This is a genomic window from Alistipes sp. D31t1_170403_E11, assembly GCF_015553985.1.
GTDB classification, from domain to species: domain Bacteria; phylum Bacteroidota; class Bacteroidia; order Bacteroidales; family Rikenellaceae; genus Alistipes; species Alistipes montrealensis.
The window spans coordinates 173,015-403,700 of sequence record NZ_JADNHQ010000002.1 but is presented as its reverse complement, the minus strand read 5'-3'; the positions used below and the strand labels follow the sequence as shown (position 1 = coordinate 403,700).

General features: G+C 58.2%; 181 protein-coding genes and 1 tRNA gene (2 of these 182 cut by a window edge). 110 read left to right on the top strand and 72 right to left on the bottom strand.

Annotation, left to right across the window (positions count from 1 at the left end; genetic code table 11):
• Positions 1 to 41 carry the 5' portion of a glycoside hydrolase family 130 protein gene (locus I2E69_RS05065; protein ID WP_195459380.1) on the bottom strand. Its footprint begins 1,144 nt before the window's first position, so the window shows 41 of its 1,185 coding nt (coding positions 1–41); it begins with the start codon at positions 39 to 41; its stop codon lies off the left edge, out of view.
• A gap of 214 nt (positions 42 to 255) precedes the next feature.
• Here I2E69_RS05065 and I2E69_RS05060 point away from each other — a divergent pair, with 214 nt between their 5' ends.
• Complete coding sequence (locus tag I2E69_RS05060) at positions 256 to 909, top strand: metallophosphatase domain-containing protein (protein ID WP_229095392.1); 654 nt, start codon at positions 256 to 258, stop codon at positions 907 to 909.
• A gap of 76 nt (positions 910 to 985) precedes the next feature.
• On the opposite strand, the gene I2E69_RS05055 is transcribed toward I2E69_RS05060, so the two are convergent.
• Positions 986 to 1,056, bottom strand: a tRNA-Cys gene (locus I2E69_RS05055).
• 325 nt (positions 1,057 to 1,381) lie between these two features.
• Here I2E69_RS05055 and dprA point away from each other — a divergent pair.
• The 7 genes from dprA to I2E69_RS05020 all read left to right on the top strand — a co-directional run bounded on the left by dprA (position 1,382) and on the right by I2E69_RS05020 (position 6,981).
• Positions 1,382 to 2,482, top strand: a complete 1,101-nt coding sequence (gene dprA / locus I2E69_RS05050) for a DNA-processing protein DprA (protein WP_195459377.1) — start codon at positions 1,382 to 1,384, stop codon at positions 2,480 to 2,482.
• Complete coding sequence (locus I2E69_RS05045) at positions 2,479 to 3,273, top strand: TatD family hydrolase (RefSeq protein WP_195459374.1); 795 nt, start codon at positions 2,479 to 2,481, stop codon at positions 3,271 to 3,273. Before dprA ends, I2E69_RS05045 begins: the two co-directional genes overlap by 4 nt.
• Positions 3,274 to 3,277: 4 nt before the next feature.
• Entirely contained in the window at positions 3,278 to 4,306 is a 1,029-nt protein-coding gene (locus I2E69_RS05040; protein ID WP_195459371.1) for an asparaginase, read from the top strand.
• A gap of 373 nt (positions 4,307 to 4,679) precedes the next feature.
• Positions 4,680 to 5,432, top strand: a complete 753-nt coding sequence (locus I2E69_RS05035; protein WP_195459369.1) for a MotA/TolQ/ExbB proton channel family protein — start codon at positions 4,680 to 4,682, stop codon at positions 5,430 to 5,432.
• 36 nt (positions 5,433 to 5,468) lie between these two features.
• The gene (locus I2E69_RS05030; RefSeq protein ID WP_195459367.1) at positions 5,469 to 5,888 is read left to right on the top strand and encodes a hypothetical protein; all 420 of its coding nucleotides are present in this window, start codon (positions 5,469 to 5,471) and stop codon (positions 5,886 to 5,888) included.
• Positions 5,889 to 5,901: 13 nt separating this feature from the next.
• A complete protein-coding gene (locus I2E69_RS05025; RefSeq protein ID WP_195459364.1) occupies positions 5,902 to 6,507 on the top strand; it encodes an ExbD/TolR family protein in 606 nt (201 codons plus the stop codon).
• Positions 6,508 to 6,510: 3 nt separating this feature from the next.
• Positions 6,511 to 6,981, top strand: coding sequence for an ExbD/TolR family protein (locus I2E69_RS05020; protein ID WP_394369653.1), 471 nt, complete (start codon positions 6,511 to 6,513; stop codon positions 6,979 to 6,981).
• Between the two features lie 236 nt (positions 6,982 to 7,217).
• On the opposite strand, the gene I2E69_RS05015 is transcribed toward I2E69_RS05020, so the two are convergent.
• Positions 7,218 to 7,817 carry a ribonuclease HII gene (locus tag I2E69_RS05015; RefSeq protein WP_195459361.1) on the bottom strand — a complete coding sequence of 200 codons (600 nt, stop codon included), beginning with the start codon at positions 7,815 to 7,817 and terminating at the stop codon, positions 7,218 to 7,220.
• A gap of 140 nt (positions 7,818 to 7,957) precedes the next feature.
• Here I2E69_RS05015 and I2E69_RS05010 point away from each other — a divergent pair, with 140 nt between their 5' ends.
• The 6 genes from I2E69_RS05010 to I2E69_RS04985 all read left to right on the top strand — a co-directional run bounded on the left by I2E69_RS05010 (position 7,958) and on the right by I2E69_RS04985 (position 17,046).
• On the top strand, positions 7,958 to 8,974 hold the full coding sequence (locus I2E69_RS05010) for a hypothetical protein (RefSeq protein ID WP_195459359.1): 1,017 nt from the start codon (positions 7,958 to 7,960) through the stop codon (positions 8,972 to 8,974).
• Positions 8,975 to 9,131: 157 nt separating this feature from the next.
• A complete protein-coding gene (locus tag I2E69_RS05005) occupies positions 9,132 to 10,061 on the top strand; it encodes an AraC family transcriptional regulator (protein ID WP_195459357.1) in 930 nt (309 codons plus the stop codon).
• Positions 10,062 to 10,411: 350 nt separating this feature from the next.
• Positions 10,412 to 11,293 (top strand): lipoyl synthase, encoded by an 882-nt coding sequence (lipA, locus tag I2E69_RS05000; RefSeq protein WP_195459354.1) that lies wholly within the window; start codon positions 10,412 to 10,414, stop codon positions 11,291 to 11,293.
• A 2-nt stretch (positions 11,294 to 11,295) separates the two neighbouring features.
• Complete coding sequence (gene lipB, locus I2E69_RS04995; protein ID WP_195459350.1) at positions 11,296 to 12,012, top strand: lipoyl(octanoyl) transferase LipB; 717 nt, start codon at positions 11,296 to 11,298, stop codon at positions 12,010 to 12,012.
• A gap of 8 nt (positions 12,013 to 12,020) precedes the next feature.
• Positions 12,021 to 13,787, top strand: a complete 1,767-nt coding sequence (gene recJ / locus I2E69_RS04990; RefSeq protein ID WP_195459347.1) for a single-stranded-DNA-specific exonuclease RecJ — start codon at positions 12,021 to 12,023, stop codon at positions 13,785 to 13,787.
• Between the two features lie 103 nt (positions 13,788 to 13,890).
• Positions 13,891 to 17,046, top strand: coding sequence for a PAS domain-containing hybrid sensor histidine kinase/response regulator (locus I2E69_RS04985; protein ID WP_195459345.1), 3,156 nt, complete (start codon positions 13,891 to 13,893; stop codon positions 17,044 to 17,046).
• A 32-nt stretch (positions 17,047 to 17,078) separates the two neighbouring features.
• Here I2E69_RS04985 and I2E69_RS04980 read toward each other — a convergent pair whose 3' ends face one another.
• A complete protein-coding gene (locus I2E69_RS04980; RefSeq protein ID WP_195459342.1) occupies positions 17,079 to 17,609 on the bottom strand; it encodes a nitroreductase family protein in 531 nt (176 codons plus the stop codon).
• A 164-nt stretch (positions 17,610 to 17,773) separates the two neighbouring features.
• On the opposite strand from I2E69_RS04980, the gene I2E69_RS04975 reads away from it, so the two are divergent.
• The 6 genes from I2E69_RS04975 to folE are packed head-to-tail and all read left to right on the top strand — an operon-like array spanning position 17,774 to position 22,063.
• A complete protein-coding gene (locus tag I2E69_RS04975) occupies positions 17,774 to 18,613 on the top strand; it encodes an HAD family hydrolase (protein WP_195459340.1) in 840 nt (279 codons plus the stop codon).
• A 2-nt stretch (positions 18,614 to 18,615) separates the two neighbouring features.
• Positions 18,616 to 19,203 carry a hypothetical protein gene (locus I2E69_RS04970; RefSeq protein ID WP_195459337.1) on the top strand — a complete coding sequence of 196 codons (588 nt, stop codon included), beginning with the start codon at positions 18,616 to 18,618 and terminating at the stop codon, positions 19,201 to 19,203.
• Entirely contained in the window at positions 19,190 to 19,846 is a 657-nt protein-coding gene (locus tag I2E69_RS04965) for an ATP-binding cassette domain-containing protein (RefSeq protein WP_195459334.1), read from the top strand. Before I2E69_RS04970 ends, I2E69_RS04965 begins: the two co-directional genes overlap by 14 nt.
• Before the next feature lie 24 nt (positions 19,847 to 19,870).
• The gene (gene rdgB, locus I2E69_RS04960) at positions 19,871 to 20,452 is read left to right on the top strand and encodes an RdgB/HAM1 family non-canonical purine NTP pyrophosphatase (RefSeq protein ID WP_195459332.1); all 582 of its coding nucleotides are present in this window, start codon (positions 19,871 to 19,873) and stop codon (positions 20,450 to 20,452) included.
• Positions 20,453 to 20,456: 4 nt separating this feature from the next.
• Positions 20,457 to 21,434, top strand: a complete 978-nt coding sequence (locus I2E69_RS04955; protein WP_195459329.1) for a Gfo/Idh/MocA family protein — start codon at positions 20,457 to 20,459, stop codon at positions 21,432 to 21,434.
• Positions 21,435 to 21,454: 20 nt separating this feature from the next.
• Positions 21,455 to 22,063 carry a GTP cyclohydrolase I FolE gene (gene folE / locus I2E69_RS04950; RefSeq protein WP_195459327.1) on the top strand — a complete coding sequence of 203 codons (609 nt, stop codon included), beginning with the start codon at positions 21,455 to 21,457 and terminating at the stop codon, positions 22,061 to 22,063.
• A gap of 71 nt (positions 22,064 to 22,134) precedes the next feature.
• On the opposite strand, the gene I2E69_RS04945 is transcribed toward folE, so the two are convergent.
• The gene (locus I2E69_RS04945; RefSeq protein WP_195459324.1) at positions 22,135 to 24,456 is read right to left on the bottom strand and encodes a PAS domain-containing protein; all 2,322 of its coding nucleotides are present in this window, start codon (positions 24,454 to 24,456) and stop codon (positions 22,135 to 22,137) included.
• Between the two features lie 241 nt (positions 24,457 to 24,697).
• Between I2E69_RS04945 and I2E69_RS04940 the strand changes: the two genes are divergently transcribed.
• The 6 genes from I2E69_RS04940 (at position 24,698) to I2E69_RS04915 (ending at position 31,051) form a co-directional block, all read left to right on the top strand.
• A complete protein-coding gene (locus I2E69_RS04940) occupies positions 24,698 to 24,865 on the top strand; it encodes a hypothetical protein (protein ID WP_195459321.1) in 168 nt (55 codons plus the stop codon).
• A 25-nt stretch (positions 24,866 to 24,890) separates the two neighbouring features.
• The gene (locus tag I2E69_RS04935) at positions 24,891 to 27,500 is read left to right on the top strand and encodes a hypothetical protein (protein WP_195459318.1); all 2,610 of its coding nucleotides are present in this window, start codon (positions 24,891 to 24,893) and stop codon (positions 27,498 to 27,500) included.
• A 119-nt stretch (positions 27,501 to 27,619) separates the two neighbouring features.
• Positions 27,620 to 28,507 (top strand): hypothetical protein, encoded by an 888-nt coding sequence (locus tag I2E69_RS04930; protein WP_195459315.1) that lies wholly within the window; start codon positions 27,620 to 27,622, stop codon positions 28,505 to 28,507.
• Positions 28,508 to 28,680: 173 nt separating this feature from the next.
• The gene (locus I2E69_RS04925) at positions 28,681 to 29,322 is read left to right on the top strand and encodes a DUF4136 domain-containing protein (protein WP_195459313.1); all 642 of its coding nucleotides are present in this window, start codon (positions 28,681 to 28,683) and stop codon (positions 29,320 to 29,322) included.
• A 25-nt stretch (positions 29,323 to 29,347) separates the two neighbouring features.
• On the top strand, positions 29,348 to 29,974 hold the full coding sequence (locus I2E69_RS04920; protein ID WP_195459310.1) for an outer membrane beta-barrel protein: 627 nt from the start codon (positions 29,348 to 29,350) through the stop codon (positions 29,972 to 29,974).
• Between the two features lie 297 nt (positions 29,975 to 30,271).
• Entirely contained in the window at positions 30,272 to 31,051 is a 780-nt protein-coding gene (locus I2E69_RS04915) for a class I SAM-dependent methyltransferase (protein ID WP_195459307.1), read from the top strand.
• A 69-nt stretch (positions 31,052 to 31,120) separates the two neighbouring features.
• Here I2E69_RS04915 and I2E69_RS04910 read toward each other — a convergent pair whose 3' ends face one another.
• From I2E69_RS04910 to I2E69_RS04900, 3 genes are all read right to left on the bottom strand, one after another.
• Positions 31,121 to 32,125: an aldo/keto reductase gene (locus tag I2E69_RS04910; protein WP_195459305.1), complete on the bottom strand. Its 1,005-nt coding sequence runs from the start codon at positions 32,123 to 32,125 to the stop codon at positions 31,121 to 31,123.
• Positions 32,126 to 32,228: 103 nt separating this feature from the next.
• On the bottom strand, positions 32,229 to 35,105 hold the full coding sequence (gene polA, locus I2E69_RS04905) for a DNA polymerase I (protein WP_195459303.1): 2,877 nt from the start codon (positions 35,103 to 35,105) through the stop codon (positions 32,229 to 32,231).
• Between the two features lie 85 nt (positions 35,106 to 35,190).
• Positions 35,191 to 35,646, bottom strand: a complete 456-nt coding sequence (locus I2E69_RS04900; protein ID WP_195459300.1) for a 6-pyruvoyl trahydropterin synthase family protein — start codon at positions 35,644 to 35,646, stop codon at positions 35,191 to 35,193.
• A 79-nt stretch (positions 35,647 to 35,725) separates the two neighbouring features.
• Between I2E69_RS04900 and I2E69_RS04895 the strand changes: the two genes are divergently transcribed.
• Entirely contained in the window at positions 35,726 to 36,595 is an 870-nt protein-coding gene (locus I2E69_RS04895) for a helix-turn-helix domain-containing protein (protein WP_195459297.1), read from the top strand.
• A 66-nt stretch (positions 36,596 to 36,661) separates the two neighbouring features.
• On the opposite strand, the gene sppA is transcribed toward I2E69_RS04895, so the two are convergent.
• Positions 36,662 to 38,428 (bottom strand): signal peptide peptidase SppA, encoded by a 1,767-nt coding sequence (gene sppA / locus I2E69_RS04890; protein ID WP_195459294.1) that lies wholly within the window; start codon positions 38,426 to 38,428, stop codon positions 36,662 to 36,664.
• A gap of 252 nt (positions 38,429 to 38,680) precedes the next feature.
• Here sppA and I2E69_RS04885 point away from each other — a divergent pair, with 252 nt between their 5' ends.
• The 5 genes from I2E69_RS04885 to I2E69_RS04865 all read left to right on the top strand — a co-directional run bounded on the left by I2E69_RS04885 (position 38,681) and on the right by I2E69_RS04865 (position 46,416).
• Positions 38,681 to 39,733 (top strand): Mrp/NBP35 family ATP-binding protein, encoded by a 1,053-nt coding sequence (locus I2E69_RS04885; protein ID WP_195459291.1) that lies wholly within the window; start codon positions 38,681 to 38,683, stop codon positions 39,731 to 39,733.
• Between the two features lie 388 nt (positions 39,734 to 40,121).
• Entirely contained in the window at positions 40,122 to 41,063 is a 942-nt protein-coding gene (gene nadA, locus I2E69_RS04880; protein WP_195459288.1) for a quinolinate synthase NadA, read from the top strand.
• A gap of 15 nt (positions 41,064 to 41,078) precedes the next feature.
• The gene (locus tag I2E69_RS04875; protein ID WP_195459286.1) at positions 41,079 to 43,175 is read left to right on the top strand and encodes a S46 family peptidase; all 2,097 of its coding nucleotides are present in this window, start codon (positions 41,079 to 41,081) and stop codon (positions 43,173 to 43,175) included.
• 147 nt (positions 43,176 to 43,322) lie between these two features.
• Positions 43,323 to 45,365: a methionine--tRNA ligase gene (gene metG / locus I2E69_RS04870; protein WP_195459282.1), complete on the top strand. Its 2,043-nt coding sequence runs from the start codon at positions 43,323 to 43,325 to the stop codon at positions 45,363 to 45,365.
• 37 nt (positions 45,366 to 45,402) lie between these two features.
• The gene (locus I2E69_RS04865) at positions 45,403 to 46,416 is read left to right on the top strand and encodes a branched-chain amino acid aminotransferase (protein WP_195459280.1); all 1,014 of its coding nucleotides are present in this window, start codon (positions 45,403 to 45,405) and stop codon (positions 46,414 to 46,416) included.
• 105 nt (positions 46,417 to 46,521) lie between these two features.
• Here I2E69_RS04865 and mnmG read toward each other — a convergent pair whose 3' ends face one another.
• From mnmG to pheS, 6 genes are all read right to left on the bottom strand, one after another.
• Positions 46,522 to 48,447 (bottom strand): tRNA uridine-5-carboxymethylaminomethyl(34) synthesis enzyme MnmG, encoded by a 1,926-nt coding sequence (mnmG, locus tag I2E69_RS04860; RefSeq protein ID WP_195459277.1) that lies wholly within the window; start codon positions 48,445 to 48,447, stop codon positions 46,522 to 46,524.
• Positions 48,444 to 49,346, bottom strand: coding sequence for a hypothetical protein (locus I2E69_RS04855; RefSeq protein ID WP_195459274.1), 903 nt, complete (start codon positions 49,344 to 49,346; stop codon positions 48,444 to 48,446). Before I2E69_RS04855 ends, mnmG begins: the two co-directional genes overlap by 4 nt.
• Positions 49,343 to 49,795 (bottom strand): rRNA maturation RNase YbeY, encoded by a 453-nt coding sequence (ybeY, locus tag I2E69_RS04850; protein WP_195459271.1) that lies wholly within the window; start codon positions 49,793 to 49,795, stop codon positions 49,343 to 49,345. Before ybeY ends, I2E69_RS04855 begins: the two co-directional genes overlap by 4 nt.
• 93 nt (positions 49,796 to 49,888) lie before the next feature.
• Positions 49,889 to 51,016: a murein hydrolase activator EnvC family protein gene (locus I2E69_RS04845; RefSeq protein WP_195459268.1), complete on the bottom strand. Its 1,128-nt coding sequence runs from the start codon at positions 51,014 to 51,016 to the stop codon at positions 49,889 to 49,891.
• A gap of 7 nt (positions 51,017 to 51,023) precedes the next feature.
• Positions 51,024 to 52,817: a tetratricopeptide repeat protein gene (locus I2E69_RS04840; protein WP_195459265.1), complete on the bottom strand. Its 1,794-nt coding sequence runs from the start codon at positions 52,815 to 52,817 to the stop codon at positions 51,024 to 51,026.
• A 14-nt stretch (positions 52,818 to 52,831) separates the two neighbouring features.
• Positions 52,832 to 53,857, bottom strand: coding sequence for a phenylalanine--tRNA ligase subunit alpha (gene pheS / locus I2E69_RS04835; protein WP_195459263.1), 1,026 nt, complete (start codon positions 53,855 to 53,857; stop codon positions 52,832 to 52,834).
• A gap of 76 nt (positions 53,858 to 53,933) precedes the next feature.
• Here pheS and I2E69_RS04830 point away from each other — a divergent pair, with 76 nt between their 5' ends.
• The 9 genes from I2E69_RS04830 (at position 53,934) to I2E69_RS04790 (ending at position 72,897) form a co-directional block, all read left to right on the top strand.
• Positions 53,934 to 56,231 carry a patatin-like phospholipase family protein gene (locus I2E69_RS04830; protein ID WP_195459259.1) on the top strand — a complete coding sequence of 766 codons (2,298 nt, stop codon included), beginning with the start codon at positions 53,934 to 53,936 and terminating at the stop codon, positions 56,229 to 56,231.
• Between the two features lie 495 nt (positions 56,232 to 56,726).
• Positions 56,727 to 59,234, top strand: a complete 2,508-nt coding sequence (locus I2E69_RS04825) for an endonuclease/exonuclease/phosphatase family protein (RefSeq protein WP_229095391.1) — start codon at positions 56,727 to 56,729, stop codon at positions 59,232 to 59,234.
• Positions 59,235 to 59,294: 60 nt separating this feature from the next.
• Positions 59,295 to 60,416, top strand: a complete 1,122-nt coding sequence (locus I2E69_RS04820) for a hypothetical protein (RefSeq protein WP_195459256.1) — start codon at positions 59,295 to 59,297, stop codon at positions 60,414 to 60,416.
• 87 nt (positions 60,417 to 60,503) lie between these two features.
• Positions 60,504 to 63,572, top strand: a complete 3,069-nt coding sequence (locus I2E69_RS04815; RefSeq protein WP_195460067.1) for a SusC/RagA family TonB-linked outer membrane protein — start codon at positions 60,504 to 60,506, stop codon at positions 63,570 to 63,572.
• 19 nt (positions 63,573 to 63,591) lie between these two features.
• On the top strand, positions 63,592 to 65,115 hold the full coding sequence (locus I2E69_RS04810; protein ID WP_195459252.1) for a RagB/SusD family nutrient uptake outer membrane protein: 1,524 nt from the start codon (positions 63,592 to 63,594) through the stop codon (positions 65,113 to 65,115).
• A gap of 20 nt (positions 65,116 to 65,135) precedes the next feature.
• Positions 65,136 to 67,682 (top strand): BACON domain-containing protein, encoded by a 2,547-nt coding sequence (locus I2E69_RS04805; protein ID WP_195459249.1) that lies wholly within the window; start codon positions 65,136 to 65,138, stop codon positions 67,680 to 67,682.
• A gap of 76 nt (positions 67,683 to 67,758) precedes the next feature.
• The gene (locus I2E69_RS04800) at positions 67,759 to 70,236 is read left to right on the top strand and encodes a DUF5689 domain-containing protein (protein ID WP_195459246.1); all 2,478 of its coding nucleotides are present in this window, start codon (positions 67,759 to 67,761) and stop codon (positions 70,234 to 70,236) included.
• Positions 70,237 to 70,336: 100 nt separating this feature from the next.
• Positions 70,337 to 71,218 (top strand): endonuclease/exonuclease/phosphatase family protein, encoded by an 882-nt coding sequence (locus I2E69_RS04795; RefSeq protein WP_229095390.1) that lies wholly within the window; start codon positions 70,337 to 70,339, stop codon positions 71,216 to 71,218.
• Positions 71,219 to 71,229: 11 nt separating this feature from the next.
• Positions 71,230 to 72,897, top strand: coding sequence for a metallophosphoesterase N-terminal domain-containing protein (locus tag I2E69_RS04790; RefSeq protein ID WP_229095389.1), 1,668 nt, complete (start codon positions 71,230 to 71,232; stop codon positions 72,895 to 72,897).
• Between the two features lie 106 nt (positions 72,898 to 73,003).
• Here I2E69_RS04790 and I2E69_RS04785 read toward each other — a convergent pair whose 3' ends face one another.
• The 19 genes from I2E69_RS04785 to I2E69_RS04695 all read right to left on the bottom strand — a co-directional run bounded on the left by I2E69_RS04785 (position 73,004) and on the right by I2E69_RS04695 (position 106,365).
• Positions 73,004 to 75,205, bottom strand: coding sequence for a glycoside hydrolase family 3 N-terminal domain-containing protein (locus I2E69_RS04785; protein ID WP_195459240.1), 2,202 nt, complete (start codon positions 75,203 to 75,205; stop codon positions 73,004 to 73,006).
• A gap of 12 nt (positions 75,206 to 75,217) precedes the next feature.
• On the bottom strand, positions 75,218 to 75,991 hold the full coding sequence (locus I2E69_RS04780; RefSeq protein ID WP_195459237.1) for a hypothetical protein: 774 nt from the start codon (positions 75,989 to 75,991) through the stop codon (positions 75,218 to 75,220).
• A gap of 12 nt (positions 75,992 to 76,003) precedes the next feature.
• Positions 76,004 to 78,721: a sugar-binding domain-containing protein gene (locus tag I2E69_RS04775; RefSeq protein ID WP_195459234.1), complete on the bottom strand. Its 2,718-nt coding sequence runs from the start codon at positions 78,719 to 78,721 to the stop codon at positions 76,004 to 76,006.
• Between the two features lie 20 nt (positions 78,722 to 78,741).
• A complete protein-coding gene (locus I2E69_RS04770; RefSeq protein ID WP_195459230.1) occupies positions 78,742 to 80,010 on the bottom strand; it encodes an acetylxylan esterase in 1,269 nt (422 codons plus the stop codon).
• Positions 80,007 to 81,197 carry a glycoside hydrolase family 88 protein gene (locus I2E69_RS04765; RefSeq protein WP_229095388.1) on the bottom strand — a complete coding sequence of 397 codons (1,191 nt, stop codon included), beginning with the start codon at positions 81,195 to 81,197 and terminating at the stop codon, positions 80,007 to 80,009. The genes I2E69_RS04770 and I2E69_RS04765 overlap by 4 nt, the downstream gene beginning before the upstream one ends.
• Positions 81,198 to 81,204: 7 nt before the next feature.
• Positions 81,205 to 82,989, bottom strand: coding sequence for a glycoside hydrolase family 2 protein (locus tag I2E69_RS04760; protein ID WP_195459227.1), 1,785 nt, complete (start codon positions 82,987 to 82,989; stop codon positions 81,205 to 81,207).
• 46 nt (positions 82,990 to 83,035) lie between these two features.
• On the bottom strand, positions 83,036 to 85,105 hold the full coding sequence (locus tag I2E69_RS04755; protein WP_195459224.1) for an alpha-galactosidase: 2,070 nt from the start codon (positions 85,103 to 85,105) through the stop codon (positions 83,036 to 83,038).
• A gap of 9 nt (positions 85,106 to 85,114) precedes the next feature.
• Positions 85,115 to 85,879, bottom strand: a complete 765-nt coding sequence (locus tag I2E69_RS04750) for a DUF5040 domain-containing protein (RefSeq protein WP_195459220.1) — start codon at positions 85,877 to 85,879, stop codon at positions 85,115 to 85,117.
• A gap of 10 nt (positions 85,880 to 85,889) precedes the next feature.
• Positions 85,890 to 87,764, bottom strand: a complete 1,875-nt coding sequence (locus I2E69_RS04745; protein WP_195459217.1) for an FAD-dependent oxidoreductase — start codon at positions 87,762 to 87,764, stop codon at positions 85,890 to 85,892.
• Between the two features lie 13 nt (positions 87,765 to 87,777).
• Complete coding sequence (locus I2E69_RS04740; protein WP_229095387.1) at positions 87,778 to 89,352, bottom strand: DUF4832 domain-containing protein; 1,575 nt, start codon at positions 89,350 to 89,352, stop codon at positions 87,778 to 87,780.
• A gap of 109 nt (positions 89,353 to 89,461) precedes the next feature.
• Entirely contained in the window at positions 89,462 to 90,721 is a 1,260-nt protein-coding gene (locus I2E69_RS04735; RefSeq protein WP_195459214.1) for a SusE domain-containing protein, read from the bottom strand.
• 49 nt (positions 90,722 to 90,770) lie between these two features.
• Entirely contained in the window at positions 90,771 to 92,450 is a 1,680-nt protein-coding gene (locus I2E69_RS04730) for a RagB/SusD family nutrient uptake outer membrane protein (protein ID WP_195460062.1), read from the bottom strand.
• A gap of 19 nt (positions 92,451 to 92,469) precedes the next feature.
• The gene (locus tag I2E69_RS04725; protein ID WP_229095386.1) at positions 92,470 to 95,496 is read right to left on the bottom strand and encodes a SusC/RagA family TonB-linked outer membrane protein; all 3,027 of its coding nucleotides are present in this window, start codon (positions 95,494 to 95,496) and stop codon (positions 92,470 to 92,472) included.
• 469 nt (positions 95,497 to 95,965) lie between these two features.
• Positions 95,966 to 100,036, bottom strand: coding sequence for a response regulator (locus I2E69_RS04720; protein ID WP_229095385.1), 4,071 nt, complete (start codon positions 100,034 to 100,036; stop codon positions 95,966 to 95,968).
• A gap of 197 nt (positions 100,037 to 100,233) precedes the next feature.
• On the bottom strand, positions 100,234 to 102,267 hold the full coding sequence (locus I2E69_RS04715) for a M13 family metallopeptidase (RefSeq protein WP_229095384.1): 2,034 nt from the start codon (positions 102,265 to 102,267) through the stop codon (positions 100,234 to 100,236).
• An 81-nt stretch (positions 102,268 to 102,348) separates the two neighbouring features.
• On the bottom strand, positions 102,349 to 103,611 hold the full coding sequence (locus tag I2E69_RS04710; protein ID WP_195459211.1) for a phosphoglycerate kinase: 1,263 nt from the start codon (positions 103,609 to 103,611) through the stop codon (positions 102,349 to 102,351).
• A gap of 179 nt (positions 103,612 to 103,790) precedes the next feature.
• Complete coding sequence (locus I2E69_RS04705) at positions 103,791 to 105,113, bottom strand: ABC transporter permease (RefSeq protein WP_195459208.1); 1,323 nt, start codon at positions 105,111 to 105,113, stop codon at positions 103,791 to 103,793.
• A gap of 21 nt (positions 105,114 to 105,134) precedes the next feature.
• Positions 105,135 to 105,377 (bottom strand): hypothetical protein, encoded by a 243-nt coding sequence (locus tag I2E69_RS04700; protein ID WP_195459205.1) that lies wholly within the window; start codon positions 105,375 to 105,377, stop codon positions 105,135 to 105,137.
• A gap of 67 nt (positions 105,378 to 105,444) precedes the next feature.
• Positions 105,445 to 106,365 carry an ABC transporter ATP-binding protein gene (locus I2E69_RS04695; RefSeq protein ID WP_195459203.1) on the bottom strand — a complete coding sequence of 307 codons (921 nt, stop codon included), beginning with the start codon at positions 106,363 to 106,365 and terminating at the stop codon, positions 105,445 to 105,447.
• A gap of 481 nt (positions 106,366 to 106,846) precedes the next feature.
• Here I2E69_RS04695 and I2E69_RS04690 point away from each other — a divergent pair, with 481 nt between their 5' ends.
• Entirely contained in the window at positions 106,847 to 107,761 is a 915-nt protein-coding gene (locus I2E69_RS04690; RefSeq protein ID WP_195459200.1) for a glycerophosphodiester phosphodiesterase family protein, read from the top strand.
• 12 nt (positions 107,762 to 107,773) lie between these two features.
• Positions 107,774 to 109,144: an MFS transporter gene (locus tag I2E69_RS04685; RefSeq protein ID WP_195459197.1), complete on the top strand. Its 1,371-nt coding sequence runs from the start codon at positions 107,774 to 107,776 to the stop codon at positions 109,142 to 109,144.
• An 82-nt stretch (positions 109,145 to 109,226) separates the two neighbouring features.
• Here the strand turns inward: I2E69_RS04685 and I2E69_RS04680 are convergent, their stop codons facing one another.
• Positions 109,227 to 109,622, bottom strand: coding sequence for a hypothetical protein (locus tag I2E69_RS04680; protein WP_195459194.1), 396 nt, complete (start codon positions 109,620 to 109,622; stop codon positions 109,227 to 109,229).
• A 364-nt stretch (positions 109,623 to 109,986) separates the two neighbouring features.
• On the opposite strand from I2E69_RS04680, the gene I2E69_RS04675 reads away from it, so the two are divergent.
• Positions 109,987 to 110,976, top strand: coding sequence for a hypothetical protein (locus I2E69_RS04675; protein ID WP_195459191.1), 990 nt, complete (start codon positions 109,987 to 109,989; stop codon positions 110,974 to 110,976).
• 89 nt (positions 110,977 to 111,065) lie between these two features.
• The gene (locus I2E69_RS04670) at positions 111,066 to 111,326 is read left to right on the top strand and encodes a hypothetical protein (RefSeq protein WP_195460093.1); all 261 of its coding nucleotides are present in this window, start codon (positions 111,066 to 111,068) and stop codon (positions 111,324 to 111,326) included.
• Here I2E69_RS04670 and I2E69_RS04665 read toward each other — a convergent pair.
• Positions 111,271 to 111,678: a hypothetical protein gene (locus tag I2E69_RS04665; protein WP_195459188.1), complete on the bottom strand. Its 408-nt coding sequence runs from the start codon at positions 111,676 to 111,678 to the stop codon at positions 111,271 to 111,273. The genes I2E69_RS04670 and I2E69_RS04665 overlap by 56 nt on opposite strands.
• Before the next feature lie 204 nt (positions 111,679 to 111,882).
• Here I2E69_RS04665 and I2E69_RS04660 point away from each other — a divergent pair, with 204 nt between their 5' ends.
• The 3 genes from I2E69_RS04660 (at position 111,883) to I2E69_RS04650 (ending at position 116,216) form a co-directional block, all read left to right on the top strand.
• Positions 111,883 to 114,330, top strand: a complete 2,448-nt coding sequence (locus I2E69_RS04660; RefSeq protein WP_195459186.1) for an ATP-binding protein — start codon at positions 111,883 to 111,885, stop codon at positions 114,328 to 114,330.
• 5 nt (positions 114,331 to 114,335) lie between these two features.
• Entirely contained in the window at positions 114,336 to 115,691 is a 1,356-nt protein-coding gene (locus I2E69_RS04655; protein WP_195460058.1) for a sigma-54-dependent transcriptional regulator, read from the top strand.
• A gap of 267 nt (positions 115,692 to 115,958) precedes the next feature.
• Positions 115,959 to 116,216: a hypothetical protein gene (locus tag I2E69_RS04650; protein ID WP_229095383.1), complete on the top strand. Its 258-nt coding sequence runs from the start codon at positions 115,959 to 115,961 to the stop codon at positions 116,214 to 116,216.
• A 130-nt stretch (positions 116,217 to 116,346) separates the two neighbouring features.
• Here the strand turns inward: I2E69_RS04650 and I2E69_RS04645 are convergent, their stop codons facing one another.
• The 3 genes from I2E69_RS04645 to I2E69_RS04635 all read right to left on the bottom strand — a co-directional run bounded on the left by I2E69_RS04645 (position 116,347) and on the right by I2E69_RS04635 (position 119,800).
• Positions 116,347 to 117,816 (bottom strand): BACON domain-containing protein, encoded by a 1,470-nt coding sequence (locus tag I2E69_RS04645; RefSeq protein ID WP_195459183.1) that lies wholly within the window; start codon positions 117,814 to 117,816, stop codon positions 116,347 to 116,349.
• Between the two features lie 121 nt (positions 117,817 to 117,937).
• Positions 117,938 to 118,945, bottom strand: a complete 1,008-nt coding sequence (locus I2E69_RS04640) for a GNAT family N-acetyltransferase (RefSeq protein ID WP_195459181.1) — start codon at positions 118,943 to 118,945, stop codon at positions 117,938 to 117,940.
• A 21-nt stretch (positions 118,946 to 118,966) separates the two neighbouring features.
• Positions 118,967 to 119,800: an acyltransferase gene (locus I2E69_RS04635; protein ID WP_195459179.1), complete on the bottom strand. Its 834-nt coding sequence runs from the start codon at positions 119,798 to 119,800 to the stop codon at positions 118,967 to 118,969.
• A 93-nt stretch (positions 119,801 to 119,893) separates the two neighbouring features.
• On the opposite strand from I2E69_RS04635, the gene rsmH reads away from it, so the two are divergent.
• From rsmH to I2E69_RS04590, 9 genes are read left to right on the top strand one after another with little or no spacing between them, the layout of a single operon-like run.
• The gene (gene rsmH / locus I2E69_RS04630; RefSeq protein WP_195459176.1) at positions 119,894 to 120,796 is read left to right on the top strand and encodes a 16S rRNA (cytosine(1402)-N(4))-methyltransferase RsmH; all 903 of its coding nucleotides are present in this window, start codon (positions 119,894 to 119,896) and stop codon (positions 120,794 to 120,796) included.
• A 4-nt stretch (positions 120,797 to 120,800) separates the two neighbouring features.
• The gene (locus tag I2E69_RS04625; protein WP_195459173.1) at positions 120,801 to 121,316 is read left to right on the top strand and encodes an FtsL-like putative cell division protein; all 516 of its coding nucleotides are present in this window, start codon (positions 120,801 to 120,803) and stop codon (positions 121,314 to 121,316) included.
• A gap of 6 nt (positions 121,317 to 121,322) precedes the next feature.
• Complete coding sequence (locus I2E69_RS04620; protein ID WP_195459169.1) at positions 121,323 to 123,584, top strand: penicillin-binding protein; 2,262 nt, start codon at positions 121,323 to 121,325, stop codon at positions 123,582 to 123,584.
• 1 nt (position 123,585) lies between these two features.
• Positions 123,586 to 125,043 (top strand): UDP-N-acetylmuramoyl-L-alanyl-D-glutamate--2,6-diaminopimelate ligase, encoded by a 1,458-nt coding sequence (locus I2E69_RS04615; protein WP_195459166.1) that lies wholly within the window; start codon positions 123,586 to 123,588, stop codon positions 125,041 to 125,043.
• Between the two features lie 20 nt (positions 125,044 to 125,063).
• A complete protein-coding gene (gene mraY, locus I2E69_RS04610) occupies positions 125,064 to 126,308 on the top strand; it encodes a phospho-N-acetylmuramoyl-pentapeptide-transferase (protein ID WP_195459162.1) in 1,245 nt (414 codons plus the stop codon).
• Between the two features lies 1 nt (position 126,309).
• Positions 126,310 to 127,659 (top strand): UDP-N-acetylmuramoyl-L-alanine--D-glutamate ligase, encoded by a 1,350-nt coding sequence (murD, locus tag I2E69_RS04605; protein ID WP_195459160.1) that lies wholly within the window; start codon positions 126,310 to 126,312, stop codon positions 127,657 to 127,659.
• Between the two features lie 3 nt (positions 127,660 to 127,662).
• On the top strand, positions 127,663 to 129,039 hold the full coding sequence (locus I2E69_RS04600; RefSeq protein WP_195459157.1) for an FtsW/RodA/SpoVE family cell cycle protein: 1,377 nt from the start codon (positions 127,663 to 127,665) through the stop codon (positions 129,037 to 129,039).
• Between the two features lie 10 nt (positions 129,040 to 129,049).
• On the top strand, positions 129,050 to 130,171 hold the full coding sequence (locus I2E69_RS04595) for a TlpA disulfide reductase family protein (protein WP_195459154.1): 1,122 nt from the start codon (positions 129,050 to 129,052) through the stop codon (positions 130,169 to 130,171).
• 1 nt (position 130,172) lies between these two features.
• Entirely contained in the window at positions 130,173 to 130,568 is a 396-nt protein-coding gene (locus tag I2E69_RS04590) for an RNA-binding S4 domain-containing protein (protein ID WP_195459152.1), read from the top strand.
• 94 nt (positions 130,569 to 130,662) lie between these two features.
• Here the strand turns inward: I2E69_RS04590 and pth are convergent, their stop codons facing one another.
• The 3 genes from pth to galE all read right to left on the bottom strand — a co-directional run bounded on the left by pth (position 130,663) and on the right by galE (position 133,050).
• The gene (gene pth / locus I2E69_RS04585) at positions 130,663 to 131,226 is read right to left on the bottom strand and encodes an aminoacyl-tRNA hydrolase (protein WP_195459149.1); all 564 of its coding nucleotides are present in this window, start codon (positions 131,224 to 131,226) and stop codon (positions 130,663 to 130,665) included.
• Between the two features lie 15 nt (positions 131,227 to 131,241).
• On the bottom strand, positions 131,242 to 131,814 hold the full coding sequence (locus I2E69_RS04580; RefSeq protein ID WP_195459146.1) for a 50S ribosomal protein L25/general stress protein Ctc: 573 nt from the start codon (positions 131,812 to 131,814) through the stop codon (positions 131,242 to 131,244).
• Positions 131,815 to 132,021: 207 nt separating this feature from the next.
• Positions 132,022 to 133,050 carry a UDP-glucose 4-epimerase GalE gene (galE, locus tag I2E69_RS04575; RefSeq protein ID WP_195459142.1) on the bottom strand — a complete coding sequence of 343 codons (1,029 nt, stop codon included), beginning with the start codon at positions 133,048 to 133,050 and terminating at the stop codon, positions 132,022 to 132,024.
• 228 nt (positions 133,051 to 133,278) lie between these two features.
• Here galE and kbl point away from each other — a divergent pair, with 228 nt between their 5' ends.
• Together kbl and I2E69_RS04565 are read left to right on the top strand one after the other, a co-directional pair.
• Positions 133,279 to 134,466 (top strand): glycine C-acetyltransferase, encoded by a 1,188-nt coding sequence (gene kbl, locus I2E69_RS04570; protein WP_195459139.1) that lies wholly within the window; start codon positions 133,279 to 133,281, stop codon positions 134,464 to 134,466.
• A 10-nt stretch (positions 134,467 to 134,476) separates the two neighbouring features.
• Complete coding sequence (locus tag I2E69_RS04565; RefSeq protein ID WP_195459137.1) at positions 134,477 to 134,950, top strand: Lrp/AsnC family transcriptional regulator; 474 nt, start codon at positions 134,477 to 134,479, stop codon at positions 134,948 to 134,950.
• A 178-nt stretch (positions 134,951 to 135,128) separates the two neighbouring features.
• Here the strand turns inward: I2E69_RS04565 and I2E69_RS04560 are convergent, their stop codons facing one another.
• The 9 genes from I2E69_RS04560 to I2E69_RS15390 form a co-directional block, all read right to left on the bottom strand.
• Positions 135,129 to 136,862, bottom strand: a complete 1,734-nt coding sequence (locus tag I2E69_RS04560; protein ID WP_195459134.1) for a family 43 glycosylhydrolase — start codon at positions 136,860 to 136,862, stop codon at positions 135,129 to 135,131.
• Positions 136,855 to 139,230 (bottom strand): SusE domain-containing protein, encoded by a 2,376-nt coding sequence (locus I2E69_RS04555; RefSeq protein WP_195459131.1) that lies wholly within the window; start codon positions 139,228 to 139,230, stop codon positions 136,855 to 136,857. Before I2E69_RS04555 ends, I2E69_RS04560 begins: the two co-directional genes overlap by 8 nt.
• Positions 139,231 to 139,241: 11 nt before the next feature.
• The gene (locus I2E69_RS04550; RefSeq protein WP_195459130.1) at positions 139,242 to 142,235 is read right to left on the bottom strand and encodes a glycosyl hydrolase 115 family protein; all 2,994 of its coding nucleotides are present in this window, start codon (positions 142,233 to 142,235) and stop codon (positions 139,242 to 139,244) included.
• A 101-nt stretch (positions 142,236 to 142,336) separates the two neighbouring features.
• Positions 142,337 to 143,518 carry a SusE domain-containing protein gene (locus tag I2E69_RS04545; protein WP_195459127.1) on the bottom strand — a complete coding sequence of 394 codons (1,182 nt, stop codon included), beginning with the start codon at positions 143,516 to 143,518 and terminating at the stop codon, positions 142,337 to 142,339.
• A gap of 23 nt (positions 143,519 to 143,541) precedes the next feature.
• On the bottom strand, positions 143,542 to 144,798 hold the full coding sequence (locus I2E69_RS04540) for a glycoside hydrolase family 76 protein (RefSeq protein ID WP_195459125.1): 1,257 nt from the start codon (positions 144,796 to 144,798) through the stop codon (positions 143,542 to 143,544).
• 12 nt (positions 144,799 to 144,810) lie between these two features.
• Complete coding sequence (locus I2E69_RS04535; RefSeq protein WP_195459123.1) at positions 144,811 to 145,980, bottom strand: SusE domain-containing protein; 1,170 nt, start codon at positions 145,978 to 145,980, stop codon at positions 144,811 to 144,813.
• A gap of 35 nt (positions 145,981 to 146,015) precedes the next feature.
• Positions 146,016 to 147,671, bottom strand: coding sequence for a RagB/SusD family nutrient uptake outer membrane protein (locus I2E69_RS04530; RefSeq protein ID WP_195459121.1), 1,656 nt, complete (start codon positions 147,669 to 147,671; stop codon positions 146,016 to 146,018).
• Between the two features lie 12 nt (positions 147,672 to 147,683).
• The gene (locus I2E69_RS04525; protein WP_317191087.1) at positions 147,684 to 149,621 is read right to left on the bottom strand and encodes a SusC/RagA family TonB-linked outer membrane protein; all 1,938 of its coding nucleotides are present in this window, start codon (positions 149,619 to 149,621) and stop codon (positions 147,684 to 147,686) included.
• Positions 149,506 to 150,831: a TonB-dependent receptor plug domain-containing protein gene (locus I2E69_RS15390; protein WP_195459119.1), complete on the bottom strand. Its 1,326-nt coding sequence runs from the start codon at positions 150,829 to 150,831 to the stop codon at positions 149,506 to 149,508. Before I2E69_RS15390 ends, I2E69_RS04525 begins: the two co-directional genes overlap by 116 nt.
• A gap of 244 nt (positions 150,832 to 151,075) precedes the next feature.
• Here I2E69_RS15390 and I2E69_RS04515 point away from each other — a divergent pair, with 244 nt between their 5' ends.
• Positions 151,076 to 155,008 (top strand): two-component regulator propeller domain-containing protein, encoded by a 3,933-nt coding sequence (locus I2E69_RS04515; RefSeq protein WP_195459117.1) that lies wholly within the window; start codon positions 151,076 to 151,078, stop codon positions 155,006 to 155,008.
• Positions 155,009 to 155,079: 71 nt separating this feature from the next.
• Here I2E69_RS04515 and I2E69_RS04510 read toward each other — a convergent pair whose 3' ends face one another.
• The 3 genes from I2E69_RS04510 to I2E69_RS04500 form a co-directional block, all read right to left on the bottom strand.
• Positions 155,080 to 156,063 (bottom strand): CorA family divalent cation transporter, encoded by a 984-nt coding sequence (locus I2E69_RS04510; protein WP_195459114.1) that lies wholly within the window; start codon positions 156,061 to 156,063, stop codon positions 155,080 to 155,082.
• A gap of 68 nt (positions 156,064 to 156,131) precedes the next feature.
• Positions 156,132 to 156,689, bottom strand: a complete 558-nt coding sequence (locus I2E69_RS04505) for an MqnA/MqnD/SBP family protein (protein ID WP_195459112.1) — start codon at positions 156,687 to 156,689, stop codon at positions 156,132 to 156,134.
• 179 nt (positions 156,690 to 156,868) lie between these two features.
• A complete protein-coding gene (locus I2E69_RS04500; RefSeq protein ID WP_195459108.1) occupies positions 156,869 to 158,095 on the bottom strand; it encodes a glycoside hydrolase family 27 protein in 1,227 nt (408 codons plus the stop codon).
• A gap of 948 nt (positions 158,096 to 159,043) precedes the next feature.
• Here I2E69_RS04500 and I2E69_RS04495 point away from each other — a divergent pair.
• The 23 genes from I2E69_RS04495 to I2E69_RS04385 all read left to right on the top strand — a co-directional run bounded on the left by I2E69_RS04495 (position 159,044) and on the right by I2E69_RS04385 (position 179,582).
• Entirely contained in the window at positions 159,044 to 159,364 is a 321-nt protein-coding gene (locus I2E69_RS04495) for a hypothetical protein (RefSeq protein WP_229095381.1), read from the top strand.
• Positions 159,365 to 159,531: 167 nt separating this feature from the next.
• The gene (locus I2E69_RS04490; RefSeq protein ID WP_195459106.1) at positions 159,532 to 160,509 is read left to right on the top strand and encodes a hypothetical protein; all 978 of its coding nucleotides are present in this window, start codon (positions 159,532 to 159,534) and stop codon (positions 160,507 to 160,509) included.
• A gap of 71 nt (positions 160,510 to 160,580) precedes the next feature.
• A complete protein-coding gene (locus I2E69_RS04485) occupies positions 160,581 to 161,807 on the top strand; it encodes a phage portal protein (RefSeq protein WP_195459103.1) in 1,227 nt (408 codons plus the stop codon).
• A gap of 277 nt (positions 161,808 to 162,084) precedes the next feature.
• The gene (locus I2E69_RS04480) at positions 162,085 to 162,558 is read left to right on the top strand and encodes a hypothetical protein (RefSeq protein WP_195459100.1); all 474 of its coding nucleotides are present in this window, start codon (positions 162,085 to 162,087) and stop codon (positions 162,556 to 162,558) included.
• Positions 162,533 to 162,958: a phage holin family protein gene (locus I2E69_RS04475; RefSeq protein WP_195459097.1), complete on the top strand. Its 426-nt coding sequence runs from the start codon at positions 162,533 to 162,535 to the stop codon at positions 162,956 to 162,958. Before I2E69_RS04480 ends, I2E69_RS04475 begins: the two co-directional genes overlap by 26 nt.
• Positions 162,951 to 163,352, top strand: coding sequence for a structural protein P5 (locus I2E69_RS04470; protein ID WP_195459094.1), 402 nt, complete (start codon positions 162,951 to 162,953; stop codon positions 163,350 to 163,352). The genes I2E69_RS04475 and I2E69_RS04470 overlap by 8 nt, the downstream gene beginning before the upstream one ends.
• Before the next feature lie 34 nt (positions 163,353 to 163,386).
• Positions 163,387 to 164,865: a ComEC/Rec2 family competence protein gene (locus tag I2E69_RS04465; RefSeq protein ID WP_195459090.1), complete on the top strand. Its 1,479-nt coding sequence runs from the start codon at positions 163,387 to 163,389 to the stop codon at positions 164,863 to 164,865.
• Positions 164,862 to 166,007: a THUMP-like domain-containing protein gene (locus tag I2E69_RS04460; RefSeq protein ID WP_195459088.1), complete on the top strand. Its 1,146-nt coding sequence runs from the start codon at positions 164,862 to 164,864 to the stop codon at positions 166,005 to 166,007. The genes I2E69_RS04465 and I2E69_RS04460 overlap by 4 nt, the downstream gene beginning before the upstream one ends.
• 35 nt (positions 166,008 to 166,042) lie before the next feature.
• The gene (locus I2E69_RS04455) at positions 166,043 to 167,347 is read left to right on the top strand and encodes a YhjD/YihY/BrkB family envelope integrity protein (RefSeq protein WP_195459085.1); all 1,305 of its coding nucleotides are present in this window, start codon (positions 166,043 to 166,045) and stop codon (positions 167,345 to 167,347) included.
• 20 nt (positions 167,348 to 167,367) lie between these two features.
• Complete coding sequence (locus I2E69_RS15385; RefSeq protein ID WP_195459082.1) at positions 167,368 to 168,147, top strand: Rossmann-like and DUF2520 domain-containing protein; 780 nt, start codon at positions 167,368 to 167,370, stop codon at positions 168,145 to 168,147.
• A complete protein-coding gene (locus tag I2E69_RS04445) occupies positions 168,123 to 168,668 on the top strand; it encodes a KdsC family phosphatase (RefSeq protein ID WP_195459079.1) in 546 nt (181 codons plus the stop codon). Before I2E69_RS15385 ends, I2E69_RS04445 begins: the two co-directional genes overlap by 25 nt.
• 225 nt (positions 168,669 to 168,893) lie before the next feature.
• On the top strand, positions 168,894 to 170,360 hold the full coding sequence (locus I2E69_RS04440; protein ID WP_195459077.1) for an oligosaccharide flippase family protein: 1,467 nt from the start codon (positions 168,894 to 168,896) through the stop codon (positions 170,358 to 170,360).
• Positions 170,361 to 170,374: 14 nt separating this feature from the next.
• Entirely contained in the window at positions 170,375 to 171,076 is a 702-nt protein-coding gene (locus I2E69_RS04435) for a peptidylprolyl isomerase (protein ID WP_195459074.1), read from the top strand.
• A 6-nt stretch (positions 171,077 to 171,082) separates the two neighbouring features.
• Complete coding sequence (locus tag I2E69_RS04430; RefSeq protein WP_195459072.1) at positions 171,083 to 171,265, top strand: hypothetical protein; 183 nt, start codon at positions 171,083 to 171,085, stop codon at positions 171,263 to 171,265.
• A gap of 1 nt (position 171,266) precedes the next feature.
• The gene (locus tag I2E69_RS04425; protein WP_195459069.1) at positions 171,267 to 172,412 is read left to right on the top strand and encodes an ATP-binding protein; all 1,146 of its coding nucleotides are present in this window, start codon (positions 171,267 to 171,269) and stop codon (positions 172,410 to 172,412) included.
• Positions 172,413 to 172,415: 3 nt separating this feature from the next.
• Positions 172,416 to 172,907: a 2-amino-4-hydroxy-6-hydroxymethyldihydropteridine diphosphokinase gene (folK, locus tag I2E69_RS04420; RefSeq protein ID WP_195459066.1), complete on the top strand. Its 492-nt coding sequence runs from the start codon at positions 172,416 to 172,418 to the stop codon at positions 172,905 to 172,907.
• A 6-nt stretch (positions 172,908 to 172,913) separates the two neighbouring features.
• On the top strand, positions 172,914 to 173,873 hold the full coding sequence (locus I2E69_RS04415; RefSeq protein WP_195459063.1) for a hypothetical protein: 960 nt from the start codon (positions 172,914 to 172,916) through the stop codon (positions 173,871 to 173,873).
• Positions 173,870 to 175,906: an Ig-like domain-containing protein gene (locus I2E69_RS04410; protein ID WP_195459060.1), complete on the top strand. Its 2,037-nt coding sequence runs from the start codon at positions 173,870 to 173,872 to the stop codon at positions 175,904 to 175,906. The genes I2E69_RS04415 and I2E69_RS04410 overlap by 4 nt, the downstream gene beginning before the upstream one ends.
• 1 nt (position 175,907) lies before the next feature.
• Complete coding sequence (locus I2E69_RS04405; protein ID WP_195459057.1) at positions 175,908 to 176,717, top strand: outer membrane beta-barrel protein; 810 nt, start codon at positions 175,908 to 175,910, stop codon at positions 176,715 to 176,717.
• A 13-nt stretch (positions 176,718 to 176,730) separates the two neighbouring features.
• Positions 176,731 to 177,072: a 30S ribosome-binding factor RbfA gene (gene rbfA, locus I2E69_RS04400; RefSeq protein WP_195459055.1), complete on the top strand. Its 342-nt coding sequence runs from the start codon at positions 176,731 to 176,733 to the stop codon at positions 177,070 to 177,072.
• A gap of 161 nt (positions 177,073 to 177,233) precedes the next feature.
• On the top strand, positions 177,234 to 178,445 hold the full coding sequence (locus tag I2E69_RS04395) for an ABC transporter permease (RefSeq protein WP_195459053.1): 1,212 nt from the start codon (positions 177,234 to 177,236) through the stop codon (positions 178,443 to 178,445).
• A complete protein-coding gene (locus I2E69_RS04390; RefSeq protein WP_195459050.1) occupies positions 178,442 to 179,272 on the top strand; it encodes a DUF4296 domain-containing protein in 831 nt (276 codons plus the stop codon). Before I2E69_RS04395 ends, I2E69_RS04390 begins: the two co-directional genes overlap by 4 nt.
• A complete protein-coding gene (locus I2E69_RS04385; RefSeq protein ID WP_195459047.1) occupies positions 179,229 to 179,582 on the top strand; it encodes a cytosine deaminase in 354 nt (117 codons plus the stop codon). The genes I2E69_RS04390 and I2E69_RS04385 overlap by 44 nt, the downstream gene beginning before the upstream one ends.
• Positions 179,583 to 179,752: 170 nt before the next feature.
• Here I2E69_RS04385 and xerD read toward each other — a convergent pair whose 3' ends face one another.
• Positions 179,753 to 180,649: a site-specific tyrosine recombinase XerD gene (gene xerD / locus I2E69_RS04380; RefSeq protein WP_195459045.1), complete on the bottom strand. Its 897-nt coding sequence runs from the start codon at positions 180,647 to 180,649 to the stop codon at positions 179,753 to 179,755.
• A 68-nt stretch (positions 180,650 to 180,717) separates the two neighbouring features.
• Here xerD and prmA point away from each other — a divergent pair, with 68 nt between their 5' ends.
• The 5 genes from prmA (at position 180,718) to I2E69_RS04355 (ending at position 185,302) form a co-directional block, all read left to right on the top strand.
• Positions 180,718 to 181,545, top strand: coding sequence for a 50S ribosomal protein L11 methyltransferase (gene prmA, locus I2E69_RS04375; RefSeq protein WP_195459042.1), 828 nt, complete (start codon positions 180,718 to 180,720; stop codon positions 181,543 to 181,545).
• Between the two features lie 133 nt (positions 181,546 to 181,678).
• Complete coding sequence (recO, locus tag I2E69_RS04370) at positions 181,679 to 182,404, top strand: DNA repair protein RecO (protein ID WP_195459039.1); 726 nt, start codon at positions 181,679 to 181,681, stop codon at positions 182,402 to 182,404.
• A gap of 33 nt (positions 182,405 to 182,437) precedes the next feature.
• The gene (locus I2E69_RS04365; RefSeq protein ID WP_229095380.1) at positions 182,438 to 182,812 is read left to right on the top strand and encodes a hypothetical protein; all 375 of its coding nucleotides are present in this window, start codon (positions 182,438 to 182,440) and stop codon (positions 182,810 to 182,812) included.
• A 120-nt stretch (positions 182,813 to 182,932) separates the two neighbouring features.
• Complete coding sequence (locus tag I2E69_RS04360) at positions 182,933 to 183,982, top strand: porin (RefSeq protein WP_195459036.1); 1,050 nt, start codon at positions 182,933 to 182,935, stop codon at positions 183,980 to 183,982.
• Positions 183,983 to 184,024: 42 nt separating this feature from the next.
• A complete protein-coding gene (locus I2E69_RS04355; RefSeq protein ID WP_195459032.1) occupies positions 184,025 to 185,302 on the top strand; it encodes a YeiH family protein in 1,278 nt (425 codons plus the stop codon).
• An 84-nt stretch (positions 185,303 to 185,386) separates the two neighbouring features.
• On the opposite strand, the gene I2E69_RS04350 is transcribed toward I2E69_RS04355, so the two are convergent.
• The 5 genes from I2E69_RS04350 to tgt form a co-directional block, all read right to left on the bottom strand.
• On the bottom strand, positions 185,387 to 187,171 hold the full coding sequence (locus I2E69_RS04350; protein WP_195459029.1) for a YgiQ family radical SAM protein: 1,785 nt from the start codon (positions 187,169 to 187,171) through the stop codon (positions 185,387 to 185,389).
• A 157-nt stretch (positions 187,172 to 187,328) separates the two neighbouring features.
• Positions 187,329 to 188,411, bottom strand: a complete 1,083-nt coding sequence (locus I2E69_RS04345) for an RluA family pseudouridine synthase (RefSeq protein ID WP_195459026.1) — start codon at positions 188,409 to 188,411, stop codon at positions 187,329 to 187,331.
• A complete protein-coding gene (locus I2E69_RS04340; RefSeq protein WP_195459023.1) occupies positions 188,411 to 189,370 on the bottom strand; it encodes a PASTA domain-containing protein in 960 nt (319 codons plus the stop codon). Before I2E69_RS04340 ends, I2E69_RS04345 begins: the two co-directional genes overlap by 1 nt.
• Before the next feature lie 10 nt (positions 189,371 to 189,380).
• Positions 189,381 to 190,484 (bottom strand): LptF/LptG family permease, encoded by a 1,104-nt coding sequence (locus tag I2E69_RS04335; RefSeq protein WP_195459020.1) that lies wholly within the window; start codon positions 190,482 to 190,484, stop codon positions 189,381 to 189,383.
• 3 nt (positions 190,485 to 190,487) lie between these two features.
• Positions 190,488 to 191,618, bottom strand: coding sequence for a tRNA guanosine(34) transglycosylase Tgt (tgt, locus tag I2E69_RS04330; RefSeq protein WP_195459017.1), 1,131 nt, complete (start codon positions 191,616 to 191,618; stop codon positions 190,488 to 190,490).
• Positions 191,619 to 191,677: 59 nt separating this feature from the next.
• On the opposite strand from tgt, the gene I2E69_RS04325 reads away from it, so the two are divergent.
• From I2E69_RS04325 to I2E69_RS04310, 4 genes are all read left to right on the top strand, one after another.
• Positions 191,678 to 192,832 (top strand): glycosyltransferase, encoded by a 1,155-nt coding sequence (locus I2E69_RS04325; protein WP_195459015.1) that lies wholly within the window; start codon positions 191,678 to 191,680, stop codon positions 192,830 to 192,832.
• Positions 192,823 to 193,386, top strand: coding sequence for an RNA polymerase sigma factor (locus tag I2E69_RS04320; protein ID WP_195459012.1), 564 nt, complete (start codon positions 192,823 to 192,825; stop codon positions 193,384 to 193,386). Before I2E69_RS04325 ends, I2E69_RS04320 begins: the two co-directional genes overlap by 10 nt.
• A 4-nt stretch (positions 193,387 to 193,390) precedes the next feature.
• Positions 193,391 to 194,014 (top strand): 16S rRNA (guanine(527)-N(7))-methyltransferase RsmG, encoded by a 624-nt coding sequence (gene rsmG / locus I2E69_RS04315; RefSeq protein ID WP_195459009.1) that lies wholly within the window; start codon positions 193,391 to 193,393, stop codon positions 194,012 to 194,014.
• Positions 194,015 to 194,163: 149 nt separating this feature from the next.
• Positions 194,164 to 194,604 (top strand): hypothetical protein, encoded by a 441-nt coding sequence (locus tag I2E69_RS04310; protein WP_195459007.1) that lies wholly within the window; start codon positions 194,164 to 194,166, stop codon positions 194,602 to 194,604.
• A gap of 52 nt (positions 194,605 to 194,656) precedes the next feature.
• Here the strand turns inward: I2E69_RS04310 and I2E69_RS04305 are convergent, their stop codons facing one another.
• Both I2E69_RS04305 and rlmN read right to left on the bottom strand, forming a co-directional pair.
• The gene (locus tag I2E69_RS04305; RefSeq protein ID WP_195459005.1) at positions 194,657 to 195,085 is read right to left on the bottom strand and encodes a thioredoxin family protein; all 429 of its coding nucleotides are present in this window, start codon (positions 195,083 to 195,085) and stop codon (positions 194,657 to 194,659) included.
• Between the two features lie 83 nt (positions 195,086 to 195,168).
• The gene (gene rlmN, locus I2E69_RS04300; protein ID WP_195459003.1) at positions 195,169 to 196,197 is read right to left on the bottom strand and encodes a 23S rRNA (adenine(2503)-C(2))-methyltransferase RlmN; all 1,029 of its coding nucleotides are present in this window, start codon (positions 196,195 to 196,197) and stop codon (positions 195,169 to 195,171) included.
• A gap of 157 nt (positions 196,198 to 196,354) precedes the next feature.
• On the opposite strand from rlmN, the gene I2E69_RS04295 reads away from it, so the two are divergent.
• The 7 genes from I2E69_RS04295 to I2E69_RS04265 all read left to right on the top strand — a co-directional run bounded on the left by I2E69_RS04295 (position 196,355) and on the right by I2E69_RS04265 (position 203,969).
• The gene (locus I2E69_RS04295; RefSeq protein ID WP_195459002.1) at positions 196,355 to 197,038 is read left to right on the top strand and encodes an energy transducer TonB; all 684 of its coding nucleotides are present in this window, start codon (positions 196,355 to 196,357) and stop codon (positions 197,036 to 197,038) included.
• 179 nt (positions 197,039 to 197,217) lie between these two features.
• Positions 197,218 to 197,814, top strand: a complete 597-nt coding sequence (locus I2E69_RS04290; RefSeq protein WP_317191086.1) for an energy transducer TonB — start codon at positions 197,218 to 197,220, stop codon at positions 197,812 to 197,814.
• Between the two features lie 126 nt (positions 197,815 to 197,940).
• Positions 197,941 to 199,161, top strand: a complete 1,221-nt coding sequence (gene hflX / locus I2E69_RS04285; RefSeq protein ID WP_195458998.1) for a GTPase HflX — start codon at positions 197,941 to 197,943, stop codon at positions 199,159 to 199,161.
• A gap of 20 nt (positions 199,162 to 199,181) precedes the next feature.
• Positions 199,182 to 199,838, top strand: a complete 657-nt coding sequence (upp, locus tag I2E69_RS04280) for a uracil phosphoribosyltransferase (protein WP_195458996.1) — start codon at positions 199,182 to 199,184, stop codon at positions 199,836 to 199,838.
• Between the two features lie 397 nt (positions 199,839 to 200,235).
• Positions 200,236 to 202,071: an LTA synthase family protein gene (locus tag I2E69_RS04275; protein ID WP_195458995.1), complete on the top strand. Its 1,836-nt coding sequence runs from the start codon at positions 200,236 to 200,238 to the stop codon at positions 202,069 to 202,071.
• 75 nt (positions 202,072 to 202,146) lie between these two features.
• Entirely contained in the window at positions 202,147 to 203,079 is a 933-nt protein-coding gene (locus I2E69_RS04270; protein WP_195458993.1) for a helix-turn-helix transcriptional regulator, read from the top strand.
• Entirely contained in the window at positions 203,076 to 203,969 is an 894-nt protein-coding gene (locus I2E69_RS04265) for a cation diffusion facilitator family transporter (RefSeq protein WP_195458991.1), read from the top strand. The genes I2E69_RS04270 and I2E69_RS04265 overlap by 4 nt, the downstream gene beginning before the upstream one ends.
• Before the next feature lie 187 nt (positions 203,970 to 204,156).
• On the opposite strand, the gene yidD is transcribed toward I2E69_RS04265, so the two are convergent.
• The 10 genes from yidD to I2E69_RS04215 form a co-directional block, all read right to left on the bottom strand.
• A complete protein-coding gene (yidD, locus tag I2E69_RS04260) occupies positions 204,157 to 204,417 on the bottom strand; it encodes a membrane protein insertion efficiency factor YidD (RefSeq protein ID WP_195458988.1) in 261 nt (86 codons plus the stop codon).
• Positions 204,374 to 204,682 carry a ribonuclease P protein component gene (locus I2E69_RS04255; RefSeq protein WP_394369659.1) on the bottom strand — a complete coding sequence of 103 codons (309 nt, stop codon included), beginning with the start codon at positions 204,680 to 204,682 and terminating at the stop codon, positions 204,374 to 204,376. Before I2E69_RS04255 ends, yidD begins: the two co-directional genes overlap by 44 nt.
• 82 nt (positions 204,683 to 204,764) lie before the next feature.
• Positions 204,765 to 205,580, bottom strand: a complete 816-nt coding sequence (locus tag I2E69_RS04250) for a uroporphyrinogen-III synthase (RefSeq protein WP_288237254.1) — start codon at positions 205,578 to 205,580, stop codon at positions 204,765 to 204,767.
• 82 nt (positions 205,581 to 205,662) lie between these two features.
• The gene (locus tag I2E69_RS04245) at positions 205,663 to 206,667 is read right to left on the bottom strand and encodes a DUF4271 domain-containing protein (protein ID WP_195458982.1); all 1,005 of its coding nucleotides are present in this window, start codon (positions 206,665 to 206,667) and stop codon (positions 205,663 to 205,665) included.
• Positions 206,667 to 207,842 (bottom strand): sensor histidine kinase, encoded by a 1,176-nt coding sequence (locus I2E69_RS04240; RefSeq protein WP_195458980.1) that lies wholly within the window; start codon positions 207,840 to 207,842, stop codon positions 206,667 to 206,669. The genes I2E69_RS04245 and I2E69_RS04240 overlap by 1 nt, the downstream gene beginning before the upstream one ends.
• Before the next feature lie 4 nt (positions 207,843 to 207,846).
• Positions 207,847 to 209,508: a S41 family peptidase gene (locus I2E69_RS04235; RefSeq protein WP_195458978.1), complete on the bottom strand. Its 1,662-nt coding sequence runs from the start codon at positions 209,506 to 209,508 to the stop codon at positions 207,847 to 207,849.
• On the bottom strand, positions 209,501 to 209,971 hold the full coding sequence (locus I2E69_RS04230; protein ID WP_195458976.1) for a hypothetical protein: 471 nt from the start codon (positions 209,969 to 209,971) through the stop codon (positions 209,501 to 209,503). Before I2E69_RS04230 ends, I2E69_RS04235 begins: the two co-directional genes overlap by 8 nt.
• Positions 209,972 to 210,003: 32 nt before the next feature.
• Positions 210,004 to 210,864, bottom strand: a complete 861-nt coding sequence (locus I2E69_RS04225; RefSeq protein ID WP_195458975.1) for a 4-hydroxy-3-methylbut-2-enyl diphosphate reductase — start codon at positions 210,862 to 210,864, stop codon at positions 210,004 to 210,006.
• Positions 210,865 to 210,897: 33 nt separating this feature from the next.
• Positions 210,898 to 211,596 (bottom strand): (d)CMP kinase, encoded by a 699-nt coding sequence (cmk, locus tag I2E69_RS04220; protein WP_195458974.1) that lies wholly within the window; start codon positions 211,594 to 211,596, stop codon positions 210,898 to 210,900.
• Complete coding sequence (locus tag I2E69_RS04215) at positions 211,583 to 212,260, bottom strand: LysE family translocator (protein WP_195458973.1); 678 nt, start codon at positions 212,258 to 212,260, stop codon at positions 211,583 to 211,585. Before I2E69_RS04215 ends, cmk begins: the two co-directional genes overlap by 14 nt.
• A 277-nt stretch (positions 212,261 to 212,537) precedes the next feature.
• Between I2E69_RS04215 and I2E69_RS04210 the strand changes: the two genes are divergently transcribed.
• The 11 genes from I2E69_RS04210 to I2E69_RS04160 all read left to right on the top strand — a co-directional run.
• Positions 212,538 to 212,843 carry a DUF3467 domain-containing protein gene (locus I2E69_RS04210; protein WP_015546810.1) on the top strand — a complete coding sequence of 102 codons (306 nt, stop codon included), beginning with the start codon at positions 212,538 to 212,540 and terminating at the stop codon, positions 212,841 to 212,843.
• A 128-nt stretch (positions 212,844 to 212,971) separates the two neighbouring features.
• Positions 212,972 to 213,595, top strand: coding sequence for an RNA polymerase sigma-70 factor (locus I2E69_RS04205; RefSeq protein ID WP_195458972.1), 624 nt, complete (start codon positions 212,972 to 212,974; stop codon positions 213,593 to 213,595).
• Between the two features lie 146 nt (positions 213,596 to 213,741).
• Positions 213,742 to 214,743 carry a FecR domain-containing protein gene (locus I2E69_RS04200; RefSeq protein WP_195458971.1) on the top strand — a complete coding sequence of 334 codons (1,002 nt, stop codon included), beginning with the start codon at positions 213,742 to 213,744 and terminating at the stop codon, positions 214,741 to 214,743.
• Between the two features lie 46 nt (positions 214,744 to 214,789).
• The gene (locus I2E69_RS04195; protein WP_229095378.1) at positions 214,790 to 218,113 is read left to right on the top strand and encodes a SusC/RagA family TonB-linked outer membrane protein; all 3,324 of its coding nucleotides are present in this window, start codon (positions 214,790 to 214,792) and stop codon (positions 218,111 to 218,113) included.
• Between the two features lie 24 nt (positions 218,114 to 218,137).
• A complete protein-coding gene (locus I2E69_RS04190; protein WP_229095377.1) occupies positions 218,138 to 219,805 on the top strand; it encodes a RagB/SusD family nutrient uptake outer membrane protein in 1,668 nt (555 codons plus the stop codon).
• A gap of 12 nt (positions 219,806 to 219,817) precedes the next feature.
• The gene (locus I2E69_RS04185; RefSeq protein ID WP_195458970.1) at positions 219,818 to 222,550 is read left to right on the top strand and encodes a BACON domain-containing protein; all 2,733 of its coding nucleotides are present in this window, start codon (positions 219,818 to 219,820) and stop codon (positions 222,548 to 222,550) included.
• Positions 222,551 to 222,558: 8 nt separating this feature from the next.
• Positions 222,559 to 224,190 (top strand): hypothetical protein, encoded by a 1,632-nt coding sequence (locus I2E69_RS04180; RefSeq protein ID WP_195458969.1) that lies wholly within the window; start codon positions 222,559 to 222,561, stop codon positions 224,188 to 224,190.
• A 20-nt stretch (positions 224,191 to 224,210) separates the two neighbouring features.
• A complete protein-coding gene (locus I2E69_RS04175; protein ID WP_195458968.1) occupies positions 224,211 to 226,460 on the top strand; it encodes a BACON domain-containing protein in 2,250 nt (749 codons plus the stop codon).
• Between the two features lie 4 nt (positions 226,461 to 226,464).
• Positions 226,465 to 229,005, top strand: coding sequence for a sugar phosphate isomerase/epimerase family protein (locus I2E69_RS04170; RefSeq protein ID WP_195458967.1), 2,541 nt, complete (start codon positions 226,465 to 226,467; stop codon positions 229,003 to 229,005).
• A gap of 5 nt (positions 229,006 to 229,010) precedes the next feature.
• A complete protein-coding gene (locus I2E69_RS04165) occupies positions 229,011 to 229,811 on the top strand; it encodes a S1/P1 nuclease (RefSeq protein ID WP_195458965.1) in 801 nt (266 codons plus the stop codon).
• A gap of 12 nt (positions 229,812 to 229,823) precedes the next feature.
• Positions 229,824 to 230,686, top strand: partial view of a hypothetical protein gene (locus I2E69_RS04160; protein WP_195458963.1) — the 5' portion only. Its footprint extends 730 nt past the window's final position; the window shows 863 of its 1,593 coding nt (coding positions 1–863); it begins with the start codon at positions 229,824 to 229,826; its stop codon lies off the right edge, out of view.

Genomic DNA, 230,686 nt, shown 5'->3' with positions numbered 1-230,686 from the left:
ACCCCGAAGGCCAGCAGCAGCATTTCGAATGATCTCTTCATAGAATTCAGGTTTATTTTTGGTTGCACTCCAATATTTATCAAAAACAAAAATAACGCAAAATAGAGAAAGACCGCCATATTACACCGGAAAAAATCGGCCGGGCGCAGAACCCGCCCGACAAATCCGGGAAACGGATAAATCAAAAACAAAACAGGGTTGCAGATAACCGCACCGCTGTTTTTTTGTCTATCTTTGCAGATAACCTCTCGCTCTATGACAGCCGGGCGGCTAAGTATTCAGATCATATACCAACGCACCTTCGAAATGACGATTGCCTTTCTATCCGATACGCACGGAAAACACCGGGAGATGAAAAATATGCCGCAGGCGGATGTACTGATTCATGCAGGGGATTTGTCATGGAACGGAACGGAGGAAGAGATTACCGATTTTATCAGTTGGCTCGGCCCGTTGGATTACAGGCATAAAATCTTTATCGCCGGCAATCACGACGATTGCCTGGACGGTGCGGAAATCGAAGGTCTGCCTGAAAATTGCCACTATCTGTGCAACAGCGGCATAAAAATCGAAGGCGTGCGGATCTGGGGAGTACCGCTCTTCCTATCCGATGAAATCCATTGGGAAGACCTTTATCCGGAGAAAATCGCCCGGATTCCGGAGCAGACAGATGTGTTGATTTCACATTGCCCGCCATTCGGAATCTTAGACAAATCGGCATTCGGTGCAAACATGGGAAGTGAAGATTTACGCAGACGCGTAGAGAATACGGCCCCGCGTTACCATTTGTTCGGCCATATCCACGAAGCCTGCGGAGTGTATGAAACGCCCCGGACAACCTTTGTAAACGGTTGTATCGTGAACGAAAACTACGAACCGGTCAATCGCCCCACCGTTATTCATATCTAAAACGGGCCCGTCTTCGGGCCCTGACAAAAAAAGTCCTCGAAAGTATTAACTTCCAAGGACTTTCGCGTTCAGATCGAGGTCTGAAGCGGATTCGAACCGCTGTACAAGGTTTTGCAGACCTTTGCCTAGCCACTCGGCCATCAGACCATTTTTACCCGAATACCCTGTCTTTTAAACTGAGCCGGATTTTCAAAATTCCCGGAATCCGATCGATCGGCTCCGCAAATCCAAAGCATACGGCTTCATTTTTCAGTGCATCGGGAGTGCAAATATACAAACATTTCTAAAATCTGCAAAACTTCGGCTTAACTTTGCGCTCTTTCCAAAAAATATTTACTTTTTAATCTTAAGGTAAGCGTACATGCGCTTACCTTTTTTCAATTGCAACCGGTTCTTTACGAAATTCCGCCCTGCGTTGCGTTATTTCCCGAAAATGGCTACCTTTACATCGTTCTAAACGTTTTTTCGCGGTATGACCATCGAGGATATTGCCCTTCAGATGACTCCGGGCATCGGCATTAAAGGCGCCGTGCACCTGCTGGAGCAGTTCGGCGATGCGCAAAGCATCTTCGCGGCCACGGCCGACGAGCTGATCGGCAAAGCGGAGCTGCGGTCCGAAGCAGCACAGCAGATCGTCCGCCGGAAAGGGTTTTCTGACGCGGAAAAGGAACTCGCCTACTGCCGCCGCAACGGCATCACAGCCATTGCCTCGACCGACCCGGAATACCCGGCGCTCCTGCGGGAAATCCCCGATTACCCTCATGTGCTGTATATCAAAGGAGACACCGAAGCCCTCTCGGCCCGTTGTATTTCAATCGTGGGAACACGCGAAGCGACGCCTTACGGGCAGACGGTCTGCAACCGGCTCGTAGAAGGGCTAGCAGAGCGGGTTCCGGAACTCTCGGTCATAAGCGGCCTGGCTTTCGGGATCGACATCGCGGCACACCGTGCGGCGCTTGCAGCCGGAGTGCCGACCGTCGCCGTGGTAGCCAACCCGCTGCCCGGCGTTACGCCTGCCCAGCATACGGACGTGGCGCGCGACATCCTCGCCCGCGGAGGGGCTTTAGTCACGGAACTGCACTCGCAGTCGAAGCAGAACGGCAATTTCTACCTCGCACGCAACCGCATCATTGCGGGGCTGAGTGCGGGATGTATCGTCGCCGAGTCTCCCGACAGCGGCGGCTCGCTCTTCACGGCCCACTGCGCCGACGCCTACAACCGGACGGTAATGGCCGTGCCGGGACGCATCACCGACCGGGCGTCGGCAGGCACGAACCACCTGATACGCAACCGCAAAGCACAGTTGGTACTGACGGCCGACGACGTGATCCGGGAGTTGATGTGGGACCTCGGAGAAAATCCCGCGATGCTGCGGGCGAAGCCCCCGACGCCGGAACTGACGCCCGACGAGGCCGGACTGCTGGGGTGTTTCCGCACCGACGACCCGTTGTCGGTCGAGACGCTCGGGGAACTGAGCAGCCTGAATCCCGGCGAACTGGCGACGCTGCTCGTAGGGCTCGAACTGGCAGGCGCCGTGCGCCAGTTGCCCGGAAACAGATACATGAAACTATGATACTGACAGATACGCATTCACACCTATACGACGAAGCATTCGACGACGACCGCGAAGAGGCTTTAGCCCGCGCCGCAGCCGAAGGCGTCGGGCAACTGCTGCTCCCGGCCATCGACTCCGAAAGCCACGAGCGGCTGTTCGGACTTTGCCGCAGCCATCCGCAGCGGTGCATCCCGATGATGGGACTGCACCCCACCTCGGTAAACGACAATCCCCGCTGGCAGGAGGAACTCGCCCTGGCGGAACGCTACCTGCAAACGCCGCCCGAAGGGATCGAAGGATTCTGCGCCATAGGCGAGATCGGGCTGGACCTCTACTGGAGCCGCGATTTCAGGGACGATCAGGCCGAAGCGTTCCGCCGCCAGATCGACCTCTCGCTGCAATACGGGCTGCCGATCGCCGTGCATACGCGCGACGCATGGCCCGAAACGGCCGCTATCATGCGCGAATACCGCGGCCAAGGCGTCCGGGGAGTCTTCCACGCCTTTTCGGACGGAATCGGGACCTACCGCAAACTGAAGGAGTACGGCGATTTCGCCTTCGGGATCGGCGGCGTGGTAACTTTCAAAAAGAGCAAACTGGCCGAGGTCGTGCGCGAAATGGAACTGCGGGACATCGTGCTGGAAACCGACTGTCCCTACCTCACGCCCGCACCCCACCGGGGAGAGCGCAACGAGTCGGCCTACGTGCGTTACGTCTGCGAAAAGGTCGCCGAACTCAAAGGACTCACACCGGCGGAGGTCGCGGAGGCGACGACAGCCAACGCCAAACGAATATTCAAAGGAATCTGATACCATGAGATCTTCGATCCTCATTATTTACACGGGCGGAACCATCGGCATGAAGACCGACGCCGCCACCGGGGCGCTGGTCCCCTTCGACTTCAGCGGCATTTACGACGAGTTCCCCTCGTTGAAACGCCTTAACGTCGACATCGACGTACACACGGTGTCCCCCGTGATCGACTCTTCGAACGTGGAGCCGTCGAACTGGCTGGCCCTCGCCCGCCTGATCCGCGACAACTACGCCCGCTACGACGGATTCGTCGTGCTGCATGGGACCGACACCATGTCCTACACGGCTTCGGCGCTGAGTTTTTTGCTGGAAAACCTCGCCAAACCGGTCGTCTTCACCGGAAGCCAGATTCCGATCGGCGTGCTGCGTACCGACGGGCGCGAGAACCTTATCACAGCCATCGAGATCGCCGGGGCCCGCATCGGCGGCCGCCCGGAGGTTCCCGAGGTATCGCTCTATTTCCAGAACCGCCTTTTCCGCGCCAACCGCACCACCAAGCGCAGCGCCGAGGCCCTGAGCGCCTTCCGCTCCTACAACTACCCGCCGCTGGCCGAAGTAGGGGTCAATATCGCCTACAACCTCCCGGCGATCCTGCGGCCCGCGGATACTTCCCCGCAACTGCGCATCGCCACGAAACTATCCGGGGGCATCGAACTCGTCAAACTCTTTCCGGGACTCAGCGAAGAGATCCTGCGGGCCATGCTTTCAGCCCCGGGACTGCGCGCCGTGGTACTCGAAACCTTCGGCGCCGGCAACGCCCCCACTTCCGAATGGTTCATCCGCGTCATCGGGGAAGCCGTCGCACGCGGGATCATCATTCTCAACATCACGCAGTGCGGCGGGGGCTGCGTCTCGATGGAACTCTACGAAACGGGGCTGCAACTGCAAAAAACCGGCGTCCTGTGCGGTTACGACATGACTACCGAAGCCGCCGTCACCAAGTTGATGTACGTACTCGGATTGGGGCTTTCGGACGACGAGACACGCATGCTCCTGCGCAAACCCCTGCGCGGAGAATTTACGGCATAAGCCGTTGCATGTAACAATTTTTTTTTCTATATTTCGCACTGCTAATGTACCCTTTCCGCAGGAAGCAATGGGCGGGTCAGGCGGCAAAAAGCATGCGAAACTATTGGCTTACAGTCCATTAATCGAATCCGGGATGAATTATCCGGGGTTCGGCTATATGTGCAGAAATAACCTTCCGCAGCAGCTCCGGAGCAGAAAAGGACACTCCGAAGGCTGCGAAAGACAAAAAAAATAATTATTTTTATTGAAAAAATAACGGACGGCAACGTTTGAAAATAAAAAAACGGCATTCGGCAGCGACCGGAAAGAGAAGAAACCAAAAACACAACAATAAAAAGATCAACTAATCAAATTTAATTTATCTAACACAACTATGAAAAAACTTTTTTTGATTCCGTCGGCTGCCCTGTCCGTACTGGGTACCGTTAGTGCGTTCGCACAGGATGCAGCTGTCGCAACCGAAGCGGTTGTAGCAGAAACCCAGGTTGCAGGCGACAGCATGCACCACGTCATGATGCAGAAGTTCCTCGAAGGCGGTTGGGAGTGGATGCTCCCGGTGCTCCTCTGCTTGGTGATCGGTCTGGCAGTGGCTATCGAGCGTATCCTGTACCTGTCGCTCTCGACGATCAACTCGAAGAAACTCATCGCTTCCGTCGAGGAGGCGCTCAAGAACGGTGGCATCGAAGCTGCTAAAGAGGTCTGCCGCAACACCCGCGGTCCGATCGCCTCGATCTACTACCAGGGTCTCGACCGTTACGACCAGGGTCTGGACGCTGTCGAAAAAGCCGTTGTTTCCTACGGTTCGGTTCAGACCGGCCAGATGGAGTCGGGCCTTTCGTGGATCGGCCTGTTCATCGCCCTCAGCCCGATGCTCGGATTTATGGGAACCGTCGTCGGTATGATCGCGGCGTTCGACGCCATCCAGGCTGCCGGCGATATCAGCCCGACGCTGGTTGCAGGCGGTATCAAGGTCGCCCTTCTGACCACCCTTATGGGTCTTATCGCTGCGGTTATTCTTCAGTTGTTCTACAACTATATCGTTTCGAAGATCGACTCGCTCGTGAATGATATGGAGGACTCGTCCATCACGCTGATGGATATCCTGACGGCTTACAACAAGAAATAATCCGACGCGGATAAGATTAAAAAGTCAAAAGCAATTATGAAAAAGATTTTAAACATATTGCTGGGTGTTCTGATGGCTATCACCGTAGTCCTTTTGGTCTACGCGATCGCTACCGGCGGCTCGGACGCATCGATCAGCGTGAACCTGATGTGGGGATATTTCCTCTTCGTGTTCGCTGTCGCTGCGGCTATTTTCTGCGCCGTTTTCGGAATGATCCAAAACCCGGCAGGCATCAAGGGAACCATTCTGTCCCTGGCGTTGATCATCGTCGTCGTCGGCGTTTCGTATTTCTATTCGGCCGGCCATACGGTGAATATCATCGATCTGCAGAACAACGGTTTCTTCAGCCACGGTGAAACCGTAATTACCGAAACGAGCATCCTCGTAACCTACGTTGCGTTCATCGCCGCTTTCCTGACGGCCGTTGCAACCGAAATCTGGGGCGCATTCAAATAACTGAGTAAAAACGATGGCAACAGATAAAAGAAAAATACAGGAGATCAATGCCGGTTCTATGGCCGACATCGCCTTCCTGCTGCTGATTTTCTTCCTGGTCGCCACTACCATGAATACCGACACGGGTCTGGTGCGCATGCTTCCGCCGATGCCTCCCGAGGATCAACCTCAGGATGAGATCAAGGTCAAGGAGCGCAACCTATTCCTCGTGTTCATCAACGGTAGGGGAGACATCATGGCAGGAGCAGCAGGCAAGCAGGAGCCGCTCGATCTTCACCAGCTCAAGGACAAGACCAAGGAGTTCATCACCAACCCGATGAACGACGAGAACCTGCCCGAGAAGCAGAACAAAGAGATCGAGCTCGCAGACGGCAGCAAATGGGTATATCCCGAGAGCCAGGGCGTCGTTTCGCTTCAGACGACCCGAGACACGGGCTACCAATCCTATATCATGGTGCAGAACGAACTCACGCGCGCATTCAACGAGGTGCGTAACGAGGTGGCACAGCGTAAATTCGGCGCAAAATTCCTCGATCTTCCCGAGGAACAGCGCAATGCAGTATCGAAAGCCGTACCTCTGAAGATTTCGGAGGCCGAACCGCGTAACATAAAGAAGTAAGCCATGGCAGTAATGAAAAAGAAGGGCAGCAAAGGTCTGCCCCCTATCTCGACCGCATCGCTTCCTGACGTGATCTTCATGATCCTCTTCTTCTTTATGGTCTCGACGACCATGCGCGATCAGGAACTGCTGGTAAGATACAAACTTCCGGAGGCTACCGAAGTGCAGAAACTCGAGAAGAAATCGCTCGTAAGTTTCATTCACATCGGTCCCCCGTCGATGACGATGCAGGCAAAGTTCGGAACCGCGCCGCGCATCCAGTTGAACGACTCGTACAAATCGACCCGGGATATCCTGGACTTCGTCGCCGCAGAACGCGATAAGCTCACCGAAGCCGACCGTGCTTCGATGACGATCTGCCTCAAGGCCGACGAAAATACCAAGATGGGTATTGTGACCGACGTTAAGCAGGAGCTGCGTCGCGCCAACGCCCTGAAACTCTCCTATGCGGCCTCCAAGTCGCTGGGATACTAATCCGGGGATTATGTTGAAAAAGAGCAGGCTTTCAAGCCTGCTCTTTTTGTTTTGCCGGGAAGGAGGGCGCTATGCAAAACGGTTCGGCGCGGATAACCTCAGGTCCGCTCGTAACGAAAAGCAGCCGCCTCCGGTACAGGACAGATGGCGCATCGCGTAAAAATTCCCGAATGGAGAGAGCGCTTCATTCGGGAATTTTCGGGGCGGCGGCAGGTGCGCCGCAACCATCGGAAACGTCAGAAAGGGAGTTCCAACTGGTCGATCTCGTGGTTGAACGTCAGCCGGTGGTGGGGCGTAAGACCGTACTCCCGGATCGCCAGCCGGTGTTCGCGCGTGGGGTAACCTTTGTTTTTCGTCCAGCCGTACTGCGGGAACTCTTCGGCGATGCGCAGCATATATTCGTCGCGATGGGTTTTGGCGAGAACCGAAGCCGCGGCAATGTCTGCGTATTTGCCGTCACCCTTGACGATGCAGCGATAGGGAATTTCGAGGCGCGTGCGGAACCTGTTGCCGTCGATAGCCAGGAACGACGGAGCCGGGTCGAGGCGCGCCACAGCCAGCGACATCCCTTCGAACGAAGCGTTCAGGATATTGATTTCGTCGATCCGCGCAGCCGAAACCGCCTCGACGGCCCATGCGACAGCCTCGCGTTCGATGACGGCACGCAGCTTTTCCCGGTTGCGCTCGGTCATCTGCTTCGAGTCGTTGAGCAGCGGATCGTGGAAATCGGGCGGCAGAATCACAGCCGCCGCAAAGACCGGCCCGGCCAGGCATCCGCGCCCGGCTTCGTCGCATCCGGCCTCCGAAAGGTCGTATTGGCACTGGTTTTCTAACATCGTATCACAAATCGCGTAAAACAGACAGCAGTCGGACGGCGTTTGCACCCAAAGATTACGGGACTACCTTCCATATTCTACAAAGTTACGGATTATTCCGGCTTTTTTCACTAATTTTGTCCGAGGAAAAAAGCCCCGACATGAAATTCGACATTGCACGGCAGCCGCTCGTTCCGGCCTTTCTGACCCTCGCCGCACTCACCGTCGTCGCGATGTGGGGTGCGGGCGGCTCTGACGCGGCCCCCGCGGCGCTGGCCGGGAATATAGCCGGCCGAAGCGCTTCCGACGCAGTCGCCATAGCCTTGCCCGGGGACCTGCTGGCACAGTTCCAGTCGGCGCATCCCGCCTGGTCGCGTTGGATCGCCGGGCTGCTGATGCTCTTTACGGGGATGTCCGTCGGACGCCTTACCGTACGTTACAACCTCTACACCGTCGGAACCTGCCTTGCCATTCCTCTTTACGGGGCCATCGCCTGCGGTCTTGCCGGTGACAGCGATTTCCTGACACTCTTCACCGCATCGGCCCTGCTGGCCCTGGCCCTGAAAAACTTCTGCCGCTCGTTCTGCAACGGATTCGGGTTCGACGCCATCTTCCGCGCCTCGTTCTACACGGGGCTGCTGCCGCTCGTCTGTGTAGCCGCTACGCCGCTCCTGATCCTGCTGCCGCTCGCCGTCATGCTCTTCCGGCGCACACTGCGCGAAGTCACCGTCGCCATTGCCGGATTGCTGCTGCCCGTCCTCGCACTCTGCTACGTCAACTGGGGCGCCGGGGGCGAATTTACAGCTCCGGTCACACTCCTGGCGAATACATTCATCACGGGAAGGCCGTTGTCGCTGTTCCTCTCGACACCGATAGAAAGCCTCGTGTTGCTGGGCGCCGTTTTTATACTCGACCTGATGGCCCTGCTGTTTTTCCTCTCGGACATCTACGCCGTCGGAACCAAACCGCGCTTTATCTTTATATTTAATATAAGTATACTCCTGCTTGTCGCCGCCGTGCTGTGCGGTCCCGCCGCGCCCCCCGGAGTAATCGCTCTGACGGCCGTACCTTCGGCCGTTCTATTACCCTTCATGTTTGTCCGGATTCACCGGGCCATCGCCCTTCCGCTTTACCTGCTATTGCTCGCTTCAGCAGTCATCAACACAATCTTACAATAATCTATTTAGCCCAAACCATAGCACAAAAGGTCTTATTTGCCCTTTTGTGTCCAAATATGCTATTAATTATGGTAGATTGAAAAGTTAAAATTGTATATTTGAGAACGAACATAAGTGACGCAATGCTTTGTTCAGAAAAACTTAAATTACAATTACTATGAAGAATTCAATGAATTCGTCGGTTCAACAGCCGATGATCGTGAAGTACGTCGAGTCGCTTCACAACGGTATCCAGTCGCAGTCCCTTTCGCGTTACGCAATCGGTTACATCCTCCGCGGAACAAAGTACATCTACGACGGTGATAAGCGTCAGACACTTTCGCGCGGCGACGTTTTCTACCTGGGCATCGGACACCACTACATTGAGAACTTCCCCGAAGGCGGCCAGCCGTTCGAGCAGGTGCTCTTTTATTACACGCCCGATGACCTCCAGCGTATCCTGATGCACCTGAACATCACCTACGGCCTGAACATTTCGAACGAACATTCGTGCGAAAACTGCCGCAACCGCTCGCACGTCACCATGCCCGCATGGAACTCACTGCGGAACTTTTTCGTCAATACCAACAACTACCTGCGCGACGAGGATTTCCGCCACGACGAGACGGCCGAGAACATCAAGATGACCGAGTTGATCTACCTGATCGCCTCACACGAGGATTGCTGCATCAAAAGCAAGTTGTTAAGCAACGTGGATGCCGCCAAGGAGAATTTCGAACAGATCGTCTACGACCACATCTTCAAGGACATTTCGATCGAAGAACTCTCGAAACTCACCAACCGTTCGCTCACCTCGTTCAAAAAGGAGTTCCGCCGCCACTTCCAGATGCCGCCCCACAAGTGGTACATCCGCCAGCGGCTCATGCACTCGCGTCTGCTGCTGATCTCGACTTCGAAGTCCATCTCCGAAATCGGCAACGAATGCACGTTCCCCAACACATCGCACTTCATCAAACTCTTCAAGAAAGAGTACCAGATGACGCCCGCGACCTATCGCCACAAGCACCTCACGTCGCTGGTCCCCGAACCGCAGCCCAGCACTATCGGCGAATCGGCCGAGAGCCTGGAAATGCGCGAGGCGCTTTAATCAAAAACTTATAAACACAGGGGTATTTTAAAAATTTTAATTATAATCTATAAACAAAATTGCGTTAGGTTTTAGAAAAATGTTACAAAACATTTGGTTTTTCGTAAATTTCAATTACCTTTGTGTAACAAACGTGGGATTCTCCCACTCTCATTAACCTAACTAACCTAACCAGAAGAGGTCCGATACCGGCAGGTGTCCGACCTCTTTCTCTTGCGGGATAGCCCCGGGCCGGGGATTATGCCCCGTCACGAACTCCTGCACGGCATCGCGGAAGAAAATGGGCCGATCACAAGGAATATCCAATCTTTTTTCTTATTTTTGCATCAATTGGAAAATAATGAACTTAAATGCCGAAGTTTTATGACAAGGTAGATGTACTGAAAAAACCCGGATGGCTGAAAATCCGACTCCACCGCACTCCCGAATGGGGCGAAGTGCGGCAGATCGTCGAAAAACACAATGTGCATACGATTTGCAGCAGCGGCAGGTGTCCCAACCAGGCCGAATGCTGGAGCCGGAGAACAGCGACATTTATGATTCTGGGCGACATCTGCACCCGTGGCTGCCGTTTCTGCGCAACCAAAACGGGACATCCCCTTGCTCCCGACGCCGAGGAACCCCGAAAGGTGGCCGAAAGCGTCGCACTGATGAAACTGAGGTATGTCGTCGTAACCTCCGTGACACGCGACGACCTCCCCGACGGCGGAGCTGCCCATTGGGCGGCAACCGTGGAGGCCATCCGGTCACAAAACAACGACGCCGTAATTGAGCTCCTTATTCCCGATCTCGACGCACGACCCGACCTCTTGGACGTAGTTATCGCGTCGAAGCCCGATATCATCGGGCACAACATCGAAACCGTCGAGCGACTGACCCCCGTGGTGCGCTCCAGGGCCAAATACAACACGAGCCTGGAGACCCTGCGTTACCTGAACGGACAGGGCGTCGTAACGAAAAGCGGACTGATGGTCGGACTTGGCGAGAGCGATGATGAAGTTTTGCAAACCCTGCATGACCTGCGCGACGCAGGCGTGCGGATTGTAACACTCGGTCAGTACCTTCGGCCTACTCTGGAGCACTACCCCGTAGCGGCGTATATCACTCCCGAAAAATTCGAATGGTACAGACTCCGGGCGCTTGAAATGGGTTTCAGCTATTGTGCGAGTGCGCCGTTGGTCCGCTCGTCGTATATGGCCGAAGAAGCCCTGCAAAGCGTAAAAAGTTTGTAGCGATGAAAGCCTCCTGCCGGGACCTCGGATGCATGGACTACAAAACCTGCTGGGACTTGCAGCAGGAGTTGTTCGACGCCAGGGTGGCCCGCAAACGCGCAGGCGGAGCAGGTTCGAGCCTTGTCCCGGACACTGAAAACGCCCCCGGAGACAACGCAGGGACGATCCTGCTGGTGGAACATCCGCCGGTTTACACGCTGGGGAAAAGCGGACACGCCGAAAACCTGCTCATCGCCCGGGAAACGCTCGAGGGGATGGGCGCACAGTTCTTTCACATCGACCGCGGCGGCGACATCACCTTCCACGGCCCGGGGCAGTTGGTCTGCTACCCGATTCTCGACCTCGAACAGCTCGGGATCGGCCTGAGGGAGTACATCGAAGCACTGGAAGAAGCCGTGATCCGCACGGTCGCGGAATACGGCATTGCGGCGGGACGCATCGCCGGGGCTTCGGGAGTCTGGATCGACCCCGGAAAGGCTCGGCCGCGCAAGATTTGCGCAATAGGAGTCCGTTCGTCGCGTTATGTCACCATGCACGGGTTCGCCCTGAACGTCACGACCGACCTAAGGTGGTTCTCGCGCATCAACCCCTGCGGATTCACCGACCGGGGCGTCACGTCGATTGCCGCCGAAACGGGCCGCGAAATCGGAATGAGCGAAGTAAAATCGCAGGTTGTGCAATTTTTAAGTGAGATTTTAAATGTTAAAATATATAAATAACAATTCGTATGCCTATAGAAAAACGCTGGGTAGTGAAGCCACAGGGCGACCCCGCGACGGCGGCCATGCTGGCTGCCGCTCTGCGGATCTCGCCCGTACTGGCCAATCTGCTCGTACAAAGAGGCATAGACACCGTAGAAAAGGCGGAGAAGTTCTTTAAACCGAGCCTCGCCGACCTGCACGATCCGTTCCTGATGAAGGATATGGAGAAGGCGGTCGAGCGGGTCGAACGGGCCGTTGCGAACAATGAGAAAATCATGGTTTACGGCGACTACGACGTGGACGGCTGTACGGCCGTTGCGCTGGTTTACAAGTTCCTGCGCCAGATCGGGCACAAAAACCTGATGTTCTACATCCCCGACCGGTATACCGAAGGATACGGTATATCGATCAAAGGTATCGACCTTGCCGCCCGTAAGGGCGTGGGGCTTATCATCGCCCTGGACTGCGGCATCAAAGCCACGGAAAAGGTTGTCTATGCGAAGACGAAAGGCGTGGATTTCATCATCTGCGACCACCACCTCCCGGCCGAGGAGATTCCCAAGGCCGTAGCCGTTCTGGACCCCAAGCGGGTCGACTGTTCCTATCCGTTCGACGAGTTGTCGGGCTGCGGTGTAGGATTCAAACTCGTGCAGGCCTATGCCCAGAAAAACCGCATGCCCTTCGAGCAAATCCTGCCCCTGCTGGACCTGCTGGTCGTCTCGATCGCCTCGGACATCGTGCCGCTGGTGGGCGAGAACCGTATTCTGGCCTATTTCGGCCTGAAGAACCTCAACCGCGAGCCGTCGAAAGGACTGTTGTCGATCATCAAGATCTGCGGACTGGACAAACACAACATCACCATCGACGACATCGTCTTCAAGATCGGGCCGCGCATCAACGCCGCAGGCCGCATGCGAATGGACGAGAACGACGAAAACGCATCGCCTTCGGGCGGGCACGCCGCCGTCGAACTGCTGATCGAGGGTAACGAGTCGATCGCCGAAGAGTTCGGCAGCGTGATCGATGCCTACAACCAGGACCGCAAGTCGATCGACCGCTCCGTTACGCAGGAGGCGCACGACTACATCGAAGGCAATCCCGAAATGAAAGCCCTCAAGAGCACGGTGATCTACAATCCCCGGTGGATGAAGGGCATCGTGGGGATCGTCGCTTCGCGCCTGATCGAAACCTATTACCGTCCGACGGTGGTGCTGACGATGAGCAACGGGTTCGTGACCGGCTCGGCGCGTTCGGTTCCGGGATTCGACCTGTATCAGGCCGTCGAATCCTGCTCGGACCTGCTGGAGAATTTCGGCGGACACATGTACGCCGCAGGGCTGACGATGCGCCCGGAACGGGTCGAGGAGTTCACCCGGCGATTCAATGCCTACGTGGAGGAGAACATCGACCCGCAGATGCTCGTTCCGCAGGTAGACATCGACAGCGAACTGCTCTTCTCCGACATCACGCCGACGTTCCGCAAGGACCTCAACCGCTTCCAGCCCTTCGGGCCGGGCAACACGGCGCCGGTCTTCGCAACCTACGGCGTGAGCAACCACGGCGACGCCAAACTCGTCGGCATGGAGTGCGAGCACCTGCGCATGGACCTGATGCAGCGGCAGAAACCCAATACCAAGATCCAGGCGATCGCCTTCCAGCAGCCCCTGCACTACGAATGGGTGCGCTCGGGACGCCCGATCGACGTATGTTACCAGATTGTCGAAAACCACTACCGGGGTACGGTGACCACACAACTTCGTATCAAAGATATAAAACCGGTACTGAACAGATAAAAAATCACACTTTCACGACAAGGTCCGGAGTTGCGTTCCGGACTTTGTCGTTTGATACAACGCGTCACGGCCGGGGAAACCCGGCAACCTGCATTTCAAAAACATGAATCTTCTGAAGAAAGCGTCCGGCATTCCGCTCCGCGTCCTGGCGGGAATCATGCTTTTCAGTTGCCTGCTGGCACACCCATTTTCCGAAGCGACGAGCAGCCCTCCGGGCGACAAGCGCGATTACATGCTGGTATTGAATACCTACACCGAATCATCACCCTGGAGCCGCAACATCATCAACAACATCGTCACACATATCGATCATGTGGACAATTTCGAGGTATACACCGAGAACATGAACTCGCTGCTGATGAGAATCAAGAACAACGAGATGGGGGAGATCGAAGCCTTCAAGAACAACCTGCTGCGGGAATACGGCAAAAATCCGCCCCGCATGCTGGTGTTGCTGGGCGCCCCGATTGCCGTACTGCGCGACTTCGTGAAACAAACCTGGCCCGGCGTACCGCTTATTTTCTGTTCGGAATTCGACTATATCGCCCCCGAAAGTGCGTATATACAACGCCGGGCAATCCAACCCGAAGAACGCAGGCCACTGCTCGACAAAGCCGAAGCAGACAACATCACACTGATCCGGACACCGTTCTACCTGCGCGAGAACGTCGAGCTGATGCGCCGGATGATCCCGGGCATGGATTCGCTGATCTTCATCGGAGACAGTCGGTACATCAACCAGCAGGCCGACAACGACCTGCGCGATTTGCTGCATCGCGAATTCCCGCACATCGACTACCGCTTCTATTCGGCGGACAGCATGTCGACCGAGGCACTGCTCGACTCGCTCAACCGCATCGACAACCGCCGCACGGGCGTTCTCTTCTCGTCATGGCACTTCACAAAAAAGATCGGGACCAACGTCGTTCCCGTCACTGACTCCTACCGCGTCATCGCCAGCGTGCAGGCCCCGATGTTCGCGCTGATGCCCGCAGACATCCGCGACGGCGGGCTCGTCGGAGGCTATGTGTACGACGATACAGAGGTGAACACGCAGATCATTTCGGCCATCGACGCCGTCCTCGCCGGCCATCAGCCGCGCGACATTCCGTTCTACACCCCCAAAGAACCTCGCCCGGTGTTCGATTATACGACCCTCGAACGCAAGAACCTTTCGCCCCATACCTGTCCGGCAAACACGCTTTTCTACAACAAACCGGTTTCAGCGCTCGAACAGTACAAATGGGCGATCGGCGGGATCGTTTTGCTGCTGCTGGCCTTCAGCATCATCCAGCAGTGGCGCATCCGCATGCTGCACAACGTAGATACGGCCCGCCGGCGCGAATCGGACAGCCAGGCCCGCTATTCGAACTTGTTCAACAACATGCCGATCGTCTACATCCAGGCAAAGGTCGTCTTCGACAAGGACCATACCCCTGCGGATGTGATTTACTGCGACGTGAACACCCATTTCGAGCGTCTTTTCACCGCCCGGGAAAAGGTGATAGGCAAACCGGGCAGCGAACTTTTTCCCTACCCGATGACCGAGTTCCTGCGGCTTATCAACATCGCGCTGACTGAAAACCGGACTATCACCTATCCCGTCTATTTCAAGCCGCGCGACGCCTTCTACGAAGTCGTCATCAACCGCTCGTATGTCGCCGACCACATCGACATCTTCTGCCTCGACGGTACGGCGCTCCACCAGACGCAGAAGAAACTCGACTCGATCAACCACAAACTCTCGATGGCGCTCGACGTGGCGAACATCGTCCCGTGGAAGTGGGACCTGCAGAACGGCACGATCCTGTGCGATGTCAACAAATCGGTGCGCAACCAGCAGCTTTTGGCCAATCCCGATGCCGACATACAACTGTCGGTCCCCGAAGGGAGCTATTTCGCGAAAATCCACAAAGAGGACCGCGAGCGGGTACGCCGCGCCTACGACGACCTGATTGCCGGGCGGAAGGAGAAGGTGCGCGAAGAGTATCGTGTAGCCTCCGATGCCGGAGGACACTGGCATCTGGACTGGGTCGAAGCCCAGGCCGTCGTGGACCGGCGCGACGAAGAGGGACGCCCGCTGAACCTCGTCGGATCGTCGCTGATAATCACCTCGCGCAAGCAGATGGAGGAGGAGCTCCTCTCGGCCCGAGACCGCGCCGAAGAGTCGAACCGGCTCAAGTCGGCGTTCCTGGCCAACATGAGCCACGAAATCCGCACGCCGCTCAACGCCATCGTCGGATTCTCGGGAATCCTCGCCGAAACCGAAGAGGAACAGGAGAAACGGGAGTACATCTCGATCATCGAAAACAACAACACGCTGCTTTTGCAACTGATCGGGGACATACTCGACCTCTCGAAGATCGAGGCCGGAACGCTGGAATTCAACTTCTCGGACTTCGACCTGAACGATCTGATGCACGAAAAGGAGAGTATCTTCCTGATGAAAGTCCCCGAAGGCGTCGACCTGGTTTTCGAACCCGGACTCGACGAATGCCAGTTCCACTCCGACCGCAACCGGCTTTCGCAACTGTTGATCAACCTGCTGACCAACGCTTCGAAGTTCACCCGCCAGGGGTCGATCCGCTTCGGCTACAAGGTCCGGGGCAGCCAACTCTACTTCTACGTCACCGACACGGGATGCGGCATTTCGGCCGAGGGCCAAAAACTTGTTTTCGAACGCTTTGTCAAACTCAACTCCTTCAAGCAGGGCACAGGACTGGGACTTCCGATCTGCAAGAGCATCGTCGAGCACCTCGGCGGGGAGATCGGCGTCGAATCGGAGGAGGGAAAAGGCACGACCTTCTGGTTCACGCTCCCTTACACCGTGGGCAAGCCCAGCGAGGTCCCGCGCGAAGAGGCTCCGGCATGCTCGGTCGAGAAAGACAAACTGACGGTTCTCGTCGCCGAAGACAACGAAAGCAACTACCGCCTTTTCGAAACGATCCTGCGCCACGACTACCGCCTGCGCCACGCCTGGAACGGACAGGAGGCTGTCGAACTGTGCCGTACGGAGCATCCCCACCTGATCCTGATGGACATCAACATGCCGGTGATGAACGGCTACGAGGCCGCGGCGGAAATACGCAAATTCGCCCCCGGAACCCCGATCGTCGCCGTAACGGCCTACGCCTACGCTTCCGACGAACAGAAGATCATGCAGAACGGCTTTACGGGCTACATGCCCAAGCCGATCAGCGCCCCGCAGCTTAAAAAACAGGTTCTCGACATCCTGCGAAAACACATTACGCTGATATAGAAAAGGACGCCTTGCAGGCGTCCTTTTTCAGTTTATCCGAGCCGTATGATCCGCTCTTTGTCGTCCGCGGGCGGAAGCGGGGCAGGGGTGAAATCGGAATAGCCCAGGGCGATGGCGCAGAGAGGTTCGCAGCCGTCGGGAACAGGCAGGAACGTGCGCAGGTAATCGGCGGCCTTCTCGCCGTCGGGAGCGTCCTTGCGGCGGGGCCGTCCGTTGACATGGACCCAGCACGAGGCGAGTCCTTCGTCGACACAGGCCAGTTGCAGCACCGTCGCCGAAATCGCGGCATTTTCGCGCCACAGGTCGCTTGCCGAGGTTTCACCCAGCACGAGGATCGCCAGCGACGCATCCTTCATAAATGCCGAGCCGTAATCGCGCATGTCGGCCATGCGGGCCACCAGTGCAGGATCGTCGACCACCACGAGACGCGTCGAGCGCGTATTGCGCGCCGAAGGAGCCGAGAGAGTCTCGTGAAGGATGCGGTCCACGACTTCGCGGGGAACCGTGCGGTTCGAGAATTTGCGGACCGAACGGCGTTTTGCAATTAATTCCTTGAATTCCATAATCGATTGTATTTTCTTACGTTATTTCGGAAAAAGGGGCTCCGGTTCAACAAGGCCGCACCCCGGCAGAACACACGCACCGCCCGACCTTGCAACCGGGGTGCGCCGTTTTTGCAAAAGTAGCGAAAAAAAGTTATCTTTGAGAATCAAAAACTTTGAAAACAATGGAATTCAGATTCACCATAGCGCTCATCTACGACTTCGACGGAACGCTTGCCCCGGGCAACATGCAGGAGTACGACTTCATTCCGGCGGTCGGCAAAAGCAACAAGGACTTCTGGGCCGAAGCCAACTCGCTCGCCGAAGAACAGGACGCCGACATGGTCCTCACCTACATGGCCCGGATGATTCAGGAGGCCAAATCGAAAGGCCTGTCGCTCCGCCGCGAAGCGTTCCAGGATTCGGGACGCCGCGTGACACTGTTCAACGGCGTGAAGGAGTGGTTTTCGCGGATCAACGCCTACGGCGAACAGCGGGGAATCCGGATTCTGCACTACATCAACTCCTCGGGCCTGAAAGAGATTATCGAAGGGACGGAAATCGCCCACGAATTCCGCAAAATCTACGCCTGCTCGTTCCTCTACGACGTGGACGGCATTGCCTACTGGCCTGCCGTGGCGGTCAACTACACCAACAAGACGCAGTTCATGTTCAAGATCAACAAGGGCGTGGAATCGGTTTTCGACAGCAAGATGGTCAACCGCTATATTCCCGAAAACGAGCGACCCGTGCCGTTCAAGCACATGATCTACGTCGGCGACGGAACCACGGACATCCCCTGCATGCGGTTGGTGAAGAACTTCGGCGGACACTCGATCGCCGTTTACAACCCCGACCAGAAGGGAGCGCGCAAGGAGATGACCTCGCTGATCCACGACAACCGCGTGAGCCACGTCTGCCCGGCGGACTACTCCCCGGGGTCGGAGATGGACGTACTCGTAAAGACGATCATCGACAAGATCGACCTCGACGACAAACTCGAAAAACTGGAGGCCGTCAGATAACCATGCCAACCCGAAAACAGCGGCACATCTACTCCGGGCGGCTGTTGCGCATCAGCCTGCTGGGCGGGTCGCCCGAGTGGACGGCAACCCTGCGGCGTCATCCGGCCGCTGCCGGGACAGTCGCCGCCGTACTGACCGTTTGCGCCTGTGTGCCCTATGCCGGATTCCCGGCGCTTTTCCTGGCGGCCCTGCTGTGCGGAACGTTTTACGCCGGCAACGAGCCGCTGCAACTCGTGCTGCTGCCCGAAACGGGGGCGGCGCGGTTTCTCGCCCAAAAGACATCCACGGCTTGGCGCAACTATTTCCTGCTGTCGCTGCCTTTCGCCGTCCTAAACCTCATTCTATGGCCCGGAACAGCGTGGATGGCCGCAGCATGGGTCCCGTCGGCGGCATTGGCTTTGTTCTACTTCGTCACGGCCAAATACGCCTGCTACGAGCCCTGCAGGGCCGCTCGCCGGCCGCTCGCCGCCAAACTCGGCGTCGCAGGATTCCTGGTTCCCCTGCTGCTGCCGCTGAGCCTTTGCCTCCTGGTAAGCTACACCCTCAGGGCCGAACGCAACCTCAACCGTTACCTCCATGATTACGATTGACGCAATCCGGGTCCGCGACGGGGAGCGGACGCCGCTCGACGGCGTGACGATGCTCCTCACCGCAAACGCCGTCCACGGTATCGCGGGCGAGGGACGCAGCACGCTGCTTCGGACCGTATACGGGCTCCTGAAGCCCGAATCGGGACATATATCCGCCCACGGACATCCCCTGCGACAGCGCGATATGGCTTATCTGGAGGCAGAACCGCATTTCTGGCCGGGACTGACAGCGGGGGATTACCTCGACCTCGTGCGCCGCTACACACCCGGAGCCGATCCTGCGCCGTTTCTGCGGCGGCTGCCCGTAACGCCGGACGCCGAAGCCGCGGCGATGTCCCCGGCAGAACAAAAACGGCTGGCGCTGGTCCTGGCGCTAATGCGGCGCAAACAGGTTCTGCTGCTCGACGAGCCTTTCCGGGGACTCGACATCGAGAGCGTTTTCGTCTTGCAGCAGTTGATCCTGCAACTCGGCTCCGAAGGACGGACGCTGCTCGTCGCGGCGGATTCGCTCACGCCGCTCGACGGCATCTGCGACGACCTCTACGTGCTCGGCGACGGCGGCGTCCGCAGCCGCTACGAACACTACGAATTTGCACGTGCGGCCCGGGAAGCGGGCCTTGCGCCCGGTTTCCCGGAAAAATAGTACCTTTGTCCAAAACAGCAACCGATGAAAATACTTTTCGCCACCAACAACGCCCACAAGCTCACGGAAGTACAGGCCGTGCTGGGCGACGCCTATACGCTCGTGACACCCCGCGACTGCGGCGTTACGGAGGAGATTCCCGAAGAACAGGAGACCCTCGAAGGCAACGCCTCGCAGAAGGCGCACTACCTGCGCGGCCGCACGGGGCTGGACTGTTTCGCCGACGACACGGGCCTCGAGGTCGAAGCGCTGGGCGGAGCTCCGGGCGTCCATTCGGCGCGCTACGCCACCGACGGGCACGACTTTGCGGCCAACAACCGCCTGCTGCTGAGAAATCTCGAAGGCGAACAGAACCGCCGGGCGCGTTTCCGTACGGTCATTTCGCTGCTCCTGGGCGACGAAGAACACCTTTTCGAAGGGATTGTCGAAGGGCGGATCATCGACCATGAGGCCGGGCACGAGGGATTCGGTTACGACCCGCTGTTCGTTCCCGACGGCTACACGAAGACCTTCGCCGAAATGACCACCGAGGAGAAAAACACCGTTTCGCACCGCGCACGCGCCGTACGCAAACTGGCGGCATATCTCCATTCGATTGAAAAATAACCTTATGGAAAACGTCAACTGGGGAATCGTGGGCTGCGGCAATGTCTGCGAACGCAAGAGCGGCCCGCCGATGTACAAAACGAAGCACTCCGCACTGGTGGCCGTCATGCGCCGCGATGCGGAAAAAGCCGCCGATTTCGCGCAACGTCACGGCGTACGGAAAAGCTACACCGACGCAGCGGCACTGATCGCCGATCCGGAGGTGGACATCGTCTACATAGCGACTCCGCCCGACACGCACTGCCGGCTGGCCCGGCAGGTGCTCGAAGCCGGCAAACCTGCCTATGTCGAGAAACCGATGGCGATGACCCATGCCGAGTGCACAGCGATGAACGACGCGGCGGCAAAGGCGGGGCAGAAGCTTTTCGTCGCCTATTACCGCCGGGCGCTGCCTTATTTCCTGAAGGTAAAAGAACTGCTCGACGGGGGCGCCGTCGGCAAACCGCTGACGGTCGGCATCCGCCACTTCCGCCCGGAAAGAGCAGAGGACCGCGATGCGGCAAATCGTCCGTGGCGGCTGTGCCGGGAGGTCGGCGGGGAGGGTTATTTCTACGACCTCGCCCCGCATACGCTCGACATCCTCGATTTCCTGCTCGGGGAGATCGCCGACGCCAAAGGATACAAAACGAACCGCGGCGGATTTTACGACGTGGCCGACACCGTCACGGCAACCCTGCGCTTCGAATCGGGCGTCACGGGGACCGGGACCTGGTGTTTCGCGGCCCCGCCCCAAGCCGCCGAAGACACGGTCACCATCACGGGACGCAATGGCATCATCCGGTTCAGCACCTTTGAGTTCAGCCCCATCGAACTGACGACGGCGCAAGGCACGGAGTTTTTCCGGATCGAACAGCCCGAACACATCCAGGGTCCGCTGATCGAAACGATCGTGGCCGAACTGCGCGGCGAAGGACGTTGTCCCTCGACCGGAATTTCGGCCGCACGGACATCGCAGGTCATGGACTGGATTATGAACCGATAAAAATCGTTATCTTTGCACCCATGGAACTGAAAAATTACGATAAGGAGGAACGGTTCGACCCGGCGACCGTCGAAGCGCTGAAGCTCCACTACACCGAAATACTGCGCCTGCTGGGCGAAGACCCCGCACGCGAGGGATTGCAGAAAACCCCCGAGCGCGTGGCCAAAGCCATGTCGTTCCTGACGAAGGGGTACGACGAAAATCCGCTGGAAATCATCCGCTCGGCGACTTTCCGCGAAGAATACAAACAGATGGTGCTCGTGAAGGACATCGAACTCTATTCGATGTGCGAACACCACATGCTGCCTTTCTACGGCAAGGCCCACGTAGCCTATATCCCCAACGGCCATATTACGGGACTTTCGAAGATCGCGCGCGTAGTGGAGTGCTTCGCCCGCCGCCTGCAGGTGCAGGAACGGCTGACGGTGCAGATCCGCGACTGTATCCAGGAGGCGCTGAATCCGATGGGAGTAGCCGTGGTGATTGAGGCCAGCCACATGTGCATGCAGATGCGCGGCATCGAAAAACAGCAGTCGGCCACTACGACTTCGGCGTTCACGGGTATTTTCCTCTCCGACCACCGCACGCGCGAAGAGTTCATGACCCTGATTTCACACCACTACCGGTAGACCGGAAGAAGGCAAAGGACACGAAAAAACCGCACACTTCAACGGTGTGCGGATTTTTTTATCCGGAACGGTCATGCTTTTTTCAAGTCGACCAACACGCTGTTCAGCGCCTTGTTGAGCGAGTACTGCGACAAGGGTTTGATCAGGAAGTCGTTACAGCCGGCCTCCTTCGCCAGGCCGGCGTCGTTGGCATAGGAATAGGCCGACATGGCCACGATCGGAACGTCCGGCGACATAACCCGGATACGGCGCGTAGCTTCAAGCCCGTCCATCACCGGAAGACGCACGTCGATCAGTACGGCATCGGGCCGCACGCGTTCGAACTGCTCCACGACCTCAGCCCCCGTAACGGCGCGCACAAGCCGGAAACTCCGGCTCAAAACAGCTTCGATCAGCCGGAAGCTCGGGTCGGAATCCTCGCCGACAAGCAGCGTCCAGCGGCCCGAAGACCCCTTCTCTCCCGGAGCAGCACCGGCATCCTCCGCCGGAAGGTCCCGGTGCTCCATCGGAATCGAAAAGCAGAACCGCGTTCCCTTGCCGACCTCCGATTCGACGCCGATCGTTCCGCCGATCCGCTCGACGATCATTTTCGAAATAGCCAGCCCGAGTCCGGTTCCCGAGGCAAAATCGTTCAGTTTGACGAAACGGTCGAAAATGGTCCGCACCTTCTCCGGCGGAATACCCACGCCCGAGTCCTGAACGTAGAACTCGATATGGTCGCCGCAGATGTCGAACCCGAAGCGGATCGAACCGCTCTCGGTGAACTTCGCGGCATTGTTCACCAGGTTGGTGATAACCTGCGCCAGCCGGTTCTGGTCGCAGACGATCTGCACATTCTCGTATTTCTCCTCGAAAACAAGCTCCACGCCCGGTTTCAAACGCGTTTTGTGGACCTCGTATTCCGAACGGCACAATTCGTTGAGGTTCATCGGTTTGAACTTGAATTCGAGCGTCCCGGCCTCGATCTTCGAGATGTCGAGAATGTCGTTAATCAGTTGCAGCAGCAAATCGGAGTTGGTGTCGATGATCTCGGCATACTGCTCTTTCTCCTCCTCGGTCTCGGCCGATCCGATCAGTTTGGCGAAGCCTACGATGGCATTGAGCGGCGTACGGATTTCGTGGCTCATGTTGGCCAGGAACGCCGACTTGAGTTTGTCGGACTCCTCGGCGCGGATACGCGCCTCGACGATCTCCAGTTCGGCATTTTTCAGGTCCGTGATGTCCCACGACACACCGATGATGAGCGGCAGGCGGTTTTCGACCGGGACCAGCGATTTCGAGGTGTTGACGATGCGCGTTTCGCCCGCCGTGTTGACATATTCCTCCACAAAGGTCACCCGTTCGCCCGTTCGCAGCAACTCCAGGTCGTCGCGGCGGAAATGCTCGGCATCCTTCGGATTGGGGAAAATCTCCGAATCGGTATGCCCGATCGCCTTCTCGACCGGAATGCCCGAATATTCGGCGAAAGCCCGGTTCCAGTAGAGATAGCGGAAATCGTTGCCGGGATCCTTCACGAAAAGATAAACCGGAATGTTGTTGAGGATGCTGTCGAGGATCGAATTCATCTCCTTGACCTTGTTCTCGTGTTCGATGCGCAGCGTCACGTCGCGGCCGAAGAACCAGACGATCTCGCGCTCCTTGAAATGGTCGTAGATGATATAAGCCACAACGTCCCAGGCCATGATGCGGCCCTGGCCGTCCTTAAAACGCACGGTATACTTGTGCGATCCCCCGTCACGGCGGATTTTCCGCAGGCGGTCCTCCCACTGCTGCTTCGTACCCTTGAACGACCAAAACTCGTAGACCTTGTGGCCGGAGAGTTCGTCCGTAATATTGTGGCGCAGGCGGTACTGCTCGTTGGCGTACTCCATCGTGCCGTCCAAGTCGCAGGCGTAAATCTCCTCGTCGACGTTGTTCAGCGCGTATTTGACCATCTCCAACTCGTGCTTGGCCACCTCGGCATCGGTAATGTCGCGGCAAATGCAGAGCGCATGCTCGCTGTCGAGCGGGAAAATGCGGTTTTCGTAGTTATGTGTTATGCCTTCGAGTGTGATGTCATGGTGCGACGAAGAGCCGTAACCCGTGGCAAAGACGTTTTCGAGGTTGTTGCGCACATTATGGTACGCCTCGGGAGAGAGCATCTCCCGGATATTCTGGCCGACGATCTCGCTGCTCGGAGCGCCGACATGGTTGGTTTCGTCTGAAGACACCAACTCGACGAGTTGTCCCCGCCGGTCGAGCACGGTCAGCATATCGGGGATGGAATCGAGAATCTTGCAGGCATAACGCTCCCGGAAGCGCTCTGTGCTCCCGGCCTCCAGTCCGAGTTGCCGTTCAAGCTCCTCGATCCGGCGAATCAGCTCCTCGCGGGAACTGTCATCATATCGGCTCATAATAATTCAGTATTGGAGGGAGTAAGTCTCTAACAAAGGTAGCATAATTATGCTATTTAGAAACAAATCGTTTCAAAAATCCCTGAAAAACACATTATCCTGCGAGCTAAAATTATTGATTTATAAGAAAACAATTTGGAAATGTAGCTCAGATTACATATATTTGACCAAGCCGCTATTTTGGTTAACCAAACTGGTGAGCCAAAAAACCTTTTACCTAACCTACAAAAACCTAACCTCCATGAAAAAAATCGACCGAATTATTTTCCGGGGGGGGGAAATTAGCTACACGCCTCCCGCCATTGATGTAATCGAAATTACACTCGAAAGAGGCTTCGCCCAGTCGGCATACGACAATTGGAACGACGGGGATGAAACGATGGACGACAACGACCTCGGTTCGTATTAACCCCACCTCCAAACAGCGTACAGCCATGAGACTGAAACTAATTATCGGGGGTTTAATGCTGAATGCATTGAGCCTTGCGGGATGTCAAAAAGACATTACGGAAAGTCCGGATTCCGGACAACAAACAATCGCCCGTTCGTTCACCGTTTCCGGCGAGGAGTGGGCGGAAGACGAAACCCGGTCGGGATACGATCCCTCCCTGCCGGGCATCAAACTGACCGGCGACGAGAAAATTTCGGTGTTCTATTGCAAGTTCACCACGGCCGGCGCAACGGCAGAGTTGCAGGACAAGGTGATCGCCGCTCCGGGAACAACACGCGGCGACTATTCGTTTTCGCATCCCGCGATTTCCGGCATTGAGGCATACAATTACTATTTCGTCATGCCGAACCTGTCCTTTTCGAAAGTCGGCGGTTCCACCAAAGCCCAGACTTACCATCGTTTAAGCCCGGTACAACTGCCGGAAGCAAACTCCTTCGATCCTGACTACGACTACCTGATCGGCCAGCCGCAGGAAAACCTGTCACAGCAGACGACTTTGTCGCTTACACAGTTCAAGCGCTTTTTTACGCCGCTGCGAATCGACATCACCGACGGAAGCAATGTGTTTGCCGGCGAAAAAATCCGGGCGGCGACCATATCGTTCGCTGCGACAGCCAGTCAGACGCAAAATCTTGCTGGACTCTTTTACGTCAACTATTCGACGAATTTCGCGGAATGCAAAGTCAACAGCTGGTTTCAGACCAGCGAAACCAACGCCCTGACGGCTCTCTATCCGGAAGGTCTTCCGGTAGCGGCAAACGCCTATCCGATCTGGTTTATGGTCAATCCCACGACGATTCCGGCCGGAAACCTCACCGTGACCGTTTCGACCGACACGAAGACAATAACCCGTACAGCCGCTCTTCCGCTCCTCAACGTAAATCCCCACCAGATCAATCACATCGGATTCAACGTTTCGGGAACGGGATATACGCAAGAAAAGTCGTTTACCCAGGATTTTTCGACGTTTTCCAATCCCTCCGCTGATATGCTGCTCCAGGCAGGTGACGGGAACGCTTACACATGGAACATGGCGGAAGCGCGGGCCTGGACGGACTCCGAAGGGACGCTACCCAATGCGCTCCGCATGAACGCCTCGACAAGCATCACGCTGCCCCGACCCATCGGAATAACGGGAATCACGAAACTACGCATCGTCCAACATGCCAACAATTATACGAACAATGCCCAATTAGAGCTTTGGGCGAACGGTGCGAAGGTCGGCGGGCCCTACGAATTCGGCTATTATGGAACTCTTGCAAAGAGCGGCGGCGTCTGTGAAATCGACATCCCGGCGGCAGACCAAGGCAAAACCTTCGTACTGAAAAATACCGGAACCAATCCCTGTTTTATCAGCAGCATTACAGCGGTCTACACCGGAACGATTGTCGCTGTCGACGAAAACGACTATCTGGATATGTACAACAAAGGGTACGACATTGTTATCGGCGGCATTACGGTCAACAAGACGAACTATCCGACAGCCGCCACCGTTACCAACGCCTCCGACATGATCGCAGCGATCAGGACCGGCGGAGTGATCTTTGTGGACAGCAATACCCCCGATGCAACCCCAAACCGCTGGGTCATGAGTTCCTCAGGATTCGTAACCAAAGAAACAATTCTGATCGGACGTTACGTCGATTCACAGCCCGCTATCCAGGCTTACAACGGAACAACAGGGTCTTATATCGCGGTCCGTTGCACCGATGCGAATTTCATCTGCAAGAACTTGGGCTTCGACGCTCCATACACAAACGACTTCCTGCTTTCGAGCGATGCCGGGAGCACACCTACGGGCCGCATTGCTAAAGTCGTGATCGAAGACTGTTCATTCGCACTGAAAGGAAACCTGCTCAACGACCAAGGTAAAGAGCACTGGATCGCCAACACGGTTATCGACAATTCCATCGTAAAATTCTACGGAGACGCGACCGGCAAGGCTTTATATTACGCAGCCGGGAATACCGGAGGCAGCGCAGGGACTCGCGACACCAAAAAGGCAAACGCAACTGAACTGGAAAGCATTAGGCTGACCAACAATGTAGTATATGCCGCAGGAACCCCCTCGGCAATGAAATTCAGCCTCGTCTTTATCGACAACGCCAGTTCGGAATATAACACCGCAAATGCAATCGTTTCTGCCAAAAACAACACCCTATACAATATCTGGCACGGCAACGGCATGATCAGTTGTTACAACGCCAAATCAATGGAGTTTTCCTACAACGTCGGAGTCCTCGACGGCGGCTCCGCCGCAAAATCGAGTTATTGCATCGGTTACGGAGGGACTGATCCGGTAGGAGCAAACATTACCGTATACTTTACCCGGAATTATTGCTATTCGACCGACGCCACCAACAAGTGGAAAAATTTCTGGCAGACATCAACCGGAAAGGTCAGCAATGTATCGGAAACTCCGGGAGAGAAGGGCAGCAACAGTCTTGCGCTGGACGCAAGTCCGCTGTTAATTTCGAATATCGCCGATCCGGCAAATCAAGGCGACTATATGCCTGTCGTATCCGGAAGCACGGCTGAAACGGCCGGAGCGGGAGCCTCCTACACAACCAAACGCTGGAAAACCTGGGAATAACCCGGTGCTTCCGATACAATGAAAAAGGGCGCCTTTCGGCGGCCCTTTTTTATTTACCTCAGATGTCATTGAAAACCAAAAAACAGTATCTTTACCCCGCAAACGAAACTCTTCATTCCATGAAACTTCTTCACTTTTTTGCCTGTGCGGCCGCTGTTTTCGCAGCGGGCAATACTTCGGCGCAAAATCCCGCCCCGGAAAAAGAGACGGTGATCGTCGATCTCTTTTTCCACGACCGGGCCGTTCCGGCTCCTTATGCCGAAACGCTGCGCGGATATGTCCTCGGGGCTTTTGCCGACCGGGGACGCCATAACGTCATCGACGCTGAACGTTCGGCGGCCGGGCCGGTTCCCGGACCCGGCGTCACCACCCCGGAGAATGCTACGGCCGACATGAGTGCCTTTCTGGAACTGCGCGCCCCGCAGGCCGCCGCAGAAGGCGCGCGATACCTCGTCAGCGGGGCGATTGTGGATTACAAATTCGAACACGCCCAACTGCCGCCGACGGACAGCAAAAACCCGCCCCGCCAGGGCTTTAAAGCCACGTTCCGCGTCGTCATTTCGGGCCTCGACCTCAAACTGGGCAAACGGCTGCCCGACGAGCCTTATACCCTGACGGCCACGGCTCCGGCGGCCACCGATGCCGATATGGCGGCATTGACCCGCATCCGCGGTTCGCTGGGGTATTACATCGACCGCAACTTCAAGTTCGAAACGCTGATCCTCGACCTTTGCGCACCCGACAAAAAGGGCCGCATCCGCGAACTGTACATCCACAGCGGCACGCAGATGGGCGTTAAGGTCGGCGACCTCTTCCTGGTTTACGAAGAGAGCGCCGTCGGCGGGGTAATGATGCGTCAACAGATAGGCCGCCTGCGCGTGAACGACGTTGAAAACCCGGACGTGGCACGCTGCAAAATCGCCAAGGGCGAAGACGAAATCGCCGAAGCGTTCCGTGCCGGCCGCGGCCTGATCTGCGTCAGCGACGGCAAGGCGTTCGGTTTCTGACCTGCAAAAACACCAATGTTCAACCGGGATTCCCTGCGGGGTGTTCCGGTTTTTTCGCGTCCCGAAAACGGCTCATTTATACACGTTTCGGGCTTCGGAACGCCAAACGTTCGCGCGGGGAACGAAATTTGAAACGACATGCAGGACAGCAAACCAAAAAAAATTCAAACACCATGAACGTCAAAAAAATCCGTTACATTGCACTCGCACTCGTTGTAGTTGCGTTCTGCTCGTGCCAGAAAGAACCCTCGACGTCGGATCTCCACAGGGATTATCTGGTCTACACCGCTCACGATACCGGCACCGACTTCGCCGCGATCGACACTTACTACCTCCCCGACAGCATCCTCATTATCGGGAACAGCGACAAAACCGAATACTGGAAAGACGCCGACGCACTGGCGATCGTCGGCACGGTGGCCGGCAAACTCGACGATGCGGGCTACACACGCACCGAAGACAAAGATGCTGCCAGCGTGGGTATCCAGCTCAGCTATGTCAAGAAAGTGACCTACTTCGTAGGCTATGACTATCCTTACTGGTGGTGGTACTATCCCTACTACTGGGCTCCCGGCTACTGGGGCGACTGGGTAGGCTGGCACTATCCTTACAGCGTTTACTACGGATACACCGCCGGTTCGCTGCTGATGGAAATGCTGGATCTTCAGGCCGACCAGGAGAGCGGCAAGAAACTGCCCATCGTATGGGACAGCTTTATCGGCGGCCTGCTGACCTCCGACGCCGACCTCAACCAGCAGCGCACGATCGCCGCCGTCGAGCAGGCGTTCGAACAGTCGCCTTACCTGGCCAAATAGTTTAACAGCAAAAAATCGTCCGATTATGAAAACATCGAAATACCTCAAAACCATCGCTTTCTGCGTCTTCATGCTCGCCGCAGCCATGCCGGGCAAAGCGCAGGTATTCCCCAACACGTACATCAACATCGACTGGCAGGTAGGCGTGCCTCTGGGCGCCGATTTCGCCGACAAGACTTCGGGCTGGGGCATGAACTTCGAAGGCGGCTACTTCGTAACGCCGGCAATCACCGTAGGTCCGTTTATCTCCTACCAGACCAATCTTCAGACCATTGAGCGCCAGACGCTCGACCTGGGCAACGGCTCGGCTCTGACCACCAACCAGAAACACGCGCTGTTCCAGTTGCCGTTCGGTGTCACGGGTCGCTACAACTGGCTTACCGACAGTGTATTCCAGCCCTATGCAGGACTGAAACTGGGCGCTAATTACGCCGAAATGTCGTCTTACTACTACATCATCAAGCAGTACACCGACACCTGGGGATTCTATCTCTCGCCTGAAATCGGCGTGTCGATCTTCCCGAGGCCCGACTACCGGCTGGGGTTCCATGTAGCGCTCTATTACAGCTACGCAACCAACAGCGGCGACGTGCTGACCTACTCGATCAACAACATCAATAACTTCGGAATCCGCGTCGGTATCTCTTTCTGACGCCGCGGGTGACGCCTCGACAGGAAGCGCCGGACCTTTTTGCAGGGTCCGGCGCTTTCAATTTTATCCCGCGCCATCAAGGGCATCCGCCACCGCCTCAGCGGTTTTTGGCATTTCGGAATTTTGTGCGTAACTTTGCAAAACCAAAACTATTGGATGTTTAAAAAGGATTCGGCATCGTAGGAATCCATGCCTTAAAATGGATTCCGTTTTCTTCGCACATCCGGACAACTCTGTCCGGAAGAGTTTTTATGTACAATTTCCTGCCGTCGACGTACGGCACAAAATCAAAAAAACATGAACAAAGAAAACAAAGAACCGATTTTCGAATTCGATTTCACCCTCATAGCAAACTTTTTCTGCGGCATCGACCGACAGGGTCCCGGCAGTGACGAACAGACTCTTCGGGCATTGGAATTTATCGACACGAACCGCACGGGACTGCGCATCGCCGACATCGGCTGCGGTACGGGACGGCAGACCGAAGTACTCGCCCGGCACTTGGACGGCACGATCACGGCCGTCGACCTGCTGCCCGAAATGATCGCCGGACTCGGCGCACGGATGCAGAAAGCGGGTCTGAGTGACAAGGTTACGGGCATCGTCGGCTCGATGGACGACCTGCCGTTCGCGGACAATTCACTGGATATCATCTGGGCCGAAGGTTCGATCTACAACATCGGTTTCGAAAGGGGACTGACCGAGTGGCGGCGAATGCTCAAACCCGGCGGCGCGATCGCCGTGACGGAGTGCTCGTGGCTCTCGGCCAAAACACTCCCGGAGTCGGCGTTCATTCGGGACAATTTCCCCGAAATCGACACCCCCTCGGCAAAAATCCGCATCCTGGAAAACGCCGGATATGCACCGCTGGCCCATTTCATCCTGCCCGCAACCTGCTGGACGGACAATTATTTCGATCCGGTCGCCGCGCGCATCCCCGGCTTCCTGGAGGAGCAGGGCCACAGCCCGGTCGCCGTCAGGATGGCCGGCCTGATGGGAGAGGAGAGGGAGCATTACCGGAAATACGGAACGTATTACGGATATGTCTTTTACATCGGACTCAAACCGGAAGAGTAATTCCTACGCATAGACGAGAGACCCGCTTTCTGAGGAAAGCGGGTCTCTTTTTTCGGTTCCGGAAGCTGGTTATTCCCGCGAAAGAGCGTCGATACGCGCCAGTTCCTCCGCGGAGAAAGAGGCGTTCTCCAGGGCCCGCAGGTTGTCTTCGATCTGCGCCGTGGAACTGGCGCCGATGATCACCGACGTAACGCGGTTGTCGCGCAGGAGCCACGCCAGCGCCATTTCGGCCAGCGTCTGACCGCGCTGCCGGGCGATGTCGTTCAGGCCGCGGAGGCGTTCGAGCATGGCATCGGTCAGCACGTCGCGCTGCAAGGAACGGCCTGCGGCCATGCGCGAATCCTGCGGAACGCCGTCGAGGTAACGCCCCGTCAGCAGCCCCTGGGCCAACGGCGAAAAGGCGACGAACCCCGAGCCCGACGCGGCGGCCAGCGACAGCACGCCCGAAGTCTCGGGCTGACGGTTGAAAATGTTGTATTTATCCTGGAAAACGAGACAAGGAACATCACGCTCGGCAAGGTAACGAAACGCAAAACGCGCGGCTTCGAGCGGGTAGCGCGACAATCCGACGTAAAGTGCCTTGCCGCGGCGGACGATGTCGACCAATGCCTGGAGGGTCTCTTCGAGCGGGGTCTCGGGATCGTGGCGGTGCGAATAGAAGACATCCACATAGTCGAGTTTCATGCGGCGCAAACTCTGGTCGAGACTCGCCATAAGGTATTTGCGCGACCCCCAGTTGCCGTAGGGACCCGGCCACATGTCGTAACCCGCTTTGGTCGCGATGAACATTTCGTCGCGGTAGGGGCGGAACGACCGTTCCATCAGGCGGCCGAAATTCGCTTCGGCCGTGCCATAGGCCGGTCCGTAATTATTGGCAAGGTCGAAATGGGTGATTCCGCGGTCGAAGGCGTAGTGCGCCATCTGCTGCACCTTGGAAAAGGTCTGCTCGCTGCCGAAATTGTGCCACATACCCAGCGAAAAGGCCGGCAGGAGCACGCCGCTGCGCCCGGCACGCCGGTAAACCATACCGTTCGCATAACGGTCCGGCGACGGTTGATAGGGTGATTCGATCATAGTTGTAAAATTTAACGCTCAAAAGTCTCCCTTCCCAAAGGGAGATTCAGAGGGATTGTCAGCATAGATGCGCACGGCGCATTGATTGCGAAAATATTCACAATCAATGAGCTTCCAACCAGTTATTTCCGACTCCTGCATCGGCAATCAGCCGGACTTTGAGCTGCGCGGCCGATTCCATACATTCGGTGACGATCGCCGTGACGCGCTCCTGCTCCGAGCGGAGCATGTCGACGACCAATTCGTCGTGCACCTGCAGGATCACCCGCGAGCGGATGCCCTCGGCGGCGAACCGGCGGTGAACGTTGATCATGGCGATCTTCATAATGTCGGCTGCAGAGCCCTGGATCGGGGCGTTCACGGCATTGCGCTCGGCAAGGCCGCGGGCAATAGCATTGTGCGACGAAATGTCGTTGAGGTAACGGCGGCGGCCGAAAATCGTCGATACGAACCCTTCCTCCTTGGCCTTCTCGACCACGTTGTCCATATACTCCTTGACCCCGGGATAGGAGGCGAAATAGCCGTCGATGATGTCCTTGGCCTCCTTGCGGGGAATTTCGAGCCGCTGGCTCAGGCCGAAGGCCGAAATACCGTAGATGATGCCGAAATTGGCCGTCTTGGCCCGGCGACGCTCTTCGGAGGTCACCTCTTCGAGCGTTTTGTTGAAAAGTTTGGCAGCCGTGGCGGAGTGGATGTCCTCACCGTGCTCGAAGGCCGCAATCAGCGACTCGTCGCCCGAGAGATGGGCCATCAGGCGCAGTTCGACCTGGCTGTAATCGGCAGAGAGCAGCAGGTGGTCGTCGTCCGACGGAATGAAGGCTTTGCGGATGCGGCGGCCCATGTCGTCGCGGACGGGGATGTTCTGCAGGTTGGGATTCGTCGACGAAAGACGCCCCGTGGCGGTCACAGCCTGGTTGAACGAGGTGTGGATACGCCCCGTGGTACGGTTGACCAGCTGGGGCAGCGCCTCGACATAGGTGGAAAGCAGTTTCTTCACACCCCGGTATTCGAGGATCAGGTCGACGATGCGGTGTTTGTGGGCGAACGACTGGAGATAGTCCTCGTCTGTGCAGAACTGCTTGGTTTTGGTCATCTTGGGCTTCTCGGCGATACGCATTTTGCCGAACAGCACCTCGCCCAGCTGGCGGGCGGAGTTGATATTCAGATTCGGCTCGCCCGCCTCGATGCGGATCACCGCCTCCAGTTCCGCGAGTTTGCGGTTCAACTCGACGGCGTACACGGCCAGCGCTTCGGAATCGATCCTTACGCCCGCCATTTCGATGTCGGCAAGTACGGCGATCATCGGTTCCTCGATCTCGAAATAGAGGTGCTGGAGCCCGATTTTTTCGACCATGGGGTAGAGCACCTGCTTGAGCTGCAGCGTCACGTCGGCGTCTTCGGCGGCGTACTCCTTGACGCGCTCGACGTTTACAAGGTCCATCGTCAGTTGTTTCGAGCCCTTGCCGATGAGCGTTTCGATCTCAATCGGTTTGTAATTGAGGTATTTTTCCGAGAGGGCGTTCATGTTGTGCCGCGACTCGGGATCGAGCAGGTAGTGGAGGATCATCGTGTCGTACATGCGGCCCCGGATCGTAATGCCCAGCCGGCGCAGCACCATCAGATCGAACTTGATGTTCTGGCCGATCTTGGCGATCGTTTCATTTTCGAACAGCGGCCGCACGATCTCGGTGTATTCGGCGGTATTCTCCTCCCTGAAAGGCACGTACCACGCCTTGAAAGGCTCCACGGCGAGCGACAGGCCGACGATGCGGTCGTTGAAGATGTCGAAGCCCGTGGTCTCGGTGTCGAAGCAGAATTCGGGGTATTTCCCGACCTCGGCAATCACCTCCCGCAACTGCGCGGCATTCTCCACCAGCGTGTACTCATGGGGGGTATTCTGGGCTGTTTTGAACTGCATCGCCTCGGCTTCGGCCTGGAGTTCGGCCACGGGAACCTCCTGCATCGACGGAAGCGGCACGACCGGGTCGCCGAACAGGTTGCCCTGGCCCGCCAGCGCAGCCTTTTTCGCCGCGGCCGACTTGGCGCGGGCCATCTCCGCCAACTGGGTCTGCGCCTCCTGGCGCGGCCCTTCGGGAAGCTCCTCGGCAGGCGCGAGGTTTGCCAAATCGTTTATAAAAGCTTTGAAATCGAGCTCGGCGAAGACCCCGCGCAATTCGTCGATATGGGGTTCGCAGACCGTGAGGTCTTCCTCGCGGAAGGGGATCGGGACATCGAGGCAGATGGTCGTGAGGCGTTTGGCCAGCCGCAGGTTGTCGGCCCACTCGGCGATCTTCTCACCCTGCTTGCCCTTGATTTTCGAGACGTTGTCGAGGATGTTTTCCACCGTTCCCCACTCCTGTACCAGTTTGCAGGCACTCTTCTCGCCGATGCCCGGCACACCGGGAATGTTGTCCGAAGCATCGCCCCACAGAGCGAGGATGTCGCGCACGAGCTGCGGATCGTCGATGCCGTATTTCTCGCGGATCGCATCGCGGCCCACGATCTCGATACTCCCTTCGGCGCCGCGCTGCTTGTAGATGCGGCAGTTGTCGCGGACCAACTGGCCGTAATCCTTATCGGGCGTCACCATATAAACGTCGTATCCGGCCTCGACACCCTTCTGCGAGAGGGTTCCGATCACGTCGTCGGCCTCGTAACCGGCGACTTCGAGGATCGGAATGCACATGGCTTCGAGCACACGTTTCACATAGGGAACAGAAAGCAGGATGTCCTCGGGAGTCTCGGTCCGGTTGGCCTTGTACTCGGGGAAGATGTCACGCCGGAAACTGCCGCCCTTGGGATCGAAGGCCACACCCAGCAGGTCGGGCCGTTCGCGTTTCTGAATGTCGCGCAGGAACTTCACGAAGCCGAACACCACGGAGGTGTTCATCCCCGCACGGTTACGCATGGGACGGCCCAAAAAAGCATAGTAATACTTGAAAATCAACGCATAGGCGTCGACCAGAAAGAGTTTTTTCATATTAGATAAGTTGCGTCAATTAGAGTCACCTTCTCCCGTTGCGGGCATTTTCACAAATCCACAGCACCGGGAATCCCTTTTTATTTCAATCCATATTGTCTTCGGCAAACCATTCGGCGAACGAGGTTGCGGTTTCATGCAGGCGCAGCGAATGGAGCGCAACGCCTTCGGGCAGTCGGGCGGCGATGCGGGCGGCGAAATCGCCCAGCATATTCTCGCACGTCGGCTGGTAACCGACCGCAACGACATTGTCGAAGCGCTCCGTGAGCACACGCCGGAGTTCTGCCCCGGACTCCGTATCGCGCAGCACCAGGGCATGGTCGAAACGCGAAACGATCTCCTCGTTCACGATTCGTTTCAACACGCCGAAATCCAGCACCATGCCGCATTTCGGGTTCGCAGCATCGTCCGCCGGCACGCCTTTAACCGTCACGAAAAGGCGGTAGGAATGGCCGTGAATCTCGCGGCACGGTCCGTCGTATCCCTCGAGCGCGTGGGCTGCCTCGAACGAAAATTCTTTTGTCAATCTGATAACTGTCATAATGCAAAGATAGTGTAAAGCGGAAAATATTCTCCCCGATCGGACGTTTCTGTTTAAAATTAGTTATATTTGCCCGACTATGAAGCAAATTCTCGCAGATATTAAACCTGTGGGCAGCAACAATTTATTCGTTACCCACTATTGGCCCGACAAGCAGACCGATCCGCCGCTCCATTACCACGAAGACTACATGCTCTGCCTGACACTTCACGTGCGCGGCAAACGCATTATGGACAACGTGGTCGAGGATTTCACCGAAAAAGACCTCGTACTCATCAATCCCGGCACACCGCATTGTTTCAAGCGTGACGCAGCGTATGCCGACGCCGCATGCGAAACCTCAACGGTCATGTTCAGCCACGATATGCCGGAGTGGAAACTCCTCGCCCTGGATCACATGATACCCATCCGCGACCTGCTGCTGCGCCCCGTGGCAGGACTGCGTTTTTCCAAAAAAATAATCGACTCCGTACTCGACCGGATGCTGCAACTGCCCAAGCTCAGCGGTTTTGAAGCCGTCTCGCTCTTTTTCAACATCCTCAACGACCTTGCCACAGCACCGCCCGAAGAGGTCGAACCGATCGGTTCACGCCACAGCGGGTCGTATCAGGACCACCGGGTGCAACGGATCGTCCTGTTCGTGGAAGACAATTATCCCCGGAAACTCACGCTCGAAGAGATCGGCCGCGCGGTAGGCATGTCCCCGTCGTCGGTATGCCGCTACTTCAAGCGCCGCACGCACCAAAACCTGTGGGAGTACATCAACAGTTTCCGCATCAACCGTGCAGCGCAGCTTATCATCGAAACACAGCTCCCGATTTCGGAAATAGGTTCCCGGTGCGGATTCAGCAATATCTCGAATTTCAACCACCTGTTCCGCGGCCATCTCGGAACCACGCCCAGCGACTACCGCCGGCGGTTCCGGACATCGCCCCTCACGGCAGAGTGACCCGCATACTTACATAAAAACAGGCGACCCTGAGAAGATCGCCTGTTTTCGTATCGTCGGTCGAAGTTAGCGTAACTCGACCTTGTAAGGCGAGTACATCAGGACGCCTTGCTGGCTCAGGGCCTCGCGCACGGCGTTGTACTCCTTCATCATCAGGCCCAGCTCCGAGCGGGCGAATGCTTCGCGGACGCTCACGTTCAGCGAAGCGATGATTGCGGCAAAACCCGTCGGCTCCTCCTTCACTTCGACCACCCGGTAGTTGTCGCCCAATTCCGCTTTGTCGACGGCCAGCGCGATCGCCGTTTTCAAACCTCCGTAAGTGTCGATCAGACCGATTTCCAGGGCATCCTGACCCAGCCAGACACGGCCTCCGGCGATGTCGAGGACCTTCTCGATGGGCAGGTTACGGCCTTCGGCGACATTGTTGGTAAAGGTCGTATAAACCCGGTCCACGCCGCGCATGATCATGGCACGCTGGACGGGCGACAGCGGTTCCGAACCTGCAAAGTCGGCCGCAGCATTACTCTTTACGCCATCGACAGTAATGCCCAGCTTGTTTTTCAGGGCATCGCGCGTATCGAGGAACATGCCGAATACGCCGATCGAACCCGTGAGGGTCATTTTGTCGGCTACAATGGCATCGGCCGGGCAGGAGATGTAGTAACCGCCGCTGGCTGCATAAGAGCCCATCGACACGATGACGGGTTTCTCGGCACGCAGGAGTTCGATTTCACGCCAGATGACATCCGAAGCCAATGCGCTTCCGCCGGGGGAGTTGACACGCAGCACGACGGCTTTGACCTTCTCGTTATCACGCACACCGGCGATCTCCGAAGCCAGCGTATTGCCGTAAATCTCCCTGCCGTAGCCCTCGCCGTCGACGATCTGTCCGTCGGCATAGACAATAGCCACCTGATCGGCGGAGATATTTTTCAGGTCGGCCCCTACCTGTGCGGCATAGTCGCCCAGCGTAATGAAATCGTAGTCGGAGGAGACGCCCAGTTCGGCAAAGATATCGTCCATCTGGTCTTCGTAGACCAGACTGTCGACAAGTCCCTTTTCGAGGGCGTCTTCGGGAAGTGCAACCTCCAGTTTGTCGGCTATTTCGTTCAGCGTCTTCAGTTCGATTCCGCGCGACTCGGCGACGGCTCCGGAGATAACGCCCCACATCGAACTGACGAGGCTCTGCATCTGTTCGCGGTTGGCGTCGGACATCTTGTTATAGATATAAGGTTCTACGGCGCTCTTGTATTTGCAGGCCGTAGGGCGGAACACTTCGGCCTTGAGGTCGAGTTTATCCAGCAAACCCTTGTAGAACATCAGGTTCATGGCCAGTCCCGACCACTGCATGCCGCCTTCGGGCTGCATATAGATCTTATCGGCAACCGAAGCGAGGTAGTACTGTCCCTGCGAATAGACCTCGTTATAGGAGACCACGAACTTGCCGCTCTGCTTGAATTCCACGATCGCTTCGCGGAGTTCCTCCAGGATCGCCGAGCCGGTAACGCCGCCGTTGCCGTTCATCCGCAGGTAGATGCCCTTGATGCGGTCGTCGTCACGGGCAGCTTCGAGGGCGCGGAGCGCCTTCAGGAGCGGCAACTGCCGCTGGGTTTGGAGCGTCATCAGGTCGAGGCCCGCCAGCGGATCGGACGACGGAGCGTCGGTCAGCATCTCCGAGAAGTCGATTTTCAGGATCGACTCGGGATGTACAGTAACGCTCTTCTCCATCGAACCGGCTATGCCCAGCAAAATGAAAATCCACAGGAAAAATACCAGGAACGTTCCCACGATGACCGCGAGAAGCCCTGCCAGAAAAGTCTTGAAAAAATTCATAGTTGTTATAATTTGTTGTTGTCTTTCGTTTATGCGATGATGCAAATATAGCATTTTTTTACGAAAAACAAATAAAATTTATCGTTTTTCGATAAAATAAATCCATATACTATATATATTCTCTAAAATATACGTTATCTTTGTCGAAGATAAACACCGGCAAAGACAGGCGCGCGCCGGCACAGTCCGGATAAATCCGGATTTTCGCCCGGTCCGTACTGCCGTTGTCCAAACGAACCACCGAAATACGACATGGAAGAAAGAATCAAAAAACTGCTTGCATCGGTCGTCCATCCGGAAACGGGACAGGACATCGTCACGAGCGGATTTATCGAACATACGGCATCCGCCGAAGGCAAGGTCACCGTCGTGCTGCGCTTCGCCAAGGCCCGCGACCCGTTTGCGGTGAAGATCAAGAATCAGGCCGAGGCCCTGTTGCGTGAGGCGTTCCCGGGTGCGGAAGTGCTCGTGGTCATCAAAGAGGGCGGCGCGGCTCCGCGTCCCGAACCCAAGTTGCAGACCACCACGGGCGGTATCGCCCGCGTGATCGCCGTCGCGTCGGGCAAGGGCGGGGTAGGCAAGTCGACCGTTACGGCCAACCTGGCCATCGCCCTGCGGAACATGGGCTTCCGCGTGGGAATACTCGACGCGGATATTTACGGACCGTCGCAGCCCAAGATGTTCGGCGTGGAGGGTTACGTGCCCGAAGCCGTGGCGGAAGACGGGGTAGACCACATCGTCCCGGCCGAGTCGATGGACATCCGCCTGATGTCGATCGGGTTCTTCATCAAGCCCACCGATGCGTTGCTGTGGCGCGGCGCGATGGCGGTCAGCGCCCTTAAACAGATGATTCACCAAACCCGGTGGGGAACCCTGGACTTCCTGCTGGCGGACCTGCCTCCCGGTACGGGCGACGTACACCTGTCGATCATCGGCGAACTGAAAATCGACGCCGCGGTGATCGTTTCGACCCCCCAGCAAGTGGCCGTTGCCGACGTGGTGCGGGGTGTGGAGATGTTCCGCAACGAAAATGTCAACATCCCGGTAGCAGGCATCATTGAAAACATGGCGTGGTTTACACCCGCCGAGCTGCCCGAAAACCGTTATTACCTCTTCGGCCGCGGCGGAGCGCGGGCATACGCCGAAAAGAGCGGAGTGGATTTTCTGGGTGAAATACCTATCATCCAGTCGATTATGGACGGTGCAGAGGCCGGGACGCCCGCAGCGGGGAGCGACTCCCGTGTCGAAGAGTACTACCGGGAAATCGCCGAAAAGATTGTCGGTAAAGTGGTAAAAAACGGTTGATAACTTGTCGAAAACCGGGTTGATAACCGATGATAAAGAATGAAAAGTCGGGGCCGAAAAATTTGCTTTTCGAAAAAGAAGGCAGGTATAAAAATCTTTTCGCCGAAACCAAATTTTCTTTTCAGAAGTTGTCACGGTGCGGGAACGGCCGAAACCGGAACAGAATGTTAAAAACAAATGGCTGTCGATATGTGGACAACCCTTTTCAACAAATGTTCACTACTTTTATTTATTATTGATTCTTAATAAATTAAAAGGAAAAAGAAAGAACAGTGAAAAGGAGAAATGTTGATTGCCGATTTCCGAACGGAGTTGTCAACAGTATGAACAGCTATTCTATTTATTCTTCTTTATTTATTTAAATTTATTAAAGGAATAAAAATAAAAAATGAATGTGGAAAACAACTCCGAACTCAGCCGCCGTATCGGGGAACTGAAGCGTGAGAAAAACGCCGTGATCCTGGCGCACTACTATACGACGCCCGAGGTGCAGGCCGTCGCCGACTTCCTGGGCGATTCGCTCGCCCTGTCGGTGCGGGCACAGTCGGTCGACGCCGATATCATCCTCTTCGCCGGAGTGAACTTCATGGCCGAGACCGCGAAGGTCCTTTGCCCCGGGAAGAAGGTGCTGCTCCCCTGCCCCGAGGCGGGATGTTCGCTGGCCGAGTCGTGCGATGCGAAAGACCTGGCCGCGTTCAAGGCGGAACATCCCGGACATACGGTCGTTTCCTATGTGAATACGACGGTCGGCGTAAAGGCGCTGACCGATATTTGCTGCACGTCGTCCAACGCTCTGAAGGTCGTGGAGTCGATTCCCGCCGACCAGCCGATCATCTTTGCGCCCGACCGGAACCTGGGAGCCTATATCCAGAAACTCACCGGGCGGCAGAACATGCTGCTGTGGGACGGCGCCTGCCATGTTCACGAAGAGTTTTCGCTGGAAAAACTATTGAAACTAAAGGAGGAACATCCTGCGGCGAAGGTAGTCGTGCATCCCGAATGCCGGGCCTATATTATTGCGGTTGCCGATTACGTGGGGTCTACGGCAGGTATCCTGGAATATTGCGGCAGGAGCGATGCGCAGGAGTTTATCGTGGTGACCGAATCGGGAATCCTCTCCGAGATGAAAAAACGCTATCCCGGAAAGACCTTTATTCCGGCGCCTCCCGACGATGAGACGTGCGGGTGCAACAACTGTAAATATATGAAGATGGTGACGCTGGAGAATATCTGCGCGTGCCTCGAAAACGAATCGCCCGAGGTGTTGCTCGACGAAGAGGTGCGCCGCGCGGCGGAACGCTCCATCCTGAATATGATCAATGTCAAATAATTTTTAATACTTTTTATGAAGAAAATCTTTTTACTGCTCGCCGCGGCATGCGTCACGCTTTCGGCAGCGGCCGACGAGGGCATGTGGATGCTGCCCTATCTCCAGAAAATGAACAGCAAGGATATGAAGGCGCGCGGATGCAAGCTCACGTCCGAGGAGATTTACAGCATGAACAAATCTTCGCTCAAGGACGCCATCGTCATCTTCGGGGGCGGATGTACGGGTGAGATCGTGTCGCCCGACGGATTGCTGTTCACCAATCACCATTGCGGTTACGGCTCGATTCAGTCCCTTTCGTCGGTGGAGCACGACTACCTGAAAAATGGCTTCTGGGCCATGTCGCGTGCCGAAGAACTTCCGGCTCCGGGACTCAAGGTGCGGTTTATCCGCAAGATCGTCGACGTGACTCCCGACGTGCTGGGCGCCGTGCCCGACATCGCCGGCGGGAAAGAACGCGAGGAACTGGTCGCCGGACAGGTGAAGGCCGTTTCGGAACGCCTCGGCGGCGAGAATCCCGGGATGGAAGTGGAGGTCAAGCCCTTCTTCGGCGGAAACCAGTATTTTGCTTTCGTGATCGAGGTCTTTACCGATGTGCGCCTGGTCGGCGCGCCTCCCACGTCGATCGGCAAGTTCGGCGGAGACACCGACAACTGGATGTGGCCGCGTCATACGGGCGATTTCTCGGTCTTTCGGGTCTATGCCGGACCCGATAATAAGCCGGCGGAGTATTCGCCGGAAAACCGCCCTTATAAAGCCGAAAAATTCCTGAAGGTTTCGCTCAACGGATTCGACGAGGGCGACTTTGCGATGATCATGGGTTTCCCGGGTTCGACGCAGCGTTACATGACCTCCTATGAGATCGACCGCCTGCTCGAAGTGGAGAATCCGCAGCGTATCTTTATCCGGGGCGAACGCCAGGCCATTCTGAAAGAGGATATGGCGGCCAGCAATAAGGTTCGTATTCAGTATGCTTCGAAGTATGCCCAGTCGTCGAACTACTGGAAAAATTCGATCGGCAAGTCGCGCGGCATCAAGCGCCTCGACGTGAAGGGCCGCAAGCAGGAGCAGGAGGCGGCGTTCGCCGCCTGGGCCGCGAAGAACACGCTGCCTACCGAAGGGTATTCCAATGCGCTGAACATGATCCGCGAATCGGTGGAGGAGACAGCTCCTTATTTCGCTTCGAGTCAGTATCTGAGCGAGGCGATCGGCCGTGCTGTGGAGATTCTTTCGCCGGCGCGTTTGGCCGTTATGAAGAAGGGCGATGCGCTGAAGGAGTCGCTGAAGGGTTTCTATAAGGATTACAATATGCCGACCGACCGGCGTGTGGCGAAACGGATGTTCCAGATTGTCAAGGAGAATTGCAAGGAGCTGCCTTCGGTATTCGCCGATGTGATCGACAAGCAGTTCGGAGGAAATACGGATGCGTATGTCGATTACCTTTACGACAATTCGGTTTTTGCCGATGAACAGAAAGCCTTGGCGGCCGTTGAGGCCGGAACGGATATTTCGAACGATCCGGCCGTGCTGCTGAGCAAGTCTTACAGTGCCAAGATGCGTGAACTCGCCGGGGCACAGGTAGCCGGGAAGCAGAAATTTGCAGACGGACAGCGGCTTTATATCGCGGGCCTGATGCGCATGCAGCCGAACAAGGCGTGGGCTCCGGATGCGAACTTCACGCTTCGCCTGACCTATGGACGGGTTCTGCCTTACGATCCGGCGGATGGAATCAGCTACAATTATTATACGACCCTCAAAGGCGTGATGGAGAAGGAGAATCCGCAGAATCCTACGGAGTTTACGGTTCCTGCGAAGCTCAAAGAGCTTTATGCGGCAAAGGATTTCGGCCGCTACGCCAATAAGAAAGGCGAACTTCCCGTGGCGTTCCTTGCCGACTGTGACATTACGGGCGGTAATTCCGGTTCGCCGGTTCTCGATGCGAAGGGAGCTTTGCTCGGACTGGCTTTCGACGGTAACTGGGAAGCTATGTCGGGAGATGTGGCTTTTGAGCCGGAATTGCAGCGGACGATTGCTGTCGATGTACGTTATGTGCTGTTTGTGATCGACAAATTTGCCGGCGCCGGATGGCTGCTCGACGAATTGCAGTTCGAATAACGACCGGATTTTCCGGTAAAACCATGGAGGCGTGCCCGGCGGGTGCGCCTCTTTTGTTAAAACCTTTCACAAAATATGCGGTTTTCGTTCCCGATTCCCTTAAAAATTCGTAATTTTGACAGAAATTAGTAATACTGTATTCGTTTTATGGCAAAAGAGTTCAAACGCTACCTCGTAACATCGGCACTCCCCTATGCGAACGGTCCGGTACATATCGGCCACCTGGCGGGAGTTTACATACCTTCGGATATTTATACCCGTTACCTGCGGCTCAGGGGACGCGACGTGATTTCGGTCTGTGGATCGGACGAGCACGGCGTGCCCATTACGATCAAGGCCCGCAAAGAGGGTGTAACGCCCCAGCAGATCGTGGACCGTTACCATGCGCTGATCAAGAAATCGTTCGAGGGGCTGGGAATGTCGTTCGATATTTATTCGCGCACTTCGTCGAAGACCCATGCCGAAACCGCGTCGGCGTTTTTCCGCAAACTCTACGACGAGGGTAAATTCATTGAAAGGACTTCGTTACAGTATTACGACGAGGAGGCGCAGACTTTCCTGGCCGATCGTTATATCGTGGGAACCTGTCCGAAATGCGGGAATGACCGTGCTTACGGCGACCAGTGCGAGAAGTGCGGTTCTACCCTCTCGCCCGACGAGTTGATCGATCCGCACAGTGCCGTGTCGGGTTCCGTGCCTGTAAAGCGTGAAACGAAGCATTGGTATCTGCCGTTGGATCAGTATGAAGGATTCCTGCGCGAGTGGATTCTGGACGGACATAAGGAGTGGAAAACAAATGTTTACGGGCAGTGTAAGAGCTGGCTTGACGGCGGTTTGCAGCCGCGTGCTGTAAGCCGCGACCTCGATTGGGGCATTCCGGTTCCGGTGGAAGGCGCCGAAGGTAAGGTGCTCTATGTCTGGTTCGACGCTCCGATCGGTTATATATCTGCTACAAAAGACCTTACGCCAGACTGGGAGCGTTATTGGAAGTCGGAGGAGACCAAGATGGTTCATTTTATCGGTAAGGATAACATTGTCTTCCACTGTATCGTCTTCCCGTCGATGCTTAAGGCGCACGGTGACTATATCCTGCCGGAAAACGTTCCTGCCAATGAATTCCTGAACCTTGAAGGCGACAAGATTTCGACTTCGCGCAACTGGGCCGTGTGGCTGCACGAATACCTCGAAGAGTTCCCTGGTAAAGAGGATGTGCTGCGTTATGTATTATGTGCCAACGCTCCCGAAACGAAAGATAACGACTTTACGTGGAAGGATTTCCAGGCGCGTAATAACAACGAGTTGGTTGCCGTACTGGGTAATTTTGTGAATCGTGCATTGGTGTTGACGCAGAAGTATTATGGCGGCAAGGTTCCGGCATGCGGAAGCCTGACAGATTATGACCGCCAGTCCATTGCGGAAGTGGTCGCCGTAAAGGCTTCGCTCGAGGGGAATATCGAGAATTACCATTTCCGCGAAGCTCTGAAAGACGCCATGAATATTGCGCGTATCGGGAATAAATACCTGGCCGATACTGAACCGTGGAAGGTGATCAAGACCGATCCGGCCCGGGTGGAGACGATTTTGAATGTGGCTTTGCAGATCACGGCCAATACGGCGATTGCCATCGAACCCTTTATGCCGTTCTCTGCGGAGAAAATTCTTCGGATGCTGGCTGTCGATAAGTTCGGTTGGGAACGTCTGGGGGCAATGGATTTGATTCCGGCTGGGCATATGATCGGAGAACCTGCCCTGCTGTTTGAAAAGATCGAGGACGATGTGATTCAGGCGCAGTTGGATAAACTTGCGGCGACCAAAGCAGCCAATGAAGCGGCTGAATCATTGCAAAGTATTGAACCTCAAAAAGATACGATTAAGTTCGACGATTTCCAGAAAATGGATATTCGTGTTTCGACGATTCTGGCTGCGGAAAAAGTTGCCAAAACGAAGAAATTGTTGAAATTGACGATCGATACGGGTATTGACAAGCGCGAAATTGTTTCGGGTATCGCCGAACATTTTACTCCTGAAGAACTCGTAGGACAACAAGTGCTTGTGTTGGTAAATCTTGCTCCGCGCGAACTGAAAGGCATCCTTTCGAACGGTATGATTCTGATGGCGGAAGATGCTTCTGGAAAATTGCGTTTGTTGCAACCCGGAGAAAAGACCAATAACGGTGCTGTTGTCGGTTAAAAATAAATTTTCGGTAAATCTTTTAAACGAATAAGATATGGAAAATACAGATTGGAGCGCAATAGGCTTCGACTATCGTAAAACCGATTTCAATGTCCGCTACTCCTATGCCGATGGCAAATGGAGCGACATGGTGGTTACGGATGACGAGTATATCCAGATGCACATGTCGGCTTCGTGCCTGCACTATGGCATCGAACTCTTCGAAGGGCTTAAGGCTTTCCGTGGTATCGATGGTAAAGTACGCCTTTTCCGAGTTGCTGATAATGCCCGGCGTCTCCAATCGTCGGCAAAAAGATTGTGTTTGCCCGTTCCTTCGATTGAAATGATTGTCGATGCCTGCATCGAAGTTGTTAAGCGGAACGAACGTTTTATTCCTCCCTATGGTACGGGCGCTTCGCTCTACCTGCGTCCCGTTATGTTCGGAACGACAGTCGGACTGGGTGTGAAGCCCGCCAAGGAAGCCCTGCTGATCGTTTATTGTTCGCCCGTGGGTGCTTACTTTAAAGGCGGTATCAAGCCGATCCGGGTCGCTATCGACCGTGAACAGGACCGTGCTGCTCCACGTGGAACAGGAGACGTGAAGGTCGGAGGTAACTATGCGGCCAGCCTTTTGTCGGGCGAGAAAGGCCACGAGATGGGTTATTCGAATATCATGTACCTCGACGCTGCTGAGCATAAATATATCGAAGAGTGTGGAGCTGCCAATTTCTTCGGTATTAAGGAAGGTAAGTATATTACTCCGAAATCTCCGTCCGTACTGCCTTCCATTACCAATATGAGCCTTCGCCAGATTGCCCGCGATATGGGATTGACGGTTGAAGAACGTCATATTCCGGTTGAAGAATTGGATTCGTTCGAAGAGTGCGGAGCCTGTGGAACGGCTGCTGTGATCTCCCCTATCGGTTATATTTATGACATGCAGACCGAAAAATCATATAATTACAGTGAGGAAGTCGGTAAAAACTGTATGGAACTTTATACTCGTTTGCAGGATATTCAGTATGGTCGCGCAGAAGATACCCATAACTGGTGTACGATTGTATTATAAAAGCTGTTTTATATAAAAGAAAAGACCATCTCACAAGATGGTCTTTTCTTTTGTTCTATGTGGAACTATTTGGATTTGTCGGGGATTTGTTCCACGTGGAACGTTTTATCGCCCGAATTTAATTAGCAATACATTTACGTCCGCCGGTGAAACACCGGGAACCCGTGACGCTTGTCCGATCGTTTCTGGTCGGATGCGGGATAGTTTCTGGCGGGCTTCGATTGTGAGTGCATTCATTGAATAAAAATCAAAATTGGCAGGAATACGAATGTTTTCGAGTCGGTGTAACTTCTCTGCAATGAATTTTTCGCGTTCTATATATCCTTTATACTTGATTTGTATCTCTGCTTCTTCGATTACTTCCGGGCCTATTTCGTTCGAGACAATGAATTTTCGTAATTTGGGCAGGACTCCTTGCAGTGAATCGAATGTTACATTGTTACGCATCAGGATGTCGTAAAGCTTTCTCCCTTGTGTTAAAGGGTCTGAATTTATCGATTTTAAATAGTCGTTAATTTCGGCTGCTTTGATGCTCTGCTCGCGGGTGAATGAAATAAGCGATTCTACAAGCGTGTTTTTTTTGATAAAATGGTCATATCTTTTTTGCGTAATAAGTCCGATTTGATAACCTAATGGTGTCAAACGGATGTCGGCATTGTCTTGTCGGAGCAGAATGCGGTATTCTGCCCGGGAGGTGAACATGCGGTAAGGTTCGTCGACACCTTTGGTCACCAGGTCGTCGATCAGTACGCCGATGTAAGCTTCGTCGCGCTTCAGTACGACGGCCTTCTCCCCTTTCAGTGCCCGGTGGGCATTGATGCCGGCCATCAGGCCTTGTGCCGCTGCCTCTTCATACCCCGTCGTGCCGTTGACCTGTCCGGCGAAGTAAAGTCCCGAAACCAATTTTGTTTCGAGTGAATGATGCAACTGGGTGGGTGGAAAATAGTCGTATTCGATGGCGTATCCGGGGCGGAAAATGTGCAAATCTTCGAATCCGCGGATTTTGTGCAGGGCTTTCCACTGAACTTCCCAGGGTAATGAAGACGAAAAACCGTTCAGATAATATTCGTTGGTCGTGTTTCCTTCGGGTTCGAGGAAGAGTTGGTGCTGCTCTTTGTCGGCAAAGGTGCGGAGTTTATCCTCGATCGACGGACAGTAGCGCGGACCGATGCCGCAGATGGTTCCGTTGAAGAGCGGCGACTGATCGAATCCGGTGCGAAGGATATTGTGAACTTCAGTCGAGGTATAGACCAAAAAGCAGGGTAATTGCTTTTTGACAGGCTGTGTTTCGGGCGAAAAGGAGAATTTGGCGGGGTTCTCGTCTCCGTATTGCGGTTCGAGAATTTCGAAGTCGATGGTACGGGCGTCGAGGCGCGCCGGGGTTCCGGTCTTCATGCGCCCGGTTTCGAATCCTACGGCCCGGAGGCACTCCGTGATTCCGTGCGAAGCGGCGTCCCCTGCCCTGCCGCCCTCGGCGTGCGAGGCCCCGCAGTGCATCAGTCCGCTGAGGAACGTGCCGGATGTGAGTATGACTTTCCGGCACGAAAATTCGACTCCCATGCGGGTTCGAACGCCCCGGACTACGGGTTTTCCAGGGGCGGAAGCGCTTCCTTTTCCGCTGTCGGGATTGGTGTCCGGAGTCGTGTCGAACAGCAGTTCGGTCGCTGTATCCTGCCAGATATAGAGGTTCCAGGTGTTCTCGAGCGTGTGGCGCCACTCCTCCGAAAAGCGCGTTTTGTCGCACTGGGCCCGGGGACTCCACATGGCTGCACCTTTTGACCGGTTGAGCATCCGGAACTGGATGGTCGTGAGGTCGGTAATACGGCCCATTTGTCCGCCAATGGCGTCTATCTCTCTGACAATCTGCCCTTTAGCAACTCCGCCTACTGCCGGGTTGCACGACATGGCAGCCATCTTGGCCATGTCCATCGTGAGCAGCAACGTGCGGGAGCCCAGGCGTGCAGCTGCCGAAGCGGCTTCGCATCCGGCGTGTCCGCCGCCGATGACGATGATGTCGTAGTCGAGTGTCATTCTTCTCTTTCGTTTTCTTTGTTCCGGTCTGCATCGCCGGAGATCCGCCCGGCGATCATGGCCTCAAAATCCAGCCGGTCCCAGGCTATTTCGTCGCCGTCGGGCAAATCCGTAAAGTCCCATTCGACGAGGTCCAGTTCCCGGGCCGTTTCGAGCGGGGCGTAGAGGCCGTAGAACAGGGGCTTTTTCCGGCTGTCGTTGTCGTTGCTGAATGCGAACACGGCGATTTTGCGCACGGAGTCTACGATGAATATATCCGCCTGCTGCACATCCGGATAACCTGCCGTTGTCCGGAAACGGTAGTGTGCAGGATCGATGCGTTCGAATGCGTCGATGACTGAGGGGTACGGACCGTCCATCATTTGCCGGACGAACAGCGAATCGTTGATCCATATCGGATACCAGTAGAGCATGTCCACATAATATTCGCCCCGGTATGAGTCGATCGGGATCCAGGTCCGGGGACAATCCTGCAGCGAATGGACCGGGAACGATCCGGGATGCCGCTCTTTTTTCAGGATGTCCAGACTTTGCGCGAAATTGTCCCTGCTCCAATCGTCATAATCGGGTGTCGAGCAAGCGTCGAGCAGGCGGTGGGACTCGGAGTCCCGGTTTTTGTCGATATACGCCCGGCAATGCCGGATGTAGCCGCCGTCGGGATTGTAATCCGACGATTGGAAGAGGAACGTCGTGTCGTTCTCCACGAAAGGACCGTGGCGTGTGAAAGTCCGGTTCGCAGTATCCGCCCGGGAGATGGAATCGGATGCCGGGGCGCTTGCCGTTGCGACGACAGCGGAATCCGTTGCCGTGCCGTTGTCCGAATTATCGTTCGTCGTCCTGCGTCCCAGGCAGCCTGCGCAGAGAAATCCGATAAGAAAAATCGAGAGGTATGTTTTCATGGACTAGGGGTTTGTTTTTCGGTATTCTCCCAGAATTTCAGGTACTTATCTTCTTTTCGGTGCATCTGCGCGTTGCTGCGGGGCGTCTTGTCTCCCTGTCCGCAAAGGTGCAATACCCCGTGGACTACTACCCTGCGCATCTCCTGCAAAGCCGATGCGCCGTACTGGCGGGCGTTGTCGGCCACGGTCTCGATGTCGATGAAGATGTCGCCCGAGACGATGCGGGCCTTCTTGCGATCGCTGTAATCGAATGTAATGACATCGGTGAAGTAGTCGTGCCCGAGGTACTGGCGGTTCATCTCCAGCAACCGCTGCGCGGAGCAGAAAATGTAGGCGACATCGCCGAGCGTATAACCCTCCTCTTCGGCCACTTCGCGCAGCCATTGCGCCGTGAGGCGCTTTTGAGGGAGTTTATAGCTGCAATCGTCGGTAAAGTATCTGACAGCCATTTTCGTTGTTGTTATGTCGTGTCTGTCCCGGGGGTGTCCGGCGCAGGGGCGGACGTTGCCGGCCGCCGGGCGGAACCGCAGGAGACGGCAGTTTTATTTCTTGAAACAGTCCTCCGCCCGCATCTTCTGCCCGGGATTGGGCGGATAGATGCCGAAGACGAGTTTGTACTCCGTTTCCATCGTCATCACGTTGACCGCCGAACCGATGGTTCCGAGTTGTGCGTTCTTTGCCACTTTCTGGCCCTTTTCGACACAGATCGTCCCCATGTTGGCATAGGAGGTTATATATTCGCCGTGAGCGACGTAAACGTCGTATTTGTTGGTTATGCGGTTGCGCTTCACGTCGACGACCTTGCCGTCGTAGATCGAGATGACATGCGCCCCCTTCGGGCCGGAGATCTCGGCCATGTTCTCCTTGTAGCGTTTCACACGGCCGGCCGTTACCGGAAGGCGCAGTCCCGAGGTCTTCGTCGAGAACGATGCTCCTTCGGTGTTGCCCTTGGTGAGCTTGCGCAGTTCGCTGATCGCCACATCCAATTGCTGTTCTTGCGAGAGTTTGCGCTGGAGGGCGGTCTTCTCTTTTTGCGACATCGAGCGGATGCTGGCCTTGGCATTGCGGGCGTCGCGCTGGAGCTTCTCGCGCTGCGCCGAGAGTTTCTGCGTCACCGAGTCGAGCGACCGTTTGCGGCGGTCGAGCGCCTCCTTTTCGATGCGGACCTGCATGGTCAGGGCTTCGATGTCGCGGAGTTTGCGTTCGCGCAGCGAGGCGACTTCGCGCAGGGCGGTGATTTTGCGAGCCACGTCGGTAAAGTCGCGCGACGAGAAGAGGAATGTCAGGTAATTGTTGTGTTTGTAGTTGCGGTAGGCTTCACGCACCATTTCGCTGTACTGCGCCCGGTCGCGTCCGAGCGTTGCCGAGAGGTTGCCGGCCACGCTGTCCGTGCGGGCGATCTCCTCGCGCAGCAGGCGCGCCTGCTTTTCGGTCTCGTCGAGCAGTTGGTTGCGCGAATCGATCTGCCGCGCTAGGCGCCTCACCCGCTCCTCGGTGGCCGTGCGGCCCTGCTGGAGCTTCGAAATCTCCTTTTCTTCGTTGGCGATCCGCTTTTCGAGGGCCGCGATGACGCGTTTCTGCTCTTCGATGCGGTTGTCGGTGGTTTGTTGGGCCACGGCGGCGAAAGCGAAGAACAGGAACGCAAGGGTCAGTGTCCGGAGCGGTCTCATGGGCGGGTTATTCTTGGGGTTTGGGGCTTTTGGCGGGCTGTTTGAGCCGCATTTCGATCTGCTGGGCGTCGTATTCCTTTTCGAGCGCCCGCCGCCAGTAGATTTCAGCCATGAACTGCTCGCCCAGTTCGTGCAGGATATCGCCGTAGTGAACCATCAGTTCGGGGCTTTTCTGTCCGTCGAGCGCAACGGCCTTCTGCAGGACCTTCTTGGCCTCGTCCAGGCGTCCCAGTTTGAAGAGCACCCAGCCGTGGGTGTCGAGGTAGGTCGGGTTGTTGTCGGTGAGCGCCACCACGCGGCTCGACATTGTCAGCGCGCGTTCCAGGTCGCGTTCTTCGAGCGAAAGGAAATAGGCGTAGTTGTTGAGTACCACCGGGTTGTCCTTCCAGTAGCCCAGGCTGCGGTCGTAAGCCTTGTAGCACTCTTTCATGTCCTTGCGGTAGGAGCCTGATTTGGCCGACTGCGCTATGCGGGTTTCGTCCCATTCGGGCGCCCCGGCGATGGCTTTCTGATGCCAGGCGTCGCCGATCATGCCCCAGATACTGCCTTTCAGCGAATCCGTATCGGCGAAACGCAGCGACTCCTTGTAGGCTTTGACTGCCTTGTCGTACTGCTTCGCATAGCTCATCACATGTCCTTTCGAGATGTGGAAATCGACCTTTCCGGGGAAAAGTTCCAGGGCGCGGGTGACGTATTTTTCCACCGAGTCCGGGTGCTGTAGATAGCTTTCGATGTCGATGACCGTCCGGAAATAATCCTCCACGGGAGGCTCGTCGGCGAGGTGGTTCTTGTAGAGCGCGAGCGCCTGTTCCAGTTCGCCCGAGGCGATCAGGTGGCGGGCGTAAAGCTCTACGACGCGTTTGTCGTCGGGGTAACGGATGGCCAGCGTCGAGGCCAGGTCGTTCAGTTGGAAGTAATATTCGCGGTAGAAGCGCGTGTCGGAGGTGAACTGCCCGAAGCGTTTGATCTTGGTTTCGAGCGGCAGGTCGTCGGAGCGGAATAACTGCCGTGTGACGGCCAGCAGCGACCGGTAATCCTGTCGTTCGGCGTGGAAATCGGCCAATGCCATCAGTGTCTGTACGTTCGTGGAGTCGATCGCCAGTGCACGGGCATATTCGGCGCGGGCCAGCGAATCTTTCTTGGCAATGGCATAGAGGTCGCCCAGGACCACGTGGTGCTGTACCTCGTAGGGTGCGTCGTCGACCATCGCCCGGGCTTCGACCAGGGCTTTGTCGATCTGGTTCGTAGCCACCAGCAGGCGCCGTTTCATGACGCTGAGCAAAGGGATGCGCCCGAAGCGCAATTCCGCCGAATCGAGCGTCACGAGGGCCATAAACGGATTCTGTTTCTGTTCGTAGAGGGCTGCCAGGATGCGGTAGTTGTCGGGGTCCTTCGGATTGTCGGTCTGCAGGCGGCGGTAGACTTTCAGCGCGTCGTCGTAACGCCCGGCGTAGATGAGTGCCTGCCCGTAGAACTGGTGATACCACTTGTTGGTCGTGTCGAGCCGGAAGGCCGTTCGGGCCAGCTCCACGGCCTCGTCCGGCGAGGCGTACATGCCGTTCGCCGCGAGTTCGTAGTAGGCCGGGGCGTAGGTCGAATCGCTGCGGATGGCTTCGTGGAACAATTCCCGGGCCCGTATCGAATCGCGGGCGATGGTGTTCTGCTTAATGCCCTCGGTGTAGAGCCACACGCTGCGCAGCGAATCGGGGTATTCGGGCACTGCCGAAGGACCCTTCCCGGTGACGAATGCCGTGGAGAAGAGCAGGAGGCAGAAAACCGTTGTCGCTGTCAGGCGTTTCATGGGCAGATGCGGGTTTAGAGCGCTTCGTCGAACTGGTGGAGGAACCGCACGTCGTTTTCGAAATAGAGACGCAGGTCCTTCACGCCGTATTTGAGCATGGCGATGCGCTCAATACCCATGCCGAAGGCGAATCCGGAATATTTTTCGGGGTCGATGTTGTTTGCTTTCAGTACGTTCGGGTCCACCATGCCGCAGCCCATGATCTCGAGCCATCCCGTGCCTTTGCAGACCGGGCATCCCTTGCCGCCGCAGAGGTTGCACGATACGTCGACCTCGGCCGAAGGTTCGGTGAAGGGGAAATAGGAGGGGCGCATGCGGATCACGGCCTGCTCGCCGAAGACCTCCTTGGCGAAGTAGAGCAGCGACTGCTTCATGTCGGCGAACGAGACGCCTTCGTCGATGTAGAGGCCCTCGATCTGGTGGAAAATGCAGTGTGCACGGTAGGAGATGGCTTCGTTGCGGAAGACGCGGCCCGGGCAGATAACGCGGATGGGCGGTTTCTGGCGCTCCATCGTGCGGACCTGGATCGACGAAGTGTGCGTACGCAGCAGGATGTCGGGGTCCTTCTCGATGAAGAACGTGTCCTGCATGTCGCGCGCCGGGTGCTCGGGCGGGAAGTTCAGGGCCGAGAAAACATGCCAGTCGTCCTCTATTTCCGGACCGTCGGCCACGGTATAGCCCAGCCGCGAAAAGACCTCGACGATCTGGTTCTTCACCAGCGAAATCGGGTGGCGCGAACCGAGGTGCTCGGCCGAACCGGGACGCGTCAGGTCGCCCGACGACGAGGCGTTGTCGGCGGCGGCGTTCTGCAACTGCTCGCGCAGCGCATTGATACGCTCCGTGGCCTCGTTTTTGAGGCGGTTGAGTTGCTGCCCCATTTCGCGCTTGAGTTCGGGGGCTACGGTTTTGAACTCCTCCATCAAGGCGGTCAGCTCACCTTTCTTGCCGAGGATTTTGATGCGGAATTCCTCGATTTCGGCGGCAGCTTTCGGTCGAAACTCCTCGACACGTCGCAGGAGTTCATTGATTTTGTCGGTCATATTTTGATAGTATTTCTTTTTTGTCTACTTTTGAAGGACATCATAGTAACGTGCAAAGTTATAAAAAAATTGAGATATGTTGCGTAAAATCGGCTCATTTGTCGGGATGCTGCTGCTGGCCGTACTCCCTGCCGCGGCCCAGAAGATAGGGGTCGTGATGAGCGGCGGCGGCGCAAAAGGACTCTATCACATCGGCGTCCTGGAGGCGCTCGAAGAGAACGGCGTGCCGATCGATTATGTGGCCGGGACCTCGATGGGCTCGATTATCGCTGCGATGTACGCCGCGGGCTACTCTCCGGCGGAAATGCGCGATATCGTCAACTCGGGCGTGGTCAAGGAGTGGGTTTCAGGACGTATCGACCCCAGCAAGTACATGGCTTATTACCGGCAGGTGGGGAGCAATCCCGCATTCCTGAGCCTGCGGATCGATGTCGAGAATCCCTCCGGCAAACGGTTGCGCGTGCCCCGGAACCTGATCTCCTCGACGCAGATCGACATGGCCCTGACGGAGTTGTTCGCACCGGCGACAGCGGCTTCGGACGGCGATTTCGACCGCCTGATGGTTCCCTTCCTTTGCGTGGCCAGCGACCTGAACCATCGCGAACCGGTGGTGATGCGCGACGGCGACCTGAGCGAGGCCGTCCGTTCTTCGATGTCCATTCCGCTGGTTTTCAAACCGATGGTGAAGGACTCGATGCTGCTCTACGACGGCGGCATTTACGACAACTTTCCGTGGAAACCCCTCGACGCCGATTTCAATCCCGACCTGATCGTCGGTTCGATCTGCACCGAAGGCAACACCCCGCCCAGCGAGAAGAGCAACATCATGGACCAGGCTTTCATGCTGGCCATGCACGATACCGACTACACGCTGCCTGAGGACCGCAGCGTTACGATCCGCCGCGCCGTGGGGGTCAACATGCTCGACTTCGACCAGGCCGGGGCGATTATGGATGCGGGCTACGAGGATGCGATGACGGCCATGCCGCAGCTGCTGGAAAAGGTCTCCGAACGCCGCGATTCGGCCTATTATGCCGAGCGCCGCGAGGCGTTCCGCGCCAAGTGCCCGCCGTTGATCTTCGACGATTACAAACTCGAAGGGCTGAAACGGGCCCAGCGGGCCTATATCCGTGATTTCGTGCAGGTGGACCGTCGCACGCCGGGCATCCAGCGGCCGATGGATTTCTCCGAATTGCGGGACAATATCTACGAGGTGCTTGCGGGCGGCGACTTCACGATGGATTTTCCCACCGTGCGTTACGACTCGGTCCGGAAACGTTATTCGTTCGAGGCCAAGTTCGGTACGCGGCCCAACTTCAAGATCACTATCGGCGGAAATATCTCCTCGACGGCCTTCAACCAGGCGTATATCGGTGTCAACTACAAGACCATCGGCCGCGTGGCGCAGCAGTTGGGCGCCGACCTCTACCTGGGACCGATCTATACCTGGGGAATGATCGGGGGACGGACGGATTTCTATGCCTGGAAACCGATTTTCCTCGACTATTCCTACAACTTTGCCGTCCGGAATTTCCGCCACGGCTATTTCGGCAACGTTACGAAAGTCCGTAACGCCGAGCAGGTCAAGAACAGCGAAAGCTTCTTTTCGGCAGGTGTAGGCATTCCGCTGACCCACCGCAGTGTCTTTGCGCTGCGCCTCAACGGCGGGCACGTCAACTACCGCTACGATTCGGAGATGCTGTTCGCCGACGACACCGACCATTCGCGCTTTTCGTTCTTCGGCGTCAGGGCCGGACTGGCGCGCAATACGCTCGATAAGTTTCTCTATCCCCGGCGGGGCTCCGAGCTGCACCTTTCGGCCATCTATGTCGCCGGACGCGACAAGTATGAGCCGTACGACGCGGATAAGTTCATCGTACGCCAGACCCGCCAGTGGGTCGGGGCGCGTTTTACGTGGGACAAATTTTTCGACATGCCGGGCTGCCATTGGTTCTCGTTCGGCCTGAACGTTGACGCCGTCTTGACCAACCATCCGGAGTTCCGCACCGAGTCGTCGACGCTGATGTCGATGCCGGATTACGCCCCCATACCCCACGCGAGGATGGTTTACATGCCCGATTACCGGGCCAAACGCTTCGTCGCGGGCGGACTGATGCCGACCTTCGATTTGATGTCCAACTTCTTCTTCCGGACGGGTTTCTATGCCATGTACCGCGAAAAACGGGATTTCAATCCGCTGGGCGAGCCCGACCGGCGCCTGCACTACATCGCCGAGGCATCGCTGGTCTACCACACCCCGATCGGCCCGGTGAGCCTCGCGCTGACGAAGTACGACCTGAAAAACTGGCGGAACATGTACCTGACTTTCAATTTCGGGTATGCGATTTTCGCTCCGAAAGGAACGTTTTACTAGCGCTTCCGATCTGCTTGCGAATTGGGCGGCACGCTGCACGGAGGAGGGCTTTTTCCCTCTTCGGCGGCGGCCTGTCGCAGTCCATCATGTTAATCCACAGCACACTCGAAGTCCGGGTTTTTCAGAAGGGCCCGGATGAAGATTTTCAAAAAAATGCTTGTATGTGATCTTTTTTTTGCTTAATTTTGCTTATTCGGCTTATAATGGAGCATGAAAATGCTTTTGAAAACAATTTGACCAATAACCCAAACGAAAGGAAATGAAATTGTTTCACTGTCGGCTGTTTGATTGTTGCCATTCGGTTGCGATGCACGATGTGCATGGTGCGAATGGTGAAATTCCCCCCCCCTCAGCGACGGTAGCTTAGCGAGCAATTTTTTAACAGACATATTGTTATACCGTGTATATATTGCCTTTCCGGCAATGTGTACACGGTTTTTTTGTGTCCTATTCCGACCTCGAACCTGATTCGATCAAACCCTAAAACCATACATTATGACTTTAAATCTACGAAAATTATTGAGTTGTATTTTAGGATCGGCCCTGTTGCTGACCGGTCCCGGATGTAGCGGCGGTGAAAAAGGCATCGACGATCCCGGCAATCCCGAGAATCCGGGTAACGGATACGAGGATATCAAGGTGGTGGACGGCAAGGTCCGGTTCTATCTGCTCGAGTCGGAAAACGCCGCCCGTAAGTCGATGGGTGTCGGCGAACGGGCGTGGAGCAAATCGACCGTCTCGGTCAACGGGAAATCCTATCCGGTCGCGACCGACGAAAGCGGACGCAACTACATAGAAGCCAGCGCGTCGAGTTCGGGAACGTACAACGCCATCCTGACGACTCCGGGTTCTTCGGGCTGGTATGGCACGTCGGCCTATGCCGATGTGAAACTGCCCTATTCGCAGTTCTGGGCCACTACGGCTGCGTCGTTGCAGTCGTATCCCATGTACGGCTCCTACACCAAGGAGAACGGCAACAAGATGGTATTCGAGGACGCCTTCGCCGTGCTGGACCTGGCGCTGACCGGTTCGGCCAGAATATCTTCGGTGAAGGTGAGCAGCCCTGCGGCGGACATCGTGGCAGGATTTGCCAATTTCCTGCCGTCGCAGGGGCAGTTTAAGATGACCGGAGGCGTCGGTTTCGCCGTGCTCAACTGTACCGACAACGGCAACTGCGTCCCGCTGAGCAGCAGTACGCCCAAGCACTTTTACATCATGCTGGCCCCGGGCGATTACTCGTCGGGATTGAAAATCACCGTGTCCGATTCGGAACACCGTTCCATGGAACATATCTTGTCGCCGGCGCAGCTCGCAGCGGGCAAAGCCACGACCGTAGCGCTGAAATACGCTCCCGACGCCGACCTCGTGTTCTCCGAAAGTTTCGATAATTTCGTATGGGGCGGCAATATCATGGCCGGCCAGGAATCGACGGGATACGCGCCGACGGCCGAAACCATCACCGCCAGTACGGGAACGGACCGGAACGGCTATGCGGACTCTTTCGAAAAGGTATCCTACAACAATCCGGGTTCCGCTTTCATCCAGTCGAATACCTGGGACGAAATCAGCGGCAAGACGGTCGGCACGTCGCATCTGATGTCCGATACGTATGTCGCCAGCCGCAATATCGGCGATTACACCTATATGTTCCGCTGCCAGGAGTATCAGGGCTTCCTCGCCTGCGGCGCGGGCAACACGGGACGCGGTATTTTCCAGACCGCGGCTTTGCAGGCCATCGACGGCATCAGCTCCGTCAAGGTTTCGTTCGATTTCTGCTACCAGTACGGGTCGACGGACCTGCTGGTGTTCCAGGTGGTGAACGGCGGCATGATCGCCTCGGCCGCCGTCGACGGAAAGGAGATACCTCTGACGGCCGAAAACTCGGGCTATGCGAGCGCTGCGGGGAAATACATCGTCGAAAAGAAGCACGTTACGCTTCCGTCGGGCGAGTCGGCGGCCAAGGAGTGGCACCGGGTGGAGGTCGTCGTAAACAATGCGACCGACGGCACGATGCTCTACTGGGGCGGCAACGATACCGGCAGCGGCGTCCACGGCTTCTATCTCGACAACATCGAGGTCCGTTCCCTCGGCGAAATGGGACGGGGCGCTGACAACCTGCGCGTTCTCTACTGGAATATCCAGAACGGCATGTGGTCCGACCAGGGGAACAATTACAGCAATTTCGTCGCGTGGGTGAAAAAATACGATCCCGACGTTTGCATCTGGTGTGAGTCGGCGTCCATTTACAAGAACAACACGAACACCGGAGCGCCGGAGTCTGAAAGGTTCCTGCCGGCCGGGTGGGCCGCACTGGCTGCACGCTACGGCCATTCGTATACGGCGGTCGGCGGCCACCGCGACAACTATCCGCAGACCGTTACGTCGAAATATCCGATCGAAACGCTGTTGAAAATAACCGATTCGGACCAGGCGGGCAAACCCATATCCCACGGCGCCGGCATCCAGCAGATCACCGTGAAGGGGCGTAAGATCAACCTCGTGACGCTTCACACGTGGCCGCAGGCCTATGCATACGGAGTTACCGGCGCGGCGAACCAGGAAGCGAGCGCAGCAAAGAACGAGGGCGACAAGTACCGCGAGTTCGAGATCAAGTATATCTGTGCGAAGACGGTCAACGATCCGGCGTACGCCGCCCAGCAGGACTGGCTGATGATGGGCGATTTCAACTCCCGTTCCCGCCTCGACAACTGGTACTACGGTTATCCCGCCAACGATACCCGCCTGCTGGTCCACAACCACATCCTGGACAATACCAATCTGGTGGATATCATCGCCGAGCGCAATCCGGGCTGTTTCGTATCGTCGACCTACGGCAATGCGCGTATCGATTATATCTATGCGTCGCCCTCGATGTACGACCGGATCGTGAACGCGCTGATCGTCGTCGACAAGTGGACGACGGCGACCAAAAGCCCGTATGTATCCAATTTTTACGACCCCTCGGACCACCGTCCGATACTGGTCGATTTTGAACTGAAATGATCGTCCGCCGCAGAATACCCGACTTAGTAAACATACAACCAATCGTTAACCTTTTTACTTATGAGAAAAACAATTTTGACGGAGAGTTTCGTCCGTTTTTCACGGAGATTGACCGGTATCGCGCTCCTGGCGGCGGTAACGGGCATCGCATCGTGTGAAACGCATTCGAACTCTGATCGCAACGAGTCGATCGCAGTCTATGCGGACCCGACCGGGAAGGAGCCTATCGACGCCGCTTACGTCGACGTGCGGGGCGGGCTTGCCCGAATTTACGTGGATTCCAACATCGATTTCGCTGCATCGTGGCAGGACGACGCGACGACGCCTTGGGTTTCGCTCCTGCCGTATTACACGGTGGATCCCCAGACGGGCCGCAGTATGGTAACCATGAATGTCCAGCGCCGCAGCAAGACATCCAGTTACTATACGCGCCGTACGGGCATGCTGATTCTGGCGGCTACCGACGGCGGATTGAATTACAACCGCATCCTTCCGGTTCACCAGGGCTCCACGGCCCGTGTGAGCAACGATTTTTCGTCCATGAAATACGGAAAGGAGGACCCCCGCTTTACCGACAGCGAGACTTCGATCGACAATTGGACGACGGCCCAGAAGAATTACGGCTTTTCGTCCACGAAGATCGAAGGGGAGGCCGTCACCCACTGCTACGGCAAAAACGGTTACCTGAAACTGGGCGACGACAAGGGACACGGCGCCGACCTGATTTCGCCCTACACCAACACGCTCCGGAGCGACTCGATGCTCATGGTTTCGTTCAGGGCCGTGGCGTATACCGACTACTATACCGGAATCAAAGACGATAACAAGATCAGGGTCGAGGTGCTCGACGGCGGCGTGATTGCCGATTTTGCCGACTCCGAAAAGACTTCGATCGATCTCGAAACCGCCTACTACGATCCCAAAAGCGATGAATTTCCCGAAAACATGTGGGAGGGAAGCGATTTTCTGATCTTCGTGGTCAGCACAAAGGCCAACCCGATTACGGTCAATACGCGGATTCGCATCACTTGCGGTTCGCTTACGCAGCCTTCGGCGACCAACAGCCGTATTTTCCTCGATAACTTTTATATCCGCCGCCTGGAAGTGGACGGGCAGGACTATTTTGCCCAGAACAACGGCAGCGGCAAGGATATTATTCTCGGGGCGCCTTTCGAGGAATAGCAAGCATGGAAATGGAATAAGTCGTTTTACCTAAAAAAGCCTAAAATGAATAAATTTTTTCAAATAATGAGAGCATCCGTCCGAGTGATGTCGCTGGTGGCGGTAGTGATACTGCTTGCGGCATATGCGGGACCGGCAACGGCTCAGCAGCAGGCCCGTACGGTCAGCGGAACCGTTGTCGATTCGGATGGCAGTCCGCTGACAGGAGCCACGGTGGTGCTGTCCACCGGTAAACAGGGTACGATCGTCGATGCGAAAGGCAAATTCACCATCAAGGCCCAGCCTTCCGATTCGCTGCACATCTCCTATATCGGCTACAAACCGCAGACGTTGAGCGTCGGTGCGCGGACGAATTTCATCATCCAGATGGAGAAGGACTCGTCCACCGACATCGACGAGATCGTGGTTATCGGTTACGGTCAGGTCGCCAAGAAGGACCTGACGGGTTCGGTCGCCACGGTCAAGATGAACGATATCAAGGACGTGCCCGTGCTTTCGGTCGACAACGCCTTGCAGGGCCGCATCGCCGGCGCCGATTTCATGTCGACCACGGGTGAGCCGGGCGCCACCACGACCATCCGTATCCGCGGTACGCGTTCGATCAACGCCTCGAACGAGCCGCTGATCGTCGTCGACGGCGTGATGGACGCCATCCACGACCTGAACGACATCAACTCCGACGATATCGCGGCGATCTCGGTTCTGAAAGACGCCTCGTCGACGGCGATCTACGGCTCGCGCGGCGCCAACGGCGTTATCCTGATCACGACCAAGCGGGGACTCGGTTCCAAAGGCAAGACGAACATCACGTTCAAGACCGACATCGGTTTCTCCCAGCTGCCCCGCCGCCTCGATATCATGAATGCGTCCGAGTTCGCGCAGTACCGTAACGACTACGCCTATTTCGGCGGCGATGCCAACCACCCCGATGTAGGCAGCGATACGCCGCTTTCCGGTTCGGTGTATCCCGACCCGCTGTCGCTGGGAGAGGGAACGGACTGGATCAAGGAGATTACCCGTACGGCCGTTTACTCGAACTACGCCCTCTCGCTTTCAGGGACCAACGATAAGTCGTCCTATTACGCTTCGTTCTCCTATAACGACACCCAGGGTATCATCCAGGACAGCGGCCAGCAGCGTTTCACGGGGCGCATCAACCTCGAACGCCAGTTGTTCAAGTGGCTGAAGGTCGGCTATACGGGTTCGTATACCTGGCGGCATAACGACCAGAACAAAGCCACGATCGGCGGTACGGCCTGGTACAGCGGTGCGCAGTACCTCTCGCCGATGCTCAAACCGAACGATTCTTACAACCCTCTGTACTACAACGGACAGAAGGTGAATACCCCTCGTGCGCTGATCGACCAGAACACCTATTACCTCGAACGCCATTCGAACAACCATGCCTTCTCGCTCAAACTGGAGCCGGTGAAGAATTTCACGATCAACAGTACTTTCTCGTATTACCTCTATCAGCGCCATACCTACCGTTACTATCCGGGAACCCTGCCCAAAAAGGGTGAAAACGAGGGCGGCGAGGCCTACCGTGCCGACTGGGATGAAAATTCGTTCTCGTGGGAGACCACGGCGGGATACAAATTCGAGAAGAACGACCACGCGTTCGACGTTCTCGGCGGTTTCTCGGCCTACCGGTTCGCTTCGCACGATTTCAACTTGTCCGGCAGCGGGTACATGGACGACGCCATCATGTGGAACAACATGAATGCGGTTCTGGACAAGGAGACCTATTCGGCCGGTACATCCTATTCGAAGAAGACCAAGATGTCGGCCTATGCGCGTCTGAATTACAACTGGAAATCGCGTTATTACCTGACCGTGACGGGACGTTATGACGGCGCTTCGAACTTTGCGGCCAATAACAAGTGGGCCTTCTTCCCGTCGGCCGCCGTCAAATGGAATCTGGCCAACGAGAATTTCCTGAAGGACTGCCGGTGGATCGACGACCTGTCGATTCGTATGAGCGCCGGCCTGACAGGTAACGACGCTATCAGCACCTACCGTTCGCTGGCCACGCTTTCATCGACGACGGGCGGCTACCTGTTCGCCGGATCGCAGCCCGTCGCATTTTACCGCAGCCGCCTCGATTCGCCGGACCTGACGTGGGAAAAAACCGCCGCATACAACATCGCACTCGACTGGTCGATGTTCAAGGGCCGTCTGAATATCACGGCAGAGGCGTACAAGTCCAAAACGACCGACCTGCTGATGTCGCTGGCCGTTGCGAGCCAGACCGGTTACACCTCCCGCTGGACCAATATCGGTTCGACTTCGAACAAGGGTATCGAACTTTCGATCGAGAGCCAGAATATCGTCCGCCCGAAGTTCCACTGGTCGACGACGCTGACCATGTCGCACAACGACCAGATGGTCGACGATATCGGCTCCGAGGATTTCATCTCGGCTTACAACTCGCCGGGTAACAACCCCTACATGATGTATGGTTACGTCAAGGGTTATCCGCTCAACTCGCTCTGGGGATTCAAGTACGGAGGAACGTGGAAAAACGCCGAGGAACGGACGGAAAACAACATTACGAAAACCTATGTGAGCCCGTCCAACACCGACGGTGGTCCGCGCTATTACGACATCAACCACGACGGCGTGATGTCCAAGGAGGACCTGATCTACCAGGGCAACGCCGATCCGTATCTCTACGGAGGTTTGCAGAATACGTTCTACATCCACGGCCTGAAGGTGGGAGTCTATTTCGCCTACTCGCTCGGCGGTAAGATTTACAACTATTCGGAAATTTACATGGCGGGGTCCCAGTTCTCGAACCAGTACCGCTACATGCTCGATGCGTGGCATCCCGTCCGCAACCCGGATTCGAATATTCCGCGTGCCGGAGCCAAGAGCGACGCTGCCCTGCCGAGCGATTTCATGATCCACGACGCGTCGTATCTCCGACTGAAAAACATCACGCTTTCGTACACGTTCGACCTGAGGAAGAAATGTTCGTGGGTGAAGGACCTGACGGTGAGCGTTTCGGGCGAAAACCTCTACCTGTGGAAGAAGTACAACGGCTTCGACCCCGACGTTTCCAGCGAGGGTACGTCGTCGACGCTGCGCCGTATGGACCTGGGTGCATATCCCAAACCCCGTACCATCATATTCAGCCTTCAGTTGAGATACTAAATTTAACAGCATAAAGACGATGAAAACCAAACATATAATCTTTGCGGTTGCCGGAGCGGTGCTCCTTTCGTTTCAGTCGTGTTCGCTGAACGAGGATACGTCCGGAATTTCCAGCCCCGATGACTTTTTCCGTAAATTCTCGGAATGCCAGTCGGTTGTAAACGGTTGCTATATCCCGATCAAGTCGATCTATAACTACACCTACATGATCGCCACGGAGTGCGTCACCGACATTGCATACTGCCCCTCGGGTACGCTCGACGCCAGCCTGGATATCTCTCCCTCCGTGCCGCGCCTCGGCTCGACCGTCTGGACACAGGGCTATCTCGGCGTGCAGCGCTGTAATTTCGCCGTCAACGGCATCGAACGCGCCTTCCAGAACGAAGTCCTCAGCGAGCAGCAGTACTATCAGTTGCTCTGCGAGGCCAAGACCCTGCGTGCGTTCTTTTATTGGACGCTGACCAGTTTCTTCGGCGACGTGCCGTTCTACTTCGACGACGTTACGGACAACGAAGTTCTGAACCGGATTCAGGTACTGCCGCGCATGGATGCCGGCAAAACCCGCGACAAGGTCATCGAGGACCTGTTGTCGATCGCTCCCCTCGCTGCCCAGACCCGTACTTACGACAACGAGGCCAATCGTCTGGGAGCGGCCTGCGCCTATATGCTCGTCGCCAAGATGGCCATGTGGAACAAGGAGTGGGATATCGCCCTGGACGCCCTGGAGAACATCGAAACGATCTACGGTTCGCTGTCGCAGTACAACTATGCGGAGAACATCCTGTTCCGGAACAAGAACACGCCCGAATCCATCATGGAGATTCAGCATGTTTATACCCAGGGCGGCCTGACCTATACGTCCAATGTGGCCTGCATCTGCCAGCCCTATCCGCGTGCGGCCAATTCGGCCATTTACGACGGTGTCGAGATTCCCGAACTCGGCGACCAGGCGACCGTTTGGGCCGCCATGCGTCCGAACGTCTACTTCTGCCAGGGCCTCCAGTCCAAAATGGGCAAGGATATCCGCGCCAAGTACAACATGGCCTGGGGCTACGAGGATAAGACGTTCAACAACACGAATACCCGTCCGTGGTGCGGACCGAAGTTCTGGTGTCCGAACATGCAGGCTTCGGCCGACGGCAACAATTACAAGGTGTTCCGTTATGCCGATGCCCTGCTCATGATGGCCGAATGCTATTTCTACAAGGAAAACTACGAGAAGGCGGTCGAATACCTCGACATGACCCGTACGCGCGCCGGTCTGGCCAACTACACCTACCGCACTCCCGCGCGTCTCGAAGAGGAGATCCGCAACGAGCGGGCCCGGGAACTCTTCGGCGAGTTCCAGCGCAAGTACGACCTGGTCCGCTGGGGCATTTGGTACGAAGCGGTGACGGATAATAGCGATTACGGCTATTTGCAGCTCAACACGGCGAACAGCCGCATCAAACCGTGCCACCGTTATTATCCGATTCCCGATACGGAGGTTACCTATTCGAAGAATAATCTCGATAACAATGAATACAAGGCCTACGGCTTGTAATAATCCGAAATTTTCAGACTATGAAAACAATATTCGATAAACAGAAAAGATCGGTCGTCGGTCTGCTGATCGCCGTAATGGCGTTTACGGCGGCTCTGACCGGTTGTCAGAAGGACTTCGAACTGGAACTGCCGCTGGCGGTCTCGGCGCGGGAGTTGTCGCTGACCAAGGATGCCGGATCGACCCACGTACTGGTCTATTCGACCGGTGACTGGAAGGCCCGCTTTACGCGCAATGTGAAATGGGCGTCGCTCAACAAACTCGAAGGGTACGGCAATCACGAAATCGTGTTCACGTATTCGGCCAACTACGGCCTGTCGAGAAAGGTTGGCGTCATCTTCGAGAAAGGTTCCCTGGTCGATACCGTAATGTTCATGCAGGCCGGATCGGTGACCGATCCGTCGATTGCATTCTCGAAACCTGCCGTCACGTTGCTGAAGGCGCAATCCCAGATCCTGGCTCCGATCAACACCAACCTGCGTTACAGCATCGACGATATGGAGGCTACCGTTACCTATTATGACGAGAACGGCCTGCCCAACGACCCTGTTCCGGTTATAACGCGCGCCGGGGAGGACGATGGCGAAGAGGGCGGCGACGAGCCGCAGGCTCAGCCCGTCGCACCCTGGATTTCCAATGTTTCGATTACGCAGAAAGGCGTTCGGTTCGAAGCTGCGGATAATGAAACGAGCTTTGTCCGGTGGGCCGACCTGACCGTCCTCATCGAAAGCGCCGAGGGCGACGTTATCAAATCGGTGCTGACCGTTACGCAGGGTAACGCCACCCCCGCATTCAAACTGGACAGTGATGCGGGGACCTACGAAGGTTACGCCCAGGAGTGTATCGTCCCGGCCATGACCAACAACCTCGTGCCCTACTCCGACCAGGTCGATTATTATGTAGTGTACGACGTGCCCGTCGAGGAGGACGCCGAGTGGATTCTGAAGCCCGCGATCACCGACGACGGACTGACGTTCTCGCTGGCGAAGAACGAGGGTTCGGCGCCGCGCACCGCCACGATCAAACTCAGCTTTACCGACGCCTCGGGGGCATCCGCTTCGGCCTTGTGCAAGGTTACCCAGAAACCCTATCCCACGGTTGCCGACTTCGCAAGCGTGCGTGCCCTGACTCCGGGCGAGATCACGCTCGCGCAGTATATCGAAGGGTTCGTCGTCAGCGATCCGGCCAGCAAGAACATCGTTTCGAGTCCCCAGACCCAACAGTTCTTCTTCGACCGCGGCGAGAACGACCGGACGGTCTACATCGAGAGCCTCGACGGGCAGTATGGTTTCTGCCTGAAGTTTGCGACCGCCGAAGACAACACGCTGGCGCGTTTCTCGAAGGTGCGGCTTGCAATCGCCGGAGCTACCCTCGAAAAGAAGGCCGATCCCGAATGCTATACCATCTCGGGGCTTACGGCAGCCAACATCCTGGAAACCTCGACTCCCGACGAATTCAAGATTCCCGTTAAGACCAAGAGCATCGCCGAACTTACCGACGCCGATATCTATACGCTGGTTTCCGTGACCGGCCTGGAGATCATGTGCAAGGACGGCGCCTACACCAACTGTACCGACGGCTATTCGTTCAAGGATGCACTGAACGCGATCGGTACGGCCACAGCCCCGCGCTGGGATGTCGCTCCGCTGATGTGCTACGACAAGGGCGGCAACTCCATCTTCATGCTGACCAATGCGGCCGTATCGTGGCGCCGCCACAGTTCGGGCCGCGATCTGGAGTTTAACTCGATCGTTGCACAGGGTTCGGGTACGTTCCGGGGCATCGTTGTCGCCGACGATATCGCCCCCATCCGTTTCGGCGACCTCGGCCGCTACCAGTTGCGCGCCATGACCAAAGAGGAGATCGCGCTGAACGACGAACCGTTTATGAAAACCGTCGTAGAGTGGAACTGGAACGACCGTAAGGTCGACCTTATTCCGGAGATCGGCGCGGGCGAGATCAACAAATACGGCGCTACGCAGGCCGGTGCTTCGGACTTCAACAACGTCGTCTGCTCGGGTATGGGCGGTGCGACGACCGAGCAGAAGGGACTGGTGGCGAACGGCGGAATCTTGTTCTCCCAGCAGTGGTGGGACTTCAAGGCCGACGAAGGCAAGTATTTCGACATTTCGTTCTCGACGCAGGGCATCAGCGGTTCGAGCCTGATCTTCGGTATCACCTGGGGCCACGGTTCGATGAGCAATACGACGATCTTCGGTCCTGCCCACTGGAACCTGCTTTACTCCGTAGACGGCGGCGCGACGTTCCGGGCCGTTCCCAACTGTCCGATGCTCAAAAAACGCTCGATAACGTGGTGGTCCACCACCTCCCAGGATGCGACGCCGGGCTTCACCGAGCATCTGCGCAAACTGCCCGCCGACTGCTTCGGCAAGGAGAAGGTGGTACTGCGCCTGCAAGTGGCCGACAAGGTTACCGATATCGATCCGAAAGCTACGGCTTCGAACTACCTGACGGCCCTGGGTATCGAAAAGGGCACGCTCACCGAGTCGGTTGCGGCGGGCAACAGCCAGACCCGTATCGGTACGATTACGGTACGCTATAACTAAATGTCTTCGAGCCGTGCGGCAGATTGCCTGCCGCACGGGCGAAGACCAGACAAACAACGCATAAAATTCAGACCATATGAACTATCGTAAATCGATAATTAAGTTTTTAGGCATTGCGGCCATATCCGGGGCCATGGTGGCTTGCGCCAATGCCGATGCCGAGGACATCGACCTCGTCAAACTGGGTGCGCTGGAAAAGGAGTTTGTTGTCGAAGCCGATGCGAGTACGTTCGATATCGACATCTATGCAAACGGCTCTTACCATATCGAGCGTATCAACCAGGCCGACTGGCTCAGCCTGACCTGCGGGGAAACGGAAGGCGGCAAAGCCAAGATCACGGCCGAATGCGAATTCAACGAGGATTTCAAGCGCAAGGCGGGGTTCGTGCTCTGTTCCGACGTGGATTCCCGTCGCGATACGCTCTACGTCAAACAGAAAGCGCTCGTCGACGCGCGGATCGAGTTCGACAACTCGTCGGTTACCGTTGCCGGGGCCGGAGGCGAGAACAAGTCGATCATCACCACCAACGTGCCTTTCTCGGCAATCACGGTCAATATCGAATATTCCGATCCCGAGAACGCCGGTTGGATCGAAGGGATCGAAATCGTGGATTCCGACAGCGAGAAACGCGATCTGATTATCAGCACCGAGGCCAATACCGCGGATGAGATTCCGCGCTCGGCAGCCGTATCGCTCTCTTTTACCGACGGCTGGGGAGAGACCGTTTCCGTCGAGTTCAACCTGTTGCAGCGTACCGCCCGGGAGACGCTCGGACGCGAAATCACGTTCGACGAATTCCGCCAGACGTATGCCGCCAACAAGAAGATCGAAGATTACGTCATTCTCGAGGGTATCGTGGTCAGCAACACCGCGAACCGCAATGCGGGCGAAAACTCGCAGCTCACGACTTCGACGATCGACTATACCGTGTCGGAAAGAACGGTCTATCTCGAATCGTTCGACGGCAAGTACGGTATTGCCATGCAGACCAAGTCGACCGAGGACAATGTGTATGACCAGTACGATCATGTGCAGATTCTCATTCAGGGCGCATCCGGCTACCTGGTCGAGAATCCCGACCGCTACGAACTGCGCAACGTCACCAAGGCGATGGTCATCTCGCGGGTCGCAGGCTCGGCCTCGGACGTTCCCGTGAAGGAGAAGTACATGAGCCAGCTTACCGACGACGACATCTATACCTACGTTACGCTGAAAGAGGTCGAATTCCCCGTGCGCAAAGGCGCGATCACGCCGATCAACGAGGGTTATGCGATCGGTACGAACGCACACCGTATCAGCAAATACCCGCTGCTCGTGCGCGACATCAACGGCGACGACATGTATATGCTGACCAACACCAACTGCGCTTATCGCAGCGACGGTACGCGCCTGCCTTACGGTTCGGGCAAGATTTCGGGTGTGATCGTCCACGAACGTTTTCCGCGTTTCGACTGGCGCGACGGAGCCGACCCGGCCGAAATGGACGATGATCCGACACTCGGGTTTATCGGCCGTTATCAGATCCGCCACCAGACCAAGGGCGACGTTTGGGACAACATGCAGAACAGTGTCGAGGACAGCTTCTCGGCCCTGCTGACGGAGTACCGTTACTGGAATCCCGATGTCAGCAATGCGGTTCAGAAGCCTACCTACGGCACGAACGGCTACCTGACGCACACCTATCAGCAGAAGTATTCGGGTTCGGAGAGCAAAGAGTACGTGCAGGCGGCCTACAATCAGCACATGTGGGGCGGCGGCACGTATGAATACCTGGGTCCTATCGGTAACAACGTCAACTATCTCTTCGGAGCCAACTACGGCAACAAGAACGGCATCGGCATCGTGATCGACCCCTCGAAGGAGAGTTGGAACCCGCTGATGAACGACCTCGTAAGCCGCAATCCCGATGGAACGATAGAATGGTGCGGTCCGTATGCAGCCGATAAGAACGTCGGGTGCGGCACGGGCGGCTGGACGAGCAACGAGGCGATTGCCACCAACTCGCCCCAGATCAATTACAGCGGCAGCACGGGCCTGCGCGGCAAGGGTAACGTCGGCGGAAGCTGCTACACCTCTTTCGCCAACCACTTCTGGTGGGACGACGACACCGACCGCCCCTATGCATGGCTGATCAACTTCTCGACCGCAGGAATCTCGACTTCGCACATTTCGATGCAGATTTCCGTCATGAATACGCAGCAGACCTTCTATTCGCCCCGGTTCTGGTGTGCCGAGTGGGCGCTCACCGATTCGCAGGACCCGAAGGACGATTCGCAGTGGAACCTGATCGGAAATTACACCATTCCCGACGTTTCCGTCTGGTCGAATACGCTCTATTCGTCGTGCGTGGCCTACAAGGGTATCGACTTCGAACTGCCCCAGGAGATTCTCGGACACGAGAACGTTTACATCCGCCTGCGTCCGACGAGCGACCTTTGCAGCGACGGCAGCGATTACGCCAATGCGCGCCTGAACCAGAGCGCCAGCGGCGCGGCCCTGGCTTCCGAGCATTCGAGCAACCTCGAATATTTCGCGATCCGTTATAACAAATAGTAAATCCGTCGAATAACCGGGGGCTGGCAAGTGAAGAAAAAGTCCGGAACTTGCCGGCCCCTGTTCTTAAATGTCCTTCGAAGCCAAGAAATTGATGATTATGTGTAAATTAGTTGCATTTATGACCCTGTTCGCGATGCTGTGCGGCGGTACGGCGGCGGGGCAGGACGACGGGGCTTCGAAAAAGGCCGCCAAAGCCGGCCTGAAGCTGATGTCGTTCAACATCCGCTACTACAAGCCCGGAGCCGACGGGGACAACTGCTGGGAAAACCGGCGGGAGGGTGTGCTGAAGATGCTTCGGGCCGAGAGTCCCGATATCGTCGGGTTTCAGGAGCCGCACCGTCCCCAGGTCGATTTCCTGAAAGTAAACATGAGCGATTATGCGACACTCGACATGGGAGTCGATTCCGACGCCAATATCGTGAAATCGCCCGATGGAGGGGCCCATCTGATGATCATGTACCGCAAGGCGCGGTTCATCCTGCTCGACAGCGGGTTTTTCTGGTTGAGCGACACGCCCGGGAAACCCTCGCGCGGCTGGGACGCCGTGTGCCGCCGCGTCACGGTGTGGGGGAAATTCCGCGACCGCAGGTCGTGGAAGGAGTTTTACTACTTCGACACCCACTTCGACCACAAGGGGACGAATGCCCGCATGCACGAGGCCCGGATGATGGCTGCGAAAATGAAAGAGATCGCCGGGGAGAAGGCCGCCGTTATTATGTCCGGCGACCTGAATACCACTTTCGGCAACGAGGCCCTCGCTCCGTTGCGCGAATGGATGTCGGGAGCGCGTGAAACGGCTCCCGTGACCGATTCGCTGCCGACGTTCAACGGCTGGGGAGCACACGACCTGCGGATAGACCATATCTTTTATCGTCGGGTGAAGGTTGCGGGTTATGAAAGTCTTGTGAACGACGCCGTGCGTTACGGCGTACCTTATTTGTCGGACCATAATCCGATTGTCGCCTGGTTTAAACTCTAAAAATTACGAAGATGAGAAAACTGTTTATATTGTTTGCCGTGTCGTTCGCCCTGACGCTGTTCGATACGGGTTGCGGAAAATCGGACGCAGGTAACGGCCAGGAGGAGCCTCCCGGGCCGGCTCCTGCTCCCGGCGGCGAAATCGACTGGTCGAAAGTCGATCCGGCGGCTACCGTGCGCGGCGTCGTCACGTCCGGCGGCGTGGGTGTGCAGGGCGTCGTCGTAACCGACGGCGTGAATATGACGCGCACCAACAAACAGGGTGCATACGGTCTGCGTACGTCGGCCGGAAAGTCGAACCTGGTTTACCTGACCGTGCCGTCGGGCTATGAGGTCGAGTCTTCGCGGGGCTTCATCCCCCGTTTTTATCGCAGGCTGACTTCTCCCGTAAGTGTTGAAGCGGTCCAGCAGCACGATTTTACGCTTAAAAAGGTGGACAACGACCGCCATATCATGATCGTGTCGGCCGATATGCACATCCGTAACCGTGCGATGATAAAGTCGACATCGGCAACGACGCCGTCGATTTGTCCGCCGAAAGGCGAACTCGATTCGGTAACGTTCCGGCGGACATACCTCAAAACCCTGCGCGAGTATGTGCGCGGCCTGCCTTCGGGCGTGCCGGTTTACGGGATGAACCTGGGCGATATGACGCAGGAATCGCACTGGACGAATGCCAACAAGGCGACGCTGGCCAATTTTGTCAACGTATGCGAACGCGGGGGCATGCCGATCCAGACTTTCCATGTGATCGGCAACCACGATCACGACATGGCGGTGCAGAACATCGTCGGTGAAGACGATTCGGAGGCCGAACTCGCGTATAACGCAGCCTTCGGCCCGACGTATTACGCCGTCAATATCGGCAAGGTGCACTATGTCGTGTTCGATAATACGCAATTCATAAACAACGGCGGCGACAGGTCCTATACCGTCCATCTCAGCCAGCGCCAGCTCGACTGGGCGCAGAAGGACGCCGACTATATGACTGCCGGCGTCGAACACATCGTGATCGCGTGGCATTGCCCGGCGTTCCGCCGCAATCCCAAGGCTTCGACGCCGTCGCCGATGGACAATGCGAACGCACTGCTCGACATATACAGGGACAAAAAACTGCCCGTGACGATCTGGTCGGGGCACAACCATATCGCCGAAACGGTGACTGTGCCGCGCAGCGATATGACCGTGACCGAATACACCCATCCCGCCGTTTGCGGCGCATGGTGGTATTTCCCGCTTTGCCACGACGGAACGCCTGCGACGTTTACCAGTTACGATTTCAGCGGCGGGGCGATAACGAACCGGCGGAGTGTGAATTTCAGCGACGAAAACGAACAGTATTACAGGGTATATAATTCGGGACAGACGAATGTCGACGGGAAACCGGTGATACGCATTAACGTCTGGGACTGGCATTCGACGTGGAAGATAGAGTGCCGCGAGAACGGGGCGGCAGTGCCTGCTTCGCAGCTCAAGGCCGTGAATGCCTACGACGGTTATTATGTCGCCGTCCATGATGCCTGCGGCAACGACATCGCATCGTTCGATTTCCTGAATAAGTACAGTACCGACCATATGCTCGAATATACGCCCGTTACGCCGTCGGCGAATATTCAACTTACCGCAACCGACGAGTACGGCAACCGACTCTTTGTCATCGATACGAAAGTCGTAAACTGATCCGCCGTATGCGCCCCGCTGGGATGCAGGTAAATCGGGAACGCCTGGAATTAATGCTAATTCCAGGCGTTCGGTATCTTTTCGCTTGCTTGGGGAAAAGGGGCGGTTACTCCGTCAGTGTCAGTTTTATCTTTTTGTCTTTGACGAGGATGAAGTAATCGCCTGCTTCGAGGAAGCGTTTTCCGTCGCCGTCCGTAAAGCTCAGGTCCCGTTCGGGGTCGATCTCAAAGCGGAACGTGTGCGTTTCGCCCTTTCGGATAAGCTGTTTTTCGAAGTGTTTCAACTCCCTGACGGGCCGTGAAATACGGCATACGGGGTCTGCGATGAACCAGTGGACCGTCTCGGCGCCGTCCATCTCTCCGGTGTTGGTCACCGAAACCGTGACGGTCAGCTTTTCCCCGCGGCGGAGTGTCGTCGCCGAAGGCTGAAGGTCGCCGTATTCGAATGTCGTGTAGCTGAGGCCGTGCGCGAAGTCGTAGAGCGGTGTGCTGGGGATGTCCTGGTATTTGCCCTGGTGTGTGCGGCCGCTCTGGCGGTGATTGTAGTAGATCGGTATCTGGCCGGTCGAGTAGGGGAATGTCATGGCCAGTTTGCCCGAGGGGTTGATGCGTCCCGACAGAATCCCGGCAAGCGGGTTTCCGCCCCGCAGGCCGGGCTGCCACATCTGGACGATGGCGCCGCACAGCGGTTCGAGCCGGCGCAGTTCGAGCGGGCGTCCGCTCGACAGCACCAGGACCACCGGTTTGCCGCTTTTCGCGAGTTCGGCGGCCAGTTGCTCCTGGACGGCGGGCAGTGCGATCGTGGACCGCGAGGCGTTCTCGCCGCTCCAGGTCTTTTTCTCCCCGAGGCAGAGCACCACTACGTCGGCTTTTTCGGCGGCGGCGATAGCCTCGGCGAATCCGGAGCGGTCTTCGCCGTCGAATTCACAGCCCTGCGCATAAAACAGTTCGGCTTTATCGCCGTATTCGTTTTCCAGTCCGGCGAAGATGCTCACCACATCCTCTGCATCGCCCTGTGCGGACCAGGAGCCCAGCAGGTTGAACCGGCTTTTGGCCATGGGACCGACGACGGCAATCCGGCGGACTGCCCTGAGCGGAAGTGCGTGCTGCTCGTTCTTGAGCAGCACCATCGATTCTTCGGCGAGTTGCTCGGCGATTTCGAGGCTGGCGGGCAGCAGGAAGCGTTCGGCTTCGGTCGATGCGGGCGTATAGGGCTTTTCGAACAGTCCCAGCCGGAATTTCAGCCGGAGGACACGCCGGACGGCGTCGTCGAGCCGTTGCTGCGGGACTTTGCCCTCACGCACCAGGGCGGCCAGGTGGGCGTCGTAGCAGCGGTTCATCATGTCCATATCGAGACCCGCGTTGAAGGCCTTTTCGGCGGCCTCCTTCTTGTCGGCGGCGATCCCCTGCGAGCGGAGCTGCTCGATGGCGCCCCAGTCCGAGACGACGAATCCGTCGTGTTCCCAGCGCTCTTTGAGCACCTCGGTCAGGATGTACGGATTGGCCGATCCGGGTGTTCCGCTGATGTCGTTGAAACAACTCATGACGGTCGCGGCCCCGGCCTTGATGCCTGCTTCGTAGGGCGGCATATAGGTGTCCCAGAGCGTTTGGCGCGAGATTTCGGTATAGACGTAGTCGCGTCCTGCTTCCGAAGCGCCGTAACCGACGAAATGCTTGAGGCAGGCGGCAACGCGGCGGTTGTCAGCAAGGTCGTCGCCCTGGTAGCCCTCTACCGTCGCTGCGCCGAACACGGCGTTGGTGTAAGGGTCTTCGCCGTAACCTTCGGCTACGCGCCCCCAGCGCGGATCGCGTGCAACGTCGATCATGGGCGAAAAGGTCCAGTCGACGCCCGCCATCCGGGCTTCCCCGGCAGCCACTTCGGCCGCCTTTTTCACCAGTTCGGGATTCCACGAGCAGGCCTGGGCCAGCGAGATGGGATAGGTGGTGCGGAATCCGTGTATGACATCGTAGCCGAACAGCACGGGGATTCCGAGTCTCGACTGCTCCACGGCTTTTTTCTGCACCCGGTTGCGCAGTTCGGGCGACGTGCCGAAGTAGATGAGCGAGCCGATTTCGGCGGGAATGTCGTTCACCGGATCGGCCATGTTGTTGGCGTTGTCGTTGCGTCCGAGCGTGTACTGCGTGAGCTGCATGACCTTCTCTTCGGGGGTCATGCGCGACAGCAGGTCGTCGATGCGCTCCTCGACGGGGCGCGAGGCGTCCCGGTAAACGGGCGTCCGGGACTTTTCCCGGGCCTGTACACCGTATGCGGAGGCCAGCAAAAGGCTGAAAATAAGGATTTTTTTCATCGGTTGTGGTTGTTATTTAAACACGGGCTTGTCGGAAAGGCGCATTCCCGAGCCGGGGTTGTTGTTCTTGATGTCGAAGACGACGATGCGGTTTCCTTTTTCCGTGAGGATTCCGGCCGGAATCAGGATCGACTGCTGTTTTTCCTCGTCCCAGAACGACCCGAGGTAACGGCCGTTGATCCAGACCTCGCCCATGCCCCATCCCGATACGTCGAGATAGGCGTCGCCCTGCGACGCGCTGTCGAAATAGCCGCGGCGGAAACAGGGGATGCCGCATGTCCCGATAGGCTCGAATCCGAGCGTTTCCGGATCGGCGTCGCGTACCTCCAGCGGAGTGATCTTCCAGCCGGCGATCTCTTCGCCGCCGATACGGGCGCTGCCGAACAGCCCCTTCGAGTTGTCGAGGATTTCGGGCCCGTAGGTGATGCGTCCGATGTTCTCGACGTAAAGCCGCAGGGTCCGGGTTCCGGGCTCCGCTTTCAGTTCCAGCGTTTTCCGTCCGTCCGTCACGGTTCCCTGGAACGTATCGTCGAGGTAAACCGCGGCATAATCCCGTACGTTTTCCAGTTCCAACAGGCTCTCCTTTCCGGGAAGGTCGACGGCGGCTTCGTAGAGGACATATCCGAATTCGACCCCCACATCGTTCATCGGGAGCAGTTCTTCGGACTCGCTGACCTCCCCGTAAACCTGCGTCAAGGGGGCGCATTCGGTCATTTTCAACTCCTGCGCCCCTCCCCGGAGGATGCCGAGGAAGAGAACGCAGAACAGGAGGGTTTTCTTATTCATAACCGTGTGTTTTTAGCGCATGAAAGAAGCGATGAACGACTCGTCCAGGGCGACCTGCGGGTCGAAACGCCCGCTGTGGACGTAGTTGTCGATACTTTTGAGCAGTTGCCGGGTTGCGGGGCGCTGGTCCATCTTCTTCTGGGTGTCGACCGTCAGGACGAGCAGCTTTCCGCCGCCGACCCGGGCTTCGAAGCCGATGCCGAGCTTTTGGTTGTTGTCGAAACTGTCGATGACCTGGATGAACGGCCTCAGTTCGCGCGGGGTCTGCTGCATCTCGATCACCTTGGCGTTCTCCAGGATATCCCACCACTGCCAGTCGGTGTGGTAGGAGGTCGGGAAGTCGGCGAATACCGGCTCCTCCGAGTGGATCAGGCAGCCGATGGTCATCGGCGCCCAGGCGAACATGATCGGGTTCCAGAAATGGTTGTGGAAGGTCGATTTGCGCCCTTTGACCTTGTTCAGTGCCGGGGTCAGGATGACCGTCTTTCCCTGCTTGAGGTGCTGTCGGGCCTGCTCGCCGAACTCCTTCGTGTAGAGTACCTCGCCATCCGACTGCATCAGCGACGGATTGCGCGGGTAAACCCAGATGTCCCAACTGTTGCTTGTCTTTTCGCCGACGTTCAGGTGAACAGTGAGTTTTTGCGGCCCCTGGACTTTGTCGAGCGGGATCGAGAACTCCCCGGCGGGGAAAACGCCGTCGATGCCGATGGTCTGCGATTTGAGGCTGCCTTTGGCGAGCGTTTTACCGCTGCTGTCGGTCAGCGACCAGCGGATTTTCGCATTTTTGAGCGCGGCTGCACCGAAGTTGTAGACCTCGGCTTTTGCGGTGAACGTTTCGTCGTCGAACCAGGCGCTTTTCGGGTAGCGGAGCAGGGCTACGGTCGGGGCGCAGAAGGCCCGCCACTCGTCGGGCGTCACCAGTCCCTTGGAGTCCCAGAAGGGGTCGAGCACACCCACCGGGGCATAACCCTGTCCCGGGAAATCGTTGAGCGAAAGCAACTGGAACCCGGCCGATTTGGAGGACCGGAGCAATGCCTCGATCACGGCTTTGTACTCCACGACGGTCAGCGCACCCGATGCCCGGAAGAAATCGTGGGCCTGGTCGAGCATGCCGTTCTCGTCGAGCATTTCGCGCCAGAGTTCGAAATTCCGCGCCCGGACGGGGCCTGTGAATTTCTCGATCTCGCGGAAGTCGGGGTAGATGCACCGCTGTCCCGATTCGTGGGAGATGACGGGCACGTCCACGTCCGATTCGCTGCTGCGGTCCCAGTCGGTTGAAGGCAGTCCTTCGTAGACCTTCACGGGACCTTTGTTGGTCTGCTGCGAGACGTAGTACTGGTCCGACGGAACGCGCGTGCGCGCCGTCGAGCCGCTGAACAGATGGCGGCTGTCGAGTTTGCGGCCGTCGGCGGTCAGCTCTTCGATGAAGTCGAAGTTGCCTGTGATTTCGTTGCCGTTGCAGTAGAGGACGAACGAGGGGTGGTTGCCGTACTCCTTGAGGATGGCCCGCATTTCACGCCGGAAAAAGTCGTAGCGCGCTTCGTCCGGTTCGGCGTCCTTGCCCCACATGGGCATTTCGACTTCGAGGTAGATGCCGTGCCGGTCGGCCATGCGGAAGGCCGCTGCCGGGGGACACCACGAATGGAAACGCATGTGATTCATGCCGTAGTCCTTCAGGATGAGCATGATACGCTCCCACTCGGCGTCGTCGAGCGGGGCGTGTCCCGTTTTGGGGAACACGGCGTTCTCGACGGTTCCGCGCAGGTGGAGCGGCCGTCCGTTGAGCAGGACGTGGTTGCGGCCCTGCGTCACTTCGCGCAGGCCGAACGTTGCCGATTTTTTGTGCTCGTAAGCGTCTTTGCCGGTATGGGTGAGCAGGGTGCACTCCACGGTGTAGAGATTGGGGTTGAATTCGTCCCAGCGTTTGGCGTCTTTTCCCAACGGAATGGTTTCGGTGAGGCGGACTTCCGCTGCGTCGCCGCTGACGGGCACTTCCTTGGTTATGCTGAGTCCGTTGCCCGAGACGGTGAGTAGGGCCTTGCCTTCGAAGGGCTTCTTCGTGCGGTTGTCGACGGTCATGCGGACTTCGACGCTGTTTGCCGCGATATCGGGATACAACTGCATGTCGTCGACGTAAACCGGGTCTACGGCCACGAGTTTCATCTCGCCGAGGATGCCGTTCCAGTTGATCTGCGTGAATTCGGTGTGGGCATGGTTCCATTTGTGGGTGTTGTACTGGAACCGGTTGTCGATGCACACCGTGATGCGGTGCGTCTTGCCCGGGGTGACGAATCCCGTGAGGTCGTGGTTGTGCGGGACGCTGATATAATCGAGGCGGCTCACCTCCTTGGTGTCGACCCACACCGAACTGAGCCAGTGGGTGCGCTCGAAATAGAGGAAGATGCACTTGCCTTTCCACTCGGCCGGAAACTCGATGTCGCGCTGATACCAGGCCGGTCCCATGTACTCGTAGACGCGTGTGAGGCGGTCGACGTGGCGGTAAGGCGATTTGTAGCCGATCTGGTAGTCATCGGTGATGCCGGGGAGCGTGATCGTCTCCTGCAGTTGGTGGTTGTACCTGGGCGAGAGCGATCCCCGGCGGAAGTCCATCACGTCGGTCTGGAACCTCCATTCTCCCGAGAGGTCCACTTCGCGGGTCTGGGCCGCAGCCGGGGCAAACGATGCAAGGAACACGGCCGCGAGGAGCAGTTTTATAAACCGGTTTTTCATGTATAGATGTTGTTTTTAGATTATCGTTTCAGGTGTTTGTCTGCAAATTTCACGAATTGCCGCCAGTCGTAGGGCGTGATGTCGTGGCCGCCCGAACGGACATGGTAGCCGATGTATCCCGACTGTTCGGGGGCGTCGTTTTCCGGCAGCTCCGTGTCGGGCAGTCCTTCGAGCCCGAAGAGTTCGTAGACGGGCGTAGCATGGACTCCTGCGAGAAATTCGCCCCGGATGTCGGACCACTTGTCTTCGGCTGCGCTGGCGATGTAGACCGGGCGCGGGGCTATCAGCGCGACCAGTTCGTGCTGGTCGACGGGCAGCGCGTCTTCGTTGCCGGCATATTGCTTGTAATTTTCGCAGAACCAGTGGGGGAACAGGCGGTTTATCCGGGCGACCGTCTCGGCGTAGCGTCTTCTGGCCAGTGCGGCGCCCCCGCACCCCGATTCGTTGGAGACGACCATCGCGAAGCGTGGATCGGAGGCTCCGGCCCACAATGCGGCTTTCCCGAGGCGCGAATGCCCGATGACCGCCACGCGCTCGCAGTCCACGTCTTCGTCGGTTTCGAGGTAGTCCATCGCACGGCTCAGGCCCCAGGCCCAGGCCGCGATCGTGCCCCATTCGTCCGGCTCCGGACGCGTCTGCCCGTCGCGGTAGAACAGCGGGTGAACGCCGTTTTGGAACCCGTCGTCGTAGTCGGGGTCGATGTCGCCGCGGTAGACCGTAGCCAGTCCGTAACCGTTGGCGATCAGCATTTCGATCGGCCACCGCGATGCCGCTGCGGCCCGCGGGAATCCGTCGGACGGCCCTTTCCCAGGTGCTGTCCGGGGAATGGACGGCGTGACGAGCGGATCGTCGCAGATCGTGTGGTTGCCCTTGAAATTGAGTCCCAGGAAGATTGGAACGACATCCGTGCGCTTGTTGGGAATGTAGAGCAGGATCGTCATGAAATGCGTTTCGTCGTCGGTGAAATAAACCGCGATTTCCCGGCGTGTGGCCATGTTGCCCAGCGTGTAGCGGTCTTCGCCCAGGACCTTGAAATGCAGGCCTTCGGGGCGTCCGGGGGCTTTGCCGTAGACCTGCGTCTCGAAGAGCGCGAGCAGTTCGGGGCGGCGTTTCGAGGTCCACGTCGCGGCGTCGGCCACCTTCGTGCCGTCGGAGCAGGTCAGCGGATCGGGCAGGACGTAGTCCGGGACCAGCGATTCGTCGTAATTCATCGCAGGTTCCTGTGCCCGGGCGCAAAACAGTCCCAGGCAGCAGAATACGGGCAGCGCGTATCTCTTCACGACGCTCATGATTGCAGTTTTTGTTTGATCCGGGTAAGCGCTTCGAGGTAATAGTAGTCGGCGTAGGTGAGCGGCGCATCCACTTCCGAAGAGAACGGATAGGCCCCGGTGCTGTGCAGGAGGATAAAATCCCCGTTTTCGCCCGGCTGTGCCGTGTATTCCGGCGAAGCCAGCGTGCGGACCTGCTTTTCGGCGAAGGCCATGTATTTTTCCCCTTCCGCAGGCTCCACGAAGCCGCTCAGTTCGACCAGCGCCGAAGCCATGATCGCGGCCGCCGAGGCGTCGCGCGGTGTAGAGGGAATGTCCGGCGAATCGAAATCCCAATAGGGAATCCCGTCGGCGGGCATGTTCTTGTGGCCGATGAGGAATCCGGCGATATTGCGGGCGTGTTGCAGGTAGCGTGCATCGCCCGTGAGGCGGTACATGCAGGTGTAGCCGTAGAGCCCCCACGCCTGTCCGCGGCTCCAGGCCGAATCGTCGGAGAAGCCCTGGTGGGTTTGTTTGAGGTGGGGCTGTCCCGAGACGGTGTCGTAGGAGACTACGTGCCACGAACTGAAGTCGGGACGGAAATGATGCTCCAGCGTCTTGTCTGCGTGAGAGACTGCCATTTCGCGGAAGGATTTGTCGCCCGAACGTTCGGCGGCCCACATCAGCAGTTCGAGGTTCATCATGTTGTCGATGATAACCGGATACTGCCACTTGTCCCGGTTGTGGTCCCACGAACGGATCAGACCCACCTGGGGTTTGAAGCGCGTCGCCAGCGACCGGGCTCCGGTGAGCAGCACCTCTTCGTAGGCTTTGTCGCCCGTGAGGCGCAGTCCGTTGCCGAAACTGCAGTAGAGCATGAATCCCACGTCGTGGTTGTCGGTCGTGTATTTCTCCCGCTCGACACGCGAAGTGTACATGCGGGCATACTCCAGCACCTTGGGGTTGCGGGTGTTCTCATAGACATACCACAGCGTCCCCGGGAAAAAGCCGCTGCACCACCAGCGTGAATCCGACGAAACGTCCTCGCCGTTCTCCCACGTGCGCGGGAGGCGGCCTTCGCGGCCGGCGTATTTTTCGGCCATCAGCAGCGTTTGCTGCTCGGCGCGGGCCAGCGCTTCGTTCACGACGGCTTCCAGCGGCTTCTGTCCGTCTCCGGCGCAGCTTGCGAGCAGGAGCGCCAGGGCCATGTATATCGATCGTATTTTCATTGTCGTTTTAGTGTTTGTCGTAGTACTCTTTCATCAGATACCACGCTTTCTTGCGGTATCCCTGGTCCGAAACCAGTCCTTTGCGGTTCCAGCCGTCCTGGTTGGTGGGGTGGAAGCGGAACGGCGAACGGAAATCGAACAGAATCCACGGCGACACGCCCCGCAGGTTGGGGATGTTTTCGAACATGCGGAGGTTGTCGGCGTAGAGCGCCGCCTGGTACTCCTCGCTCCACGAACTGGCCACGTCGGCGGGCCCGTGCTGGCCGTAGAGCGCCTCGCCGCCGAATTCGGAGATGATCAGCGGTTTGCCCCGCGCCACCTCCCACACCGCCTTGTCGGGCGTGAGGGGCCACGGGTGATACCAGCCCATGTATTTGTTGATGGCCACGACATCCAATTCTTCGATGAACGGATCGTTCATGACGAACAGTTGGCGCTCGCGGTCGAAACGCACCAGGTCGAAGGCCGCTACGATGAGGCGGGTGTCGTCGATGCTCCGGCAGCACGAAATCAGGTAGCGCAGGAAAGCGTTGCGCGCCTCGGAAGGCTGTGTCTCGTTGGCTACGCCCCAGAACGTCAGGGCACAGCGGTTCTTGTCGCGCATGACCATCTCTTTGATCATGCGTCCGGCTTTCTCCCGGGTCAGGTCGTTTCCGAAGTCGATGCCCTGCCAGATGGGAATCTCCTCCCAGAGCAGGAATCCCATTTTTTCGGCCAGGCGGACGATGTATTCGTTCTGGGGGTAATGCGCCAGGCGGATCATGTTGCAGCCGAGTGCTTTGGCTTCGGAAAGCAGCATCACGGCGTCTGCCTCGGAGTGCGCCCGGCCCATGCGCTGGGGGATCTCCTCGTGGAAACTGATCGACTTGAGGAACAGGGGCGCGCCGTTGAGAACGATCTCTTCACCCTCGACGCGGATGTTGCGGAAGCCGATCGACTCCTCCACCCGGTCACGGTCCGTGGAGACGATCACCCTGTAAAGTTTCGGGGCGGCGGGAGACCAGCGGTCCAGTTTTTTTACGTTGAACGACATTGTGGCCGTTCCCCGCTCGTCGGTAACGGCGGTTTTGCGGACCTTCAGTTCCGGAATTTCGATCTCGACGGCGGTTCCCGGGGTTGCTCCCGACAACCGGATATCGGCGTCGATCCGGTCGGCAGAATCCTTGCCGAGGCGGATGAAGTAGTCTTCGATGAAAGCGTCCGGGACGCTGACGAGCGATACGTCGCGCGTGATGCCGCCGTAGTTCCACCAGTCGAAGGCCATCGCCGGGATGGCGTCGGGCGTACGGGTGTTGTTCACCTCCACGGCCAGGAAGTTGCCTGAAGGCTTCACCTTGCCGGTCACTTCGATCTGGAACGGCGTGAAACCGCCTTCGTGGCTTCCGATCTCCTCCCCGTTGAGGTAAACCCGGCAGCGGTAGCTGACGGCTCCGAAATGGAGGAATTGCCGTTGTCCTTCCTGCTTCGGGGCGTCGAACCGCCGGGCGTACCAGACCGTACCTTCGTAGTATTTCAGTTCGGGCATCTGGCTGTTCCAGTCCGAGGGAACGTCGAGCCGCAGCCCGTTTTCGAACGAATATTCGTAGAAATCGGTTTTCCCCTCCGGCTTGCGGTTGAGGTAAATCTTATTTTTGCGCCCCTGGTCGTAAAGGTCGACGATGGCGTCCCATTTCCCGTTGAGCGACTGCGTTTCGCGTCCGTAAACGTTGGCGATCAGCTCCTGCGCTCCGAGGTCGGCGGCCGTGAGAAGCGACAGCGCGAGCGGCATTATCAATTTTGTCAGCGTTTTCATTTTCATGGTGTTTCGTAGTTTTGGTATTCTGCAAACGGGGGCCGTGTCAGTTCCCCGGCTTGCCGATTATTTCATAGCGGTACAGGGCGTAATCGTTGGGCGAAGGCAGTTCCACCTCCAGTGTTCCGCGGCGTCCGGTCGTTTTCACGGCGGCTTTGCCGCTGCCCAATACCGGCGTTAGGCGGACTTTGGTTTTTTCGGGCAGCCACGTCTCGACGAAAGCTTTCCGGACGGGGGTCTGTTCGCGGAAGAAGAGCAGGTAGCCCTGCCCGCCGCCGACCGACTGGAAGCCGGTCCAGGAGCGTCCCGAAGGCTCGTCGCCGACGGGCAGGACCACCCCGCTGTGGAAATCGTGCTGCACCTGTTTGTAGCGTTCGATCTGCGTGCCGACGCCCAGCGCTTCGTCGGGCAGTCCGCTCGCCTCCATCCAGGCCAGCGGTTGTCCGGCCATCGTGGTTGCGAAGAGGTATTCGAAGTTGTAGTTGGCCGGGGCGAACGGGTCGCCGGCATATTTTTCCGTGTTGCGCCACTTGTTCAGGAACTCGATCTGGAGTTTCTCCGCCGGGACGTATTTGGAGAGCATCCACAGGTTGCGCAGCGTCCAGTAGGGGTAGTAATTCTGCCAGTCGGTATAGCGGTTTTCGAGGAAAATGTTGCCGTACTCGTTGAACATGTGGTAACCTCCGCGCCGGCCGGCCGTTGCATCGAGGTTGAAAACCACTTTGTCGCCCGTCTTTTCCAGCACGCGGTCGAACAGCCGCCGCAGGTTGGTTTCGGCCTGTTTGCCGGGTATGGCGAGGCCGTCGATCTTGAACGTGCGGATACCGTACTCGTCGTAGAGGTCTACCAGCGCCTGCGCGTCTTTCTCCCAGTCGGCGTAGTCGTGCTGCACGCTCGGGTTGAACCAGAGGCAGATCTCCACACCCAGTTCCCGGCCCAGTTCCACGATCGGACGCAGTCCGCGGGGATACTTCACCGGATCGGGCGTCCAGTAGTCGGGGTTGTCCCAGATGTTTTTGAACGACCCCTTGGCCAGGGCCGAGTTGGGGCTTTTGCCCACCTGCCAGCCGTCGTCGATCTGGAAATGCGTGATGCCCAGGCGTGCGGCTTTCCGGACTTCGGCCAGGCAGAACTGTTCATTCACCTTCGTGTCCTGGCTGCGGTCGCCCCAGGTGTTCATCATCACCATTTCGTCGCGGCCGGGCAGTAGTTTCCGTACGTTTTTCTGATAGCTCCGCAGGGCTGTCAAGCGGTTGAGTTCGCTTCCCGACCAGACTCCGAGGACACATCCGTAGGCTTTCAGCCATTGATCTTTGCAGAGCTCCTTTTCCGTCATGCCGAGTCCCGTTACCGTGAAATGGCCGAATTCGGTCGTGAAATCGTATCCGCTGTATGCGGGCTGCACGTTCGAACAGGGGGCCTCTTTGAGGAAGAAGAACCCGTTGCCGTTCTCTGCGTTGTGGGCGAAGAGCAGGTTGCCCCGGTAGTTGTTTTTCCGGTAGGGAATGATGTCGGTTTCGAAAACCAGGTTGTTGTTCCAGTCGGTGACATCCTGGAATTCGACGATCCGCGTCCGCCAGTGGAACCCTCCGGGGTTGAATTGGTCGAGGACGGTCGCGGCCAACTGCGCGTGCATGTCTTCGGTCGATTCGATGTTCTTCCGGTCGGCGGAATTTGTAGCCTTGCCGCCGGGAAGCCGTTCGATACTGCCTTTGAGGTAGGTGTCGCAGGCGATTGCCGGGGTATCTGCGTAGACGCGGTAAACCCGCCTCACGGAGAGGTCCCCTAGCGAGAACTCCACGGTGGTTTTCAAATAGGCGGGATGTATTTCGGTTTCGGCGACCTGTACCGACGAATAGGTCCCGGAAACGCCTCGGGCATCGTTCGAGACCTTGAAATCGGGCGTCAGGGAACGGCTTGTCCACACCTGTCCCGACGAAAAATCGGTCAGGCTGCAAGTCATGAGGTTGCCCCCGTTCCAGACGAACCTGCGTTCGATCCGGGTGTTGCCGATCGTCAGGGTGTCGTTCTGCAAACGGCTGTAACATCCGTCCTGCGAAAAGGCGGATGCGCTGCACAGCAGCAGGAAGGACAGTATCGGGAATATTCGTTTCATCGTTGGAATCTATTTTGCCGGCAGGATCTTTTTCATGGCGTCGGCGAAAATCGCAGCCATCCGCTGCTGGATGTATTTGTCTTCGCCCCGCTGGGGATGCCATCCGTAGGTTACCCCTTCGATGGTCTGCGTGTCCTGGGCGTAGAGGAGGCTCTGCTGGGCGCCGGTAGCCGGATTGGGCGTCTGCATCGAAAAGCCGATGTTCGCATCGAACTCCACGAGCGGCAGTCCCCATCGGGCTGCGAGCCGCCGCACGGCGGCGTTGTAGGTTACCCGCGCGTCGTGCCAGTCGGTGCAGAGGACGATGACCGCCGGTTTGCCGGATTTCGTGCCGTAGTATTTCGATTTCGGGTTGTCCTTGAGCGCATAGCATTCGCTGAAATAGCGTTTGATCACGTAGTCGAACGCCGCGGCGTAGTTGCTCCGGTCGAAGGGGATCGTGTAGTCGGTGTATTGCGCTTTCAGGCCGCCCGTGCCGGACACGTCGCGGTTGTGTACCTGCATGATGACGAAAGCGTCGAGGTCGTCCAACTCTTCGGCGCTCCAGAGTGTGCCTTCGGCCATGCGGTTGGCGGTGTTGGCGATCGATTCGCCGCCGATGGCCCGGTTGATCGCACGGGCGCACAACTGCCGGCAGCCGATCTCGAACCAGCCGTTCTGCGGCGATGCGAAAGAGGCTCCGGAGAGGAGGATGTTATATTTCAGGCTGTCCTGTGCCGTGGTGTGTCCGCACAGCAGGAACAGCGTAAACAGCAGGGTCAATACTTTTTTCATGCGTGTGTTTTCAATCGTTGCGCAGGGCGCGTGGCGCCTTCAGCCGGTCGCCCTGGTTGAACTTCTGGTTGTTGGGAAGATCCTCTTTTTTGCCGACGCCTTCGCGCATCAGCGTTCGGAGCTCTCCCAGGTGTTTCTGGTAGACCTGGCGCGGTGTAGCGCCGTATTTCCGGCACAGGAAGGCCGCCATGCCGACCACTTCGCCCATCATCCCGGTGGTGCGCATGACGCGTACCGTGCCGAGCGCCACATGTGTCACGCTGATGTTTCGTCCGGCCATGAACAGGTTGTCCACGTTGCGGGAGTAGAGACACCGGTAGGGCACGGCATGGGGATAGATGTGGACGTGTTTTGTCGCAGCTTTGAACTCCCGGCCCGGGAAATGCACGGAGTTGACCGAATCGGGGAAATGCAGGTCGATGTCCCACGTCGCGGTGAACGAGGCGTCTTCGTGGAAGACGTTCTTGTCGATGTCGTCCTGTTTGAGGACGTAGTCGCCCAGGAGCCGCCGCGATTCGCGCTTGCCCGCCACGTAGGCTACCCAGCCCAGTTCGCGGTTGCGGTATTTGGCATTGTCTTTCAGACCGTTTTTCAGAAAACTCCAGTTCGAGTAGATCACCAGCAGGCCGTAGTCGCGGATGCGTTCGAAATCGTAGACCTGGTCGAGGTTCATGCCCGTCTCCCATTTCCATTCACCCATCGTCACGCGTTCGCAGTTCGATTCGTTGAACTCCACGCCGTAGCTGAACCGCGGGAAATCCGTCCTCCGGCCGGCATCGACCGAATACCATTGGACGGACGAACCCATCGTCATCCGGTCGGCGGTTTCGGGCGCCAGCGCTTCGCCGAATTCATCCCGGCTTTCGCGTCCCATGCGGTAATCGGCTCCGGCCAGGAATCCGACGGTTCCGTCGCCCGTACAATCGGCGAAGAGGGGCGCTTCGAGCGAGGTCTCCTTCCCGGTTTCGATATGCCGGATGACGACGGACCGGATCCGGCCGCCCTCCATGTTCACCGCAACGGCTCGGCAGGAGGCGAACAGCGTTACGTTCTCTTCCGCGGCTATAAATGCGCTCTTTTTCGCGTCTTCGTAATTTTCGGCCGGCTGGGCGTTGCCTGCGCGCGAATGGCCGAACTCGCGGATCATACGGCCCAGTCCCTCGTTCGGACCGAGTTCGATGACTCCGCCCAGGTGCACCCGGATTTCGGAACTGTTGTTGCCGCCCAGCACCGGACGGTCGTTGACCAGCGCGACGGTGCAGCCCAGGCGCGAAGCTGCGGCAGCGGCGCACATCCCGGCGATGCCTCCGCCCACGACGACAAAATCGAACGATTCTGCGGCCTGCGGAGTTTCGGGGATGCCGAGCATCCTTTTGCGGAACGCAGCGAGTTCTGCGGCTCCGGAAGGGGGAATATCGTCCTCCTCCGTGGTGAAGTAGACCGCGTCGCAGCGGCCGTCGAAGCCGGAAAGGTCGGTCAACGCAATGTTGACCGGACCTTTCCGGACCGAGACTTTTCCGGCGCACTGCCACATCCATTGCGTGCCCGTGTTGCCGAGCACGGCGGGCAGTTTCCGGTTGCCGACCCTGAGGGAGAACTTTCCGGGACCGTCGCCGTCGTACCACGGGGCGACCCAGTTGAATGTACGTACGTACGCCCGGTAAGTCCCGTCTTCGGGAAACTCGACCGTCGTCGTGGCGTCCTTCACGGGTTTGCCCATGCCGTGCGCGATGAGGTACGGCGATCCCATCAGGTCCATGAACTGTTGGTCAACGGCCCAGCCTCCCTTGTCGCGGAAGCTTTCGGCCTCGACCAGAATCCCGGCCCCGAAAGATGCGCTGACGCTCAGCAGCAGCGATACGGAAAGTAAAACAACCCTCTTCATCGTTTATTTTGTGTTAATTGATTTGAACCTCCAACAGTTTAACCCAGCCTTCGGCGGTCTTTTCGTCGTTCACGGCAAGCTCGATGGCCGGCTTATTCTCCTTCGTCGTGTCGACGATGGCTACGGCCCACATGTACTTTCCGGCCGGGAGATTCGTTGTCGTCTGGAATTCATAGGAGAAGGGTTTGCTATCGACCCAAGCTGAAGGTTCGCAGTTCTTGTCGACGAAAACCTGCTGTGCTTTGCCTGAAGCGTCGAGCAGCGCAAAGGCTACCTTGTACTTGTAGTTCCATTGCGGAAGGTTGTTCGGGCAGTATCCCCAGCCCATGTTGCGCCAGCGGGAATAGATTTTGACCGTTTCGCCGCTCTTCATCTTGTCGGGAAGCGATACCTGGTCGGGATAGAGGCGGTAACCGCCTTCGGAAATGAAGCGTTTTACGAGGGTGAAACTGTCTTTGAACCACGATTCGGTCTCCTGTCCCACGCGGAAGTCCATCATATTGACGTGCGCTTCGGCCGAAGCGTTGAATTCGCCTTTGCGAACGTCTTCGGGATGACCCTCTCGGTAACCGGCCGGATCGTTCCAGTAGCTGTGACTGCTGACGATATAACCGCCCTCCATAAGGATGGGGACCTTGTAGCGCCATGTAGCTGCGACCGCCTTTTCCCAGGCGGTGTAACCCCAGCTCGAATTAGTCATGCCGAAGGCATCCGAACGGATGCAGTACCCGTTGCTGATGGCCAGCGCCACTAATTCTTCGCTGTGTTCGTTCGGCGTGCCCTGGCTCGTAGGGTGGCCCAGTACGCGGTGGTAGTTGATCACCAGGGGAACCTTGGTGAAGTGTTTGGCGTAGAGTTTCGTGATCCAGTCGAGCACCTCGCGTTTCACCGTCTCCGTATTTTCGTCAACGCGGGAAACATCTTCCGTGTTGTAAGCCACGCTGTGCCCTTCACCCCATTTACCCAGTCCGTATCCGTCGATGAAAGCCGTGCGGTCCGGATCGTTGAACCGGGCGGCGAAGGCTTCGACGAACTTTTCATAGTACTGCTGGAAGATCGGGTCCTGCGGCATCGGTGTTTTGCGGTCGGGGTATTTCGGTTCCGACATTGCGTACTTGGCTCCGGCGTCGTAGACGAACTGGGGGGTATTCGCACCCTGGTCACGGCCGTCGACCACCACGCGGAAAGCGATCGGAAGCCCCCGTTCTTCGGCGCCCTTGATCAGCTTGTAGACTTTCGAATTGGGGTCGTCCCAGGCATACTTGCCGTCCGCGGGGTTCAGGACGGACCATTTCGTGCGGATGTAGCAGGCTGAGGCATAATCCGCCACTTTGACATTTTCTCCGAGGTCCGTGATGTAGAACTCCGTGTCCCAGTACGAGGGGTCGTAGTCGGCGCTGCAGTACATCACCCACCCGCTCAGCGGGTTGCGCAGATTTCTGGATTTGTTGTATTTGGGCTTTACGGTAACACCCGACTGCGGACCGTCGTTGTTACCGTCGTTCTTGTCCTTCGAGCATCCGCAGGAAACGGCTCCGAGGAACACGGTCAGGATACAACCGACGATCAGGTTTTTCATAGATGTCATATTGCTGTTTTTACATTTAATATTCATTGAAAGAAAATATTGCCGTATCTTCCTGTCGGCTTGAATTTGGTCTTCATTCCGATACGGCAATATTTTTCGGTGGTCGTTCCTACTTCTCGACCTTCAGGGCCTTGATTGTCATGTGTCGCAGGTCGAAGATGATCTGGTTGGTTCCGGACGGGACCTTGTAGTAGCTGTTACGGGTTTCTCCATCGGAAGCACCATGCAGTTCGGCCTCTTTATTGAGTTCGAGCGAAAGGTTCTGGCGTTTGCCGTCCGCCTTCAACGGGCAGGTAAAGCAGTATACGTTATTTTGGTTGTAATCGACACCGTCAACCGAGAAGTTTTGAGCGATACAGAACTTCATATCTCCGGCGATGGCTGTACCGTTGTAGACTAGAATCTGCGGATCGGCAAGACTCGGGGTGCAGCCGAGTTTCTTGACGCCCCAGCCGGTGCCGCCACCATAAGCCCACAGTTCGGTCACCTCCATCGTCGTCTCGGGATTAGTGTCCGCACCGTTCGGCCGGAATGTGACGGAGAGCGACTTCATGTCGGTTGCGGGCGAGTAGATGGTGGCCTGCTTCTCCTTCATATCGATCACGACGCGGTACCGACCCGGTTCCTTGATCTCCCAGGAGATGGGGGTTTCCTGCATCTTCACATTTACCGGCTGGCCGTCTTTCAGCGTGCCGTCGCCGTCCTCGGGGGTGATGTAATAGGTCAGACCGTCAAGTTGTACGGGAATCTGGAGTTCGCCGCGTGTAAAGTCGCCCAGCCAAGCATATTGGTTGGCATTTTCGATTGTTTTCGAAATCTCGGTCTCTTCGTTCATTGCGCTGCCGGCCAACGACATCTTGTCGGCGTCGAACACCTCGACCTTGATCGGCGTTACCTCGACCTCTACCGTGCTCACGTCGGGAACTTCGAACGTCGGACCGCCCGTCCATTCGACGATGACGCGGAACTCCAGCGTGAATTTCTTGTTGACGGGTAGTTTCCACTTTTCATTGGCCCAGTTGTTCAACTGCTCCGAGGTGAAACTACGGCTGAAAATACCGTCTTCCTCGCTCGTGACGATGGCGGTGGAGGAACCGAAGTTATTGCCGACGATATCTAACTTGGTCGTATAGGAAACGATATAGTCGTCGGGCATCTGCCGGGCTTCGGTCCAGTTGAAGGTCACCACGACATCCTTGGGATGCTCCCCATTCAGCGCGATTGCATCGGCGGAGGCCGAAACGGTCGTTTTCAGACTGTCTTCGATTTTGGAGATGTCGTGTTTGTATGGATCGTATGTGCATCCCCATTGGAGGAGAATTGCCGAGATCAGCAACAAAGCGCCATATATAAATTTTATTTTTTTCATATCCTGTTTGTTCTTTGGTTAATCAATACGCTCCGAATCATCCGGCTTTTTACTTCTTGTACCCGTCATACCCGGGGTTCTGCGGGAATTCCGCGCCGCGGTTTGCATCGCGGATCGCTTGCGGAATGGGCCACAGCGCATGGAAGTCCTCGATCTTGTCCTTCAGCGTCGAATTGTATTGTTTGACGCGGTCGATCAGTTTGCCTGTGCGCACCAGCGTGAAGCGGCGGCTCTCCTCGCCGACCAGTTCGCGGATGCGTTCGTCGAGCAGGAAGTCTATATCCATGTCGGCCTCGGAAACTTCGCCGGCTTTGGCGCGCTTGCGAACCTCGTTCACCGCTTTGGCAGCCTCGCCCGGATTGTTTTGGCCCAGGTAGGCCTCGGCGAGCAACAGGTAGGTTTCCGACAGGCGGAACTTCATGCGGTCCTTGTAAGAGCCGGTGAGCGACAGGTTGTCGGCTTTACCGAAGAAGAATTTCGTCAGCGCCGGGAACAGCAGGCCTGTCGACCAGGTTCCGTCCGTAATGTTGCACTTCTTGCCATACGTGCTGGGGACAGCCTCGTTGTTGTAGTACCAGTTGCGTTTAATGTTGTAGTTCGAATTGCGGATGTCGCCGTCGGTGAAGATTCCGCGGGCAGGATCTACGCCTTGCGGAAGGCTCGCGTCTACGGTCGCGTTGGTTCCCTGGACGCCCATCCACCATTTCATCGGGGAGATCTGCGCCAAGCCGCGGCCGCCGAGCGAGTCGGCTAGCGTGAAACCGTTGATCGACATATACTGGGGGTTCCAGGCGCGACGGGTCCAGTCGTCGGAGTTCGTGCCGCCGCCGATCGTCTTGTACTCGAACTGCATGACCCAGATGCTCTCCGTGTTGCCGCTTTTCCGGTTTTGGTTGTTCTCGATGAAGAGGTCGCTGAACACGTCGCCCGGCTCGGTCTTCTTTGCCCCGAAACGAGTCTTCATCAGGCTGTAATATCCGCAGTCGATCACCTCGAGCGCTGCTTTTTCAGCGAGCACGTACTCTTTCTGAAGCAGGTACATTTCGCTTAACAAGTGATACGCCGCCCAGCGGGTCAGTTTGCCCGGGTTTACACTTTCGGGGTTTTCGGGAAGATTTTCGCTGGCGAACTTCAGGTCGTCGATGATGTGCTGCAACACTTCGTTCTTGGGAGTGCGCGTGAACGAAAGCTGGAACTGGTCCTGAATGGTCTCTACCCAGGGTACGTCGCCATAGAGATAGATCAGCGTCCGGTAGGCATAGGCGCGGAAGAAGCGGGCCTCGGCCTGATAGTGCGCCTTGTCGGTGGGATAATCCCAGTTCTTGTTCTTCTCGGAGAAGACCAGCAATTCGTTGGCCGAAGCGATCAGGTTGTAGGACCAGGTCCAGTAGGTTCCCACGAACTGCGTGGAGGGGTTCAGGGTGAGGTCGGCGAAGGGAGTCAGCGAGCCGTCCTTGGCCCCGTTCTGATCGACGATGTCGGTAGCGATCTGCATTGCCTCGTACGGGCAGGCGCCGTTGTGGATGAATGCGCCGTTCTCGCCCCAGGTGTTATATTCTGCGCGGGCGATCGAATAGAGACCGGTGCTTCCGACCTCGAAGCCCATCGTACTCGTATAGGTATTTTCCGGGGACAGGTCGCTTTTCAGATCTTCTTCCAGGAAACTGCTGCATCCCGATGCAAGGGCTGCCATCGAACAAGCGACGCCCAATTTTATATAATGATTCATTTTCATGGTTAGGTCTCAATTAAAAGGTTAAGGAAATTCCGAGCATATAGGAACGCGCCGTCGGGTAAGAGGCGAACCAGGTGTTGTCATAGTTCAGCATCTGACGCATATTGGAGAAGGCGCAGACGTTGTTGACGCTGACATTGAGATCGATGGCGCTCAATCCCAGTTTCCGGACGAATCGTTGGTTCACGCGGTAACCCAGCGTGATGTTCCGGATCTGCACGAAGTTGAGTTTCTTGTAGAAACCATGGCTGAATTTGTTTTCGTACCCTGGTGAAACATAGTCGGCGTCGGGTGTTTCGGGGGTCCAGTATTTGGCGCCGTGAATGTAGTTACCCGCACCGAACGAATACGAACCGACGTTGGCGACATTGTCCGTCATCCATTTTCCGAATACGCCGTTGATCAGGAACGAGAAGTAGAAATCTTTGTAGGATAAACGGTTGCCCATCGACAGCGTGAAGCTCGGTTGCTTGCTTCCGATCACCTTTCGGTCTTTTTCGGTGATTTCGCCGTCACCGTTGACATCCTCTAGTTTGGCCGAACCTGGCTCGGCTCCGGTCTGATGTGCGATCTCTTTTCCTTCGGCATCGGTAAAGGTGAACTCATCGCCCTGCTGCCAGAGGCCGATCATATTGTAGTCGAAATAAACCTGCAGCGGCTTGCCGATGAACCACTTGTTGCTGACGTCGTCCTGACCGTCGCCGCGCAGTTCGACGATTTTGTCGCGGTTGAGCGAGAAACTGATGTCGGTGTTCCAAGTGAAATTCTTCTTGCGGATGTTCTGCGAGTTCAGCGTGAGTTCGATACCCTTGTTCTGCGTCTCTCCGATGTTGTCCATGATCTTGCTGTAACCGTTCATGATCGGTACGTTGCGAAGCATCAGCAGGTCTTTCGTGTTGGAGATGTACATGTCGATAGCACCGCCCAGGCGGCCGCCGAAGAACTGAAAGTCGATACCGAGGTTGGTTGTGTAGGTAGTCTCCCACCTCAGGTTGGGGTTACCTTTGCCGTCGCCGGGGAAGTAGGCTGCATTGACTGCCTTCGAGCCGTCGCCCCAGATGTACTTGATACCGTTGGTGGCATAGAGCCTATCGAGGGTTCTTCCGACGGTGATGGCATTGTTGCCGTTGGCTCCGTACGAAAGACGGATTTTCAGCATATCGATCCACGAGGCGTTATCCTTGACGAAACTCTCCTCACCCAGATGCCAGGCCACTGCGGCCGAGGGGAAGAAAGCCCACTTATTGTTCCGGCCGAACACTGAAGCGCCGTCGGCGCGTCCGGTCAGCGTTACTAGATACTTATTGTTGAAGGCATAATTCACGCGCAACATGCTCGATACCATCGTCTCCCGGGAATAACTCGAGGAGATCGAAATGTTATTCTCTGCACCGGACATCCGGTAGAAACTCGAATCGTCGTTTACGAAAGTGTCGCCGCTCTGCGACGATTTCACTGTTTTTTTCTCCTGCACGCTGAACAGTCCGGTGGCGTCGATACGGTGTTTCCCGAATACGCCTTCGTATTTGAGGACGTTTTCCCACGTGTAGTCCGTGGTGCGGGAGTTGCTGATGCTAGCTTTGCCGTCCACCTGCTTTCCGGTGACGGTGTTGCGACCGTAGTAGGTTCCCGTGAAGTTATCGCGGTAGTTGTATCCGAACTGCGAGCGGAACGACAAACCTTTCACCGGGAACAGAATGTCGACGAACCCGTTGGCGAGGAAGTTGCGCGACGTATTCTTGCTGTCGGCATTCACGTCCTTCATCGGGTTGGGAAGATTGTCGTATTCCATCGGTTTTTCGTAATAGGCGCCCGTCTCGTCCTTGTAGATGCCGTAGGGGCTTTGTTTGATGGCGTGTTCGAGATTCGGGGTCGCGCCGCCGGTCTCACGGTTTACGAACTGCGAGGTAAGGCCGACCGTCAGCCACTTATTCAGTGTTTGGTTGATGCTGGTGTAGACGTTGATACGCTCGTAATTTGAATTGTAGACGACGCCGGGGTTATCCAGGTAGGAGACAGCGGCTGTGTAGCTGGTCTTGTCGTTACCGCCCGAGATGCTGAGTTGATGGTCCATCGTGAAGGAGGTGCGGAAGACATAGTCTTGCCAGTCGTGGGTGATTCCTTTGGCGTAATTCTGTTTTTCGCTGGCGCTGATGATCAGGCCGGCCATCGGGTCGAGTTCTTCTCCGGAATATTTATTTTTCCCCAAACGACCGATATCCTGCTTGTAACGGATGAATTCGTTGGGTCCCATGACTTCGATGCGCTGCATCGGTTCGGAGATACCCAACGATGTCTTGTAGGTTACGTGCATGGTGCCTTTATTACCTCGCTTGGTCTGGATCAGGATAACGCCGTTCGAGCCGCGCGAACCGTAGATGGCTACCGACGACGCGTCCTTGAGCACCGACATGCTCTCGATAAGGTTCGGGTCGAGGTCGGCCAGCGAACCGCCATACGGAATGCCGTCCAGAATGATCAACGGGTCATTGGTCGCCGTGATCGAGTTCTGGCCGCGGATCAGCAGAGTCTGGTCGCTGCCCGGAGCAGCATTGCCGGTCGTGATGTTCAGACCGGCCACCTGTCCGACCAGGCGGTCCATCAGGTTGTTGGTCGAAACCATCTCCAGCGTCTGTTTGTTGACTACGGCCAGGCCTCCCGTGAGGTCCTTCTTCTTCTGCGTACCGTAACCCACGACGACGACCTCTTCGAGCGACTGTGCGCTCGAGACCATTTTTACGTCGACGACTCCGGATACGCCGATTTTGACTTCCTGGTTATTGTAGCCCAGGCACGAAAATACCAGGGTCGAGGAGGCGGGAACTTTCAGTTCGAAGGTGCCCTGTACGGTGGTGACGGCTCCCGCATTCGTTTTTCCGTCTTTTATAACAACGACGACGCCCGGCAGCGGGGCTCCGTTTTCATCGATGACCGTACCGGTCACTTTGACATCGTTTTGCTGGGCAAACGACGGTGTTGCGGACAGCAGGGTTAAAAGGAGAATGACCAGGCTGCCTTTAAGCTTTTTGTAAATGCTCATTATCATATAAAGGTTTCATATTGGTTAGTACACTTGTCTGTTAAGAGATTGCCGAACCGGCAGAAGACCTCTTGCCGTTCTTCGTGGGTTTCAGGTTATCTTTCCATTTCGGTTTAGGTTTTAATTATTACTGTTATTTAATCTTTTCAAAGAAACAGGTGGACGCCGGAGGCTTTATCCCCTTATTGCAAAGGTCAATAAAACGGTGCGACCTTATGGGCGTCTTTTATTCGGAAATGGTTCCATTTTGTACGGGACGTAAAAAAATCGAACCCTGTCCGGGGGTTCCGGATGCCCGGCGGGTCCGTGGCGGTATTTGTCCGGACAGAATGAAGCGCTCCCGTCGTCGCGTAAAACGACGGCGGGAACACCCCGTCGGTGAAGGTACAATCCATCCCTGTTCCGGCAGACGCGGAGGCGCATATCCATGACGCATTGGACATGTTAAATTACCTTCGTATGGTCCGGATTACGATTTTTTCTTGAATTCGGAGGGGGTCAGTTCAAAATGCCTTTTGAAACAAATGCTGAAATATTTGGGATTGGCGAATCCCGTCATGATCGAGACTTCGGCGATGGTCAGGTCCGACTCCTTTAATAATTGCGCCGATCGTTTCAGACGGACATCCATGATGAATTCCTTGATCGACATGCCTGTTATGTCGTTGATCTTCTGATACAGAAGCGTACGCCCGATCGACATGTCCGTGACGAACGAATCGACGTTGTAGTCGCTGTTGTCCATGTTGCGCTCGATGTAATTCATCGCCTTCTTCAGCAGCTCCTCGTCCATCGATGAAATGGTGATCTTCGAAGGTTCGGCGATGAATTTTTTGCTGTACAGTTCCTTGAGCTCTTTCTGGTTCTTGATCAGGTTGGCGACCTGCCGGAGCAGGAAATCCATGTCGAACGGCTTGTCGATAAATACATTGGCGCCGCTTTCCAGCGCTTTGATTTTGTTTTCGGTGTTTTTGCCCAGGGCCGACAGCATGATCACCGGGATATGGCTGGTCTTGATGTTCGAACGCAGGGAGCGGCATACGTCGAAGCCGTCGGCCTCGGGCATCATCAGGTCGGTAATGACCATCTGGGGGCAGATTTTCTCCGCCTTGGCGATGCCTTCGTTGCCGTTTGCGGCCGTGTATACGTTGTAATGTTTCGACAACCGCTGTTCCAGGTAACTTCTCAGGTTGGGGTCGTCCTCGATCACTACGATATTGCAGGCCTTGCGGTCGTGCTTGTCGTCCGGCGTCGTTACATCGGTTTCCGTCAACAGGTTGTCGATCTCGGAAACCGTGTATTCGTACGATTCGGCCGCACTGTCGGTCTTTTCGGCATTCAGCGTGAAAGGTAGAACGACCGTGAAGGAGACCTTCGAATTCCCGGAATGAAGGGTTATTCCTCCTTCGAGGTTGCCGACCAGTTCTTTGACGATGGACAGTCCCAGGCCGCTGCTGCTTTCGAATTCGGGGCGGCGGGTGGAGAGGTGGTTGAACGACTCGAAGATGGCCTCCTTCCTGTCGTCGGGGATTTCGGCCCCGGTGTTGGTGACCGTGAAGGATATGTACTCGGTGTCGGCGGCCGGTGCGGCGGAATCCGGTATCTGCTCCTGTCGGGCCGGGTATATCTTCACTCCGACATAGCCGTTCTCGGAGGTGTATTTGATGGCGTTGGAGAACAGGTTCGTGAAAATCTTCTCGATCACGTCGTGGTCGAACTTGGTGTAAAAACTTTCGTACTGGGAATTGAACCCGGTTTCGATTCCCTTTTTGTTGGCGTAAAACTCGAACAGCGAGAAGATGCTGTCGATAAACCGGATCAGGTCGCCCGGCTGGCGGTTGAGGGTGATCTTCTGGCTCTCGATTTCGCGGAATTGCAGCAACTGGCTGATCATGCGCTGGATGCGTGCTACGTTCTTTTCGATCAGGTGCACGTAGGCGTTGCCCGGCGTGTCTGCGGGCAGGTGCTCCTTGAGCTGTTTCAGCGGATCGACGACCAGGGTGAGCGGGGTCTTGAGGTCGTGGGAGATGTTCGTGAAGAAGTTGATCCGGGCCCGGGTCAGTTCCTTCATGTTCTGCTCCTTGATCCGCTCCAGTTCGAGCCGTTGTTCGAAGATTTTCTTGTTGGTGAAGTACCGCCAGATGAAATAGACCACCGCCGAGAGCAGTGCGGCGTAGACGAGGTAGGCCCAGACGGAGAAGAAGGGCGACGGATGCACCTTGAACCCGAGCGCCGTGATCTGATCGCCCCACAGACCGTCGTTGTTGGCGGCCTTGACCTCGAAAACGTAGTTTCCGGCAGGCAGGTTGAAGAACTGCACGCCCTTCTGTCCCTGCGGCAGCAGGGACCATTGTTCGGAGAGCCCGAGCAGCCGGTAGGCGTATTGGTTCTTTCCGGCGTTAAGGTAACTGTCCGCCGAGAACCGGATTTCGAAATTCGACTGCCTGTGCGACAATTCGATCATATCGCCTTTGCCTTCGCGGTAGGACAGAGTGGAGATCGCTTTATCGAGGGGTGAATTTTTGGCGCCGGGAATTACGGGTTTGCTGTTGATCAGCAGGTCGGTGAAGAAAACCTTCGGCTTCTGGTCGTTGTATTTTATGTTTTCCGGGGTGAACAGGATGAAGCCGTCCGTTCCGCCGAACAGCATTTCGCCTTTCGAAGTCTTGTAGCAGGCCCGCACGTAGTAGGCGCCGCAGTGGTTCGGGGTGTCGATCTGGGATTTGTTGATCGTTCCGGCAGCGTGGTCGTAATAATAGAGGCCGTCGTTGGTGCTGAACCAGACATCTTGCGAAGAGGTGTCTTCCAGGATGCCGAAGACCGTTTTACCCGACAGCCCTTCGCCGTTCCGGTCCTTGAAATTGACGTAACTGCCGTCGCGGCGCAGCAGGTTGACCCCGCCGCCGCGGGTCCCGAACCAGATGTCGGAACCCGACGTGACGCAGTAGGAGCAGAGGTTGTTTACCGCATAGGGGGCCTCGTCGATGTAATAATGCTTTACGATCCGCCTCGTGGCGGCATCTACGATGTAAGCTCCTCCGTGGCTGACGAGCCACAGGCTGCCCTCTTTGTCGTGAAACAGCGTTTCGATATGAATCCGGACGGGATTGCCCCGGTTGTCCGAGAACTGGACTGCTTCGATGATCCCTGTCTTTGCGTCCTTGTACATCAGTTCGGCGTCCGGGTCGGTCATCCAGATGCCCCGGTCGCCCTCCTTGACGAAGTCGTAGACGCTGAGCGGCTGCCCCGAGGCCGGATGGTTCATGTGCAGGTCGGTAAAACGCCCCTGCCGCTCGTCGAACGCCCGCATGCCGCCGTTGAACGCCGAGACCAGCAACGTGTTGTTCTCGTCGTGCCACAGCTTTTTGATCATGTTCGACGTAAGACCGCACTTGCTTTCCTGCGTATAGTAGATGAACCGGCCGTTCTTGCGGTCCCAGCGGTTAATTCCCCCCCCCTCAGTTCCGATCCACAGGTTGCCTTCCGTATCTTCCTCGAAACAGCTGACAATAGGATGATTAAGGCCTCCCGGGGTAGCTTTGAAGTAGTCGACGCCGTTGTCCGAGAAGGTCATGTAGGCCAGTTTGCCCCCGTATGTGCCGACCCATACCCCGCCGTCGGGATCGGCGAAGATCGACCACACCGAGTTGTTGGGCAGCGAGTAGGGATAGTGGAGGTCGAAGCGCAGCAGGCGTGTGCTGTCGGTGAGCGGGTCCAGCAGGAGCAGTCCCGACTGCGTCGCCACCCAGATAATGCCTGCCGGGTCGAGAAACAACTCTTTGGCGCCCGCGGACTTTTCGTATTCGTGCGGGAGCCTGTAATACCGCCCGATCCGGCCGTCGCCGTCGCATTCGTAAAGCCCGTCCATGTGCGTGAGGACGTATACCGAGCCGTTGTATTCCACTACGTCGCGGATCACGCAGTTGTTGCCGCCGACCGACGTGAACGGAACGTACTGTCCGGTTTCTCGGTTCAGGCGGTAGAGGTTTCCGTTCGAGGCGGTATAAACATACTCTTTCGTGCAGACGAGCGTCAGCGTTTGTCCGAGTGTGAATATCTCTTTGGGCAGCGGATAACTGGTTACGGCGGGCAGCCGGTCGGGATTGAACGATTCGATGGTGTTGTTCCGGATCAGCCAGACCGTCCCGTCGCCGTTCGCCGTGACCGAACCGATGTTTCCTTCCAGGACGAGTTCGAAATCGAGCGTTTCGTAGTCGAAGTGCAGCAACCCGTGGTTGGTTCCCACGTACAGCCCTTTCTGTTTGTCCGTGACTACCTGTCCATAAGACCAGTAGGAACTCGGGGAGAGGTTTGCGACCCGGTCGTTCATCCGCACGAACGACGTGCCGTTGTACATGAACAAGGCGTCGTACCCGCTGAACCAGATGCGTCCGACGCTGTCCTTGGCGATGCTGTGTATGCCTCCGTAATAGGAGGTTTCGGGCATGGGATGGAACCGGTAATCCGGAATATTCAGGGCGTGGAGGGTTTCCGGGAGCAGTCCCGTGACGAGTAGCAGTGCTGTTAATAATGATCTCATAGATGCCCGGATGAGGTCTGGTCTTTCATACAAAGTTAGAAAATTTTGATAAAACAGGCCGTCTGCCGTTGTTTTTTCGCTCTTTCCGGGTTTGATTGACCGGTTTTCGGGGCTGAATACTATTCCGGGGCCGGTGTCCGGGATCGAAAAAGGCGGCCGGAAAAACTTCCGGCCGCCTTTCTTTTCAGTACGGTATTTTACCAGATAATCACGCGATCCTGCTCGGGCAGGAACATCGCGCCGTCGGTGATCGAGAAGGCGTCGTAGAAGTCCTGCAGGTTGCGCAGCGTAGCATTTACGCGCCATTTGCCCAGCGAGTGTACGTCGAGCTTGGTGAGGCGTGCGATCTCCTCGTCGCGGATATTCTGGGCCCACAGCGTGGCGTAGCCCAGGTAGAAACGCTGGTCGGCGGTGAATCCGTCGATCGGGGCCGGAGCCTCCTTGCCTGCGAGCGAGTTGCGGTAGGCTGAATGGGCTACACGCAAGCCGCCCTGGTCGGCGATATTCTCGCCCAGGGAGAGGGAGCCGTTGGCGAAGATCGCGGGCTGCTCGCCCTTGGCGGGCAGAACCTCGATGGCGTTGAACTGCTGTACCAGGATGTCCGTCTTGGCCTTGAAGGCGGCGGCGTCCTCTTCGGTCCACCAGTTGTTCATGTTGCCGTCCTTGTCGAAGTTGCGGCCCTGGTCGTCGAATCCGTGGGTCATTTCATGGCCGATCACCACGCCGATTGCACCGTAGTTTACGGCATCGTCGGCCTCGGGGTTGTAGAACGGCGGCTGGAGAATGGCGGCCGGGAAGCAGATTTCGTTGGTCGTGGGGTTGTAGTAGGCGTTCACCGTCTGGGGCGACATGTGCCACTCGTCCTTATCCACGGGTTTGCCCAGTTTCGAAATATTGTCGGCCGTATACCAGGCGCTGGCTTCGACGTTGTTCTCCCAATAGCTCTTCGCCGGGTCGATCGTCAGCGAAGAGTAGTCCTTCCACTTGTCGGGATAACCGATCTTCACCGTGAAGGCTGCCAGTTTCTCCTGGGCTTTGGCTTTGGTGGCGTCGGACATCCAGTCGAGGCCCGCGATGTGCTGGCCGAGGGCTGTCTGCAGGTTCTTCACCATTTCGAGCATGCGGGCCTTGTCTTTCTCGGGGAAATATTTGGCGACGTACATTTCGCCCACGGCTTCCGACAGGATACCGTTGGGGACCGACATGGCACGCTTCCAGCGGGGTTTCTGCTCCTGCTTGCCCGACATCACGCGGCCGTAGAAATCGAACGATGCGTTGATGAAATCGTCGCTCAGGAAACCGGCTGCATTGCTGATGTATTGTGCGGCGAGGTAATAGCGGATGTCCTCCAGCGGGGCCGTCTTGATCACCTCGTTGGCGTTGGCCAGGGCCGAAGGGGTCGTCACGATGATCTGCTCGAAGTCGCCGATACCCATCGTCTTGTAGTACTCGGCCCAGTCGATGGCGTCGTACGCCTTCTCGAAATCGGCTTTCGCCGTGGGGTTGTACATGGCGGGGATGTTGCGCAGTTCGACGCTCGACCAGTTTTTCTCGGCCAGTTTGGTTTCGATCGAGATCACGCCGGCAACGGCCTTTTCGATATCGGCCTCGGGGACGCCCGTCAGGCGGAAGAGCTTGCCCAGGTACTCCTTGTAGGCGGTGCGGATCGACTCGTTCTCGGGATCGAGGTAATAGTCGCGGTCGCCCATCATCAGATCGGGCTGCGAAGCGTAGAGCGCATTGATATCGCTGTTCATCAGGTCGGACTGCACGCCGACGCCGAAGAAGGGGTTGGCGATCGAGGTGTGGAGCTTGGCGATGGCTGCGGTCAGCTGCGCACGGTCGCCGATGGCGAGAATCTCGTCGACGGCGGCTTTGATCGGGGCGGCGCCCTCGGCGTTCAGGCGCACCGAGTCGAGGCCCATCTTGTAGAGGTCCGAAATCTTCTGCTCGACGGTTCCCGGCCGGGCCTTCTGCTTGGTCATGCCGGAGAAGAGCTCGTTGATGCGCGTCTCGTTGTTGTCGCGCAGGATGTCGAACGAGCCGTAGCGCGAATATTCGGGTTTCAGGGGGTTGTTCTTCTGCCAGCCGCCCGTAGCGTATTCGTAGAAATCGGCGTTGGGAGCTACCGACAAATCGAAGTTGGCCATGTCGATGGCCGGTTTCTTAGGGGTATTCTGACAGGCTGTCATACAAGCCATTGTTGCTGCGAAAAGGATAATTTTTTTCATACTGTTCGGGTTTTTGATAAAACGGGGACTTCCGTGAAAACCGGAAATCCCCGCTTTTGAATTTGCTTCGGTGCGTCCGGTTTAGTCGCGGATAGCCGCGACGCCCGGCAGGTCGCCGAACTCGATGTATTCGAGCAGCGCGCCGCCGCCCGTCGAGATGTACGATACCTGGTCGGCCAGGCCGAACTTGTTGATGCAGGCTACCGAGTCGCCGCCGCCGATGAGCGAGTAAGCGCCCTTTTTGGTCGCTTCGGCGATGGCCACTGCTACCTCCTTGGAACCGGTTGCGAACTTGTCGATCTCGAACACGCCCACGGGGCCGTTCCAGAGGATGGTCTTGCAGCCCAGGATGTGCTCGCGGAAGACCTTCTTGCCCTCCTCGCCGATGTCGAGTCCTTCCCAGCCGTCGGGAATGTCGTTGGCCGGGGCCTCCTTGGTGTTGGCGTCGGCCGAGAATGCGTCGGCGATCAGCGCGTCGGGCGACATGACCAGTTCGACGCCCTTCTTCTTGGCCAGTTCGAGGATCTCCAGCGCCACGGGGAACATGTCGGGCTCGCAGATCGAGTTGCCGACCTTACCGCCCTGTGCAGCCGCGAAGGTGTAGGTCATGCCGCCGCCGATGATGATCGAATCGACCTTCTCGATCAGGGCTTTGATGACGCCGATCTTCGACGACACCTTCGAACCGCCTACGATGGCGCAGAACGGATGTTTCGGGGCTTCCATCAGTGACGAGATGGCCTTTACCTCTTTTTCCATCAGGTAGCCGAACATCTTGTCGTTGGGGAAGTTCTTGGCGATCAGGTAGGTCGAAGCGTGCTTGCGGTGGGCCGTTCCGAATGCGTCGTTGATGTAGCAGTCGGCCAGCGAAGCGAGTTTCTTGACGAACTCCTTCTGCGGACCCTCTTTCAGCGCCTTCTTGGCGGCGTCCTTCTCCTCCTTGGTGGCGTCCTCGGCCAGGCCGCGGGGCTTGCCCTCTTCCTCGGCGTAGAAACGCAGGTTCTCAAGCAGCATCACCTGTCCGGGTTTGAGGTTCTTGGCCATTTCGGCAGCTTTCTCGCCCATGCAGTCGCCGGCGAACTCGACCTTTACACCGAGGTTCTTCTCGATGGCGGGAACGATCTGCTCCAGCGAGTATTTCATATCGGGGTTCTTCTTCGGGCGACCCATGTGCGACATGAGAATCACCGAACCGCCCTCGGAGAGCACCTTCTTGATGGTGGGGATGGCGGCGCGGATACGCGTGTCGTCCGTCACTTCGCCCTTCTCGTTGAGGGGCACGTTGAAATCCACGCGGATAATCGCGCGCTTGCCTTTGAAATCGTAGTTGTCGATCGAGATCATAGCTGTTTGATTTTTAAGTATATTGTTAAAAGATTTTCGGTAAAGCCTAATTCGGGACAAATTTATGAAAATATTTTAAGAATCTGTTATTCCGATAACAGAAAAAACGTTCACCCGAACAAAAACCGGGCCCGCCTGGTCGGCGCAGCCCGGCTTGGATTACGGAACGAGGAGGCGTGTCAGTATTTGTACCGTACCCATTTGAACAACTCCTTGAGCGACGGTTTCTTGCCGTACATGAAGATGCCCACCCGGTAGATTTTGGCTGCGAACCACACCATGCCTATGAACGAGGCGTAGAGCACCGCGAGCGAGAGGACGATCTCCCACAGCGGAATGTCGTAGGGGATGCGGGCCATCATGACGATCGGCGAGGTGAAGGGAATGATCGAGAACCAGAATGCCAACTGCGAGTTGGGGTCGCGGATGACGACGAACATCATCAGCAGAGCCAGGATAATCGGCAGCGTGATGGGCATTTGCAACTGGGACGCGTCCTGTACGTTGTCTACGGCCGAACCGACTGCGGCGAACATTGCGGCGTAGAGCAGGAAGCCGCCGAAGACGAAGAGCACCAGGCTGGCGAAGATTTTAACGATGTAGGCGATGTCCATCATGGCGGCGACGGCCTGCAGCATCTCGGGATTGATGTCGACCATCGAACCCCCTGCGGGCATCCCCTGCTGCATCGCTTTGGCGGCTTCCATCACGTCTGCGGGCAGCAGGTTGGAAACGATCAGGAATCCGACGCCGACGATCAGCACGCCCCAGATGAGCACCTGCACCACGGCCACCGAAGCTACGCCGAGGATTTTGCCCATCATCAGGTCGAAGGGCCGCACCGAGCTTACCATTACTTCCAGTACGCGGTTGTTCTTCTCCTCGATTACCGACTGCATGACCATCGAACCGTAGATCAGCAGGAACATGTAGAGGATGAAGCCCAGGACGTAGCCCACGCCGGTGGCTACCATCGACGACTGGGCCTGTGTGTCCTCCTCCTGCGACTTGTCGTTGCGGAAGGTCTGCATGTTGACCTTGGTCTTCACCTCGTCGAGGATTTTCGAAAGGTTTTCGATGTTGTAAGCCTTGAGTTTCTCCGCTTCGAGGATATGCTCGATCTGCCCCGTGATGGCGCTTTCGAGCGAGAGCGACGACGAAGAGTTGGCGTAGAGCTTGACGTTGCTGGCGTTTTCGAGAATGTCGCTCCCGATGTACAGGACGCCGAATTTATCGGTCAGTTGTTTGCGGGCCTCCTCGGTCGAAAGGTCTGTGGTTTCGAAGGCGATCTCTTCGCTGTTTTCGAGCTTCGGGGCTACCAGGCCGCTGTCGTCGACAACGGCGATGACCTTCTCGTCGCCGCGCGAATACTGCATGATCAGCGCCGGCGAGGCCATCAGGGCGATCATCAGCACGGGCATCAGCAACGTGGTGATGATAAAGGATTTTTTGCGCACGCGCTCGTTGAACTCGCGCTGGATGATGATGGATATGTTTGACATAAACCGTATGTTTTTAATTTATTAACCGTTTGTTTGCTTCCGGTCGTCGCCGGGTCTTTTCTCCCGGCGCAGAATCCATACTCCCGCGGCGGCGGAAACGAGGCAGAAGACCAGCGAAACGAGTGCATCTTCGCCTTCGACGACGCGCCGGAGGTTGCGCAGCGACTCGGAGACGCCTGCGAAAAACAGCGCCAGCCCGATGATCACAGGCCACGTAAAACCGAACCTGCGGTCGTGCGAATTCTTGTTTTCAGTTCTGTCCATGGTTTGCCGATTTATTGTTGAAGTTCTTCCCTCGAAGAGAAATTGTCTGTATGGCCGGACCGGCTTTTCATAACGAACCGTTTACGGCTCTTATGAAAATGTCGTTCATCGAGGGGATGATTTCGCGGAACGAGCGCAGTTCGACGGCGTCGTTGACCGCGCTGATGACTCCGCGCACTTCCGCGTCGTTCTCGACATGGAGTTTGAGCATCCGGTAGACCGATTCGTCCTCGGCGCCGTCGAGAATCTCGCAGCGGCCTGCAACGGCCTGCCGCAGGACCTCCTCTTCGCCGCGGTAGGCCACTTCGAAGATGTTCGAGCCGTGGCGGCGGCGGATTTCGTCGACCTGGCCCGAGAGGATATTGCGTGACTTGTTGATCAGCGTGATATGGTCGCAGATCTCCTCCACGGAGGACATGTTGTGCGTCGAGAAAATAATCGTCGCGCCTTTGTCGCGCAGCGCCAGTATCTCTTCTTTCAGCAGGTTGGCGTTGATAGGGTCGAAGCCCGAGAAGGGTTCGTCGAAGATCAGTAACTGGGGTTCGTGCAGGATCGTGACGATGAACTGTACTTTTTGGGCCATGCCCTTCGAGAGCTCCTCCACCTTCTTGTCCCACCAGTCCTGGATGCCGAATTTGACAAACCACTGCTTGAGCCGGGTGACGGCTTCGCGGCGTGAGAGTCCTTTGAGGCGGGCGAAGAAGACGGCCTGTTCGCCGACTTTCATTTTCTTGTAGAGACCTCGCTCTTCGGGCAGGTAGCCGATGCGGTAGATGTCATCGGGGGCGATTTCCCGGTCGCCGAACAGCACGCGGCCCGAATCAGGCGCCGTGATGCGGTTGATGATGCGGATCAGGGTCGTCTTGCCGGCCCCGTTGGGTCCGAGCAGCCCGTAAACCGAGCCTTTGGGGATGGCGAGCGATACGTCATCGAGCGCCGTGTGCGAAGCATAGCGTTTGGTGACGTGTTCTACTGTGAGTAAATCCATAGTCGCGGATGTTTTATTTTTGGATTGTTACAGCCGCAAATATAGGAACAAATTTTGAATATCAAAAAATATTTATCGTTTTTCGATAAAATATTTCAGCCGGGTTTTTGGAGGGCTTTCGGACGGCAGGCGGGGATGCCGTGCCGGGGCGTGGATTTCCCGTGTGGGAAGAATGTCGGGGATTGAAGTTCGGTTTCGGTCGGGCGGATGTCCTTGGGTCGTTGCTCGTGCTGTCGTGTTTTCGGGTTTTTTAGTCTGTTATCTATATATAGTACGGCAAAAAGCCCCGCCATACGTAACGGGCCGGGTGATTTTTTGTGCCGAAAGGGTTGCGGTCGTTTAAATTTTTACTATATTTGTACGGGCCTCCGGACGATTTCGGTTTTCGTTCGCAGAAAAATAAGGCCGGGTGGGTGTTCCGCATGGTTTTGCGGAGCGCTGTTTTACGTACCTTATTCAACCCAATTTTAAATTTCAAAACATGAAAAAACTACTGATCTTCCTCGCCTGTCTTCCCCTGCTGGGAGCTTGTACGCAAACCGCGCCGGTTGCCGGAAACCGAGCCGAAGCCATCGTTGCCGAAATCCACAACCCGCATTCGAAAAATGTTATCGTCGCGTCGCACCGCGGCGACTGGCGCAACTACCCCGAAAACTCGCTGGCTGCCATCGAATCGGTGATCGGCATGGGGGTCGACATCATGGAGTTGGACCTCAAACTGACTTCGGACAGCGTCCTGGTGCTTTGCCACGACCGGACCATCGACCGGACGACCTCGGGCAAAGGCCGTGTGTGCGACATCACCTACGATTCGATTCGGCGCTGCGTCCTCAAGACGGGCCACGGTGTGAAGACCACCCATAAGATGCCGACGCTGCGCGAAGCGCTCGAAGTCTGCAAGGACCGCATTGTGGTGAATGTCGACCAGGGTTATGAATTTTACGATCTGGTGCTTGCCGTCACCGAGGAGCTCGGCGTCACGGACCAGATCCTGATCAAAGGCAAGCGCGGCACGGATGTCGTGGCGGCCAAATTCGCCGAACATCCCCGTAATATGATGTACATGCCGATCATCGACATTCTCAAGCCGCAGGGCAAGGCGCTCTTTGCCGAATACCAGCAGAAGGGCATCGTGCCGCTGGCTTACGAGGTGTGCTGGAACGAATACACCCCCGAGGTAAAGGAGTGCATGGATAAAGTCGTGGCCAGCGGGTCGAAACTGTGGGTCAACTCGCTCTGGGCGTCGCTCTGCGGCGGACTGGACGACGATGCGGCTTTCGACGGAAATGCGGCCGAAATCTACGGAAAACTGATCGACATGGGCGCTACGATGATTCAGACCGACCGTCCCGAATTGCTGATTTCCTACCTCCGCTCGCGCGGACTGCACGATTAACACCGGACACCGATGAATCGTATTTCCCGTTTCTACCGCATCAGCGAACCCGCCCCCGCCCGTGAAATGGACGAGGCGCAGCGTACCAAATATTACCACCGCCTGCGCTTGCAGGCTTTCATCGCCGCGACGCTCGGTTACAGCCTCTACTATGTTTGCCGCACGAGCCTCAACGTGATGAAGAAACCGATCCTCGACAGCGGATCGCTCGATGCTTCGCAACTGGGCGTCATCGGCTCGGCGCTGCTCTTCGCCTATGCCATCGGCAAATTCGTCAACGGATTCATTGCCGACTACTGCAACATAAAACGCTTTATGGCCACGGGACTGATCGTCTCGGCCGCAGCCAATGCTCTGATGGGTGTATTGGGGTTGATGCACAGCGTCATTCCCACGGCTGTCATTTTCATCTCCTTTGCCGTGATGTGGGCATTCAACGGCTGGTCGCAGTCGATGGGCGCCGCCCCGGCCATCATCTCCCTCTCGCGGTGGTATCCCCTGAAAGAGCGGGGGACCTATTACGGATTTTTCTCCGCGAGCCACAACCTCGGCGAGTTCTTCTCGTTCCTGTTCGTGGGCTCGATCGTCACTTTCGCAGGCTGGCAGGCCGGATTTTTCGGCTCGGCGATCGCCGGAGCTATCGGCGTGGCGGTCATCCTCGTGATGCTCCACGACACGCCCGAATCGAAGGGCCTGCCTCCGGTCGAGGCGCTGGCGCACGAAGCGCCGACGGCAGCGGCCGACAAGTCGGTAAAGGAAATTCAAAAGCAGGTGCTTCGCACTCCTGCCGTGTGGATCCTGGCTGCCGCGAGCGCTTTTATGTACATTTCGCGTTATGCCATCAATGGCTGGGGTGTGCTGTTCCTCCAGGAAGCGAAGGGATTTTCGGACGTTCAGGCGATCTCGATCGTCTCGATCAACGCCCTGCTGGGCATCATCGGCACGGTGCTGTCGGGCTGGTTTTCGGACAAGCTCTTCAAGGGCGAACGCAAGATGCCTGCGCTGATCTTCGGTATCCTGAACGCCCTGTCGCTCGCACTGTTCTTCTACGGAGGCAATGCGCTGTGGGTCAATGTGCTGTCGATGGTGCTGTTCGGTATCGCTATCGGTGTGCTGATCTGCTTCCTGGGCGGGTTGATGGCCGTGGACATCGTGCCGCGCAAGGCTACGGGCGCCGCGTTGGGTGTGGTCGGCATGACCTCCTACATCGCTGCCGGTATTCAGGACGTGGCGTCGGGCTGGCTGATCGACTCGAACATTACGGTGGCGGCCGACGGCGTCAAGCATTACGATTTCGGCCCTGTGGCGATTTTCTGGCTTTCGGCGGCGGTCATCTCGTTCCTGCTGCCGCTGCTCAACCGCGGCAAGGTCAAGGAGTTTTAACGCGATCCGGACCGGGTTTAAATAAGACGTTGCAGGTAATAAGGCCTGCAACGTCTTTTTTACCCGTTTTGCCGGGCGGGGGCTACCTGTCGACACCGTATTTTTCCCAGTCCCTTACTTTTTTCTGGTAATAGGCCTTGTCGGCCCGGTAGGCCTCGATCCGCATGAGATGCTCCGTTGCGGAGCAGTTTCCGGCTTCGGCGGCCCGTTTGGCGAAATATTCCGCTTTGTCGAGTTCGTTGATCCGGATGTAGAACGACGAGAAATAGAGCCATGCGTCGGGTTCCTCCTCCAGTCCGCGGAGGAATTCCAACGCCGTGTGGATGTTGTTGTCCAGGAAACTGAACATGGCCATCGAAATGCGGTTGACTTTTTCGTTGGGGTACATTGTGGCGGCTCTTTCGAGGACGTTCCGGAACGGTTGGCTGCCCGGGTCGTACAGGTTGGCCAGCAGGTAAAATTCATAGAGTGACAACATATCTGGACGTTTTTTGTGGTTTTTTATGATTTCACGGTGATAATTCTTTTCTGATAACAAATATAATGCACCGCAAGGCGTTGATAAAGACAACTTTATCGGCGCAGGTCCGCTGTGCCGGACCTTTCGGTGAAACGGGTTGCTGCCGGGGACATGATCCGGCGGAAAACGCGGAAACAGCGTTTTTTGGGGACTTTTCGGAGAAAACCGAACCGCATTTTCTCCGAAAAGGAGAAAAACAGCCTGCGCGATCGCTGTTTCTGCGGTCCCGGACGGGCCTGTTTTTCGGACCGGCTTTTTTCTTCGCATTTTTTTTGCTATTTTGCAAAAACGGGGATTCCCGTTTGACGCAATTTTACAGGTTATGAGAAACAGTACTGCGAGCAGGGAAGATCTTCACGATGCTTTCATCGGTAAACTATGTAAAAAAGTACCCCGGCGGGCGGACCTCGTGGCCCGCATATCGGACATCCTGCGCCTGGAGAAGGAATCCGTCTACCGGAGGATTGCCGGACGGGTGAATTTTTCGGTACGGGAAATGGGCATCCTGGCCCGGGAGCTGGGCCTGTCGCTCGACAGCCTGCTGTATCGGGACAAAGAGTTCCAATGGCTGCCGTTCCGGCTCGAATCGCCGCAGCAGTTTCGGTCGATGGATTCGTTTTACGACATGATCGAATTCAACCAGAAGTGCATCGGTGAGATGACACGCGACGAACCCGGCGAGACGGGCAACGTCTACAATTCGCTGCCGATGGAATTCTTCATTTCGTCGCCCCTGCTGACGAAGTTCATGTTTTTCAAGTGGGGCAACTATTTCGTCCGGTCCGAAGAATTCAACAGTTTCTCCCGCTGGGAAATGCCCGAAAGGGTGGCTGCAATTGCGGAGCGGTGCGCCGGGTTGTACAATTTCAGGGAGGCCTTTTATATCTGGGACAGTTCGCTGGTCTGGACGCTGGCCCGGGAGATCGATAATTTTCACCGGATGGGGGTCATCACTCCGGAGGAGAAGGACGCTATCAAGGCCGAACTGACGAACCTGCTGCGCCGTATCGAACAGGCGTTGAACGGGACCTACGTTTCGTCGGTTCCGTTTCCGGCCGAGATGTCCTTTTATGTGTCGTCCATCAATGTCGGGTTTTCGAGCAGCTATTTCGCGGCGGGCGACAGGCATTTCGCTACGCTCCAGACCAATTTCAGTTTCTCGAAGATCGAAAATTCGGAGGAGGATTTCCTGCGGATCAAAGAGTGGATCAGGTCCTTCTGCAATATCTCCACCCTGCTCTCCTGGAGCGGGCGTATCGAAAGGCGGCAGTTTTTCGAGAGCCAGTATAAGATCGTCGATTCGATGCTGTAACAGCACGGAATCGGGCTGCTTCTCCGGACGGATTTGACGGTTACGCCAGGATTCGTTATCTTTGCAGCGTCGATAAAAGACACCGTACCATGAAAAAACACAAGATTACCGAACAGGATTACCTCAAAGCCCACCGCAAGGCAGGCCGCGAAGAGGAGATCGCACGCCACGGCCGGCCCGTAGGGCTGCACGCCGTGCACAAATCGAAAAAAGCATATGATCGCAAACGCGAAAAGGCAGGTCTGAGAAACCTGCCTTTTCCATTTTACCTGTTTGCCGAATACGCCGGGCCGCTTACAACTGCTCCGGCAGGGTTCCGGGCGTTTTTTCCGGTGCAGGCCGTACGGTGACGATGCTGTCGACGACGAACTTCGTGAATCCCCGCCAGGGCAGCGCCCCGAAGTACTCCTTGTAGTGCAGTTCGAGCGTTTTGCCGCCCTGCAGCATCAGGTCGCGGGCAAGCGCCTCGTCCTCGACCGAAAATTCGAATTCGTAGGATTGGATCGAACCGGCTGTTTTCGATCGGATTCCGGTCTGGATCAGTTTCCCCTCATAGGTTTTGAACAGCACGCCTTTGTAGACGACGTAATTCAGTTCGCCGCTCTTGACGCCTTCCCCGAAGACGAAAAAGAACCGGAAATAGAAGGCTGCCGCCAGTACGACAGCAATCGTTATCAGAATCAGTACCCAATGTTTTTTCATAGTTTTCTCGGCCGGGCTTTATCCGCACCGTTGTCACAAAGATAATCATTTAATCCTGTCGCTGTGCACTTTCCGTGCGCAGGTTCGCCGACACCCTCTCCAGGCCTTCCGGCGGGGGAATTTTTCCGGAAGGAGCCCTCCGGCGTTCGCCGCGATATAGTAGCGGAATGTACGGTTTTCCCGGCTTTTTCGTATATTTGGACTGTGAAGGAGTCGAAATATGTCAAAACGAAGATTGCGGCGGGCTATCTCCTGTTGATCGCGGTCTGTATCCTTTCGGTGGGCTACGTCTATCGGGTGGCGGTCCGTTTTTCAGCGCCCGACGGCAGCTATTCCCTGCTGCATACCAAGCGCGGGGCCATCAACCGGACTCTCTACCACCTTTATCAGGCCGAAAGCTACGGGCAGTTGATGATCGCCGGATACCAGTCCTATGAAAACCGTTACCGGCGCGAACTGCGCACCGTAAGAGGCTGTATCGACTCGCTGCGATCGCTTACCTTCGGCGGAGATTCGCTGCAGGCGATGAGGCTGGACAGCATCACGCGGCTGATCGCCGATAAGGAACGCCGCACGATGAGCCTGCGGCATGCGATTCGCGCCGGGGCTACGGCGGGCTTGCTGGACAAAAATATCCGCAGCCTGATCGGTCCCCGGGAGAGTATTGTGGCCGATACGACGCCGTTCCGCAGCGTCGTGCGGCAGGATACGACGGTTGTGCCGCGCGCCAAACGCCGTTTCTTTCAACGGCTGGGCGACCTGTTCAGCCCGCCGGAGGCCGATTCGAGCGTCGTCATTTCGCGCCGTGAGCAGATCGGCTCGGTCATGCCCGCAGAGGCGGTGAAGGATACTATCACACTGGTGCTGCGGGCATTGCAGGACAGCGTTACGAGCAACCGGCTGGGTTTCTACGACCAGGTGTGGCAGGAGGGACTGCGGCTGAGTTACAGCAACGAACTGGTAAACACGAAGATATACCGCCTGATCATGGATTTCGAATCCGAGGACACGGCTTACCTGATGCAGCGCATCGAGCGCAACGAGGTGTTCCGCCGGCGGTCGTCGCGCATTCTGGGCGGCGTGGCCATCGGGGCCGTGGTGCTGATGCTCCTGTTCGTCGGGATGCTCTGGCGCGACATCAACCGCAGTAACCGCTACCGCCGGGAATTGGAGCAGGCCAACCGCGATAAGGAGGCGCTGCTGGAGGCGCGCGAAAAGCTGATGCTGGCTGTTACGCACGACATCAAGGCTCCGCTGGGGTCGGTGATGGGCTATATCGATTTGCTTTCGCGGTTGACGGACGACAAACGGCAGGAGCTCTATCTGCACAACATGAAGGAGTCGTCGGAACATCTGCTGGCATTGGTCGACAGCTTGTTGGATTTCTACCGGCTCGACATCAACAAAACCGAGGTCAGCCGCGTGGCGTTCAGCCCCGCGCAGTTGTTCGAAACGATCCGGGCGGGATTTGCCGCCGCGGCAGCTGCGAAGGGGCTGGAGTTGCGCCTGGAAGCCGAGCCGGCCGCCGGCCGGGAGGTGACGGGCGATGCTTTTCACATCCGGCAGATTGCCGATAATCTGATTTCCAATGCGCTGAAATTTACCGATGAAGGTTCGGTGACGATCCGTGTGGACGTGGTGCGTGGACGGCTGGTCTTCTCCGTGCGCGACACGGGCCGCGGCATCGGCCGCGAGGAAAAAAAGCGGATTTTTGCGGAGTTCGTGCGCCTGAGTTCGGCGCAGGGTGTCGACGGTTTCGGACTGGGGCTGTCGATTGTCGACCGCCTTGTGAAACTGCTCGGCGGCACGATTTCGCTCGAAAGCCGTTTGGGTGAAGGGAGTAAGTTTATCGTTTCGGTCCCTGTCGGCGAAGTGACAGAAGGGGCGGCGGCCTGTGCTGTTGCCGAACCGGTTCCGCAGCCGGGATTGCGGGTGCTGCTGATCGATGACGACCCCCTGCAGCTCGAAATGACCGCCGCGATGTGCAGCCGGGCGGGAATCGGGTCCGAAAGCTGTCAATACCCCGAATATGTGGCCAAACTTGTCGGTGAAAGCCGTTTCGATCTGGTGCTGACCGATATACAAATGCCGTCGGCGGACGGATTCGGTGTGCTGGAGGCCGTGCACGGCGTCGATCCCGGGTTGAAAGTAGTCGCCGTATCGGCGCGCGGGGATTTGGATGCGGGGGATTTCACCGCCCGCGGATTCGCCGGATGCCTGCGCAAGCCGTTTACATACAGTGAGTTGATGACCGTCGTTCGAGCGGCTTGCAGTGACGCGGAGATTGCCGCATCGGCGGACGAAGCCGGGATTCCGGCGGCGGGTGTCGATTTCAAGGCTTTGACAGCCTATGCGGGAGACGATACCGAAGCGGCCAGGAGCATTCTGGGATCGTTCGCCGAACAGACGGCGGCGAACTGCGCCGGGCTTGAAAAGGCGCTCGGCGACCGAGATGCCGCAACGGTGAAAGCGTTGGCGCACAAGATGCTGCCGATTTTCACGATGCTCGGGGCGGCGGAGATCGCCGCCGTCCTGCACCGGGCCGAAACCTGTGAAGGAGCGCTGACGGATGCCCTTTGCGGCGAACTGCGGACGGCCGTGAAAAAAATCCGCACGATTGTCGCGGATGCTGAAAAAACGGTATCTTTGTGAAGCCTATGGAAGAACGGATTTTAGTCGTGGACGACGATATCACCTTCGCGCTGATGCTGCGCACATGGCTCTCGAAACGCGGTTTCGGGGTCGAGACGGCTTCGTCGGTGGCGGCAGCGCGCACGGCCCTCGCCGCGGGCGGCTTTTCGCTCGTGCTGAGCGACATGCGCCTGCCGGACGAGGACGGTATCGCCTTGCTGCAATGGATGGCCGGTGCGGGTGTCGTTGCGCCGGTGATCGTGATGACGAGCTACGCTGAAATCCAGAACGCCGTGCGGTGCATGAAGCTCGGCGCCTGCGACTATGTGGCCAAGCCGGTGAATCCCGACGAACTGCTGAAAAAAATCCGTGAAGCGCTGGACGCCTCCGTGCAGGCGGCCCCGGCGGTGAAGTCCGTTCCGAAGGCTGGCGGGAACGCTGCGGGACAACCGCTCAACTATATCGAAGGCCGCAGCGACGCCGCGCGGCAGTTGTACGAACACATCCGGCTGGTGGCCCCGACCAACATGTCGGTGCTGGTGAACGGTGCGAGCGGAACGGGCAAGGAGCACGTGGCGCAACTGATCCACCGCGGGAGCAAGCGGGCCGGGAAACCCTTCGTGGCGGTCGACTGCGGAGCCATTCCCCGCGATTTGGCGGCCTCGGAGTTCTTCGGGCATGTCAAGGGGGCGTTCACGGGGGCTTTGGCCGACAAGACAGGAGCTTTCGAGGCCGCCGACGGCGGCACGCTGTTTCTCGACGAGGTCGGCAACCTGAGTTACGAAACGCAGGTGCAGTTGCTGCGTGCCTTGCAGGAACGGCGCATCCGCCCTGTGGGAAGCAACCGTGAAATTCCGGTCGACATCCGCCTCGTGGCTGCGACTAACGAGGACCTCGAAGCGGCTATCGCACGCGGCTCGTTTCGTGCCGACCTTTACCACCGCATCAACTCCTTTACATTGCGTATGCCCTGTTTGAGGCAGATGCGCAGCGACATTCCGCTCTTCGCCGACTTCTTCCTCGACCAGGCTAACCGCGAACTGGACAAACGGATCGTCGGGTTCGATGCTGCTGCGGCCGCGGCCCTTGTCGCTTGCGACTGGCCGGGCAACCTGCGGCAACTGAAAAACGCGGTGATGTCGGCGACGCTGCTTGCCGCGGGCGAGTACGTCACGATCTGCGATCTGCCGGCCGAAGTTACCGCCGGTCCGGCGGAGGAACCTGCTGCGGCATCCCTTTCGCTGCGCGACCCGGCTTCCGAGGAGGAGCAGATTCGCCGCGCCATCGCCGCCGCGGGCGGCAACAAGTCGCAGGCGGCCAAACTGCTCGGCATCGACCGCAAAACGCTCTACAACAAACTGCATCTCTACGGCATCGAATAGCGGCCGCGGCCTGCGGCCCCCGATTTGCCTGTTTCCCGGCCGCCTTTCCACAGCCGGCTGTGGAATTTTTCCACACTTTTTGTCCTGTTTCCACACTTTTCCACACCCGGTCTATTTTTTGGCATGGTGGAATTTTGCATTGGAAACCAGTGTGTTGTATTTTCTGTTCCGGCATGGCATCGCGCTTGAACTTCAGAAAGACGGAACGGCGAGGAAACGAACCGCTAAACGAGAAAATGAAGTTCAACCATTTTAATTCTTAAAACTATGAAAAAGACAGTTGTAATGATGGCGGCATTGATGCTGATGGCCGGAGGTATGGTCTATGCACAGGAGCCCGAGAAGCAGGATTCCACCAAGAAGGAGGCTCCGACGGCGCCCGCTCCCGAAGAGAAACCCGATCCCGTGAAGCCGGAGCCGGTTCCCGCAGAGCCGGAATCGGAACCCGCCGAGCAGAAATCGGAACCTGTGAAGGTTGAGAAAGCCCGGAGCCTGGAAACCGAGTACGGCGAAGTCGTTCGGTAATCTTTTGCCCGGAATCATTTAGTTAAATAATTGTTTGCCTGGTCCCCTGCTTCGGCGGGGGATTTTTTTTGCGCGTAAAAAAGGGCGCCTTCCGATCGGATAGCGCCCCGGTATGCTGCGGGTTATGGAATCACCGGATCCATTCGACGTTCGTGGCGTCGCGGAAAAGGATGTTAAGCGGCCGTATGAGGCTTGCGGCATCGGTGGCGAAGAGGAAGCCCACCTTGTCGAGCGGCACGGAGATGAAGGTCGTCGAGGGGTAGCCGCCGATCATGTCGATCTTGTCGAGCAGCGACCAGACGAAGATTTCGAACGGCATCTGGCCCGGCAGCAGAGTCAGCCCTTTGAACCGTTCGGGGTAATCGGCCGACGAGGAGTCGGCGGGGTGCGGCTTGAAGAAGATGTCGTACCGGTCGCCGTACTGCTCCATGATTTTTCCTACGTAGTTTGCCTGCTGCTGTTCGCTGGTCGCGGAGGAGTGGCTCGTACCGATGATGATGAGGTTTTTCTTCGGCGACTTGTCGAACAGCGCCTCGAAGTCGTCGTAGCTGAATTTGGCCATGCGGTAGAACTGCTGTTTCGACGCTTCGGGAAGGGCTGTCAGCAATTCGTAGGGCTGGATGCTCTCCATCTTCATTTCTGCGAGTTGCTCGGTGATAAACGGACACGAGGACTCCATCAGGTCCTTGTTCTGGAGCATCAGCCGGTAATTGGGACGCGTCGAGAGGTAGTAGGGCCATGTGTAGGCATTGAACTCCTCGATGCCGCGGGTCACGGGATAGCGGCCGCCGTGGTTCCAGTCGAGGGCTTCGACCTCCCCTTCGTAAGTGTTCCAGTTCTGCTCGGCCGTGGCGGGATCGCCGAAATAGAGGTGGAAATTGTTGTAGGTTCCCGAGCCGTCGGAGAGCATCGTCACTTTCACACGTGTGGAGTCGATGCCCTGCGCCACGAACCAGTCGTAGCCGAGGCGGCATCGCAGGTCGTCGACCAGCAGTCCGAAGATGGCTGTGGGTTCGGCGGCGTTGATCTCCAGAATGCGGCGTTTCATCGCGTCGCGCATCTTCTCCATGTCGGTTGTGGCCGAGGAACTGACCTCTGCCCAGTCGGGGAATTGGGCGGGATCGAAGGTCTGCGAGCGGTCGAAATAGAACCAGCTTGGTTTGTTGTGCGAAAGCAGGTGGAGGCCTGCGTAAAGGCTGGGCATGGTTCCGAACGTCGCGTAGAAATAGTAGTCCGGGGAGTCGAATCCGGTGTGGCCGGCACTTTGCGAGAGCTGGAACGGGTAGTTCTTGCCGTCGCAGAAGAAGGTCACGAGGGCGCTGCGCGCAGCCCCGTCGTTGGCGTCGAAACTCACCTCGATCTCCGAATAGCCTGCCGGACCTTTGAGGGGCGAGAGTGTGAACCACTCTTCGGCCGGTTCGGGCAGGGTGATTTGCCAGGGAGCGGGCGCATTTACCGTGATTTTGCCGCTGCGGGCCAGATCGTCGAGCGACAGGAAGTCGGTGCCGCCGTTGATGCGGACCTTCGGTGTTTCGTCGTCGCAGGCCATGGTTCCGGCGACGAGGCCGAGAGCCAGGATGAGGCGGAAGAATCGTTTCATGCGAAGTGTTTTTTGGGTTTGTCTGTATTGTTAAATGCAGAAAAAGCCGGTTTACTGCTTCGGATGCAAAATTCAGACCGTCCGGACAAAGCGTCCGGACGTGAATACAGGCGGGAACACGTTATGCGTTCCGCTTTTTCTTGATACGTTCGAAATGTTCGCGCAGGCGTTCGCTGAACTCCTCGCGGCGATGCTTCAGGTTGGCCCGCCAACCCAGCCAGCGGGTGTAGCGGAGGCGTTTTTCGGGATAAATGTCGCGAATCGTCACCAGGATGCCCGTCTCCTCCACGCCGCCGAAATCGGGGTTCGACACCGTGTCGAAGACCCGCATCGTGGGCGAAAGGTTCATATAGGCGTTGATCAGCGGGGGAATGTTCTCGTTGAACTCGCGGATTTGCTGGATCAGGATGCGGTAGTTCTCCATGTAGGTCGCGCCGCAGAACAACTCCTCGTAATAGGGATCGTCGAGGTCGAGCGGGATGGGATTGATCCCTTCCACCAACTGGTCGCGGTCGGGGAAATAACGGCGCAGGAACCAGATGAGCGCATTGCGCGCCACGGCTTTGTAGGTCGTGTACATCGTGACCTTGCCGAAGAGGTATTTGGCCTTGGGGTTCAGGACGATGAGTGCGCCGAGTCCGTCCCAGAGGTTGTCCAGGGCGTAGATGCTCTTGGCATTGCCGCGGGCCTGGTAGGCGGGCTGCACGAACGAACGGCCCAGTTCGATGGTCCGGGGCAGGAATTTTTGGCGGAAACGTTCGCTGAAACGGAAATAGTGCTCCGTCGAGAGGTGGCGGGGGTTGGGCGTGGTGCAGACGATGAAGCGGTAGCCGCCGACGATCTCCTGCGCTGCGGGGTCCCAGACGATCAGTTGGTAGTAGCCGTCGCCTGCGAGGTCCTCCTCGTCGATGTCGACCTCCTGCCCCGTACCGCCGCCTGCGCCGCGGAAAGCTACTTCACGCAGGCGTCCCACTTCGCGCATCAGCGCGGGGCATTCGGCTGCCGAGAAGATGTAGATTTCATTGCCGGCCTTGTGGGTGCTGCGTATTTTGCGCGCGGGCGTCAACTCCGCGAGCAGCAGTTCCCGGCTGACCGGTTCTATAATGGGTTCCATCTTATTTTGTTGCATGACGGGGCAAAAATACCAAAATTAGCGCGTTTGGTTCGGGTCGTCGAGTTTTTTTTCTAAAAAATACGCCTTTTTGCGTACTTCCAGCGCCTGTTCGCGCAGTGAACCGTAATGCTGGAGCTCGGCTACGGGGATGGGATCGCCGACGATGATGCGGAAATGCTTGCCCTTTTGGGAAAACATTTCGTCGGGCAGCCACAGCATTTCGATGTTGAATTTGATCCCCAATGCTTTGCGTAGGCGGTAAACCCGGTAGAAGAATTTCGACAGGTGGCCCTCGACGAAGACCGGAACGATCTGCCGCTGCGAAGAGTAGGCCTTTTTCAGGAAACTGATTTTCCACTCCGGATCGGTCACTTCACCGCCGATGCAGCGGGAACAGAGGCCTGCGGGGAAGGTCAGGATGGGCAGTTCGCCGAAAAACTCCTCGTCGAATTTCCGGGCGTAGGAGGCGCTTTGCGCGCCGTGTTTGTTGACCGGGATCCACAGCGGCTGCAATGGTTCGAGGTGCATCAGCAGGTCGTTGACCACCACCCGCGCATCGCCGAAACGGTCGATCAGTTTGTCGGCGAGCATCATGCCGTCCATACCCCCGAACGGGTGGTTCGAGGCGAAAAGGTAGCGTCCCTTGGGGTCGAGTTTTTCGAGCCCTTCGACCGAATAGGTGACCTGCCATTCGCGGAAACAGGCGCGGATGAACTCCTGCGGAGGCAGCGACCAGTAGTGTTCGAGGATATAGTTGATTTCCGACTCGTGGATCGTGCGGCGAAGCCAGTTCACGACCGGACGGGGTATCCAGCGTGCCAGCCGCGGAGCTTTCTGCTTGAGTACGGCGCCGATGTCGATTTTAGGCATGGAATGTTCACAAAATTATATCCACAAATATAGGTATTCTTTTTTGAAAAATCCCTAACTTTACACCCAAATAGACCTTTGCAAACAACTATTATGTCGCAATACCATACTCCCGTACTGTTGGAAGAGTCTGTGGGACTGCTCGGTATCGAGTCCGCAGGCACATACGCCGACCTCACTTTCGGCGGAGGCGGCCATTCGCGCCGCATCCTCGCCGAACTGGGACCGGAGGGTCGTCTGTACGGTTTCGACCAGGATCGTGACACGCTGGAAAACCGCCCCGAAGATGCGCGTTTTCACTACGTGGAGAGCAATTTCCGGTTCCTGCGCGGAGCGCTCCGGCTGCGCGGCGTGACGGAGGTGGATGGTGTTCTGGCCGATTTGGGGGTGTCGTCGCACCATTTCGACGCCGTGGAACGCGGCTTTTCATTCCGCGGCGAGGCGCCGCTCGACATGCGCATGAACCAGCGCGGGCGGCTCACGGCGGCCGACGTGGTCAACAACTATTCTGCGGAGGACCTGACCCGCATATTGGGCGACTGGGGAGAGGTCGAGACGCCGTGGAAGGTGGCCAACTGTCTGGTGAAGGCCCGCGCCGTAACGCCTGTCACGACTACGGCGCAGTTGGTCGAGGCGGTGAAGCCCTGCACGCCCAAAAAGGACGAGGCCAAATTCCTGACCAAACTTTTCCAGGCTCTGCGTATCGAGGTCAACGGCGAGATGGAGGCGCTGAAAATGGCCCTGGAGCAGAGTCTGCGGGTGCTGAAACCCGGCGGCCGGCTGGTCGTTATCTCCTACCATTCGCTCGAAGACCGTCTGGTGAAGAATTTCATGCGCAGCGGCAATTTCTCGGGCGAGGTCGAAAAGGACTTTTTCGGCCGGCCGCAAACGCCGTTTGACCTGGTGACGCGCAAAGCCGTGACCCCTTCGGCCGAAGAACTCGACCGCAATCCCCGTTCCCGTTCGGCGAAACTCCGGGCGGCCGTAAAACGCTGACAGAATGTACCGCGATCACGAATTCGACCCGATAACCCCTGAGGAGCAGGCCCGCCGCGAACAGGAGGAGGAGTTCGCGCGCCGCGTGCGCCGCGAGGTGCGCCGCATGGAGCGCGGTGAAGCCGAAGAGGACCTTCGCGCCGACGAGGAGCAGGAGGCCGAGGAGCGCGCCGAAGCCGAGGAACGCGAACGCCGGGAACGCCGCCGTTCGGCCAGCACTTTCTGGCAACTCTTTTCGGGAACGATCCTCGTACGCGAAGGCGTTTCGAAATATTACCCTTACATGCTGACGATCGCCGGTATGTTCTTCCTGAGTATCATGGTGATGTTCTGGTCGTTGCACCTCGACATGCGTTATACGCGCCTCGAAGGCGAGGTGCAGAAGCTTCGCGAGCGCTCGATCCGCCTGCAGGAGCAGCGTTACCAGCGTACGACCCATTCGGCGGTCGTCGAACAGCTCCGGGCGCGGGGTATCGAACTTTACGATCCGCAGGCGCCGGGCGAAATTATTGAAAATTAGGCGGCGATGAAACAGGAACGTTCGAAGGTCAAAAGCGACATTCTGCTGCGGGTGAGGCTCCTTTACGTGCTTTTCATCCTCGCCGGGGCCATCGTGCTCGCGCGGCTTATCTGGGTGCAGCTTTTCAGTTCGGAGGTCGCCTACAACGCCGACCGCCTCGCCAGCCGTATTTTTACCCAGGAGGTGATTCCGGCGCAGCGGGGCAGCATCCTTTCGCGTGACGGCGAACCCTTAGCGACCTCGATTTTCCGCTACCAGGCCGCTTTCGATTTCGCATCGCCGGGACTCGATTCGCTCAAGACGTTCCGGGAACAGGCCGACTCGCTGGCAAAACTGCTGGCTGTCTTCTTCAAGGACAAACCCGCTTCGGCCTACTCCAAACGTTTCCGCGAGGAACATGCCCGCCGTTACCGGCTGGTCAATCCGCGCGACACCTCCTACCTGCGTTCCGACGGGTGGTTCTCGCGCATGATGGACCGCATGCGGGGTGAAGAGTGGGTCAAACGCCGCATCTACGATACGATTCGCGACCATACGCCCGTGAACATCTTTCCCCGCGAAGTGGACTTCGCCGAATGGGAGACGCTCAGGCGCTATCCGCTGCTGAACTGGAACATGGGCATGGTTTACCGGCTCATCGAGCGCGACGAACGCATCTATCCGCAGGGCGAACTGGCGCGCCGTACGATCGGACTGACCGGAGACAAGGGTAACTACGGCATCGAGGAGGCCTACCGCGAGGAGTTGGCCGGCCGTGACGGCAAGGCCCTGCGGCAACGCATCGCGCGCGGCTTCTACGGCCGGGTTGCGGGCGGCGACCATGCGGACCCGGTGGACGGCTACGACATCGTTACGACGCTCGACCTCGACCTGCAGGATGTAGCCGACAAGGCCCTGCGGCGTCAGTTGGAGGCGCAGAACGCCCTGTGGGGCACGACCATCGTGATGGAAACCCGCACGGGGGAGATATTGGCATTGGTCAACCTGGGCCGCAATGCCGACGGAAGTTTCGCCGAGCGGGAAAATTATGCCCTGAGCCGCAGTATGGAGCCGGGTTCGACGTTCAAGCTGGCGACGATGCTTACGCTGCTCGACGACGCCCGGATGCCCGTATCGACGGTTTACGACACGCACAACGGCGATCCGGTGACGGTCGGCCCGGCCAAGAACATCCGCGACTCGCACCGCGGCGACCATGAAATCGATTTCCGGCGCGCCGTGGCTTCGTCGTCGAACGTCTATTTCGCCAAGGCGATCTGGGACCGCTACGGGATCACAGGCAAGAAACAGGAGTACAGCGATTTCCTCCATAAAGAGCTGCACCTGGGCGAGACGGTGGGGCTGGAACGCCTCGGTGAACGGGCTCCTTCGATCACGACAGACTGGAAGGTTCCCGATCCGGGCGTCATGCTCGTGAAAATGTCTTACGGCTATCGCGTGCGGCTGGCTCCGATTCAGATGATCACCTTCTACAACGCCATTGCCAACGGCGGCAAGATGATCTCGCCCGTGCTGGTGCGTGAACTGCGTCATGGCGACCGGGTCGAGGAGCGCTTCGAAAGCCGGACCATCGCTTCGTCGATCGCCTCGCGGGCTGCACTGCGCGAGGTCCAGCAAAGCCTCCAGGCAGTCTGTACGGAGGGTACGGCCAGCGCTTTCTTCCGCGACACGACGCGCCTGCGGGTGGCGGCGAAGACCGGTACGGCACAGATCACCGATGCCCGCAGCCGCGAGGGCCGCTACTACCTGGGTTCGATGGTGGCCTACTTCCCGGCCGATGCCCCCCGGTATACGGTGCTCACGACCATCGAGACGCGGGCCCAGGCCGGAAAGGCCTATTACGGCGGTCCGCTGGCGGGCCCTGTGGTGAAACGCATGGTCGACTACATCTTTAACCGCGGCCACGATTGGTATGCACGTATCGACGACGGTGGTCCACGCCGTTATCCCGACCGGATGAAGGGCGGCGATATCGCCCAGATCCGCCGTGTGGCTGATAAACTCTCACCCCGCGCCTCGTTCGACAGCCGTACGGGCTGGGGACGCGCCGCGGTGGACAGCCTCGCCAATGTGGTTATCTCGTCCCTGCCCGAAGACCGGGGCGTGATGCCCGATGTGCGCGGCATGGGACTCAAAGATGCCCTTTTCGTGCTCGAAAGCCGCGGCCTGAAGGTCCGCTTTTCGGGGCAGGGAGCCGTAACACAGCAAAGCATCACCGCCGGAACCCGCATTACGCCGGGTACGGCGGTCATTATAACCTTGAAATAAAATGAAAAAATTAACCGATATCCTGCAAAATACCCCCGTCAGGGAGGTGCGCGGCGATGCGAACGCCGCCGTCGGCGGATTGGTCTACGATTCGCGCGCCGTGAAGCCGGGCGATTGTTTTTTTGCCGTGCCGGGTACGCAGAGCGACGGCCACGACTTCATTCCCGCGGCCCTCGGGAAGGGCGCGGCGGCGGTGGTCTGCGAGCGGATGCCCGAGACTCCGGCGGAGGGCGTGGCGTATGTTCTCGTCGAAGACTCGGCGGGAGCCATGGCCGATATGGCCGCGGCGTTCTATGACTATCCGAGCCGCGGGTTGAAACTCGTGGGCATCACCGGGACCAACGGGAAGACCACGACCGTGACGCTGCTCTACGATCTCGTGCGGGCGATGGGTTACAAGGCCGGGCTGATCTCGACGGTAGTCTACAAGATCGACGGACGTGAAATCGAATCGACCCACACGACGCCCGACCCGGTCCGGCTGAACGCCATGATGCGCGAAATGGCCGACATGGGATGCGAATACTGCTTCATGGAGTGCTCGTCGCACGCCATCGTGCAGGAGCGCACGCGGGGCCTCGACTTCGCAGGCGGCATCTTCTCGAACATCACGCACGACCACCTCGACTACCACAAGACCTTCGCCGAATACATCCGGGCCAAGAAACTCTTTTTCGACGGACTTCCCAAAGGGGCTTTCGCGCTGACGAACGCCGACGACCGGAACGGCCGCGTGATGGTGCAGAATACTGCGGCTGCGGTGAGCACCTACTCGCTGCGTTCGATGGCCGATTTCCGCTGCAAAATCGTCGAGATGCATCTCGACGGCATGTTGCTGCGCCTCGACGGCCAGGAGTTGTGGGTGGGCCTGCTGGGGCGGTTCAACGCCTACAACCTGTTGGCAGTCTACGGCGCCGCCGTGTTGCTGGGCCTCGACCGGGGCGAGGTGTTGCGCGTGTTGAGCATGCTGCACGCCGTGAGCGGCCGTTTCGAGAAGGTTCGGGCGGCGAACGGCACGACGGCCATCGTCGACTATGCCCATACGCCCGATGCCCTGGAGAACGTGATCCAGACCATCGAGGAGATTCGCACGCCCGAACAGCAGTTGATCGTGGTGTGCGGCTGCGGCGGCGACCGCGACAAAACCAAACGTCCCGAGATGGCTGCCATCGCCGTGAAATACGCTACGACAGCGGTCTTCACCTCCGACAATCCGCGCCACGAGTCGCCCGAGGCGATTCTCGACGACATGGCCGCGGGGATCGAACCCGGGGCGCGCTACCTGCGCATCGCCGACCGGGCCGAGGCGATCCGTACGGCCGTGATGCTCTCGCGTCCGGGCGACATCATCCTCGTTGCGGGCAAAGGACACGAAACCTATCAGGTCGTCGGCGATGTGAAGCACCATTTCGACGACCGGGAGGAGGTCCGCAAGGCTTTCGATACATTGATCAAATAAAAAACAAGTAAACAGAAGACATGTTCTACCATCTTTTCAGGTATCTGGACGAGGTTTATAACCTTCCCGGTTCGGGAATGTTTCAGTACATCTCCTTTCGTGCCGCGGCGGCCATTATCCTGTCGCTGCTGATCGTCATTATCTTCGGACGTTCGATCATCGACTTTCTGCGCCGCAAGCAGATCGGCGAAGATATCCGCGACCTCGGACTTCAGGGCCAACTGCAAAAAAAGGGAACCCCTACGATGGGCGGCGTCATCATCCTCATCGCCATCCTGGTCCCGATGCTGCTCGTCGGAAAACTCGACAACGTTTACATCCAACTGCTGCTCGTGTCGACCGTGTGGCTCGGACTGATCGGCGGCCTGGACGACTACATCAAAGTTTTCCGCCACAAGAAGGAGGGCCTGAACGGCCGTTTCAAGATTGTGGGACAGGTGGGCCTCGGTATCATCGTCGGAACGACGATGTGGCTTTCGCCCGATATCGTCGTCCGCGACAAGGTTACGCAGCCCGTGCAGACGGTCTACCTGAACGAGGACGGCACGGTGCTCGAAACTGTTCAGCGCCACGTTGTTATCAGTTCTGAGAGCCTCAAGACCACGCAGACGACCATTCCTTTCGTCAAAAACAACGAGTTCGACTACGGCTGGCTGACAGGCGGAAACAGTACCGCCACGTGGATTCTCTATGTGCTGGTGGCGATTTTCGTGGTGACGGCCGTATCGAACGGCGCCAACCTCACCGACGGACTCGACGGACTGGCTACGGGCGTTTCGGTCCCGATCGTCGCCGTGCTGGGCGTGCTGGCCTATCTTTCGGGTCACATCGTCTATGCCGACTACCTCAATATCATGTATATCCCCGACAGCGGCGAAATGGTGGTCTTCGCCGCGGCGCTGGTGGGTGCGCTGGTGGGCTTTTTGTGGTATAACTCCTTCCCGGCGCAGATTTTCATGGGCGACACGGGGTCGCTGGCCATCGGCGGCGTGATCGCGGTCTTCGCGCTCTGCATCCGGAAGGAACTGCTGCTGCCGCTGCTGTGCGGCGTCTTCCTGGTCGAGAGTTTCTCGGTGATGATGCAGGTCAGCTACTTCAAATACACCAAACGCCGGTACGGCGAGGGGCGGCGAATCCTGCTGATGTCTCCGGTCCATCACCATTACCAGAAAAAGGGTATTTTCGAGACTAAGATCGTCCTTCGCTTCTGGATCATCTCGCTGCTGCTGGCGGCAATTACACTGGTAACGCTGAAGATAAGATAATATGAAAAACATCGTCGTACTGGGCGGGGGAATCAGCGGCTACGGTTCCGCGATCCTTGCCAAAAAGAAGGGGTTCGGGGTTTTCCTCTCCGATGCGGGGCGTATTGCCGACCGCTACAAGGCCAAGTTGGACGAGTGGGAGGTTCCCTACGAGGAGGGCGGCCACAGCGAGGAGCGTATTCTCGCGGCTACGGAGGTCGTCAAGTCCCCCGGCATTCCCGACACGGCGCCGATGGTGTGCAAAATCCGCGAAGCGGGAATCCCGGTGATTTCCGAAATGGAGTTTGCGGGCCGCTATCTGGGCAAGGCCAAATGTATCTGTATCACCGGTTCGAACGGCAAGACTACCACTACGTCGCTCATCTACAAGATCATGCGCGACGCAGGCGAGAACGTTGCGCTGGGAGGCAACATCGGCGAGAGTTTCGCCTATTCGGTCGCGACGGGCGAATATGACTGGTATGTGCTGGAACTGAGCTCGTTCCAACTCGACGGCATGTATAAGTTCCGGGCGCACGTGGGCGTGTTGATGAACATTACGCCCGATCACCTCGACCGCTATGACCACTGTTTTCAGAATTATGCCGATGCGAAGATGCGCATCACGCAGAACATGACCTCGCGCGACTGGTTTGTCTATTCGGGCGACGACGAGGTGATCTGGAACGAGCTTCCGAAATACGATTTGAGGATGCGCCAACTGCCCTTTGCGGCTAAAAACGCCGTGGCGAGCGGCGCGGGCGATGCGTTCCTCTGCGACGGGAAATTCACTGCGACGGCCGGAAAGGCATCGGTCGAGATCGACACGGCGAAAATGCAGATCAAGGGCCTCCATAACGCTTACAATGCCATGGCGGCGGCCCTTGCGACCCTTGCGGCGGGCGTTGCCCCGACGAAAATCCGCAAATCGCTCTACGACTTTACACCCGTCGAACACCGCCTCGAACCCGTGGCGGAGAAGGGGGACGTGCTGTGGATCAACGATTCGAAGGCCACGAACGTCGATTCGGTTTACTACGCGCTGGAGAGCATGACGCGTCCCGTGGTGTGGATCGCCGGAGGCACGGACAAAGGCAACGATTACGAACCCCTCAAGGCGTTCGCGGGTGCGAAGGTGCACACGCTGGTCTGCATGGGACTCGACAATGCCAAACTGATCCGGGAATTTACGGGCGTGGTTCCCGAGGTGGTTTCGACCGACTCGCTCGAAGCGGCCATGGCGGCCTCGAAGGCGGCTGCACGTCCGGGCGACGTGGTACTGCTGTCGCCGGCCTGCGCGAGCTTCGACCTCTTCAGGAACTACGAGAACCGCGGGGAACTGTTTAAAAACTGGGTCAAAGAAAAAGCATAACCGATGCTACGGGACGAGAGCAGAGCCGATGGGCAGGCGACGGCCGAACTGGCGCGCGATGCAGCGCCGCGCGGTGGCAGACGAACTTCGGGGGGCGGTAAAGCGGCCTCCGCGGACGATGCTGCCTGCGGAGCGGAGACGGCCGCCGAAAAACCCAAATTCCGGATCTTCAACGGTGACCGCGTGCTGTGGATCATCGTTGCCGCGCTGGCGGTGATCTCGGTGCTGGTGGTCTACTCATCGACGGCCAAGATGGCTTACGACGCCCATACGGCCCGTACGACGGCACATTTCCTGCGTCAGCAACTGATGCTCCTGGTCGTCAGCCTCCTTATCATGGTCGCCGTGCAGAAAATCAACTGCCGCATTTACAACCTTTTCGCCCGGCCGGCTTATTTCCTTTCGGTGGCGCTCACCGTCGCCGTCTACTTCATCGGTGCAACGACCAACGGCGCGGCGCGCTGGATTCCGCTCGGCCCCTTCCAGTTCCAGCCTTCCGAGGCGCTGAAGGTCGCCACGGTGCTGTTCCTGGCCCAGCAACTCGCCGGGCGGCAGTCGAAGATCGACAAAATCCGGATCGTGCCGTCGTGGAAGTTCTGGACGTGGCGTTCGTCGCCCGAGCAGCGGAAAATCTGGCGCGAAGGGACGCGGCCGATTCTGTTGCCGGTCGCTGTTTCGGCAATGGTGATCTTTCCGGCGCATACCTCGTCGGCCGTGCTGGTGTGCCTGGCTTCGTGGGTGATGATGCTGATCGGCCGTGTCCGGTTCGGGGAACTGATGAAACTGGTGGGATGGGGCATTGCGGCCATCGTCGTCATCATGTCGCTGAACCTCGGGCGCAGCGAAACCGCCGAAGGGCGTGTTTCGACGTGGATTCACCTCTGGACCAAGTCGCAGACCGCGAAACCCATCGAACATCTTTCCGACACCGAACGTTCGATGATCGCCATTTACAACGGCGGTATTCTGGGCGAAGGCGCCGGACAGAGTGCGATGCGCGTGGAGATGATCCACCCCGAGAGCGACTACGCCTACGCCTTTTTCGTCGAGGAGTACGGCTTTATCCTGGCCGTGTTGCTGCTGATGCTCTATCTGTGGGTCTTCTTCCGGGGAATCGAGATATTCCGGCAGTGCGGAACCGCTTTTCCGGGATTGCTCGTGCTGGGGCTTGCGCTGCTGATCACGTGCCAGGCGCTGCTGCACATCATGGTGACGGTCAATCTGATCCCCGAAACGGGTCAGACCCTGCCGCTGATCTCGCGCGGCGGCTCGTCGATGCTCTTCACGATGATCGCCTTCGGGATGATTTTGAGCGTCAGCCGCCAGAACGACGAACAGTCGCACGACCGGCCGAAAAATGAAACGTTGTACGAAAAATAGTTGAACCCCGATGAAACGTTTGCTGTATCTGCTCTTTGCTGCGGTGGCCGTAACGGCCTGCGCTCCCGCTGTTCCCGCCGGCGAATTTTTGATCGCCGGGAAGATAGAGAATGTGCCTGACAGCGCGGTAGTCTTTCTGTATGAAATGCGGGGGAGGATATTGCAGGAGATAGCCGTGGATACACTCGTCGACGGGAAATTTTCCTTCCGGGATACGGTGGCTTTTCCGAAACGGGTGTTGCTCTACGCCGAGGGTGAAGGTTATCCGAACTGGCTGTTCGAAGTCTGGGTGGCTCCCGGCAAGCGTGTGAATGTTAAGGGGCGGGATAAGATGATCGGACTTTGGGATGTTTCGTCGGAAATACCGGAACAGCAGGAAGAGAACGCTTATCTTGTCCGGGTCGTTCCGGAGATGCGTGAAATGATGCTGTTGATGGCCGATGCGCCCGAAGAGCCTTTTTCAAATCGGAAGGATTCCTTGTATAAGGGGTTGTTGAGTCGGATCACGGCTAAGACCGTCTGTTACATGCAGACGGCCCCCGTAACGACGGTCTGGATAAATAAACTGGTCGAATATGCCGGATCTTTACAGTATGGAATCGGGACCGGTTGCAAGGCGGAGATGCTTGCGCTTTACGATCGGATGTCCGCAGAGCAACGACAGTCCCAGAAAGGGCAACTGATTGATGCCTGTCTCAATCCGCCTCCGGCGATCGGCATTGGCGATGAGATGGTGGACGGCGACCTGTATGATGTGGATGGAAATCGGCATCGCCTGTCGGAATTTGCCGGGAAATACCTCCTGCTCGATTTCTGGAGTGCGGGCTGCGGTCCGTGTGTGCAGGCGATTCCCGAATTGAAGGAGATCGGCGAACGCTACAAAGATCGGGTCGAAGTCGTGAGCATCAGCCAGGACCCGGAACGGGAGTGGAAGGAGTTCGTCGCCGGGAGGCAGTTGACAGGAAACCAGTGGAACCAGCTTCTTGAGGGTAATATCGGTCTCGGGGCCAGTTATCGGGTGAAGGGAATCCCGCACTTCGTATTGATCGCTCCCGACGGCCGGGTGCAGGATATATGGGTCGGTTACGGCAAGGGAAGCCTGCTGGAGAAAATAGCGGAAAACATAAAGTAATATGGAAGATATTCGATTGGACAAATACCTTTGGGCGGTGCGTATTTTCAAGACCCGCAGCGATGCCGCCGATGCCGTGCGCAATAATAAGGTGACGGTCAACGGGGCTTATGCCAAGCCTTCGCGCGAGGTGAAGACCGGCGACGTGATTGCCGTGCGTAAGTTGCAGGTGACCTATTCTTATAAAGTCCTCGATCTGGTGTCGAGCCGCCAGCCGGCGAAAAACGTCCCGTTGTACTGCCTCAACATCACCCCGCAGGAGGAGTTGGACAAACTCAACGTCCCGCGCGAGACGATCTTCGTCGTTCGCGACCGCGGTACGGGCCGCCCGACCAAAAAGGAGCGGCGGGAACTGGACGGACTGATGGACGAGGTTTACTACGACGAAGATGAATGAAAAAAGCGGCTTTCGGCCGCTTTTTCCTGTTTGATGCGAGCCGCTCTTCCCGTTCGGGAATGGTCGCGGCCCTGTCGGATACCTGTTTTTTGAGTTACTTCTTGTTGAAAAAGTTCATCGTCATGGCCGTTCCGACGGTCGCGAACGACCGGACGGCGTCGACAAAGACCTTCAGCCGGTCGGGCATGGCCTTCTGTTCCTCGTCGGTCCACTCCCCGAGCACGTAGTCTACCTGGTGTCCCTTCGGAAAGTCGCCGCCCACGCCGAAACGCATCCGGGCGTACTCCTCCGTGCCGAGCAGTTCGGAGATATTCTTCAGGCCGTTGTGGCCTCCGGCGCTCCCCTTCGGGCGCAGGCGCAGCGTGCCGAACGGCAGCGCGATGTCGTCCGAGATGACGAGCAGGTTCTCCTGCGGAATCTTTTCGGTGTCCATCCAGTAACGGACGGCCTTGCCCGAGAGATTCATGTAGGTCGAGGGTTTCAGCAACACCAGTGTCCGCCCCTTGTACTTCGCTTCGGCCACATCGCCGTAACGTTGGGTGGTAAAAACAGCGTTGGACGCCTCTGCAAGGGCGTCCAACACGTTGAAACCGATGTTGTGACGGGTTCCGGCGTACTCGGCGCCGATATTCCCGAGCCCAACAATGAGGTATTTCATACTCCTTCGGCCGGCTTATTTCGCAGCCTCGGCAGCACCGCGCGACGCACGGGTTACGCGAACGGCGCAGACAGCGGTCGTAGCAGGGGTAACGAACTTCAGGTTCTCGATATCGAGGTCGCCGACGAAGATGGTCTTGCCTACACCCAGCTCCGTAACGTCTACGACGATTTCGTCGGGCAGGTTCTCGACCAGTGCGCTGACGACCAGCTTGCGGGCCGACAGGGCCAGCTTACCGCCGACTTTCACACCCTCGGCGTTGCCGGTCAGGCGTACCGGGATGGCGATCGAAACGGGTTTGCCGTCGGCGATACGGTAGAAATCCAGGTGGAGAATCTCCTCGCGGATGGGGTGGAACTGAGCCTCGCGCAGCACAGCCTTCTCTTTTTTGCCTTCGAGGTCGAATTCTACGATGTAGGAGTTCGGGGTGTAGATCAGGGGTTTGATCTCGCGGGGATCGACCGAAAAGCTTTCCGTCTCACCATTGCCGCACAGTACGCAGGGGACCATGCCTTCGCGGCGTACCGCTTTGGCTGCTTTCTTGCCGAAATCGGCGCGCTTTACAGCCTTTACCGAAATAGTTTTCATAATTTGTTTTGTTTTTTAATGTGTTACCTTCGGCGGTTCTCAATGCGGCCTCTGCGGACCGCATCCCATTTCCGCCTGCTTTGGGAGCGCAAAGTTAGTGTAAATAATTAAAAATGAAAAATTAGCGCCCGAAAAATCGCTGTCTGCCGGTAAAAACAAGGGGAGGAGTTGCTGCTCCGCCCCTTGAAAAAGATCTTTTGCGTCCGGTTATTCGATTCCGCGGATGTGTTTCTCCCAGGCCCAGGCGGCGCGGAGCGTTTCGTCGAGCGAACGCTCGGCTTTCCAGCCCAGTTCGTTGTTGGCCAGGGCCGGATCGGCCCAGATGGCGATGATGTCGCCCGCGCGGCGCGGAGCGATCTTGTAGCAGAGCTTCACGCCGTTGACCTCCTTGAATTTGTGCACCAGCTCCAGTACCGAGACCCCGCGGCCCGTGCCGACGTTGAAAATCTCGTAAGGCTGTTTGTTCTTGTCTTCGATCATGCGGCCGATCGCGGCTACGTGGGCTTTCGCGAGGTCCACAACGTCGATGTAATCGCGGATGCACGATCCGTCGGGCGTCGGATAGTCGTCGCCGAAGACCGAAAGGCACTCGCGCAGTCCGGCGGCGGTCTGCGTGATGAAAGGCACGAGGTTCTGCGGCACGCCGCGCGGCAGTTCGCCGATCAGGGCCGAAGGATGTGCGCCGATGGGGTTGAAATAACGCAGCGCGATGCCCTTCATACCGGGATAGGCGGTGAGCGAATCGCGCAGGATGTCTTCGCACATCTGCTTGGTGTTACCGTAGGGCGAGGTCGCCGGCTTGCGGGGCGTCTGCTCGGTTACGGGCTGCTTCTCGGGTTCGCCGTACACGGTGCACGACGACGAGAAAACGATGTTCCGGCGGCCGAATTCACGCATCAGGCCGATGACGTTCATGAACGAGGTGAGGTTATTGCCGTAGTATTCGAGCGGCTTCTGGACCGATTCGCCCACGGCTTTCGATGCCGCGAAGTGGATCACCGAGTCGAACTCGTATTGTTCGAAGACTTTGCGGAAAGCCGCGCGGTCGCAGCAGTCTACCTCGACGAAGGGTATGTCGACGCCCGTGATCTTGCGCACGCCTTCGACGGCGTTGAGGTCGCTGTTCGAAAGGTTATCGACGATCACTACGTCGTAACCCGCGTTGATGAGTTCCACGGAGGTATGCGAGCCGATGTAGCCGGCTCCGCCGCTGACCAATACACACGATTTTTTCATAAGGAAGCTGATTGTTATTTGAGCAACAAAGATATTATTTTTTTATACGGCGGCAAAGAAAATGCCGTTGAAAAAACGACTCCGGGATATTGAAGCCCGGCGCTGATAACAAATTGTAACCCGTATCACGAAAAAAGCATTCGGAACGTATCGGTTTTCAAAAAATTATCGTACATTTGTAACAAATCGACACTTTGCAATCGGAATTTCATCAAAAAATTAACGGATATGTACGGGAAAATCAAGGAGTACCTGCAGCATGAACTCGCCGAAATCGAGGCCGCAGGGCTTTACAAACGGGAAAGGATCATCGCTTCGCCCCAGCGGGCCGAGATCGAGGTTGCAGGTCGGAAGGTGCTTAACTTCTGCGCCAACAATTACCTCGGTCTCTCGGACAATCCGCGGCTGATCGAGGCTGCCAAACGCGCCATGGACAACCGGGGTTACGGCATGTCGTCGGTGCGCTTCATCTGCGGCTGCCAGGACATCCACAAAGAGCTGGAAAAGGTTATCGCCGACTATTTCGGCACGGAAGATACGATCCTTTACGCCGCCTGCTTCGACGCCAACGGCGGTGTGTTCGAACCTCTCTTCTCGGAGGAGGACGCCATTATTTCCGATTCGCTCAACCATGCTTCGATCATCGACGGCGTGCGCCTGTGCAAGGCCGTGCGTTATCGTTACGCCAATGCCGACATGGGCGAACTGGAGGAGTGCCTGAAGAAGGCCCAGGCCCAGCGTTTCCGCATCGTCGTCACCGACGGCGTCTTCTCGATGGACGGCAACGCTGCGCCGCTCGACAAAATCTGCGCTTTGGCCGCGAAGTACGACGCGCTGGTGATGGTCGACGAGTGCCACTCGGCAGGCGTGCTGGGCAAGACTGGCCGCGGCATCACCGAACTGTACGACCTGCGCGGGCAGGTGGACATCCTCACGGGTACGCTCGGCAAGGCCTTCGGCGGCGCTGTGGGCGGATTCACCACGGGCCGCAAGGAGATAATCGACATGCTGCGCCAGCGTTCGCGTCCCTACCTCTTCTCCAACTCGCTGCCCCCTGCCGTGGTGGGCGCCGGGATCGAGACCTTCAAGATGCTCGCCGAGAGCAACGAAATCCATGACCGCCTCGTGGCCAACGTCGAGCATTTCCGGGCCGGGATGATGGCTGCGGGCTTCGACATCAAACCTACGCAGTCGGCCATCTGCGCCGTGATGCTCTACGACGCCAAGTTGTCGCAGGAGTTTGCCGCGAAGTTGCAGGACGAAGGCGTTTTCGTCACGGGTTTCTACTACCCGGTGGTTCCGAAGGGCCAGGCGCGCATCCGCGTGCAGGTATCGGCGGGCCACACGACCGAACACCTCGACCGCTGCATCGCCGCCTTCACGAAGGTCGGCAAAGAATTGAACGTAATCAAATAAATTTACCGCTATGGCTAAAACCGCATTGGACGCGATCGATCGCAAGATTCTCAAATACCTCATTAAGAATGCGCGCATGCCTTTCCTGGAGATCGCCCGCGAATGCGGAATCTCCGGCGCCGCCATCCACCAGCGCATCCGCAAGCTCGACGAGTCGGGCGTGATTCTCGGAAGCCGGCTGATCGTCGACCCCAAGATGATGGGTTTCGATGTCTGCGCCCACATCAGCATCACGTTAAAGGACCCGCAGTTGCTCAAACAGACCGTCGAGGAGCTGCGGAAGGTTCCCGAAATCGTGGAGTGCCACTTCATCACCGGCAACGGCAATATCCTGGTGAAACTCTACTGCGTGGATAACGAACACCTGATGCGGACGATTTTCGACGGTATCCTGCGTATCCAGGGAATTGCGACGACGGAAACTAACATTTCGTTGCAGGAGGTGTTCCAGCGCGAGGTGAACATCGATTTTATCGACGAATAGCGCAGGTATCCCTGCATTTGTACGTAAGGCACGGAGGGGTTCCCATCCGTGCCTTGCTTCGTTTGCGAGGGCCGGACCGGCCTTTACGGGGTTCGCCGGGGATCGGTCCGCGGTCATGCAAAACCCCTCCTGAAGGGGAGGGGTTTTGAACGGTTCGGGCAAATGTTGTCCGGAGCGGTTATTTGTTGAAGACGGGCCGGTCTACGGATTGGGATGTCGGCTGCTGGCCCGGCGAAACGGGCCAGCCGTCCACCCAGTTGATCCGGTCGAGCATCAGGCATCGGTAGTCCTTGTCGTTGGGATAGGCGTGATAGAGAATCCAGTCCTGTCCGGCATCGTCGGTGATGATGCGCGAACAGTGTCCCGGCGAGGAGAATGTGCTGTTGCCTTTCAGCACCAGCTCGTGGTGGACGCTCATCATGTCGTTTCCGTTCTTATCCACATAGGGACCGAAAACACTTTGCGACCTGCCGACGACAATCCGGTAAGTGCCGCCTTTCGAATAATCGCCCGTCGAAACGATCAGGTAATACCAGTTATCCCTTTTCAGGACGACGGAAGCCTCGTACTGGCCTCCGGCCACCTCCCGGCGTTTCTGGGTGGCCTTGTTCTTGATGGCCGTTCCGTCCTCGGTCAGTTCGAGAACGCTGATGCTGCGGAAGCTGCCCCAGAACAGGTAATTCCGGCCATCCTCCTGATAGAGGTAGGCGTCGATGGAAATTTCTACGCCCTGTTCGTTGCTGTCGATCAGTTTCCCGAGATCCGTGAACGGTCCCGTGGGCGAGTCGGCGACGGCGACGCCGATGGCGTGTTTGTAATTCTTACCCGGCTGGGAGTAGTAAATCACGTATTTGTTGCCGACTTTATTGACCGAGGGCGCCCAGATCCCGGCGTCCTGATCGGTGATCTGGGGATGGGTGGAGTCCGTAAAGAGCGAACCGACGCGTGTCCAACTGATCAGGTCGGGCGAACGCATGATCGGACTGTTCTTCATGTCGGGGTCGTTGCGTTTATGTTCGGTGGCGTAGAGGTAGAAATAACCGTCGTCGCCCCGGATTACATCGGGGTCGGGCAGCGAGAAGTTCGTGAAGATTGCGTTCGAATAGGCTACCGGAAGCGTTGTCACGGTTAATTGGTATTGCTCCGAAGCCAGCCATGCGTTGTCTTCCACGTTGCACCGCACCGTCCAGACGAGCGGAAGGGTTTCGCTTCCGCTTTCCGCATGGGCGTCGAAGAGCTTGCGGACCTCCTCCTTCGAGAGGTCGAATTCGGTTTTCCCGGCCAGGTCGAACGAGGCCAGGGGTGCGCTGAAGTCGCCGCCCTTCCGGTCGAACAGCAGGGTGTACGACGGGGTTTTGGTTCCGGAGGTCTTGGCTGCCGACCAACTGAAGTGGAGATTCTCCTCGAGCAGGGTCAGGTCGGCCCTGCTGCCGTTTTCCGGGGTGAAGAGCGCCTCGACGATATACGGCTCCATGGTGTTGGTGACAATCAGTTTGCGGGACTCTTTGCCGCCGTATGTTTTATCGCCCGCAAGCGCGTTTACGGTCCAGATGAGAGATGCCGTGCCATCCTTCTGAGTTGCTTGGTAGAGGGTTTTCACGTCCTGGTAGGAGAGGGTCAGTTCGGTCTTGCCGCCTGCCTGAAAAGAGGCTGCCGGGGCTGTGAAATCGCCTCCTTCCAGATCGAATACCAGTTCGTATCCGTCGGGTTTGCCGGTGGTACGCTCCCACCAGAACGTGAGGTTCGACAGGGCGTCGAGGTTGACGGAAAGCCCGTTTTTCGGGGCTGTCAGTATGGTTGCCGGTTCCCCGGTTGCCGGCCCGTCGGGGCCGGCCGGAGAAGACTCCGACTGGCTGCATGCCGACAGGATTGTTCCGCAAAGGATTGCGAATGTGCTGATCATTTTATTCATGTGTGTTCTTGAATTCGTGGGTGTAATGTCCCTTGTCGTCGTTCATATAGAGGTACAGGTCGGCATACCACCGTGTCAGGTTGTTGCCGTCGCACAGTGCGTCCGGATATTTGAATGCGGGGTCCCACTGGTTCGCCAGGGAAGGCTGGACGTACCAGTAATCCGCTGCCGTCGAAGCGTTGGGACGATCGCCGTTTGTGGACATGCGTCCGAACGGCTGCGCCTTTCCGTCGATGGTGAATTTGAACTTATACCGTTCGTCGAAACCCCAGCTCGTCTTCTGGAGCGCGATGTTCAGGTTCTTTGCCGCCCATACGCCTTTCCCTTCGTAGGTCATGGCGGTCAGTTTGGAGGTCCAGCAGAAGAAGTGCTCCACGTTGTCTACCTGGACGATATAAGCCTTGCCCGATGTGATGTTGAACCGGATGCGGTAGATGCCCTCTTTCGCTGTGGTTCCTTCGGCTTCGGCGGCCGAGTTGATCTTCTTGACCTGGGTCCCGTCTGCCGTCAGCGTGTAGAAAACGGTTCCGGTAACTGATCGGAAATAGAACTTGCTTCCGGCGCCGAGTTTGGTGAAAATTTCGTATTTGTAATCCTGGTTCTTGAAAGCGTCGACCTCGCCCGACTGGCCGATGGAGGTGTTGTAGGAGGCCGAAGTGATGTAGGAGGCCTTCTGTCCGGCCTCGCTTCCCGTGCCGTCGATATACAGGGGATCGCCGTCGGCGAATGCCTTCACCTCGACAGGATTGACGAACTCGTGGGTATAGTGTCCCTTGTCGGCGTTCATATAGAGTCTGACATCTGCACACCATTTGGCAAGGTTCGAATCGTCGCAGAGCCAGGCCGGATACTTGAATACCCAGTGGTCCCATCCCGTATACGAAAGCTGCAGGTCCCAGTAGGAGGCATCTTCGCTCTGTCCGGGACGGTTTCCGGTGACGCTGCCCTCGTTGTTTTTCGAGAGGCCCTGAATCTGGTCGATGCCGTCGAGTTTCATGACGAACCGGTAGCGGTCCTCCTTGTAGCTTCCCATGTCCTTGAGGACGATGTTGTAGGACGACAGGGTCCAAAGTCCCTTACCGGCGTAATTCATCACGGCGTCGGTGACCTTGTTCTGGTCATAAGCTCCCCAGGCGAACCGGAGGTTGATGTATTCCACCTTCCGCACGTCGGCCTTCTTTGTTCCGTCGGCCTTGAAGCGGATTCGGTAGATGCCGTCCTGTGCGATTTTGACCTGTGCATCCTCCTCGGTTTCCGTTTCGACGAATCCGTCGGAGGCGGTCGCCTTGAAGAAGTGCGTCTTTTCGTTGTTTTCGTCCGTCGTATAGAAATAATACTTTTCGTTTGCCTTCAGCGAGACGAATACTTCGTAGTAGGGGAAATCCTTCCAGTTCTGGCCGATCTTCTCCATCCGGTCGTGCCAACTGTCGTTGTCCGTTTTGTAATAGCTGTCCGGGATGTAGACCATCTGCTGGCCGGTTTCGGTCGATCCGGGAACCCCGATATAAAGCGGGTCGCCCCCGGTGAATGCGGGAATCTTCTCCTTCGGGATGACCGAGAAGGTGCGAATCTCCTCGGAGATGGTTTTGTTTGCGCCGATCTTGGCATAGACGGCCCATTTCAAATAGTAGCTGTCCCCGTCGGCTGCTACCGGCGAGGCGTCGTAAAGTTCGGTCAGTTTCTCTTTGGTCACCACGGTTTGGGTCGCTGCGAGTGTCTCCTCTCCGGCTTCCAGTTCCACGCTGAGAAGCGGCTCCGAAAAGTCGTTGCCGGCCTGGTCGATCACGAATGTGTAGCTGATGTCCTTTTCACTACCCAGCCATACGGGCTTCGACCAGGAGAAAGTCACATCTCCGGCGAGTTTTTTCAGATTGAAAACGGTCTCTTTCTCGGGTGCGATCAGCGTTTTGACAACCACCTTCGCTACGGTCGTGAACGTGATCAGCCGGGTCTCTTTCGACTGCGTCCTGCCCCGCTCCGAGGTCGTGTAGACCCGCCATGCGAGTTCGGCGGTCTCTCCCGCTTCGTTTTTATTCTCTTCGAAAAGCCGCTGGATGTCCTCGAACAGGAGCGTGTGCGACGTTTCGGTCGTTTCGAACCGCTCTGCCGGAGCGGAGAAGTCGCCGCCGGCCTTGTCGAAGACGAGTTCGTACTTCAGGCCCTCCCCGGCCGATTTCCAATCGAACCGGAGGCCTTCGAACTCTTCGGGGTTTAAAAGTAACGTGTTGACGCTCAGCCCGTCTCTGGGCGCCGCCAGTTTTTCTACGGTTGCCGGTCCTGCCGGGTCCGAATCCGTCTTGTCCGACGAACAGGACACGAGCGTTGCAGCCAGAGCAAACACGGATAATAGGGAATTTTGAAGTGTCATAAGTATGGCTTTTAGTTGGTTTTAATTTGATTTTTATATCGGGAATCGGCCGTTGCCACCTGTGTGGACGGCGGTCCGAGGTAAGAGCGTTTCATGCCTCCGAAATCGATGACGATCTTCTGGATCACCATCCCCGGGTCACCGGTCCGGATACGGAGTGTGTGGCGGCCCGGCGCGTCGACGTGCAGGACCGATTTGTTCACCACGCTGTTTCGCAGGACGCTCTCGTACCATACCTGGGTGTATTCGGTATGGGATGAAGTGGGGGTCGCGATGGCTCCTCCGTCGATCTGGATACTGTATTTGGTGTCTGTATTCGTATTCTCAGGCAGCTTGAAATCCCGGTCCGCATGGAGCGGAAAGAGCGGAAGAACGTAGGTGTAGACATCCACCGGGCCGGCGTCGAAACAGTAGAAATCGTATTCTGCCGAAGGGGTGTTCTCGTCCCGGTAGTTTTGCAGGGGTGCAGCAGGGTCGCCGAGTTGAAGGGCGTCGCCGTCGGGGCCTAACCCGGGAACCGGTTTCACGGCGACCTTCCCGTTGCCTGTTATCCGGTGGAAAGCGGCCGCAGGAATCGAAACATATCCGTCGCTTTGGACATAGAGGTTTCCGAGGGCTTCCCGTGTGGGTTCCGCCGGATTGAAGACCGAAACCAGGACCTTTAGGGTTCCGCCCGTTCCCCGGATGGAAATCTCCCCGAGGATATCCTTTCCCGCGGGAACTTTCGTCCAGTCGACGGACACCCCGATCCGCTCTTCGGAGCCGGTCGTGCCCGACGCTTTCGAGAGCACGATCCAGTCGTCGGACACCCCGGCTTCCCAGTTGACGCTTTCGCAGCCGGTGTTGTACACCTCGATCCAATGACTTTGGCGCAGGTATTTGTCGAAGACGGGCAATGCCCGGAAACTCCGTATGCCGCTTACGTCCTCCCCTTCTACGGCAAGGGCGAGGGATGCCGGGCCGTCGAGGTCGATGTAATGCAGTTCCGGGAGTTTGAAATAGGAACTCGTATGATCGTAGTTCTGCCTCAGGGACATCATATGGCGCCACTTTCCGCCGAGAATCGAATTGTATTCCTCCGTGATCAGGACAAGCGAATCGTGGCAGGCTTTGACTTCATCCGCTGTACGGTTGGCCGATGCGCGGTGCTGACGGGCGTACATCCGGTTCAACTGGCCTTTGAGCGTCATCCGGTTCATCAGTTCGATGCCCCGGAACGGATACCAGACGAGTTGGCAGAAAGCTGCCCGGTATGCCTGCGGAAGCGAATCGTAGCTCTTCCGGGCATAGCTTCCCAGTTCCGAACAGGCGGCGAGCCGCCGCTGCGCCTCGTCGTAATTGAGGAACGAGAAGTCCGTGTCGGTCGGCTGCTCGCATTGGTTGCCGTAGTGGTTCCAGTGATAACCCCAGCCCATATACTCCGGTTTGCGGCTGAATGCCAGGTTCAGGAATGCAGTGTAGTTCCGGCACAGTTCGTCGTACATCGTTTCGCCGAAAATGGCGCTCAGCCATTTAGCCGGATACTCTACGACGGTTTCCGGCGTGAAGGCGCCGATGTCGTAGCCCATGTCCATGAACAGCGAAACCTGCATTTCGCTGCCTTTCAGGTCGCCGCAGTTGAGCAGCCAGTAGCGGTCGGCTGTCGTGTCGTACGCTTTTTTCAGCTCTTCGTACATCAGTGCCGGCGGCGTGGTGCTGAACCACAGGTAGCTGTGGGGAACCCCGAGATAGGAGACGTGGTAATAGACGCCCGAGCGTCCCGAGCGCTGTTGTTCCCGGATGCCGCTCAGCCGCTTGAGGTAGCCGTAGTTGTCGTCGGGCCAGACGATCGTCACCTCGTCGGGAAGTTCCAGTCCGTTGGAATAGATTTCCAACACCTCCTTGTAGGGCGTGAAGACCTGGGGAACCTCCCCGACGGGACCCGAAACCTCCGCGGAGATGATTTTCCGTTGGTCCGCAAGGGCTTCGGAGAGCATCCGGACCTTCTTCTTCACCGGGATTCCGTTCGCCATGACAGCATCGTGCAGGCCCCGGAGCGCCAGCGGGTAAACGTTCTCGTACGGGGAAGCCTCGCGGACCCGTGCGGCCAGAACTTCGTTCATCTTCTCCCGGTTGGCGTCGTAGTCCCATGGTCCCATGGTCTTTTTGTCCCACTCGCCGGCCGTGTTGAGCAGCAGCGGTTCGCAGTGGGTTGCGGTCAGGACGATGGCGAAGGAGTCTGCGACCATCCGGTTCTCGGGAATGCTGTGGAACGGTGTCGATACCGGATGCATGGCCGGAGCGAGCATGTTGCCCTTCAGGCGCAACAACAATTCGCAAACTTTGGAATAGGTGCGCGGCCCGATGTTGCCCCGCTCCTTTTCGAAGGTTTTCGCTGCCCAGGGCGTAAGTCCCCAGTCCTCGTCGTTCAGGAAAATCCCTCTGTACCGGACCGAAGGCTCGGCGGAATAGTGACCGGGGGCGTCGACATACAGCCGCTCGTGTTTTCGGACCGGCACGTCGGCCCACCAGTACCACGGGCTGACACCTGCCTTCTCCGAAAGGGACAGGATGCCGTAGGCTGCGCCCCGGCGGTCGCTTCCGGCGATTACGAGGGCCTCGGAAATTCCGGGGAAAGGTTTCCGGACAGTCCGGATGTGGTACTGTTCCCAGCCGTTCCGGATCGGTTCGAGGTCGATTTTTCCCGCTTCGGCAAGACGGCGGATGGCATCGCAGCCGTCGATGGTCCCGACGATGACGCAACTCTTTACCCCGTCGAGCGAGGTTACGACTTTCGCCGGGATTCCCGTGACGGCCCCGATGTCCGAGGCGAACAGTCCGGCGGATTTCTTCACGACGGGTGCGTCGCTGCCGTCGACATAGACGACCGGCTGCCGGTGCGGTCCGGCGAGATAAAAGACCGACGGAGAGTTCCCTTTCGCAGGAAGCACCGTCACGTCCTTCGCATCCAGCGGGTGGATGCAAAGGACGGAGAGCGCGAATGTGTAAAACAGACTGCGTGTCATACGGTTTTCCTACTTCTTCGGAATGGGGTTGCGTCGGCCGGAGTTACCGTCGTGGGCGGATTCACCGGATCCGGTTTCCGCGTCGGCTTTTATCGGCATGGCTATTTATCCTTGAATGAGCGTTCGTGGAAATAATCGGCCTTGTCCGCATTGTTCATGTGCACCCGGAAAGTCGCCAGTTGGTTGATGCCCTCGCTGTCGTTGGTCGTTTTCCACGAATGGACCCAGTCGTCTTTGAGTGCATTCACGAACCGGTAGACGTTGAAACATTTCGGATTCGCCTCGGGGTTTTCCTCGGGGCGGAAGTCGTCGTTCCAGTAAGCCCATCTTTCGATGCTCTGGTCCGTATAGTACACCTTGAAATGATACCGGGTGTCCTTCTGGGAGGTCGTCCCGACATTCCAGGCGAAATCGACGATTTCCCATACGCCGTTGCCCTTGTAGGTCATCGGCTGCTTGCTTTCGGCGCCGAACCACGGACGGTTCCAGAATACCACTTTTTCGATCTCCTTCATCGACCAGGTCATGGTGTTGAAGTCGAGGTATACCCAGTAGATGCCCGCTGCCGGAGCCGCATTGGAACTCTCTTCGGCATAGGTGCATCGCAGCGTTCCGTTCTCTTCGAGTGCGAAGTAACGGTCCAGGTCGTCCTTTACGGTGAACGTCCCTTCCGAGAATTGCGTAAAACATTCCATGGCGCCCTGTTTCCGGTCTGCGATGTGTTTCCCGGTAGTTGCCGATACGGGAAGTGCGGCGTTGAGCCTGATGGCGGCCTGGTTCTCCGTTGCCGTACCCTGAAGCGCGAGCGTAGCGGGAAGCGGGTCTACGGTATTCGGCATCGTAACCAGGATGGTTCGTGATCCTCCTTCCTGCACGCCTGTAACCTGGTCGAGCCCTTTGAGCGTCCGGACGGTCCACTTTACGGTGACGGTCTGGCCGGGCAGTCCGCCGCACAGGGCGACGATGGTCGACATCGTGGCGGAAGATACCTCCAACGAGGGCATGAAGCCGTTGGCCGTACTCGTGATTACATACGCGGGTTTGGAAAAGTCACCCTCTTCTTTGTCGAAAAGAACCTGATAACAGGCGTTGTTTGTCTTGGAGTTTTCCCATTCGAACACCACAGGCTGCCCGGCGGTGATATCGAGCGGATACTGATCCCTCGGAAGGTAGAGTTTGCCGGGGGAGCAGAGTTCGTTCTGACGATTGTTATCGTCGGAGTCGCATGCCGTTACAGCCATGACCGTAACGACAAGGAGAAGCATATTTAATATACGTTTCATGTTTCGATCGAATTTCAAACGGACTATTTATATCTTTCAACGAACCACATGGATTCGAGCGCCTGTGCCGCACTCGTATAGGCCCCGAGCGAACCGCCCGTTCCGGGCGTCCTCGCCTCGTAGCACTTGACTCCGAAATAAGAGTCGGCCCAGCCCAGCGGCGACTTGTCGATGCCGCGTGTCCAGTAGTAGGAGGCATGGCGCAGCAGGTAGCGGTCGAGTTCTTCGCGGATGCGCGAATCGACGGCGTCGATATTGCTGTCGACGGCCATCCGGGCGGCCCAATGGAAGAATACGGCGTGGAAGATCGAGTTGTTCTCGTCGGCTCCTTCGTCGCGCATGATCCGCTCTGCTTCGTACGTTTCGTTCATGGACGCCGCCGACATCTGTCCGCGGGCTGCGGAGATCGCTTTGCGGATGTAACCCTCCTCGCCGGTCAGTTTCCAGATCAGCCGCCCGGCCTCCATGCAGGTTCCCTGGGTATAGCTCAACGGCGGGTTGCCCAGCGTGCCGTCCGAGTTCATGGCATGGATGTTCTGGTCGAAACATTTGAAGGCTTCGTTGAGGTAGCGGTTGTACTCCTCGCTGTTTCCGGCCTCCTTGGCGTAGCGGGCCAGGGTGGCTGCTGCGATCGCTCCGGGGCCGTTGGTGCACTCGTTGGCGCCCAGGCTGGTCCATTTCCACGGCAGCCAGCCGTATTGGTTGTAGGCGAAACGGGGCCGCACGCATTCGTCCCAGGTCTGTTTGGCCGCAGTGTAGTAGGTTTCGTCTTTTGTGGCGTCGTACATTTGCAGCAGGGCGATGGTGATCCAGAGCGTATCGTCGGTGAAGTCGTTGCCGAAGCCGGTGCTTCCGCGCCACGAGGCGTTGCCTTCGTAGTTGTTGCCCCGTTTGTCGTACCAGCGTTTGAAATAGCTCCGGATGAGTGCGGCCTGATCGGGATCGGAGTACTTGATCCGGTTGTAGTAATCGACCATGGCCCCCATGGCGTGGGCCTGCTGCCAGTAGCAGTTGCCGTTGTTCTTTTGGTTGTTGTACTCGCTGTAGGAGAATACTCCGTCCGCTCCGTTGCGGTTCGAACTGCAATAGAACCGTTCGATGAATGCGGTTGAAACCGAGTCGGCAGCCTCCGCCCAATCGATTTCGTAGTCGGAGTAAATGTTGGCTTTCTGCTCCGTAGGAGGGTTGGTGATGGACATATAGTCTTCCTCGCAGGCTACGGGAAAAACGGCGAGCATCGAAAATATAAACGGTAGACCCATGAATTTATACAGTTTCATAATTGTTCCTTATTATTTGAATTTATACTCGTGCCACCACGTTCCGGCCGGATTGTCCCCGTTCAGGTAGAGGTAGCAGTCCAGTTTGCGTCCGCAGTCGGCGGTCAGGAATTTGTAGGTCATCTCCCAGTTCACTTTGTCCGTCGTATTGACTGTTTCCGTCGTGTAGAGATTGACCTTGAGGTAGTCGGTCGTATAGGAGGTTCCGAGCGAGGCCTGGGTTCCGAGATACAGTTTGGTTCCGTCTCCGAGCGTGGCGTTGAAGCGGTGGCGCGAATCGTTGGCGGAGTTGTTGGAAATGGTATTCTCGTAGTCGAGCAGTGTCCAGACGCCTTTCCCGGCATAGGTCATGGCCTGGTTTACGGTCGACATCTTGTTGTCGGCCCACGACGCCGCATAGTATTCGATCTTCGAAACGGTGTTGTAGGACCAGGTCATCATGTCGAAATCGATCTTGAGCCAGTAAATCGCCTCGGAGGGCATCCGGTTGTTGACGGCGGTTTCGGAGTAGGTTACGGTTTTGTTTTCGTTCAGCACATAGTACCTGCCGAGGTCGTCCTCGACGGTGAAGCCGGTGCTGCCCTTGATCTTCGTGAAGCATTCGAAGGTTCCCTCCGAGGCGGCTGCCTTGTCGATGCCGGCCGATGCCGCCATGTTGATGCCCGTCGGGTCTTCGAGGGCGTCGCCCCGGAGAATTACGGTCCGGGGGAACGGATTCATGGCGTTCGTCGTGGTCACCGACAGCAACCGCGACTCGGAATAGATACTGCCGAAAAGGCCTTTCGAGGCGCGTACCGTCCATTTGAGGTTGCCGGTTTCGGAGGTTCCTAATCCGGCGGCCCGTGCCACGGCGTTCAGTTTCTTGGACGTGACGCTCAAATAGGTCTTGGAGCCGTTGAGCTGGCTTGTCATTGCCGCCAGGGGAGCCGAAAAATCTCCGCCCTCGAGGTCGAACAGCAGTTCATACGATACGAAGCCGTTGTCGTAGGCGACCGACGGGGCCCACTGGAATTCCACGTCGGCGCCCCGTGACAGGTCGACGGCCTTCCCGGAAAGGGGGAGGTAGAGTTCGTTTCCCGGTTGAATGTTATAGTTGATCTCGTTACCGTCGTCGGTGCATCCCGAAACGAAGGGAGACACCGCTACGGTCAGAATCGCGATATTTCGAAATAGGGTTCTCATCTTGTTTTATGTCGTTTAGTTTGTCTGCCGCCGGTTTACCAGCCGGGATTCTGCGTGAGGTTGTGGTTGATGTCCCGTTCGCTCTGGGGAATGGGGAACCAATATTTCATGTTGTAGGATGCCGGGCACTGGATGTTGCTTCCGTCGTCGAGGAACGGAGCTCCGGTCGCCCTGGAGGTGAGGACTGCCGCTCCTGTGGACTTGATGGAGGGGTTGTCGAGGGCCGCCCAGCGGCGCAGGTCGAAGCATCTGCGGCCTTCGAGGGCGAGTTCGGTGCGGCGTTCGTCGCGGATTGCCTGGCGGAGGTCATCGCCGCCGGGATAAGCGCAGTAGTCGTTCGAGAATCCGGCTCTTTTGCGGAGCGGGAAGATCGTGGCGTTCCATACGTCGGCGGTCATCTTGCCGGTTTCGAACATCGATTCGGCGTACATGAGCAATACGTCGGCATAACGGATCTCCATCAGCGGTTTGTAGGAACCGCCGCCCGAGCCGACCGTGTTGGCTACGTAGTTCTTGATGTTGTAATAACCCGTCAGTGTCCGGTCGTTCGTGCCGTTGTACGAATCTCCCAGGGCGGGATCTTTTTTCTGGGCCGCCGTCTCGTCGGCCGGATTGGTCCAGCAGGTATAGGTCCCTTTGCCGACCCCTTCCGAACCGATGATCTTGCAGGATTTGGCTTCCGGAATCTGGAGGGTGCAGCCGTTATAAGCTATCGTCGCGTAGAAACGCAGGTCGCGGTCTTCGTAGTCCGTATCGTCGGCCACCGTGCCGTCCGTCTTGCGGAAACAATCTACCAACTCCTGCGTGGGCGAGAAGGCGACTTCGGCTCCTGCGCCGATCGACTGCGGGATTCTCGGACCGGTGGCCCAGCTCCGCTTGATGTTCTCCACGCCGCCTTCGTAGGCGAATTCGATGGTCATGATCGATTCGGGGCCGTAATGTCCGTTGGTGAAGAGGTCCGTATAGTTGTCGGCGAGCGCATAGATCCCGTATTCATCGCTGTTGATGAGTTTCGCACACTCCCGGGCGCAATTCTCGAAATCGTTGTCGAGCAGGTAGGCCCGGGCGTTGAGCGCGACGGCGGTTCCGCAGGTCACGCGTCCGTTCTCGGCTGCGGTGAGCGCCGTGTTCTTCGGAAGGATGTGCGAAACCTCTTCCAGCTCGGAATGGATGAACTGCTTGATATAATCCGCGCTGGTGCGTTTGATCGTTTTCGACTCCGGCAGCGTGGGATTGCTCGTCAGGAAGGGAACGTCGCCGAACCACGCCGTGAGGCGCATATAGGTAAAGGCCCTCAGCAGTCGGAGTTCCGCGATGAGCCGCGACTTGACTTCGCTCCTGATATTCATGCGGTCCTGGTTGTCCAGCGCGGTATGGATGGTGCGCAGTTCCTGGTAGCACTCTTTCCATTCGTCCGAGAAACGGCCGCCGTTCGTCGTTGCGAGCCCTGTCGCCGTTTCCGTGGAACTCGTCGTGTGGCGGCTGCCGTAAACGTCGTCGGAAAGGAGGTTGTTTCCGAAGTAACGGTCGGCACTCCAATACTGGTTGTATCCCAGGTAGAGGGCGGCCATGCAGTTGTCCTCGTAGTTCCAGAACGTTGCGTCGGAATAGGAGTTGGTAGGATACTGTTCGATGCCCACACAACCGGCCAGGCCGACCAGCAGAAACGATAATATAGTGTACTTTTTCATAAACTTAGCTTTTTAGAAAGTCAGATTGATTCCGCCGCCCCAATAGCGCAGGGCCGGGTAATTACGGACCGAGTTGGCTCCCGAACGTCCCATGTTGCTGCCGAATTCCGAGGACTCGGGGTCCACGAAGCCGTATTTCGTAAGTGTCAGCGGATTTTGGGCGTCCAGATAGATGCGCAGGCTCTTGCAGCCGAATTTCTGGGTCCATCTTTTAGGCAGGGTATAGCCGAGCTGGATATTCTTCACGCGCAGATAAGCTCCGGTGATCATGTTCAGCTCCGAGCCGGCCTGTCCCCAGTTGTTGGTGGCGCTGACGGTTCCTTTCGTTGCCAGGCGGGGCCACTTTGCATCGGTGTTCTGGGGTGTCCAGTAGTCGAGCTGGTGCTCGTACATGGTCATGCCGTAGTCGCTGTGGAACGGCTCGACCAGCTCGCCGCGGATGGCGCTCGTACGCTTCAGGACGCCCTGGAGCATCAGCCCGAGGTCCAGTCCCTTCCAACGGACATTGTAGCTGAATCCGAAGGTGTAGCGCGGGAAACCGTAACCCAGGTAGGCGCGGTCGTTGATGTCGATCACGCCGTCGCCGTTGACATCCACATAGCGGACATCTCCCGGACGGAGCTGCGAACGGTCGATCGTCGAGGGAATGGCGGCTTCCTGAATTTCGTCGTAACCGGAAAAATAGCCGGCTACCTTATAGCCGTAATAGGAGTTGAGGGGAAGTCCTTCCTGGATCAGGACCGTGACGCCGTCGTTGGACGAGATTTTCGGCGTGCCGTACGTCACGACTTCGTTTTTCGAGTCGGCGATGTTGAGCGAGAACTTGTGGTCCCAACTGCCGTGCACGAGGTTGTAGTTCAGTGTGACTTCCCAGCCCTGGTTGTCCATCACGCCACGGTTTTCCTTGGCGATGCTCGCGCCGAAGACGCCCGGGACGATGGCCGGAAGCAGGATGTCGGAGGTCCGTTTGTAGAAATAGTCGAAACTTACATTGAGCCGGTTTGCGAAGAACGATGCGTCGAGACCGATGTTGAAGGTTTTGGAACGTTCCCAGGTGAGGGCTTCGTTACCCATGGTGAACATCAGGCCCGGAACACTCGAGCCGTTGAACCCGTAGGCGTTCGTCCAGATGCCGTAGGTCGTCATGAAGTCGTAGAGGCCTACGTCCTGCTGGTTGCCGTTGACGCCGTACGAGGCCCTGAACTTGAGGTCGCCGACCTTGTTGCGGTAGTCGCCCATGAAGCCCTCCTGCGAGAGGCGCCAGCCTACGGAAACAGCCGGGAAGAAGCCTCCGTTGCGGACCTTGAGGAATTTGGACGACATGTCGTAGCGGGCCGTAAATTCGACGTAGTATTTATCGTCGTAGGAGTAGCCGATACGCCCGAAATAGGATTGCAGCGCCGAACGGGTGTTGTCCTGTGTCGACAGTTTCGTATCCTCGTCGACCACGACGGTTCCGTCGCTGGGTTGATTCAGGTCGTTGAGGTATTTTTTCGATACGCTTAAGGAATAGTGTTTTTTCGACTCCTGGGACCAGCCGGCCAATGCGGTAATGTTGTGCTTTTCGGCGAATGTGCGGTTGAAATCCAGAAGTACCTGTCCGTTGAGGTAGGTGTCTTTTCCCACCCAGTCGTCGGCGGGATCGGTCGTGCTGCCGGCCAGCGCTGCGGTCGAGGAGTCCGACCAGTTGGCGCCGTTGTCGGTAACTACGTAATAGGAAAAGTGGTCGGAAAAGCGGTGCTCGCTGCGCGATTCGGCGCTGAGGACTCCGCGGAGCTTGAGGCCCTTGACGATCTCGAATTCGGCGTTGAAAACACCGCTGATGTAGTCGTTGTCATACTTGTTGTACCCCCCCCCCGACAAGTCCGCCGAAGACGGCTCCGCAGCCTCCGTATTTGTAGTTGTTGGCGTAGAAGGTTCCGTTGCCGTCCATCGTGCGCATAAAGTAATAGGTCGGGAACCGGGCGAGGTCGGCGAAGAGGAATCCGCTGGTCGTCGGGGATTTGGTTTCGGCCCGCGTATAGCTGACATTGGCGCCGACTTTGAGGCGGCCCCACTGCGTCGATATGTTCGAACGCACGTTGTAGCGCTGCTTGCCGTAGTCGGGGCCGATGTAGTTGGATTCCTGGTCGAAGTATCCTGCCGACAGCATGTAGGTCGTATGTGCCGTTCCGCCGGAAACGCTCAGGTTGTAATTCTGCTGCATGGCGGTTTTCATGGCCTGCTTTACGAAAGGTTCGCAATCCCCGTGTACGTACATGTCCTGAATTTCGCTTGCCGAGAAGATCGGGTTGAGCCCCGAATTGGTCAGCGCCTCGTTTCGCAGGATCGAGTTCTTGTACGAAGGAACCGGGTCCCAGAGGATGTGCGGGTCCTGGGCGCCGAGCTGGGCGCTGAAGGTGATGCTCGGAGCCGTTTCCCGGTGACCCTGCTTGGTAGTAATCAGGATGACGCCGTTGGACGAACGTGCGCCGTAGATGGCCGAGGAGCCCGCATCTTTCAGGATGTTGACGGATTCGATGTCGTTCGGGTTGAGGTCGTTCATCCGGGATGCCTCGGCCTGCGGGACTCCGTCGATCACGACCAGCGGCGAATTGTTGCCTATCGTGTTGACGCCGCGGATGGAGAGGTTCATCTGGTCGCCGCCCGTCGGGTCGTAGTTGCGTGTCTGGATAATCAGGTTGGCCGCCGTTCCCTGAAGGGCCTGCTGGATGTTGGCGACCGGCCGGTCCGCCAGGTCTTCCCGGTTTACGGTGGAAACGGCCGAGGTGATGTGACGCCTTGTCGTCGTTCCGTAGCCGATGACGACTACTTCGTCCAGGTAACTCGTGTCTTCGGCCATGGTCACCGAGATTTCGGTCTTTTTGCCGACCGCCTCCACGACTGTCTTGTAGCCGAGGTAGACGAACTTCAGGTTGTCGGTGTCCTTGACACCCTTGATGAGATAGGTTCCGTCTGCATTGGTAGCCGTACCGTTGACTGTGCCTTCAACGAGTACGGACACCCCGATTAGCGGTTGGCCTTTCTCATCCACAATCCTGCCGCTTACCGATTTCGCACCGGATTGTCCGTAGACGCCGGAAATGCCGGTTGCGATCAGACACCACAGCAATGCGAGCGAATAGCGCGCAAAGGTGCTAAAAGTAGATTTCTTGATCATAAGTGGTTATTAGAATAAAGGTTGCATGGTTTCTCCATACAAACATATTTATTATTGAATAGACGTATGTACGATTTTATGCCATTTAAGTACAGATTTGTACTTTCGTGCTGATTTATGAAAAAATTGGCTTAATTTCGGGGCAAATAGTACGAACGTGGGCAATAGAAACGTCTTTTTACTCATTTTTGCAAGTACGGTCCTTACGTGCTGGTGTCCGGGGCTTTTTGCCGGTAATCTGAGAATGATCTCCAGCAGGGAGGGGATCAGCAACAACTCTATTCTGTGCCTGAACCAGGACACGGACGGTTATATCTGGCTCGGGACCTGCGAAGGCCTCAATCTGTGGGACGGACAGCGCATGGTCTGCTATCCGCAGGAAGGCAGCGGGATGAAACCTCTGTCGGGAAACCTGATCGAGAAGATCCAGCCCACCCGGGACCGATACTACTGGCTTCGGACCAATTACGGTCTCGATCTCATGCACCGGACCAAGGTCGTCGAACAGCACAAGGAGTTTCAGGGAACCTATTTTCTGATCAGCCGGGACAAATCCGAGACGATCGTACTCACCCAGGACGGCAGTTTCTACGGCTACTGTGAGGAAACCGCCTCTTTTCAGCGGATTCCGGATGCATTTCGGTTCGATTCGTACCTCACTTCCTGGACCGGAAAGAGCGATTCCGTCTTTGTTTTCCGGAAGGACGGAATTTACCGGACGGTTTTCGCGGCCCGGAAACCGGGAGAGCCGTGCAATTTCGGGGGACTCGACCGGGTGCTGCCGATAGAACTCAGTTATGCCTTTGCAGACAAGGATACGGTGATACTGATCGACGCCAAAGGCGTGTTGTATAGCTTCGATCCGGCGACGGAAGTGCTCGAATATATCGCGAATATCCGTTCGGAGATCAGTCGGTACGGAATGGTTTCCTATGCGATCCGTTACGGCAACGATTTTCTTGTTTCCTTCCTTTTCGACGGCGTGACAAAACTTCGTTTTACGCCGGAAAGCCCCCGTAAATATGTCATGGAGCGGTTGGACATCAACTGCGGCGTGTTCTGCCTGCTCAGGGATGCGAAGCAGGATATCGTCTGGATCGGCAGCGACGGGCAGGGATTGTTCATGTATGCGAACGGCGAGGTGTCGTTCCATTCGTACAGCTACGACAAACTGCCCTACAACCTTTCCAAACCGGTCCGGAGCCTGCTGCTCGATTCGCGGGGCACGCTGTGGTTTGCGACGAAAGGGGAAGGTATCATTCAGATTCCCGGATTCTCCACGGCCGACAAGCCGACGGAGATCGTCCAGATAAACGGTCCGGGGTCGGGGCTTGCCGATCACGCCGTTTTCGCTTTGGAGGAGAGCTCCCGGGGGCTTGTGTGGATCGGGTCCGAAGGGGCCGGGATCAATTACAAGCCATTCGCCGGGAACGAAATCCGGACGCTGGGCGGAGATGTGCCTCCGGACCTGCGTTATGTGCACGCCATTCGGGAGAGCGACAGGGATACGTTGTGGGTCGCTACGGTGGGGTGCGGCGTCTTCCGGCTGGTTATCGGCGACAAGGGCGGTATTCCTTATGTCCGGGAGTGGAAGAAACTGGATTTCGGGAAAGCGCTGGAGAACAAGAACTTCTTTTTCACCTTGTTCGAAGATGTGGACCATACGCTCTGGATCGGCAATCGCGGAGGCGGGCTGGTCCATTACTTCCCCGACAGCGACACTTGTACCGTCACCACGTTCGACGACTCGCGGGCGGAGATAGCCAACGATGTCTGGGCCATCCTTCGTGCCAAAGACGGGAAACTCTGGATCGGGACGAGCTGGGGACTGCTCCAGCTCGAAGACGACGGAACCGTGCGGGAAACTCCCATCCGCAATATCATTCACGGGATACTCGAAGACAGCGAAGGAAAACTCTTCCTTACTACGAACAGCGGGCTCGTAAGGTACGACCCGCAAACCTCCTACCAGGCGAAATACGGGTATTCGTACGGGATATACACCATTGAATACAGCGACGGGGCCGCCTATAAAGACCCTCGGAGCAATACGCTGTTCTTCGGGGGAACCAACGGATTCGTCGTTATGGAGCAGACCCGCTACAAGGCCGAACCGTTCTATCCCGAACTGCTTTTCCGGAGCGTGCGGATCGACGACCGGCTGATTCCTTTCGAAGATGCGGTCCGCGAAGACAGTACGTTGGTCATCGGTCCCCGTGAAAGACTCTACGATGTGGGTGTAATCGCCCTCGACTACATCAACGGCAGCAATTATGTCTATCTCTACAAGATCGAAGAGGCGGAGAACCGATGGATGGAATCCCCTTCGGAGATACTGTTCGCGGAAAAGAATCCCGGGAAATACCGGTTGAACGTACGATACAAGAATATTATCACGGGAGATACCAGTCCGGTCAAATCCCTGACGATCATCATCAAGGCCCCCTGGTACAGTAGCCGGTTCGCCAAATGCGCCTATCTGCTCCTGTTTTTGCTTACCACTGCTCTGGCCGGCCGGCATCTGTATAAAAGACGCTGGCGGAAAAGGGCGGCGGCCATGGAACGGCTGGAAGCCAGCCGGAAAGAAGAGGCTCTCGATTCGCAGCTCCACCTGATGGAGAACCTCGCCCAGCAGATGGCTGTTCCGGTATTCATGGTGTCCGTACCCTGCCAGCAGATTTTAGAATATCCCGAATCCGATGATTACATCCGGATGCGCATGAAAAGGATTCTCCAGCAGAGCGCGAAGTTGGGCAATATCATCCACATGCTGCATGATTTCAGGGAGTCGAGCGAGTCGAACAAGGTAAACGTGAAAATATTCTCCGTCACGGAATACATGATGGAGATCACGAAGAGCTACGTTTCGTTGGCGGAAGAGAAGGGGATTGCGCTCAGGGTCGACGTGCCCCAGGGGCTTCTTTGGACGAGTGACCCGAAACGGGTTGCCGCCATAACGGATATGATGATGACCAATGCCTTCCTCCATGTGGTCCGGAAGGGGCGGATCGGGTTCGAAATAACGTCCGACGGGGACCGGTTCGTTATCCGGCTCGAAGTCGAAGGCAAATGGATCGGTGAAGCGGATTTCAGGCGGCTGACCGACCGGTACGACATCATGGCGGACTTTCAGAAGCGGGGCAAACAGGGCAAGTCCTTTCAGGACGAGATGCGGCTTGTCGTCTGCTTTAATTATGTGGCGCGGCTCGGCGGTGTGATGCGGTTTCGGGATAACGGCGGCTCTTTCTCGTTCGAAATCGAACTTCCGCCGCTCACCGTTTCCGATTCCCGGACGGACACAACCCAGGACTCCATCGGGGAGTTTACGGAGGAATACCTGCTGAACAGCCATATCCTGATGATCGAAAAGGAGGGTATCCGGCAGTTCGACACGGCGGCCGACAGGCAAACCCTGTTCATTATCGGCTCCGATGCGGGAATCATCAACTCCATCGCGGATATGTTCTCCGAAGAGTATAATATTCGAACCTTCAGCAAGCCGGCGAAATTCACCGAGGGGATGCAGGCCGGGCATCCCGACATCATTCTTTGCGAGAATATCTCGATGCGGAGCGAAATCGAGGCGCTGATGGTTTCCGTCAAGAAGGACCGGATGACGGTCAAGATTCCCATCGTGCTTATTACCAGCCTGCAGCATGTCGATTCGCTGACGGATGAATATGCGGACTCGGTACTGTCCCTGCCCATAAACGTCAAGGCGCTGCAAGCTGCCGTGAAGCAGAATCTAAACCGGATCAGTTCGCTCCGGGAATATTACAATTCGGCCATCAGCGTCTACGAATTCAGCGGCGGCAAGATGCTGCACAGCGAGGACAAGATGTTCCTCGAAAAGATGTTCAAAGTCATTCAGGACAACATTTCGGACAGCGGAATGACGACCGGGACGATCGCCCGGAAAATGGGCATAAGCCTGAGGAACCTGTATCACAGGCTCGACGGGATCGTGACCGTCACCCCGAGCAACATCATCCGGGAATACCGGCTTACGTATGCGGAGCACCTGCTGACGAAGACGAAACTTTCCGTCGACGAAATCATCTATAAGGCCGGATTTACCAACAGGGGAACGTTCTTCAAGAACTTCCAGGCGAAATACGACTGTACGCCGAAGAGCTACCGAAAGCAGAAGATGGAAGATATGGAAGAACGCGAATAAGGAAGCCTTATTCGCGTTCTTCGGTTTTATCGGGGCCGTCCGGATGGAGGCCCCTTATGGGGTCGGAATCGTCAGAGCCACTTCTTGTACTTGAAGTACCAGATCGTCAGTGCAGAACAGAAGATCATCATCCCGATGGCGAAGATGTAGCCCAGGGGGATGTTCCAGCCGTTGCCGAGCGTCAGCGTCCAGTCCAGTTCGGGCATGAACTTGAAGTTCATGCCGTAGATCGACGCGATGAGCGTCGCAGGCATGAAGATCACGGCTGCCACGGAGAAGATCTTGACGATCTCGTTCTGCTCGATGTTGATCAGACCCAGCGCCGCGTCCTGGATATAGTCGAGTCGCTGGAAACTGAAGTCGGCATGGTTGATCAGCGAGTTCACGTCCTTGATCATCAGTTGCAGGCGCGGGTAGATGTCGTTGGGGAACCGCTCGGAGCGCAGGATGCCCGAGAGTACGCGCTGGCGGTCGAAGATATTCTCGCGCAGCGACATCGTCGACTCCTGCAGGGCGCTGATACGGTGGAGCACCTCCTTGTCGATCGAGTCTTCGGAGTTGATGTCCTTCGAGAGCGCTGCGACCTGTTTGGCGATCAGCTCCACGAGGTCGGCATCGAAGTCGATGCGTACTTCCAGCAGTGAAATGAAGAGGTGGTAACCGGTCGAGTAACTGCGGTAGTTCATCTGGAGCCGCTTTTCCGTCTCGCGGAAGGTCCTGAATTCGGCGTTGCGCACCGATACGAGCACGCCCTCGTTCGAAATGATGAACGACACCGGTTCGACGATAAACGAGTCGCCCGTGGGGACGAAGAAATTGGAGTTGGAGATGATGGAGTTTTCGTTCTCGGAGTATTTCGAGGTCGACTCGATCTCCTCGACCTGTTGTTTGGTCTGGAGGCTGATCTCCATGAAGTTCTCGACGGCCTTCTGCTCCTTGATCGTAGGCAGCAACATGTCGATCCACAGGATGTCGTCGTAGCCCAGTTCATCGAAGAGCTTGGTGTCGGCATTGCGGATGATCTTGTTGTATTGCTTGAGGTAAATTGTAATCATAAGACGCTCTCTTAAAGTTCGTGAATCCGTTTACGTGCAGAGAGGCGGACCGCTGCCCGCTAGGCTCTTCAGCCGGGATTGGCTCTCGGGGCTACCTTGAGGCCCGAGTTCCAGAACTTTTTCAGCGCTTTGTCTTTCTGATTGTCGAAGATGTAGTCGAAATGTGCCAGTTCCCCGTAAGCGTGCCCGGGATCGGCTGCGAAGGCCGATTCGAGGATCGCTTCATAGCTGTGTTCGAGACCGTAGGTCAGTGCGTGCTGCAGGGCCTCGACCGTGTCGGGGTCCACGTCGGCGTGCGCCACCCAGACGGCGAAGGCGCAGGGAAGTTTTCCGAACGGTTTCCACGCCTCGGCGAATACGTCGTCGCTGGTGAGCAGCGCCTCCTTTGCGGCGGGAACGCCTCCGACACAATATTCGGTGATGATGCGTGCCCCGGCCAGCGACGGCACGGCGGCGGCAGACACCAGGGCGATGTCGGCTTTGTGTTCGGAAAAGGTGCGGATTACTTCGGAAGGATCGGACAACAACAATTCGGCACGGAAGTTATCTGCGTGCTGAATACCATAGATGAATGGCGTCGTGCTGAGGCACGACACGGCGGCTATACGTGGAACTATGACCATCATCCATAAAGTGTAAAACTGTTGGTTCGTGGAACAAAGATAGGATATATTCCTGAAAAAAGGGCGAAATACGAAAGATTTCTTTTCGGAACGGCTCCGCAGCGGGCCGCAGCCGCGCTGCAAAAGACGCCGCCCCCGAAAACACGGGGTTTCCGGGGGCGGGCGGGGAACAGTCCGCAGAATCAGTTCGTCTTAACCGGGGTCAGGCGGTAAAGCACCACGTCCTCGGCCGGAACGAGCACCTCACGGACGCGGTTCGTGCGAAACTGTTTGCCTCCGGACCAGAGATCGCGCCCCTGGTAGACCACCTTGTCGAAATCCGTCGAGCGCTGCGAGACCTCCACGTCGGTGAAGCAGAAGCGCCGCCAGTCGATCAGGTAACGGCGCGGTTCCTGCGTGCGGTTGAAAAGGCAGAAAGCCCAGTCGCCGCCGGCCAGCGGCTTGAACCAGATTTCCAGTCCGTTATCCGTTTCGTAGCGAAGCCCCTGCACACCCAACGGATCCTGGTCGATGGCAATCGCCTCCTTGTTGAGCAGGATGGCCGCCGTCTCTTGCGGCATCGCGCGGAGGTCGTTGCCCAGAATCAGCGGGGCGGCCATCATGCACCACATCGTGAAGTGCGCGCGGTCCTGGTTCACAGACATGCCGTTGCCGACTTCGAGCATGTCGGGATCGTTCCAGTGGCCCGGTCCGGCATAGCGGCGCAGCCCGGCGTTGGAGTCGAGGTTCTCCAGCACGGTGCGGGGTTTCCATGCGCCGGGCTCGGCCTCTATCGGACCGGCGAACACTGCACCGATATCCCCCGTCGAACGCCACATGTGGCCGACCTCCGACTCCCATTCCCAGGGTTTGTTGGAGCCCCATTCGCACATCGAGAAGAGGATCGGACGGCCTGCGGCGCGAAGCGCATCGCGCATCAGCGTATAGGCCCCTACCGGGTTGATATTTTCATTGTGACACCAGTCGTATTTCAGGTAGTCGATTCCCCAGCGGGCATACTGGAGGGCGTCCTGGTATTCGTGTCCGAGGCTGCCGAAACGTCCGGCGCAGGTCTTGTGTCCGGCGTCGGAGTAGATACCCAGTTTCAGTCCCCGGGCGTGGATGTAGTCCGCAAGCGCCTTCATGCCGCCGGGAAAATGTTCCGGGTCGCACTGCGGAAATCCGTCGGCGTCACGATCGGGAGCGTGCCAGCAGTCGTCGATGTTGATGTAAACATACCCGGCGTCGGCAAGGCCCGAAGCGACCATGGCATCGGCCGTCTCCCGAATCATCCGCTCGTCGACGTTGCGGCCGAATTTGTTCCAGGAGCTCCAGCCCATCGGAGGGGTTTCGGCTAGGCCCTCCCATTTCTGGGCATGGGTGATCGCCGCACAGCAGAGGGCAGCGCAAAGGAAAAGAAATCGTTTCATAATTATTAGTTTGGTTGGTAAATAAATTTATCTATAATCTGATTATTTATAAAACTTATTACAAATATAGCTACTTTCACGAAAATCGGGCTTGTTTTTCCATAAAATTTAGAAAAAGTGCTCCGGGGTCTTGACAAGGGGGTATCCGGTGTTGTATATTTGCCGTACAATTCACAGCCAGCCGTCGCGGCGGTCAAGTTATCAACATGTAGAAACTGCTCTGTTTCTGAAAATTGTGAATTGTTATTTCTGCTTATCAACAAGTTTTCAACCCGTTGTTAACAACCCGGATGCCTTCCGGGCCCGGATGTGCCGTCCCTGTTTCTTTGTCCTTTTCTGCCGGGCAGGCCTCTCTTACCCATGTCATCATCTCTAAAAACATTTCCATGCAATTCACACAAATTCCGCAACAGTACGCCCCGCTCGGCGGGGAACTCCGCTATGCCGTCAGCCGGGAGGAGGCCGGGAACATCGACATCCGGATTGCCGGAGCCGCAGACGCTGCGCTGCTGGGCGCAAAACGGTTTGCGGCCGTAACCGAAGCCGCATTCGACGCGGCGCCCTACCTGCGCCGCCGACTCCGGTTCGTCCCCGCAACGGGTAAAACCGGGTTTTATTCCGCCGGGGGAAGGACCGTCTCGGTCGTTGTCGAAGCCTCGGAAACGGACGGCGGGACAATCGCGGCAACATCCCCGGCGCGTACGTTCCTGCCGGGCGTCGAGGCTCCCGCAGGGCCGTGCCTGCGCACCTCGATGCCTCTGAACCGGCTGATTCCGGAGGGCGCGTGCGACGAACTGACATTGTTAACCTCCGGAGCCTGTGCCGTGACGGTGACGGCCGAAGCCGGGGATTCTACGACGGCCGAAAGCTACCGCACGGCTGAATCCGGACTGCACCTTTTCCGCCTCGACACGCGCGATTTCCAGGGTGCGGAGTGTATAACGGTGGATGCCGGGGCGTGCAGAGCGGCCTGCGCCCTCGCTGGCGCAGAATATTGCCCGGGGATGGGACTGCCTGCTGGCCAACATCGGCCTGCGGCCCGGAGCCGCGTTGCCCGCCGACCGCAACGTCCTCCATTTCGACGAGGAGGTCCAGGCCCTGCGGCGCCGTTCGGCCATCGCCGCCGACGAAGCCCGCCGCCAGGCCGCGCCGACGCGTACACAGTCCCGGGAGGATCCCTCCTACGGCGATACGGTCCGGTCGGCGAACGAACGCGCCTATGCCGAAGACGCAAAACGCTTCCGCTGTCAACAGCGGAAGCGCAATTAAAAATTAAAAATGAAGAATTAAGAATTTAAAATTGCCGAAGGGGAAGCCTCCCTTATCAAAGGGAGGTTTGGAGGGATTGTCGACATAAAAATGGAAGTCAGGCAACATCCGTCCTCAACGGTAAAACGAACAACCAAATTCAACAAACATTTAAAAACACAACATCCATGACTTATCTTGAAAATTCGAAACAGTACACCGGTTCCGACCTCGAAAACATTTTCTTCCGCCCGATGCTGACCGGAGAGTCGGCGCAGGAATTGGGTGTGCGCGTACTTTACAACATGCCCCAGCCCACGCACATCCAACTTTGGGACGGGCAGCGCAACATCCTCCAGAAATTCACCTCCGCGGGCTGGACCGGAGGCAACCCGGCCACCAAGTACGAAAAGACGGTCAGCCTCAGCCGGGTGAAAGCCGAACTGGGATTCTCGGCCGCCGACTACTTCTCGATGGTCTACGAAAAGATCACCGCGCTGGCCAACGTCAATATGGACGACCTCTCCGGGACGGAGCTCGAACAAGCTGAAACGGCGCTCTTCAAACAGGCGCTCGCCGAGAATATCCGCGTCACGATGTGGCTCGGCAACACCGCCTCCGCGACGGGTTACAATACTTTCGATGGTTTCCTCAAGCCGATCAACAGCCTGGCCGGCGACGAGGCCATTTACTGCTTTGCCTACCAGGCGTCGGAGCTCGCGGACCCGGCCTGTGCGGTCGAGGTGTTCGACAAACTGTGGACCGGGGCCGATCCCCGTGTCCGCGACCTCAAGGCCGACGGGCAACTGGTTTATTTCGTGTCGTCGGACATTTATCACCTTTACGAGAAATACCTCGATTCGAAGGGTGCGGACGCCGCCTATACCGATGCGATGAACGGCCGCCGGGCGTTGGCCTATCACGGAATCCCCGTCGTGGCCGTACGGCTGGGCAGTTACCTCGGCGCAACCACCTTCCGCCAGTCGTTCGCACTGCTCACCGACCGCCGCAACCTCGTCCTGGCCGTCAATACGGCCGACATGCCCGGCAACGAAGTGCGCATGTGGTATAACCCCGACGAGATGGAGAACCGCCAGCGTGCAGTCTTCATGGCCGGCAGCGAAATCCTCGACGAGGCGCTGATCTCCTTTGCCTACAAGCCGTAAAAAACCGGGGACGTGCATCCGCAGGAGTCTTTTCCTGCGGATGCCGGACTCACTGAAACCCGAAAAACGCCATGAGCAAAACGAAAAAAATCAAAACCGCCGTGGGGGTCGCCGACCGCACGGACCCTTACTTCGCGCTGGGGTCGTCGCGGGTCGACAGCGATAAATTCTGGCGCTGGGGCGACGATAACCTCTTTCCGGCGGCGCTGGCGCTGATGGCCCGGCGTTCGACGACCCACCGGCGTATCATCAACGACAAGGCCGATTACATCTCGGGCAAGGGATTTACATGCGACGAGGCCCGGCAGCCGCTGCTGGCCGAATTTGTCCGGCGCGTCAACGGCAGCGGCGAGAGCCTGAGGCAGGTGCTCAACAAACTGGCTTTCGACAAGTCGCTGTTCGGCAATGCCTTCCTCGAAGCGGTCACCGACCCCGGACACACCTATTTGTCGCTCTACCACCAGGACGCCTCGCGCTGCCGCGTGGCTCGCGACTCGAAACACATCCTCCTGCATCACGACTGGGCGGCATTCAGGCCCGCCGAAGCGCGGTCGCTGCCGCTCTATCCCGATTTCGAAGTGCAGGACGACGGCACGCTGCGCTCTATGATCCACTACAAGGATTACGAACCCATGTTCGAACACTACGGCGTGCCGCCCTATATCGCGGGGTTCAGCGTTTCGGCGATCGCCTGGAAGACCGACCGCTGGAATATCTCGCGGCTCGACAATTCGTTCCAGTTGTCGGGCGTGATGATGCTCGACTCGTCGGTGGACAACGAGGCCGAAGCCGAACGCATCGTGCGGCTGGCTGAACAGAAGTTCGCCGGGAATCCCGGGCAGGTGATGTTCGTCATCCGGGACGGCGGCGAGGACGACAATTCGCGTTTCATCCCCATTGCCGCACAGAACGAGGGCGACTGGCAGGCGCTGCACGAACAGGCCGTCGGGGACATCGTCGTGGCCCACTCGTGGTTCCGGACGCTGAGCGGGCTGGACTACGCGGCGGGCTTCAGCGCCGAGCGCATCCTCCACGAATACGAGGTGGCGCTCAACACGGTAATTCTGGCCGAGCAGGCCGAACTGACCGAGCCGATCCGGGCCCTTGTGGCTTCGGTTCTGGGACTCGACACCGCCTCGCTGCAAATCGTCAACCGTCCGCCGACCCGTTCGAAACCCATCTACATGAAGGTCTGGGAGGCCCGTAAGGCCGACGGGCTCGACTACGATCCGGAGGACCCGAAACAACAGGCCTTTTTATCCGAAATTACGAAGTACAATATCAAGAGTATCGAATAAACGCATAGTTTTCGCGGGATCGAATGTCGTTCTTGCGGCGTACCGTCGCGGGGCATTCTGCCGCTTTTGGTGGCAAAAGCGGCGCAAAACCATCCGCATGTCGCTTTCGCGGGATCATCCTCCGGCCCGCGCTGAGCGGGCGCAGTAAGATCGAGCCTTTACAGCCTCCCGCTCCGGGCGCGCGGCCCCTCGGACGATCTTTTTCCGCTCCAAGCGAGAATGCGGAATTATGTTACCGTAGAACCGGTACGCTTTTCACTTTTAACCTTCCACCTTTATGAACACGTTAATCACCCCTTTACAGGTCCTGCGCCTCGCTTTCGGCGACGGGGAATACCTGCCGCCCGAAACCATCACGGAGGCCGACATCGCCGCCGCTGAGCAGCGTTACATCGTTCCGGTCATCGGGCGGGCGCTTTACGAAAAACTTCTCGGCGGCTCCTATGCCGGTTTTCGGACCGAATACCTCGCGGCCCCGACGGCTCTCTTCACGCGTGTAGCCGTCCAGCCGCGGCTCGACATCCGCACCGGACAGTGCGGCACGACGGCCCCGAAATCCGCCTATACCCAGCCGGCCGGGGACACGGCCCGCCGACACCTGCGGCGCGCTCTGCTGGCCCAGGCCCGGACGCTGCTGCGCCGTGCCGCCGAACACCTCTGCGCCCACGGGACGGAGTTCCCGGAATACGACCCCGAAAAAGACATCTTCAACCGCTGTACGACCGATGGAGGCTTTGTTCAGGTTCGTTAGCGGCGCGGCGGCAGGGATTGCCGCGCTGTTCGCGCCGATCGGGCCGCTGGTGGCCACGACCGTCGTCTTCATCGGCGTCGACTTCCTTTCGGGGGTGGCCGCCGACCGCGCCGCGGCCCTCCGCGAAGGGCGCGCTTGGTATTTCGAGAGTTGCAAGGCCTGGCGTACGGTGCTCAAACTCACGCTTGCGGTCACGGCGATCTCGATGGCGTGGCTGATCGACAGTTGCGTCCTGGATTTCATGCCGTTGAACCTGGCCCGGCTCCTCACGGGATTCACCTGCGGCGTGGAGCTGTGGTCGTTTCTCGAAAACGCCGCACAACTTTCCGACGCTCCGTTGTTCCGCTGGCTGCGCCGTTATGTGCGCCGCCGTATCCGGAAGGAGGCAGGCGATGAGTAGGGGGCTGGCGAACTGTAATCCGGGGAATATCCGGCAGTCGAAGGTCCGCTACAAAGGCGAGATGCGGCCTTCGCGCGATCCGGCCTTCAAGCAGTTCGAATCCCTCGCATGGGGCTACCGGGCTGTCTTCATGCTGCTGCACACTTACCGGATTCGTCATGGACTGCGGACTGTCCGCGGAATGATTTCCCGATGGGCTCCGCCGTCGGAGAACCACACCGAAGCCTACATCCGCGCCGTGACCGCCGATACGGGCATCGGGCCCGACGAACCGGTCGATACGTTGGATCCGGCGACGATGATTCCCCTTGCTGCTGCCATTTCCCGCGTGGAAAACGGTGTCGTAGCGGACCGGGACGAAATCGGGCGCGGCTGGGCGCTGTTTATCGGCTGATTTTGCTATCTTTACGGCTCGATAGACTATCCGGATGAAGATTTCCCGCCTGTTCGCGCGGCTCGACCGCATGCCGATGCTTAGGATTCTCGTGCCTTTCGCCGCGGGAATCGCCCTGGCAGGCCGCTATGCATTGCCCCTGTGGTTTCTCGCAGGGGCTTTCGTATCGGCGGGGCTCGTGGCGCTGTTGCTGCGCTCGTCGGCCGCCACGGCGGCGATGATCGTCACGGCGGGATTTGCCGCGGCGCAGCTTCGTGTGCCCGAGCCCACTGTCCCGCGCGGCGTGCATACGGCCTATGAAATCGAGGTCGAGGGATTTCCTGCCGACCGGGGGCGTTACCTCTCCGCCGATGCGTCGGTCGCCGCATGGCGCAGTCCTGTAGACGGGCATTGGCATGCCTCGGACGCCCGTATCAGGCTTTATGCCGATTCGCTTACCGGGTTGCAGCCCGGGGAGCGTATCCGCTGCCGGGGTACGGTGAGGCCGCTGTGGGGCGGGGCGGAGAGCTACCGCCTGCTCATGGAGCGGCGGGGGTATGCCGGAACCCTGTGGATCGCGGAACAGACGATTCTCGAACGGCTGCCGGGGCGGCACGCGGGCCTGCACCGGGCGGCTGTCGAAAGGCTCTCCCGGCTGCCGATGGAGCCGCAGGCCGCGGCGGTCGTCGAGGCCATGGCGGCGGGCGAGCGGCGGGGCATTACGCCCGAACTCCGTGCGGCGTACTCCCGGAGCGGGTTGTCGCACCTGCTGGCCGTATCGGGCCTGCATACGGGGATCGTTTTCGTGTTGGTAAACCTTGCGCTGTGGTGGCTGCCCCTGCTCCGGCGGGGACATCTCCTGCGTAATGTTCTGGCGGCGGGGGCCGTGTGGCTCTTCGTCGCGGCGGCGGGATTTCCGCCCAGCGCCGTCCGGGCCGCTGTGATGTGCACCGTGTTGCAGGCGGCATTGGCCTCGGCGTCGGAATACGTCGGACTGAATGCCCTGGCCGCGGCCGGATTCGGCATGCTGGTCTGGAATCCCAACTGGCTGGGAGACATCAGCTTCCAACTTTCGTTCATTGCCGTGGCGGCTATTCTCGCCTGGGGCGTGCCGCTCTGCCGCCGCTGCCGCACCCGGTGGAAGGCGCTGAACGTCGTGATCGACGCCTACCTGATCGGCCTGGCGGCCACGCTCGCCACGGCGCCGCTCGTCTCGCACACCTTCGGTGTCGTGCCGCTGGCCGGACTGGCGGTCAATCCGCTGGCCATTGCGCTGGCCGGGGTCGTGGTGTGCGGCGGCGCATTGTGGATGCTCCTGCCCGTCGGAATCCTCGCGCCCGTATTCGGGTTTGTCACGGGAACTGCCGCCGGGTGGATCAATGCGCTGGCCTGTTTGACCGCTTCGTTGCCCGGAGGTGCTGCCGACCACACCCTTGGCGGGTGGCAGACGGCGGCTGTTTATGCCGTTTTCGCACTTGCAACTGTTGCGGTGTGGAGCACCGAACCGAAAAAAAGCCTACCTTTGCGGATGTGATTACTCCCGAAGAATACTCCCTCCTGCTTACGGACGAAGTGCAGCGCGCTATTGCCGCCGCACGGGGCCGCGACCCGTTGGAAGTGGCGATGGACCGCGCCGTTCCCCATGCCCGGATCGTAGCTACGCAGGTCAAATACCTCGCACGGGCCGCCCGGAAACTTCCCTCGTACGCCGCGGCGCAGTGCATTCTCCCGCCGCTGGCTTTCGAACAGGCGTCGAGCGAAGCATGTGCCGCCCATAAGCGGATTGCGGGCGACAGTGTGCTGGACCTCACCTGCGGGCTGGGTGTCGATGCCTATTTCCTGAGCCGCCGCTTCCGCCGTGTGGTGACGCTCGAACGCAACGAAATGCTTGCCCGCGTGGCCGCGGAGAATTTTTCGAGGCTCGGCGCCGCGAATATCGAGGTCGTAAACACCTCCGCCGAAGAGTACCTGCAACGCGACGGCCTGTGTTTCGACTGGGTCTACGCCGACCCTGACCGCCGTTCGGCCGAAGGCCGCAAACTGGTGCGCCTGGAAGACTGTTCGCCCGACATTATCGCCCTGAAACCCCGTATCGACCGGATTTCGGGGCGTTTGTGTGTCAAAAATTCTCCGCTGTTCGATGTGGACGAGGCCCTCAGGCTCTTTCCCGACAGCCGCGTGGAGGTGTTGTCGCTGGGCGACGAGTGCAAAGAAGTGCTGATTTATGCCGACGGTTCGGGTCCCTCGGTCACTGCTACCGCCCTCGGGTGCGGCAGTTTTTCGGCGAACCCCGGCCAGACCGTCCCTCTTCCGGGACCGTTCGATCCGGCGCGTTACCGCTGGCTCGTTGCGCCGGACGTGGCGTTGCAGAAAGCCCGCCTTGCGCGGCTGCACCTGTCGGGCAGGGCCGATATGTGGAGCGAAAACGGTTACGGATTCGCCGCAGAGGAGCCGCAGGGCGTGCTGGGCCGGGTCTTTGCCGTCGAAAGCATCGAACCTTACGACCCCAAGCGGCTGAAGCGTGAACTGAAAGGCTGCGGTGCGGAGGTGCTCAAGCGCGACTTTCCGCTCGCCGCCGAAGAGTTGATGCGCCGCCTCGGATTACATCCCGGAGCCGACTTGCGGCTGGCGTTCACGAAAATAGGGAACGATTTTTGGGTTATACGGTTTAAATGACTACATTTGCGTATGCAACTTGAAGCCTGCGGTTTATGAAGCTCAGCGAATTCCTTACATACTTCACCGACACGATTTTCCGGCGCGATGTCACCGAATGGCGCAACCCCGTCGTCCGGTGGCTCGTCCAGCAATACAGGCTGTTGTTTTATACCGCCCGCGGCCTGCTCGAGCACGGAACCATCGTCCGCTCGGCGGCACTCACCTTCTATACGCTGATGTCGCTCGTTCCGATCGTCGCCGTGGTCTTCGCCGTCGTGAAGGGCTTCGGGCTGGCCGACGGACTGGTCCAGAACCTTTACGCCCTTTTCCCCCAGAACCCGGACATCGTGGACTACGTGGTCCAGTTCGCCGAAAACGCCCTGGTCCGCACGCAGGGCGGCGTGGTTGCCGCCGTGGCCCTCGTGATGCTTTTCTGGGCCGTGATCCGGGTCTTCGGGTCGATCGAAAGCGCTTTCAACAACATCTGGGAAGTCAAAGTCGAACGCAGCATCACCCGCCAGTGGACCGACTATATCGCCGTGGTGATGATCGTCCCGATCCTTTGGATCGTAGCCAACGCCGTGGGCAACTACGCCGAGGAACTGCTCGGATTCGACGACAGTTGGTATTTCAGCCTGCTGTCGCACCTCGCCTCGATGTTCGTCATCTGGGTGATGTTCACCTTCCTCTACATCATCATCCCCAACGCCAAAGTGCGCTTCGGGAGTGCGCTGATGGCCGGTATCGTCGCCGGGACGATCTTCCTGCTGTTCCAGTGGGGATATGTCTACGTCCAGCGGTGGATGACCTCGTACAACGCCATCTACGGCAGTTTCGCGGCCCTGCCGCTGTTTCTGATCTGGATGCAGACCTCGTGGGAGATACTCCTTTTCGGCGGCGAGTTGTCGTTCGCCTACCAGAATATCGCACGTTTCGGCGAGGAGCGCGAGTCGCTCTTGATCAGCTACGACCAGCGCCGCAAAGTGCTGCTCGCGGTGATGCTCTCCGTCGTGCGGCATTTCCGCAATGAGGGTGGTACGATGCCTGCGGACGAAATCCGCGAACGGCTCGGTCTGCCCACGCGTATCGTCAACGACGTGCTGTTCCAACTGGTGCAGGCCGGGCAGTTGATCGCCGTGCGCAGCGGCGACGGCGAGCGTGAAATGGGATTCACCCCGGCGCATGACATTGCTTCGATGACCGTTTACGGTGTACTGGAAGCGGTCGAGCACTCGGGGCAAACCACATTCGACCTCGGGCAGACGCCCGAACTCGCACGTGTCGACCGCGAACTGGAAATGCTGAAAGAATCCGCCCGCAAATCGCAGGACAACGTGCGGCTGGTGGACTTGCTGTAAAACCCAAACAGGAAGAGCCTATGAAACGCCTCGTCATCATCGGCAGCGGAAACCTCGCGGAAGCGCTGGCCCGTGCCGTCGCCAAGAGCGACCTGGAACTCGTGCAGATTTTCGCCCGCAATCCCGAACGGGCGCGCATTGTTGCGGAACAGTCTGCGACCGACTGGGCGACGCATCCCGAGATGCTTTGCAAGGAGGCGGACATCTACATCATCGCCGTCAGCGACAAGGCCGTGGAACACGTGGCTGCGACGCTTCCGATCCCCGAAGGCGCCGTCGTGGCCCACACCGCCGGCAGCGTGCCCCTCGCGGCTATTCCTGCGAAATTTGCCCGCCGGGCGGTTTTCTACCCGATGCAGACCTTCACCAAAGGCCGTGAAGTGGACTTCTCGGTCATTCCGGTTTTCCTCGAAACAGCCTCTTCCGATTTGCGGCCCGAACTGGAGGAGTTCGCCCGGAAACTCTCCGGAACGGTCGTCTGGGCCACCTCCGCACAGCGCGTAAAGGTACATCTCGCAGCGGTTTTCGCCTGCAACTTCGCCAATCACATGTATGCCGTGGGCGAACGCATCGTCCGCAGTGCAGGGCTCGATTTCGATGTGCTGAAGCCGCTGATCGCCGAGACTGCGGCCAAGGCCTGCGACGCCCGTTCGCCGCTCGACGTGCAGACGGGGCCCGCCGTGCGCAACGACTTTGCGACCAAAGCCCTCCACTGCGACCTGCTGTCGTTCGACCTTCGTTTGAAAAACATTTATTCTACGATAAGTCAAAGTATATGGGAAACTTCAAAGAAGATATAGCGCGCTGTGAAGCCTTCGTTTTCGATGTCGACGGCGTGATGACCGACGGGGGCATCATCCCCACGCTCGACGGCGATTTCATCCGCCGCTACAATGCCAAGGACGGTTATGCGCTGGCCTATGCGATCAAAATCGGCTATAAGGTCTGTATCATCACCGGCGGCCGGGGCCGGACGCTTGAAAACCGCCTCCGGATGCTCGGCATCGAGCATTTCTACGTCGACTGCATGGACAAGATCGCAGCCATCCGCGAATACATGGCCGGCCAGGGACTCGATCCGGCCAACGTGCTCTACATGGGCGACGATATCCCCGACCTGGAGTGTATGCGCGAAGTGGGCCTTCCGGTCTGCCCGGCAGACGCCGCGGCAGAGGTGATCGAGGCGTCGCGCTACGTCTCCGAGTTCCGGGGCGGCGAAGGGGCCGTGCGCGACATCGTCGAGCAGGTGCTGCGTGCCCGCGGCGACTGGGCCCGCGATTCGCGGGGCGTTACGCCTTCGTCGCTCGCAGCGTCGCGGTAAGGTTTTCCGGGAGAGGCCGGGTTTTTTCCCGGCAGACGGAAAAAGGTTTGGTCTGCTTTCTCTTCTTTCTTTGAAAGAAGGAGAAACTATGCGGGGTTTCCGGCTAAAATTTGTATCTTTGCCGGGCATAAAGCCCGGCTTGGATAGGCTGCGCCTCGGCAAATCCTCGTAAAACTTGGTTCTGCCCTCGCCTTGCGCTATCTTTGCAGGCTACAAGCCTCCGTTATGCTCGAAAAACTGGCCAAACAAACTGCCGTCTACGGCATCAGCACCATCGTAGTAAGGTTCCTGAGCTACCTGCTCACGCCTTACTATACCCGTGTTTTCGGGCAGGAGACCTATGGTATCGTTACCGACATCTATGCCCTTATTCCGCTGGCTCTCACGCTCCTGACGATGGGCATGGAGTCGAGCTATTTCCGTTTTTCGGCCAAGGCCGAGGCGGCGGGCGGCGATGTGAAGGCGGCCAAACGGCGGCTTTTCGCCACGACGTGGGGTGTCACCTCGCTCGCGGCGGCGGTGTTCTTCCTTGCAATGGCCTTTTTCCGTGACGGCATTGCCCGTATGATGGGCGAGGCCTATGTCGCACACCCCGAATATGTCGTCTGGGTCGGCCTGATCATCCTTTTCGACGTTTGGGCCTGCATTCCCTTCTCGCGGCTGCGCGAACAGGGCCGTGCCATGACCTTCGTGGGGCTCAAAGCCCTGAACGTCGTTCTGAACGTGGTGCTGGCCTTCGGGTTCGGCGCCGCAGGGCTGTTCGCCACGGAGTTCGGCGTGGGATGGGTCTTTGTCGCCAACCTCATTGCGAGCGTGGTGACGTGGGTGCTGATTCTGATGACCGCCGACCGTACTTTCCCGAAAATCAACTGGGCGCTGCTCGTCGCTGTCTTCGCCTATTCGCTGCCGCTGTTGGTGGGCGGGCTCGCCGGTACGGCCAACGAGTTCATCGACCGCCAACTGATCAAATACCTCGTTCCCGAGGGTGCTATGGCGCAACTGGGCATCTACGGCGCCATCACCAAGATCGCCGTGGTGATGATGCTTTTCTACCAGATGTACCGCCTGGCCGCCGAGCCGTTCTTCCTCTCGAATTTCAAGAAGTCGGACTTCGTGCAGATGAACGCCGCGGCGTTGAAGTACTACGTCATGGCCTCGATGGTCATTTTCCTCGGCATCGCGCTGTTCCGCGACCTCTTCGCGCTGATCGTGGGCCGCGATTTCCGCGAAGGCATCTTCATCCTCCCGGTGGTGCTCGGGGCGAACGTGCTGACGGGCGTCTGGCTCAACCTCTCGTTCTGGTACAAACGCGAGGAGCGGACTTCGCTGGCCATTGTCGTTACGGGTGCGGGACTTGTCGCCATCACCGTTTTCGGTTTCTGGCTGATTCCGCTGTGGGGCTACTACGGGGCTGCCTGGGCACGCCTGGCGAGCGAATCGGTCATGGTCGCCGTCAGTTGGTGGCTCAACCGCCGCTATTACCCGACTCCCTACGACTGGCGGCATATCGGCGAGTATGTCGGTGTGGCGCTCGTGGTTTTTGCCGCCTGCGAGGCTTTGACCGCCTTTGCGGACAATATGTTTGTAAGCTATGCGTTTAATATAGTGCTTTTTGCGTTGTATGCCGCCTACCTCGTCCGCCGCGAGCGGATCGACCTGGGGGCGATGCTGCGCGCATTCCTGCACAGGTAAAATTGAATCGGAGTATGCAGAAACGACTTTTTCCCCGAATTGCAGCCGCGGCCACGGCCGTCCTGCTCCTCGCCGCCTGCGGCCAACCCCGCCCGACTGGCTCCGCTGAGGTATTGCTGCATACCACGGCGGGCGACATCCGTATCGAACTCGATGGCCGTACGCCCCTTCACCGGGACAATTTCCTGAAACTGACCCGCGAAGGATTTTTCGATTCGGTCCTTTTCCACCGTGTGATCGCCGATTTTATGATCCAGGCCGGCGATCCCGCTTCGCGCCGGGCTCCGGCGGGCAAAATGCTCGGCGAGGCCGATGCAGGCTACCTGATTCCGGCCGAAATCGTCTACCCGGCGTTGGCGCATACGCGCGGTGCATTGGCTGCGGCCCGGACGCCCGATGAGATGAACCCCGACCGGAAATCCTCCGGAAGTCAGTTCTATATCGTCTGGGGCAATACTTTCGAGGACGAGGTGATCGATAAAATGCAGGAGCGGATTTCGGCGGCCACCGACGGCCGAATCGTGATTCCCGACTCGCTGCGGGCACTCTATAAAACCGTAGGCGGCACGCCGTTCCTCGACGGACAGTATACCGTCTTCGGCCGTGTGACCGAAGGGCTGGAGGTCGTCGAAGCCATCCAGGGCGTCGAGACCGATCCGGCCGACCGGCCGCTGGAAGACGTACGGATACTCAGCGCCGAGGTGGTGGAAAAATAGACGGAAATGAAGAAATCGACCGGAAAAATCGTGGTGATGGGCGTGAGTTTCGCGCTTTTCCTCGGCGGAGTCGCCGCCCTCCAGATGGAACGGGGTACGGCGCGTACCGTCATCCTCGCACTGGTTTTTGCGGGATTATTGACAATCGCCGGTGTGCAGACAGCCTGCCGGTTGAAAAACAGGAAATAAGATGCGTTTTGCGGACATAACGGGACAGGAGGATTTGAAACGGCACTTGACGCAGTCGGTCGACGCCGGGCGTGTGAGCCATGCCCAGCTCTTCACGGGCACGGCGGGTTCCGGGGCGCTGGCTTTGGCCGTGGCCTACGTCCAGTACCTCTGCTGCCGCCACCGCCGCGACGGTGACTCGTGCGGCGAATGCCCCGACTGCAAGCAGATCGCGGCGCTGGCGCATCCCGACCTGCATTTGGTCTTCCCGGTTAACAAGCAGGGCAAGAAATCGGGCGAAGTGATGCGCAGCGACGAATTCCTGCCGCTGTTCCGGGCTTTGTTCGGCGAGCGCGGCGGGTACTTTTCGCCGCAGGACTGGTACGACCGCCTCGACCTGGGCAAGACGCTCAAAGGCATGATCGCGGCCCGCGAGGCCGACGAGATTATCCGCAAGTTGTCGTTCAAGAGTTTCGAGGCCGATTATAAGACCATGCTGATCTGGCTTCCGGAGGCGATGAACGAGGAGGCGGCGAACAAGATTCTCAAAATCCTCGAGGAGCCGTGGGACCGTACGCTTTTCATCCTGGTCTCGGAGCACCCCGACCGCCTGCTGCCGACGATCATTTCGCGGACGCAGGAGGTGGCCGTGCCCCGCATCGCACCCGACGTGCTGGAACGTGTGGCGCGTGAACGGGGCGTGACCGATCCGTTGCAGGCTCGTAATATGGCGCGCCTGGCGGGGGGCGACCTGCTGGAACTGGGCCACCTGGTTGCGGGTGAGAGCGATGCGCTCCGCAAGGAGCATTTCGATCTTTTCTGCGGTCTGATGCGCCTGAGCTATAACGATAAGCACCTCGAACTGGTCACCTGGGCCGAGGATGCCGCGCAGCTCACCCGCGAACAGCAGCGGGCGTTCCTGCGCGATGCGGCGCGGCTTTTGCGCGAGAGCTTCATGCTCCACGCCGGCATCCGCGAGGTCAGCTACCTCTGGGGCGAGGAGCTGGCTTTCTGTTCGAAATTCGCCCCTTTCGTCGGCTCGCAGAATATCGAGCCGCTGATCGCCGAGATCGAGAGTGCCGCCGCGCAAATTGCGCAGAACGGCAATCCGACGATCGTATTTACCCATTTTGCCCTCTCGGTGAGCAAGATGATAAAACGTTTGTAATTTATGGCACGTGTGGCACTTCTTTTAGGCGGCAACCAGGGCGATGTGAAACGAACCCTGCAAACGGCACAGCAGTTGATCAACTCCCGTGTGGGAGCCGTGCTGCGCTGTTCGCACCGTTACGAGAGCGAGCCGTGGGGATTCCCGGCCGCGGAGCATTTTTCAAACCAGGCGCTGGAGGTCTCCACCGACCTCACGCCGCTCGAAGTGCTCGACGCCTGCCAGCAGATCGAGCGCGAACTGGGCCGCAACCGCGCCGCCGAGCTAATCGAGAAGGCCTCTTCGGGCGCTGCGTACTGCTCGCGGCCGATCGACATCGACATCATTTTCTACGACGACGAAGTGATCGACGACGAACGCCTCTCGGTTCCCCATCCGCTGCTCGCCGAGCGGGAGTTTGCCCTGACGCCGCTCTGCGAGATTATGCGCCAGCGGCAGCATCCCGTGACGGGTGTCACCGTCGGCGAGATGCTGGATGCGCTCCGAAACAAATAGACGGGTATGAACGCAAAACGAATCATATTGCTTCTGGCTGCCGCCGCGGTGACGGCGGGGTGCTTCAAGGACGTGTCGTATAAGACGAACTACATCCTCAAGCCCCTCGCGCAGGAACTGTCGGGCGACCCGAGCCTGCCGTTCGAAGGGCTGAAAGCCTACGCTTTCTCCGCCGATACGGCCTTCTATACCGTGGCCTCCTACGAGGATGCGCTCAACGGCGTCATTTCGCTCAAGGACAATCCTGCCGACCAGATTTCCACTCCGCTCGCCACGGCCGAGCCCTATGTGCAGGAAGGGACGGTAGGCTGGGTGCAGATGCCGCTTTCGAGTCCTGCGCAAATGATCCTCGCCGTCGATCCGACGCATCGGATTTACGCCTATACGCAGCAGGAACTGGGCGAAAACCTCCCCAACCTCTATGTCTCGCTGGTCTTCAAGGCCTGGAAGGAGGGCTTTTCCTACAAGGACGGCAACTGGAGTTTCTACAACGAATTCTATACGCCTCCCACCTACCTCGACTGCCTTATCGACCCCTCGGTCCAGGCCGAGGAGGGCGGCCCCACGGCTGAAATTTCCAGCCTGAAGGCCTATGCCTTCGCCGCCGATACCACGGCGTGGTACATTGCCTCCTACGACGATGCCGTCGCCGGAAAGATCACGTCGAAGAGCGACGATTCGTTCACGCGTACGAATCCCAACTTTACGGCTTACAAGGAGGACAACTCGACGCTCTATAAGATGAAGGTTTCGGCCCAGACCCTGATGGTGGTCGTTGTCGACCGCACCAACCGCCTCTATGCCTATTCGAAGCAGGAGGTCGACCTCGACGGCGAATCGGTGACGCTGCCCGTCGTCTTCCGCCCGTGGCATGCCGCGTGGATCTATGTCGAGGACGGCTGGCGCGTCGTCAATCCGGCGCACGTCCCCGGAACGGACACTCAAACACAATCCCGACGCCGATGAATACTCCGCGAAATATGCTTAACATGCTGCGCCTCGCGGTGGCGCTGCTCTTTGCGTCGGCCTTCCTGAGCCGCTGTGCGAGCATGATGACCCCTACGGGCGGTCCCCGCGACTCGCTGCCTCCCGTCATCCTGAACATGACGCCCGACAACTTTTCGACCAACCGCCCGACGGTCGGCCACGGGAAGATTTACATCGAATTCGACGAGTTCGTCCAACTCAAGGACCAGCAGAAGGAGTTCTTCACTTCGCCGGCGATGAAGAAAAAACCGCTCATCACCCTGCGCGGCCGGGGCATCGTCGTCCAGTTGCGCGATACGCTGGCCCCGAATACAACCTATTCGCTCAATTTCGGCAGCGCCGTGCGCGACAACAACGAGGGCAACCCGCTCTACTCGATGCGCTATGTTTTCTCGACGGGGCCCGAGATCGACTCGATGGTCCTTTCGGGCTATACGGCTGACAGTTACAAGGCCGACTCCGTTTCGAAGTCGTTCATCTGGTTCTTCCCGGCCGATTCGGTCGAGAATGTCGCCGGGTACGACTCCACGATTTTCAAGTACAAACCCGCCGCAATCGCCCGCGCCGAGAACAACGGTATCTTCATTGCCCAGAACCTCAAGCCGATTCCCTACCGCGTCTATGCCGTCCAGGATAAGAACGACAACCAGATGTACGAGCCGGGCAGCGACCAGGTGGGTTTCCTCGAAGGGACCTACAACCCCGCCGAGATGCCCGATTTCGCCGTTTGGTACGACTCGATCCGCCAGTATGTGACGGCCGATCCGCAGCTTTATTTCCGCATGTTCACCGACAAGGCGTTCCGCCGCCAGTTGCTTTCGCAGTCCGAACGGCCTTTGCAGCACAAGGGAATGCTTTACTTCGCTGCCGCGCAGCCCAAAATCGTGAAACTCCGCTTCGACAGCATTCCCGCCGACCGGGTGATCGTCGATCCGCAGACCGTGGGCCGCGACACGATCGCCCTGTGGTTCAACATGCCCTCTTCTTCGCTTCCCGATACGATCAAGGGTGAAATCACCTATTTCAAGCACGATACGGTCAACCAGTTGCAGGAGGTCACCGAACCGCTGAAACTCGCATGGCGGCTGATCGAGACCAAGGAGCAGGAGCGCGAACGCGAGAAGCTCGAACGCGACCGCCGCAAGGCCGAGGCCGCGGGCGAGGAGTGGGTGGAGCCCAAGAAGGAGAATCCTTTCGCCTTCAAGATGCCCACTTCGGGCGAGATCAACCCCGAGAACCACCTCACGGTCGATTTCGACTATCCGCTCGTAAAGCTCGACTCGGCGAAACTGCTGCTGACGCGCGTGCTCGAAGACAATTCGATCGAGGACATCCCGGTGCGCATGGTGCGTGATACGGGGTTGCTGCGCCGCTGGCAGGTCCGCGCCCCGTGGAAACTGGGCGGACAGTATACGCTGACTATCCCCGAGGGGGCCATCACCGATGTCGCGGGCCTTTCCAATGATTCGATCATTGGTAAGTATACGGTCCTCGACCCTGAGAAGTTCGCCACGGTGATCATCCACGTCAAAGGGCGCGACGACGGTACGAAGTATATCGTCCAACTGCTCGACGGCAACAACGCGCTCAAGCAGGAGAAGCGCGACGTGTCGACGGGCGATGTCCGTTTCAACTACGTTCCTGCGGGCGAGATCAAGTTCCGCGTCATCGAGGACCGCAACGGCAACGGCAAGTGGGACGCGGGCAACGTGGTCGAACGCCTCCAGCCCGAGCGGGCCGAGATCTATGCCAACGAACAGGGCGAAGACACCTTCGCCACGAAGACCAACTGGGAAATCGAATTCTCGATGGACATGAACCGCATTTTCGCACCGGTTACGATGCAGTCGCTCTCGCGCCTTCTGGACGAACGCGAGTCGCAGCGCCTGCGCCGCGAGGCGGAGAAACGCGCCAAGGAGGGCCCGAAGAAGGACCAGGAACGCGACCGGCAGCAGAACAGCAACAACAGTAACTTCAACTCGGCCGGCAGCATGTTCAATAATTTCAGGTAAGATGACGATGAAACGACATATCCGAACCGCGCTCTTCGCCCTTGCCGCCCTCGTCGCGTGGCAGGGGGCTTCGGCGCAGCATACGCTCGGCTTTACGGTGGGCTACGGCATGGGCAACGGCCGCTTCCAGCCCAAGCAGGAGATGCGGGCGATCTGGGGGCTTTACAGCGGCGGCGTCTCGTGGCGCTACTACGGCAAGCAGCGCTTCGTGGGCGGCTTCGGCATCGACCTGGAGTTCCAGCAGCAGGGCTTCTCGTTCGCGCCCAACGCGTCGCTGGTCGAGGAGAAGAAAGACTACATCTACTATACGCGGCATATCAATTCCATCGTGCTGCCGATTGTCTGGCAGCCGCACTTCTACATGCTGCGCAACCATGTCCGCATCTACCTCGAAGCCGCCGCTACGTTCTCCTACAACCTCTCGTCGACCTACGAAAACGAGCAGGCCCGGGACAACGGCGCCGCCGACTGGAAGGGCGACTACCCGTTCAAACTCGCGCGCGACAACCGCTGGGGCTACGGACTGGCTGGCGGCGGCGGTATCGCCTTCCTGATCCGCCGTTTCGAACTGAACTTCCGCGTGCGTTACTCCTTCGGCTATTCGGACATCGTCCGCAACCGCAACAAATACTACGACAACAACAGCGACGGATCGGAAAACCCCTTCTGGGTCTCTCCGATGCGTTCGCCGCTCGATAACCTCATGATCTCCGTGGGGTTGAACTACCGCTTCAACAAACAGGGCTTCGAGTCCTGGAAACCAAGACCCAAGAAGGAGAAGAACCGCGAGGTCTTCAAATTCGGGTTGTAAAAACAGCAAGTTTATGGAAACTACCCGCCAGCAGAAAATCACCAAGCAGATCCAGAAGGATATCGCCGACATCTTCCAGAAGGAAGGCGCTCCGATCGTGCGCGGTTCGCTCGTAACGGTCACCGCCGTGCGTATATCTCCCGATTTCAGCTATGCCAAAATCTATGTCAGCATCTTCCCGTTCGAAGAGAGCGGCGAGGTGATGAACCGGCTCGAACACCAGAACTGGTTCATCCGCCGCGCTTTGGGCCAGCGTATCCGCAACCAGTTGAAGAACGTCCCCGAAATCCAGTTCTACCTCGACGATTCGCTCGAATATATCGAGAATATCGACAAGGCGCTGAAGAATGAATAATCCCGGGCGAAAGACTCGCCGCTGCGGCGTTTGCGGCTGTAATGCGCGGCATGCCGCCGTGTTTGCAGGCCTGCTCCGCAACTGCCGCGGTGCGTTTTCCCGTACCGTAATCCCCGCCCTGCCGGGAACTCCCGGGTTCTCGGCTTAACCCTTTGTTCGCCATGCTGCCGCAGCTTTTTGCCCGTCGCTACCTCTTTTCGTCCCAGTCCCGGTCGGTCGTCAACCTGATCTCGGGGCTGAGCGTCGCGGCCATTGCGATGCCTGTTGCGGCCATGATCATCCTGCTGTCGGTTTTCAACGGCTTCGAGTCGCTCGTCAAGTCGATGTACTCGGCTTTCGACGCCGACCTGACGATCGTTCCGCGGCAGGGCCAGACCTTTGCGCAGGGCGACCTCGATACCGTGGCCCTCGCGCGCATCCCGGGTGTCGGCGCGCTGTCGTTCGCCCTGGAGCAGAGCGCCCTGCTGGAACACGGAGGACGCCAGGCCACGGCTACGATCCGGGGCGTCGACGACGCTTACGGCGAGGTCTTTCCCCTCGGCGATGCCGTGTCCGCCGGGGAGTGGCGCGTACGGCTGGGCGATCTGGAACAGTTGGTCGTCGGGCAGTCGATGGCGTGGATGCTGGGCATCCGCTCGCTGGCCGACGCCGATGTCACGCTCTACGCCGTGCGGCGGGGATCGTTTTCGTCGCTGCTGCCGCTCGAAAACTATACGCGCCGTACCGAACCCGTGGGCGGGGTCTATACGCTCGACCTTGAAACCGAACGCACTTACGTACTGGCTTCGCTGCGACTGGCGCAGGAGTTGTTCGGTTATCCGGGCCGCGCCTCGGCGCTCGTCGTGCGCCTTGCTCCCGGAGCCGACGCCGCGGCGGTCCGCAAGGCCGTTGCGGAGACCGCAGGCGACGAATTCCGGGTCCGCACGCGCGACGAACTGCGGGCTTCGTTCTACCGCATCATGACCTACGAGAAGTGGGGTATCTTCTTCATCGCCCTGCTGGTGCTCGTTATCGCCTCGTTCTCGGTGGTGGGGGCGCTGGCCATGCTGATCGTCGAGAAACGCGGCGACATCTCCACGCTCCGCGCCCTAGGGGCCGATACGGGCCTTGTACGCGCCGTGTTCCGCTCCGAAGGTTTTTTGATCTGCGGCCTCGGCGCCGTCGCCGGAATCGTTCTCGGCGTCGGTATGACCCTCTTGCAGCAGTATTTCGGGCTGATCGAGATTCCCGCCGAAACCTTCCTCACGAAGAGCTATCCCGTCGAATTCCGTTTTGCCGACCTCGTGGCTGTCGTCGCCGCTTTTGCCGCCGTCGCCGCCGTCCTGTCGAATATCACCGTTCGCAGCATGATTAAAAATACCTCCCGATTATGAAACGACTCCTCCGTATAACGGCTTCCGCGGCTCTGGTGCTGCTGCTTGCCGCCTGCGCCCGCCACAAGATCATTCCCGACGACAAACTGGCGCAGATTTTCCACGATGCGTTCCTCACCAATGCCTATATCGGCAGTGAGAACGTGCGAACCGACTCGCTGCGCATCTACGAGCCGATCTTTGCCCGTTACGGCTATACGACCGACGACGTGCACTACACCATCGGCAACTTTTCGAAGCGCAAGAGCGCCCGCCTGGGCGACGTGGTCGAGCGGGCCATCGAGATGCTCGAAAAGGAGGGGAAAATCTATAACCAGGAGGTCGCCGTCCTCGATACGATCGACAACGTCGCCCGCCGCACCTTTACGCGCACGGTGCTGGCCGATTCGCTTATCCGCGTCGCGTCGTTGCGCGATACGGCCCGCCTGAGCTTTTCGCTCGATGTCGAGCCGGGCGAGTATAACCTCTCGCTCAAATATCTCGTCGATTCGCTCGACCGCAACCAGCGCGGCCTGAAAGGCTCCGTCTGGCTCGAACTGCGTGACAGCTCGCGCACCAACGTCTACACCACGACCCTGCGCCGTAACCGAGAGGAGACCTTTTCGCGCCGGTTTACGACCGACACGACGCACCGCCGCCTGCGTATCGACTTCCTGACCTTCAACGGCAAACCCGAGCGGCCTTCCGTGACGGTCACCGACCTGAAGGTGGACTACACTCCCCCGACCCGTAAGGCCGTCGAAAAACTCTACGAAAAGCAGCTCGATATCCGGATTTTCGCCGATGACTTCCTCCGTGCAGCAGCCGTCCCGAAGGATAGCCTCTAACCTGTTGTGGACCCCGCAGGGCCTTGTCCGGCATCCGCTTCTGACGCTCGGGCCCGACGGTCGCGTGCTCTGGGCCGAAAGCTGTCCCGAGCCCGACCGCCTCGCCGCTACGGAGTTCTATGCGGGGCTGCTCGTTCCCGGTTTTCCCGCCGACTACCGCGCGGCTTTCGGGGGAATGCGCACTGCCGCCGCCCCGCTTTCCGAACTGCTTCCGCAGGTCGTGATATCGGGCGGGGTGCTGGTCGTCATCTCGGGACTCGACTACGAATCGCTGCGGCTTACCCCGCAGTCGCAGATCCGGAAAATCTGATTATTCCGGGGAATCTCGGTTGATTTTCGGCGGCTTCTCTTGCTCCGCCACCCTGTTCGCGGCCGATGGCCGCATCTGTGAATCCGACCCCTCCCCGGCCTCGCTCAGGGAGGCCGAATGACGTACGCTCCGGACGGACGGCACAATAAGGACTGTGGCTGTGATGCGCGTTAAATCGGCAGGTGCTCTTCGACCGTACGCCGCAGGTGTTCCTGGTCGAGGTGGGTGTATATTTCGGTGGTGAGGATGCTCTCGTGGCCCAGCATTTCCTGCACCTGGCGGATGCTTGCGCCGCCTTCCAGCAGGTGTGTCGCGAACGAGTGGCGGAAGGTATGGGGGCTGATGCTTTTCTCGATTCCGGCCCGCCGGGCGGCCTGTTTGAGGATCGTGAAAACCATCACCCGCGTGAGTTGTCCTCCGCGGTTGTTCAGGAAAACGATCTCTTCGCCCGTCCGGGCGCTCCGCCGCTCTTCGAGGTAGAGCTGGATGCGGTCGCGCGCCGTCGAACTGATCGGCACGAGTCGTTGTTTATCGCCTTTGCCGATCACGCGGATGTAACCCTCCCCGAAAAAAAGGTCCTGCATCCTGAGCGACGTGAGTTCCGAGACCCGCAGCCCGCACGAATAGAGCACTTCGAGCATGGCGCTGTCGCGCAGTCCCTTGACCGTGGAGGTGTTCACGACGGCGATGATGCGGTCGATCTCCCCGGTGGTCAGCACGTCGGGCAGTTGGCGGCCGAATTTGGGCGGCAGGACGAACTCTGCGGGCGACGATTCGATCTTGTCGTTGATCATCAGGAAGTTGAAAAAACTCTTCACGCTGCTCAGCGCCCGGGCCTGCGAGGTCTTCTCGCGGCCGCGGTCGAAGAGCCACGCCATGTAGCGTTCGACCATCTGGGGTTCGACCTTGTGGGGCGCAACGTCCCACTGGCGGAGGATGAAGTGTGCGAATTGCCTGTAATCGCGCATGTACGATTCGACGGTATTTTCCGAAAGCCGTTTCTCCAGTTTGATATACGTACGGTAACGGCGGCCCGTTTCGTCCCATTTTTTCGTATTTTCTGCCATCTTTTGGTCCGCTGAATCCGGGATTATTGTAACTTTGTCCGAGCGAAGGTATAAAAATTTTACATAATATGGATTACACGGTCCTCAATATCGCTGTCGACGACGTGCAGGCTGAAATCCTGACCGCCGAACTCGCCGATTTCCCGTTCGAGAGTTTCGAGCAGGAAGGCGGCGCGCTGAAAGCCTATATCCCCGGCGAACAACTGGCCGGATGCAGGGCCGAAGTCGACGCCCTGTTGGCGCGCCGCGGGGTCGAAGGGCGTTATGCCGCTATCCCGACCCGGAATTGGAATGCCGTGTGGGAGAGCGATTTCCCGTCGGTCGATGTCGAAGGCCGCCTGCGCATCCGCGCTCCGTTCCACGATCCGGCTCCTGCGGGCGAGATGGAGGTAGTCGTGATGCCCCGCATGTCTTTCGGCACGGGCCACCATGCTACCACGTGGCTTATGTCGCGTGCGGTGCTCGACCTCGGAGTCCCGGGCCGCCGCGGACTCGATATGGGCAGCGGCACGGGCGTGCTGGCGATCGTCGCCGCCAGGTGCGGCGCAGCGCATGTCGACGCCGTGGACATCGACGACTGGGCCGACGAGAACTGCCGGGAGAATGTCGCCGCCAACGGCGTCGCAGACCGCGTTACCCCGATGCTGGGCGACGTGGGCCGCATCGCGGGGCGGCATTATGACTTTATCCTGGCTAATATCAACCGCAATATCCTCCTGGCCGATATGCCGGCCTATGCCGCGGCGCTGGCTCCGGGCGGCGACCTGGTGATGAGCGGATTCCTCGAAGCGGACGTTCCGGCAATCACCGGGGCCGCTGCGAAGCTGGGTATGGAGACCGTTGCGACCGAAACCCGCGACGGCTGGGTCGTAGTACATACTAAAAAAAAGGAGTAAATCCGGTCGCATGCGATAAGTCCCCGCCGAGGCGGGGATTTAGGGGTGGGTCAGACTTGCAAACGCGGCGTTTCGCCGCGAGAACGGCGGTCGGGTCCGAAAGGCGTTCGGGAAAAGAGATTGATTTAGTGATTTGAAAACCTACAAGGGGCGCGGCATCGTACTGCATACGCTCAAATACGGCGACACGTCGATGGTTGCCTACCTGTTGACCGATGTCGGGGGACGCCGCAACTACATGGTGCAGGGCGTCCGCAGCCGCAACGGCCGGGGTTCGAAGCTGGCGCTTTTCCAGCCGATGTTTCCCGTCGAATTCGAGGGGCTGGAGTCCTCGCGGCAGCAGATGGACCGCTTCAAGGAGGTGCGTGCGGGATTTGCGCTGCAAAGCCTTCCGTTCGATGTCCGCAAGTCGACGATGGCGCTGTTTATGGCCGAAGTTTTGTACCGCCTCGTCCGGGAGAGCGAGCCCAACGAACCGCTTTTCGACTTCGTGTGGAGTTCTGCCGAAGCGCTGGACGCCATGGACGACGGGGTTTCGAATTTCCACCTCTGGTTCCTGGCCAACCTGAGCCGCCTGCTGGGTTTCCGGCCGGGCAACGACTACCTTCCGGGGGCGTGGTTCGACATCCGCGAGGGCCTCTACTGCGCCGCACGGCCGACGCATCCGGGGGTGATGACCCAGGAGTGCGCCTGCCTGCTGGACCGGATGCTGTGCTGCGACGTGCGCCGCCTGGGCGACGTGGGGCTCAACCGCGACCAGCGGTCGGACTTCCTCAGCGCCATGCTGGCCTACTTCGGCTACCACCTCGATGCCATCAGCGCCGTGCAGTCGGTGCGCATACTAAAAGAAGTTTTTTAACGTTCAATTCAAAAGATAAAAACCGGGAAAATTATGAGAAAGATGTTGCTTGCGGCCGTTGCGCTCGCCGTAGCGCTGACCGCCTCGGCCCAGGAGCCGAAATTTGATTTCAGGCGCGACACCACCCGCACTTCGGGCTTTACGCTTCCCGATTCGCTGGCGCACATGTCGCCGTGGAAACCCGATTACAAAACGATGGCGCCGGTGAAGACCAAGCCTTCGGTGTCGATGACCTCGGTGGTGGTTATCCAGAAGGAGAACCTGCCTTCGCGCGTCACCGTCATCGACAACAATACCCTGCGTCTGGGCCAGCATTTCTCGCTTTCGAACGGCCAGGCCTGGAACTGGAGTCCCTTCCCCGACGCCTACCTCGATGCACGTACGCTTTCGTTCCCCATGCCGCGCTGATGCGCTGTAAGGGTGTTCCGATAAAAGGGCCGGATATGTCCGGCCCTTTTTACGTATTTACGCGTATTGACCCGAAGCGGAGAATTTGCGACTTTTGTACCCGGAAAAGAACCGTCGCTTATGAAACCGATTCTTACATTGCTGCTGTCGCTGTTCCCGCTCGGAATCCTTGCCGGGGAACCCTCCGCACCTACCGTTGCGGAACTTTCGGCCGAAATCGAAACTTTGAAAACCAAAACCTCTGCGTGGGATAAAATCCTGGCCCGCCTGCCCCGGATCTCGGGTTATGTCCAGACCGGTTATGAATGGTCGGAGACCTCTTCGACTTTCTACATCAAACGGGTGCGTCTGAATCTGGCGGGCGACATAGCCCCGAAACTCGACTACCGCGTGCAGATCGAGTTCGCCTCGCCGAAACTCGTCGACGCCTACGTTCGCTACCGGCCTTTCGAACAGTTGAATTTCCAGTTGGGCGAATACAAAGTGCCTTTCTCGATCGAAAATACCGATTATGTGCCGCTTAAATATGAGTTTATCGAATATCCGATGGCGCTGCGCAGGCTGATGGGTTTCGACGACGTGTGCGGACTTTCCGCTACGGGGCGCGATCTGGGGGCCATGGTCTACGGCGGCTTTTTCAACAAGAAAGGGTATAGCGTCCTGAGCTACGACCTCGCGGTTTTCAACGGCGAAGGACTCAACACCAAGGATAAGAACAAGTCCAAGGACATCGTGGCGCGCATGACGCTTCGCCCGGCCCGGGGCCTCCAGGTCACCGGATCCTATTACTGGGGCGAATATGGCTCCGATTACCTCAAACGTATCCGCTACGGTGTCGGAGCCTGCTACGACGAGGGTCCCATGGTCCTGCGCAGCGAGTATGTCAGCGGAACGACGGGGCTTCCCACGGGCGGCGAACTGGACAGCAGGGGCTGGTACGCCATCGGCGGCTGGCGCGTGACGCCGACGCTGATGCCTGCGCTGCGTTACGATACGTTCCTCGAAAATGCTTCGGAGAACGCTTCGCGCCAAACCAACTATACGGCAGGCCTGACGTGGCAGCCCGTGCGTTACCTGCGCTGCCAGCTCAACTATACTTACGAGGATTACGCCTCCCGTGCCGCTGCGAACCGCAATGTCGTGTCGCTGATGCTCTCCGGTATTTTTTAAGCGGTATGCGCATCCCCTCTGAAAATTGCAAACAATTCTGATATGAAAAACTTTTTCGAAAAATTCCGTGTCGAAGACTGGGTGGTAGTCTGGGTTTCGATTCCGCTGCTGCTGCTTGCGGCGCTCATCCCCGCCGACCTGCCCTCCGTCCCCGGGACGCTCGTGGGCAGTGTGGCGTGGTACAACATCGCCTTTCTCTTCGCCATCGTCCTGGTGGTGCTCTACGTCGGCTGCCTCATGCTGCGCCGTCCCCTCAGGGGACTGCTGCCGTCGCTGGTAGTGGTTTTCTCCGTGTCGTTGCTGGCGCAGGTCGTTGCCAAAATCCCGGCGGTCTCCTACTATGGTTTCGAGTCGGTCTTCTTCTCGGTGCTCTTCGGCCTCTTGATCCGCAACGTGTGGCGCGTTCCCGCGTGGATGAAGCCTGCCATCCAGGGCGAATTCTTCATCAAGATCGGCGTGGTGTGCCTCGGGGCGACGATCCTTTTCAGCGACGTGATGAAATCGGGTGTCTTCGGACTCGTCCAGGCCTGCCTCGTGGTGGCCGTCGTGTGGTTCTTCGCCTTCTGGTTCTCGCGCCGCATGAAGGTCGACCAGCGTTCGGCGATGATCCTTTCGAGCGGCGTTTCGATCTGCGGCGTCTCGGCTTCGATCACCGCGGCGCGCGTGGTGGGCGGCGACGACCGGAAACTCTCCTACATCGTCTCGCTGGTGCTGATCGTCGTCGTGCCGATGATTTACCTCATGCCGTGGCTGGCGAACCTGATCCTGCCCCGTTTGTTCGCCCCCGAGGTGGCCGAGGAGGTTGCCGGGGCGTGGATCGGCGGCACGATCGACACCACGTCGGGCGTCGCTGCGTCGAGTATGATCGTCGGCGAGGTCGCCAACCAGCACGCCGTGATCATCAAAGCCGCGCAGAACGTGCTGATCGGCGTGGTGGCCTTCTTCATTGCGCTCTACCTTTCGACGCGCGGCGAGAAGGGCGGACAGGCGCCCTCGCTGGGTATCGTGTGGGAGAAGTTCCCCAAATTCATCCTCGGGTTCGTCGCCGCGTCGCTCGTCTTCAGCCTCTTCCAGTCGAACGGCCTGTTTACGCCCGACGCCAAAGGCAGGTTGCTCGAACCGGGTGTTGCGAAGATGTTCTCTACGGTCTTCTTCTCGCTGGCCTTCGTCTGCATCGGCCTCGATACACGCCTCAAGGATATCATTTCTAAGGAAAACCGCAACGTCCTCTGGTCGTTCCTTGCGGCGCAGACCTTCAATATCGTCATTACGTTCTTCATCGCCTGTCTGCTGTTCGGCGTGCTGAAGCCGGCGCTTTAAGGAAGGTTTTTTGGGGCGATGGCCTGTATTTCCGTTTGGGAAGCGGGCCGCCGCTATCATTGACAAAAAAGGCTGACGCGATCGTCAGCCTTTTTTCGTGGATTTTCGCCGGGGTGCGAATCCGGGTTTGCCGCCGGAGTCTTTTGTCCGTCGTTTGCCGCCCGCCTGTTTCCCGCCGAAGAAATAGCTTTTCTGCCGCCGCTTTTCGTCCTGCGAGCGGGCGACGTAGACTTTTTCGTGCGTGTAGGGATTCTCGCCCGTGTAGAACATCACCGACGAGAGGGTCATCGGCGTAGGGGTCAGGTCCTGCACCTGTTCGAGGTTGAAATGGAGTTTTCCCAAGACCTTGTCCGCCAGCGATTTCATGTCCTGCTCGGTGCACCCCGGGTGCGACGAGATGAAGTAAGGGATTAACTGATAGGGCAGATGTTCCTGATTACAAATGCGATGGAAGTCGGCCGTCAGCCGTTCGAAGAGCGCGAACGGCGGTTTGCGCATCAGACTCAGCACGTTATCCTCGGTATGCTCTGGCGCCACTTTAAGTCGCCCCGAGGTGTGGTGTTTCAGAACCGTTTCCAAATAAGGCGATTGGTCGAACAGGTCGTAACGGATGCCGCTGCCGATGAAGGCTTTCTTGATGCCTTTGACGGCGCGTATTTTTTCGTACAACGCCAGCAGCGGCCGGTGGTCGTTGTCGAGGTTGGGGCACATCTTCGGGTGGAGGCACGACGCACGGCGGCATTTGCGGCACAACTCCCTGTCGCGGCCGCCCATGCGGTACATGTTGGCCGACGGAGCGCCTACGTCCGAAAGGTAGCCTTTGAACCCGGGCGATTTCACCACACGCTCCACTTCGGTGAGGATCGACCGTTCGCTGCGCGAATTGATAAACTTGCCCTGGTGGGCCGAAATGGTGCAGAACGAACAGCCGCCGAAACAGCCGCGGTGGATGTTGACCGAATGTTTGATCATCTCCCACGCCGGGATGTCGCCCTTGCCCGTGTAACGCGGATGCGGGGCGCGCTCGTAGGGGAGGTCGAACGAGTGGTCGAGTTCTTCGGTCGAAAGCGACGTGTTGGCAGGCGTTACGACCACATAGCGGTCGCCGACGGCCTCGACGAGCGTCGCCGTGGGCTCCATCAGGTTGCTCTGGGTTTCGATGACGGTGAAATTCTCCCCGAAGGCGGCCTTGTCGCCGACGCACTTCTCGTAGCTGTTGAGGCGGATCGTTTCGGCGGGGTCGAGCCGCGCGACGTAACTTTCGTCGGAGAGAAAGGCCACCTGCCGGATTTTGCGCAGCAGCTTGGCGTTGTAGCCGTTGCGCATCGCCTTGGCGACCTGCTGCACGACCCGTTCGCCCATGCCGTAGATCAAAAGGTCGGCGCCCGAGTCGGCCAGAACGGAGGGCTTCAGTGCGTTGCTCCAGTAATCGTAGTGGGTCAGGCGGCGGAGCGAGGCTTCGATGCCTCCCACCACCACCGGGACGTGCGGAAAGAGGCGTTTGAGAATCTGCGAGTAGACCGTTACGGCGTAGTCGGGACGGAATCCCGCCTTGCCGCCGGGCGTATAGGCGTCGTCGCTTCGCAGGCGGATGTTGGCCGTGTAGTGGTTGACCATCGAATCCATCGACCCGCCGGAGATGCCGAAAAAGAGGCGCGGTGCGCCCAGCTTGGTGAAGTCGCGCAGGTCGTCCCGCCAGTTGGGCTGGGGAACGATCGCCACGCGGTAACCCTCGGCCTCCAGCAGACGCCCCACGACGGCCGCTCCGAATGCCGGGTGGTCGATGTAGGCGTCGCCCGAGAAGAGGATCACGTCGAGCTGATCCCATCCGCGTGCGCGGACTTCCTTGATGGTGGTCGGTAGGAACATGAATTCGCAATTAAAAATTAAGAATTAAAAATAGGGGCACAGGTCGCGTATGGTCGGATGTATCGGAAGTGAATCCTTGGGGCATCGCTTGGCCTCCGGTTTCGAGCAGCCCTTTGCGAACGGGTAAAATTTTTAATTCTTCATTTTTCATTTTTAATTATTGTTCGGCATCTTTGGATGTCGAACAATAGGTGTCCCATTTGGCCAGCAGGGACTGGAAATCGGCCGGGAGGGGGCTTTCGAACAGCACCTCCTCGTGCGTCGCGGGGTGTTCGAAGCCCAGCAGGCGGGCGTGTAGCGCATGGCGCGGCATCACGGAGAAGCAGTTCTCGATGAACTGGCGGTATTTGGCAAAGGTCGTGCCCTTGAGGATGCGGTCGCCGCCGTAGCGTTCGTCGTTGAACAGCGGATGGCCGATCCACGCCATGTGGACGCGAATCTGGTGGGTGCGTCCCGTTTCGAGGCGGCACTCCACGAGGGTCACGTAACCGTAGCGTTTCAGCACTTTCCAGTGCGTCACGGCGTGTTTGCCGTCGGATCCGTCGGCGAAAACGAACATCTTTTGCCGGTCCTTGGGGCTGCGGCCGATGTTGCCCGTGATCGTGCCTTCGTCCTCGTCGAAATTGCCCCACACGAGGGCCACGTAGCGGCGTTGGATCGTGTGGTCGAAGAACTGCTTGGCCAGCCGGGCATGGGTTTGCTCGTCCTTAGCGATGACCAGCAGTCCCGAGGTGTTCTTGTCGATGCGGTGCACCAATCCTGCGCGGTTCTGCTCCTCGGCGGGGATTCCCTGCTTGTTGAGGTGGAACATCAGCGCATTGACCAGCGTGCCGCTGTAATTGCCGACGCCCGGATGTACGACCAGACCTGCCGGTTTGTCGACCAGCAGCAGCCATTTGTCCTCGTAGGGGATTTCGAGCGGAATGTCTTCGGCGAGGAGTTCGATCTCGCGCCGCGGGTAGGGCATCACGATCTGGATGCGGTCCAGCGGTTTGACCTTGTAGCTCGACTTGGCGGCCTTGCCGTTCACGAGGATGTTTCCGCTGTCGGCTGCGGCCTGGATGCGGTTGCGCGAACAGTGCTCCATCCTTACGGTCAGGAACTTGTCCAGCCGCATGGGGGTCTGGCCCTTGTCGGCCGTCACCGCATAGTGCTCGTAGAGGCCGGCTTCTTCTTCGTCCTCCGCGTCGGCCGGGACTGCATCCAGTTCCGGGTCGTTGATGGGGTGCTTGTCGGTCATCAGTCGAAAAATCCGTCGTTGTCTTTGCGGGCTGGCTGGTCGGCGGCGGGTTCGGCCGAAGCCTCTTCCAGGGCTGTGCGGGCCAGCGAGTCGGCCAGTTCCTGTTCCTCGGCCTGGCGCTCCCGGGCGGCCTGTATGGCCTGCTTCTCAGCCTCGGTCCGGTATTGGGCGAGTTTCTTTTCGTCGAGTGTCAGCCGCAGGTCGACCTTCGAGCCCAGTGCGGCGTTGCGTTCTGCACCCGGGGTCTGGATGTAGACGCGCGAATCCTTCTGGTTGAGGAGGTTGATGCCTTCGTCGAAGTCGATGCGCCCCACGTTGAGACCCAGTTCCCAGAGGCGGCCTTTGGCCTGCGCGAAGGGGAGTCCCACCAGCCGCGGCACGATCGTCGAGCCGTAGCCGTCTTCGACGCCCACGTAAAGCGTCACGCCGGAGCCCATCTCTGCCTCCATGCGCGTGGTTTGGGTGACGGGTTTACCGTCGCAGTACTCCTCCAGTACGTAGTTGGTAGCCATGTCGGCGCGGTAGACCAGTTCGGCGATCTCCAGACCGGCGATTTCGAGCATGTTCTTGGCCTGCCGCAGGGAACGTCCGGCCACATAGGGCACGGGGACCATCTTCTGGCGGAAGGAGTTGATCGTGATGTAGACCGTGCGTCCGGGTTTCACCTCGACGCCCCCTTCGGGCAGTTGGTCGAGGACGATGCCGCCTTCGTAGGCGGGGACGAACAGCGAGTCGTTGATATGCAGGTGCAGGTCGTGCTTGCGGGCGATGCGCTGGGCTTCGTGGAGCGGCACGCCCGCGAAGTCGGGCACGGTGCGCCGTGCGCCGTGGCGCGTACCCAGCTGCATGAGGATATGCGCGGCAACGGCCATCACGAGGATGATCGCTCCGATCAGTACGAGGTTCCACAACAGCGGGCGCTGCCGGAGCCGGGACAGGAAATTTTTGGGTTTCTCCATAAATTGCAGGTTATTTCGGGGCCTTCCGGTAAAGGTAGACGGCGATGAAGAGGTAGATGATGTTCGGGAGCCACACGGCCAGTCCGGGCGGGAGGGTTCCGCTCTTGGCGAACTCCTCGAAGAAGCGGTTGAAAAGGATGTACGAGAAGCAGAGTCCCGTGCCGATGCCGATGTGCAGGCCGGTTCCGCCGCGGACCTTACGCGAGGAGAGCGAAACGCCGATCAGCGTCAGGATGAACGTCGAGAGCGGATAGGCGTAGCGGGCGTGTTTCTCGACCTCGATGATGTTGATCGAGTCGGAGCCTTTGGCCCGCTGCTGGGCGAGGAATTCGTTGAGCTGGCCGATGTTCATGGTCTGGATCAGGTCGTTGATTTCGCCCAGCTCGGTCACTTCGAGGTTGATCAGCGTGTCGAGGTTGCGGAACTGTTCGAACTTTTCGACACCCAGCGAGTCGAACTCGCGTTTGGTGTAGCGCGGGGCGGTCCAGCGTTTGGTCTCGGCGTCGAACTTGGCGTCCGACGCTTCGAGCGAATGGGTCATCGTGCCGCTGTTGTAATGCTCCAGGACGAAGAACGAGGCCTGGCGGGCGCCGTCGTTGTAGCCGCGGATGTAGGCGAAGGTTCCGGGTTCGATCTGGCGGTAGATATGGCGGTCGTATTTGGTGTTCTGTTTGCGTTTGATGTATTGCTGCTCGAAATCGACGATGTGCCGCTGCGAGAGGGGAATCAGCCAGAGGTTGAGCGTCAGCGAGAGCGATCCGATGATCAGCGCGCCCAGGAAGTAGGGCCACATCAGGCGGCGGAACGACATGCCGCCCGAGAGCATGGCGACGATCTCGGTCTGGTAGGCCATCTTCGAGGTGAAGAAGATACACGCGATGAAGGTGAAAAGGCCGCTGAACTGGTTGATGAAGAAGGGAATGAAGTTGAGGTAATAGTCGAGGATCACCGATTTCAGGGGTGCGTGCAGCTCCGTGAAGTCGTCGATTTTCTCCACGTAGTCGAAGACCACCACGATGACGATGATCATCGCAATGGCGAAGAAGTAGGTCGTCAGGAACTTCCCCAGTATGTAGCGGTCCAAAATCTTGAACCCCGGAAAGCGCATTTTCATTATTTAGAGTCTTCGTTGCAGTTTCCCGACCATGGTCTCTTTCCACGCCGCAAAGTCCCCGGCGAGGATGTGTTCGCGCGCCGCGCCGACCAGCCGCAGGTAGAAGGCGATGTTGTGCAGCGAGGCGATCTGAGCCGCGAGCATCTCGCCGCAGACCGTCAGGTGGTGGAGGTAGGCCTTCGAATAGAGCGTGTCGACGAAAGCCGTGCCTTCGGGGTCGATCGGCGAAAAGTCGTCCTCCCACTTCTTGTTGCGGATGTTGATGACGCCTTCGGCCGTGAACAGTTGTCCGTTGCGGCCGTTGCGCGTCGGCATCACGCAGTCGAACATGTCTACGCCGCGTTCGATGCCTTCGAGGATGTTCACCGGCGTACCCACGCCCATCAGATAACGCGGACGATCCTCCGGTAGTATGGCGTTGACCACTTCGATCATTTCGTACATCACGGGGGTAGGTTCGCCGACAGCCAGTCCGCCGATAGCGTAACCGTCTGCATCGTATTGCTTTACATTCTCCGCAGCCCGGGCGCGCAGGTCGGGGTAGGTGCATCCCTGCACGATGGGGAACAGGGCCTGGTAGTGGCCGTATTTGGGCTGGGTCTGGCGGTAGCGGTCGAAACAGCGGTTGAGCCACCGCTCGGTGAGGTCGAGCGACTTGGCGGCGTATTCCCGCGGGGCGTCGCCCGGGGGGCACTCGTCGAAGGCCATCATGATGTCGGCGCCGATCGTACGCTCGGTGTCTATGACGCTTTCGGGCGTGAAGAGGTGCTTCGAACCGTCGATGTGCGAGCGGAAATGGCATCCCTCCTCCTTGAGCTTACGGCAGGCTGCGAGCGAGAAGACCTGAAACCCGCCGCTGTCGGTGAGCATAGGGCCTTCCCAGGTCGAAAACCGGTGTACCCCGCCGGCCCGTTCGAGGATTTCCATGCCGGGCCGCAGGTAGAGGTGGTAGGTGTTGGCCAGGATGATTTGCGCCCGTGCCTCGTCACGCACGTCGCGGTGGAAGATGCCCTTCACCGTAGCCGCCGTGCCGACGGGCATGAAGATCGGGGTCCGGATCACACCGTGGTCGGTCTGCAGTTCGCCTGCGCGGGCGTGCGACGAAGGGTCTTTATGTTGCAGGGTGAATTTCATACTCATATATTCGGCAAAAATACACAAAATATTTCTATCTTTGCGCATATTTCGTCAATATGCAATTTATCGATTCTTTTCTGGCATGCTACGGCTGGGAGGGTGCGGCTCTTGCGGGAGCGGTGCTGCTCATGCTCGGCGTGCAGTTGTACTATTATATTTTCGTCTACGGCCGTATCCCCGGCTATAAGAACAACCGCCGTCCGCAGACGTTGGACCGGGAGCCGTCCGTGTCGGTGGTGGTTCCGCTCTTTTCGGAGGACTATTCGTTCGTCGAGGAGCGGCTGCCGCTGGTGCTGGCCCAGAATTACCCCGATTTCGAGGTGGTGATCGTCTACGTGGGCCACGACTCCGATTTTTACGAGGACCTCGTGCGGCTGAAACAGTCGTTCCCGCAGATCACGACCACGAAAATCCACCTCGATCCCCGCTTTCCGATTTCGCGCAAGATGGCGCTCAACGTGGGTATCAAGTCGGCGCACTACGAGCACATGATTTTTACCTCGACCGACGCCGTGCCGCAGACCGACCGCTGGCTGTCGCTGATGGCCAAGGGCTTCATGCGCGGCGAAATCGTGGTGGGTTATTGCGGCGTGGAGCGCGGAAAGGGCTTTTCGAACTTCATGATGCGCGCCTGGCGGATGATGCATTCGGCCGACTGGATCGCCCGGGCCGTGCGTCGCCGCGCCTATCGCGGAACGCTCCACAACTACGGTTTCACCAAGAGCCTCTATTTCGGAGCCAACGGTTTCAGTCACCTCAATATGAATATCGGCGAGGACGACCTGTTCATGCAGCAGGTTATGACGCGCGACAACGTGAGCGTCATCCTTTCGCCCCGTGCCTCGCTGCGCGAGAAGATGTGGGGCGGTATGGGCTGGTGGATGAGCCAGCTGCGCTATTTCGGTTCGGCGTTCCGGTTCTATCCCCGTGCGGTGAAGACCTTCGTCGGCTGGGAACTGGGTTCGCGCGTACTCTTTTTCGCCGCCGTGGCCTGCGCTATCGCGGTCATGCCCCCGGAATACAAGCTCGCCGCACTGCTGCTGCTGATCGTCCGCTACGTCGTCGTGGCGCTCGAAGTGCGCCGCGTCGCCCGGCGGCTGGGCGAGGGCGGCATTGCGGGCCGTTACTTTATCTACGACCTGCTCAGCCCGCTGTGGGCTGCCGCGCTGTGGGCAATGCTGCTCCGCCGTGACAACCGCGTATGGAGATAGCCGACTATATCGTAGCCGAAGACCGGGAACTGGTCGAACGCGTGCTCAAAGGCGACAACGGCGCCTTCGAGTACCTTTTCAACCGCTACCGCGATGCCATCCACCGGCTGTTCGTGCAGCGACTCGGGGGTGCGAACGACGCCGACGACCTGTTGCAGGAGACTTTTATCAAAGTTTATATCAACCTTCACCGTTACAGTGCGGAGTACACCTTCGGGCAGTGGGTCTATACCATTGCGCGCAATACGTTCATCGACTTCGTGCGCCGGCGTCAGGACGATTTGCCGATCGACGAGCGTTTCGCCGCCCCGGCGTCGAGCGCCCCGACTCCCGAGGAGAGCGTGATCAACCTTCAGCAGCGGACGCAGATCGAACTCTACCTCGAACGCCTTACGCCCCGTTACCGGCAACTGATCCTGATGCGCTTTTTCGAGGAGTACTCCTACGAGGAGATCGCGGCGAAACTGGTGCTGCCGCTCGGAACCGTGAAAACCCAGATACACCGTGCCCGCGAGCAGATGTGCAAACTGATCGCATTGGGCGAAAACAAGTGATGCCATGGAATTGATCGAAAAATATTTCCCCGAAATTACCGACGGACAGCGGCGGCAGTTTGCGGCGTTGTACGACCTCTATGCCGACTGGAACGCCAAGATCAACGTCGTTTCGCGCAAGGATTTCGACCAGCTCTACCTGCGCCACGTGCTGCATTCGCTCGCCATCGCCAAGGTATGCACGTTCGACGCCGGAGCGCGGATTCTGGACGTGGGGTGCGGCGGAGGATTCCCCTCCGTGCCGCTGGCGATCCTCTTTCCCGAGGCGCATTTCACGGCCGCGGACTCCATTCGCAAGAAAATAACCGTGGTGGAAGGGGTCGCCGAAGGCCTCGGCCTTACGAACCTCGATCCCCGCTGTGTGCGGGTCGAAACCCTGACCGAGCGTTTCGACTATGTCGTTTCGCGCGCCGTAACGGCCATGCCGGAGTTCGTTGGCTGGATATGGAACCGCATCGAGCGGGGGCAGAAAGGCTCGCTGCCCAACGGCATTCTCTACCTCAAGGGCGGCGACCTGGCCGAAGAACTGGCCCTGACGGGCAAGCGGTGGTATATCTACGACATCCCGCGTTTTTTCGAGGAGGAGTTCTTCGAGACCAAGAAAGTGGTATATACCCCTAAAAAATAGTTAGTTGTTCCGCTATGGACCGTTAAATAAAATAGCTTCTTTCCCGGATTGTAGGAGATGCAGGGCATCGGCCGGATTTGAACGAGGGATGGCGGCATTTGAAATGGAATGACATAATATCGGAGTTTGTTTAGCCCTGAAGAAGTATTATGAGAAGAATCCTGTTTTTCCTTGCGTTTGCAATCGTGGATTTTGCGGCAAACGCGCAATCGACCGTTTATGTGGTTTTTACATCAACGGACAACCAATCGGCGCTGAATGGAGCATGGCACTCTAAAATGGCCCCAGACTCACAACTCGGTCGGGAAATCACGGCTCATGTGATAAGCCTGATTTGCGAAAGCAGCAATAAATGTTTTACGTTTGTGTCGGAGGATAATGTCGCTCCGATCAAAATGTCGAAAGATTTTTTGAAGACCGTGACTTGCATCGATTGGGATGTGCTTGCGCCTACGCTGTCAAAGTCGCAGGCCGAGGTGAAATACAAGGAGATTGTGGCGCATGATACAATCTATTTTATCGACCGCAACGATATTAAAGGGGATGAAATGAACCTGATACGTGTGCATGAACCGAGAAGCAGGTTTTGAGAAAACGGACATATATCGAAAACGGGAAGGTTCGAAGCCTTCCCGTTTCGTTTTATCTGGATTTTGCCGCGGGTTTCTGCCGGGCGATGATCGTGCGGAGGTTGTCCATGAAGGTGTCGGCGTCGGCGGCGCCCTGGATGCGGCCCAGCAGTTCGCCCTGCGTGTCGAATACGAGGTAGAGCGGAATGGCTCCGCTGCCGTACTTTTTCATCAGTTCGCGGCCCGTGGTTTTGTCCGTATCGTATTTGGCCGCCACGAAACGCTGGTCCATGAACTCCCCGACATCTTTGCGTGAAAAGACCTCCCGCTCCATTGCCCGGCACGGGGGACACCAGTCGGCGTAAAGGTCGATGAAGACCAGCTTGCCCTGTTTGACGGCCATTTCGCGCACGGCATCCGTCGATTTGGTTTCGAATTTCACCTGTGCCTGCGCCGCGCCCGTTCCGAGGGCGAGCATCAGTACGAAAATCAGTTTTTTCATGCGAGTCGTGTTTCGTGTTTTCGGTGACGGGAGCAAAAACCGGACCGGGTGGATTTTGCGGTTGCAAAAAACGGAGGCAGCCTCTAAAGTCCGGCTTTCAGCCGGGTGCTCAGCAGTCCGCAGGCGGCCTGGATGTCTTCGCCGCGCGAAGCCCGGATCGTGGTCTGGATGCCGCGGGCGGTCAGCGCGTCGCGGAAACGGATCATCGCCTCGTCGCCGGGCGAGAAGTAGGGCGAGTCGGGAATGCGGTGGAACCGGATCAGGTTGATGCGGCATTTGATGCCGTTCACGAGGCGCGTCAGTTCGCGGATGTGGCGCGGGGAGTCGTTCAGCCCGCTCATCACGATATATTCGAACGACACCCGCCGTTGGTGGGTGAAGTCGTATTCCCGGAGGATTGCGGCGACTTCGGCGATGGGCCAGGCCCGTTCGACGGGCATGATCTCCATGCGTTCCTCGTGAAAGGGGTTGTGCAGGCTGACGGCCAGATGGACCTTCGTTGCGTCGAGAAACCGCCGCAGTTCGGGTACGACGCCCGCCGTGGAGAGCGTGATGCGCGTCGGCGACCAGCCGAAACCCCACTCGGCGGTGAGGATTTCGAGCGCCCGCAGCACCTCGCCGGTGTTGTCGAGCGGCTCACCCATGCCCATGAACACGAGGTTGGTGAGTTTGTCGCGTTCGGGCAGCGAGACGATCTGGTTGAGGATCTGGGCTGCCGTGAGCGATTGCTGGAGCCCCTGCCGCCCTGTGGCGCAGAACCTGCATCCCATGCGGCAGCCGGCCTGCGACGAGACGCAGAGCGTGGCCCGCTCCCCGTCGGGGATGTAGGCTGCTTCGATATAGTGTCCCTCGGGGGTGCGGAACAGGTATTTTTTCGTGCCGTCGGCCGATTCGGTGACGCGTTCCGGTGCGCTGAGGACCTGCTGGAACCGTTCGGCGAGCCGCTCGCGGTGGGCGGCGGCGATGTCGGTCATCCGCATCGGGTCCTCCGTGTGGCGGACGTAAAGCCAGCGGGCGATCTGCCGCGCAGCGAAGCGCGGCATTCCCAACTCGCCGCACAGGGCCGCGAGCTGGTCGGGCGTTTTGCCGTATAACGATTCCTGATGTGCCATTCTTCGGGTTCCGGGGGCTATTTCCGGTGACAAAAGTAGGCAAAAAATGAAGATTTTTGTGTCCGTCTGTGCTTTTTTGAATTTTTATCCATATATTTGTGGTGCATAGCGCACCTATGTACGTATTTACCCGAACAATTAAAAATTTTTAAAATAAATGGAAGTTAAAAAATCACCCAAAGCGGACCTTGGGAACAAGCGGGGTCTTTTGCTCGAAATCGGTTTGGTCATTGCGCTTGGTCTCGTGATCGGGGCATTTGCGTACACTCCGAAGGAGCGCACGATTGAAAAGATTGATTTGCAGGCAGCTATCGTCGAAGAGGAGATCGTCGAGATCACCCGTCAGGACCAGAAGCCTCCCGAGACGCCGAAGCGTGTCGAGGTGAAGGTTATCTCCGACCTGCTGCAGGTCGTGACCAACGACACGAAGATTACGACCGAAGTGGACTTCGCCGAGTTCGACGAGAACACCGAAGTGATTCAGCAGGTCGAGGTGGGTGAAGAGACCATCGAGGACGACCAGCCGTTCCTGATCGCCGAGACCATGCCTTCGTTCCAGGGCGGAGACCTCAATACGTTCCGTAACTGGGTACAGCAGAATGTGAAGTTCCCGCAGATCGCTCTCGAGAACGGTATCCAGGGCCGTGTGGTTCTCTCGTTCGTGATCGAGAAGGACGGCCGCCTGACCAACATCCAGGTGTTGCAGACGCCCGACCGTTCGCTTTCGGAGGAAGCCATCCGCGTACTGAACAAGTCGCCGAAGTGGAGCCCCGGAAAACAGCGTAACCAGGTAGTGCGTGTGAAGTATACCCTGCCGGTAGACTTCCGCGTACAGAACTAAGACCCCGGGACAGGAATATCCGCCCGGCAGCCGCGGCGGAGTTCCTGCAAATAAGGCTGCATCGATTCGTTTCCGACAACCCCCTAATGCTGACTGATATGGAAATTAAAAAATCATTCAAGGCGGACCTTAGGAATAAGAGAGGCCTTTTGCTGGAAATCGGTGTAGTCTTGGCACTTGTGCTCGTCATCTCGGCGTTTACCTATGCACCGAAAGAGTACCGGATCGAACAGGTCGAACTGTCGTATGTCCCCGATGATGTCGAAATGATCGACGTGACCCGCGACCGTCCCAGGGAGACGCAGCCCCGGAAAATCGAGGTTCGCATTCCGAACCAGGTTATCCAGATCATGGATAACAATACGCATATGCAGACCGATGTCGACGTTTCGATTTTCGATGCCGAGACCCCTATCGAGTTTGTCGTGCCTGCTCCGGAACCCGCTGTTGAGGACGAGATTTTCCTGATCGCCGAAACGATGCCCTCGTTTATGGACGGAACGATCGAGACCTTCCGGGCATGGGTGATGCAGAACGTAAAGTTCCCGCAGATCGCCGCTGACAACAACATTCAGGGCCGTGTGGTCCTTTCGTTCGTGATCGACAAAGACGGACGCCTCACCGATATCGAGGTGTTGCAGTCGCCCGACCGTTCGCTTTCGGAGGAGGCCATCCGCGTACTGAGCAAATCGCCGAAATGGAGCCCCGGTAAACAACGGAATCAGACGGTGCGTGTGAAATACACCCTGCCGGTCGAGTTCCGTATGCAAAACTAAGGTGTTCAACTGAACTTTTTGAGGGTATCCTGCTTTTGGGCGGATACCCTTATTTGTAGCATCGTGTTTGCAGCACGTTGCCTGTCCGGCAGGAGCCGGAATTGAAATTTGTAAAAAGAACTTATTTTGGAAGAAAATAAACTGAATCCCCAGCCTGCCTCCCCGGCCGCGGCCGATTGCCGCGAACGTGCCGTGCTGGTCGCCGTGATCCGCGACAACCAGGACCCGCGTCAGGCCGAGGAGTTTTTCGACGAACTGGAATTTCTGGCCGAGACGGCCGATATCTGTTCGGTGAAACGTTTTACGCAGCGCCTGCCGCAGCCTTCGTCGCGCATCTATGTCGGCCCCGGCAAGCTGGAAGAGATCGCCGCGTACTGCAAGGAGCATGAGATCGACGTGGTGATCTTCGACGACGAACTGACTCCGTCGCAGACGCGCAACATCGAGAAGGAGATGCCCTGCCGGCTGCTGGACCGCACGCGCCTGATTCTCGACATCTTCATGTCGCGGGCCCAGACGGCCTATGCCAAGACGCAGGTGCAACTGGCCAACTACGAATACATGCTGCCCCGCCTGTCGGGCATGTGGACCCACCTCGAACGCCAGCGGGGCGGTACGGGAACCCGCGGCGGCGCGGGTGAGCGCGAGATCGAGACCGACCGCCGTATCATTCGCAACCGCATTTCGAAACTGAAGGAGGACCTCAGGAAGATCGACCGCCAGATGGCCGTGCAGCGTTCGAACCGCGGTGCGATGGTCCGCGTCGCGTTGGTAGGGTATACCAACGTGGGCAAATCGACGCTGATGAACCTGATCTCCAAGAGCGAAGTATTCGCCGAAAATAAACTCTTCGCAACGCTCGACACTACGGTCCGGAAGGTGGTTTTCGACAACCTGCCGTTCCTGCTGTCCGATACCGTGGGTTTTATCCGCAAGCTGCCTACGGAGTTGATCGAGTCGTTCAAATCGACGCTCGACGAGGTGCGCGAGGCCGACCTGTTGATCCACGTGGTAGACATTTCGCACCCGCAGTTCGAGGAGCAGATCGCCGTCGTAAAGCAGACTTTGCAGGAGATCGGCGCGGGGGACAAACCCGTCTACCTGGTTTTCAACAAGGTCGATGCTTATACCTATGTTAAGAAAGAGGAGGACGACCTGACGCCCGCGACGCGTGAGAACCTCTCGTTGGAGGAACTCAAACAGAGTTGGATCGCAAAGGCCAATACGCCCTGCATCTTTCTCTCGGCGCTGGCGAAGACCAACCTGGAAAAATTCCGCTCGGATCTGTACGGCATGGTGCGTGAAATCCATGCCGGGCGTTATCCGTTCAATAATTTCCTCTATTGACAACCAAACCCTTCTCAAACATGACGTTGCATATTCTCTCCCAGCAGAACACCGTTCTCAACAAATTCATCGCTGAAATCCGCGACAAGCAGATTCAGAAGGATTCGATGCGTTTCCGCCGCAACATGGAGCGTATCGGCGAGATCACGGCCTACGAGATTTCGAAGTCGTTCAGCTACAAACCGTGTGTCGTCGAGACACCGCTGGGTGAAGCCACCGTCGAGATGATCGACGAGCAGATCGTCGTGGCGACGATCCTTCGGGCGGGGCTCCCGTATCACCAGGGATTCCTCAATTACTTCGACGATGCCCAGAACGCTTTTGTTTCGGCCTATCGCAAGAGCACCAAGGACGGGAAGTTTACCGTAAAGGTCGAGTATATCTCGTGCGGAAGCCTCGAAGGCAAGACGCTGCTGCTGGTCGATCCGATGCTGGCCACCGGGTCGTCGCTCGTGCTGACTTATAACGCATTGTGTGAGAAGGGCGGCACGCCTGCCCGGACCCATGTCGCGGCGGTCGTCGCCAGCGAACAGGGGCTCGACTATGCGATGAAGAACATGCCGCGGCTGACCACCACGATCTGGACCGCCGTTGTCGACGAGGAGCTGACTTCGCGTTCTTACATCGTTCCGGGCATCGGGGATGCCGGGGATCTTGCGTACGGCGAAAAGATCTGATTTTTCGATTTTATAGGGTATTTTCCGCATTTTCTTTGCGGGGCGAAATGGGGCACATACTTTTGGATGATCCTGCTTCGCCCCACTTCACGAAGCACGAAAACAGCACCTCTAAAATCAAAAATTAAGTAGTGTTGGGCCAATTGGCGATGATGACTGTATAAGGATTCCGACTTGATGCCGGAGTTGTGAAACGACGTGCCGGCTAAAAGCGCGAGCGGAGGGGACGGGGCGCGTGCGCCCCCGCGAATAGTCGCCCGGAGCCAGCGTTAGATGGCGCGTCGTAGACGTAGGCATCTGTCGGAGAGTTTTTGGTACTTTTTGCGGAAAAAAGTACATGGACCGGTGGTTTTAACCGCAGCATCTTTTGTCGATCAAAAAGCGGTAAAAAGAAAACATGAAAAGAAAACTCACATTCCTCGTTGCCGTGTTTTGTGCGACCGTCCTCGTGATGGCCGTGCAGAAACCCGTCTTCATGGCCTGGTATGCCGAGGAGGCGGCCGGAGCGGGGTTCGGGGGCTGGCTGGACGTGTTGTGGCACGGACTGACGCTCGACATGACCGTTGCGGGTTACGTTACGGCGCTGCCCGTTCTGGCCGTGTTGCTCTCGCTGTGGGTGCGGATTCCGGAAAAGGTGTGGAGGGGCGTGCTGACGGGCTATTTCGTGCTGATCGCCGTGGTGACGGCCGTGATCTTTGCCGTCGATGTCGCGCTGTACGAGCATTGGGGATTTCGCCTCGATGCGACCGTTCTGATCTACCTTACCGATCCGGAGGAGGCGATGGCGAGCGTCGATTTCTGGCTCGGCGTGCGGCAGACGCTGCTGGCCGCAGTGTATGCCGCGCTGATGATCTGGGTTTACCGCCGCGTCGTGCGTATTTTCGATGGTAGTCCTGTCGGCTGGCGGATGGCCCTGCCCGGGAGCCTGGTGGTGCTGTTGCTTGCCGGATTCGATTTCCTGGCGATCCGCGGCGGCCTGGGGGCTTCGGTGGCCAACGTTTCGAAGGTCTATTTCAGCCCGACGCTGTTCCTGAACCATGCCGCCACGAACCCTGTTTTCTCATTCCTGGCGAGCCTCGGCGACCGCGCCGACTATGCCGACGAATACCCCTTTTTCGACGAATCGGTGCGCGCTGCCAATTTCGACGCCCTGCGGGGTAACGGTCCGTCTGCGGGACCTGCCGAGCCGGTGCTCGACACACGGCGGCCCAATGTGGTGATCGTGATTTTGGAGAGTTTTGCCCGTACGGTCATGGACGAAGAGGTCGACGGAGAGCCCGTCATGCCCAACATGCAGCGGTTGAAACGCGAAGGGATCTGGTTTGAGAACTTCTTCGCCAATTCGTTCCGTACGGACCGCGGCGAGGTGGCGATCCTGAGTGGATTTCCGGCCCAGACGCGCATGTCGATCATGAAACTTCCGGCCAAGAGCCGCAACCTGCCTTCGGTGGCGCGTTCGCTTGCGGGCGAGGGTTACAAGACGAGTTTCGCCTACGGCGGCGACCTCAATTTCACGAATCAGGCTTCGTACATGTATGCCACCGGATGGCAGGAGTTGATTTGGCAGAAGGACCTGCATTTCGATGCTCCGGCTTCGGACTGGGGTTACGACGATGCGCTGATGTGCGACTGGTTTGCCGACCGGGTGATCGCGCTGAGCGATGCCGGGGAGCCGTTCCTGGCGGGTTTGCTGACGCTGAGCAGTCACACGCCGTTCGACGTTCCCTATGCGAAGTTCAGCGACAAGGTGCTCAATGCGATGGCTTTTTCGGACGACTGCGTCGGGAAGATGATCGACCGCCTGAAAGCTTCGCCCGCATGGGAGAATCTCCTCGTCGTGCTGGTCGCCGACCACGGTTATCCCTACCCGAAGACCTTGGCTTATAACGAACCGCTGCGCCACCGGATTCCGATGATCTGGACGGGCGGAGCCGTTGCGGGGCCGCGCGTCGTGGAGGAATACGCTTCGCAGATCGACATCGCCGCGACGCTGCTCGCCCAGATGGGTGTCGCGCACGACGATTTCGATTACAGCAAGGATATTTTTGCCCCCGAGCCTCCGCGCAAGTTTGCCTATTATACGTTCAACGACGGTTTCGGCGTGGTCGACGCTTCGGGTGAAGCGGTGTGGGATGCAACGAGCGGGCAGGCTGTGACGGCGACCGGTCCCGAACTGCTCGATGTGGGCCGCACGATGCTGCAAACGACCTATACAGATATCGGACGCCGCTGAAAATACCGGATTGTAGGTATTGTGGCATTGTGCTTGTCCGGATATCTTTGTGCTTGGAAAATAATACCTATGTTTATGTATAAGAATGGTGGATATACAGGCGAGGACCGAATGTGCGATTTGGTGTGCGACCGCTATGCCGTGTTGCAGGTGATGAGCCGATTCGGCATTGCGCTGGGATTCGGCGACAAAACCATTGCCGAAGTGTGCGAAGAGAATAAAGTCGACGCCGAGACGTTTCTGGCCGTGGTAAACATGCTGATGAACTTCGGCAACGGCGCCGAACTGGCCGGGGAGGTCTCGGTGCGTTCGCTGACCGATTACCTGCACAATTCCCACCGTTATTTCCTGGATTTCAGGCTTCCGGCCATCCGCCGCAAACTGATCGAAGCGGTCGACTGCGCCCAGAGCGACGTTTCGTTCGCCATCATGCGCTTTTTCGACGAATATGCCGCCGAGGTCCAGCGACACATGTCCTACGAGGAGCAGACGGTTTTTCCCTATGTCGAGTCGCTGCTTGCGGGCGAGAAGAACACTGCTTATTCGATCGACATTTTCCGCCGCCAGCATGACCAGGTCGAGATCAAACTGCGCGAACTGAAGAATATCATCATCAAATACTACCCTTCGGGCAGCACGAACGAGCTGAACGGCGTGCTGTTCGATATCTTCAACTGCGAGCACGAACTCGCGTCGCACAACGCCGTGGAGGACGAACTCTTCGTTCCGGCCGTCGAACGGCTGGCGGCGACGGGAACCCGCACGGTGAAATCCGAGCCGCTGAGCAGCCGCGAAAAGGAGATTATCGTCTGCGTGGTGAAGGGGATGACCAATAAGCAGATCGCCGACGCGCTCTGCATCTCGGCCCATACCGTGATCACCCACCGCCGCAACATCGCCGCGAAACTCCAGATTCACTCCGCAGCGGGCCTTACGATTTACGCCATCGTCAACAAGCTGGTGGAACTCTCCGAAATCAAGGATACCATAACCGATTCGCAGTCATGACGCACGAACATCACCACCACGACCATGCGGTTTCGTCGCTCAACAAGGCCTTTATCCTGGGCATTTCGCTCAATGTGGCCTTCGTCGTCGTCGAGTTTGCCGTAGGGCTTTATTACGGCTCGATGGGGCTGTTGTCCGATGCCGGACACAACCTTTCCGATGTCGCCGGTTTGTTGTTGGCCATGCTGGCTTTCCGGCTGGCGCAGGCTCATGCGACCCCCAGGTATACCTACGGGTATAAGAAGAGCACGGTGCTGATTTCGCTCTTGAATTCGGTGATCCTGCTGATCGCCGTCGGGGTCATCGTAGCCGAGAGTATCGGCCGTATGCTCCACCCCGCGCCTGTCGAGGGCGGTGCTATCGCCTGGACGGCGGGCATCGGTGTGGTGATCAACGGGTTTACGGCCTGGCTGTTCATGAAGGACAAGGACCGCGACCTGAATGTCAAGGGAGCCTACCTGCACATGGCCGCCGATGCACTGGTGTCGGTCGGGGTGCTGGTCTCGGGGCTGGTGATTTCGTGGACGGGCTGGACGATCGTCGATCCCGTCGTGGGACTGGTCGTCGCTGCGGTGATCGTGGCGTCGGTCTGGTCGCTCACGCGCGACAGCCTGCGGCTTTCGCTCGACGGGGTTCCCGGGGGTATTGACATTATCGAGATCGAACGGCAAATGAGTGCCGTTTCGGGGGTGAAGGAGGTGCACCACATCCACGTTTGGGCCATCAGCACAACCGAAAACGCTCTGACGGCCCATGTCGTGCTCGACAGCCTTTCCCGGATGGAGGGTGCGAAATGTGACCTGAAGGCCTTGCTGGCCCATTCCGGAATATCCCATGTGACGCTCGAATTTGAATCCGCCGGCGAGCGATGTTGCGATTTGTACGACTGATTAGTATACTTGGACGGAATAGTTCTGTTTAAAGGCGAAATCCCGACCGTAAACTTTAGGGTCGGGATTGGTTTTTTCAAAAAAGGTTGTAATCTTTGTTCTCGGTAATGAGAATAGATTCAAAAAAGAAGTGACGCAACTTTTTTTGGGAGGAGGACGGTCGGCTGACAGCCGGCCGTCTTTTTGTTTACGGTACGGGGTCGTAGCCGCTGCCGCCCCAGGGATGGCATTTCGAAAGGCGCCGCACCGCCAGCCACAGTCCCTTGACGGGACCGTATTTGCGCAGCGCTTCGAGGGCATACTGCGAGCAGGTGGGAGTAAACCGGCACGACGGGGGCGTGAAGGGCGAGATGCAGAGTTGATAGAACCGCACCAACCCGATCAGCGGCAGGGCGCATATCCGTTTAAAGATGCTCCACGACCGACTCCAGAATCCTGCGGACTGCATTTGCGACGGTTTTATAGGACAGCACCTCCTTCGACGAGTAAATCAGCGCCAGGTCGAGGTTGACCGGCTTGCCGTCGTGCAGAATCTGCTTTTGCAGGCGGTAGGCCTCCTTCGTGCGGCGGCGCACGAGGTTGCGTTTGTTAGCCCGTTTGTGGAACTTCTTGGGGACGGAGAACATCACCTCGACCGATTGTTCGGTGTCGGGTTCCGCGAACCACACGTAGCGGAACGGGAAGATAAAGCCGCTTTCGCCGCTCTCGAACATACGGCGCACGGCCCCGAGCGAGCGGAGCCTTTCGGTGCGGGAGAGCGAGTTTGCGGACATGGCGGCAGAGGGCTTCGGGCCCTTATTTGCGGGATTCGGAAGCCGGACGGCGGCGGCCCTTCTTGGTCAGCTTGTGCTGCTGACTGCGGATGAACTCCTCCTTGCGGGCGTCGGCGATCAGTTCCACGGGTTCGATCGGCTCGCCTTTCTGCACCTTTTGCAGGTAGAGGTCGATGGCCTTGACCATCGAGGGGGCTTCGGGCCTCGGGGCGTTGGCCAGCACGGTTATTCCGCCTTCGAGGGCGGCGCGCAGCGTGCCTTCGCCGAATACCGCCACGGCAGGCAGGTTGTCGGTTCCGAATTTCTCGATCAGGGCCTTGACATCCGAAGGCGAATAGAGCGCCAGCAGGTCGTAATCGGTCAGTTTAACGTCGTCCAACTCTCCGGCGACCGTACGGGCCAGGATGACGGGATCGAACGAAAGTTTGAGCTTGGAAAGCGTTTCCGGCAGCTCGGGTTTGTGGGGCTCGCTCAGCGAGAGCAGGAATTTCTCCTCCTTGTGTTTGATGATCAACTCGACGAGCGATGTGAACGATCCGTCGGCAAACGAAATCTTGCGTTTGCGGTAGACGATGTATTTCTGCAGGTAGAGGGCTACGGCCTCCGTCTGGCAGATGTATTTCATGGTTTCGGGCACGGTGATGCGCGCCTCTTCGCAGATGTGGAAGAAGCTGTCGACTGTCGTGCGGGATGTGAAGATGACGGCCGTGTGCGTGAGTATTTCGACCCGTTGGGCGCGGAACTCCTTGAGGGATACGCCCTCTACGCGGATAAAAGGCTTGTAGGCGATCTCCACGTTGTATTTTTGGGATAATTCGTAGAACGGGGACTTCTCGATAACTGCAGGCCTCGGTTGCGAAACTAATACACTCTTAATTTTCAATGTTGCGGATTGATTAATTAGGTTTGTCTTTGCGGTATCATCTTGTCGCAAGCAGCCATAATAGGCTGATTGGAAAGACTTCCACCGTGCAAAGGTACAAAATCCAATGCAAAATCGAAACTTTTTTGGAAAGAAACAGGTTTAATGTCTCCCTGAGGTAGAGTGCGGCCACGGCAATCAATTCGATTGCCACGACGCAGAACCAGACGCCGCCCGTGCCGCGCGGGCAGAGGGCGAAGAGCAGCAGCGCGGGTGAGGTGACGATGACCGAGAGGGAGAAGTAGGTGCGCTTGAGCAGTACGAGCTGCGAGATGAAGGGCTGCGTGAGGGTTATGGCTCCGGCCAGGCGCACGACGGCTGTCTGATAGACCGCCACTCCCATCCAGGCCAGCGTCGCCAGCAGGCTCAGCAACAATACCGCGCCGTGCGGAATGGCGTTCATCGACTGTCCGGGGATCAGCATGTCGCCGCACTTGACGGCGGCGATCCCCATGAAGAGCATGCCGATCGTTGTCGCGATGTGCAGGAACCGCGAATAGCCGCTGCCGCCCGGATCTTCCGAGAGGCGTTCTCCCGTAGCCGTGTCGCGCGAAATACGGCCCAGCAGCGTGCGTATGTCGCCCAGGTTGCGGTAGAGCAGCATGGCGTAGGTTGCGGCGAGCAGCAGCACGAAACCCTGGAAAACGGCGTTGTCGGTAAGCGACGGCGGCGGTGCGAGCGGAATCCGGGGAGTCTCGACGGTGACGGCCTGTGTGCCGAAAACCGCTGTGGAGGTGGTGTCGCGCCATACGGAAGGACCTGTCGTGCCGGCGGCAAAGGGAAACAGCGCGGCAGCGCTGTCAGCGGGAGTGGCGGCCGCGAGGGTCGAATCTGCCGGTGTGAATCGGGCCGAATCCGCAGCCTCTGCCGGCGCTGTTTCGGTCCCGGTCCGGATGGTCTCCAGTCCGAGGCCGTAACCCGTGCGGACGGTTGTCTCCGGCCTTGCGGCTGCCGAATCCGCCGCAGGCACTGCGATTTGCATATGTGCCAGCGAGTCGGTCATCAGGCGAAATGGCGTTTGAGTGTGATGCGGATGGTGGTTCCCTTGCCGATTTCGGAGTCGATGACGGCGATTTTACCCTGGTGGTACTCTTCGACGATGCGCCGCGAGAGCGACAGTCCGAGGCCCCAGCCACGGGTTTTGGTCGTGAATCCGGGTTCGAAGATACGCTTCCAGTTGCTCTTGGGGATACCCTTGCCGGTATCCTTCACGTCGATCATGACATCCTTGTCGTCCGACGAAATCCGCACGTCGAGCGCTCCGTGGCCCTGCAGGGCGTCGAGCGAGTTCTTCATCAGGTTCTCCACGACCCATTCGAACAGCGCGATGTTGATGTTGGCCTGCACCGGAGCGATGGCCAGTCCGTTGTAATCGAGCGTTACATTGCGGGGGATGCGTTTGCGGAAATACATGACCGATTCGCCCACCACCTCGTTGATGTTCGCCGGGGTGAGGGGTGTTTCGGAGCCGATTTTCGAAAAGCGGTCGACGATTTTCATCAGGTGGGTGAGGTCCTTGTTCATCTCTTCGACGGCGGTCTGGTCCACGTTCTGCGTCCGCAGGTATTCGATCCAGCCCAGCAGCGAAGAGGTCGGGGTTCCCAGCTGGTGCGCGGTCTCCTTGGCCAGTCCGATCCAGACGCGGTTCTGTTCGTCGTGTTTCGACGAGCGGAAAGCGATGAAGCCCAGGGCAATGAAGGCCGTGATGACGAGGATTTGCACGTAGGGGAAGTAATAGAGCGACTTGAGCAGCGCCGACTTGCCGTAGAAGATGATGTGGTAGTGCTGCGACGACCAGAAGAATTTCACGGGAATCGGTGGATTCTCTACCGAGAATTTGTCGATCTGCTTGCGCAGCCGCCCGGGATGGTTGATGATCTTCTCGGGAATGAGGTGCGAATTGATGACCTCCAGGTTCTCGTTGGTGATGATGAACGGGATGTTGTTGCCGTTGGACATGATGTCGGCCACGAACGGGTCCTGGATCGTACCGCCCAGCACGTCGCGCGTCACGCGCTCCATGGCGTGGGCCCACAGGGCCACGTCGTGCTGCTCCTTCTCCCTCAGCCGCTGGGCCATGTTGTTGGTATAGAGCAGCGACACGGCGCCGAGCGTCACCCCGACGACGATCACCACCACCCGGTTGCGGAACGAGAAGAATTCGGTACGGAGTTTCATGGCCTTATTTGCGCTTGGTGTCCTGTTCGCGGGTGATACGGACGTACTCTGCGGGATTGCCGAGCACCTCGACGGCTTTTTTCACCTCCTTGTCGCCCGGCAGCGAGTGCTCGATGACGCCGGCCTGGTAGCCGTGGCGCATGACGATGTCGTTGTTGATCGCCTCGACGACCTGCGTGCGGTAGGTTTCGAGGTTGGTTTGCGTGTCGTCCTTGAGCTCGGCCTCCACCTGTTCGAATTTGTCCTTGAGTTCGGCGAAACGGTCGTCGTCAGCGGCTTTTTTCAGCGCCTTGAGCGCCCGCCGGGTGTCGGATTCGTAGGGAACCTTCTTGTCGCGCATAAACTCCGCAAAGTCGGCGTAATCCTTGTCCGTGATCGAGAAGGTGCGGATGTCAATTTGCCGGCCGGGGTTGCGGCGCGTGTATTCGTCGCCGAAATCTTCGATGAATCCCAGCGCGTAGAGCGTCATGGCGAAGCGCGAAATATACTCGGGGGAGGTTGTGATGTCGGGCATCACGCCGCCGCCGTCGTAGACCTTGCGGCCTGCGCGGGTCGTGAACTCCGAGATCAGCGAGTCGGGCACGGTCCGCACCGAACCCTCCTGCGAATGGGAGTAGTCGATGGCCTGGATGCAGCGGCCCGAGGGGATGTAGTATTTGGCCGTGGTGAGTTTCAGCATGGCGTTGTAACCCAGCGGACGGGTCGACTGCACGAGCCCCTTGCCGAAACTGCGCTGGCCGATCAGTACCGCGCGGTCGAGGTCCTGCAAAGCTCCGGCGACGATTTCGGCCGCCGACGCCGAATTGCTGTTGACCAGCACGGCCAGCGGCAGGTCGGGAAGTATCGGTTCCGAGTCGGTGCGGAAAACCTGCTTCGAATCTTCCGAACGGCCCTTGGTGCTGACTACTTCGGTCCCCTTGGGGACGAACATCCCCAGGATTTTGATTGCCTCCTGCATGATGCCGCCGCCGTTGGAGCGGTAGTCGAGTACGAGGCCTTTGAGTTCATCCTCGGCGCGCAGTTGTTCGATGGCGCGGCGCATCTCCTCGTAGCATCCTTCGGTGAAGTCGCCGTGGCGGATGTAGCCGATGCCGTCGGCAACCCATCCGACGTAGGGAACGCCCGGAATGGCGATCCGTTCGCGGCGGATCACGGCAGTCTGCTGCGTGCCGTCGAGGTGTTCGACGGTCACCCTGACCTTACTGCCCGGCTCGCCCTTGAGGCGTGAAGAGACCTGCTCGGTGGTGAAGCCTTTGGCGTCCTTGCCGTCGATCGAAAGGATCTTGTCGCCGATCTTCAGTCCGGCTTTGTCGGCGGGCGAACCCTGGTAGGGCTGGGCGATGCGGACGTAGTCGTCTTTCTGGCGGATGAGCGATCCGATGCCGCCGTATTTGCCCGTGGTGAGCAGTTCGAAATCCTGCATTCCCTCCTCCGGAATGTACTCCGTGTAGGGGTCGAGGTCGCTGACCATGCCTGCGGCGGCCCCCAGCATCAGTTTATCGGGGTCCACGGGGTCGACGTAGCCCAGCGAGAGCTCGCGCATCATGTTGACGGTGATCTCCATGTTGCGGCCCAGCCCGAAATCGTTACGGGCGGCGAAGGTCAGCAGGCCTGCGGCGGCGATTGCCGCAGCGGCGGAGAGCAGGTAGCGGTATTTTCTAATCATTGCGTGTCATGTGTATATATGAATCGAGCCGGTACTGCACCCGGGCTACGCCCCGGCGGATGCCGTCGAGCACGATCCATTGTCCGTATTGTGAAACTTTTATCTCGTCTTCGCCCAGCAGCAGCAACTTTTGGCCGAAACTGTCGGCGCGGAAGGTCATCACCCCGTCCTTGTCGCTGCGCAGCGAAAAGCCTGCCGAGCGGAATGCGTTGATGATCTGTTCCCGGTTTTCTTCGATGTCACCCTCTACTTTGCGTTCCACGAACCCGAATTTGGGATAGGCGATCGCCAATACCACGATCGCCGAAAACAGCATCAGGTAGCGGTCGGTGTGGAACATGGCGTAGAGCGTGTCGTCGAGCGACAGCGCCGAGGTCCCGGTCATCAGCATCAGCCCCATCAGGACTATACACAGAACGCACAGGGCGAAGAAATATTTTAACGAACGGACGAAGTATTTCATAGCGAAAATTTTTAATTCTTCATTTTTAATTTTTAATTGAGGTGGCCGATTGCATCGGCCACCTCCTGCATCAGCCATTTGGGTGTCGAGGTAGCCCCGCAGATGCCGACTGTCGCGGCCCCGTCGAACCAGGCGGGATCGATCTCCGAGGCTTCTTCGACGATATGCGTGCGCGGATTGGCCCGGCGGCACACCTCCGAAAGTACTTTGCCGTTCGACGATTTCCGCCCGCAAACGAATACCACGACATCGAACCGTCCCGAGAACTCGGTGAGGTGTTGTTCCCGGTTGGAGACCTGCCGGCAGATCGTGTCGTCGATGTGCACCTGTTCCGCATCGGCGGCCCGGCGGCGCATTTCGGCGCCGAGCGTTTCGAATAGTCCGATGCTCTGCGTGGTCTGCGAAAGGAAGTAAACCGGGCGTGAGAAGTCGATCAGCGTCAGGTCCTCCGATCCTTCGATGACGATCGTCGGGTCCGTAACCTGCCCCGTGAGGCCCACCACTTCGGCATGGCCCCTCTTGCCGAGGATCACGACCTGTCCGCCGAGCGGACGCATCCGTTCGTGGGCCTCCTTCACCCGGCGTTGGAGCCGTGCGACCACCGGGCAGGTGGCGTCGATAATCCCGATGTTCATTTCCCGGGCGGCGGCGTAGGTGGTAGGGGGTTCCCCGTGGGCGCGGATGAAGAGCCGGCAGCCTGCCAGGTGCGGCATGTCGGCATGGGTCACGGTCCGCAGGCCCAGTTGTTCGAGGCGCTGGACCTCGATGCGGTTGTGGACGATGTCGCCGAGCGAGTAGACCGTGGAGCCCTCCGCGAGGGCCCGTTCGGCCTCCGTGATTGCGCGGACTACGCCGAAGCAGAAGCCCGATTTATCGTCGATCTCGACTACCATAGCCGTTTGCGGTGCGCCCGGCGGCGCTTTATCTTATTCGTTGATTTTTGCGAATTGCTCCATAAACCACGCCATCTGTTCGTTGACGGTCATGTGGCTGTTGTCGAGTACGATGGCGTCTTCGGCCTGGCGGAGCGGCGATATGGCGCGGCTCATGTCGGCCTTGTCGCGCTCGCGGATGTTGCGCTCGACCTCTTCCATCGTCACCGACATGCCCTTGCCCGTCAGCTCCTTGTAGCGGCGGCATGCGCGAACGGCGGTGTCGGCCGTCATGAACAGTTTCAGTTCGGCGTCGGGGAATACCACCGTGCCGATGTCGCGGCCGTCCATCACCACGCCCCGGCGTTTGCCCATCTCCTGCTGCATGGCGACCAGTTTGCTGCGCACCTCGGGGATGGCGCTCACGCGGCTCACGCAGTTCGAGACCTCGATGGTGCGGATTTTACCTTCGACCAGGTCTCCGTTGACGTAGATGTCGCTCGCCCCGCGTTCGGGGTTGAAGCGGAAGGTGATCGAAATGCGGTCGAGCAGTTTCACGACGGCTTCTTCGTCGACGATGCCCGAGTGGATGGCTCCGTGTTCGAGGGCGTAGAGCGTCACGGCGCGGTACATGGCGCCCGTGTCGATGAAAATATAGCCCAGGCGGGCCGCGATGGCTTTGGCGAAGGTGCTCTTTCCGCACGACGAAAATCCGTCGACGGCGATTATGATCTTATGTTTAGTGTCCGACATTGGGGAATATATCAAAGAAGGTCGATAATATGGTATAAATTCCTAATATTCCGATGATAAGGCCCGCGACATGGTTGATCGTGAGCATGTGCCGCGGTCGGAAACGGCGGCGGAAGAGGTTGATGATGAAAGCCAGCAGGGTCCACCAGGCCACCGAACCGCCGAAGAACCCGGCGATGACGAACAGCGAACGCATGAAACCCCCGAAGGTGTGGTCGGCCACGTCGCCGCCCGAAATCTTGAACACCGCGAAGAAGGCCAGGATGTAGGGGATAACCATGATGAAGTTGGCGATCGTAAGCCCGAAAATCGAAGCGAAGTCCTGCCACAGCGAGGTTTTGCCCGCGCGGTTGCGGCGAATCTGCGGCACGGGGTTCTGGGCGAAGATGAAAACCCCGACGATCACGACGAAGATTCCGCCGATCACCCGCAGCAGGGTGTTGTACTGCTCGATCTGGGTCTGGAGCATCGAGTAGAAGAACAGCGCGGCCATGGCCATGAACGTGTCGGCGCAGGCGACGCCGATGCCTGAGACGATGCCCGAACGGCGGCTTTTCGACAGCGTACGCTGAATACAAAGCACCGCCACGGGGCCCACCGTGATCGAAGCGGCTATGCCGACGCAGATGCCGCGGAACAGGGTTTCGACGATTTCAAATGCCATTTTCTCGGTTTGCGGAGTTTTTCTGACGGCTGAGACGGTCCATGCCGGGCCATAACCGGGTTTTTCCGGATTTGCCGAGGCGCCGCCGGTCCAAGCCGCGGTTTAACTTCGGCAAAGATACGAAAAAGCCCGGACATCCGCCTATGAAAAGGCAAAAAAAGGGCGCGGAGGGTTGTCCTTTGAGGCGGATATGTTGATAAAATATCGAAAACTTTGGCCCCATGCTTGTATAATATTAATTGAAAATGAATAAATTTGCAAGAAATAGCACTCCACAATGGCAGAGATGAAACAATTCGGCATCGACCTCGAACTGGACGACGCCGTGGCCCAGGGCCACTATTCGAACCTGGCGATCATATCGCACTCCACTTCGGAGTTCATCATCGACTTTGCGACGGTGCTGCCCGGTGTGCAGAAGGCGCGAGTCAAAAGCCGCATCATCCTCACTCCCGAGCATGCCAAACGGCTGCTGCGCTCGTTGCAGGAGAATATCGTGCGTTACGAGAGCAACGTGGGCAAGATCGAAATTCCGTCGCCCCAGCCTACGCCCGACGCGGGTCCCAAGATGGGACAGGCCTAAAATTCCAAGGCGCTGCATAGCAGCGCCTTTTTTGTGCCGGGTGTGCCGTGTCACGTTTTTGTCACGGCTGAAAAGTTTTGCGGCATGGAAAAAAATGCTATTTTTGTGGCAAAAGCCCAAAATCTGCTATGTCCACACCCTCGCCGTCCGACCAACGGTTATTCGAAGGCATCAAATTCGGCAACGAAGCCGACTTCGAGTGCTTTTTCCGGCGTTATTATCCCCGATTGGTGAACTATGCCGCCCGGTTTGTCGCCGGACGCGAGACTGCGCGCGACCTGGTGCAGGACAGTTTTGCGGGCCTGTGGGAGCGGCGGCGTGAACTGCGCGAACTGGACCTGGCGTCGCTGTTGTTCACGATGGTGCGCAACCGCTGTCTCAATTATCTGAAACACAACGGCGTCGTAGCGCGCCACGAACTGGAGTATACGGCCCGTATGCGGGGTGAGGAGCGTATTTACAGCTACGATTTCCTGAGCGACGCCGAGCAGCCGTGTCTCTACGAGGAGTTGCAGCGCGAGGTGCAGAAGGCGGTCGACGCACTGCCCGACCGCTGCCGCGAGGTTTTCCGCATGAGCCGCTTCGAAGGGCTGAAAAACCGGGAAATAGCCGCCCGGCTGGGTATCTCCGAGACGGCCGTCGAGAAGCACCTCTCCCGCGCCGTCGGCCGGCTGGGCGAACACCTGCGGCGGAGCTGCTCGTTTGAACTCTCCGTGGCGGTGCTCTCCTGCCTGCTGGCCAATTACCTGTAATCCGATAGACGATATTAACTGTACGACGGCGGAGATTTTCCTCTCCGCTGTTGCCGTTTTCTTTCTTTTTGCGACTTTTTTGAATTTTTTATGGTTGCGAAGGTTGGGGAAAAGCAAATTAGGTTGTTTTAAAATATGTAACGGAAATGGAAGAGATGAAATTCGATCAGGAAGAGATGCGGCATTTGGCCGGACGTTATTTTGCGGGAGAGATCACCGCCGAGGAGGAGCGCGAACTGTTCCGCTTCGTCACCTCCGATGCCGGGTGTCGCCGGCAGTTCGCCGCGTGGCGGCTCGAATGGGAGTCGGCCCCGGTGTCGGACGCCTTCACCGACAGCGACTGGCGTCGCCTGCGGTCGCGTATCCGTTTGCAGGGCCCCGGGCGGAATCCCCGTCTCGGGCGGGTCGCTGCTTGGTGGCGTGTAGCGGCGGCCGCGGCGGTCGTGTGTGCGACTTTCTTCGGGGCGCGGCTCTACGACCGCCTGCTGCTGGCACATGCCACGGAGTGTTACACCGTGACTACAAAATGCGGCGACCGCAGTACGGTCTGCCTGCCCGACGGGACGCAGGTACGGCTCAACGGGTCGTCGACGCTGACCTACCCGGCCAATTTTAACGCCACGAACCGCTCCGTAGAGCTTTCGGGCGCTGCCTTTTTCGACGTTTCGCCCGACGACAAGCACCGCTTCGAGGTGAAGGTCGGAAATTGCTCGGTGGTGGTCAAGGGTACGAAATTCGACGTGGCGGCCTATCCCGACGACTCGCTGATCACGACCACGCTGCTCGAAGGCGCCGTGGATTTCGCCGCCCCGCGCGGCGAGACCGTGCTTCGTCCGGGCGAATCGCTCACCTACGATCGTTTCGCCGAGACCACGACGATCACGCACGTCAACACGGCGCAGTACCTGGCCTGGATCGAGGGCCGTATCGAGTTCATCGACGTGACGATCGTGCAGCTTTGCGAGAGCCTGAGCAGCCTTTACGGCGTCGAGATCGTGCTCGACGACCGCCTGCGCGCCGACGGAACCTTCATCACCATCCGCCTGAGCAACCAGGAATCGCTCGACAGCGTGCTGAAGGCCCTCGACCTGATCGTTCCGGTCTCGGTCCACCGCCAAGGCCCTTCGGTCCGCCTCTCGGCCAAGTGACGTCCGAATCCCGAAACTACTTTAAAACAACCAATACCTTAAGCAAATGAATCAATTTTCCAATCTGAAACGGGTGCTTCTGCCGTGTCTGTTCGTGCTGCTGACGCTCCCGGCGTGGGGGCAGATGCAGCCCGTCACGAAGAATTTCCGGAAAACACCCCTCAAGAACGTCCTCAAGGAGGTGGAGGCGCAGACCGGGTTGTCGATCATGTACGACACCCGGGAACTGAACCTCGAACGTCCGGTCACGGCCTCGTTCGACCGTACGCCCGTGTCGCAGGTGTTGCGCGAAGTGCTCGACCGCAGCGTCCAGTACTCGATCAAGGACAAGATGATCGTGATTTACAAGGCTTCGGCGACTTCCTCTTCCGCGGCGGAGAAAGGCAGGGTCCTGACCGGTACGGTTCTGGACGAGACGGGCGCCCCGATGATCGGCGCTGCTGTCACCACACCCGACGGGCGCCGCGGAACGGTCACCGACAGCAACGGCCGCTACTCGCTGACGCTCGGCGCATCGGACGCCCTGATTTCGGTCTCCTACCTGGGTTACGTCACCCAGCAGATCGTCGTAGGCGACCGCACGCAGGTTGATGTCAACCTGGTTCCCGACGCCAAAAACACCATCAACGAGGTGGTGGTCATCGGCTACGGCTCGGTGAAGAAATCCGACCTGACGGGTTCGGTCTCCAACGTGAAGATGTCCGACATCCGCGACGTGCCCAACACCTCGGTCGACCAGGCCCTGCAAGGTCGTATCGCCGGCGTTGATATCATGTCGACCTCGGGTGCGCCCGGGGCCACGACCTCGATCCGCGTGCGCGGTACGCGTTCGATTTCGGCCTCGAACGAACCGCTGATCGTTGTCGACGGCGTGATCGACGCCGTGAGCGACCTGAACGACATCAACTCGGCCGACATCGAGCAGATTTCGGTACTCAAGGATGCCTCGTCGACGGCCATCTACGGTTCGCGCGGCGCCAACGGCGTGATTATCGTCACCACGCGGCAGGGCGTCACGTCGAAGCCGTCGATTACGGCCAAAGCCGAATTCGGCGTCTCGAAACTCGCCCGCGACCTCGACCTGATGAATGCGCAGGAGTTCATTCGTTACCAGAACGACCGCTATTATTTCACTTCGCGCGATCCGCAGCGCCCGCCGCGTTTCGACCCCTCGGAGTACGGACGCGGAACCGACTGGATCGACGAAATCACCCGCACGGCCATCTATCAGAACTACAACCTTTCGGTCAGCGGCCGGGGCCAGAAGTCGAGCTACTTCGCGGCCTTGGGCGGCAACGACACCCAGGGTATCGTCGACGGCAGCGGATTCCGCCGCATTACGGCCCGCCTGAATCTCTCGTACGATTTCGCCAAGTGGCTGACCGTCGGGTTCAAGGGCAGCTACACCTTCCGCGACGAGAGTCCCAACCGGGCGACCATCGGCGGTGCGAACATCTGGGACGGCGCCGTTTATCTGGCCCCGACGATGGGTCCCAACGACTACATCAACCCCCTTTACGAGAACGGTGTGCGCATCAACACGCCGCGCGCCAAGATCGACTGCAACGAGAACGAGAGCGAGCGCATGACCAACACCGACGTGCTGGAATTCACGATTAAACCCGCGCGCGGGCTGATTATCAAGAGTCAGAACTCCTACATGGTCTATCAGCGTCACGACTACCAGTTCTGGCCCAGCTACCTCCCGAAGAACACCGAGGGCGAAGGCGCCGACGCCTACCGCTATGAAGGCGACGCACGCCGCCTGACCTCGGAAAATACGATCTCCTATTCGAAAAAATTCGCCTCGGGGCACTATTTCGATGCGATGGCGGGTTTCTCGGCCACGCACGAAACGGCCAACTTCTTCTCGCTGAAGGCCGAAGGTCTTCTGACCGACGACCTGAAATGGAACAACATGAACGGCATCGGCAGCAAGGAGAATTACAGCGCTTCGACCAGTTCGAACAAAGTCGTGCGCGAATCGGTGCTCATGCGCCTGAACTACAACTACAAGAGCCGCTATTATTTCACCTTCACGGGCCGTTACGACGGATCGTCGAACTTCGCTGAGAACAACAAATGGGGCTTCTTCCCCTCGGCGGCCGTCAAATGGAACGCCAAGAACGAGAATTTCCTCAAACAGGTGCGCTGGCTCGACGAACTGTCGCTGCGCCTGAGCGCCGGGCGCACGGGTAACGACGCCATCGCGACCTACCGTTCGCTCGAAGCCTACGGGACCTCCACGAACGGTTACCTGTTCGGCGGCAAGCAGTCGGCTTCGTCCTTCCCGACGCGCGTGGCGAACCCCGACCTGACGTGGGAGAAAACCACGCTCTACAACGCCGGACTCGACTTTTCGGCCTTCGATGGCCGCCTGACCCTGACTGTCGACGGCTACTATTCGACCACCCGCGACCTGCTGCTCTCGTTGCAGACGATCCACACCACGGGCTATACGAGCCGCTTTACGAACCTGGGCAAAACGTCGAACCGCGGCGTCGAAGTTTCGATCGAGAGCCGCAACATCGTGAAGCCGAAATTCGGCTGGACGACGAGTTTCACCCTTTCGCACAACAAGCAGATGGTCGACGACATCGGCCACGAAGAGTATGTGTCGTGCCTCGAAAGCGGCGGCAACACCAACTACATGATGTACGGTTACAAGACGGGTTATCCGCTCAATTCGCTCTGGGGATTCCAGTATGGCGGAGTCTGGAAGACGACCGGCGAGTTCGAGCGCAACCGATTCACCAAGAGCTATATATCGTCTTCGACGGGCAGCGACGCCCAGTTGATGCTGGGTTATCCCAAATACGTCGATCAGAACCGCGACGGCATTCTTTCGGAAGAGGACCTGATCTACCTGGGCAACTCCGACCCCGTGCTTTACGGCGGTTTGCAGAACACCTTCACGATCGGGGGCCTGAACATCGGATTCTACTTCTCCTATTCGCTGGGCGGCAAGATTTACAACTACTCCGAACTGGCGATGGCCGGCGGTTATGCCACCAACCAGTACCGCTACATGCTCGACGCGTGGCATCCCGTGCGCAACCCGGATTCCGACCTGCCCCGTGCGGGAACCGACGACCGGCTGGTTCCCAGTTCGCTGCAGGTGCACGACGCATCGTACCTGCGCCTGAAGAACGCCACTGTTTCCTATACGTTCGACCTGAGGAAGAAAACCCGCCTGCTGCGCGACATCACGCTGGCCGTCACGGGCGAGAACCTCTGGCTCTGGACCAACTACAACGGTTTCGACCCCGACGTTTCGAGCGAGGGAACCAGCTCGACCCTGCGCCGCGTCGACATGGGCGCCTATCCCCGTTCGCGGATGTTCGTGTTCAGCATCCAGCTGCGTTATTAATCCACCTGACAATTACCGAAGCAGATGAAAAACTTCAACCATTCCATATTGGCCCTTTTCGCGGCGGGACTGCTCGCATCCTGTTCCCTGGCGGAGGAGCCGACCTCGTTCGTCAACCGCAAATCGTTCTATCAGAACGAGTCGCAGTGCATTGCGGCGCTCAATTCGTGCTACATGCCCGTCAATTCGATCTATACGGCCAACTTCATGCTCGTTACCGAAGCTTGCACCGACATCTGGTATTCGTCCTCGACGACCGTCGACGCCTGCCTCGACGTGACCCCGGCCAAACCGCAGTACGGCAAGACCGTCTGGACGCAGGGCTATAAGGGCGTGATGTACTGCAACGAATGCGTCGAGTGTATCTCGACGGCCGACCTGCCCGACGGGGTGAAGATGCCCCTTGCGGCCGAAGCCCGCGTGATGCGCGCTCTCTACTACTACATCCTGACCTGCATGTTCGGCGACGTGCCGTTCTATACCTCGATGGTCGACACCGACCAGCGGCTGGCCGAAATCCGCCGCCTGCCCCGTACCCCGGCCCATGAAATCCGCCAGGAACTGTACGACGACCTGGAGCAGAACGCCCTGCCGTGGTTCACGGCCGAGAACGGCCGCAAGTGCCGCGCCTCGGAGGCTGTCGACAACCGTTCGGGTTATGCGCTGGCGTTGATGCTGATGGCCAAGTTCGCCCTCTGGAACGAGGACTGGAACGGGGCGCTGGTTCCCCTGCAGGCTATCGAGGAGCTGTACGGCGACTTCAACGAAGGCAACTACCCGCTGGCCGAGACCCAGTGGCGTTACAAGAACCCTGCGGAGACCATCTTCGAGATCCAGCATGCATGGTCGCTCACCGGAACGCAGTACAACGGCAACGTCGCCGCGATCATGATGCCCACGCACAACGGCGACGGTGTGTTCGACGGCGTGCCTCTGAAGGGCTACGGGACGACGATGCCCGGCTGGTCGTCGCTCAGAGCCTGCAACCGCTATGCGATTTTCCGCCCTGCGACGGGCAACACGCAGACCGAGAATGCGACCTATATCGACGCGTTGTTCAATCCCCTGCCCCTGACCTACGACACGTACGACGCTTCGCTGAACCGTTATACGGTGAAGATCGACATGGCGGCGCTGGCCGCCGGGGAGATCCGCGGTCAGAAGATCGACCGCCGTGTGAAATACTTCCTCGGCCTGGGCGACCTGGAGACGGGAGCCACCTTCAAGATCACCGGCACGTACGGCGTGCCCTGGCCGGGACCGAAGTTCTGGTGTCCGGACATCGAGCAGAACTACGATTCGAACAACTACCGCATTTTCCGTTATGCCGACGCTGTCCTGATGATGGCCGAGTGCTACTGCAACCTGGAGAACGCCGACGAAGCGATGCGCTACCTGAACATGGTCCGCGAACGGGCGGGCGTCGATCCCGTCACCAACTTTACGGGCTTCGAGGACCTTACGCTGGCCATCCGCTGCGAGCGCGCCCGCGAACTGGGCGGCGAGTTCCAGCGCAAATTCGACCTGGTGCGCTGGGGCATCTGGTACGATCAGACCTATGCCTACACCAACAACTCGACGCTCAAGGGCAAGATGCGCCCCTGCCACCGTTACTATCCCATTCCCGATGCGCAGTGCGCCCTTTCGGGGTATGTGCTGACCAACGACGAGTACCTTGCCGACGGATTATAAAAACCAGAACCGATGAAACGAATCAACAACCTGATACTGGCGCTCGCGGGACTCTTCGCGGTTGCGTGCGCCGACACTTTCGAGGAGCGTTACGACCTGAGCGTCAATACGGACAAATATTCGGTCGACGCCACGGCCGCCCGGCTCCCCATCACGGTCTACTGCTCGGGTGCGTGGACCGCACAGCTCGCCGCCGAATCGGTATGGGCGACGCTCAGCCGCACCTCGGGCAGCGGCATTACGACCATTCATCTCGACTGCGCCGACAACTCCGGGCTGGCCCGTTCGGTCGGGGTAGTGCTGCGCGGTTCGGGGCTCGAAAAGTCCATTACCGTGGTTCAGAAGGCGGGAATCACCACTCCCGAACTGATTTTCCTGGCGAAAGACCTGGCCTTTGCCAACGGCGCCTATAAAGGTACGACGGCCTTCGAGACCAACCTGCCCGACGAACTGCTCCGCGAGGTCGTGCCGGCCGTGACCTACGCATCGGAGGGCGATGCGTGGATTTCGGACATCGCGTATCATGCCGACGATACGGAAGCGGGCGAGACGGAGATACCGCTGGCCCGCCGGGGACTGATCACCTTCTCCACGGCCGCCAATGCCACGGGGGAACCCCGCACGGCGACGGTCGATTTCTCGGTCGAGGATGCCAACGGCAATGTTTTCGGCGACAGTTTCACCGTGACGCAGAGTGCCGACGAGGGCCGCATCACGCTCTCCGACGACGTGGTTCCCATCGAGGGCGGCAAGCGTACGGTGGCCTTCTCGACCAACCTCGGGGCGCTGCTCGGCGAAATGAAGACCGAGGTGACGTATGCCGATCCCGCTGCGGCCGGGTTTATCTCGAACGTCGAACTCGGCGCAGAATCTCTGGCTTACGATATTTCGGAGAATACCGGCGTGGAGAAACGCTACGCCACGATCACGGTCTCCTACACCGACCTTGCGGGCAACGTGATTTCGGCCTCTTCGGCCATTACCCAGCGTGTGACGGCCCAGCCGCGCGAAATCCCGTTCGCCGACCTGCGTGCGCTCTTCACCGCCGAGGACAAACCCTACGCCAGCGACGAGGACCACATCGACTACCTGCTGTGCCGTGTCATCGGCGACGCCGGGAACCCGAACATGGACCAGAATGTCAATACCGGCCCTAACAGCATTACGACCGACGAAAACGACCGTACGAACTACGTGCAGAGCCTCGACGGTATGTATGGTTTCCGCCTGAAGTTCGCCTCCGCGGCGGACAACGCCTGCCTGCGGGGCGAGCAGGTGAAAATCCTGCTCGACGGTGTGATCCTTTCGCGCGAAAGCGATCCGATGCGCTACACGCTGCGCGGCGTGAAGGCTGAAAACGTCGAAAAGGTGGCCGGGGGCGCAGCCCTGGAACCCAAGGCGCGGACCATCTCGACGCTTACCGACGACGATCTCTATACCTATTGTACGCTTTCGGGGCTGGAGTTCTCCGTGAAAGAGGGTGCTTACGCCAATGTCCGCGAGTACGACGCGATCCTGAATCCCTATAACGAAGGGATCACCTTTGCCAGCGGCACGCAGGCCCAGCGGGCCAAAGACGGTGCGGCCAACCTGCTCTACGACGGATCGAACGACGCGATTTATATGCTTGTGAACATGAACTGCGCATGGCGCCGCACGGGACAGAGCGTCCCGCAGGGCGTCGGATCGGTCAGCGGCATCGTGGTTCACACGCCGATGGAGCGCTGGGGCGGCAATGTGGGCCGTTACTCGATCCGGCCCTTCGACGAGGCGGACATCGACGTTGCGCGTGCCGAGGCTTCGTCCTATGCGAAACTCGTCGAGTGGCGGCTGGACAAGGGAGTGGTTTCGGTCGGGGCCTATGTATGGAACGACGGCAGCGGCTACACCGTCGGCAACGCCACGAATTCGGCTGCGCAGCTCGTCCAGAACCGGATGCACGCCACGACCGACAACACGGACGGCAGTGCGCGGCTTTACAGCGAGAACCGGATGCTCAACCAGACTGTCGCTAACGATCGTTCATATCCTGTTGCTATCGTCCACGGTTACCGCGGACTGAGCGCCTCGAACTACGTGGCGGGCGACGGCACGACGATGGGCATGTCGAAATACACGATGCTGGCCTTCTGCGGCAATGTCGCCGGCTGGTACGACTGGAACGGCAATACGTGGACGGGCAAGACCAACGGCATCGTGATGGAGTTCCCGACATCGGGCGTCGGCGGTTCCGCCGCTGCGGTCAGCTTCTCGATCGCCGCAGGCAAGCACAGCACCAACGAAGCCGCCTGCTCGTGGACCAATGCCAGTTCGTATCCCGTCTACTGGAAGGTGGAATACGCCACCTCGACCGATAACGGTGCGACGTGGAGCGACTGGACCGAGGCTGTCAATGCCGCCACGGGCGTGCGCGGTTTCGAGATGCGCTCGCTGCCGTGGTGCATCAACAACAGTGCGACGCGCACTTCGATCTTCGACACGGCCAACCAGTCGGGTGTCTACACCCAGTCCGACTTCGGCTTCGGCCTGGTTCCCTACCGCTTCGTGCTGCCCGCCGATGTGCTCGGCAAATCGAAGGTCCGGGTGCGCATCAGCCCTTCGTCCGACATCATCGCGACGTGGAACGCCGGGCTGGGCAACTACGGCCTGGGCCAGACCTACCGCAACGTACGCGTAACGCGGACCTATCCGTTCGCTATCGCCAATGCGGTCTATGTGGAAGACCTTTCGATCCAGTACAAATAAGCTGAATTATGAAACACCTGTTGAAATACCTGCTCGCCGTCGCGGCTGTCCCCCTGTGGGGGCAGGCCGCGGCCGCCGGGCCGTTCGACGCGCTCCGCGCGCTGTGCGAACCGGGAAAGTCGGTCCTCCTGACCGCCCCGGCGGTGGTCGAAGGCGTCGTTGTCAGCGACTACCGCAGCCCCAACATGGAGTTGAACCCCAACCTGAACTACTACTCCGTCGACTTGGAAGAGAACGACCGCACGGCTTATGTCCAGGCCGCAGACGGCAGTTGCGGCATCCGCCTGCATTTCGACGAGGCGAGTGAAAACCGCCTTGCACGCTACGACCGCGTACGCCTCGATCTCGCCGGCTGCCGTCTCACGCGCACCGCTTCGCCCGACTGCATGACGCTGACGGGCGTGCAGGCGCTCAACGTCGTCTCGGTGACACCCGGCACGCCCGCCGACGTTCCCGCGAAGGAGCGGACCGTCGCGACGCTTACGGACGGCGACCTCTATACCTTCGTGACGCTGCGCGACGCCGAATTTGTCTTCAAGGAGGGTTCCTATACCAACATCTGGGAACCTTACGCCCAGTTCTGCGGTGCGCTCCACCACTATAAGTACGACATCAACAACCGCATGGACGGTTGGGCGTCGCTCGTGCGCGACTCGGAAGGCGGCGCGATCTATATGCTCGTCAATACGCTCTGTGCGTGGCGGCGCACGGGCAATCCCCTGCCGCAGGGCACGGGGCCGCTTTCGGGCATCGTGGTCCATACGCCGATGCGCCGTTACGGCGGCGACATGGGCCGCTATTCGATCCGCCCGCTCGACGAGGGCGACATCGCTGTCAGCCGCAAACGCAACTCCCCGTGGAAACGCCTCACGGGGTGGGTTCTCGACGGTTCGGCAGGCGCATCGCTCGAATTCGAACTGCTCGGCTACCAGAACCTCGGGACCGAGGGGCGCAAGGGCGACCGGGTGTTGAGCGACGCCGGCGCTTCGCGCGGATACCTCTGGACCGACTGCGGCGCTTTCGTACACGTCGAAGCCGACTACAACGCCACCGGAACACAGAACCGGGGATGGATCGGCAACGGGGCGGTCGTCTTCAAGGCCCCGACCCCCGATTGGTACAAATGGGACAATATGGGCCGCATGGCCGGGTCGAATGCCTTCTACATTGCATTTCCGACCAAAAAAGCCCGCGGCACGGAGTTGCAGCTCGCTTTCGAATGGGGAGCTGGCAACCAGGACGGCAATTTCTCGTGGAATTTCCCACTGGAGTGGAAAGCCGAATATTCGGTCGACGGCGGTGAATTCCAACCCTTGAAGGATGCCGCTACGGGACAGGAAACCGTCGTGCTGCGCGCACTGCCCTGGTGGGACAAGGTGATCGACGGGTCGGGCCATGCCGACCGCCTGCGCACGCCCTACGATTGCGGTATGGGCCTTCAGCAGCGGGTTTTCCGGCTGCCGCCTTCGGCGTTGGGCCGCGATGAAGTCGTCGTGCGCCTTTCGCCCGCCTCGGGCCTGCTCTCGCAGATTCGCGGCAACCCCTCCGCCGACGTGCTGATCCCGACCTCGGTGGTTCGCAAGAACTGCAAGCAGACGACCGTCATCCGTTTCGGGACGATCTCGGTCGATTACAAATAACACCAAAACTGAACCTGAATATGAAATACAGCAAGCTATTACGTAACAGTGCGGCGTGCGGCCTTGCGGCCCTCGCGGCCGCCGCCTGCTCGGTCGACGACGCCGAAACCATCCGCGTGCGCGAACTTACGGCTGCCGAGCGCGAACTTTTCGTCCCGGCGTCGGGCGGAACCGCCGAAATACAGCTTTACTCCAACGGTCGCGTCCGGGTCGAGCCGCTCAACGACACCGGCGACTGGGCCGCTGTCGATCCCGTGGAGTTCGACGGCGACCGGAAAGTCTCGGTCACCTTTACGGAGAATCCCTCGTTCCGCCGCATGGCCAAACTGCGCTTCGTGCTCGACGGCGGCGCACGGGTCGATACGGTCTGTGTCAAACAGTACGGCGTGGTTCCGTCGCTCGAATGTCCGGCTCCCTACAAGGCTATCCGCGGCAGCGTCGAGACCTTCACCCAGTTCGAGATCGACACCAATATTCCGCTCGGCGACTTCGCCGTCAAAACCTCCTACGTCGGTAAAACCGAGGGGTGGATCAGCAGCGTGCAGCCTGAACAGGGCATGCTGGTCGTCGATACGAAGCCCAACCCGGGCGACGATGTCTGCAAGGCGGTCGTCAACCTGAGCTACGTCGACGGCTGGGAGGAGACCTTCTCGGCCAATCTCTACATCACGCAGGCCGACAAGGACGACGAATTCGGCCGCGAGGTCTCGTTCGCCGAGGTACGGGCGCTGGCGACCGGGGAAGGTACGGCCGTTGACGAGGATATCCTGATCGAAGGCATCGTCATCAGCGATTTCCACAGCAAGAACATGGAAGTCAATCCCAGCGTGTCGTACGACAAGGTCGACGTGACGGTCAACGACTGCACGGCCTATATCGAGAGTCCCGACGGCCGTTACGGCTTCCGCCTGCGCTTCGATACGCCGGAAGACAACGTGCTGGTCCGCGGGACGCATCTTTCGCTCTCGCTCAACGGCACGGTCCTGACGCGCGAGGAGAACCCCGAACGCTATACGATCAGCAGCCTGGTCGGTGAAAACATGGTCGAAAGCGCCGCCGGGGAGACTGTCCCCGCCAAGGTGCGCCGGATTTCGGAACTGAGCGACGAGGATGTTTACACCTATGTTTCGCTGCAGAATACCGAGTTTCTGTTCAAAGAGGGCAGTTACGCCAACGTTTACGAGAATTACAGCCTTCTGTCCGAAGTCAACGCTTCGCAGACGGGCAACAACAACCGCATGGACGGCTGGGCGTCGCTGCTGATGGACGATGCGGGGAATTCGATCTACGCCCCGGTCAACATGCTTTGCCTCTGGCGCCGTTCGGGGCAGGGCGTTCCGCAGGGCGTGGGTTCGACCCACGGCATCGTGGTCCATAATGAGCTGCCGCGTTACGGCAATGTGGGCCGTTACCAGATTCGCGTGCTCGGCGAAGAGGGCTTCGACATGGAGTGGGCCGGGCAGTCGGCCTACACGGAATTTGCCGAGTGGGACGGCAATCCCCACAAATACTCGTTCGGAACCTATGCCGGGTTCAACAGCCGCTACGCTTACAACCGGTTGCAGTCGATCACGCCGTCGGACGATATTTCGGCGGACAAGACCACGCCGAACGCCGAACTGTTCTGTGAAAACGGGGTCGAAACCACGACCTCCGAAGCCTGGCCCATCGGAAGTACAGGCAATTACAACAATCCGGAGGTGGGTTCGCTCGGAACCTCGACGACCTGCAAGGCCTATTTCGTCAAAGCCGGCGTGAAGGGCTGGTATCAGTGGGAAGGAAACGAGGTCGTGGGTTACAACGGCCTGCGGCTGGAGTTTTCGACCGCTTCGGTCAGCGGTTCGCACATGCTCCTCGGGTTCTCGTTCGCTGCGGGAACGATTTCGGCCAACACCTCGAAAACCTATCCGGCGCACTGGTGCGTGGAGTATTCCGTCGACGGAGGACAGCATTACACCCTTTGTCCGGGCACGGCTACGGGGGCCGATTACGTGCATATGCGCTCGCTGCCGTGGTGGGACGCTTCGCTGGCCGGAAACCGCTACAACACCTGCTCGTCGGCGGGCCTCGGGCTGACCGACCACCTCTTCCGCCTCCCGGCGGAGGTCTTCGGCAAAGAGAAGGTGATGGTCCGTATCCGGCCCTACGACAAGGTGATGACCGTGCTGCCGCTGGTCTGGAACGGCGATACGGAAACCGCCGAGATCAGCGCCGCCACGACCTACGACAACCAGTTGCGGTGGGGTGTCATCACCCTGCGCTACCGATAGCGCCATGCGTAGCGTTTGTCATTCGATATGCCTGCTGCTCGTCCTGCCGCTGCTCCTCGGGGGCTGCGGCAAGGACGGGACAGGCGGTGGGGAAGAACCCCGCCCGCCCGTGGGCGGCGAGGTGACCCTGCGGCTGAGAGTCCCTTCCGGGGAGTCGGGCCTGCGCTGGGACTGGACCGGGGAGGAGCGCGCACTGGTCAACGGCGTGGCTTGCACGGTGGGCTTCGATGCCGGCGGCGTGCCGGTCGTGGGCACAGACGCCTCGCCCGACGGCCTTTATACGGTTTATTTCCCGGCCGATGCGTACAGCCGCGTGAAGCGGGCTTTCATACTGCCTCCTGCGCAATTCCCGGCTTCGGGCGGGAGTTTGCAGGCCGCTGCGTGCCCGATGTACGGCACGGTGCGGACTGCCGACGGTGTGGGCGAGGTGACGCTTTCGCCGCTGTGCGGCGTCGTGCGTATTGTGCTTGCAGGCGATGCGCGTATCGCTTCGGTTCGTGTCGAGGATAAGGCTGCCGGAACTGTTTCGGGCCTGTTTCCGTTCGATCCGGCCGTGCTGAAACTCACGCAGGACAGCGATCCCGGCAACCTTCCGTGGGTGGTGCTCGACTGTGCCGGAACGGGCGGCGGGGTTTCCCTTGCAGCCTCCGGAAAGGAGTTCTGCGTGGCGGTCCCCGAAGGCAATTACGCTTCGGGCCTTCGCATCCGCGTCACCGACTGCGGCCATCGCTCCGCGACCTACGACATTCCCGGTCCGTGCGCCGTCACGGCGGGCGGGGTGAAAAACCTCGCGCCGCTGGACTACGCCCCCGATGCCGGCCTGCTCTTCGCCGAGCATTTCGACAACTGTGTCTGGGGGTGCGACTATGTCGGCGAAAAGAGCGGTTACGGGGTCGGGGCCGGCAGTTCCGTGCCGTCGCCCGCCACGTCGGCCGGAACCGAGGCGGCCTACGTCGCCAAGGGGGTCGGAACGCCCGGGAGCGTGCTTTTCGAGACTTCGGACTACAACTCTGCGCCCGCCGCGAGTTCGACGCTCGCCGTGCGCCGCGACTACCTGCGCAACCGCGGCCTCTACGACTGGCAGCGCCTCTTCTATGCCTCGGAATACCGGGGCAGCCTGTGCGGCGGCGATGTCGGTAACTACGGCAACCGGGGTATTCTCGTAACGCCTCCGATGACCAATGCCGATGAGTCGTGCTATGCCGAACTCTCGTTCCGGATCTGTCTCGAACGCGGCATGGCCAGCGATGTGGCCTGCCTGGCCGAGTCGGGCGTGTTGTTGGGATGTACGATCGACGGCGAGCCGGTCGATACCGATGTTACGACCGGGACGGACATCTCGCAGTCGGTGCAGGGAGTTACCCGCACGGCCGTCGTGCTGCGCACGGCCAAGCTGGCGCACGGGGTGTGGCACGAGGTGCGGATGTCGTTCGGGGCCGTGGCCGGCGGAAGTGCGTTCCGCTTTATGCCCACGGTGATCCGCAACGCCGCGAACTGCTTCTGGATCGACGACGTGGAGGTTCACCGCACGGCCCGCTACGCTCATTCGGGCGATTACGTCACGGTCGAACCTACGACCGAACGGGGCGTTGCGGGCGAGGATGTTTCGCGCCTGCGCCTGCGGCCGAGCGCCGTGCTGTCGATGGCCAACGAGACGACTTACACCACTACGCCGGGCTATGGCATGACGTGGATCTGTCCCAGCCTTTCGTCCGACGAATCGGTCTGGGCGCAGGACATCGCGTTCGCCCAAAAACAACTCGTCGCCAACGGCTGCAAAGTGTGGTGTATACACCTGCCTTACGGGTCGACGACCGCTGTCCGCAACCGCGACCTCTGTGCCGCGGGAGCCGACCGCACCGCCTCGGTGGCCTTCTTCACGAAGGCGATCCGCGCCGTTGCGCCCCTCGGTCCGAAAAACGTGCTGGTTCACTGCAACCAGACCCTCGCCTTCGGCGACGGCAGTTCGGCCGCGAGCCTCGCCCTGTCGCTGCACGAGTTGCAGACGGTCGCCGATGAGATCGGGGCGCACGTCTGCGTCGAGAACATGTCCTACGGCGTGGGCGCCGATGCCGCGGTGCTCGCTGCTGCCGTCGACGAGGCCAATGCGATGGGCAGCCACCGTCACGAAGTCCGCATCGCTTTCGATACGGGCCACGCCAACCTCTACCTTACGCGCGAACAGCCCGGAAAGACGGTCCTCGACTGGCTCCGGACCGCCGGCGCGCGCATCGGTCAACTGCACGTCCACGGCAACCGCGGCTGGACCGGGCGGATCAACGACGACCACCTGATGCCGGGCTACGCCGGGCGGCTGGGTTATTCCGACGCCATCGGCAAAGCGGGGCTTTGGGGCGAATTCTATCGGGTGCTGCTCGCCGAATGCCGTTACCGGGGTCCCTTCACCTACGAGATTTCCACCCGCTCGTTCGGCGCAGTCGCGGGGGAAGAGCGTTACGACAATGTTTCGGCCCCGTGGACCATCGCCCATAATTACGACACTTATATGTACCCCGCCTTCCGGGGGTACGGCAACCGAAAATGAACGCCATGAAAAAACTGATTTGTCTGCTGCTGATGCTCTGTGCGGGCACGGCGGCCTTCGCGTGGGGCGGCCGTGAACACCGCCTGATCGCCTATATCGCCGAGGCGCACCTCACGCCCCGCACCCGGCAGGTGCTCGACCGCTATCTCGACCAGTCGATCGTCGAGTATTCGACCTGGATGGACCGTTACCGTACGGCCCCCGGTTACGAAATAACGACCTACTGGCACATGGTCACCATCGATGCCGACGGCAGCGTGCCGCCCGAACCCCTGCGTCCGAACGGCGACGGCGACGCCGTGCGCCAGCTTACGCGTGCCATCGAGCGCCTGCGCAACTACCGTGAATTATCCGATTCGACGGTCAACGTCAACCTCAAATACGTCATCCACCTCGTCGGGGAGATGCATTGCCCGGCACATATCTATTTCGCCGACCTTCCGGGCGGCATGGACGCTCCGCGGCACTACGACTTCTTCCACCTGAAATACAAAGGGAAAGAGGTTACCTACCACTGGGTCTGGGACGGTTCCGTGTCGCGCCAGTATCCCGATTGGACCGAGGAGGATTATCGCCGGGAACTGGACAAATGGCCCGCCGAGAAGCAGCGCGCCGTGGGTGAAGGTACGCCGACGGACTGGGCGCTGGAGTGCGCCCGCAGTTGCCGCGTGATTTACGACTGGGCCAAACCCGGCGACAACATCGACGAGGGGTTCCTTGAGAAGCACGGCGCCCTGCCCGTCGACCAGGCCCTGCGCGGAGCCTACCGGCTGGCGCGCGTACTCAACGATTTGTTCGACAACTAAAATCTACCGACTATGAAACATATGATCCGAACGGCGGCAGCCGTGGTGCTGTGCCTCGCGGCGACGGCGGGCGTGCGGGCCGAGAGTTTCGAGGCGCTGCGCGCGCAGGCTGCGGGCCGCACCGTGCGGCTGGCTCCCGGCGTACAGATCGAAGCCCTCGTGGTCAGCGACTACCGCTCGCCGAACATGGAACTGAACCCCAACATCTCTTACGATAAGGTGGACCTCGGCGAGAACCTCCGCACGGCCTATGTCGAAAGCCCCGACGGCCGTTACGGCTTCCGGCTGCGTTTTGCGGGTATCTACGAAAACCGCCTCGAACGGGGCGACCGCGTACGGCTCGACCTGGGCGGTTGTTCGCTGACCGGGGACGCCGATCCCGAACGCTACACGGTCGACGGCCTTCGCGCCGAGAACGTCGCGGTGCTCGAACGCGGCGTTGCGCTGCCGAAGAAAGAGAAGCGTATCGCCGACCTGAAAGACGAAGACGTTTACACCTATGTGACGCTTACCGCGACCGAGTTCCTGAGCAAACAGGGCTGTTATACGAATGTTTTCGAATCGTGTGTCCAGCGTTCGCGGCTCAACGCCTTCGACCAGCCTTCGCGGCGCACCGACGGGTGGGCCTCGCTGCTCAAGGATGCCGACAACGGTTCGATTTACATGCTCGTGAATACCAAATGTACCTGGCGGCGCGACGGCCGCGGTGTTCCGCACGGCGTAGGACCTGTTTCGGGCATTGTGGTACACACCCCGATGCGGCGTTACGGCGGCGACATGGGGCGTTATGCGATCCGTCCGCTCGACGAGCGCGACATCGCCATCCCGCGCGATACGGCTTCGTCCTACACCGCTGTCGCCGAGTGGAACTGGGA

Coding starts and splice junctions, on each gene's coding strand:
- I2E69_RS05060 (WP_229095392.1), top strand. CDS start 256: ATGACAGCCGGGCGGCTAAGTATTCAGATCATATACCAACGCACCTTC.
- dprA (WP_195459377.1), top strand. CDS start 1,382: ATGACCATCGAGGATATTGCCCTTCAGATGACTCCGGGCATCGGCATT.
- I2E69_RS05045 (WP_195459374.1), top strand. CDS start 2,479: ATGATACTGACAGATACGCATTCACACCTATACGACGAAGCATTCGAC.
- I2E69_RS05040 (WP_195459371.1), top strand. CDS start 3,278: ATGAGATCTTCGATCCTCATTATTTACACGGGCGGAACCATCGGCATG.
- I2E69_RS05035 (WP_195459369.1), top strand. CDS start 4,680: ATGAAAAAACTTTTTTTGATTCCGTCGGCTGCCCTGTCCGTACTGGGT.
- I2E69_RS05030 (WP_195459367.1), top strand. CDS start 5,469: ATGAAAAAGATTTTAAACATATTGCTGGGTGTTCTGATGGCTATCACC.
- I2E69_RS05025 (WP_195459364.1), top strand. CDS start 5,902: ATGGCAACAGATAAAAGAAAAATACAGGAGATCAATGCCGGTTCTATG.
- I2E69_RS05020 (WP_394369653.1), top strand. CDS start 6,511: ATGGCAGTAATGAAAAAGAAGGGCAGCAAAGGTCTGCCCCCTATCTCG.
- I2E69_RS05015 (WP_195459361.1), bottom strand. CDS start 7,817: ATGTTAGAAAACCAGTGCCAATACGACCTTTCGGAGGCCGGATGCGAC.
- I2E69_RS05010 (WP_195459359.1), top strand. CDS start 7,958: ATGAAATTCGACATTGCACGGCAGCCGCTCGTTCCGGCCTTTCTGACC.
- I2E69_RS05005 (WP_195459357.1), top strand. CDS start 9,132: ATGAAGAATTCAATGAATTCGTCGGTTCAACAGCCGATGATCGTGAAG.
- lipA (WP_195459354.1), top strand. CDS start 10,412: ATGCCGAAGTTTTATGACAAGGTAGATGTACTGAAAAAACCCGGATGG.
- lipB (WP_195459350.1), top strand. CDS start 11,296: ATGAAAGCCTCCTGCCGGGACCTCGGATGCATGGACTACAAAACCTGC.
- recJ (WP_195459347.1), top strand. CDS start 12,021: ATGCCTATAGAAAAACGCTGGGTAGTGAAGCCACAGGGCGACCCCGCG.
- I2E69_RS04985 (WP_195459345.1), top strand. CDS start 13,891: ATGAATCTTCTGAAGAAAGCGTCCGGCATTCCGCTCCGCGTCCTGGCG.
- I2E69_RS04980 (WP_195459342.1), bottom strand. CDS start 17,609: ATGGAATTCAAGGAATTAATTGCAAAACGCCGTTCGGTCCGCAAATTC.
- I2E69_RS04975 (WP_195459340.1), top strand. CDS start 17,774: ATGGAATTCAGATTCACCATAGCGCTCATCTACGACTTCGACGGAACG.
- I2E69_RS04970 (WP_195459337.1), top strand. CDS start 18,616: ATGCCAACCCGAAAACAGCGGCACATCTACTCCGGGCGGCTGTTGCGC.
- I2E69_RS04965 (WP_195459334.1), top strand. CDS start 19,190: ATGATTACGATTGACGCAATCCGGGTCCGCGACGGGGAGCGGACGCCG.
- rdgB (WP_195459332.1), top strand. CDS start 19,871: ATGAAAATACTTTTCGCCACCAACAACGCCCACAAGCTCACGGAAGTA.
- I2E69_RS04955 (WP_195459329.1), top strand. CDS start 20,457: ATGGAAAACGTCAACTGGGGAATCGTGGGCTGCGGCAATGTCTGCGAA.
- folE (WP_195459327.1), top strand. CDS start 21,455: ATGGAACTGAAAAATTACGATAAGGAGGAACGGTTCGACCCGGCGACC.
- I2E69_RS04945 (WP_195459324.1), bottom strand. CDS start 24,456: ATGAGCCGATATGATGACAGTTCCCGCGAGGAGCTGATTCGCCGGATC.
- I2E69_RS04940 (WP_195459321.1), top strand. CDS start 24,698: ATGAAAAAAATCGACCGAATTATTTTCCGGGGGGGGGAAATTAGCTAC.
- I2E69_RS04935 (WP_195459318.1), top strand. CDS start 24,891: ATGAGACTGAAACTAATTATCGGGGGTTTAATGCTGAATGCATTGAGC.
- I2E69_RS04930 (WP_195459315.1), top strand. CDS start 27,620: ATGAAACTTCTTCACTTTTTTGCCTGTGCGGCCGCTGTTTTCGCAGCG.
- I2E69_RS04925 (WP_195459313.1), top strand. CDS start 28,681: ATGAACGTCAAAAAAATCCGTTACATTGCACTCGCACTCGTTGTAGTT.
- I2E69_RS04920 (WP_195459310.1), top strand. CDS start 29,348: ATGAAAACATCGAAATACCTCAAAACCATCGCTTTCTGCGTCTTCATG.
- I2E69_RS04915 (WP_195459307.1), top strand. CDS start 30,272: ATGAACAAAGAAAACAAAGAACCGATTTTCGAATTCGATTTCACCCTC.
- I2E69_RS04910 (WP_195459305.1), bottom strand. CDS start 32,125: ATGATCGAATCACCCTATCAACCGTCGCCGGACCGTTATGCGAACGGT.
- polA (WP_195459303.1), bottom strand. CDS start 35,105: ATGAAAAAACTCTTTCTGGTCGACGCCTATGCGTTGATTTTCAAGTAT.
- I2E69_RS04900 (WP_195459300.1), bottom strand. CDS start 35,646: ATGACAGTTATCAGATTGACAAAAGAATTTTCGTTCGAGGCAGCCCAC.
- I2E69_RS04895 (WP_195459297.1), top strand. CDS start 35,726: ATGAAGCAAATTCTCGCAGATATTAAACCTGTGGGCAGCAACAATTTA.
- sppA (WP_195459294.1), bottom strand. CDS start 38,428: ATGAATTTTTTCAAGACTTTTCTGGCAGGGCTTCTCGCGGTCATCGTG.
- I2E69_RS04885 (WP_195459291.1), top strand. CDS start 38,681: ATGGAAGAAAGAATCAAAAAACTGCTTGCATCGGTCGTCCATCCGGAA.
- nadA (WP_195459288.1), top strand. CDS start 40,122: ATGAATGTGGAAAACAACTCCGAACTCAGCCGCCGTATCGGGGAACTG.
- I2E69_RS04875 (WP_195459286.1), top strand. CDS start 41,079: ATGAAGAAAATCTTTTTACTGCTCGCCGCGGCATGCGTCACGCTTTCG.
- metG (WP_195459282.1), top strand. CDS start 43,323: ATGGCAAAAGAGTTCAAACGCTACCTCGTAACATCGGCACTCCCCTAT.
- I2E69_RS04865 (WP_195459280.1), top strand. CDS start 45,403: ATGGAAAATACAGATTGGAGCGCAATAGGCTTCGACTATCGTAAAACC.
- mnmG (WP_195459277.1), bottom strand. CDS start 48,447: ATGACACTCGACTACGACATCATCGTCATCGGCGGCGGACACGCCGGA.
- I2E69_RS04855 (WP_195459274.1), bottom strand. CDS start 49,346: ATGAAAACATACCTCTCGATTTTTCTTATCGGATTTCTCTGCGCAGGC.
- ybeY (WP_195459271.1), bottom strand. CDS start 49,795: ATGGCTGTCAGATACTTTACCGACGATTGCAGCTATAAACTCCCTCAA.
- I2E69_RS04845 (WP_195459268.1), bottom strand. CDS start 51,016: ATGAGACCGCTCCGGACACTGACCCTTGCGTTCCTGTTCTTCGCTTTC.
- I2E69_RS04840 (WP_195459265.1), bottom strand. CDS start 52,817: ATGAAACGCCTGACAGCGACAACGGTTTTCTGCCTCCTGCTCTTCTCC.
- pheS (WP_195459263.1), bottom strand. CDS start 53,857: ATGACCGACAAAATCAATGAACTCCTGCGACGTGTCGAGGAGTTTCGA.
- I2E69_RS04830 (WP_195459259.1), top strand. CDS start 53,934: ATGTTGCGTAAAATCGGCTCATTTGTCGGGATGCTGCTGCTGGCCGTA.
- I2E69_RS04825 (WP_229095391.1), top strand. CDS start 56,727: ATGACTTTAAATCTACGAAAATTATTGAGTTGTATTTTAGGATCGGCC.
- I2E69_RS04820 (WP_195459256.1), top strand. CDS start 59,295: ATGAGAAAAACAATTTTGACGGAGAGTTTCGTCCGTTTTTCACGGAGA.
- I2E69_RS04815 (WP_195460067.1), top strand. CDS start 60,504: ATGTCGCTGGTGGCGGTAGTGATACTGCTTGCGGCATATGCGGGACCG.
- I2E69_RS04810 (WP_195459252.1), top strand. CDS start 63,592: ATGAAAACCAAACATATAATCTTTGCGGTTGCCGGAGCGGTGCTCCTT.
- I2E69_RS04805 (WP_195459249.1), top strand. CDS start 65,136: ATGAAAACAATATTCGATAAACAGAAAAGATCGGTCGTCGGTCTGCTG.
- I2E69_RS04800 (WP_195459246.1), top strand. CDS start 67,759: ATGAACTATCGTAAATCGATAATTAAGTTTTTAGGCATTGCGGCCATA.
- I2E69_RS04795 (WP_229095390.1), top strand. CDS start 70,337: ATGTGTAAATTAGTTGCATTTATGACCCTGTTCGCGATGCTGTGCGGC.
- I2E69_RS04790 (WP_229095389.1), top strand. CDS start 71,230: ATGAGAAAACTGTTTATATTGTTTGCCGTGTCGTTCGCCCTGACGCTG.
- I2E69_RS04785 (WP_195459240.1), bottom strand. CDS start 75,205: ATGAAAAAAATCCTTATTTTCAGCCTTTTGCTGGCCTCCGCATACGGT.
- I2E69_RS04780 (WP_195459237.1), bottom strand. CDS start 75,991: ATGAATAAGAAAACCCTCCTGTTCTGCGTTCTCTTCCTCGGCATCCTC.
- I2E69_RS04775 (WP_195459234.1), bottom strand. CDS start 78,721: ATGAAAAACCGGTTTATAAAACTGCTCCTCGCGGCCGTGTTCCTTGCA.
- I2E69_RS04770 (WP_195459230.1), bottom strand. CDS start 80,010: ATGAGCGTCGTGAAGAGATACGCGCTGCCCGTATTCTGCTGCCTGGGA.
- I2E69_RS04765 (WP_229095388.1), bottom strand. CDS start 81,197: ATGAAAATACGATCGATATACATGGCCCTGGCGCTCCTGCTCGCAAGC.
- I2E69_RS04760 (WP_195459227.1), bottom strand. CDS start 82,989: ATGAAAACGCTGACAAAATTGATAATGCCGCTCGCGCTGTCGCTTCTC.
- I2E69_RS04755 (WP_195459224.1), bottom strand. CDS start 85,105: ATGAAACGAATATTCCCGATACTGTCCTTCCTGCTGCTGTGCAGCGCA.
- I2E69_RS04750 (WP_195459220.1), bottom strand. CDS start 85,879: ATGAAAAAAGTATTGACCCTGCTGTTTACGCTGTTCCTGCTGTGCGGA.
- I2E69_RS04745 (WP_195459217.1), bottom strand. CDS start 87,764: ATGAAGAGGGTTGTTTTACTTTCCGTATCGCTGCTGCTGAGCGTCAGC.
- I2E69_RS04740 (WP_229095387.1), bottom strand. CDS start 89,352: ATGACATCTATGAAAAACCTGATCGTCGGTTGTATCCTGACCGTGTTC.
- I2E69_RS04735 (WP_195459214.1), bottom strand. CDS start 90,721: ATGAAAAAAATAAAATTTATATATGGCGCTTTGTTGCTGATCTCGGCA.
- I2E69_RS04730 (WP_195460062.1), bottom strand. CDS start 92,450: ATGAATCATTATATAAAATTGGGCGTCGCTTGTTCGATGGCAGCCCTT.
- I2E69_RS04725 (WP_229095386.1), bottom strand. CDS start 95,496: ATGAGCATTTACAAAAAGCTTAAAGGCAGCCTGGTCATTCTCCTTTTA.
- I2E69_RS04720 (WP_229095385.1), bottom strand. CDS start 100,036: ATGAGATCATTATTAACAGCACTGCTACTCGTCACGGGACTGCTCCCG.
- I2E69_RS04715 (WP_229095384.1), bottom strand. CDS start 102,267: ATGAAAAAAATTATCCTTTTCGCAGCAACAATGGCTTGTATGACAGCC.
- I2E69_RS04710 (WP_195459211.1), bottom strand. CDS start 103,611: ATGATCTCGATCGACAACTACGATTTCAAAGGCAAGCGCGCGATTATC.
- I2E69_RS04705 (WP_195459208.1), bottom strand. CDS start 105,113: ATGTCAAACATATCCATCATCATCCAGCGCGAGTTCAACGAGCGCGTG.
- I2E69_RS04700 (WP_195459205.1), bottom strand. CDS start 105,377: ATGGACAGAACTGAAAACAAGAATTCGCACGACCGCAGGTTCGGTTTT.
- I2E69_RS04695 (WP_195459203.1), bottom strand. CDS start 106,365: ATGGATTTACTCACAGTAGAACACGTCACCAAACGCTATGCTTCGCAC.
- I2E69_RS04690 (WP_195459200.1), top strand. CDS start 106,847: ATGAAAAAACTACTGATCTTCCTCGCCTGTCTTCCCCTGCTGGGAGCT.
- I2E69_RS04685 (WP_195459197.1), top strand. CDS start 107,774: ATGAATCGTATTTCCCGTTTCTACCGCATCAGCGAACCCGCCCCCGCC.
- I2E69_RS04680 (WP_195459194.1), bottom strand. CDS start 109,622: ATGTTGTCACTCTATGAATTTTACCTGCTGGCCAACCTGTACGACCCG.
- I2E69_RS04675 (WP_195459191.1), top strand. CDS start 109,987: ATGAGAAACAGTACTGCGAGCAGGGAAGATCTTCACGATGCTTTCATC.
- I2E69_RS04670 (WP_195460093.1), top strand. CDS start 111,066: ATGAAAAAACACAAGATTACCGAACAGGATTACCTCAAAGCCCACCGC.
- I2E69_RS04665 (WP_195459188.1), bottom strand. CDS start 111,678: ATGAAAAAACATTGGGTACTGATTCTGATAACGATTGCTGTCGTACTG.
- I2E69_RS04655 (WP_195460058.1), top strand. CDS start 114,336: ATGGAAGAACGGATTTTAGTCGTGGACGACGATATCACCTTCGCGCTG.
- I2E69_RS04650 (WP_229095383.1), top strand. CDS start 115,959: ATGAAAAAGACAGTTGTAATGATGGCGGCATTGATGCTGATGGCCGGA.
- I2E69_RS04645 (WP_195459183.1), bottom strand. CDS start 117,816: ATGAAACGATTCTTCCGCCTCATCCTGGCTCTCGGCCTCGTCGCCGGA.
- I2E69_RS04640 (WP_195459181.1), bottom strand. CDS start 118,945: ATGCAACAAAATAAGATGGAACCCATTATAGAACCGGTCAGCCGGGAA.
- I2E69_RS04635 (WP_195459179.1), bottom strand. CDS start 119,800: ATGCCTAAAATCGACATCGGCGCCGTACTCAAGCAGAAAGCTCCGCGG.
- rsmH (WP_195459176.1), top strand. CDS start 119,894: ATGTCGCAATACCATACTCCCGTACTGTTGGAAGAGTCTGTGGGACTG.
- I2E69_RS04625 (WP_195459173.1), top strand. CDS start 120,801: ATGTACCGCGATCACGAATTCGACCCGATAACCCCTGAGGAGCAGGCC.
- I2E69_RS04620 (WP_195459169.1), top strand. CDS start 121,323: ATGAAACAGGAACGTTCGAAGGTCAAAAGCGACATTCTGCTGCGGGTG.
- I2E69_RS04615 (WP_195459166.1), top strand. CDS start 123,586: ATGAAAAAATTAACCGATATCCTGCAAAATACCCCCGTCAGGGAGGTG.
- mraY (WP_195459162.1), top strand. CDS start 125,064: ATGTTCTACCATCTTTTCAGGTATCTGGACGAGGTTTATAACCTTCCC.
- murD (WP_195459160.1), top strand. CDS start 126,310: ATGAAAAACATCGTCGTACTGGGCGGGGGAATCAGCGGCTACGGTTCC.
- I2E69_RS04600 (WP_195459157.1), top strand. CDS start 127,663: ATGCTACGGGACGAGAGCAGAGCCGATGGGCAGGCGACGGCCGAACTG.
- I2E69_RS04595 (WP_195459154.1), top strand. CDS start 129,050: ATGAAACGTTTGCTGTATCTGCTCTTTGCTGCGGTGGCCGTAACGGCC.
- I2E69_RS04590 (WP_195459152.1), top strand. CDS start 130,173: ATGGAAGATATTCGATTGGACAAATACCTTTGGGCGGTGCGTATTTTC.
- pth (WP_195459149.1), bottom strand. CDS start 131,226: ATGAAATACCTCATTGTTGGGCTCGGGAATATCGGCGCCGAGTACGCC.
- I2E69_RS04580 (WP_195459146.1), bottom strand. CDS start 131,814: ATGAAAACTATTTCGGTAAAGGCTGTAAAGCGCGCCGATTTCGGCAAG.
- galE (WP_195459142.1), bottom strand. CDS start 133,050: ATGAAAAAATCGTGTGTATTGGTCAGCGGCGGAGCCGGCTACATCGGC.
- kbl (WP_195459139.1), top strand. CDS start 133,279: ATGTACGGGAAAATCAAGGAGTACCTGCAGCATGAACTCGCCGAAATC.
- I2E69_RS04565 (WP_195459137.1), top strand. CDS start 134,477: ATGGCTAAAACCGCATTGGACGCGATCGATCGCAAGATTCTCAAATAC.
- I2E69_RS04560 (WP_195459134.1), bottom strand. CDS start 136,862: ATGAATAAAATGATCAGCACATTCGCAATCCTTTGCGGAACAATCCTG.
- I2E69_RS04555 (WP_195459131.1), bottom strand. CDS start 139,230: ATGACACTTCAAAATTCCCTATTATCCGTGTTTGCTCTGGCTGCAACG.
- I2E69_RS04550 (WP_195459130.1), bottom strand. CDS start 142,235: ATGACACGCAGTCTGTTTTACACATTCGCGCTCTCCGTCCTTTGCATC.
- I2E69_RS04545 (WP_195459127.1), bottom strand. CDS start 143,518: ATGAAACGTATATTAAATATGCTTCTCCTTGTCGTTACGGTCATGGCT.
- I2E69_RS04540 (WP_195459125.1), bottom strand. CDS start 144,798: ATGAAACTGTATAAATTCATGGGTCTACCGTTTATATTTTCGATGCTC.
- I2E69_RS04535 (WP_195459123.1), bottom strand. CDS start 145,980: ATGAGAACCCTATTTCGAAATATCGCGATTCTGACCGTAGCGGTGTCT.
- I2E69_RS04530 (WP_195459121.1), bottom strand. CDS start 147,671: ATGAAAAAGTACACTATATTATCGTTTCTGCTGGTCGGCCTGGCCGGT.
- I2E69_RS15390 (WP_195459119.1), bottom strand. CDS start 150,831: ATGATCAAGAAATCTACTTTTAGCACCTTTGCGCGCTATTCGCTCGCA.
- I2E69_RS04515 (WP_195459117.1), top strand. CDS start 151,076: ATGATCTCCAGCAGGGAGGGGATCAGCAACAACTCTATTCTGTGCCTG.
- I2E69_RS04510 (WP_195459114.1), bottom strand. CDS start 156,063: ATGATTACAATTTACCTCAAGCAATACAACAAGATCATCCGCAATGCC.
- I2E69_RS04505 (WP_195459112.1), bottom strand. CDS start 156,689: ATGATGGTCATAGTTCCACGTATAGCCGCCGTGTCGTGCCTCAGCACG.
- I2E69_RS04500 (WP_195459108.1), bottom strand. CDS start 158,095: ATGAAACGATTTCTTTTCCTTTGCGCTGCCCTCTGCTGTGCGGCGATC.
- I2E69_RS04495 (WP_229095381.1), top strand. CDS start 159,044: ATGCCGGGGCGTGCAGAGCGGCCTGCGCCCTCGCTGGCGCAGAATATT.
- I2E69_RS04490 (WP_195459106.1), top strand. CDS start 159,532: ATGACTTATCTTGAAAATTCGAAACAGTACACCGGTTCCGACCTCGAA.
- I2E69_RS04485 (WP_195459103.1), top strand. CDS start 160,581: ATGAGCAAAACGAAAAAAATCAAAACCGCCGTGGGGGTCGCCGACCGC.
- I2E69_RS04480 (WP_195459100.1), top strand. CDS start 162,085: ATGAACACGTTAATCACCCCTTTACAGGTCCTGCGCCTCGCTTTCGGC.
- I2E69_RS04475 (WP_195459097.1), top strand. CDS start 162,533: ATGGAGGCTTTGTTCAGGTTCGTTAGCGGCGCGGCGGCAGGGATTGCC.
- I2E69_RS04470 (WP_195459094.1), top strand. CDS start 162,951: ATGAGTAGGGGGCTGGCGAACTGTAATCCGGGGAATATCCGGCAGTCG.
- I2E69_RS04465 (WP_195459090.1), top strand. CDS start 163,387: ATGAAGATTTCCCGCCTGTTCGCGCGGCTCGACCGCATGCCGATGCTT.
- I2E69_RS04455 (WP_195459085.1), top strand. CDS start 166,043: ATGAAGCTCAGCGAATTCCTTACATACTTCACCGACACGATTTTCCGG.
- I2E69_RS15385 (WP_195459082.1), top strand. CDS start 167,368: ATGAAACGCCTCGTCATCATCGGCAGCGGAAACCTCGCGGAAGCGCTG.
- I2E69_RS04445 (WP_195459079.1), top strand. CDS start 168,123: ATGGGAAACTTCAAAGAAGATATAGCGCGCTGTGAAGCCTTCGTTTTC.
- I2E69_RS04440 (WP_195459077.1), top strand. CDS start 168,894: ATGCTCGAAAAACTGGCCAAACAAACTGCCGTCTACGGCATCAGCACC.
- I2E69_RS04435 (WP_195459074.1), top strand. CDS start 170,375: ATGCAGAAACGACTTTTTCCCCGAATTGCAGCCGCGGCCACGGCCGTC.
- I2E69_RS04430 (WP_195459072.1), top strand. CDS start 171,083: ATGAAGAAATCGACCGGAAAAATCGTGGTGATGGGCGTGAGTTTCGCG.
- I2E69_RS04425 (WP_195459069.1), top strand. CDS start 171,267: ATGCGTTTTGCGGACATAACGGGACAGGAGGATTTGAAACGGCACTTG.
- folK (WP_195459066.1), top strand. CDS start 172,416: ATGGCACGTGTGGCACTTCTTTTAGGCGGCAACCAGGGCGATGTGAAA.
- I2E69_RS04415 (WP_195459063.1), top strand. CDS start 172,914: ATGAACGCAAAACGAATCATATTGCTTCTGGCTGCCGCCGCGGTGACG.
- I2E69_RS04410 (WP_195459060.1), top strand. CDS start 173,870: ATGAATACTCCGCGAAATATGCTTAACATGCTGCGCCTCGCGGTGGCG.
- I2E69_RS04405 (WP_195459057.1), top strand. CDS start 175,908: ATGACGATGAAACGACATATCCGAACCGCGCTCTTCGCCCTTGCCGCC.
- rbfA (WP_195459055.1), top strand. CDS start 176,731: ATGGAAACTACCCGCCAGCAGAAAATCACCAAGCAGATCCAGAAGGAT.
- I2E69_RS04395 (WP_195459053.1), top strand. CDS start 177,234: ATGCTGCCGCAGCTTTTTGCCCGTCGCTACCTCTTTTCGTCCCAGTCC.
- I2E69_RS04390 (WP_195459050.1), top strand. CDS start 178,442: ATGAAACGACTCCTCCGTATAACGGCTTCCGCGGCTCTGGTGCTGCTG.
- I2E69_RS04385 (WP_195459047.1), top strand. CDS start 179,229: ATGACTTCCTCCGTGCAGCAGCCGTCCCGAAGGATAGCCTCTAACCTG.
- xerD (WP_195459045.1), bottom strand. CDS start 180,649: ATGGCAGAAAATACGAAAAAATGGGACGAAACGGGCCGCCGTTACCGT.
- prmA (WP_195459042.1), top strand. CDS start 180,718: ATGGATTACACGGTCCTCAATATCGCTGTCGACGACGTGCAGGCTGAA.
- I2E69_RS04365 (WP_229095380.1), top strand. CDS start 182,438: ATGAGAAAGATGTTGCTTGCGGCCGTTGCGCTCGCCGTAGCGCTGACC.
- I2E69_RS04360 (WP_195459036.1), top strand. CDS start 182,933: ATGAAACCGATTCTTACATTGCTGCTGTCGCTGTTCCCGCTCGGAATC.
- I2E69_RS04355 (WP_195459032.1), top strand. CDS start 184,025: ATGAAAAACTTTTTCGAAAAATTCCGTGTCGAAGACTGGGTGGTAGTC.
- I2E69_RS04350 (WP_195459029.1), bottom strand. CDS start 187,171: ATGTTCCTACCGACCACCATCAAGGAAGTCCGCGCACGCGGATGGGAT.
- I2E69_RS04345 (WP_195459026.1), bottom strand. CDS start 188,411: ATGACCGACAAGCACCCCATCAACGACCCGGAACTGGATGCAGTCCCG.
- I2E69_RS04340 (WP_195459023.1), bottom strand. CDS start 189,370: ATGGAGAAACCCAAAAATTTCCTGTCCCGGCTCCGGCAGCGCCCGCTG.
- I2E69_RS04335 (WP_195459020.1), bottom strand. CDS start 190,484: ATGAAAATGCGCTTTCCGGGGTTCAAGATTTTGGACCGCTACATACTG.
- tgt (WP_195459017.1), bottom strand. CDS start 191,618: ATGAAATTCACCCTGCAACATAAAGACCCTTCGTCGCACGCCCGCGCA.
- I2E69_RS04325 (WP_195459015.1), top strand. CDS start 191,678: ATGCAATTTATCGATTCTTTTCTGGCATGCTACGGCTGGGAGGGTGCG.
- I2E69_RS04320 (WP_195459012.1), top strand. CDS start 192,823: ATGGAGATAGCCGACTATATCGTAGCCGAAGACCGGGAACTGGTCGAA.
- rsmG (WP_195459009.1), top strand. CDS start 193,391: ATGGAATTGATCGAAAAATATTTCCCCGAAATTACCGACGGACAGCGG.
- I2E69_RS04310 (WP_195459007.1), top strand. CDS start 194,164: ATGAGAAGAATCCTGTTTTTCCTTGCGTTTGCAATCGTGGATTTTGCG.
- I2E69_RS04305 (WP_195459005.1), bottom strand. CDS start 195,085: ATGAAAAAACTGATTTTCGTACTGATGCTCGCCCTCGGAACGGGCGCG.
- rlmN (WP_195459003.1), bottom strand. CDS start 196,197: ATGGCACATCAGGAATCGTTATACGGCAAAACGCCCGACCAGCTCGCG.
- I2E69_RS04295 (WP_195459002.1), top strand. CDS start 196,355: ATGGAAGTTAAAAAATCACCCAAAGCGGACCTTGGGAACAAGCGGGGT.
- upp (WP_195458996.1), top strand. CDS start 199,182: ATGACGTTGCATATTCTCTCCCAGCAGAACACCGTTCTCAACAAATTC.
- I2E69_RS04275 (WP_195458995.1), top strand. CDS start 200,236: ATGAAAAGAAAACTCACATTCCTCGTTGCCGTGTTTTGTGCGACCGTC.
- I2E69_RS04270 (WP_195458993.1), top strand. CDS start 202,147: ATGTATAAGAATGGTGGATATACAGGCGAGGACCGAATGTGCGATTTG.
- I2E69_RS04265 (WP_195458991.1), top strand. CDS start 203,076: ATGACGCACGAACATCACCACCACGACCATGCGGTTTCGTCGCTCAAC.
- yidD (WP_195458988.1), bottom strand. CDS start 204,417: ATGCAGTCCGCAGGATTCTGGAGTCGGTCGTGGAGCATCTTTAAACGG.
- I2E69_RS04255 (WP_394369659.1), bottom strand. CDS start 204,682: ATGTTCGAGAGCGGCGAAAGCGGCTTTATCTTCCCGTTCCGCTACGTG.
- I2E69_RS04245 (WP_195458982.1), bottom strand. CDS start 206,667: ATGACCGACTCGCTGGCACATATGCAAATCGCAGTGCCTGCGGCGGAT.
- I2E69_RS04240 (WP_195458980.1), bottom strand. CDS start 207,842: ATGAAACTCCGTACCGAATTCTTCTCGTTCCGCAACCGGGTGGTGGTG.
- I2E69_RS04235 (WP_195458978.1), bottom strand. CDS start 209,508: ATGATTAGAAAATACCGCTACCTGCTCTCCGCCGCTGCGGCAATCGCC.
- I2E69_RS04230 (WP_195458976.1), bottom strand. CDS start 209,971: ATGAAATACTTCGTCCGTTCGTTAAAATATTTCTTCGCCCTGTGCGTT.
- I2E69_RS04225 (WP_195458975.1), bottom strand. CDS start 210,864: ATGGTAGTCGAGATCGACGATAAATCGGGCTTCTGCTTCGGCGTAGTC.
- cmk (WP_195458974.1), bottom strand. CDS start 211,596: ATGTCGGACACTAAACATAAGATCATAATCGCCGTCGACGGATTTTCG.
- I2E69_RS04215 (WP_195458973.1), bottom strand. CDS start 212,260: ATGGCATTTGAAATCGTCGAAACCCTGTTCCGCGGCATCTGCGTCGGC.
- I2E69_RS04210 (WP_015546810.1), top strand. CDS start 212,538: ATGGCAGAGATGAAACAATTCGGCATCGACCTCGAACTGGACGACGCC.
- I2E69_RS04205 (WP_195458972.1), top strand. CDS start 212,972: ATGTCCACACCCTCGCCGTCCGACCAACGGTTATTCGAAGGCATCAAA.
- I2E69_RS04200 (WP_195458971.1), top strand. CDS start 213,742: ATGGAAGAGATGAAATTCGATCAGGAAGAGATGCGGCATTTGGCCGGA.
- I2E69_RS04195 (WP_229095378.1), top strand. CDS start 214,790: ATGAATCAATTTTCCAATCTGAAACGGGTGCTTCTGCCGTGTCTGTTC.
- I2E69_RS04190 (WP_229095377.1), top strand. CDS start 218,138: ATGAAAAACTTCAACCATTCCATATTGGCCCTTTTCGCGGCGGGACTG.
- I2E69_RS04185 (WP_195458970.1), top strand. CDS start 219,818: ATGAAACGAATCAACAACCTGATACTGGCGCTCGCGGGACTCTTCGCG.
- I2E69_RS04180 (WP_195458969.1), top strand. CDS start 222,559: ATGAAACACCTGTTGAAATACCTGCTCGCCGTCGCGGCTGTCCCCCTG.
- I2E69_RS04175 (WP_195458968.1), top strand. CDS start 224,211: ATGAAATACAGCAAGCTATTACGTAACAGTGCGGCGTGCGGCCTTGCG.
- I2E69_RS04170 (WP_195458967.1), top strand. CDS start 226,465: ATGCGTAGCGTTTGTCATTCGATATGCCTGCTGCTCGTCCTGCCGCTG.
- I2E69_RS04165 (WP_195458965.1), top strand. CDS start 229,011: ATGAAAAAACTGATTTGTCTGCTGCTGATGCTCTGTGCGGGCACGGCG.